Annotated in this window: 207 protein-coding genes, 8 tRNA genes, 3 rRNA genes, 3 pseudogenes and 2 riboswitches (2 of these 223 cut by a window edge); of the genes and pseudogenes, 38 read left to right on the top strand and 183 right to left on the bottom strand. The window is 33.3% G+C overall.

What is annotated here, in order from left to right; genetic code table 11:
- The 10 genes from CKV65_RS01645 to nspC all read left to right on the top strand — a co-directional run.
- On the top strand, positions 1 to 31 hold the 3' portion of the coding sequence (locus CKV65_RS01645) for a universal stress protein (protein WP_027889166.1). It extends 350 nt beyond the left edge of the window; the window shows 31 of its 381 coding nt (coding positions 351–381); its start codon lies beyond the left edge, outside the window; the stop codon is at positions 29 to 31.
- Between the two features lie 26 nt (positions 32 to 57).
- Positions 58 to 576: a gamma carbonic anhydrase family protein gene (locus CKV65_RS01640; protein WP_036254206.1), complete on the top strand. Its 519-nt coding sequence runs from the start codon at positions 58 to 60 to the stop codon at positions 574 to 576.
- A 15-nt stretch (positions 577 to 591) separates the two neighbouring features.
- Complete coding sequence (gene ndk, locus CKV65_RS01635) at positions 592 to 1,050, top strand: nucleoside-diphosphate kinase (protein ID WP_027889164.1); 459 nt, start codon at positions 592 to 594, stop codon at positions 1,048 to 1,050.
- Between the two features lie 15 nt (positions 1,051 to 1,065).
- Positions 1,066 to 1,563 (top strand): cob(I)yrinic acid a,c-diamide adenosyltransferase, encoded by a 498-nt coding sequence (locus tag CKV65_RS01630; protein WP_027889163.1) that lies wholly within the window; start codon positions 1,066 to 1,068, stop codon positions 1,561 to 1,563.
- A gap of 360 nt (positions 1,564 to 1,923) precedes the next feature.
- Positions 1,924 to 2,637: an ATP-binding cassette domain-containing protein gene (locus CKV65_RS01625; RefSeq protein WP_027889162.1), complete on the top strand. Its 714-nt coding sequence runs from the start codon at positions 1,924 to 1,926 to the stop codon at positions 2,635 to 2,637.
- A gap of 69 nt (positions 2,638 to 2,706) precedes the next feature.
- Positions 2,707 to 2,795 (top strand) — tRNA-Ser (locus tag CKV65_RS01620).
- Between the two features lie 264 nt (positions 2,796 to 3,059).
- Positions 3,060 to 4,420 (top strand): IS3 family transposase gene (locus CKV65_RS01610; RefSeq protein ID WP_423250141.1). Its coding sequence is split into 2 segments (ribosomal slippage): positions 3,060 to 3,560 and positions 3,563 to 4,420, totalling 1,359 coding nucleotides; the frame shifts between segments, so codons are not numbered across the junction.
- A 193-nt stretch (positions 4,421 to 4,613) separates the two neighbouring features.
- Positions 4,614 to 4,739 (top strand): hypothetical protein, encoded by a 126-nt coding sequence (locus CKV65_RS10980; protein ID WP_269457066.1) that lies wholly within the window; start codon positions 4,614 to 4,616, stop codon positions 4,737 to 4,739.
- A gap of 35 nt (positions 4,740 to 4,774) precedes the next feature.
- Positions 4,775 to 5,728 (top strand): Rpn family recombination-promoting nuclease/putative transposase, encoded by a 954-nt coding sequence (locus CKV65_RS01605; RefSeq protein ID WP_027890647.1) that lies wholly within the window; start codon positions 4,775 to 4,777, stop codon positions 5,726 to 5,728.
- 423 nt (positions 5,729 to 6,151) lie between these two features.
- Entirely contained in the window at positions 6,152 to 7,294 is a 1,143-nt protein-coding gene (gene nspC / locus CKV65_RS01595; protein WP_027890646.1) for a carboxynorspermidine decarboxylase, read from the top strand.
- A 42-nt stretch (positions 7,295 to 7,336) separates the two neighbouring features.
- Here the strand turns inward: nspC and CKV65_RS01590 are convergent, their stop codons facing one another.
- From CKV65_RS01590 to rplM, 9 genes are all read right to left on the bottom strand, one after another.
- Entirely contained in the window at positions 7,337 to 8,356 is a 1,020-nt protein-coding gene (locus tag CKV65_RS01590) for a LacI family DNA-binding transcriptional regulator (protein WP_027890645.1), read from the bottom strand.
- Positions 8,357 to 8,559: 203 nt separating this feature from the next.
- Positions 8,560 to 9,432: a ribokinase gene (locus CKV65_RS01585; protein WP_027890644.1), complete on the bottom strand. Its 873-nt coding sequence runs from the start codon at positions 9,430 to 9,432 to the stop codon at positions 8,560 to 8,562.
- Between the two features lie 26 nt (positions 9,433 to 9,458).
- Complete coding sequence (locus tag CKV65_RS01580) at positions 9,459 to 10,484, bottom strand: aldose 1-epimerase family protein (protein WP_027890643.1); 1,026 nt, start codon at positions 10,482 to 10,484, stop codon at positions 9,459 to 9,461.
- A gap of 25 nt (positions 10,485 to 10,509) precedes the next feature.
- Complete coding sequence (fucP, locus tag CKV65_RS01575) at positions 10,510 to 11,805, bottom strand: L-fucose:H+ symporter permease (RefSeq protein WP_027890642.1); 1,296 nt, start codon at positions 11,803 to 11,805, stop codon at positions 10,510 to 10,512.
- A 250-nt stretch (positions 11,806 to 12,055) separates the two neighbouring features.
- Complete coding sequence (locus CKV65_RS01570) at positions 12,056 to 12,997, bottom strand: IS30 family transposase (protein ID WP_095197676.1); 942 nt, start codon at positions 12,995 to 12,997, stop codon at positions 12,056 to 12,058.
- Between the two features lie 153 nt (positions 12,998 to 13,150).
- Positions 13,151 to 14,311, bottom strand: a complete 1,161-nt coding sequence (locus CKV65_RS01565) for an MFS transporter (protein WP_036254902.1) — start codon at positions 14,309 to 14,311, stop codon at positions 13,151 to 13,153.
- A gap of 113 nt (positions 14,312 to 14,424) precedes the next feature.
- The gene (locus tag CKV65_RS01560) at positions 14,425 to 15,738 is read right to left on the bottom strand and encodes an anaerobic C4-dicarboxylate transporter family protein (protein WP_269457070.1); all 1,314 of its coding nucleotides are present in this window, start codon (positions 15,736 to 15,738) and stop codon (positions 14,425 to 14,427) included.
- Positions 15,739 to 15,890: 152 nt separating this feature from the next.
- Positions 15,891 to 16,280: a 30S ribosomal protein S9 gene (gene rpsI, locus CKV65_RS01555; RefSeq protein ID WP_008538697.1), complete on the bottom strand. Its 390-nt coding sequence runs from the start codon at positions 16,278 to 16,280 to the stop codon at positions 15,891 to 15,893.
- Positions 16,281 to 16,303: 23 nt separating this feature from the next.
- Positions 16,304 to 16,744, bottom strand: a complete 441-nt coding sequence (rplM, locus tag CKV65_RS01550) for a 50S ribosomal protein L13 (protein WP_027890610.1) — start codon at positions 16,742 to 16,744, stop codon at positions 16,304 to 16,306.
- A 378-nt stretch (positions 16,745 to 17,122) separates the two neighbouring features.
- Between rplM and CKV65_RS01545 the strand changes: the two genes are divergently transcribed.
- Together CKV65_RS01545 and sstT are read left to right on the top strand one after the other, a co-directional pair.
- Complete coding sequence (locus CKV65_RS01545; protein ID WP_027890609.1) at positions 17,123 to 18,244, top strand: glycerate kinase family protein; 1,122 nt, start codon at positions 17,123 to 17,125, stop codon at positions 18,242 to 18,244.
- Between the two features lie 192 nt (positions 18,245 to 18,436).
- Complete coding sequence (gene sstT / locus CKV65_RS01540) at positions 18,437 to 19,690, top strand: serine/threonine transporter SstT (protein ID WP_027890608.1); 1,254 nt, start codon at positions 18,437 to 18,439, stop codon at positions 19,688 to 19,690.
- A 61-nt stretch (positions 19,691 to 19,751) separates the two neighbouring features.
- On the opposite strand, the gene CKV65_RS01535 is transcribed toward sstT, so the two are convergent.
- The 22 genes from CKV65_RS01535 to CKV65_RS01430 form a co-directional block, all read right to left on the bottom strand.
- Positions 19,752 to 20,972, bottom strand: a complete 1,221-nt coding sequence (locus tag CKV65_RS01535) for a class I SAM-dependent rRNA methyltransferase (RefSeq protein WP_027890607.1) — start codon at positions 20,970 to 20,972, stop codon at positions 19,752 to 19,754.
- A gap of 26 nt (positions 20,973 to 20,998) precedes the next feature.
- The gene (locus tag CKV65_RS01530) at positions 20,999 to 22,597 is read right to left on the bottom strand and encodes an NAD(P)/FAD-dependent oxidoreductase (RefSeq protein WP_027890606.1); all 1,599 of its coding nucleotides are present in this window, start codon (positions 22,595 to 22,597) and stop codon (positions 20,999 to 21,001) included.
- A 14-nt stretch (positions 22,598 to 22,611) separates the two neighbouring features.
- The gene (locus tag CKV65_RS01525) at positions 22,612 to 23,583 is read right to left on the bottom strand and encodes a CdaR family protein (protein WP_027890605.1); all 972 of its coding nucleotides are present in this window, start codon (positions 23,581 to 23,583) and stop codon (positions 22,612 to 22,614) included.
- Entirely contained in the window at positions 23,580 to 24,401 is an 822-nt protein-coding gene (gene cdaA, locus CKV65_RS01520; RefSeq protein WP_027890604.1) for a diadenylate cyclase CdaA, read from the bottom strand. Before cdaA ends, CKV65_RS01525 begins: the two co-directional genes overlap by 4 nt.
- An 80-nt stretch (positions 24,402 to 24,481) precedes the next feature.
- On the bottom strand, positions 24,482 to 25,015 hold the full coding sequence (gene pilO / locus CKV65_RS01515; protein WP_027890603.1) for a type 4a pilus biogenesis protein PilO: 534 nt from the start codon (positions 25,013 to 25,015) through the stop codon (positions 24,482 to 24,484).
- 1 nt (position 25,016) lies between these two features.
- Complete coding sequence (locus tag CKV65_RS01510; RefSeq protein ID WP_157738440.1) at positions 25,017 to 25,265, bottom strand: PilN domain-containing protein; 249 nt, start codon at positions 25,263 to 25,265, stop codon at positions 25,017 to 25,019.
- 184 nt (positions 25,266 to 25,449) lie between these two features.
- Positions 25,450 to 26,559: an IS200/IS605 family element RNA-guided endonuclease TnpB gene (tnpB, locus tag CKV65_RS01505; protein WP_095197716.1), complete on the bottom strand. Its 1,110-nt coding sequence runs from the start codon at positions 26,557 to 26,559 to the stop codon at positions 25,450 to 25,452.
- A gap of 586 nt (positions 26,560 to 27,145) precedes the next feature.
- Positions 27,146 to 27,907 carry a hypothetical protein gene (locus CKV65_RS01500; RefSeq protein ID WP_027890548.1) on the bottom strand — a complete coding sequence of 254 codons (762 nt, stop codon included), beginning with the start codon at positions 27,905 to 27,907 and terminating at the stop codon, positions 27,146 to 27,148.
- An 88-nt stretch (positions 27,908 to 27,995) separates the two neighbouring features.
- Positions 27,996 to 28,442: a hypothetical protein gene (locus CKV65_RS01495; RefSeq protein WP_027890549.1), complete on the bottom strand. Its 447-nt coding sequence runs from the start codon at positions 28,440 to 28,442 to the stop codon at positions 27,996 to 27,998.
- A complete protein-coding gene (locus CKV65_RS01490) occupies positions 28,432 to 28,989 on the bottom strand; it encodes a hypothetical protein (RefSeq protein WP_051177645.1) in 558 nt (185 codons plus the stop codon). Before CKV65_RS01490 ends, CKV65_RS01495 begins: the two co-directional genes overlap by 11 nt.
- Positions 28,976 to 29,356 carry a hypothetical protein gene (locus CKV65_RS01485; protein WP_027890551.1) on the bottom strand — a complete coding sequence of 127 codons (381 nt, stop codon included), beginning with the start codon at positions 29,354 to 29,356 and terminating at the stop codon, positions 28,976 to 28,978. Before CKV65_RS01485 ends, CKV65_RS01490 begins: the two co-directional genes overlap by 14 nt.
- A complete protein-coding gene (locus CKV65_RS01480; protein WP_027890552.1) occupies positions 29,353 to 29,796 on the bottom strand; it encodes a hypothetical protein in 444 nt (147 codons plus the stop codon). Before CKV65_RS01480 ends, CKV65_RS01485 begins: the two co-directional genes overlap by 4 nt.
- Before the next feature lie 7 nt (positions 29,797 to 29,803).
- The gene (locus CKV65_RS01475) at positions 29,804 to 30,271 is read right to left on the bottom strand and encodes a prepilin peptidase (RefSeq protein WP_036254874.1); all 468 of its coding nucleotides are present in this window, start codon (positions 30,269 to 30,271) and stop codon (positions 29,804 to 29,806) included.
- Between the two features lie 11 nt (positions 30,272 to 30,282).
- Positions 30,283 to 30,687: a type IV pilin protein gene (locus CKV65_RS01470; RefSeq protein WP_036254875.1), complete on the bottom strand. Its 405-nt coding sequence runs from the start codon at positions 30,685 to 30,687 to the stop codon at positions 30,283 to 30,285.
- 16 nt (positions 30,688 to 30,703) lie between these two features.
- Positions 30,704 to 31,927, bottom strand: coding sequence for a type II secretion system F family protein (locus CKV65_RS01465; RefSeq protein WP_027890554.1), 1,224 nt, complete (start codon positions 31,925 to 31,927; stop codon positions 30,704 to 30,706).
- Between the two features lies 1 nt (position 31,928).
- Positions 31,929 to 32,945 carry a type IV pilus twitching motility protein PilT gene (locus tag CKV65_RS01460; RefSeq protein WP_027890555.1) on the bottom strand — a complete coding sequence of 339 codons (1,017 nt, stop codon included), beginning with the start codon at positions 32,943 to 32,945 and terminating at the stop codon, positions 31,929 to 31,931.
- Positions 32,923 to 34,194, bottom strand: a complete 1,272-nt coding sequence (locus tag CKV65_RS01455; protein ID WP_231922693.1) for a GspE/PulE family protein — start codon at positions 34,192 to 34,194, stop codon at positions 32,923 to 32,925. Before CKV65_RS01455 ends, CKV65_RS01460 begins: the two co-directional genes overlap by 23 nt.
- A 100-nt stretch (positions 34,195 to 34,294) precedes the next feature.
- A complete protein-coding gene (locus tag CKV65_RS01450) occupies positions 34,295 to 35,152 on the bottom strand; it encodes a shikimate dehydrogenase (protein WP_027890557.1) in 858 nt (285 codons plus the stop codon).
- Between the two features lie 14 nt (positions 35,153 to 35,166).
- A complete protein-coding gene (locus tag CKV65_RS01445; RefSeq protein ID WP_027890558.1) occupies positions 35,167 to 36,696 on the bottom strand; it encodes a YifB family Mg chelatase-like AAA ATPase in 1,530 nt (509 codons plus the stop codon).
- Between the two features lie 29 nt (positions 36,697 to 36,725).
- A complete protein-coding gene (locus tag CKV65_RS01440) occupies positions 36,726 to 37,313 on the bottom strand; it encodes a UbiX family flavin prenyltransferase (protein ID WP_027890559.1) in 588 nt (195 codons plus the stop codon).
- Positions 37,310 to 37,669 (bottom strand): YraN family protein, encoded by a 360-nt coding sequence (locus tag CKV65_RS01435; protein WP_027890560.1) that lies wholly within the window; start codon positions 37,667 to 37,669, stop codon positions 37,310 to 37,312. Before CKV65_RS01435 ends, CKV65_RS01440 begins: the two co-directional genes overlap by 4 nt.
- Positions 37,670 to 37,680: 11 nt before the next feature.
- Positions 37,681 to 38,454, bottom strand: a complete 774-nt coding sequence (locus CKV65_RS01430; RefSeq protein WP_027890561.1) for a ribonuclease HII — start codon at positions 38,452 to 38,454, stop codon at positions 37,681 to 37,683.
- Between the two features lie 228 nt (positions 38,455 to 38,682).
- Here CKV65_RS01430 and fba point away from each other — a divergent pair, with 228 nt between their 5' ends.
- Positions 38,683 to 39,648 carry a class II fructose-1,6-bisphosphate aldolase gene (fba, locus tag CKV65_RS01425; RefSeq protein ID WP_027890562.1) on the top strand — a complete coding sequence of 322 codons (966 nt, stop codon included), beginning with the start codon at positions 38,683 to 38,685 and terminating at the stop codon, positions 39,646 to 39,648.
- Positions 39,649 to 39,777: 129 nt separating this feature from the next.
- Positions 39,778 to 41,298 (top strand): glutamine-hydrolyzing GMP synthase, encoded by a 1,521-nt coding sequence (gene guaA / locus CKV65_RS01420; RefSeq protein ID WP_036254880.1) that lies wholly within the window; start codon positions 39,778 to 39,780, stop codon positions 41,296 to 41,298.
- A gap of 117 nt (positions 41,299 to 41,415) precedes the next feature.
- On the opposite strand, the gene CKV65_RS01415 is transcribed toward guaA, so the two are convergent.
- From CKV65_RS01415 to CKV65_RS01290, 27 genes and pseudogenes are all read right to left on the bottom strand, one after another.
- Positions 41,416 to 42,770, bottom strand: a protein-coding gene (locus CKV65_RS01415) for an IS3 family transposase (RefSeq protein ID WP_423250140.1) whose coding sequence is annotated in 2 segments (ribosomal slippage) — positions 41,416 to 42,273 and positions 42,276 to 42,770 — 1,353 coding nt in all. Because the reading frame shifts where the segments join, the coding sequence is not laid out codon by codon here.
- A 114-nt stretch (positions 42,771 to 42,884) separates the two neighbouring features.
- A complete protein-coding gene (locus CKV65_RS01405; protein WP_095197673.1) occupies positions 42,885 to 43,364 on the bottom strand; it encodes a hypothetical protein in 480 nt (159 codons plus the stop codon).
- A gap of 8 nt (positions 43,365 to 43,372) precedes the next feature.
- Positions 43,373 to 43,795: a DUF3887 domain-containing protein gene (locus tag CKV65_RS01400; protein ID WP_027890680.1), complete on the bottom strand. Its 423-nt coding sequence runs from the start codon at positions 43,793 to 43,795 to the stop codon at positions 43,373 to 43,375.
- A gap of 89 nt (positions 43,796 to 43,884) precedes the next feature.
- A complete protein-coding gene (locus tag CKV65_RS01395) occupies positions 43,885 to 53,658 on the bottom strand; it encodes a YadA-like family protein (protein ID WP_095197672.1) in 9,774 nt (3,257 codons plus the stop codon).
- On the bottom strand, positions 53,642 to 54,802 hold the full coding sequence (locus tag CKV65_RS01390) for an ESPR domain-containing protein (RefSeq protein WP_027890648.1): 1,161 nt from the start codon (positions 54,800 to 54,802) through the stop codon (positions 53,642 to 53,644). Before CKV65_RS01390 ends, CKV65_RS01395 begins: the two co-directional genes overlap by 17 nt.
- Positions 54,803 to 56,385: 1,583 nt before the next feature.
- Complete coding sequence (locus tag CKV65_RS10795; RefSeq protein ID WP_169449332.1) at positions 56,386 to 56,553, bottom strand: hypothetical protein; 168 nt, start codon at positions 56,551 to 56,553, stop codon at positions 56,386 to 56,388.
- Positions 56,554 to 56,593: 40 nt separating this feature from the next.
- A complete protein-coding gene (locus tag CKV65_RS01385) occupies positions 56,594 to 57,712 on the bottom strand; it encodes a sodium ion-translocating decarboxylase subunit beta (RefSeq protein ID WP_027890649.1) in 1,119 nt (372 codons plus the stop codon).
- 32 nt (positions 57,713 to 57,744) lie between these two features.
- Complete coding sequence (locus CKV65_RS01380; RefSeq protein WP_027890650.1) at positions 57,745 to 58,038, bottom strand: OadG family protein; 294 nt, start codon at positions 58,036 to 58,038, stop codon at positions 57,745 to 57,747.
- Between the two features lie 347 nt (positions 58,039 to 58,385).
- Entirely contained in the window at positions 58,386 to 59,651 is a 1,266-nt protein-coding gene (locus CKV65_RS01375; protein ID WP_027890651.1) for an SLC13 family permease, read from the bottom strand.
- A gap of 21 nt (positions 59,652 to 59,672) precedes the next feature.
- The gene (locus tag CKV65_RS01370) at positions 59,673 to 60,347 is read right to left on the bottom strand and encodes a hypothetical protein (protein ID WP_027890652.1); all 675 of its coding nucleotides are present in this window, start codon (positions 60,345 to 60,347) and stop codon (positions 59,673 to 59,675) included.
- A 5-nt stretch (positions 60,348 to 60,352) separates the two neighbouring features.
- The gene (pyrE, locus tag CKV65_RS01365; RefSeq protein ID WP_027890653.1) at positions 60,353 to 60,928 is read right to left on the bottom strand and encodes an orotate phosphoribosyltransferase; all 576 of its coding nucleotides are present in this window, start codon (positions 60,926 to 60,928) and stop codon (positions 60,353 to 60,355) included.
- Between the two features lie 2 nt (positions 60,929 to 60,930).
- Positions 60,931 to 61,074, bottom strand: a pseudogene (locus tag CKV65_RS10750) (orotidine 5'-phosphate decarboxylase / HUMPS family protein); the annotation flags it as partial.
- Between the two features lie 105 nt (positions 61,075 to 61,179).
- Positions 61,180 to 62,289, bottom strand: a complete 1,110-nt coding sequence (gene tnpB, locus CKV65_RS01360) for an IS200/IS605 family element RNA-guided endonuclease TnpB (protein WP_095197715.1) — start codon at positions 62,287 to 62,289, stop codon at positions 61,180 to 61,182.
- A 560-nt stretch (positions 62,290 to 62,849) separates the two neighbouring features.
- The gene (gene pyrF, locus CKV65_RS01355; RefSeq protein WP_169449331.1) at positions 62,850 to 63,491 is read right to left on the bottom strand and encodes an orotidine-5'-phosphate decarboxylase; all 642 of its coding nucleotides are present in this window, start codon (positions 63,489 to 63,491) and stop codon (positions 62,850 to 62,852) included.
- A 138-nt stretch (positions 63,492 to 63,629) separates the two neighbouring features.
- Positions 63,630 to 66,884 carry a carbamoyl-phosphate synthase large subunit gene (gene carB / locus CKV65_RS01350; protein ID WP_027890565.1) on the bottom strand — a complete coding sequence of 1,085 codons (3,255 nt, stop codon included), beginning with the start codon at positions 66,882 to 66,884 and terminating at the stop codon, positions 63,630 to 63,632.
- Between the two features lie 4 nt (positions 66,885 to 66,888).
- Positions 66,889 to 67,956 carry a glutamine-hydrolyzing carbamoyl-phosphate synthase small subunit gene (carA, locus tag CKV65_RS01345; protein WP_027890566.1) on the bottom strand — a complete coding sequence of 356 codons (1,068 nt, stop codon included), beginning with the start codon at positions 67,954 to 67,956 and terminating at the stop codon, positions 66,889 to 66,891.
- A gap of 19 nt (positions 67,957 to 67,975) precedes the next feature.
- Complete coding sequence (locus CKV65_RS01340) at positions 67,976 to 69,268, bottom strand: dihydroorotase (RefSeq protein WP_027890567.1); 1,293 nt, start codon at positions 69,266 to 69,268, stop codon at positions 67,976 to 67,978.
- Positions 69,252 to 70,214 carry an aspartate carbamoyltransferase catalytic subunit gene (locus tag CKV65_RS01335; RefSeq protein WP_036254883.1) on the bottom strand — a complete coding sequence of 321 codons (963 nt, stop codon included), beginning with the start codon at positions 70,212 to 70,214 and terminating at the stop codon, positions 69,252 to 69,254. The genes CKV65_RS01340 and CKV65_RS01335 overlap by 17 nt, the downstream gene beginning before the upstream one ends.
- Positions 70,215 to 70,519: 305 nt before the next feature.
- Entirely contained in the window at positions 70,520 to 71,164 is a 645-nt protein-coding gene (locus CKV65_RS01330) for a CBS and ACT domain-containing protein (RefSeq protein ID WP_027890569.1), read from the bottom strand.
- An 88-nt stretch (positions 71,165 to 71,252) separates the two neighbouring features.
- The gene (locus CKV65_RS01325) at positions 71,253 to 71,966 is read right to left on the bottom strand and encodes an ABC transporter ATP-binding protein (RefSeq protein WP_036254884.1); all 714 of its coding nucleotides are present in this window, start codon (positions 71,964 to 71,966) and stop codon (positions 71,253 to 71,255) included.
- Between the two features lie 3 nt (positions 71,967 to 71,969).
- Positions 71,970 to 72,737 (bottom strand): ABC transporter ATP-binding protein, encoded by a 768-nt coding sequence (locus CKV65_RS01320; RefSeq protein ID WP_027890571.1) that lies wholly within the window; start codon positions 72,735 to 72,737, stop codon positions 71,970 to 71,972.
- Positions 72,734 to 73,681 (bottom strand): branched-chain amino acid ABC transporter permease, encoded by a 948-nt coding sequence (locus CKV65_RS01315; RefSeq protein ID WP_027890572.1) that lies wholly within the window; start codon positions 73,679 to 73,681, stop codon positions 72,734 to 72,736. Before CKV65_RS01315 ends, CKV65_RS01320 begins: the two co-directional genes overlap by 4 nt.
- 9 nt (positions 73,682 to 73,690) lie before the next feature.
- A complete protein-coding gene (locus CKV65_RS01310; protein ID WP_027890573.1) occupies positions 73,691 to 74,578 on the bottom strand; it encodes a branched-chain amino acid ABC transporter permease in 888 nt (295 codons plus the stop codon).
- A gap of 65 nt (positions 74,579 to 74,643) precedes the next feature.
- A complete protein-coding gene (locus CKV65_RS01305; RefSeq protein WP_027890574.1) occupies positions 74,644 to 75,828 on the bottom strand; it encodes an ABC transporter substrate-binding protein in 1,185 nt (394 codons plus the stop codon).
- Between the two features lie 216 nt (positions 75,829 to 76,044).
- The gene (locus CKV65_RS01300; protein WP_081654868.1) at positions 76,045 to 76,791 is read right to left on the bottom strand and encodes an aldo/keto reductase; all 747 of its coding nucleotides are present in this window, start codon (positions 76,789 to 76,791) and stop codon (positions 76,045 to 76,047) included.
- Positions 76,792 to 76,911: 120 nt separating this feature from the next.
- Positions 76,912 to 78,021, bottom strand: a complete 1,110-nt coding sequence (gene tnpB, locus CKV65_RS01295) for an IS200/IS605 family element RNA-guided endonuclease TnpB (protein WP_095197714.1) — start codon at positions 78,019 to 78,021, stop codon at positions 76,912 to 76,914.
- 555 nt (positions 78,022 to 78,576) lie between these two features.
- Complete coding sequence (locus CKV65_RS01290; RefSeq protein WP_027890489.1) at positions 78,577 to 79,008, bottom strand: aldo/keto reductase; 432 nt, start codon at positions 79,006 to 79,008, stop codon at positions 78,577 to 78,579.
- 144 nt (positions 79,009 to 79,152) lie between these two features.
- Here CKV65_RS01290 and CKV65_RS01285 point away from each other — a divergent pair, with 144 nt between their 5' ends.
- Both CKV65_RS01285 and CKV65_RS01280 read left to right on the top strand, forming a co-directional pair.
- Positions 79,153 to 80,268 (top strand): MBL fold metallo-hydrolase, encoded by a 1,116-nt coding sequence (locus CKV65_RS01285; RefSeq protein ID WP_027890490.1) that lies wholly within the window; start codon positions 79,153 to 79,155, stop codon positions 80,266 to 80,268.
- A gap of 97 nt (positions 80,269 to 80,365) precedes the next feature.
- Positions 80,366 to 81,994 (top strand): peptide chain release factor 3, encoded by a 1,629-nt coding sequence (locus tag CKV65_RS01280; protein WP_027890491.1) that lies wholly within the window; start codon positions 80,366 to 80,368, stop codon positions 81,992 to 81,994.
- Positions 81,995 to 82,059: 65 nt separating this feature from the next.
- On the opposite strand, the gene CKV65_RS01275 is transcribed toward CKV65_RS01280, so the two are convergent.
- Both CKV65_RS01275 and CKV65_RS01270 read right to left on the bottom strand, forming a co-directional pair.
- The gene (locus CKV65_RS01275; protein ID WP_027890492.1) at positions 82,060 to 82,287 is read right to left on the bottom strand and encodes a (2Fe-2S)-binding protein; all 228 of its coding nucleotides are present in this window, start codon (positions 82,285 to 82,287) and stop codon (positions 82,060 to 82,062) included.
- Positions 82,288 to 82,417: 130 nt separating this feature from the next.
- Positions 82,418 to 83,191 carry a DUF4931 domain-containing protein gene (locus CKV65_RS01270; RefSeq protein ID WP_027890493.1) on the bottom strand — a complete coding sequence of 258 codons (774 nt, stop codon included), beginning with the start codon at positions 83,189 to 83,191 and terminating at the stop codon, positions 82,418 to 82,420.
- Positions 83,192 to 83,354: 163 nt separating this feature from the next.
- Here CKV65_RS01270 and CKV65_RS01265 point away from each other — a divergent pair, with 163 nt between their 5' ends.
- From CKV65_RS01265 to CKV65_RS01255, 3 genes are all read left to right on the top strand, one after another.
- Entirely contained in the window at positions 83,355 to 85,010 is a 1,656-nt protein-coding gene (locus CKV65_RS01265; protein ID WP_027890494.1) for a putative polysaccharide biosynthesis protein, read from the top strand.
- Between the two features lie 19 nt (positions 85,011 to 85,029).
- On the top strand, positions 85,030 to 85,911 hold the full coding sequence (locus CKV65_RS01260) for a diacylglycerol/lipid kinase family protein (RefSeq protein ID WP_027890495.1): 882 nt from the start codon (positions 85,030 to 85,032) through the stop codon (positions 85,909 to 85,911).
- Positions 85,912 to 86,024: 113 nt separating this feature from the next.
- On the top strand, positions 86,025 to 87,110 hold the full coding sequence (locus tag CKV65_RS01255; RefSeq protein ID WP_051177637.1) for a hypothetical protein: 1,086 nt from the start codon (positions 86,025 to 86,027) through the stop codon (positions 87,108 to 87,110).
- A 39-nt stretch (positions 87,111 to 87,149) separates the two neighbouring features.
- On the opposite strand, the gene rsmI is transcribed toward CKV65_RS01255, so the two are convergent.
- The 7 genes from rsmI to CKV65_RS01220 form a co-directional block, all read right to left on the bottom strand.
- Positions 87,150 to 88,007, bottom strand: coding sequence for a 16S rRNA (cytidine(1402)-2'-O)-methyltransferase (rsmI, locus tag CKV65_RS01250; RefSeq protein WP_036254858.1), 858 nt, complete (start codon positions 88,005 to 88,007; stop codon positions 87,150 to 87,152).
- A 15-nt stretch (positions 88,008 to 88,022) separates the two neighbouring features.
- Positions 88,023 to 88,766, bottom strand: coding sequence for a tRNA1(Val) (adenine(37)-N6)-methyltransferase (locus tag CKV65_RS01245; protein WP_423250139.1), 744 nt, complete (start codon positions 88,764 to 88,766; stop codon positions 88,023 to 88,025).
- On the bottom strand, positions 88,756 to 89,583 hold the full coding sequence (locus CKV65_RS01240) for a PSP1 domain-containing protein (RefSeq protein WP_027890498.1): 828 nt from the start codon (positions 89,581 to 89,583) through the stop codon (positions 88,756 to 88,758). The genes CKV65_RS01245 and CKV65_RS01240 overlap by 11 nt, the downstream gene beginning before the upstream one ends.
- Before the next feature lie 10 nt (positions 89,584 to 89,593).
- The gene (holB, locus tag CKV65_RS01235; protein ID WP_027890499.1) at positions 89,594 to 90,580 is read right to left on the bottom strand and encodes a DNA polymerase III subunit delta'; all 987 of its coding nucleotides are present in this window, start codon (positions 90,578 to 90,580) and stop codon (positions 89,594 to 89,596) included.
- A 1-nt stretch (position 90,581) separates the two neighbouring features.
- Entirely contained in the window at positions 90,582 to 90,917 is a 336-nt protein-coding gene (locus tag CKV65_RS01230) for a DUF327 family protein (RefSeq protein ID WP_027890500.1), read from the bottom strand.
- 166 nt (positions 90,918 to 91,083) lie between these two features.
- Positions 91,084 to 91,752, bottom strand: coding sequence for a dTMP kinase (locus tag CKV65_RS01225; protein WP_027890501.1), 669 nt, complete (start codon positions 91,750 to 91,752; stop codon positions 91,084 to 91,086).
- Positions 91,749 to 93,209 (bottom strand): aminotransferase class I/II-fold pyridoxal phosphate-dependent enzyme, encoded by a 1,461-nt coding sequence (locus CKV65_RS01220; RefSeq protein WP_027890502.1) that lies wholly within the window; start codon positions 93,207 to 93,209, stop codon positions 91,749 to 91,751. Before CKV65_RS01220 ends, CKV65_RS01225 begins: the two co-directional genes overlap by 4 nt.
- A 201-nt stretch (positions 93,210 to 93,410) precedes the next feature.
- Between CKV65_RS01220 and CKV65_RS01215 the strand changes: the two genes are divergently transcribed.
- From CKV65_RS01215 to CKV65_RS01195, 5 genes are all read left to right on the top strand, one after another.
- Positions 93,411 to 94,871, top strand: a complete 1,461-nt coding sequence (locus tag CKV65_RS01215; RefSeq protein WP_027890503.1) for a menaquinone biosynthesis decarboxylase — start codon at positions 93,411 to 93,413, stop codon at positions 94,869 to 94,871.
- Positions 94,864 to 95,709 carry a 4-hydroxybenzoate octaprenyltransferase gene (locus tag CKV65_RS01210; RefSeq protein WP_027890504.1) on the top strand — a complete coding sequence of 282 codons (846 nt, stop codon included), beginning with the start codon at positions 94,864 to 94,866 and terminating at the stop codon, positions 95,707 to 95,709. The genes CKV65_RS01215 and CKV65_RS01210 overlap by 8 nt, the downstream gene beginning before the upstream one ends.
- A gap of 16 nt (positions 95,710 to 95,725) precedes the next feature.
- Positions 95,726 to 96,625: a bifunctional methylenetetrahydrofolate dehydrogenase/methenyltetrahydrofolate cyclohydrolase FolD gene (gene folD / locus CKV65_RS01205; protein WP_027890505.1), complete on the top strand. Its 900-nt coding sequence runs from the start codon at positions 95,726 to 95,728 to the stop codon at positions 96,623 to 96,625.
- Positions 96,623 to 96,710, top strand: a riboswitch (ZMP/ZTP riboswitch). It overlaps the preceding gene by 3 nt.
- A gap of 77 nt (positions 96,711 to 96,787) precedes the next feature.
- Positions 96,788 to 98,455: a formate--tetrahydrofolate ligase gene (locus CKV65_RS01200; protein WP_027890506.1), complete on the top strand. Its 1,668-nt coding sequence runs from the start codon at positions 96,788 to 96,790 to the stop codon at positions 98,453 to 98,455.
- A gap of 166 nt (positions 98,456 to 98,621) precedes the next feature.
- Positions 98,622 to 99,347: an MIP/aquaporin family protein gene (locus CKV65_RS01195; RefSeq protein WP_027890507.1), complete on the top strand. Its 726-nt coding sequence runs from the start codon at positions 98,622 to 98,624 to the stop codon at positions 99,345 to 99,347.
- A 151-nt stretch (positions 99,348 to 99,498) separates the two neighbouring features.
- Here the strand turns inward: CKV65_RS01195 and tnpA are convergent, their stop codons facing one another.
- From tnpA to CKV65_RS10745, 8 genes are all read right to left on the bottom strand, one after another.
- Positions 99,499 to 99,963 (bottom strand): IS200/IS605 family transposase, encoded by a 465-nt coding sequence (gene tnpA / locus CKV65_RS01190; RefSeq protein ID WP_095197670.1) that lies wholly within the window; start codon positions 99,961 to 99,963, stop codon positions 99,499 to 99,501.
- A gap of 182 nt (positions 99,964 to 100,145) precedes the next feature.
- A tRNA-Ser gene (locus CKV65_RS01185) sits at positions 100,146 to 100,235 on the bottom strand.
- 52 nt (positions 100,236 to 100,287) lie between these two features.
- Positions 100,288 to 100,363, bottom strand: a tRNA-Trp gene (locus CKV65_RS01180).
- Positions 100,364 to 100,372: 9 nt separating this feature from the next.
- Positions 100,373 to 100,449: transfer RNA gene (locus CKV65_RS01175), tRNA-His, on the bottom strand.
- Between the two features lie 44 nt (positions 100,450 to 100,493).
- Positions 100,494 to 100,610, bottom strand: a 5S ribosomal RNA gene (rrf, locus tag CKV65_RS01170).
- A 69-nt stretch (positions 100,611 to 100,679) separates the two neighbouring features.
- Positions 100,680 to 103,590 (bottom strand): 23S ribosomal RNA (locus tag CKV65_RS01165).
- Positions 103,591 to 103,747: 157 nt separating this feature from the next.
- A tRNA-Ile gene (locus CKV65_RS01160) sits at positions 103,748 to 103,824 on the bottom strand.
- A gap of 175 nt (positions 103,825 to 103,999) precedes the next feature.
- Positions 104,000 to 104,161 carry a hypothetical protein gene (locus tag CKV65_RS10745; RefSeq protein WP_155909592.1) on the bottom strand — a complete coding sequence of 54 codons (162 nt, stop codon included), beginning with the start codon at positions 104,159 to 104,161 and terminating at the stop codon, positions 104,000 to 104,002.
- 121 nt (positions 104,162 to 104,282) lie between these two features.
- Between CKV65_RS10745 and CKV65_RS01155 the strand changes: the two genes are divergently transcribed.
- Positions 104,283 to 105,716 (top strand): HAMP domain-containing sensor histidine kinase, encoded by a 1,434-nt coding sequence (locus CKV65_RS01155; protein ID WP_036254940.1) that lies wholly within the window; start codon positions 104,283 to 104,285, stop codon positions 105,714 to 105,716.
- Between the two features lie 39 nt (positions 105,717 to 105,755).
- On the opposite strand, the pseudogene CKV65_RS01150 reads toward CKV65_RS01155, so the two are convergent.
- The 6 genes and pseudogenes from CKV65_RS01150 to CKV65_RS01125 all read right to left on the bottom strand — a co-directional run.
- A pseudogene (locus CKV65_RS01150) lies at positions 105,756 to 106,742 on the bottom strand (sulfate/molybdate ABC transporter ATP-binding protein); the annotation flags it as partial.
- A 135-nt stretch (positions 106,743 to 106,877) separates the two neighbouring features.
- Positions 106,878 to 107,987, bottom strand: coding sequence for an IS200/IS605 family element RNA-guided endonuclease TnpB (gene tnpB / locus CKV65_RS01145; protein WP_095197713.1), 1,110 nt, complete (start codon positions 107,985 to 107,987; stop codon positions 106,878 to 106,880).
- 661 nt (positions 107,988 to 108,648) lie between these two features.
- Complete coding sequence (modB, locus tag CKV65_RS01140; RefSeq protein WP_027890683.1) at positions 108,649 to 109,308, bottom strand: molybdate ABC transporter permease subunit; 660 nt, start codon at positions 109,306 to 109,308, stop codon at positions 108,649 to 108,651.
- A 62-nt stretch (positions 109,309 to 109,370) separates the two neighbouring features.
- Positions 109,371 to 110,168 (bottom strand): molybdate ABC transporter substrate-binding protein, encoded by a 798-nt coding sequence (gene modA / locus CKV65_RS01135; RefSeq protein WP_422730536.1) that lies wholly within the window; start codon positions 110,166 to 110,168, stop codon positions 109,371 to 109,373.
- A 298-nt stretch (positions 110,169 to 110,466) separates the two neighbouring features.
- Positions 110,467 to 110,542 (bottom strand) — tRNA-Ala (locus CKV65_RS01130).
- Positions 110,543 to 110,629: 87 nt separating this feature from the next.
- A 16S ribosomal RNA gene (locus tag CKV65_RS01125) occupies positions 110,630 to 112,185 on the bottom strand.
- Positions 112,186 to 112,480: 295 nt separating this feature from the next.
- On the opposite strand from CKV65_RS01125, the gene ybaK reads away from it, so the two are divergent.
- Together ybaK and CKV65_RS01115 are read left to right on the top strand one after the other, a co-directional pair.
- On the top strand, positions 112,481 to 112,951 hold the full coding sequence (gene ybaK, locus CKV65_RS01120; protein ID WP_027890122.1) for a Cys-tRNA(Pro) deacylase: 471 nt from the start codon (positions 112,481 to 112,483) through the stop codon (positions 112,949 to 112,951).
- A 22-nt stretch (positions 112,952 to 112,973) separates the two neighbouring features.
- Complete coding sequence (locus tag CKV65_RS01115; RefSeq protein ID WP_027890123.1) at positions 112,974 to 113,498, top strand: transcription repressor NadR; 525 nt, start codon at positions 112,974 to 112,976, stop codon at positions 113,496 to 113,498.
- A gap of 80 nt (positions 113,499 to 113,578) precedes the next feature.
- On the opposite strand, the gene CKV65_RS01110 is transcribed toward CKV65_RS01115, so the two are convergent.
- From CKV65_RS01110 to mreB, 45 genes are all read right to left on the bottom strand, one after another.
- Positions 113,579 to 115,423, bottom strand: coding sequence for a carbon starvation CstA family protein (locus tag CKV65_RS01110; RefSeq protein ID WP_027890124.1), 1,845 nt, complete (start codon positions 115,421 to 115,423; stop codon positions 113,579 to 113,581).
- Positions 115,424 to 115,677: 254 nt separating this feature from the next.
- The gene (locus tag CKV65_RS01105) at positions 115,678 to 116,487 is read right to left on the bottom strand and encodes a Cof-type HAD-IIB family hydrolase (RefSeq protein ID WP_027890125.1); all 810 of its coding nucleotides are present in this window, start codon (positions 116,485 to 116,487) and stop codon (positions 115,678 to 115,680) included.
- A gap of 107 nt (positions 116,488 to 116,594) precedes the next feature.
- Positions 116,595 to 116,864, bottom strand: coding sequence for a hypothetical protein (locus CKV65_RS01100; protein ID WP_027890126.1), 270 nt, complete (start codon positions 116,862 to 116,864; stop codon positions 116,595 to 116,597).
- A 27-nt stretch (positions 116,865 to 116,891) separates the two neighbouring features.
- Positions 116,892 to 117,725 carry a PTS system mannose/fructose/sorbose family transporter subunit IID gene (locus CKV65_RS01095; RefSeq protein WP_027890127.1) on the bottom strand — a complete coding sequence of 278 codons (834 nt, stop codon included), beginning with the start codon at positions 117,723 to 117,725 and terminating at the stop codon, positions 116,892 to 116,894.
- Positions 117,726 to 118,592 (bottom strand): PTS mannose/fructose/sorbose/N-acetylgalactosamine transporter subunit IIC, encoded by an 867-nt coding sequence (locus CKV65_RS01090; protein WP_027890128.1) that lies wholly within the window; start codon positions 118,590 to 118,592, stop codon positions 117,726 to 117,728. It lies immediately after the preceding gene.
- A gap of 57 nt (positions 118,593 to 118,649) precedes the next feature.
- A complete protein-coding gene (locus tag CKV65_RS10975) occupies positions 118,650 to 118,862 on the bottom strand; it encodes a PTS sugar transporter subunit IIB (protein WP_269457065.1) in 213 nt (70 codons plus the stop codon).
- Positions 118,852 to 119,142, bottom strand: a complete 291-nt coding sequence (locus CKV65_RS10970; protein ID WP_269457064.1) for a PTS sugar transporter subunit IIB — start codon at positions 119,140 to 119,142, stop codon at positions 118,852 to 118,854. Before CKV65_RS10970 ends, CKV65_RS10975 begins: the two co-directional genes overlap by 11 nt.
- Positions 119,143 to 119,161: 19 nt before the next feature.
- Positions 119,162 to 119,581 (bottom strand): PTS sugar transporter subunit IIA, encoded by a 420-nt coding sequence (locus tag CKV65_RS01080; RefSeq protein WP_027890129.1) that lies wholly within the window; start codon positions 119,579 to 119,581, stop codon positions 119,162 to 119,164.
- Positions 119,582 to 119,776: 195 nt separating this feature from the next.
- Positions 119,777 to 121,072 carry an ABC transporter substrate-binding protein gene (locus tag CKV65_RS01075; protein ID WP_027890130.1) on the bottom strand — a complete coding sequence of 432 codons (1,296 nt, stop codon included), beginning with the start codon at positions 121,070 to 121,072 and terminating at the stop codon, positions 119,777 to 119,779.
- A complete protein-coding gene (locus tag CKV65_RS01070; RefSeq protein ID WP_027890131.1) occupies positions 121,065 to 121,739 on the bottom strand; it encodes a response regulator transcription factor in 675 nt (224 codons plus the stop codon). The genes CKV65_RS01075 and CKV65_RS01070 overlap by 8 nt, the downstream gene beginning before the upstream one ends.
- Before the next feature lie 17 nt (positions 121,740 to 121,756).
- Complete coding sequence (locus CKV65_RS01065; protein WP_027890132.1) at positions 121,757 to 123,052, bottom strand: sensor histidine kinase; 1,296 nt, start codon at positions 123,050 to 123,052, stop codon at positions 121,757 to 121,759.
- Entirely contained in the window at positions 123,052 to 123,930 is an 879-nt protein-coding gene (locus tag CKV65_RS01060; RefSeq protein WP_231922691.1) for a sugar ABC transporter substrate-binding protein, read from the bottom strand. The genes CKV65_RS01065 and CKV65_RS01060 overlap by 1 nt, the downstream gene beginning before the upstream one ends.
- Positions 123,931 to 124,145: 215 nt before the next feature.
- Positions 124,146 to 124,556, bottom strand: coding sequence for a RuvC family protein (locus tag CKV65_RS01055; RefSeq protein ID WP_027890134.1), 411 nt, complete (start codon positions 124,554 to 124,556; stop codon positions 124,146 to 124,148).
- Positions 124,549 to 125,775, bottom strand: coding sequence for a DUF3084 domain-containing protein (locus tag CKV65_RS01050; RefSeq protein ID WP_231922690.1), 1,227 nt, complete (start codon positions 125,773 to 125,775; stop codon positions 124,549 to 124,551). Before CKV65_RS01050 ends, CKV65_RS01055 begins: the two co-directional genes overlap by 8 nt.
- A gap of 38 nt (positions 125,776 to 125,813) precedes the next feature.
- The gene (locus CKV65_RS01045; RefSeq protein WP_027890136.1) at positions 125,814 to 126,902 is read right to left on the bottom strand and encodes an LptF/LptG family permease; all 1,089 of its coding nucleotides are present in this window, start codon (positions 126,900 to 126,902) and stop codon (positions 125,814 to 125,816) included.
- A gap of 14 nt (positions 126,903 to 126,916) precedes the next feature.
- Positions 126,917 to 127,636, bottom strand: coding sequence for an LPS export ABC transporter ATP-binding protein (gene lptB, locus CKV65_RS01040; RefSeq protein ID WP_027890137.1), 720 nt, complete (start codon positions 127,634 to 127,636; stop codon positions 126,917 to 126,919).
- Positions 127,637 to 127,661: 25 nt separating this feature from the next.
- Positions 127,662 to 128,441: an LptA/OstA family protein gene (locus CKV65_RS01035; RefSeq protein ID WP_027890138.1), complete on the bottom strand. Its 780-nt coding sequence runs from the start codon at positions 128,439 to 128,441 to the stop codon at positions 127,662 to 127,664.
- Positions 128,438 to 129,001 (bottom strand): LPS export ABC transporter periplasmic protein LptC, encoded by a 564-nt coding sequence (lptC, locus tag CKV65_RS01030; protein WP_027890139.1) that lies wholly within the window; start codon positions 128,999 to 129,001, stop codon positions 128,438 to 128,440. The genes CKV65_RS01035 and lptC overlap by 4 nt, the downstream gene beginning before the upstream one ends.
- On the bottom strand, positions 128,994 to 129,914 hold the full coding sequence (locus tag CKV65_RS01025) for a lysophospholipid acyltransferase family protein (protein ID WP_027890140.1): 921 nt from the start codon (positions 129,912 to 129,914) through the stop codon (positions 128,994 to 128,996). Before CKV65_RS01025 ends, lptC begins: the two co-directional genes overlap by 8 nt.
- A gap of 30 nt (positions 129,915 to 129,944) precedes the next feature.
- Entirely contained in the window at positions 129,945 to 130,517 is a 573-nt protein-coding gene (locus tag CKV65_RS01020; RefSeq protein WP_027890141.1) for a KdsC family phosphatase, read from the bottom strand.
- Positions 130,517 to 131,488, bottom strand: coding sequence for a KpsF/GutQ family sugar-phosphate isomerase (locus CKV65_RS01015; protein ID WP_027890142.1), 972 nt, complete (start codon positions 131,486 to 131,488; stop codon positions 130,517 to 130,519). The genes CKV65_RS01020 and CKV65_RS01015 overlap by 1 nt, the downstream gene beginning before the upstream one ends.
- 65 nt (positions 131,489 to 131,553) lie before the next feature.
- Complete coding sequence (gene kdsA / locus CKV65_RS01010; protein WP_027890143.1) at positions 131,554 to 132,384, bottom strand: 3-deoxy-8-phosphooctulonate synthase; 831 nt, start codon at positions 132,382 to 132,384, stop codon at positions 131,554 to 131,556.
- A 17-nt stretch (positions 132,385 to 132,401) separates the two neighbouring features.
- Positions 132,402 to 133,133, bottom strand: coding sequence for a 3-deoxy-manno-octulosonate cytidylyltransferase (kdsB, locus tag CKV65_RS01005; protein WP_027890144.1), 732 nt, complete (start codon positions 133,131 to 133,133; stop codon positions 132,402 to 132,404).
- Entirely contained in the window at positions 133,130 to 135,616 is a 2,487-nt protein-coding gene (gene lpxK / locus CKV65_RS01000; RefSeq protein ID WP_027890145.1) for a tetraacyldisaccharide 4'-kinase, read from the bottom strand. Before lpxK ends, kdsB begins: the two co-directional genes overlap by 4 nt.
- 9 nt (positions 135,617 to 135,625) lie before the next feature.
- Positions 135,626 to 137,359 carry an ABC transporter ATP-binding protein gene (locus CKV65_RS00995; RefSeq protein ID WP_027890146.1) on the bottom strand — a complete coding sequence of 578 codons (1,734 nt, stop codon included), beginning with the start codon at positions 137,357 to 137,359 and terminating at the stop codon, positions 135,626 to 135,628.
- 5 nt (positions 137,360 to 137,364) lie between these two features.
- The gene (lpxB, locus tag CKV65_RS00990; protein ID WP_027890147.1) at positions 137,365 to 138,519 is read right to left on the bottom strand and encodes a lipid-A-disaccharide synthase; all 1,155 of its coding nucleotides are present in this window, start codon (positions 138,517 to 138,519) and stop codon (positions 137,365 to 137,367) included.
- 76 nt (positions 138,520 to 138,595) lie between these two features.
- Positions 138,596 to 139,402, bottom strand: coding sequence for an LpxI family protein (locus CKV65_RS00985; RefSeq protein ID WP_027890148.1), 807 nt, complete (start codon positions 139,400 to 139,402; stop codon positions 138,596 to 138,598).
- 14 nt (positions 139,403 to 139,416) lie between these two features.
- Positions 139,417 to 140,220, bottom strand: a complete 804-nt coding sequence (lpxA, locus tag CKV65_RS00980; protein ID WP_027890149.1) for an acyl-ACP--UDP-N-acetylglucosamine O-acyltransferase — start codon at positions 140,218 to 140,220, stop codon at positions 139,417 to 139,419.
- A gap of 51 nt (positions 140,221 to 140,271) precedes the next feature.
- Positions 140,272 to 140,709 (bottom strand): 3-hydroxyacyl-ACP dehydratase FabZ, encoded by a 438-nt coding sequence (gene fabZ / locus CKV65_RS00975; protein WP_027890150.1) that lies wholly within the window; start codon positions 140,707 to 140,709, stop codon positions 140,272 to 140,274.
- A 19-nt stretch (positions 140,710 to 140,728) separates the two neighbouring features.
- The gene (gene lpxC / locus CKV65_RS00970) at positions 140,729 to 141,556 is read right to left on the bottom strand and encodes a UDP-3-O-acyl-N-acetylglucosamine deacetylase (protein WP_027890151.1); all 828 of its coding nucleotides are present in this window, start codon (positions 141,554 to 141,556) and stop codon (positions 140,729 to 140,731) included.
- A 48-nt stretch (positions 141,557 to 141,604) separates the two neighbouring features.
- Entirely contained in the window at positions 141,605 to 142,489 is an 885-nt protein-coding gene (locus CKV65_RS00965) for a lysophospholipid acyltransferase family protein (protein ID WP_027890152.1), read from the bottom strand.
- Positions 142,490 to 142,552: 63 nt separating this feature from the next.
- The gene (gene lpxD / locus CKV65_RS00960; protein WP_027890153.1) at positions 142,553 to 143,584 is read right to left on the bottom strand and encodes a UDP-3-O-(3-hydroxymyristoyl)glucosamine N-acyltransferase; all 1,032 of its coding nucleotides are present in this window, start codon (positions 143,582 to 143,584) and stop codon (positions 142,553 to 142,555) included.
- Positions 143,585 to 143,598: 14 nt separating this feature from the next.
- Entirely contained in the window at positions 143,599 to 144,060 is a 462-nt protein-coding gene (locus CKV65_RS00955) for an OmpH/Skp family outer membrane protein (protein WP_027890154.1), read from the bottom strand.
- A gap of 17 nt (positions 144,061 to 144,077) precedes the next feature.
- Positions 144,078 to 145,199 (bottom strand): hypothetical protein, encoded by a 1,122-nt coding sequence (locus tag CKV65_RS00950; RefSeq protein WP_071601711.1) that lies wholly within the window; start codon positions 145,197 to 145,199, stop codon positions 144,078 to 144,080.
- A gap of 72 nt (positions 145,200 to 145,271) precedes the next feature.
- Complete coding sequence (locus CKV65_RS00945) at positions 145,272 to 145,856, bottom strand: OmpH/Skp family outer membrane protein (RefSeq protein WP_051177610.1); 585 nt, start codon at positions 145,854 to 145,856, stop codon at positions 145,272 to 145,274.
- Positions 145,857 to 145,959: 103 nt separating this feature from the next.
- Positions 145,960 to 148,008, bottom strand: a complete 2,049-nt coding sequence (locus CKV65_RS00940; RefSeq protein WP_027890155.1) for a BamA/OMP85 family outer membrane protein — start codon at positions 148,006 to 148,008, stop codon at positions 145,960 to 145,962.
- Between the two features lie 152 nt (positions 148,009 to 148,160).
- Entirely contained in the window at positions 148,161 to 152,486 is a 4,326-nt protein-coding gene (locus CKV65_RS00935) for a translocation/assembly module TamB domain-containing protein (RefSeq protein WP_027890156.1), read from the bottom strand.
- 174 nt (positions 152,487 to 152,660) lie between these two features.
- Positions 152,661 to 153,998, bottom strand: a complete 1,338-nt coding sequence (locus tag CKV65_RS00930; protein WP_027890157.1) for a TolC family protein — start codon at positions 153,996 to 153,998, stop codon at positions 152,661 to 152,663.
- A gap of 20 nt (positions 153,999 to 154,018) precedes the next feature.
- Complete coding sequence (locus tag CKV65_RS00925) at positions 154,019 to 155,299, bottom strand: MlaD family protein (protein WP_027890158.1); 1,281 nt, start codon at positions 155,297 to 155,299, stop codon at positions 154,019 to 154,021.
- 3 nt (positions 155,300 to 155,302) lie between these two features.
- Positions 155,303 to 156,040 carry an ABC transporter ATP-binding protein gene (locus CKV65_RS00920; RefSeq protein WP_027890159.1) on the bottom strand — a complete coding sequence of 246 codons (738 nt, stop codon included), beginning with the start codon at positions 156,038 to 156,040 and terminating at the stop codon, positions 155,303 to 155,305.
- A gap of 9 nt (positions 156,041 to 156,049) precedes the next feature.
- Positions 156,050 to 156,820 (bottom strand): MlaE family ABC transporter permease, encoded by a 771-nt coding sequence (locus tag CKV65_RS00915; RefSeq protein ID WP_027890160.1) that lies wholly within the window; start codon positions 156,818 to 156,820, stop codon positions 156,050 to 156,052.
- A gap of 288 nt (positions 156,821 to 157,108) precedes the next feature.
- Positions 157,109 to 159,625: a SpoIVB peptidase S55 domain-containing protein gene (locus CKV65_RS10890; protein ID WP_231922688.1), complete on the bottom strand. Its 2,517-nt coding sequence runs from the start codon at positions 159,623 to 159,625 to the stop codon at positions 157,109 to 157,111.
- Between the two features lie 92 nt (positions 159,626 to 159,717).
- A complete protein-coding gene (locus CKV65_RS00900) occupies positions 159,718 to 160,020 on the bottom strand; it encodes a biotin/lipoyl-containing protein (RefSeq protein ID WP_027890161.1) in 303 nt (100 codons plus the stop codon).
- A 67-nt stretch (positions 160,021 to 160,087) separates the two neighbouring features.
- Positions 160,088 to 161,545: a phosphodiester glycosidase family protein gene (locus CKV65_RS00895; protein ID WP_027890162.1), complete on the bottom strand. Its 1,458-nt coding sequence runs from the start codon at positions 161,543 to 161,545 to the stop codon at positions 160,088 to 160,090.
- 44 nt (positions 161,546 to 161,589) lie between these two features.
- The gene (mreB, locus tag CKV65_RS00890) at positions 161,590 to 162,633 is read right to left on the bottom strand and encodes a rod shape-determining protein (protein ID WP_027890163.1); all 1,044 of its coding nucleotides are present in this window, start codon (positions 162,631 to 162,633) and stop codon (positions 161,590 to 161,592) included.
- A gap of 260 nt (positions 162,634 to 162,893) precedes the next feature.
- Between mreB and CKV65_RS00885 the strand changes: the two genes are divergently transcribed.
- Positions 162,894 to 163,844, top strand: coding sequence for an L-lactate dehydrogenase (locus tag CKV65_RS00885; RefSeq protein WP_027890164.1), 951 nt, complete (start codon positions 162,894 to 162,896; stop codon positions 163,842 to 163,844).
- 134 nt (positions 163,845 to 163,978) lie between these two features.
- Here CKV65_RS00885 and sucD read toward each other — a convergent pair whose 3' ends face one another.
- Together sucD and sucC are read right to left on the bottom strand one after the other, a co-directional pair.
- A complete protein-coding gene (gene sucD, locus CKV65_RS00880) occupies positions 163,979 to 164,881 on the bottom strand; it encodes a succinate--CoA ligase subunit alpha (RefSeq protein ID WP_027890165.1) in 903 nt (300 codons plus the stop codon).
- Positions 164,882 to 164,899: 18 nt separating this feature from the next.
- Positions 164,900 to 166,072, bottom strand: a complete 1,173-nt coding sequence (sucC, locus tag CKV65_RS00875) for an ADP-forming succinate--CoA ligase subunit beta (protein WP_027890166.1) — start codon at positions 166,070 to 166,072, stop codon at positions 164,900 to 164,902.
- A gap of 279 nt (positions 166,073 to 166,351) precedes the next feature.
- On the opposite strand from sucC, the gene CKV65_RS00870 reads away from it, so the two are divergent.
- Positions 166,352 to 166,783 (top strand): hypothetical protein, encoded by a 432-nt coding sequence (locus CKV65_RS00870; protein WP_027890167.1) that lies wholly within the window; start codon positions 166,352 to 166,354, stop codon positions 166,781 to 166,783.
- A gap of 28 nt (positions 166,784 to 166,811) precedes the next feature.
- On the opposite strand, the gene CKV65_RS00865 is transcribed toward CKV65_RS00870, so the two are convergent.
- The 33 genes and pseudogenes from CKV65_RS00865 to CKV65_RS00710 all read right to left on the bottom strand — a co-directional run bounded on the left by CKV65_RS00865 (position 166,812) and on the right by CKV65_RS00710 (position 200,210).
- Complete coding sequence (locus CKV65_RS00865) at positions 166,812 to 168,407, bottom strand: serine/threonine-protein kinase (RefSeq protein WP_269457069.1); 1,596 nt, start codon at positions 168,405 to 168,407, stop codon at positions 166,812 to 166,814.
- A 121-nt stretch (positions 168,408 to 168,528) separates the two neighbouring features.
- A complete protein-coding gene (locus CKV65_RS00860; protein ID WP_162141199.1) occupies positions 168,529 to 168,801 on the bottom strand; it encodes a hypothetical protein in 273 nt (90 codons plus the stop codon).
- Positions 168,802 to 169,074: 273 nt separating this feature from the next.
- Positions 169,075 to 170,184, bottom strand: a pseudogene (gene tnpB / locus CKV65_RS00855) (IS200/IS605 family element RNA-guided endonuclease TnpB).
- A 560-nt stretch (positions 170,185 to 170,744) separates the two neighbouring features.
- A complete protein-coding gene (locus CKV65_RS00850; RefSeq protein WP_027889898.1) occupies positions 170,745 to 171,896 on the bottom strand; it encodes a hypothetical protein in 1,152 nt (383 codons plus the stop codon).
- A 26-nt stretch (positions 171,897 to 171,922) separates the two neighbouring features.
- Positions 171,923 to 172,501, bottom strand: a complete 579-nt coding sequence (locus CKV65_RS00845) for a hypothetical protein (protein ID WP_027889899.1) — start codon at positions 172,499 to 172,501, stop codon at positions 171,923 to 171,925.
- Positions 172,502 to 172,521: 20 nt separating this feature from the next.
- Complete coding sequence (locus tag CKV65_RS00840) at positions 172,522 to 172,911, bottom strand: hypothetical protein (RefSeq protein ID WP_027889900.1); 390 nt, start codon at positions 172,909 to 172,911, stop codon at positions 172,522 to 172,524.
- Positions 172,912 to 172,930: 19 nt separating this feature from the next.
- Positions 172,931 to 173,422 carry a DUF805 domain-containing protein gene (locus CKV65_RS00835; protein WP_027889901.1) on the bottom strand — a complete coding sequence of 164 codons (492 nt, stop codon included), beginning with the start codon at positions 173,420 to 173,422 and terminating at the stop codon, positions 172,931 to 172,933.
- 25 nt (positions 173,423 to 173,447) lie between these two features.
- Positions 173,448 to 174,368 (bottom strand): zinc ribbon domain-containing protein, encoded by a 921-nt coding sequence (locus tag CKV65_RS00830; RefSeq protein WP_027889902.1) that lies wholly within the window; start codon positions 174,366 to 174,368, stop codon positions 173,448 to 173,450.
- A 22-nt stretch (positions 174,369 to 174,390) separates the two neighbouring features.
- Positions 174,391 to 175,050: a zinc-ribbon domain-containing protein gene (locus tag CKV65_RS00825; protein WP_162141196.1), complete on the bottom strand. Its 660-nt coding sequence runs from the start codon at positions 175,048 to 175,050 to the stop codon at positions 174,391 to 174,393.
- A gap of 19 nt (positions 175,051 to 175,069) precedes the next feature.
- Positions 175,070 to 175,291, bottom strand: a complete 222-nt coding sequence (locus tag CKV65_RS00820) for a helix-turn-helix domain-containing protein (RefSeq protein WP_027889903.1) — start codon at positions 175,289 to 175,291, stop codon at positions 175,070 to 175,072.
- 203 nt (positions 175,292 to 175,494) lie between these two features.
- Positions 175,495 to 175,638 (bottom strand): hypothetical protein, encoded by a 144-nt coding sequence (locus CKV65_RS10740; protein WP_155909562.1) that lies wholly within the window; start codon positions 175,636 to 175,638, stop codon positions 175,495 to 175,497.
- An 18-nt stretch (positions 175,639 to 175,656) separates the two neighbouring features.
- A complete protein-coding gene (locus CKV65_RS00815; protein ID WP_027889904.1) occupies positions 175,657 to 176,268 on the bottom strand; it encodes an EcsC family protein in 612 nt (203 codons plus the stop codon).
- An 89-nt stretch (positions 176,269 to 176,357) separates the two neighbouring features.
- Positions 176,358 to 177,194: a hypothetical protein gene (locus CKV65_RS00810; protein WP_027889905.1), complete on the bottom strand. Its 837-nt coding sequence runs from the start codon at positions 177,192 to 177,194 to the stop codon at positions 176,358 to 176,360.
- A 7-nt stretch (positions 177,195 to 177,201) separates the two neighbouring features.
- A complete protein-coding gene (locus tag CKV65_RS00805; RefSeq protein WP_162141197.1) occupies positions 177,202 to 180,012 on the bottom strand; it encodes an Hsp70 family protein in 2,811 nt (936 codons plus the stop codon).
- A 27-nt stretch (positions 180,013 to 180,039) separates the two neighbouring features.
- Positions 180,040 to 180,687 carry a hypothetical protein gene (locus tag CKV65_RS00800; protein ID WP_027889907.1) on the bottom strand — a complete coding sequence of 216 codons (648 nt, stop codon included), beginning with the start codon at positions 180,685 to 180,687 and terminating at the stop codon, positions 180,040 to 180,042.
- A complete protein-coding gene (locus CKV65_RS00795) occupies positions 180,687 to 181,934 on the bottom strand; it encodes a hypothetical protein (protein WP_027889908.1) in 1,248 nt (415 codons plus the stop codon). The genes CKV65_RS00800 and CKV65_RS00795 overlap by 1 nt, the downstream gene beginning before the upstream one ends.
- Positions 181,935 to 181,968: 34 nt before the next feature.
- The gene (locus CKV65_RS00790; protein ID WP_027889909.1) at positions 181,969 to 183,411 is read right to left on the bottom strand and encodes a phage baseplate assembly protein V; all 1,443 of its coding nucleotides are present in this window, start codon (positions 183,409 to 183,411) and stop codon (positions 181,969 to 181,971) included.
- Positions 183,412 to 183,423: 12 nt separating this feature from the next.
- Complete coding sequence (locus tag CKV65_RS00785; RefSeq protein ID WP_027889910.1) at positions 183,424 to 183,873, bottom strand: hypothetical protein; 450 nt, start codon at positions 183,871 to 183,873, stop codon at positions 183,424 to 183,426.
- Positions 183,874 to 183,887: 14 nt separating this feature from the next.
- Positions 183,888 to 186,074: a hypothetical protein gene (locus tag CKV65_RS00780; protein WP_027889911.1), complete on the bottom strand. Its 2,187-nt coding sequence runs from the start codon at positions 186,072 to 186,074 to the stop codon at positions 183,888 to 183,890.
- Between the two features lie 2 nt (positions 186,075 to 186,076).
- On the bottom strand, positions 186,077 to 186,646 hold the full coding sequence (locus CKV65_RS00775) for an imm11 family protein (RefSeq protein ID WP_027889912.1): 570 nt from the start codon (positions 186,644 to 186,646) through the stop codon (positions 186,077 to 186,079).
- A gap of 3 nt (positions 186,647 to 186,649) precedes the next feature.
- A complete protein-coding gene (locus CKV65_RS00770) occupies positions 186,650 to 188,437 on the bottom strand; it encodes a PAAR-like protein (protein WP_027889913.1) in 1,788 nt (595 codons plus the stop codon).
- A 12-nt stretch (positions 188,438 to 188,449) separates the two neighbouring features.
- A complete protein-coding gene (locus tag CKV65_RS00765; RefSeq protein ID WP_051177594.1) occupies positions 188,450 to 191,434 on the bottom strand; it encodes an acetate and sugar kinases/Hsc70/actin family protein in 2,985 nt (994 codons plus the stop codon).
- Positions 191,435 to 191,437: 3 nt separating this feature from the next.
- Positions 191,438 to 192,466, bottom strand: a complete 1,029-nt coding sequence (locus CKV65_RS00760) for a coiled-coil domain-containing protein (protein ID WP_155909564.1) — start codon at positions 192,464 to 192,466, stop codon at positions 191,438 to 191,440.
- A gap of 49 nt (positions 192,467 to 192,515) precedes the next feature.
- Complete coding sequence (locus tag CKV65_RS00755) at positions 192,516 to 193,247, bottom strand: ubiquinol-cytochrome C chaperone family protein (RefSeq protein WP_027889915.1); 732 nt, start codon at positions 193,245 to 193,247, stop codon at positions 192,516 to 192,518.
- Between the two features lie 21 nt (positions 193,248 to 193,268).
- Positions 193,269 to 194,234 (bottom strand): helix-turn-helix transcriptional regulator, encoded by a 966-nt coding sequence (locus CKV65_RS00750; RefSeq protein WP_027889916.1) that lies wholly within the window; start codon positions 194,232 to 194,234, stop codon positions 193,269 to 193,271.
- A gap of 84 nt (positions 194,235 to 194,318) precedes the next feature.
- On the bottom strand, positions 194,319 to 194,555 hold the full coding sequence (locus CKV65_RS00745) for a helix-turn-helix domain-containing protein (protein WP_027889917.1): 237 nt from the start codon (positions 194,553 to 194,555) through the stop codon (positions 194,319 to 194,321).
- A gap of 324 nt (positions 194,556 to 194,879) precedes the next feature.
- Positions 194,880 to 195,443: a flavodoxin family protein gene (locus CKV65_RS00740; protein ID WP_027889918.1), complete on the bottom strand. Its 564-nt coding sequence runs from the start codon at positions 195,441 to 195,443 to the stop codon at positions 194,880 to 194,882.
- Positions 195,444 to 195,605: 162 nt separating this feature from the next.
- A tRNA-Leu gene (locus tag CKV65_RS00735) sits at positions 195,606 to 195,690 on the bottom strand.
- 69 nt (positions 195,691 to 195,759) lie between these two features.
- The gene (locus CKV65_RS00730) at positions 195,760 to 196,326 is read right to left on the bottom strand and encodes a 3'-5' exonuclease (protein WP_027889919.1); all 567 of its coding nucleotides are present in this window, start codon (positions 196,324 to 196,326) and stop codon (positions 195,760 to 195,762) included.
- 82 nt (positions 196,327 to 196,408) lie between these two features.
- On the bottom strand, positions 196,409 to 196,894 hold the full coding sequence (locus CKV65_RS00725; RefSeq protein ID WP_027889920.1) for a pyridoxamine 5'-phosphate oxidase family protein: 486 nt from the start codon (positions 196,892 to 196,894) through the stop codon (positions 196,409 to 196,411).
- Between the two features lie 80 nt (positions 196,895 to 196,974).
- On the bottom strand, positions 196,975 to 198,381 hold the full coding sequence (gene gltA, locus CKV65_RS00720; RefSeq protein WP_027889921.1) for an NADPH-dependent glutamate synthase: 1,407 nt from the start codon (positions 198,379 to 198,381) through the stop codon (positions 196,975 to 196,977).
- Position 198,382: 1 nt separating this feature from the next.
- Positions 198,383 to 199,240, bottom strand: coding sequence for a sulfide/dihydroorotate dehydrogenase-like FAD/NAD-binding protein (locus tag CKV65_RS00715; RefSeq protein ID WP_027889922.1), 858 nt, complete (start codon positions 199,238 to 199,240; stop codon positions 198,383 to 198,385).
- A 217-nt stretch (positions 199,241 to 199,457) separates the two neighbouring features.
- Entirely contained in the window at positions 199,458 to 200,210 is a 753-nt protein-coding gene (locus CKV65_RS00710; RefSeq protein WP_027889923.1) for a methylenetetrahydrofolate reductase, read from the bottom strand.
- A gap of 298 nt (positions 200,211 to 200,508) precedes the next feature.
- Between CKV65_RS00710 and CKV65_RS00705 the strand changes: the two genes are divergently transcribed.
- Entirely contained in the window at positions 200,509 to 201,702 is a 1,194-nt protein-coding gene (locus CKV65_RS00705) for a dicarboxylate/amino acid:cation symporter (RefSeq protein ID WP_027889924.1), read from the top strand.
- A 64-nt stretch (positions 201,703 to 201,766) separates the two neighbouring features.
- Here CKV65_RS00705 and CKV65_RS00700 read toward each other — a convergent pair whose 3' ends face one another.
- Entirely contained in the window at positions 201,767 to 202,357 is a 591-nt protein-coding gene (locus CKV65_RS00700; protein WP_027889925.1) for a DUF6630 family protein, read from the bottom strand.
- Between the two features lie 139 nt (positions 202,358 to 202,496).
- Between CKV65_RS00700 and CKV65_RS00695 the strand changes: the two genes are divergently transcribed.
- Positions 202,497 to 203,330 carry a deoxyribonuclease IV gene (locus tag CKV65_RS00695; protein WP_027889926.1) on the top strand — a complete coding sequence of 278 codons (834 nt, stop codon included), beginning with the start codon at positions 202,497 to 202,499 and terminating at the stop codon, positions 203,328 to 203,330.
- Between the two features lie 142 nt (positions 203,331 to 203,472).
- Complete coding sequence (gene thiT, locus CKV65_RS00690) at positions 203,473 to 204,087, top strand: energy-coupled thiamine transporter ThiT (RefSeq protein ID WP_027889927.1); 615 nt, start codon at positions 203,473 to 203,475, stop codon at positions 204,085 to 204,087.
- 41 nt (positions 204,088 to 204,128) lie between these two features.
- Here the strand turns inward: thiT and CKV65_RS00685 are convergent, their stop codons facing one another.
- The 6 genes from CKV65_RS00685 to recG all read right to left on the bottom strand — a co-directional run bounded on the left by CKV65_RS00685 (position 204,129) and on the right by recG (position 211,048).
- A complete protein-coding gene (locus tag CKV65_RS00685; RefSeq protein WP_051177595.1) occupies positions 204,129 to 205,358 on the bottom strand; it encodes an MFS transporter in 1,230 nt (409 codons plus the stop codon).
- A gap of 149 nt (positions 205,359 to 205,507) precedes the next feature.
- Complete coding sequence (locus CKV65_RS00680; protein ID WP_027889928.1) at positions 205,508 to 206,227, bottom strand: DUF169 domain-containing protein; 720 nt, start codon at positions 206,225 to 206,227, stop codon at positions 205,508 to 205,510.
- Positions 206,228 to 206,306: 79 nt separating this feature from the next.
- The gene (locus CKV65_RS00675; protein WP_027889929.1) at positions 206,307 to 207,341 is read right to left on the bottom strand and encodes an aspartate-semialdehyde dehydrogenase; all 1,035 of its coding nucleotides are present in this window, start codon (positions 207,339 to 207,341) and stop codon (positions 206,307 to 206,309) included.
- Between the two features lie 29 nt (positions 207,342 to 207,370).
- Positions 207,371 to 208,165 (bottom strand): 4-hydroxy-tetrahydrodipicolinate reductase, encoded by a 795-nt coding sequence (dapB, locus tag CKV65_RS00670; protein WP_027889930.1) that lies wholly within the window; start codon positions 208,163 to 208,165, stop codon positions 207,371 to 207,373.
- Positions 208,166 to 208,286: 121 nt separating this feature from the next.
- Positions 208,287 to 208,970, bottom strand: coding sequence for a TVP38/TMEM64 family protein (locus CKV65_RS00665; protein ID WP_027889931.1), 684 nt, complete (start codon positions 208,968 to 208,970; stop codon positions 208,287 to 208,289).
- A gap of 11 nt (positions 208,971 to 208,981) precedes the next feature.
- Positions 208,982 to 211,048, bottom strand: a complete 2,067-nt coding sequence (gene recG / locus CKV65_RS00660; protein ID WP_027889932.1) for an ATP-dependent DNA helicase RecG — start codon at positions 211,046 to 211,048, stop codon at positions 208,982 to 208,984.
- 210 nt (positions 211,049 to 211,258) lie between these two features.
- On the opposite strand from recG, the gene CKV65_RS00655 reads away from it, so the two are divergent.
- Complete coding sequence (locus tag CKV65_RS00655) at positions 211,259 to 211,735, top strand: copper amine oxidase N-terminal domain-containing protein (protein WP_027889933.1); 477 nt, start codon at positions 211,259 to 211,261, stop codon at positions 211,733 to 211,735.
- A gap of 224 nt (positions 211,736 to 211,959) precedes the next feature.
- Complete coding sequence (locus tag CKV65_RS00650) at positions 211,960 to 213,111, top strand: twin-arginine translocation signal domain-containing protein (RefSeq protein WP_027889934.1); 1,152 nt, start codon at positions 211,960 to 211,962, stop codon at positions 213,109 to 213,111.
- A gap of 289 nt (positions 213,112 to 213,400) precedes the next feature.
- On the opposite strand, the gene CKV65_RS10735 is transcribed toward CKV65_RS00650, so the two are convergent.
- The 14 genes from CKV65_RS10735 to CKV65_RS00580 form a co-directional block, all read right to left on the bottom strand.
- On the bottom strand, positions 213,401 to 213,973 hold the full coding sequence (locus CKV65_RS10735; RefSeq protein WP_071601705.1) for a TetR/AcrR family transcriptional regulator: 573 nt from the start codon (positions 213,971 to 213,973) through the stop codon (positions 213,401 to 213,403).
- Between the two features lie 144 nt (positions 213,974 to 214,117).
- The gene (locus tag CKV65_RS00640; protein ID WP_027889935.1) at positions 214,118 to 215,428 is read right to left on the bottom strand and encodes an MATE family efflux transporter; all 1,311 of its coding nucleotides are present in this window, start codon (positions 215,426 to 215,428) and stop codon (positions 214,118 to 214,120) included.
- 24 nt (positions 215,429 to 215,452) lie between these two features.
- A complete protein-coding gene (locus tag CKV65_RS00635; protein ID WP_027889936.1) occupies positions 215,453 to 216,574 on the bottom strand; it encodes a hypothetical protein in 1,122 nt (373 codons plus the stop codon).
- Between the two features lie 148 nt (positions 216,575 to 216,722).
- Positions 216,723 to 217,670 (bottom strand): ABC transporter ATP-binding protein, encoded by a 948-nt coding sequence (locus CKV65_RS00630; protein WP_027889937.1) that lies wholly within the window; start codon positions 217,668 to 217,670, stop codon positions 216,723 to 216,725.
- Positions 217,663 to 218,454, bottom strand: coding sequence for an ABC transporter ATP-binding protein (locus CKV65_RS00625; RefSeq protein ID WP_027889938.1), 792 nt, complete (start codon positions 218,452 to 218,454; stop codon positions 217,663 to 217,665). The genes CKV65_RS00630 and CKV65_RS00625 overlap by 8 nt, the downstream gene beginning before the upstream one ends.
- A 19-nt stretch (positions 218,455 to 218,473) precedes the next feature.
- Positions 218,474 to 220,063: an ABC transporter substrate-binding protein gene (locus CKV65_RS00620; RefSeq protein WP_051177596.1), complete on the bottom strand. Its 1,590-nt coding sequence runs from the start codon at positions 220,061 to 220,063 to the stop codon at positions 218,474 to 218,476.
- A 21-nt stretch (positions 220,064 to 220,084) separates the two neighbouring features.
- Positions 220,085 to 220,900, bottom strand: coding sequence for a nickel transporter permease (gene nikC / locus CKV65_RS00615; RefSeq protein ID WP_197695384.1), 816 nt, complete (start codon positions 220,898 to 220,900; stop codon positions 220,085 to 220,087).
- Positions 220,900 to 221,838 carry a nickel ABC transporter permease gene (nikB, locus tag CKV65_RS00610; protein WP_027889941.1) on the bottom strand — a complete coding sequence of 313 codons (939 nt, stop codon included), beginning with the start codon at positions 221,836 to 221,838 and terminating at the stop codon, positions 220,900 to 220,902. The genes nikC and nikB overlap by 1 nt, the downstream gene beginning before the upstream one ends.
- Positions 221,839 to 222,083: 245 nt before the next feature.
- Positions 222,084 to 222,264: riboswitch (cobalamin riboswitch) on the bottom strand.
- 137 nt (positions 222,265 to 222,401) lie between these two features.
- Positions 222,402 to 222,917 (bottom strand): outer membrane protein assembly factor BamE, encoded by a 516-nt coding sequence (locus tag CKV65_RS00605; RefSeq protein WP_036254562.1) that lies wholly within the window; start codon positions 222,915 to 222,917, stop codon positions 222,402 to 222,404.
- 20 nt (positions 222,918 to 222,937) lie between these two features.
- Positions 222,938 to 223,948 carry an ATP-binding cassette domain-containing protein gene (locus CKV65_RS00600; protein WP_027889943.1) on the bottom strand — a complete coding sequence of 337 codons (1,011 nt, stop codon included), beginning with the start codon at positions 223,946 to 223,948 and terminating at the stop codon, positions 222,938 to 222,940.
- Positions 223,949 to 223,958: 10 nt separating this feature from the next.
- Positions 223,959 to 224,645 carry a GTP-binding protein gene (locus CKV65_RS00595; protein ID WP_027889944.1) on the bottom strand — a complete coding sequence of 229 codons (687 nt, stop codon included), beginning with the start codon at positions 224,643 to 224,645 and terminating at the stop codon, positions 223,959 to 223,961.
- 140 nt (positions 224,646 to 224,785) lie between these two features.
- Positions 224,786 to 225,169 carry an aspartate 1-decarboxylase gene (gene panD, locus CKV65_RS00590; RefSeq protein ID WP_027889945.1) on the bottom strand — a complete coding sequence of 128 codons (384 nt, stop codon included), beginning with the start codon at positions 225,167 to 225,169 and terminating at the stop codon, positions 224,786 to 224,788.
- Positions 225,169 to 226,023, bottom strand: coding sequence for a pantoate--beta-alanine ligase (gene panC / locus CKV65_RS00585; protein ID WP_027889946.1), 855 nt, complete (start codon positions 226,021 to 226,023; stop codon positions 225,169 to 225,171). The genes panD and panC overlap by 1 nt, the downstream gene beginning before the upstream one ends.
- A gap of 350 nt (positions 226,024 to 226,373) precedes the next feature.
- Positions 226,374 to 226,449 (bottom strand) — tRNA-Thr (locus CKV65_RS00580).
- A gap of 148 nt (positions 226,450 to 226,597) precedes the next feature.
- On the opposite strand from CKV65_RS00580, the gene CKV65_RS00575 reads away from it, so the two are divergent.
- From CKV65_RS00575 to CKV65_RS00560, 4 genes are all read left to right on the top strand, one after another.
- Entirely contained in the window at positions 226,598 to 227,479 is an 882-nt protein-coding gene (locus CKV65_RS00575; protein WP_027889947.1) for a LysR family transcriptional regulator, read from the top strand.
- An 88-nt stretch (positions 227,480 to 227,567) separates the two neighbouring features.
- Positions 227,568 to 228,224 carry an HAD family hydrolase gene (locus tag CKV65_RS00570; protein ID WP_027889948.1) on the top strand — a complete coding sequence of 219 codons (657 nt, stop codon included), beginning with the start codon at positions 227,568 to 227,570 and terminating at the stop codon, positions 228,222 to 228,224.
- Positions 228,225 to 228,244: 20 nt separating this feature from the next.
- The gene (locus CKV65_RS00565; RefSeq protein ID WP_027889949.1) at positions 228,245 to 229,423 is read left to right on the top strand and encodes an iron-containing alcohol dehydrogenase; all 1,179 of its coding nucleotides are present in this window, start codon (positions 228,245 to 228,247) and stop codon (positions 229,421 to 229,423) included.
- Positions 229,424 to 229,443: 20 nt separating this feature from the next.
- Entirely contained in the window at positions 229,444 to 230,334 is an 891-nt protein-coding gene (locus tag CKV65_RS00560; protein WP_027889950.1) for a radical SAM protein, read from the top strand.
- Positions 230,335 to 230,387: 53 nt separating this feature from the next.
- On the opposite strand, the gene CKV65_RS00555 is transcribed toward CKV65_RS00560, so the two are convergent.
- A protein-coding gene (locus CKV65_RS00555) for an MFS transporter (protein WP_036254565.1) crosses the window boundary here: on the bottom strand, positions 230,388 to 230,686 show its end. 901 nt of this gene lie beyond the right edge of the window; 299 of the gene's 1,200 nt are visible here — the last part of the coding sequence; its start codon lies off the right edge, out of view — the gene reads right to left on this strand; it ends in the stop codon at positions 230,388 to 230,390.

Here is a 230,686-nt window from a genome sequence, read left to right as displayed (position 1 = left end):
TTCTCCTATACCTGTTATGGTTGTAAAATAAAACTACTATAAACCGGAGGAATTTTAATGATTTACACTTATAAATCACATACACCAAAAATAGCAAAAACAGCACTTGTTCATCCTAGCGCTGTAATTATCGGTGATGTTACTATCGGTGAACACAGTACTGTTTGGCCTGGAGCTGTCCTTCGTGGCGACTTACAGCCAATCATAGTTGGTGATTATACAAATATTCAGGATAATGTCACAGTTCATGTAATGTCTGATGCTCCAATTCATATTGGTAGCTATGTTACGATTGGTCATAACGCTGTAATTCATTGTAGCAAAGTCGGTGATAATACACTCATCGGCATGGGAGCTATCTTGCTCGGCTATGGTGAAGTTGGTCATAATAGTGTAGTTGGTGCTGGTACACTCATTACAGAACACAAAAAATTGCCAAACAATTCCATGATTTATGGCACACCTGCTAAAGTAATCAGAGCATTAAGAGAAGATGAAATTGATGCTTTACATGAATCTGCTATTCACTATAATCTTTTAGCACAGAACTACAAAAATGAAGAAAATGAAAAATAAATAGGAGTGTTTATTATGAGACAAAGAACGTTGGTATTGATAAAACCTGATGCAGTAGTTAATTATCATATTGGTAATATTATTGACCGTTATGAACGTGAAAAATTTGATATTGTCGCTATGCGCATGTTAGAAATGGATGATTGCATAGCTTCAAAACACTATGCTGAACATGTAGGTAAACCTTATTACCAACGTTTAGTCGATTTCATGGCTACAGATAGAATTGTCGCTTTAGTAGTTGAAGGCGAAAATGTTATTGAACGAGTTCGTGAAATTCATGGTAAAACTGACCCTAAAAAAGCAGCACCCGGCACTATACGTGCAGATTTTGCACTATCTAAAACAGTAAATTCCGTTCATGCTTCTGATAGTCCAGAAAGTGCAGAACGCGAAGTTCATGTATTCTTCAGTGAAACTGAAATTTATCAACCAAATCATGATATCGATTTCAGCGTATTTGATGGAGATTGATTAAAAGGAGTAATTATGTCAATTTGTACAAAAACAGGTGATAAAGGCACAACATCTTTATATACAGGTCAGCGTGTAGCCAAAAATTCCTTACGTGTTAGAGCTTATGGAACTGTAGATGAAGTAACTTCAACACTTGGCTTAGCACGTGCCTTCAGTGAAAAGAAAGAAATTCAGGATTTACTGCTTCAACTTGAACAAACTAATTTAAAATTAATGGCTGATTTAGCAAGTATTACAGATAAATATTACATCACCCAAGATACTATTGATGAAATTGAAGCTGTAATCAATGAAACAGAAGCTAAATTGCCACCAATAAAAGCTTTTATTATGCCAGGCAAAACAAAAGCTGGTGCATTTTTAGATTTAGTCAGAACAACAGTTCGTCGTGCCGAACGAGAAGTTTTATCTTTAGCAGATGAAGAAGAAATAAATCCTAATATAAAGGTCTATTTAAATCGTTTATCCGATTTAGCATTCCTATTAATGCGAATTGAAGATGACTTATAGAATTTAAAGGAACAGATATTTCCACTTTATCTGTTCCTTTTTCTTATAGATATGTTTCAACAGCTCTTTTTACTTTGTCGATTGTAGTACAAAAATATATATGCGATAATAAAATTGTCAATTAATATATTTGTCTAAAAGTGCTTAATAATTCCCATGCCAAAACTGAGTATCCTAATAAATAATAGTCAAAATATCCTTTTCTTGTAATGTTTATCCACTCTTAAATACTTATGTAAATTTAATGTATATATCTTATATATCCATTATTAAAGCTAGGAATTTCACAATACTTTGGATAAAATTAAGTAAGGATTTTTACTCCAAATATTACGTATATAGTGTGAGGAGATGATTCTTATGATTGAAGTAAATAACATTAATAAATCTTCTGGGCAATTAAAAATATTAAATAATTGCAATTTAGTCATACACGATGGTGATTTCGTTGAAATTGTTGGTTTTAAGGGAGCAGGAAAAACTGCTTTAATGAAAATTATCGCAGGATTTGTTAAACCTGATTACGGATATGTACTAATTGACCATAAATTACCATATAAACAATTCATGCATATAGGTTATTTATCAAAAGATATCAATTGGTACAAAAATCTTACAGTTGAAAAAAACATTCTTTTATCTGCTAAAAAACATGAAATTTCTGACGAACAAGCTACTTTTATTACTAATAAAATTTTAAATTTCACAAAACTCGATAATGTAAAAAATCTTTTAGCTGGTGATTTACCTATTGAACAAAAGCTAAAATTATCTTTAGCCGTAATTTTAGTATATAAGCCTTTGACTTTATTAGTCGAATTTCCTAATGATTTAAATTTAAATAAAACATTTGAAGATGAGTTATGGCTTTTATTAAAACAAATTAATCAACACAAAATAACAGTAATTGTAACAACATCTCACTTAGATAATATTGAACAATGTAAAAAAGTTGTTTTCATGGATAAAGGAAAAATACTATTAGTCGATAATTTACACAATGTAATTGATAAAATAAAAAATAGCAACTATTCCTTAGTAAAACTAATATCAACATTAACAAATAAAAATTAATATCAAATTTTATCGTACCAATACTTGCAATATTATATAACTTATTGTATAATAATTAAGCAAGTTAATGGAGTGATACTCAAGAGGCTGAAGAGGACGGTTTGCTAAATCGTTAGACGGGTAACCGTGCGAGAGTTCGAATCTCTCTCACTCCGCCATTTTGCATATATTAGCGATATCAGAGAAAATCTGATATCGCTTTTTTGTTTTTAGGGCAGGCAATAACAAAAATTTTCATAGAAAAATATGCTATTAATATAAATAAAATTTGTATTTGAAAATATCTTTAACTTATTTGAGCTTGTTTTTTTTTTATACTCATCAACACTTATACGATTAATTTTAAAGCTTTTAATAGCTCCACTTTGAACTGCACCCCAAAAGTTGGACAAAAAAACAACTTTTGGAGGTGCAGTTTTTTTATGACTAAATACTCAAATGAATTTAAAGTTAAAGCAATTAAAATGGTTTTAAAAGGAGATTCTATTTCTCATGTAGCTAAAATTCTAAACATGCCAAACACAGCTTCTCTTCGTAGATGGATATTTCATTATGAAAATGGTGGCATCTCACAACTTCTTCATAAAAATCGTAAATATACTCCTATCTTTAAGCAAAAAGTTATTGAATATAAATGGCTACATCATTTATCATTAAATCAAACAGCAGCCAAATTTTCCATTCCTAATACTGGTACAATTTCTACATGGGAAAAATTGTATAGTTCTTATGGATTTTCTGGCTTAGTTTCTAAGAAACGAGGTAGACCATCTATGAAAAAATCTAAATCTAAAAACAAAGTTAACAAACCTAAAAAAGAACTTTCTTATGTTGAACAATTAGAACAAGAAGTTTATCAATTAAGGATGGAAAATGACCTATTAAAAAAGTGGCATGCCTTAATGAAGCAATGGGAAAAGGAAGGAAAACACTAGTTTTAGTAATTGCTAAATTAAGGAAAAAATATACTCTAAAAGCCCTATTAAACTATACAAAATTAGCTAAAAGCACATATTATGATGCATTAAAAAAATTATCAAAAGAAGACAAATATAAAGGATTAAAAACATTAATTCATAATATTTGTAATAAAAATCATGGAAGATATGGATATAGAAGAGTAACTTTGCAGCTGCATAAACAAGGAATAAAAGTCAACCATAAAGTAGTTATGAGATTGATGAAAGAAGAAAATTTAACATGCAAAGTAAGAGCAAAGAAATATAAATCATATAGAGGGCAAGAAGGGAAAATAGCTAAAAATATATTAAATAGAAATTTCAAAGCATCAAAACCAAACGAAAAATGGGCAACAGATGTAACAGAATTTGCATTATGTAATGAAAAAATATACTTATCACCAATAATAGATTTATATAACGGAGAAATAATAAGTTATAAAATATCGAAAAGACCAATACTAAAGCAAGTATTAGATATGGTAAAAGATGCAACAAGAAAGATAAAAGAAACAAAAGGAATAATTCTACATTCAGACCAAGGATGGCAGTATCAGAATAGAAGATATCAGGAGTTATTAAAAGAAAAAGGCATTATCCAAAGCATGAGCCGAAAAGGAAATTGCTTAGATAATGCCGTAATAGAAAATTTCTTTGGTTTGCTAAAAAGCGAATTGTTCTATTTAAAAAAATTTAAATCCGTTGAAGATTTTATAAAAGAGTTAAAATCTTATATAAAATATTATAATACAAAACGAATAAAGATAAAACTAAAAGGACTTAGTCCCGTAGAATACAGAACTAAGTCTCAATTAATAGCTTAATTAATATGTCCAATATTTTGGGTGCATATCATATAAGCAGTACTTTTTCATATCATTAAAAATTCATAAAACTCATCTATAAGATAATCGAAGAAGATGCTTGTAATATCCATATTTCTATCCCAAATATAAACTAGATGTTTTTGTAAATGATAATCAAGTTGTAGATTTCATCAGTAAAAAATTTCCTAAAGTGAAATTATCCTCAAAAGATATAATAAAACTCATTATAAAGAAAATCGCTAAAGCATATAAAGTAAATGATGATGAAGATTTCTATATAAATATACATCGATTTAGTTCTATGTATCCATTTTAAAGTTTTGATATAATATAAAGTAAGGAGTGAGTATCATGGAAAATTTTAATAGATTGAATGACTTATACTTCAAAAAGCTTCTAGGAGATAAAAAAAGAAAGAATTTAACACTTAGCTTTTTAAATGGGATTTTAAATAAAAATGATGAAAATTGTTTTACAGACATAACTTTTTTAGATAAAGATAATGAACCATTAACATTAGATGGTAAATTATCTAAATTAGATATTAGAGCGGATTTGAATGATGGCACACAAGTAGATATTGAAGTGCAAGTTTGTCCATTTAAATTAATGGCTGAACGTTCATTATATTATTGGTCAAAGATGTATTCAGAGCAATTAGAAAAAGGTGCTGAATATAAAAAGTTAAAGAAAGCTATAGCTATAAATCTATTAGCATTTGATTATTTAGAAGATGAGCAAGACTGGCATAATATCTATAATCTATTAAATGTTAAATCTCATAAAAAACTTACGGACCATATAGAGATACATTTTCTAGAATTGCCAAAATTTACTTTAAAGGATATGAGAAAAATAAGAACATCTGAAGCATGGATTGCTTATTTTTCAGGAAAATATAGTAAAGAAGAATTGGAGGAAATAGCGATGACAACTCCAGCAATTAAAGAAGCAGTAGAATTTGAAGATACATTTTTACAGAATAAAATAGAACGTAGAGCGTATGAACAAAGAGAAAAAGCAATAAGAGACTATTATTCATATATGAGTGCATTTAAAGAAGAAGGATTACAGCAAGGCTTACAACAGGGATTACAGCAGGGCTTGCAAAAGGGCTTGCAAAAGGGCTTGCAAAAGGGCTTACAAAAGGGCTTACAACAGGGTTTACAGCAAGGAAGACAAGAAGAAAAAATTAAAAACGCTATTAACTTTTTAAAATTAGGTATAGATGTTAAAACTGTAGCCAAAGGTGTTAAATTAAGTATTAATGAAGTAGAACAGTTAAAAACTAAATTAAATATTTAAATTTAATAATATAAATAATTCATCTGCGATATTTTAGTGTAAAAACAATATGATATTTACATCTCCACTCATTATGTGATAAACTTTTTATGTCATTCATTAACACGAACCTCCTATACTTTATATGGTTGCCAGACCACTTATATTGTAATACGGAGGTTCTTTCCTTTTCTTTAAGAAATTTTAACAACTTCCTATTAAACTATGGGTTTTATCATACCTATTCGGCGACAAACATTAGTGATATCAGATAAATTCTGATACCGTTTTTTTCAAAAAATCGATTTATTAAACTTGATATTTTTATAATAGATTTTATGTTATAATAACCATGCAAAGCTATGGAAAAAATATTTTATAGATAATAGTATCTTTATCGTAGTATATTAGAAATATATAAATACATTATAAGGAAGTGGATTAATGACTAATTTAGATATTTTACAAACAGTAAATACACCTAGCTATGTTATAGATGAGCGTAAACTTCGCGAAAATCTAGAAGTTTTAAAAATGGTACAAGATGAAACAGGTTGCCATATTTTATTAGCGCAAAAAGCATTTTCTATGTTTTATTTTTATCCAATGATTGGCAAATATTTATCTGGTGCAACAGCTAGCGGACTTTTTGAGGCTAAACTTGCACATGAATTCATGCCAGGCAAAGAAAATCATGTATTTTCACCAGCTTATAAAGAACAAGATTTTGCAGAACTTGTGCAAATTTGTGACCATATTATTTTTAATTCATTCGCACAATGGAAAAAATACAAAGACATTGCCTTAAAAGCTGGCGTAGAATGTGGTATTCGTGTAAATCCAGAATGTTCCACGCAAGAAGGACACGCTATTTATGACCCATGTGCACCAGGTTCAAGGCTCGGTGTTACTTTAGATAATTTTAAACCTGACAAATCAGAAGGCTTAGCTGGTTTACATTTCCATACATTATGCGAACAAAACTCTGATGATTTAAAGACTACTTTGCAAGCTATCGAAGATAAATTCGGCAAATATTTAACTGATTTAAAATGGCTCAATTTTGGTGGCGGCCATCATATCACACGTGAAGATTATGATATCAATTTGCTTATAGATTGCATTAATCATATGAAAGATAAGTACGATTTAGAAATCTATTTAGAACCAGGCGAAGCAGTAGCACTCAATGCTGGTTGGCTTGTCAGTGAAGTTCTTGAAATTATTGATAACAATATTCAAATTGCCATACTTGATACATCTGCTGCTTGCCATATGCCCGATGTCTTAGAAATGCCTTATCGACCGAATGTAATCGGTGCAGGTGAACCAAATGAAAAGCCTTTTACGTATCGTTTTGGAGGCCCAACTTGTCTTGCTGGCGATATCATCGGCGATTATTCCTTTGATAAACCATTAAAAGTTGGCGATAAAGTCATTTTCTGTGATATGGCAATTTATTCCATGGTAAAAAATAATACTTTTAACGGCATGCCACTGCCAGATATCGCAGTATTGCATGAAGATAATACAGTTGAAATAATTAAATCTTTTGGTTATGAAGATTTTAAAATGAGATTATCTTAAACGAAAAGAAAGCTCCTACTTTAATAAAAGCAGGAGCTTTCTTTATATTCTTCGCGTACTTTTTCGTACAATCAATTCAGGTTTTAGTATTTCGATTTTTTTACCACAATCATTATTTTGAACGATTTCATGTATGATTTGAGTTGCACGCTTGCCAATTTCATTGACTGGCTGTCGAACTGTCGTAAGCGGTACTTCTAAAAATGATACAAAATCAATATCATCATAACCCGCAAGTGAAATATCCTCTGGCACGGACAAACCGGCTTCTTTTATACCTGACAATGCACCCATAGCTGAAAAATCATTAGAGGCAAAAATGGCTGTTACTTTTTTATCAGCTAAATATAAACCACCAGCTTTTCCCTTATCAAAAGAATAATCACCAAAGTAAATTAAATCATCTCTAAGAGGCAAATTATAATCTTTCATCGCCTGTTTATAACCATTTAAACGTTGTCTTGCATCATCGAGCACTAACGGCCCTGTTATGCATCCTATATTTTTATGACCAAGCTGAATTAAATGTTGCGTTACCATATAGGCACCTTCAAAATGATTTACACTGACTTTATATTTGCCGATATTAAACATATCGCGGTCAATTAAACAATACGATATATTATTATCCTCTAAAAATTGCAGTGTTTTTCTCTCTTCTTCTTCTGTACTACGTGCCGCTATGCTCAAAAAAATTCCATCAACCATGTAATCACAGAGCATTTTCAAATGGCGCATCTCTTGTTCATAGTTATTATTTGTATTGCAAATAAGCAAATTCCAGCCAAATTTATGACATTCATCTTCTAATACCTTAGCCGTATAAGAAAAAAATTGATTGCGTATATCAGGCAATACAAAACCAACTATATTACTTGTCTTTTTTACTAAACCTACTGCCATTTTATTAGGGCGATAACCCATTTCTTCTGCCGCTTTATTGATAATTGAACGTGTTTCAAGTGGTATATGAGAGGCTTTATTATTTAGAGCTAACGATATAGTTGTTATAGAAAAACCCGTTTTTTTAGCTATATCTTTAATTGTAACACGCGATTTCATTATACCATTGCCCCTTTATTATGTATTTCACAAGCTTTCACAATTATTATATCAATTCACATTTAAAACAGAATAATACTCTATGCTAAATAAAGCTAAATTTTAACTTTAAATACATAAAGTATTACCCTGTTTATTTATGTTATTTATTTATTAATGATATAACGTGTCTTTTTATATTATATTAAACTTACTTAGCCTAATCAATATACTTCTTTAGCTTGTGGAATAGCTACGGCTGCGCCTTTACGCGTAACAGTTATCGCAGAAGCTTTTGTAGCTATCTGCATACATTCTCTAGCGGTTTTTCTTTGCTGTTTAAGTGCTATAAAATACCCTGTAAAAGTATCACCTGCAGCTGTTGTATCCACAGCATTCACTTTGCATGCAGGTACAAAAAATTGTTCATCTTTATAGTGATAATATGCACCTTTATCGCCAAAAGTCAAAACGGTTTCTAAGTCCGGATATTTAATGGATAATTCTTGCAAAATATCTGCAACTTCTTCTTTGCCACTTAAATAAGCGCCTTCATGTTCATTTACAAATATACCATTTAATGAAGCAATATCGTATTTTTCTAAAGCTTCATTTATCGGCGATGGATTTAAAAATATCTTCATATTTTTTTCTTTAGCTTGTTTGATAATATAATCGATATTAGAAATTTCATTTTGCAAAATCAAAATATCATCTGCACCGAAATTATCCAATACTTCATCTATATATTTTTTATCCACAGCATAATTAGCACCATGATATAAAATAATGCAATTTTGTCCAGTTTTATCCACTTGAATAATCGCTTGGCCACTACTTATATCAACTGTTTTTATCAAAGAAATATCCACGCCATTTTCTTTTAATGTATCAAGTAATATTTCTCCATCTTTACCGATGCAACCAGCATGATATACATTTCCACCAGCTTTAGCAATAGCAATTGATTGATTTAAACCTTTTCCGCCCACATTTTCAGCAAAACTCAATGAATCAATCGTTTCGCCACCTTTAACAATGCTATCAACAGCATACACTTTATCAATATTTAAAGAACCAAAATTTAAGATTTTCATGCCAAAACCTCCTTTAAATCATATTATCATTTTAAACCAGTTGTAACAGAAAAATATTTTGTTTCATTTGGTTTTAACATAATTAGATGCCCCGCTTTTTTCGCAGCCAAAAATCCCTCTGGTCTACTTGTTGCAGGAATAATGAATGAAGAAACTTGCTGGTCGCCATTGTACATAATCCAGCGTATAGCATGCTTAAATTGTTCAGTAGAAAAAGTTGTTTCAAAAGTATAACCTTGTGGTGAACGAATTTGTGCATTTACAAAGTCTGTATATTCATCGATATCATCTGCTAAAAATACAATTTCTGTATTATATAATTCAGGATTGCCCAATTTTGTCAAAGTTTGTCCATTAGCTTGCATTTTCTTTAACTCATCCGTATAAACAAACCAATCTTTTGACGGTTTTATATGACTTGGGATGCTTTCGCGCAATTTAAATGCACTATCTGGAATATTAGCGAAAAGCTCACCTTTATCAACATAAGCATAATTAATATGACAAATATATTGTAGTGGCATTTCGATACTTGTCGTATTTTTAACTTGCATACCAATTGTCATTTTACTGTCTTTAGCTTTTAAGCAAACATGCGGACGAGCTATATATCTAAAACCAAAGCCTTGACAATATTCATATTCGCCCCAAATAGTTACACTATCTTCATCAATTTCAAGCCATACTTTATCCATATCAGCACAGCAAAATTCACCATGCATAGGGTGAGTATCTTCTGATGATGGACAACCACTAGCAAGTATTCCTGAATGAAAAGCAAAGCAACCATACGTATCAAGCATATTATGTGTGCGTCTTGGCTGAGAAAACATATTTTTCATCGTTAAATCTATGCCCTCAAATTCAGCACGCCAAATAATCTGTCCCATATATGGAAGAACTACTATTTTACCGCGTGAATTAGTAAGTTCTATTGCTTCTACTCCTGAAGGATAACGAAATAATTTTACCTTAAATTCATCATTTTGTAAAAAACTTGTTGCTGTTTCTGAAAAATATTCCCGTTTTAAAAATATTTCAGTTTTTACCATATAAACTCCTCTAAAAAAATCAATTTTATCGTTCAATTTTTATCTTATGATAAAAATAATATCCTATATACGCAAAACAGAAGAAATTGACAATGAATGAAAATTGCATTGAACCTGTTGTATCTGAAACAAAACCCTGTATTGCTGGCATAACTGCACCACCGATAATGGACATAACAATGATAGCACCTGCTGTTTCAGTGTATTTTTTCTCTACAGATTTTAACGTTTCAGCATAAATAGTTGCCCAGCAAGGACCAAGTAAAATACTGATAGCTACAGCAGCATAAATAGCTGTTAAATTAGGCATGAATGCCACATATAAAATTAAAATGCAACCAATTATAGAATATGCTAATAACACTTTGTTAACAGAGAACTTCGTCATCAAAAAGTTAGCAACAAATTTGCCTACAAAGAAACAAGCAAAACTAAATACCATAAAATCTGCTGCTTCACGTTCATTAATATGTGGAATTAAAACAAGTGCTAAACGAATTGTAAACGACCAAACAGCTACCTGCATACCTACATATAAGAACTGTGCTAAAATACCTTTTTTGAACAAATTATTTCCTGCAAGATATTTTAAAGTTTCACCTAAAGAAACTTTTGCTACTGTATTATCAACAGCTGATTTAACTTTACATTTAGGATATTTAGTGATTAAAAATAATATAAATACTGCTACAAGAACACAAATAATAATTTTATACGGTTCCAAAGTATGTTGAAGCATTTGCAATCTAAACATATGCACTTGTTCTGGACTGAGCTGTGCCATTTGTGAAGCTAAACTATCGCCTTCTTGAAACACAAGATATTTACCAAGTAAAATACCAGATGCTGAACCAATTGGTTGAAATGTTTGGCTAATATTTAAACGAAGTGTAGAATATTTACGTGGACCAAGCATTGTACTATACGTATTTGATGCTGTTTCTAAAAATCCAAGACCAATAGCCATAGCAAAGATAGCTACAAGAAACATCGTATATGTTGCCATCATTGAAGCTGGAAAAAATAAACTACAGCCACCGATAAAAAAGATAAGACCAACCATAATTGCTAATTTATATGTTGTTTTACGAATTACAACAGAAGCTGGAATAGAAATCAAAAAATACCCGCCATAAAAAGCACTCTGTACTAAAGCACTAGCAAAATCACTTAAAGTAAAAATAGATTTAAACTGCGTAATTAAAATATCATTAAGGCTTGCTGCTCCTCCCCATAAAGCAAACAAACAAGATAACAATACGAATTGAAATATCGGGGTTCTGTTTAAATAACCATCATCATATTGAATTAATTTAGCCATAATTTCTACGCTCTCTTTCTTTATAAAATACTACATAAAATTAACTGTTCGAATAAATTTTAAATCTATTCTTCACCTTTACCTACATTAAGTAAAACGTTTTACTTAATGCACAAAAATAAAAAGCAATTTTCAATTTTATTAATAAAACGTTTTACTAAAATCAACATTGATATAATAACATGTAAATTAACTCTAGTCAATATTTTTCGAATATTTTTATTGAACATTTTTTAGATATGATGAATTGTCAATCCAAGTGCGACACTTCTTTTAAAAATAAATTAAATGGATTATCCCAATTTAAACATTTTCTTGGTCTACTATTTAATAATATTAATTTTTTTATTAAATCATCATTAGATATTTGTCCTAAATCTGTTTTCTTTGGATAATATTCTCTTAATAACCCATTTGAATTTTCGTTACTACCTCTTTGCCATGCTGCATAAGCATCTGCAAAATATACTTTTATATTTAATTTTTCTACTTCTTTGTAACATGCAAATTCTTTTCCTCTATCTGTTGTAAATGTTTTTAATGCCTTTTTTGGTAGTACTTTCACTAACTTTTTTGTTGCTTTTAGCATTGATGGGGCTGTTCTATCTTTTATTTTTATTGCCACATAAAATCTTGTTTTTCTTTCTACAAATGTTGCTAAACAAGCTTTAGCTTTTCCTCTACTAGATACTATGGTATCTAACTCCCAATGTCCAAAAGTTTTTCTACTTTTTACATCTTTTGGTCTAGTTGTAATACTGTTTCCTATTAAGAATTTACCACGTGTTTCCTTTTTTCTACGTTTTCCTTTATGTCGTAAATTCTTAAGTGAAATACCTTTTAATTTACCAATATAAATCCAATTATAAATAGTTTTAAAGGAGAGTTTACCATTTAAAAGTGCATTAGAAATCTGTTCTGGAGACCAATTTTCATGTAATTTTTCAGAAATAAGATTAGAAAGAAATTCATTATATTTACTAGAGTGAGAAGAATTTTTACGACGTTCAAGATATTTATTGTGAGCAGATGTAGAGACATATTCATTTTCAAATTTATTACGAGATAGTTCTCGAGCAATAGTAGAATGATGGCGATGCAAAAATTTAGCAATAAAACGAGTAGAATAACCTAAAATAGAAAGAACCTCTATACGAATACGTTCAGATATGGTAAGATGATGATAGCTCATTATGAATTTTCCTTTCGTGTAGGTTTTGTGTAGCAACTTTATTTTACACGAAAATTCATAATGAGTTTTTTATTTTTTTAGGTGTCGCACTTCATTATACAATCCATCATATAAAAACAATATATGTGCCATAGATATAAAAATCTAATGACACTATATATTATTTTTTGTACTAAATAACAATAATATATAACAAATAATTGACAATACAACGTAACATAAGGTCAATTGTGTTAAATTAAATAAATACGCTATTTGACTCACAATAAAATTAGGTATCGCTGCTCCACTGTAAGCAATAACATAAATCAAAGATAAAACACCTGCACGGTCTTTTATATTCGTTACATCTAAAATACTTTTCATACTACCTGTAAACATAATTCCTTCAAATATTCCCGCTAAAATATTAACAACGAAATAATAAATTATATTATCGCTGAATAAACAAATATACAATAATGATAAAGAAATTACAAAACCTAGCATACCATATCTTTGAGCTTTAACAGCAGTAATACTTTTAGCCAAGGCTGCACCCAAAGCAATCGGTGCAATAAATGATATGAACACCATCGAAGCGATAAACGTATCAGATAAATTAAAAATTTGTGTAGCTATACTAGCACTATAAGCTTGATAAAATCCACCGATTGACCAACCTGCTATAAAAGTCATACCCGCAGGAAATAACAATTTTCTAATATTACGCGGTGCTTTTATTTGAGGTATAAAGGATTTTAAAATGCCTCTTTGATACGGCATCGTTTCCTTGCTGAAAAAAATCAAAATAAAACATAGTAGCATACTTGCAATCAATGATATAAAAATAAAATTTAAATCATCCGCCCAAAATTGTGTAATAAATCCGCAACCAATCGCACCAACTGCTAAACCTAAATTTGGTCCAGCACTACTGATAGATGTTGCTATACCTTTTAATTTTTCAGGTTCATTATCTATAATAAATGCTATTACACTACTAGAAGCAAGACCACATGACAAACCTTGCACAAATCTACCTAAAAATAAAAATTCTGTACTATTTATAAATACAAACGATAAACAACCTAATATACCTAAAAATAATACAATATAAATGGCAATTTTTCTACCACAAAAATTAGAAATACGTGCTAGAAAAATCAAAGCTATAACTGTACCGATAAAATACATAACAGCTGTAAATGATAATTGTCCCTTTGTTAAATTCAACAATTCCGTGTAATTAGCATATAACGGAATTGGTGCTGCCGATGCCGCAAATAATATTATCAAACTTATTACCGAACCTATAAAACCAAGAAATTGCATTATAAAACCTCCTCTAAAATAAGATACTGCTTGAAGTTTACTCCAAGTCAATAAAAAAAGACTTTAAAAACTGAATTTCATCAGTAATTAAAGCCTTTTTACGTTATTTTATATCAGAAAATTAAATATGCAAGAAATAAGGATATAATCGTAGAAGCTATGAGTGATACCATGCCTGGTATTAAATAACTATGATTAAATCCAAAGCGACCTATCTTAGTTGTACCTGTACGGTCAAAAGCAACACAACTGATTTGTGCTCCACCAGGGATGATAAATACAGCACATGTAGCAGGAATTAAACCAACTAATACTTCAGCAGGTAAACCTAATGATACACCAATTGGCATTAATGCCACGGCTGTTGCTGCTGGACTATAAAGTACCATAGAAGTTACAAATAACATTGCACCAAAAAGCATTGGATGTTGAATTAATGTTTGAGCAAAAACATCTGTTATAAAATCTAAATGAGTTCCAAAGAAAGTATCCGTCATCCAAGAAATACCTAAAATACCTACAGCGCCAACAAGACCAGATTTAAAAACTGAACCTGAATCAAGTTTATCACGCGGTACACGGCAAGCTACCATGATTATAGCACCTGTAGCTAGCATTGTAATTTGTAAAAGAGTAGGTACAGAAATCGGTTTTCCGCCCGGACCAATATTGGGCAATAAATTGGGATGAGAAGTCAGTCCTACGATAATAATAATTGCTAATAAAAAAATTGCTACTGAAACTTTTGCAGATGTTGTAGCTGTATTAGAATTTCTTTCCAATACATAATTTTCCTGAAATTGTCCTGTAGCCACACGGCGTTTAAATTCTGGGTCATCCGCAAGTTCTGCACCACGTTTATAAACAAATAAACAACCAATTAATACACCTAAAAGACAAGCAGGTATAGTCACAGCTAAAAGGGTAAGTGGTGTAACACCAATAGAGGCAGTAATAGCAATCATGGCAGCAGCTATTGCACTTGTAGGACTAGCACAAACAGCCATATTAGAAGCAATTACTGACATGGACATTGCACGTTCAGGACGTACTTTTGCATTAATTGCAATTTCTGCAATAACTGGATATACCGAAAAAGCAACATAAGATGTACCACAAATAACTGTAAATATGTAGGACACTAATGGGCCTAAAAAAGTAATAGCACTAGGTTTTTTTCGCAGTATTTTTTCGGCCATAGATATCATATAATCAAGACCGCCTGCACCTTGCAATAAAGACACACATGTAATAACAGTCATGATAATAAATACTACGCTTGTTGGCATTTCTCCAACAGGAAGACCAAAGCCCAAAGTCAAAATAGCAAGACCAAAACCGCCTGCCACGCCAAGACCAATTCCACTAAATCGCCCACCAATCGCCAAACAAATGACAATAACAGCAAGCTCAAGCCAAAAACTTATAATTTTAATCAGCCTCTTTTCTTTATTTTAATAATTTTATATTTATACATAATATCATAAAAAATCTAAAGCTTCAATAAAGCTATTAAAAATACAAAAAAGCCCACAACCATATGATTGTGAGCTTTGTATTCTCTTTGTAATCGAAAAGATTAACGTTTGGAGAACTGGGATGCTTTACGAGCTTTTTTGAGACCGTATTTACGACGTTCTTTTTCACGTGGGTCACGTGTTAAGAAACCAGCTTTTTTAAGAGCAGGACGAAGTTCAGCATCGAGTTCTAATAAAGCACGGGAAATGCCGTGACGAATTGCGCCAGCCTGACCGGAAGGGCCACCACCCTGAACGTTAGCGATAACATCATATTTATCAGCTGTTTCAGTTAAGTTAAGAGGCTGTTTTACAATTAAGTCTAAAGTTTTAATACCGAAATATTCATCAATATGACGGCCATTAATTACAACGTTGCCTTCACCTGGAACCAGACGAACTCTAGCAACTGAAGTCTTTCTGCGGCCTGTGCCGTAGTAGGATACTGCCATTTTATTGTTCCTCCTTCCAAGTATTATCTAATATTTAATTCCAAAACTTCTGGTTTTTGAGCTGCATGTGGATGTTCAGGACCAGCATAAACGCTGAGTTTTCTGTACATCTGAGCACCTAATTTATTTTTAGGAAGCATGCCGCGAACTGCCATTTCTACAACTTTTTCAGGTTGAGTCTGGAGCATTTTTTGAGGAGTTACGAAAGTTGTTCCTCCTGGATATCCAGAATGACGGAAATATGTTTTATCAGTTAATTTTTTACCGCTGAATACCACTTTATCAGCGTTAACTACGATGACATAATCACCAGTGTCAACATGCGGTGTGAATGTTGGTTTATGTTTACCGCGAAGTACTTTTGCAACTTCAGCAGCTAATCTACCTACTGTCTGGCCTTCAGCGTCAACTACGAACCATTTACGTTCAACATTTGCTGCGTTTGCCATGAAAGTTGTTTTCACTTGTATATCCCTCCCTGTACAATTTTCAACTATTTTTCAATTAATTTTTTTAGCAATAGATGTCCTTTGCACGGTTCCGGGGCTAGTGGAAGCCGTCATCGAACGTCATACGAAAATATTTTAATGTAAATGACATGTAAAGTCAAGCATTTTTGTAAAATAAATTTTTAAAATATCTATTAATACCTAATTTCATATTAATAGAGGTATAATATATGTAATTTACTACACTTGTTAAAATGTACCTATTATATGTATTTAAATCAAAAATTTGTATATTTAACCGATATTAATCGATTGTAAACAATACATATTTCTAATCAAAAGTAAATAATAATATTCTACTTATTATAATAATGTAATTTTTGAGGTGATACCATGAAAAAATTCATTTTAATTCCTGATTCTTTTAAAGGTACAATGTCTTCTGAATCTATTTGTACTACTATGGAAAAAGTCATAAAAAAACATCTGCCTAATTCTAAGATTATAAGTATTCCTGTGGCTGATGGTGGCGAAGGAACAGTTGATGCTATGCTCAAAATCTCCGGTGGCACTAAAAAATTCATCACTGTAAAAGGACCTTATATGGAAGATATTTCTTCTTTTTACGGCCTTTTGCCCGATAAAACCGCTATTATAGAAATGGCTGCTGCTGCTGGACTGCCTTTAGTAAAAAATAATCTTCATGCTGAACGCACTTCTACTTATGGTGTAGGCGAATTAATAAAAGATGCTATAGATAACGGAGCCACTAAAATTTTATTAGGCTTAGGCGGAAGTGCTACAAATGACGGCGGTTGTGGAATGGCAGCTGCTCTTGGCATAAAATTTACAAATAAAAATGGTGAAGCTTTCATTCCTATTGGAAAAACGCTGCAAGATATTTACCATATTGATATTGCTTCATTTAAAGAAAAATATTCTGATGTACAATTTTCCGCTATGTGTGATATAACAAACCCACTTTGTGGCATAAATGGTGCAGCTTATGTCTTCGCCCCGCAAAAAGGCGCAGATAAAAAAACAGTAGAACTTTTAGATAAAGGATTACATCATTTGGCACAAATAATTAAAAATGATTTAAATAAAGATGTAGAAAATATACCTGGTGCTGGAGCTGCTGGTGGCATGGGAGCAGGTGTTGTCGGCTTTTTTAATGGACAACTTCAAAGTGGCATAAATTCCATTTTAAATTTAGTAAAATTTGACCAATTAATCAAAGACGCTGATTATGTATTTACAGGTGAAGGAAAAATCGATAATCAATCCATTCAAGGAAAAGTCATCAGTGGCATTGCAGATTACACAAAAAAATATAATATTCCTTTAATCGCTATAGTTGGCTGTATAGATGATGATATTGATAAACTTTACACTGCCGGTGTAACTGCTGTTTTTAGCATCAATACTAAACCGTTACCTTTTGAAGAGGCTATCAAATACAGTGAAAAAAATCTAGCCATAACAATGGATAATTTAATACGTATCCTGAAATAATAGCCTATCTACTCCAATATATTAACATAAATATATTGGAGTTTTTTATAAAAATAAAACTTAATTACAACTATTGTCATACAACTTTTGCATATTAATCATTTTATGACTTGTCATTTTTATAAAATTGATGTATACTATCAGAAGTATATTTGTCTTTTTAAATTTATTTATTTAAAGGGGATGTATTATTTGTTAAGTCGTATTGGAAAAAAATATTTAGAAATGGCTTTAATAAAGCTTATCATTGTCGGCCTTATCGTCGGTATAGCTATAGCGCTCGTAGTTCCGGCGGCAGTTCCGGCCGTATCTATTTTAGGTGATATCTTTGTACGTGCATTGAAAGGTATCGCGCCTGTACTCGTATTTATTCTCGTCATGAACGCCATGGCGCAGAGAAAAGCGGATGCCAACGGTTCGATGAAGCCGATTATCCGTCTGTATATTTTCGGCACGTTCTTTGCTTCGCTGGTCGGCGTGTGCATGTCGTTTTTGTTCCCGACAGTATTGCAGCTGCAGGTTGCCGATACTACCGTTGCTCCGCCGAGCGGTATTATTGAAGTTGTAAAAAATCTGGTGCTCAGTGTTGTGGACAACCCTGTCAATGCTATCGTTAATGCCAACTATATCGGTATTCTGGCATGGGCTATTCTTGCCGGTATTGCACTTCATCACGCTTCCGACAATACGAAAGCAATGGTGGATGATTTTGCGCAGGCTGTTACGAAAATCGTACAGTGGGTTATCCGCCTGGCTCCGTTCGGTATCATGGGTCTTGTTGCCAACTCCGTCGGCACAAGCGGTCTCGGTGCGCTTTTGGGTTATGTTCAGCTGCTCGGCGTACTGCTCGGTTCGTTCTTCCTCGTAGCTCTCGTTATGAACCCGCTTATCGTATTTCTGCACACTCGCCGCAATCCGTATCCGCTCGTATTTGCTACACTGCGTGAAAGCGGTTTGTACGCTTTCTTTACCCGCAGTTCCGCAGCCAATATTCCGGTAAATCTTTCCTTATGCAAACGTCTTGGATTAAATGAAGATATTTACTCTATTTCCATTCCGCTCGGTGCTACTGTAAACATGGCCGGCGCAGCTATCACGATTGCCGTTCTGTCACTGGCAGCTGCCAATACACTCGGCGTTCATGTGGATTTGCCTACAGCACTGCTTCTCTCCATCGTTGCTACGGTAGGCGCTTGCGGTGCTTCCGGCGTTGCCGGCGGTTCGCTGCTCCTCATTCCTGTTGCCTGCGCTTCTTTCGGTATCAGCAATGATATTGCAATGCAAGTTGTAGGTGTTGGCTTTATCATCGGTGTTCTTCAAGACTCCTGTGAAACTGCACTTAACAGTTCTAGTGATGTACTCTTTACAGCTACAGCAGAATTCTCTGCTCGCGCTAAAGAAGGTACTCTTGAAGTAGCTGATATGGTTCCTCATAATCGTGCTTAATATATAAAAATAAATATAAAGAAAAACCTCAGGATTTTCCTGAGGTTTTTTTATTGCTCAATTATACAATTTGGAATAAATAAAATTTAAGATAATACGTTTCTGGTATGCCAAATACAATAGGATGGTCTGGTGATTGTTGGCGTGCTTCAATTTGACGCAATGTTATTTTAGCATCACTTGCTGCTTCATGAAGCATTTTTAAAAATAAATCTTCTTTCATGAAATGAGAGCAAGAGCAAGTTGCCAAATATCCGCCACGTGGCAAAAGCTTCATAGCGCGTAAATTTATATCTTTATATCCACGATAAGCATTCGTCACTGTAGCATGAGATTTTGTAAAAGCTGGTGGGTCTAAGATTATAAAGTCGTAATCCTTATTCTTTTCTTCGATTAATTTAGTGAGCAAATTGAATACATCAGCTTTAATCGCTTTAACATTAGTTAAACCATTCATCTCAATATTTTTTGTCGTCATATCTACAGCTTCCTGAGAAATATCTACAGCTATAACAGATTTTGCCCCTCCCATTGCCGCATTTAATGCAAAAGCGCCTGTATGTGTAAAGCAATCTAATACATTTCTGCCTTTAGCTATATGAGATACAGCACGACGGTTGTATTTTTGGTCAAGGAAAAATCCTGTCTTTTGTCCATTTTCTACATCCACATTGTATTTTATGCCGTTTTCTGTGATTACAAGTGTAGTGTGTTCTTTGCTTTCATCAAATAATGGACTTTTATAAAAGCCTTTGTATTCTTCCATACCTTCAAGCTTGCGAATTTTTACATCATTACGTTCATATAAGCAATTAATTTCTTCGCCATAGCTGCGCATTATTTCAATTATCTTTGTAAAAATGATATCCTTGCGCTGTTCAATACCTAAAGATAAAACTTGCGCTACTAATACATCTTCAAATCTATCTACAGTAAGTCCTGGAAAATTATCAGCTTCGCCAAAGATTAAACGGCAACTGTTAAAATCTTCACCCATGACTTGGCGACGATAATCCAGTGCATATTGCACTCTACGCTGCCAAAAAGCTTCATCAAATTTATCATTGGCATTTGTCGATATAATACGCACGCGAATTTTAGAATTATCATTGATAAAGCCTGTACCTAAGTATTTATCTTTACTGCTGTACACATCAACTAAATCACCATTTTGATACGTACCATCTACATTAGTTATTTCATCACAAAATACCCATGGATGACCATGACGAGCAGCACGTTCTCCTTTCGGTGTTATTTTTATTTTCGTAAATTCTCTCATCTTTCATATCCTTTTCTAAAAAACTATTAAATTTTATCCTCTAAATACGCATAAGCTGCATTTACGCCATCAACTGCAGCGCTCATAATTCCGCCAGCATAGCCAGCGCCTTCACCTATTGGATAAAAACCTGCTACATTGATTGACATGTAGTTATCACGATTGCGCACAATTCTACATGGAGCAGATGAACGCATTTCTACACCTGTCATTATAACTTTTTCATCAGCAAAACCATGAATTTTTTTATCAAAATACGGCAAAGCTTCTTCTAACATTTCAGTGGTAAAATTTGGCAAACAATCATGTAAATCACAAAGCGTGATACCAGGTTTATACGTAGGCTCAGTTAAGAAATTATCAGAACCTGTTTTATGCTGTAAAAAGTCGCCAACAGTCTGCACAGGTGCATGGTAATTTTTACCGCCACAGATAAATGCCATTTCTTCATAATGACGCTGGAAAGCGATACCATCTAAAACATTATGACCGAAATCATCAGGCGTTACATTTACAAGCAAAGCACTATTTGCTATACCTGAATCACGTTTATAATTACTCATACCATTTACGACAACGCGACCTATTTCAGAAGCAGCAGCTACTACTTGTCCACCAGGACACATACAGAACGAATATACACTGCGTCCTTTCTGCTTATTATTATACGTTACAGCATAATCTGAAACGGGCAATATTGGATTTCCTGCATCTACTCCGTATTGTGATTTATCTATTAAATCCTGCGGATGTTCTATGCGCACACCAACAGCAAACGGTTTTGCCTGCATGGATAAACCTTTGTCAAACAACATTTTATACGTATCACGAGCACTATGCCCAATACCGAAGAATACTTCTGAACAATCGTATTTATCCTTATGATTTATTTCTACACCGACAACAGCATCATTTTTTATGATTATATCTGTAACCAATGAATTAAAATGTATTTCACCGCCAAGTGAAATTATTTTTTTACGTATGTTTTTTACAACTGTTCGCAATATATCTGTACCGATATGTGGTTTATGCAAATATTTTATTTCTGCTGGTGCACCTGCTTCTACAAAGGCATCTAATACATCGCTGATTTTACTATCGTTTATACGTGTTGTCAATTTTCCATCAGAGAAAGTACCTGCTCCGCCTTCGCCAAATTGCACATTGGAATTTTTTTTAAGCGCTCCACCTTGCCAAAAATCTTCAATATCGCGATGGCGTGTATCTACATCAGCACCTCGTTCAAAAACAATAGGCGCATAGCCATTTTTTGCCAAAGTTAATGCACTAAACATTCCAGCTGGTCCAAAACCTACAATAATCGGTCTATATTTACTTACTTTCGTAGGCTTTATAACTTCAGTCTTTTCTGCTGAAATTATTTCCACATTTTTATCATGTCTTAATTTAGCAAGTACCTTTTTTTCTGCTAAATTTACTTTTACATTTAAAATATATACAAAGTTTATCGGTGCTCCCTTATATCGTCTGGCATCGATGCCTTTACGCACAATTACCACCTCAGAAATCGCCTGAGGTGGTAATTTTAAACGCTTAGCTACCAAAACATCAATAGGAGATACATCATTAAATGGTACGTTAAAATTCTTTATTCTTATCATTTGTATTTCCTCTATTAATTTTTTGTATTATCTGTTTCCTTTGTTACAGTATGACTTGTAGTGTCTGTATCTTTTTTCATTATATCTACAGTAACAGTAACTTCTTGAATAGAAGCCGTAACTCCATCTGGTATTAATAATTTAACAGTTTTCTTCGTTGGTTGAGTCATTTCCGCTAAAGAAATATTTTCTGTTGCAAGATATGTCATATTACCAATTATATCAATATTGCCACTAACTTCAATCTTTTCTGGTTCAACTCGAACTGATTTTAAAATATAATCATTCGATAAATCAGACATCAAAGTTGGTTTAACATCAATGATTTTCGTATTTAAACCACGTGCTAAAATTATAGAAACATCGACAGTTTTTGGTAAAAGACGTACACCTTCAATTTCTTTATCTTTATCATTTACAGCAATAAGTGGTACAGTTACACTGAAATTATCCGTATTGCCGTTAACTCCAATATACCCTACAGCTGCTGTAACTTGATTTAAGATGCTAACAGGTCCTTCAATAGTTATATCTTGTAAAGATTGGTCAACGCTTGCTACTACCTTTCCATCACCAGGAATACCCGATAAATTCAAACGAACAGGAATTTGCTTTTGTTCAATCTTATCTACATTTAAAGCCACTTTAGTTGGCCCAACTGAAACAAGTTCAAATCCACTCGGTAAAACAGTCTGTACTTGTAATTCATGTGTGCCACTTTCTACACCATTCAAATCTACATAAGCCTTAAAATTAGTTTCATCTACATTAGAAAATAATGAACGCGGAGCACGTACTCTCACCTTTACAGTCTCCACATCTTTGGAAATCTGATATCCTTCAGGAGCATTAGCTATGCTGATTGGTACAGTATACGTATTTTCTATCTGTGGATTTTGGTCATTCATAACGAAAATCCAGCATCCAATCGCAACAATTAATGCTAAACATTTTTCAGGAAGATTTTTTCTAAAAAAATTTATCATTTCTTCTGCCTCCATTTTAAGACCACATCTTGAATTGTCGTTTTACGAGGTGAAAAGATTGGCATTAAATACTGTTTTAATTGGTCAGCGTCTAAATGACGATAAATGCGTCCCGATTCTGCTACTGAAACAGTTCCTGTTTCTTCACTAACAATGACGATTACAGCATCACACTGTTCAGAAAGACCAATAGCTGCACGATGACGAGTACCTAATTCTGTACTAAGTGACCGATTATCTGTAAGTGGCAATAAACAACCAGCAGCAATAAGACGATTACCTCGAATAACTGCTGCTCCATCGTGTAGAGGTGTGTTGGGAATAAATACATTTAGTAAAAATTCAGATGAAACTATACCATCTATTTGAATACCACTAGCACAGATATCATTTAAACCTATATTGCGCTCTAAAACAATTAGAGCTCCCGTTTTTGTAGATGACATTTTCATAACTGCTGTTGTCAATTCGGATACAAGGGAACGGGCTTCTTCATAATTTAATAGCATTGAATGTTTAAAAAATCTACCTTCACCAATGTGTTCTAACGCTCTACGCAATTCTGGCTGAAAAACGATAGGTAATGCTACAAATAACAATGTAACGATTTTTTGTAAAAGCCAATTTATCGCATGTAACTCTAACCAACTTGTTACTATGGTTAAAACCAATAAAACTAACAAGCCTTTTGTCAAAGTTATTGCTCTTGTATTTTCTACCATTTTATATACGCGATATAAAATAAAAGCTACTATTAATATATCAACGATATCCAATATACCAATGGTTTTTATAAGACCTTGTATCTGTATCAGCATATAAAAATTCCCCTATCCATAAAGCTAAAAGTTAATTTATATAATATTCTACACGAATTAACAAAAATCCTTGTCTGTACTTAATTATAATTATCTGCATAAATTTGTAAAGTCAAATTACATTTTATACTATCATTTTCTACAAACATCGTGCCTTGCTGAATAGTTGTTACAAATTGGAATAAACTTACACTGCGCAAAAACGATAATAATGAAAAATAATCTCCTTGCAAAGCTACATCAATATTTTGTATAGCTAAATTATCCTGCATTTTACTAGGCTGTATTTTTAATAAAGTTATCTTTACATTCGATAACTGTGCCACATCTCCTAATTTTGATACTAATTCATCAGTTATCAATTTTTCGGGCAATTTTTGATTTAATATCATGAGATTGGTGTTTAATTGTTTTTGATACATATTTAAATCATCATTATGTAGCGCTATAAAATTTGCCATCTCATTTAATTCGTAATTTTGCTGTTTTATTTGCTCATTCATCTGATTTATAGAACCTGATAATGGTTTATATACGCAAAAAAACATCATCATTAACCATGCAAATATAATGCCGATTGCCATAATTGCATATTTATAATCTCGTTTAGTCATATCAATTAACCTCATCAAAATAAAATGAAAAATCAATTAAATTATCTGCTTCATTTAATTTTGTATCGTTTATTTTTATATTTTTGATAAATTTTATCTGTTCAAGCTGGGTTTTATATGACGATATAGCTGCATAATTTTTGGATTTACCACTTAATATTATTTTATTATCTTTAACATCTACATTCATGAGTTTCACATCTGCTAAAGTATTTGTACCTAGATTTACCATTAACGGATAAAATTTCACATCTTTTTTATATATCGTTTTCAGTACATTTTGTTTTCGTTTAATCGTATTTTCTTGCTGTTTAAGCTCGTTTCTGAACCTCCTACGACTAAAGTCGCAGGGTTCTCGGTCAAGTATTCTAACGAATACAGTATCTCCGAGCTATCCCCATAGTTCCTACGGTTCTTGTATATGTTATTCAAGATTAAGCTATGTTTAATATTCTTAACCCTTCATCTCTAATATTTATAGCTGCATTTACATCTCTATCGTGATGTGTTTTACATTTAGGACAGTTCCACTTTCTAACATTTAAATCTTTTACTTCAGTATTTTTGTATCCACAAACATGACATAATTGGCTTGAAGGATAAAATTTATCTATTTTGACAATAACCCTGCCAAACCATTTGGCTTTATATGTTAGTTGTCTCATAAACTCTGACCAACTGACATCAGCTATATTTCTTGCTAATTTATGATTTTTCATCATGTTTTCAACTTGCAAATCTTCAAGACAGATTACATCGTAGTTTCTGATAAGTTGACATGTTACTTGATGTAGTAAATTGCGTCTTTGATTGGCAATTCTATCATGCAATTTAGCTACTTTTACTCTAACCTTTTCCCAATTTGAACTTCCTTTTGTTTTTCGAGAAAGCTCTCTTTGGAGTTTAGCTAATCTAGTCAATGATTTCTGCAAGTATTTAGGATTATTATATTTTACTGCATCTGAGGTTATGACAAAATCCTTTATTCCTAAATCCAAACCGACATATTTATTCGTTTTGATGAATTCAGGTTGAGGCAGGTCTGTACAACATAGTGCAACGTAATATTTTCCACTAGGAGTCTGTGATACTGTCGCACTTAAAATCCTACCTTCTATTTGGCAATATTTATCTCTTATTTTTATCTTACCTATTTTAGGTAATTTTATTTTATTTCCTAAAAATACAATGTTGTTATTTGTCATATTTGTTTTGTACGATTTATACCGATTCTTTTTAGATTTGAATTTAGGAAAGCCTGCTTTTTGTTTATTAAAAAAGTTTTTATAAGCTGTATCTAAATTCTTTAAAGCATTTTGTAAAGAGGATTTATCTGGTTCTTTAAGCCACTTTTTTTCTTTTTTTAATTGAGTAAGCTCTTTTGAGCATTCATTATAACCTATATTTTTCTTATTTTGTTCATATGCTTTAATTCTTCTATCTAAAAAGTGATTATATACAAAACGTACACAGCCAAAAGTTTTTTGAAGTAAACTTTCTTGTGTTTTATTAGGGTATATCCTAAATTTATAAGCTTTTTCCATAATAAACACTTACTCTTTCTTCTAATTAATGAATAAATATATCCTTTACCACGTATTACTTCCATACTATCATTTAATATAATCATGACATATGTATAGCAATATAACAAGTGTTTATATATTAACTGCCTATTTTAAATAACATATACAAGAACTGTAGGTTCTGCTTTAGTCGTATTATGAGGTCTCGTTCATATAGAAACGCTACTTTCTATACAGTTCTCTTATGAACTTCCGTTACTTTCGTAACGGCACAGACTATATCTTATCTCTCAGCTTTACCTGTTAGAGTCTGTCCACTTCCTCAGTCAATAGCTTACTGAGTACTTCCCTCAAGAGGAATAGTCGTTGAACGTTCTCCTATTCGGAGCTTCGCTGCTGATTGTCCATTTTTCAACACTTAGGATTTAACCTTATGCTATATATCTGATTTTTTCTGCTTTCGCCACATTCACGTTTAACTTTATTTCATGTTTACGTTGTAGTTCAGATATCTTTAGGGCTTTCCAGCAATTCAAACAGTATTGGATAGATCTTAGTCTATCTCTACGTACATATTTCTATATACACTGACTATTTTGTTCGCCTAACTCATGATTAAAATCACAAGTGTGCGGCTCACAATAATCAAATCTTTATCTGCCTGTTTTAAATACAGTTGTTCTGACAAAATTTTCTGTTGCTCTTTCAAATTATAATAAGTATATGCAGAATTACCGATTACAAAACTACTAATCACCAATAAAAATAAAATTATCACTACACTGATATTGCGCCAATTTAAATACGTTAAATGACAAAAATCTTTGTTTAAAATTATCTCTTTATGATTAGCTAAAACATATAATGCATTATAAATTTTATGCAATTCATCCTCTTTTACAATAGAAAATAATTCATCATCGTCAATCACAATTTTTATATCAGATTCATTTACTACAGTATCATTTGCATAAAAAATATATGCCAACTGTAAATTCTGTTCTTTAATTATTTGCCACCAATCATTAATATAGCTTTTTTCTAATAAAAAAACTGTTATTTGATTATCTATATCCGTATTTTCTATGCTGTAATTATAAACATAATCTCTTTTCCAATCATTTAATTCCCAATCAATTGCTTTTTGTATATCCTTGAATGGCATTTGAGGAAAATTAAATTGTTTTACTTTAAGTAATGTGTTATCCAGCGATATGAACACTGGCAACTGCTTTAAATTTCTATCACGACAAAAATGATATAAAACTTCCTGATAAAAAAGGTCATCATCATATTGGCGCTGTTCAATCGATATAGCTAATATTTTATATGTAGATTTTTTCTGCTCATAAATTATTTCCGACAAATACACAATATCCTTACTTACATTTAGCAATATAAAATGTTCATAATTATGCTTGAATACATTACTTACTTTATGGATACTTTTAAATTTAACGTTCCCAACGTTCAACAATAAGCTCATCATCTTTCTTTGTTAAATAAATACATATTTGATTTGTGATATCCAATACAGTGCTCTCAATGACTAAAATATACGTATTTTCTTTATAATGCACTAAATACGCTCGAGATAATACCATACCTAAATTTGCTTTTTGTTGCTGCACCTCATCGACTAAAATTCCATCTGATAAATCATATTCATCTATAGCTTCTAAACAATGCTCATTCCAAATAGTTTTATCATCTGTGTATAAAGCGATAATTTTTGAAGCTTCACTCAATGTCAAATTGCGCGCAATATAACTTGTCTGTAAAACACTTACAGTTTGCATCTCTTGTGAATATAAATCATGCAGATAATACATTAAAATGCTGATAATACTCAAAATAATCAAGCCACTTACAGAAAAATAACCCCTATTATCATGTACCATTACTAAATTCACCTGCCGAGCGATTAATCACAGTAGTGCGTAGTGTAATAGTTTTATCCGTTGTATATGAATAACCATTAATTTCCAGTTCATATAAATCATCAGCTAATTTGTTTACAGTAAAATTCATTTTATTAGTGCCAAAATAATTTTCACTATTCAACGGTTGCGTTGAACGTACTGTATAAACATTTTCATTTAGCTTAGATAATTCATTACGATACATTATCGGTCCCTCACGCAAAAATGATAAACATTTTAAATATTCATTTGGCAGTGCAGAAGTCCTCCGATACGTTTCAATTATCAATTCTTTATTTGTTGAAGATTTCTCTGCATATTTAACCATACTTGCATATTCAATTTCTGTTGCCATATCTTCAAAAATACGACGCGTTTCATTTTGTAACATCCATGTATCAATATAATCAACAAAAAAATTTAATATGCTATGTGCTATTACAAAAACTGTTATGAGCATAGAACAAACGGCAATCACCATCAATAAAGTATCAGCAAAAATAAAACCCTGTTTATTTTTTAACAATAATGCGCTCTTGTTGTTCTTGTTGTAAATTGTCTTCATAATACCATACAACCTTTACTTTCAATAAAAACTGCTCATCTTGCTCTATAACTTCTTTTTGCAAAATAAATTGTTGTTCACCGCAATCAACATTTTCAGCCTCTAAATTTAATATTGCATTATTTTCAATAGCATATTCCAATTTATTAAGTTCACCTTGTGCTAAAAAAATAGCTGCAGTTCGATAAGAATTTTGCTGTTGTGCACTCATCAATAAACTTGCCGATGACCACACAACAGCACTAGCCATCACTATAGCCATGACGATAAGCATATCCATAGCTACAAATCCATTATTATCTTTTAATTGCAATAATAAATTCTTCATGATGGCTCCTCATAAAAACGTGAAATTCTTATTCTGCCTACGCGGTTGATAATTATATATCTTACGGCATTATCTTTATATATTTTTATTGTTTTATTTGGCAAATTTCCATATAAAGAATTTTGTCTAAATACATAACAATTCGCCGTATCAAAAAAATTTGTACGTATACCATTTGGCAAATAATAGATTTCACTATCTTCACCTTGCTTGTTTTTAATAACATACTTATCTTTATAAACGTAACACATTGGACGAAAATCATTATTTTCTAAATAACGATAATTACGCGACCGTTCTTGTACTTGCATTAAACAACTTGCAAGGCGAACCGCTTCAGCATCTACTTGATATTGCGTACTAGATAAATCAGAAAAAAACGCACCTGAACAAAATAAAACCATAACATAAATCATAAGCAAAATTTCTGCATACCACATAATCTTATTAAATTAATATCAACCATAAATCGTATAATCTACTACCTACAAAAAAACTGACTACAGCACCTACAACTAAAAACGGAGCAAATGCAATTTTAACTGTGTACATTCTTTGCTTGATTAACAAATACATCACTGCAAATACACCGCCAAAAATAAAAGCTATATATAATGCTATGATAATTTGCGGATAACCGAGCCAAATACTCAATACAAAAATCAATTTAACATCTCCGCCACCCATAAAATTTTTTATGCCATAATACAATACACTAAAAATAACTAGCAAAATCACACTACACAATAATAAAAATTTCATATCATTTATCGAATTTACTGATAAAACTTGTCTTATCAATGCTAATACCAATAAAACACATAAAATTTTATTGCTAATAATAAATGACGTAATATCTTTAATAGCAATATAAATAAGTAATAATATACACAGATAATCAATAAAATTTAACATAATTAACTTTATTAACCTTCACTATTTGTTGTAGCTTTTTGGCTGAAATCCGTTCTTAATTTTCCCATGAAAACAGCATTTTGCTTATTAGAACTCAAAGTGTAATTTTCATTATCAGAATTAGGTGTTAAAACTCCATCAATATACACATCACCAGTTGGTGCTTGTACACTGGCAACATCTATATAATCATCTAAATCACTTAAATCGTTAGGATATTTACCATTTTGCAAACGATACATAGCAATTGCTGTATCTAAAGATTGTAAATCGGCTTGAACTCGTGTTGTATTTGTCAAAGCTAAAGATTCATTAAATTTAGGAATAGCTACTGCTGATAAAATAGCAATTATAGCAACAACAATCATCATTTCAATCAAAGTAAAACCCTTTTCATCTCGTAAAATTCTTTTCATAATTATCCTCCTTTGCTCATAAACCGATATTACTGCTCATTTCAAATAACGGTAAAATAATGGCAATGACAAACACAGCTACAACAGCACCAACTATAATCATTAAAATTGGTTCTAAAAATTTTGTAAATTCATCTATAAAATTATCCACATCTTTACTCAAAAATACATTGTTATAATGAAGCGTTTCCTTTAACATACCTGTTTGCTCGCCTACATTAATCAATTCCATGAAAATACTGTTATTTAAATGTGTATTTTTAAATGATGTATACAGTGAAAATCCCTGTCTTAAACTATATTGAATGGATTTTAGCAATTTATTCAAATAACTATTATTAAATCCTGCAATCATGATAGAAAAGCTTTCATCAATATCTATACCACTGCCAATTAAAAATTCTAATTGTCGATTTATCTGCAATAAAAATAGCTTTTGCATAAAGTCACCAATAAAAGGCAATCTCAATACATATTTATAAAATTCATATTTGACTATATCCTTTTGCCAACACTTAGCCATGATTAATCCTAAAGATAAACCACCTACACAAAGCACCATATAATTATTTTTAATAAACAATCCCAGTGAAAAAACCAATTGTGTTATAAATGGCAAAGGTATTTTCATTCGCTGAAAAACATCAGCAAAAGCTGGCAAGACAAATAAAATCATGATATTTAAGACAGCAAACAATATGAGTAACAAAAACGCTGGATAAATGCAGATTTGACGAATTTTTTGCCGTTCATCATCTAATTTTTCCAAAAAATCAGCAGATAAACTCAATGCACTTGGTAACATCCCTGTATTTTCAGCAACATTTAATGAATTTAACAAATATGCTGGTAAGATATTCGCTTTTTGTCGCCAAATATCAGTAAAAGAATTTCCTTCTTTTAATTTAGCAGTTGTAAAAACTAAAAACTTTTGCATATTTTTATTTGAACAATTCTGTTGCAAAATCAATATTGCTTCTATTATATTGATGCCTGCTTCTAACATGATAGATAATTGACGACACAATATAATTAAATCTCGCGTTTTTATCTTTTCCTTATTTAATTTCTGCAATAAACTTTGCTTTAAACTTATAAAATCATTATGATTTATGCTGATAATGAGATATTGTTCTTGTTTTAAGTACTCAGCAACTTCCGCTTTACAATCTGCTTTAAAACAACCTTTGACTACACTACCCGTTGCACTATCGCGTGCTTTATAAAAAAATTTTTTCATATCATTTACCCATTTTTATTATTTTATGCTCTAAAAGATAATTCATTCCATCTTGCATTGTTTGCATGCCATTTTGCTTGTTTAACTGCATTTGCGAAATCAATTGCTGATTTTGTCCCTGACGAATTATATTTTTCACTGCTGGCAAAGCCAATAAAATTTCCATACAACAAATAAGTTCACCATCTACTGCCTCTAATAATTGCTGTACAACAATGCAGTTTAAACTCTGAGCAATTTGTGTACATATACCATTTTGTTCATTTTGCATAAAAAAACTTTCCATACGCATTACAGCTTCTATAGCTGAACCAGCGTGCAACGTGCCTAAAACAAGATGACCTGTTTCTGCCGCCTCTAACGCAGCTTTCATCGTAGCAGTATCACGTATTTCTCCTATCATCAATATATCCGGGTCTTGCCGAAGTGCCATTTTTACAGCTTGCGAGAAATCATAAAAGTCCTCATTAAATTCGCGTTGCTGAATTAAACTCTTGCGATTTTCAAATACATATTCTATCGGGTCTTCCAAAGTGATTATATGCTTTACAATAGATTTATTAACATAGTCAATCATTGCCGCCAAAGTCGTGCTCTTTCCTGTGCCAGTTGCCCCACAAATCAATATGAGCCCATGATTTTTCTGTAATTGCTTTTTCAAAACATCACTGCGCACAAATGTATCGATATTTAAAATATCTTTATTGATTAAGCGTATAGCCAGATTAAATTTGCCCATTGCCTTAAAAATATTCAAACGAAAACGCCTTTGATTATACGTATACGCACAATCCAGTGTATGATTTTTTAACAATATTTCCTGTTGAGAAGCCTTTAATAATTGTTTTAAAAGCTCAATAATTTCATCTTTAGAAAAACTATATTCACAATCCATCTCTAATTTATTTTTTCGCCGAAAATAAACTGCACTATCAGCACTTATATGAATATCTGATGCTTTTATCATCATAGCTTTTTCTAAAATCTGTTTAAATTTACCTAAACTTATATACTCCATTCAATACCCGCCACACTTCTTGCGCTGTTGTAATTCCACTCAAAACTTTTTCACAACAATCGTCTAATAATGTCTTCATGCCATTTAAATTTAAAAATCTTTTTAATTTTAAATCAATTTCACCTTTAGCAATTAACATTCTAATATTGTCATCAAGTACCATAATTTCATGAACAGCAATTCTTCCCACATAACCACTATTATTACAAAAACTACACCCTCTACCTTTAAATAATTTCATTCCTGCATGAAATTTCTTACCCAATAAAAGCGCTTCTAATGAATTTTCTTCAGGCTGATAAACTTCTTTACATTTTGGACAAATTTTCCGCACTAAACGCTGCGCTACACTGCCAGCTAATGCTATTGATAACATTGAAGGCTTTACATTCATATCAATGAGGCGAGCAACAGCGCCTAAAGCATTTGATGTATGCAATGTAGTAAAAACTAAATGACCTGTCAAAGCTGCTCTAACAGCTTCTTTAGCCGAAGCTTCATCGCGAATTTCACCAATCATCACGATATCAGGGTCTTGGCGCAATATAGCTCTAAGCCCTTTAGCAAAATCCATACCAGCTTTCAAATTCACTTGCATTTGATTTATACCATTTATTTTCATTTCTATCGGGTCTTCAATCGTCACTATATTGACATTTTGCGTATTTAAATAATTTAACACGCTGTATAAAAGAGTTGATTTGCCTGAATTTACAGGACCTGTGATAGTTATTATTCCACTAGAAGATTTAATCAATCGCTTAAATAAATGCAAATTATCTACACTAAATCCCATTTGTGACAAGGATAATATTTTACTATCACTAGATAAAAGACGCATGACAATTTTCTCACCGAACAATACAGGAATAACTGATACACGTATATCTAAACGTTTTTTAGTGTATAAAATACTTCCATCTTGCGGTAATCTCTTTTCTGAAATATCCATACCCGCCATGAGCTTTAAATACGATATCAATTGAATTTGAATTTGTTGTGGCACTTTATATACAAGCAATAAAACACCATCAATGCGAAACCGTATCTGTAAATAATCCTGTTGCGGTTCAAAATGGATATCACTTGCACACATTTTAACAGCATAATCGATTATCAAATCCGCCAACTTATTTATAGGTGATTTAGATAAACTTCCCTGCAAAAAACTATTGCGAGTATTTATCTGCAAATTTTCTTTAATCTTGGCTATGCTTTCATCTAAATCGTTTTGTAAATTTTCAAGCAAATACATCACCTGCATTATAAAGATAAAAAAAGATGTATAGGCCTTATTATCACCTATACATCTATGATATTACGGTCTGAATTTTGCAGACTAACTATAATTATTTATTTGTAGCTAAATATTCACGCAATGTCTTTACCATGATATCGACATCAACATCAGCACCAGTCCAATAACGCAATGAAGCTGCACCTTGCTCAGCTAACATTCGTTCACCATTTAAGATTTTATGACCATGTTTTTTTGCCTCTTGTAAAAAACGTGTTTCAGCTGGAGTATAAATTATATCGTAAACAAAAGCATTTTTATTTACTTTATCCCAATCGACAGGAGGCATATTATCAACATTAGGAAACATTCCCAAAGGAGTTGTATTTACAAGTAAATCAGCCTTCATCAACCAAGAAACGAACTTCTCATCATGCCATTCAAAAGCTTCAATAGAAACTAAATCAGCAAATCCTTCAGCTAATTTTGCCCCTTTAGCTTGATTGCGAACACCTATTACAATGCGTTTTACACCATGTTTTATTAGTCCACAAATAATAGCGCGTGAAGCTCCGCCAGCACCTAAGATTACAGCTGTTTTATCTTTTAAATCAAAGCCTTCTTTTAATAATGGATTGATAAAGCCAATTACATCAGTATTATAACCGTATAATTTGCCATTATCTATTTTTACAGTATTAACAGCACCAATGAATTTAGCTGTATCATCAATTTCATCTAAATATTGCATGATTGCCAATTTGTGCGGTATTGTCACATTAAAACCACTAAAATTAATAGCTTTTAATCCTTCTACAGCTACTTTTAAATCTTCTGGTGCTATAGGCATAGCGATGTACGTATAATCAAGACCAGCTTTTGCAATTGCTGCATTTTGAATTACTGGTGATAAAGAATGTTTTATCGGATAACCGATTACGCCTAGATTTTTCGTCTTTCCAGTATACATTTCATACCCACTTTCTAAAATTTTTCCGTTAACGCTAAATTATTGCGAAATTGTACTGCTTGAGCAATATGACTGCCTTCAATATCAGTACTGTTATTTAAATCAGCAATAGTTTGCGCTACTTTTATTATTCTATCATAAGCGCGGGCACTTAAACGCATTTGTTCAAAAACTAATTTCAACATTTGTTTAGCTTCATCAGTTAGGTGACAAAATTCTTTAATCATAGCATGCGACATCTGTGCATTACAAAATATATGGCAATTTTCAAAGCGCGTTAATTGTAATTGTCTTGCTTTTTCCACTCTCTGCCGAATTATCTTCGATGTTTCAGCTTTCTCATTTGTAGCAAAATCTTGATAACGAACTCGTGGCACTTGAATTTGAATATCTATTCTATCTAACAATGGTCCTGAAATCTTCCGCGTATAGCGTTTTATTTCATAATCACTGCAAGTACATTCACGCAATTTGTCATCTTTATAACCACATGGACATGGATTCATTGACGCTACTAAAATCATGCGCGACGGAAATTTCAGTGAAGCATTTACTCTAGTGATTAAAACTTCACCATCTTCAAGAGGTTGTCTTAAAGCTTCTAAAGCCGTTTTACTAAATTCAGGTAGTTCATCGAGAAACAACACACCATTATGACTTAGTGTTACTTCTCCCGGCTTTGGTATACTACCTCCGCCGATTATGCCAATACTAGAAACAGTGTGATGTGGACTGCGAAACGGTCTTTGTGTGATTAAACCTCCATTGCGCGATAATAAACCAGCAATACTATAAATCTTTGTTACTTCTAACGCTTCTTGATACGACATCTTCGGCAATATCGATGGCAATCTGCGAGCAAGCATTGTCTTACCTGTACCAGGTGAACCTACCATCAATAAATTATGACCGCCAGCCGCTGCCACTTCTAATGCCTTTTTCGCCATAAATTGTCCTTGTACATCAGCAAAATCATCTACAAAATTATTTTCTTCCGATTTTTGCTCTATACGTACAGCAGGTTTTAATTTTTTTCTGCCTTCCAAAAAAGCAATCAGTTCAGATAATTCATCTACAGCATAGACTTCAATGCCATCAACGAGCAAAGCTTCTTGTTCATTACCCTTAGCAACAAAAAATCGCTTTATATTGAGCTTTCTGCATAAAATTGCCATGGGCAAAACACCAGCCACTGTACGAACCTGACCTTCGAGCGATAATTCAGCGACAAACATACTATCCATACATTTTGCTTTATCGAGATAACCGTATGCTTGCAATAATGCAATTGCAATCGGCAAATCGAGCATTGAACCATTTTTCTTTAAATCTGCTGGTGCTAAATTTATCGTTATCCGCTTAGGCATCAAACTCACACCTGCATTTCGTATAGCAGCGCGAACGCGTTCTTTAGCTTCTCTTACAGCCATATCGGCTAATCCTACGATTTCAAACTTAGGTAATCCATTTGTAACATCAGCTTCAACTTCTATGAGCATACCATCTATACCCAAAGTCGTTGCGCCAAATGTCTTAGCAAACATCATATCACCCCTATCTTGGGGCTTTATTATTATTCTTCACCCGTCCAGCGTTTAAATAAATTGGTTTTCACACCTAAAGCATCACAAATTTTGCCTACAAGCATATCCACTATATCATCAATAGTCTGCGGTTTGTGATAAAAGCCTGGACAAGCTGGCAGTATGCGCGCGCCTGCATGTGCTAATTTAAGCATATTTTCCAAATGTATAGCATGGACGGGGGTTTCTCGCACTACTAATATTAATTTTCTACCTTCTTTTAAAGTTACATCAGCACTACGAGTCAATAAATTATCGGCAATTCCCCCTGCTAAACACCCCAAGGTTTTCATTGAACATGGTACAATGACCATAGCATCACAGGGAAAAGAGCCGCTTGCGATAGCACTATCAATACGCTTCACATCATAGACCTTGTGCACTAATTTTGTCAACTGTTCGCGCCCTACACCGCACTCATAATCAAGCACTTGCCAGCCAGCATCTGAAGCTACAAAATGCACCTCAATCCCGCAATCTGCAAGGACTTGCACTAAACGATAAGCATAAATTCCCCCACTAGCACCTGATACACCGACTACAATTCGTTTTTTTTCTGAAAAATCCTTTAAAATCAAACCTCAAACGCCCCTTTCAAATGGTTAAATGAAAAAATATAACTATCATAGTAAAATACCTCAATAATATCAAATCTATACATAAAATTTTCACTAAAGTTACAGGATAAATACTGTTCTGCTGTCTGAATTATTTTCTGTCTTTTACTATAGTTTACGGCTTCCGCCGGTCTTCCATAACAATTATTTTTTCTCGTTTTCACTTCAATAAAACAAATTATATTTTTTATTTTAGCAATAATATCTATTTCACCAAATCGACTGTGAAAATTGCGATTTAATATAGTATATCCCTTATCTTTTAAATACTCTACAGCCGCATCTTCACCCCTTACACCCATATTATTTTTCACCATTATATACCCCTTTAAAAATTTACCATTGATTTTATCGGTTCAAAAGAACAGCGATGTATTTTACATGGGCCATATTTTCGCAATGCTTCAATATGCTCTTTTGTACCATAACCTTTATTTTGCGCAAAACCATATTGCGGGTAAATCTTATCAAAATCGTTCATCATTCTATCACGCGTAACCTTAGCCACTATAGAAGCCGCTGCAATAGAAGCAGATTTTGCATCGCCTTTGATTATAGATTGATGCGGTATTTCTAGACTATCAAGTGGCATCGCATCAATTAAAACTTCATCAGGTTTTACTGCTAAACCGTATATCGCTTGATACATTCCATTCATAGCTGCTTGATAAATATTTATGCGGTCTATCGTCTTTTCATCTATCACAGCAGTATTCACCGCTACGGCATTTTCCAAGATAATATCATACAATTTTTCACGTGTACTTTCTGATAATTTTTTAGAATCATTTAATTTAGGAATAAAAAAATCAGGTGGTAATATAACAGCTGAAACAACTACAGGGCCAGCAAGTGGTCCACGGCCAACTTCATCTACACCAGCAACAAACTTATGTCCACGCGTTCTGCATTCATCTTCATATTTATATAATGCTGCTACTCGCAAGCGTTCTTTTTCTTCGCGTTCATGTGCTTTTAATAGAGCCTGCACACCTTTGCGCGCATCATTTTTTATTGCTTGCCAAAGCTCTTTCTTATCTTCATCTTTCGTTGTAATAATTAAATTTTTTATGTCTTTTATCGATAAATTTTCTATATCCATTTTTTCACCTACTATTGTTAATTATCTTACACATTAAATCAAATATTTTTATTATTTTTTATCTATAAAATTATATCATACATCTTTTTTCTTTACGGATATAAATTTACATTATTTAAAAATAAATATACTCAAACTTAAATAATTTTCCGATTTTGATATACAAATTGACAGAATTTATGATATAATATCTTTGAAATTTAATTTTTGATTATGGAGGTCTTTTACATGCCATTAGTAACAACTAAAGAAATGTTTAAAAAAGCGTACGAAGGCGGCTATGCAATTGGTGCTTTTAACGTAAACAATATGGAAATCGTTCAGGGTATCACTGAAGCTGCTAAAGAATTAAACGCTCCTTTAATTCTCCAGTGCTCCGCTGGTGCTAGAAAATACGCTAAACACGAATACCTTGTTCATCTTGTACAAGCTGCTATCGAAGATACTGGTCTTCCAATCGCTTTACATCTTGACCATGGTGCTGATTTCGAAACTTGCAAATCTTGCATCGACGGTGGTTTCACTTCCGTTATGTTCGACGGTTCCCACTATGATTTCAAAGAAAACATCGAAAAAACTAAACAAGTTGTAGAATATGCTCACGCTCATGGCGTAGTAGTAGAAGCTGAACTTGGCCAGCTCGCTGGTATTGAAGATGATGTTAAAGTAGCTGCTCATGAAGCTCATTACACTGACCCAGCTGAAGTTGAAGAATTCGTAACAAAAACTGGTGTAGACTCCTTAGCAATCGCTATCGGTACTAGCCATGGTGCTTACAAATTCACTCCAGACCAGTGCACAAGAAATGAAGATGGCATCTTAGTTCCACCTCCACTTCGTTTTGATATCCTTGAAGAAGTTGCTAAACGTCTTCCTAACTTCCCAATCGTTTTACACGGTGCTTCTTCCGTTCCACAGGAATTTGTTAAAATTATCAACGAAAATGGCGGACATATGCCAGATGCTGTTGGTGTTCCTGAAGACCAACTCCGCAAAGCTGCTTCTATGGCTGTTTGCAAAATCAACATTGACTCCGACTTACGCCTTGCAATGACTGCTGGTATCCGTAAACATTTCAATGAACATCCAGATCATTTCGACCCACGTCAATATGTAGCTGACGGTAGAGCTAACATCAAAGCTTTAGTTGCTCATAAAATCAAAGACGTTCTCGGTTGCAATGGCAAAGCTTAATTAGTTTAAAAATTAAATTTGGCTATAGTATAAATGCTCTCTTTACAGAAAAACTACTGTATAGTAAACTATTTTTGTAAAGAGAGCATTTTTTATCTAGGAGGTAAAACATTGAATACAAATCATGAAATGGTTCTTGTTATTGATTTTGGCGGACAATACAATCAATTAATCGCACGCCGTGTACGTGAATGCGGTGTATATTGCGAAATTGTCCCTTATGATTATACAATCGAAAAAATCAAAGCTAAAAATCCACAGGCTATTATTTTTACAGGTGGCCCTAGTAGCGTTTATGCTGATAATACTCCACAGGCTGACCCAAAAATCTTTGAACTTGGCATTCCTGTACTCGGTATCTGCTATGGACATCAATTCATGGCACATAATCTCGGCGGTAAAGTAGCTCATGCTGAAGCTGGCGAATATGGCAAAATGAATATTAAATTAGATGTAACATCTGATTTATTCTCTGGCATTTCCCACGATGAAATTTGCTGGATGAGCCATAGAGATTATGTAGAAAAAGTTCCTCAAGGATTTAAGACAATCGCATTTACAGAACATACACCTGTAGCTGCTATGTGCGATGATAGCCGCAAATTATACGGTGTACAATTCCACCCAGAAGTTGAACATACACCATTTGGTCAAAAAATGATACAGAACTTCTTGTTTAAAATCTGTGGCTTAAAAGGCGACTGGACAATGAGCTCTTTCGCTCAAACAAAAATTGCTGAAATCAAAAAAATCGTAGGCGATAAAAAAGTTTTATGTGCATTGAGTGGCGGCGTTGACTCCTCCGTTGCAGCTGTACTCGTTCATAAAGCTGTAGGCAAACAATTAACTTGCGTATTCGTTGACCATGGTCTTTTACGTAAAGACGAAGGTGACCAAGTTGAACACGTTTTCCGTAAACAATTCGACATGAACCTCATTCGCGTAAATGCCAAAGACCGTTTCTTAGGCAAACTCGCTGGCGTATCTGACCCAGAACGTAAACGCAAAATCATCGGTGAAGAATTCATTCGTGTATTTGAAGCAGAAGCTAACAAACTCGGAAAAATCGATTACCTTGTACAAGGTACAATTTATCCAGACGTTGTTGAAAGTGGTACAAAAACATCTGCTACTATCAAAAGCCATCACAATGTAGGTGGTTTACCAGAAGACATTCAATTTGACCTTATCGAACCATTGCGCGAATTATTTAAAGATGAAGTACGCGCTGTAGGTGAAGAATTAGGCATTCCTCATGACCTCGTATGGCGTCAACCATTCCCAGGTCCTGGTCTTGCTATCCGCGTACTCGGTGAAATCACTGAAGATAAACTCGCTGTAGTTCGTGAAGCAGATGCTATCTTCCGCGATGAAGTAGCTAAAGCTGGTCTTTCTGAAAAAATCTGGCAGTATTTCGCTTGCTTGCCAAATATCCGCTCTGTAGGCGTTATGGGCGATAGCCGTACTTATTGCCATACTATTGCACTCCGTGCTGTAACAAGTAGCGATGCAATGACTTCTGAATGGGCTAGAATTCCATATGAAGTATTAGACAAAGTATCCCGTCGCATTGTAAACGAAGTACCTGGCGTAAACAGAGTTGTGTATGATATAACTTCTAAACCACCAGCTACAATCGAATGGGAATAAGATAAAAAATATAGCTAAGTCCTTAACTAAGGGCTTAGCTTTTTTATTCATCATATTTATTTAACAAAAAAGAAAGACTACCTTTATGATATGCACCCAAAATATTGGACATATTAATTAAGCTACTAATTGAGACTTAGTTCTATATTCTACGGGACTAAGTCCTTTTAGTTTTATCTTTATCCGTTTTGTATTATAATATTTTATATAAGATTTTAACTCTTTTATAAAATCTTCAACGGATTTGAATTTTTTTAAATAGAACAATTCGCTTTTTAATAAACCAAAGAAATTTTCTATTACGGCATTATCTAAGCAATTTCCTTTTCGGCTCATGCTTTGGATAATGCCTTTTTCTTTTAATAACTCCTGATATCTTTTATTCTGATACTGCCATCCTTGGTCTGAATGTAGAATTATTCCTTTCGTTTCTTTTATCTTTCTTGTTGCATCTTCTACCATATCTAATACTTGCTTTAGTATTGGTCTTTTCGATATTTTATAACTTATTATTTCTCCGTTATATAAATCTATTATTGGTGATAAGTATATTTTTTCATTACATAATGCAAATTCTGTTACATCCGTTGCCCATTTTTCGTTTGGTTTTGATGCTTTGAAATTTCTATTTAATATATTTTTAGCTATTTTCCCTTCTTGCCCTCTATAAGATTTATATTTCTTTGCTCTTACTTTACATGTTAAATTTTCTTCTTTCATTAATCTCATAACTACTTTATGATTGACTTTTATTCCTTGTTTATGCAGTTGCAAAGTTACTCTTCTATATCCATATCTTCCATGATTTTTATTACAAATATTATGAATTAATGTTTTTAATCCTTTATATTTGTCTTCTTTTGATAATTTTTTTAATGCATCATAATATGTGCTTTTAGCTAATTTTGTATAGTTTAATAGGGCTTTTAGAGTATATTTTTTCCTTAATTTAGCAATTACTAAAACTAGTGTCTTCCTTCCTTTTCCCATTGCTTCATTAAGGCATGCCACTTTTTTAATAGGTCATTTTCCATCCTTAATTGATAAACTTCTTGTTCCAATTTTTCAACATAAGAAAGTTCTTTTTTAGGTTTGTTAACTTTGTTTTTAGATTTTTTCATAGATGGTCTACCTCGTTTCTTAGAAACTAAGCCAGAAAATCCATAAGAGCTATACAATTTTTCCCATGTAGAAATTGTACCAGTATTAGGAATGGAAAATTTGGCTGCTGTTTGATTTAATGATAAATGATGTAGCCATTTATATTCAATAACTTTTTGCTTAAAGATAGGAGTATATTTACGATTTTTATGAAGAAGTTGTGAAATGCCATCATGTTCATAATGAGATATCCATCTACAAAGAGAAGCTGTATTTGGCATGTTTAGAATTTTAGATACATGAGAAATAGAATCTCCTTTTAAAACCATTTTAATTGCTTTAACTTTAAATTCATTTGAGTATTTAGTCATAAAAAAGCTGCACCTCCAAAAGTTGTTTTTTTGTCCAACTTTTGGGGTGCAGTTCACATTTTAGTAATTATTGTAGGTCTTTTTTATATTTAATTAAAAATAAATAAGTATTCTTTATCTTTTCATCATATTTTGAAAGCGTTGTTTTGATTCTAATACTTTCAAAGATGCAGTATATACCTGTGTCAAGATTTTTTCATCAATGCCTCTAAATTGCATATCGCTACCTAAATCAACACATACTTTGCCTTCATTATCAATAAGATATCTCTGTGGCATACAGTAAAATCTACCATCATTAGTAAACATATATAGACAAAGAGTACTTACAACATTTTGCATATTTTCACCCTGGCGAAGTTCTGCTAAAAACTTTTTATCAGTATAACGGTCTTCTGCCGAAACAACGACATAATATCTCCCATCCTTTTTAACAGCTTCTACTGTATCTGGATATATATACATAATGCCATAATCACTATTTCCAATTCTTTGCTCTGTAGCTGCCTCTGCTACATTATTTGAACCAACTCCATATGTCATACCACAGACTCCCATCAATAAACCCATTACTATAAGAATATATTTTTTCATAATTTATCTTATTCACTCTGTTGTTGTGTATTTATAGGTTGTACAGCAACATTAACGAGTTTTTGGTCTTTATCAAATACAAAAATTAATTGAGCTTGTTTATTGCTGTCAAAAGTAACATTATATGCAACTATATCATTTTGTTCTTGACGCTGATAAATATAAAATTTATCTTCTGTTAATGTACCAAATGTATTTTTTATATTTCTCTGTAAGCCACTGTAATTAGCTTCTTTAAACTGATTTTTCAATCCATCAGAAAAATTACGACTTAAAACATCATATGCTGGTACTTTTTCCCCTTTAAACGCGTCTATAAAGAGCTGTGCCGTTTTTTGTTCACTACTTAAGTCACTACTATCTGATGCATTACAAATGCTTCCAAAAGCCATCATCATAGTTGCTACCAATATACATATAATCTTTTTCATTTTAATCACCTTTACTCTATTTTTAAATATTAAAGCATAAGCGGCAAATATTAATTTGCCGCCTATTACTTATTAGATTAAATTTTTAATCAAGCTTGTGCTTGTTCTGCGCTTTCTTCAACCGGTACAATTGGTTCGCCTTTTGCTTCTCTTTCAGCTAAGAGTTTAGCATGTCTTTCTGCTTGTTCTTTTACTTCAGCGCGTTTTGCTGCCTGTTTAATTTCTTCAGCTTTAGCGAGAATACGTTCTTCTTCGTCTTTAGCTTTTTCTTCAGCAGTTTTACGACCAATTCTCCAAGTAGCACCGATACCGCCCATTACTTCATCGCCGGAAGTAGAGATACTTGCACTGAGCATGAAGTCTTGGTTTGGATAATGGAAGATACCAAGAGCAATACCTGTTTCGCTCTTATACTGACCAACGCCAACAGCAACTTCAGTTGGAGCTTCTGGGTCATATCCCATAGTTCTGAGGTTTGCGATAGCTGCAGCCATAGCACCTACTTTATCAATACGTTCTTCAACATCGCCTAAACGACTTTCAACGTTATCAATACGATTGCTTAAAATCATATCATTAGCATAGCTAGTATTTGCAACATCTTGAACTGCATGGTCAAGAGCAACGTCTGCATCAACCATAGTTTCAGAATCAGTGATATATTCAGTAGTTGCATTGCCATCTTTATCAGCATCTTTATAAGCATCTTTAAGATCTTCTTTGCTTGTAGCACCGATAGTATCTTTAACAGTTCCGATATCATTTTTACTTGCAATGCCACTTACAGTTACAGAGCTTGTTCCTTTGTTATATTTGTCTTGACTTGTAATTGTTAAAGTACCAGTTTCTCCATCAAATTTAGTACCATCCTGAACAACGCCACTATCTGTAAGTTTGCCATCTAAAGCTACTGTACCGCCGTCTTTTTGCGTTAAGGAAATTGTACCGTCATCTTTAATAGTACCACCAGTTACAGTGTTATTAGCTGCATCTGTTGCTGTACCACTGATATTTTCAATCTTGTTATCAAGTTTACCAATAGCAGTAGTTACGCTATCGCCATTTATAAGTTTATCGCCAGTTACTTTGTCATAGTTAAGATCACCAACATTAGTTTTCAAACTATCAAGTTCAGTTTTACTTGCAACGTCGCCAATAGTTACAGTACTACTATTACCTTTTTCATCAGAAACAATTAAGTTTACATTACCTTCAGCATTTGGTTTATATACACCGTTAGAACCTTCTGCTGTATTAGCAACAAGATGTTTATCACTATTAGAAATAGAGCCACCAGCTTCAACAGCTTTATTAATAGTATCTTTGAGGTAATCAACGTTTACAGCTTCACTACCATCAGTACCAGAAGCATATGCTACATTAGTAATACTTGTACCACCTGTAGGTGTTCCATTACCAGCTCTAGAAGCTCCATAAGGTGCACCTGCTAAAGCAATATGACTATAATCAATAGTACCATCTACATTAACATCATAAGCAGCTACTGCACTATATAAATCATTTAACTGAGATTCTGTTGCAGCTCTACTTGTTACAGTTGCACTTCCATCATTTGCTGCTAAAGTAGCTACTGGTGTAGGTGGTTTCCATTCTGTATTTTCTAAGCCAGTGATTGTTGCCTTATTATTACCATCATCATCAATTTCAGCATTAATTCTAATACCATTATCAGTGAAGCCTTCACCTTCAATAGTAGCACCAATAAGCACTGCACCGTCATCACGAAGAGCTAATGGGATATCACGAGTTGCACCATCTACAGTTTCAAATGGATTATCCTTCTCTGCTTCATTATGATAACGAGAGAATACAGTATAAGATTTTCCATTTTCTTTATTATAATAAGAAGACATTTGTGCTACAGCATCGCCAACATCATTTAAGCTATACTGTGTATTATTACCATAAATATCAGTAGTATAAGTTTTAAAATCTTTAGCCCATGCTGAACCTTTTGCTGTTACACCAAATATACCATGACCTTGGGTATCTGTTGCAAAGAGCATAAATCCACCATTTTCTTTTATGAATTCTGCACCACTACTGTTTTCTTCTTTATATGAATCTGGAACATATCCCTCTGGAGCAGTAGTATTGATTGTAAAGCTTCTTTCACCTTCAGTATTACCAGCTTTTGGATTACCTAAAGTAATATCATCATCCAATGTTACTTGATAATTTGTTCCACCATTTTCATTTACTGATGATTTTACTGTTAAGTTATCATCGCCAGATACTGTAGTATGTTGTTTAGCAGCTTCAGTTGCCACTGCACTAACTGCTTGTTGTAATTGACCTTGAGTTGCAGCGGTACCCTGAAGCTCTTCACTATTTGCTACTTGTGTTGCAAGTTCATCATCCCAAGTAGTATTAGAAAGACCTTTAACTGTATCTGTTGTAATAATATCACCATTAATATTTGTAGTTTCACCAGTATTTGTATTAGTAAATGTTGCTCCATTAAATCTATCTACAGTTACTGCACTTCCATTAGCATTTAATGTAATTCCTTCATTAGATATTGCTACACCATTTCCACTAGCATTTAAAGCTACACTATCATCATTCATCATAATAGCTGAACCATTACTATTCACAGCATTTATATTACCAGTTTCAGCGTCTACATTAAATTTATCACTTACTGATAAGCTACCATCTTGTCCTACTACAAATTTATCAGTACCTACACTCAATGCTGGATCATCAGCTTTTGGAGCACCATTGATCTTAATTTGGTTTTCTCCTTCACCTGCTGTGATATTAGCACCATTTATATTTGTAGACTCTGTTGTATTAGTATTAGTAAATGTTGCTCCATTAAATCTATCTACAGTTACTGCACTTCCATTAGTATTTAATGTAATTCCTTCATCAGATATTGCTACACCATTTCCACTAGCATTTAAAGCTACACTATCATCATTCATCATAATAGCAGAACCACTATTATTTATAGCATTTACATTACCAGTTTCAGCATCTACATTAAATGAACTATTCTTTCCATTTATTTCTAAATCGCCATCTGGTCTAACGCTAAATGTACCTGTTGCATTACCAGTAGAAAGACCACCATCTTTATAGAATTTTAATTTGCCATCGCCTACAGCTAAATATGGACCATCAACATTTGTTATATCGATGCCACCAATGCTTATAGAACCATTTCCTTTATCTTCTACAGCAAATATAGATTCTTCTTTAGATGTATCACTAGATTTTATATCAACAATTGTATTATTTCCTTCTTCTGGATCTCCATTGATATAAACTCTATTGTTTAGATTAATATTGTCATTTAATGATACTTCAACTTCACCACTATCTTCATTTGCACTTACAGTTATATTTTTACCACTAGCAAAATTCAATGTTGGACGAGTTTCTGGATTTACATTAATCTTATTACCAGCATCATCTGTTGCAGTCCATCCAGCAGTTACTTTATCAGATACCATTTGTAACTGACCTTCTGTTGCTGCTCTACTTATATCATTAGTACTGCCATCCCAAGTAGTATTAGAAAGTCCTGTAATATCTTTATCCGTTATTACTACTTTATCACCAACAGATACACTGCTTCCTGCATAAACATTACCACCATTAATAGTTGTTGTAGCACTCATATCATTGAAGTCAGTTGTTGCCATAATTGTACCGTTTGTTCCGCTTAATGTAACCCTATTATTCTTGGTATCTTCAGCTTCACCTTCACCATTTAATACAATATCATTGTTCAACGATACATCAATTGAGCCGGTATCTTTATTTGCTGCTACTGTAACATTTTCATCACCAGAGAAGTTCAACGTATTATCTGTTGGATTTACAGTAATTTGGTTACCGTTATTATCTGTTGCAATCCAGCCTGCATTTACATTGTCGGATACAGTTTTTAACTGACCTTCTGTTGCTGCTCTGCTTACATTATCAGTTGTACCATCCCAAGTAGTATTGGACAATCCAGTAATATCTTTATCCGTTATTACTACTTTATCACCGACAGATACACTGCTTCCTGCATAAACATTACCACCATTAATAGTTGTTGTAGCACTCATATCATTGAAGTCAGTTGTTGCCATAATTGTACCGTTTGTTCCGCTTAATGTAACCCTATTATTCTTGGTATCTTCAGCTTCACCTTCACCATTTAATACAATATCATTGTTCAACGATACATCAATTGAGCCGGTATCTTTATTTGCTGCTACTGTAACATTTTCATCACCAGAGAAGTTCAACGTATTATCATCTGGATTTACAGTGATTTGGTTTCCGTTATTATCCGTTGCAATCCAGCCTGCATTTACATTGTCGGATACAGCTTTTAACTGACCTTCTGTTGCTGCTCTGCTTACATCATCAGTTGTACCATCCCAAGTAGTATTGGACAATCCAGTAATATCTTTATCCGTTATTACTACTTTATCACCAACAGATACACTGCTTCCTGCATAAACATTACCACCATTAATAGTTGTTGTAGCACTCATATCATTGAAGTCAGTTGTTGCCATAATTGTACCGTTTGTTCCGCTTAATGTAACCCTATTATTCTTGGTATCTTCAGCTTCACCTTCACCATTTAATACAATATCATTGTTCAACGATACATCAATTGAGCCGGTATCTTTATTTGCTGCTACTGTAACATTTTCATCACCAGAGAAGTTCAACGTATTATCTGTTGGATTTACAGTAATTTGGTTACCGTTATTATCTGTTGCAATCCAGCCTGCATTTACATTGTCGGATACAGTTTTTAACTGACCTTCTGTTGCTGCTCTGCTTACATTATCAGTTGTACCATCCCAAGTAGTATTGGACAATCCAGTAATATCTTTATCCGTTATTACTACTTTATCACCGACAGATACACTGCTTCCTGCATAAACATTACCACCATTAATAGTTGTTGTAGCACTCATATCATTGAAGTCAGTTGTTGCCATAATTGTACCGTTTGTTCCGCTTAATGTAACCCTATTATTCTTGGTATCTTCAGCTTCACCTTCACCATTTAATACAATATCATTGTTCAACGATACATCAATTGAGCCGGTATCTTTATTTGCTGCTACTGTAACATTTTCATCACCAGAGAAGTTCAACGTATTATCATCTGGATTTACAGTGATTTGGTTTCCGTTATTATCCGTTGCAATCCAGCCTGCATTTACATTGTCGGATACAGCTTTTAACTGACCTTCTGTTGCTGCTCTGCTTACATCATCAGTTGTACCATCCCAAGTAGTATTGGACAATCCAGTAATATCTTTATCCGTTATTACTACTTTATCACCAACAGATACACTGCTTCCTGCATAAACATTACCACCATTAATAGTTGTTGTAGCACTCATATCATTGAAGTCAGTTGTTGCCATAATTGTACCGTTTGTTCCGCTTAATGTAACCCTATTATTCTTGGTATCTTCAGCTTCACCTTCACCATTTAATACAATATCATTGTTCAACGATACATCAATTGAGCCGGTATCTTTATTTGCTGCTACTGTAACATTTTCATCACCAGAGAAGTTCAACGTATTATCTGTTGGATTTACAGTAATTTGGTTACCGTTATTATCTGTTGCAATCCAGCCTGCATTTACATTATCGGATACAGTTTTTAACTGACCTTCTGTTGCTGCTCTGCTTACATTATCAGTTGTACCATCCCAAGTAGTATTGGACAATCCAGTAATATCTTTATCCGTTATTACTACTTTATCACCAACAGATACACTGCTTCCTGCATAAACATTACCACCATTAATAGTTGTTGTAGCACTCATATCATTGAAGTCAGTTGTTGCCATAATTGTACCGTTTGTTCCGCTTAATGTAACCCTATTATTCTTGGTATCTTCAGCTTCACCTTCACCATTTAATACAATATCATTGTTCAACGATACATCAATTGAGCCGGTATCTTTATTTGCTGCTACTGTAACATTTTCATCACTAGAGAAGTTCAACGTATTATCTGTTGGATTTACAGTAATTTGGTTACCGTTATTATCTGTTGCAATCCAGCCTGCATTTACATTGTCGGATACAGTTTTTAACTGACCTTCTGTTGCTGCTCTGCTTACATTATCCGTTGTTCCATCCCAATTAGTATTGGACAATCCGGTGATATCTTCATTGGTCATAACAACTTTATCACCAACGGATACACTATTTCCTACATAAACGTTACCACCGTTGATTGTTGTTGTTGCGCTCATGTCATTGAAATCAGTCGTTGCCATGATAGTACCATTTGAACCGCTTAATTCAACTCTATTATCCTGTGTTTCAAGTTTGTCATCTTCACTCTGTAACGTAATATCTGGATTTAGTTTTAAATCATATACCGTTTGACCATTTGTACCTTCACTTTGTTTTAACAACAAATTGCCATCTAAATGACCTTGTTCGTCATGCGTATATGTGCCGTCATCTGGTGCAGCTACTCCACCGTTAACCGTTATTTCGGTATGTTTTCCAGCCTGCTGCTGAACTTTATAAAGCTGACTACCGTTTATTGCATCTGTAGATGTAGCATCTACTGTACCAGCTGCTACGTTTATAAGTTTAACAGCTTCATGACCTTCGCCACCGAGTGTTACAGTAGTTTTACCTTCATCATCATACAGAACAGCATTCGTATCTTCTACATCTAAGTCTTTTAAATCAGCAGAAATCTTAATACCGTTGCCATCTTCATTTTTAGTGATAGATACATTATCACCGGAATCAATACTTATCCAATTATTACCTGGTTTTACATTTTTAACTTCTTTACCGTTTGAATACAACGACCAGCCTGCATCTACTTTAGTATTGGTTTCAAATAACTGGCTACCGTTTACAGCATCGGTAGATGTTTCAGTTAATGCACCAGCCGCTACATTGGTAAGTTTAACAGCTTCATGACCTGTGCCGCCGAGAGTTACGGAAGTTTTGCCTTCATTATCATACAGAACAGCATTTGTATCTTCTACATCTAAGTCTTTTAAATCAGCAGAAATCTTAATACCGTTGCCATCTTCATTTTTAGTGATAGATACATTATCACCGGAATCAATACTTATCCAATTATTACCTGGTTTTACATTTTTAACTTCTTTACCGTTTGAATACAACGACCAGCCTGCATCTACTTTATCAGCTGTCGCTTTTATAGCAGTATCTAAGTCACCAGCAGCTACAGTTAAACTATCTCCATCATTGATATAGTTATTAGAACTATAATTTGTGTCTCCTACTTTACTATCTACACTACTTAATTTTGTTGCACTTGCTACATCTTTAAGTATTGCTTTATTTTCATCTGTATCTTTTATTTCATACGTATTTTCATATCCGTCTTCAGATGTTGTTGGTGTTATTTCTCCACCTACTAATGTTGTATCTTTTGCATTAATTCCATTTTCATCTATTGTTACATTAGTTCCTGCTTTTGCTACAACTTTTCCATCTTCTATGCCAAGGCCTTTTCCTGTATCAACACTTATTACTTTATTATTTATATTGATACCATCGCCTTCTGTATATGTTGCATTACCACTTACATAACTTTCTAATTGACCATAATTTACTGCATCATTTTTATCTGTGCCATTAGCTACATTTGTTATTTTTTGACCTTGTGCATTAATTCCATTTGAACTTACATATGTTTTTCCTCCAACTGCAAGTCCTGTTGAACTAATTGTTGTTCCTCCAGCATTTACACTTCCTGTAGCTGTTACACTTTCAACTTCAAGTGTTGGATCTAATTTTACATTAATTGTACTGCTTGCTTTATCTGCTGTTACATTAATATTATTATCTCCAGCAAAATTTAATGTAGGTACTACACCATCTTCTGTTGGTTTTACATCAATACTAGTTTCACCAGCTGTTGCTTTCCAGCCTGCATCTACTTTATTAGCTGTTGTTTTTATAGCAGTATCTAAATCACTAGCAGCTTCAGTTAAACTATCTCCATCATTGATATAGTTATTAGAACTATAATTTGTGTCTCCTACTTTACTATCTACACTACTTAATTTTGTTGCACTTGCTACATCTTTAAGTATTGCTTTATTTTCATCTGTATCTTTTATTTCATACGTATTTTCATATCCGTCTTCAGATGTTGTTGGTGTTATTTCTCCACCTACTAATGTTGTATCTTTTGCATTAATTCCATTTTCATCTATTGTTACATTAGTTCCTGCTTTTGCTACAACTTTTCCATCTTCTATGCCAAGGCCTTTTCCTGTATCAACACTTATTACTTTATTATTTATATTGATACCATCGCCTTCTGTATATGTTGCATTACCACTTACATAACTTTCTAATTGACCATAATTTACTGCATCATTTTTATCTGTGCCATTAGCTACATTTGTTATTTTTTGACCTTGTGCATTAATTCCATTTGAACTTACATATGTTTTTCCTCCAACTGCAAGTCCTGTTGAACTAATTGTTGTTCCTCCAGCATTTACACTTCCTGTAGCTGTTACACTTTCAACTTCAAGTGTTGGATCTAATTTTACATTAATTGTACTGCTTGCTTTATCTGCTGTTACACTAATATTATTATCTCCAGCAAAATTTAATGTAGGTACTACACCATCTTCTGTTGGTTTTACATCAATACTAGTTTCACCAGCTGTTGCTTTCCAGCCTGCATCTACTTTATTAGCTGTTGTTTTTATAGCAGTATCTAAATCACTAGCAGCTTCAGTTAAACTATCTCCATCATTGATATAGTTATTAGAACTATAATTTGTGTCTCCTACTTTACTATCTACACTACTTAATTTTGTTGCACTTGCTACATCTTTAAGTATTGCTTTATTTTCATCTGTATCTTTTATTTCATACGTATTTTCATATCCGTCTTCAGATGTTGTTGGTGTTATTTCTCCACCTACTAATGTTGTATCTTTTGCATTAATTCCATTTTCATCTATTGTTACATTAGTTCCTGCTTTTGCTACAACTTTTCCATCTTCTATGCCAAGGCCTTTTCCTGTATCAACACTTATTACTTTATTATTTATATTGATACCATCGCCTTCTGTATATGTTGCATTACCACTTACATAACTTTCTAATTGACCATAATTTACTGCATCATTTTTATCTGTGCCATTAGCTACATTTGTTATTTTTTGACCTTGTGCATTAATTCCATTTGAACTTACATATGTTTTTCCTCCAACTGCAAGTCCTGTTGAACTAATTGTTGTTCCTCCAGCATTTACACTTCCTGTAGCTGTTACACTTTCAACTTCAAGTGTTGGATCTAATTTTACATTAATTGTACTGCTTGCTTTATCTGCTGTTACACTAATATTATTATCTCCAGCAAAATTTAATGTAGGTACTACACCATCTTCTGTTGGTTTTACATCAATACTAGTTTCACCAGCTGTTGCTTTCCAGCCTGCATCTACTTTATTAGCTGTTGTTTTTATAGCAGTATCTAAATCACTAGCAGCTTCAGTTAAACTATCTCCATCATTGATATAGTTATTAGAACTATAATTTGTATCTCCTACTTTACTATCTACACTACTTAATTTTGTTGCACTTGCTACATCTTTAAGTATTGCTTTATTTTCATCTGTATCTTTTATTTCATACGTATTTTCATATCCGTCTTCAGATGTTGTTGGTGTTATTTCTCCACCTACTAATGTTGTATCTTTTGCATTAATTCCATTTTCATCTATTGTTACATTAGTTCCTGCTTTTGCTACAACTTTTCCATCTTCTATGCCAAGACCATTTCCTGTAACAACTGATATTTTATTTTTATCATTTTCATCAATTCCAATAGCCACGACGTTCTAAATTAATAGTACCGCCTTTACCATCTTGATAAGTACCACCTTGTCCAGCTGTATTGCCATCTAATTTTATTTCTTGAACAATATCACCATTTACATGGTCAATATTAGTCTGCAAACCTGTAACAATTTTATCATGGTCACCTATAGTCATATTAGACATAGACATATTAGGATCATTTATTTTCGTTCCCCAATAGCTATAATAATTGCCATTAACGCTATCTACACCAGTCATTAAAACTTCATTATGAAGACCATAGACATTTCCTGTATAAACACTGTTATTGCTATTAAAAAATGCACCTAATTTACCATCTATTACATATAAATTATCAGTAGATACTGTTATTCCTGTTGCAGTCCTATATGTGCCATCAGATTGTCGAAATACTTGCCTAAAATAATTTCCCATACCTGAAATATTTTCTTTATTACCAACATCTTTCCAGCCACTATTATTATCATTAATATAATAATTATATCTTGATTTTACTTCTGTTCCACCACTATTGACAGCTCCACCATAAATACCAGCAGATACATCTACTAATGCCCCAGAATTAGTTTGACGATGTTCATTTTCTGCTAACACAACTTCACTTGAAGATATTAAACCCGCATCATCTGCATCAGGACTTTTTTGGCTATCTATAATAAAACTACCATCTTCAGGAGCTATTACATCTCCTGATTGATTATATGCTGTAAATCTACTTCCTTCTTCAATAGTAATCGTATAACCTTCACGTACCCAATAATTTTTGCCACCAACATTTACAAAAGTATAATTATGCGTATTACCTTGAGCATCTGCAAATGTTCTAGTGTCACCTTCTTTATAATAATGCCAACCATTTTGATAATACCTATCGTTTTGACTATCTGGATCAACTGCTACAGCTATATATTGACCTGGTTTTGTTATAGCTCCTGCTCCTGCTGCAAATACTGAATTTGGCACTGCACCAAAAACACCAAAAGCTGCTATAGCACCACATACTACAAGTGCAGCAATGCGACTGCGAATGCTATTTCTAGATGTCCTACTCTGTTTTCCGTTACTATGGGCAAGTTCTGAAACAACAACGTATTGATGTTTTACCTTACTCCATATGACTTTATAAATCTTATTCATAAGTTTACCCTCCCTTGAGTAAAATCCTTCACTGTTTTTTCTTGCGATTTGATTTGAAGATATTATTAAAATTATCTTCATCGTAATTTTTACTTGCTAGCACTTACGTAAATACAATTACGGTTATATTTAAAATACCTTCAAAGGTCTTGGTTCCCATTTAATAATATTTTATAGCATCCCACCCCTAAAAAGTGTCAGATATCTCATAACTATTATTAATTGTTACAGTTGTAGCTTTTAATTTATTATTTTTTACTACAAAGGTTAAACTAGAAATGCATTAAAATATAAAAATCATTATAATACCAAATGCTCTAGTATTGCCTATCTGATAACAATGGTTAGCATCCCACCCCTAAAAAGGTGCTAAATATCTTATAACTACTACTGTTATTAATCCTTTGTACATTGTAATTTCTAGTTTATTATTATCTTATTTTAAAGATTAAACTATCAATGCACTAACTACCATAATGCTACATATACTTTAACATCACTTATTTAATAATATTTGGTCTTTATCCGTCCCACCCCTAAAAAGTGGTAAATATACCCTAATTACTATCTTAACTGTTATAATTATATGCAACATCAAGTAGCTATTTTTTCTTTATTGCACAAGTCAAATTGACTCACTATGCACTAAAAATTTAAAACCACTACAATAAGTGCAGCAATACATCTGCAAATACTATTTTCAGATGTTCTACTTTGTTCTTGTTGCTATGAACAAAAAACAAGTTTTACAGTGACATATTGACACTTTTCTTACTCCAGACGACCTTATATTGTGAATTTGTCCTCCTTTTGAATAAAAAGTTTTACTATTTTGACTTTAATCCAGCTCACAAATTTAGGTCATCTGCTTTATATCATCAAAATGACTGTCTTTGCCAAATAGTAAAAATTTTAGACTAAAACATTGTCTATTATAAAGCTATTCTATCTGAATAACTTATTTTCCTGCTTTAAATAAGTAATTTATGTAAGTACTGCATATAACTAATAAATCTATAAATCCAAATAGACAATTATTAAGTCCTATTAATTTTTATGAGCTAATTTTATCACGAAATAGCCCTTTTTGCAAATGTTCCCCAAAATTTTCTACTTCTAAGAAAAAATTTTCTATTATCCAGAAAACACTTGATAAATAAGGATTGTAGCAAATATAAAAATTACAAATTTCATAAAAATCATAAGAAATTCATATAAAATTTTCTATTTTGTTAAATAAACTCTATATAAAATTTTAAGAAATAATATATTTTTTTCTCATTTATAACAATAAATTTAGAAATTCAACTAATTATATAAACTTATTTATATAAAAAAATATTATTTAATATTAAAATCCTTGATATTACTAGCATTGTCAATAATAATATTAGGATTAATAGTCCTTATTTTTTAATTATTATATCAAAAATATACTAATAAATAAAAAAATAAGCATTAATATGCAATTCATTTGATTTTTTATAAAATCGCAATAAACTTTAATATACCTATAATGTTTATTAAAGGATAAATTCTGTTTCTAGCAAAATTCATCCTTTAAATTTTATTTTAACATTTATTTATTTTTGATGTGCATTATGCATCATACGTTCTTTGCTTGAGTGATTCCATATTTCTCTATGGTCTTGTCTGCATATCATCGGTACATCTGTTGAACCACCAGTTTGCACTACATCAAGAAAAAACTCTGTACCACTTACGACAACTCTATATCTTTTTGTTTGCATTAAAATCAAATCCTTCTATTAAATATATTATAGTTATTTATCAGCCACCAAACATAGCAAGCATTGTACCAGCTGCAACGGCTGTACCAATTACACCAGCAACATTTGGTCCCATAGCGTGCATTAATAAATAGTTGCTAGGATTTGCTTTTTGACCTTCAATCTGAGATACACGCGCTGCCATTGGAACGGCAGATACACCAGCTGAACCGATAAGTGGATTAATTTTGCCACCACTGAGTTTACACATGAGTTTACCAAATAATACACCTGCTGCTGTACCGCCAGCAAATGCAACTAAGCCTAAGAAGATAATTTCAATAGTCTGTAAACGTAAGAAACTATCAGCTGACATTGTAAGGCCAGTACCGAGTGCTAAGAAAATCGTTACGATATTACAAAGTGCATTCTGTGCTGTATCGGAAAGGCGGTCTGTAACGCCTGATTCACGGAATAAGTTACCGAGCATAAGCATGCCAATAAGGGAAGCAATTGGTGGTAAAAGTAAACTAATAACGATTGTACACATGATAGGGAATACAATGCGTTCAAATTTTGTAACTGTTCTAAGCTGGCCCATTTTGATAGCGCGTTCCTTTTTCGTAGTCAAAAAACGCATAATAGGTGGTTGAATGAGCGGAACGAGTGACATATATGAATATGCCGCTACTGCAATCGCACCGAGAAGGTCTGGTGCTAATTTCGTTGTAAGATAAATAGCTGTAGGGCCATCAGCACCGCCGATGATACCGATAGATGCTGCTTCATTGACATTAAAACCTAAGAGCATTGCACCGCCAAGTGCGATAAATACACCAAATTGAGCTGCTGCACCTAACATTAAGGTCTTCGGATTAGCAATCAATGGACCAAAGTCTGTCATAGCGCCAACACCGAGGAAAATAAGTGGTGGGAAAATTTCCATCTTGATACCTTCACCGATTGCCCACATCAAACCTTCATCAAAACCAGTGTTTGGAAAGTTTGCAAGTACGCAACCAAATGCTATCGGGGATAATAACAAAGGTTCATATCCTCTACCTATTGCTAAATACAATAAAATAATTCCTACTAAAATCATTATTATATTGCCAATGTTCAGTACGCTATATCCACTATCGAACCAAACGGACTGTAATGCAACTAAAAAAGCCTCCATAAACAATGCCTCCAATCATTTATGTATTTTACTTATAATTTCTTTATAGATTTGATTTCAAAATCACGGCAGCCGTAAGCCATTAAAGATGTAGTTATAACTGCTATCAGTGTTTTTTCCGCTATAACATCCGCCGCTGATTGCACCGGTTTTACCGGTTTCGGCTTTTTCGTTATTACTTTGCCCACTTTCACCGGTTTTTTGCTCTTGCTCTTGGTCGGGTCGATATAATGTATGAATTTTATAAGTAAGCCCAACACATACAAAACCGCAAAAACAATTACCATATTTATTACTGTAATTAAAATAGGATTTGGTGCATCCATATCTATGCCACCCTTCTGAAATTTGATACATTATAACTTCTTGAAAAAAAATATAAATCCTGCCAATCGCTAAAAAATTTTCAAAAAAATTTTAAATTACTGAAATATTATTACCACATTTTATTTAAACTATGCAATTCGGTTATAAAAAACAAAAACTCACCACGAAAATGCAGTGAGTTTTCTTTCAAGATTATCTATTGTGCTAATTGATTTTCTAAAGCAGTATAACACTTTATATTTAGTGAGATTAAGTGACAAAACATCAACGAATATAAAGTATTATACTGCTAGCTATAATCTCAATGCTTTACCAACACAGCAGATAATATCTCAACATATTATTATCACGGATAAAACGGCCAGAAAAACGGAATTACGATACAGCAGACAATAAGTGAAACGAACACGAGCGGTACGCCGACTTTTACGTAATCCATAAATTTAAATCTACCTGGTACGAGTATTAAGGTATTAGGCGGTGTAGCAACTGGTGTTGTAAATGCACAAGATGCTGCAATGCCGATTGCCATAAGTACAGGGTATGGCGAAGCACCAATTGAATGTGCGATGGATATACCTATAGGCGCTAGTAATGCAGCCGCTGCAGTATTAGACATAAATTGCGTGAGTCCACAAGATAATATAAACATAGCTATTACAATAATCATCGGTGATGGATTATCGCCCATAAGGTTAACCACAAAATCTGCTATGAGTTTTCCTGCACCTGATCTATCCATTGCTTCTGCGAGCGGAAGCATACCAGCAAACAAGAAAATTGTTACCCAGTCAATGCCTTGATATGCCTGTTTTTCTGTGAGGCAACCAGTCAATACGCATGCCAGTGCACCCATTACTGCCACAGTCTGCATAGGTATGCCGATTGTACTTTCCAGTGCCATGCAAATGACAACTACGATTAAGATTATTGCACAGATTATCATTTTTTTATAATCTTTTGGTATATCTGTCGTTTCTTCTTCAGTTAGTACATCAACCTTACCACTAGGACATAAATTCTTACCAATAGTGAGCATATAAATTATACCTGCAATGGATAATGGAATACCGATAAATGCAAATTCAAAAAATCCAAACGGTCTAAGACCAGTGGCATGAAGTGTAGCACTCATTAAAATATTAGGTGGTGTACCAATCATCGTGATAGTACCCCCAACATTAGCGGCTATCGCCAGTGCCATCAATTGGCGTGAAACAGGTATTTTCGCTGCTGCACAAATTTGGATTACCACTGGCATCAAACAAGCAACTGTCGCTGTGTTTGAAGAAATTGATGATAACACTACTGTTATAATCATCAAAGCTGCCATTAATTTTTTTTCATCACGACCAGCACTTTTTACTACTCTGATACCGATTTGCTGTGCTAGCCCTGTTTGGAACATAGCTGCACCGATTACAAACATACCAGCAAATAAAACTACTGTGGAATTAGATAAACCCAAAAATACTTGGGACGGTGTAAGTACACCTAAAAGCCCTAAAGCAATAGAGGCTCCTATAGCCGTGACTGCTAATGGAATTATTTCTGTTGCAAAACAAAAAGCTGCTACAGCTAGGACACATAAAGTTATTACTGCAGGATCCACGGGTTCTCCCCCTTTATTAAATTATATTCTTTCTCGAAGTTGTTTTAAGGTATTTTCTAATTTATTTTCTAATTTTATTTTTAAATCTTTTAATTCTGATGAATCGTATTCATACGTTATTTCTGGTATGCGATGTATTTTTGCTTCACCGAAGAATTCATCTCGAAATACATTGTAATAAATAATGAAATTACTTTCAGCAGCAAAATCGCAATAATCAATTATAATATACGAACCATTAATTACTTTTACAGGTTCTTTAGGATTTATAAATAATTTAAAACCGCAAATTTCCTGCGGTAACTGCTCAATATAATCCCACTGCATAATCTTTTTTTCTTTAATTATAATACTAATATGTTCTTCATTAAATGAAGATATATCCCCCAATAAAGTATCAAAACGTTCATTCAAGATTTTTTCTAATTGCTCTAAGTTGGCAGAAATATATTCTATAGCGCAAAATTCTGTAAGTCCTATTGTAACCATTAATTTATATTCTTTTGTTTCTTCATGATAATAAATCATGACTTTGCGCTTTAATTCTTCATTTTCATAGCTGTATATCTGAAAAGTATCGCCAATTTCTTGCATTAACATCTTTAATTTAAAGTTTTTTTCTACTGGCGATAATTTATTTAAATAAGTCCAAGCTGATACTTCAGCTTGGACTTTTTCTAATTGTTCTTTTTTCATTATGATTATTTACCAGTACGGCCACGTTTTGTCATTGGAACACCATCATGGCAAAGTGGGCATTCTTCTGGTTTATAAGTTGTAACATCAAGATGTAAAAGTGCATGAGCTGGTACATCTTCAAATGTAGCTTTACCGCCACTACGGTCTACAAGTAAACCTACACCTACAGGAATTGCGCCTTCTGCTTTTACTACATCGATAACTTCGCGTACAGAACCACCAGTAGTAACGATATCTTCAACGATAGCAACTCTTTCACCTGGTTTTAAGCTAAAGCCACGGCGGAATGTCATTTTTCCATCAACGCGTTCTGTGAAAATAGCTCTTGTTCCAAGTGCTTTACCAACTTCATGTGCAAGTAAAATACCGCCAGTCATTGGGCCTACTACTGTATCGATATTTTTGTCAGCGAAATATTCAGCGAGTGCTTTACAGAGTTGTTCTGTGTATTTTGGTTGCTGTAATACGTTGAATTTTTCTACATACATTGGGCTGTGAAGTCCAGAAGTCAAAAGGAAATGGCCTTCCATGATTGCATTTGTTTTAATCAATAAATCTTTTACTTCTTGTTCAGTCATAATTAAGCATTCTCCATTTCTTTTAATATATTTTCAGCAGCTTCTACTGGATTTTGAGCTGCTCTTATCGGTCTGCCTACAACAAGATGAGTAGCACCATCAGCTAAAGCTTTAGCTGGAGTTGCAATTCTGCTTTGGTCCTGAACCTCCCACGACTAAAGTCGCAGGGTTCTCGGTCAAGTATTCTAACGAATACAGTATCTCCGAGCTATCCCCATAGTTCCTACGGTTCTTGTATATGTTATTCAAGATTAAGCTATGTTTAATATTCTTAACCCTTCATCTCTAATATTTATAGCTGCATTTACATCTCTATCGTGATGTGTTTTACATTTAGGACAGTTCCAATTTCTAACATTTAAGTCTTTTACTTCAGTATTTTTATACCCACAAACATGACATAATTGGCTTGAAGGATAAAATTTATCTATTTTGACAATAACCCTGCCAAACCATTTGGCTTTATATGTTAGTTGTCTCATAAACTCTGCCCAGCTGACATCAGCTATATTTCTTGCTAATTTATGATTTTTCATCATGTTTTCAACTTGCAAATCTTCAAGACAGATTACATCGTAATTTCTGATAAGTTGACATGTCACTTGATGTAGTAAATTGCGTCTTTGATTGGCAATTCTATCATGCAATTTAGCTACTTTTACTCTAGCCTTTTCCCAATTTGAACTTCCTTTTGTTTTTCGAGAAAGCTCTCTTTGGAGTTTAGCTAATCTAGTCAATGATTTCTGCAAGTATTTAGGATTACTATATTTTACTGCATCTGAGGTTATGACAAAATCTTTTATTCCTAAATCTAAGCCGACATATTTATTCGTTTTGATGAATTCAGGTTGAGGCAGTTCTGTACAACATAGTGCAACGTAATATTTTCCACTAGGAGTCTGTGATACTGTCGCACTTAAAATCCTACCTTCTATTTGGCAATATTTATCTCTTGTTTTTATCTTACCTATTTTAGGTAATTTTATTTTATTTCCTAAAAATACAATGTTGTTATTTGTCATATTTGTTTTGTACGATTTATACCGATTCTTTTTAGATTTGAATTTTGGAAAGCCTACTTTTTGTCTATTAAAAAAGTTTTTATAAGCTGTATCTAAATTCTTTAAAGCATTTTGTAAAGAGGATTTATCTGGTTCTTTAAGCCACTTTTTTTCTTTTTTTAATTGAGTAAGCTCTTTTGAGCATTCATTATAACCTATATTTTTCTTATTTTGTTCATATGCTTTAATTCTTCTATCTAAAAAGTGATTATATATAAAACGTACACAGCCAAAAGTTTTTTGAAGTAAACTTTCTTGTGTTTTATTGGGGTATATCCTAAATTTATAAGCTTTTTCCATAATAAACACTTACGCTTTCTTCTAATTAATGAATAAATATATCCTTTACCACGTATTACTTCCATACTATCATCTAATATAATCATGACATATGTATAGCAATATAACAAGTGTTTATATATTAACTGCCTATTTTAAATAACATATACAAGAACTGTAGGTTCTGCTTTAGTCGTATTATGAGGTCTCGTTCATATAGAAACGCTACTTTCTATACAGTTCTCTTATGAACTTCCGTTACTTTCGTAACGGCACAGACTATATCTTATCCCTCAGCTTTACCTGTTAGAGTCTGTCCACTTCCTCAGTCAATAGCTTACTGAGTACTTCCCTCAAGAGGAATAGTCGTTGAACGTTCTCCTATTCGGAGCTTCGCTGCTGATTGTCCATTTTTCAACACTTAGGATTTAACCTTATGCTATATATCTGATTTTTTCTGCTTTCGCCACATTCACGTTTAACTTTATTTCATGTTTACGTTGTAGTTCAGATATCTTTAGGGCTTTCCAGCAATTCAAACAGTATTGGATAGATCTTAGTCTATCTCTACGTACATATTTCTATATACGCTGACTATTTTGTTCGCCTAACTCATGATTAAAATCACAAGTGTGCGGCTCACAATAATCAATAGAAGCACCAGCAGGACGCACACCTGGAGTTATGATGAGGAAATCTTCTCCACAAGCTTCACGAATGAATTTTGCTTCTTGCGGTGAAGCTACTACGCCATCAAGCCCAGCTTCCTTAGTAAGTTTCGCTAAGCGAATTACTTGGTCTTTTATGGAAACAGTTTGACCGAGTCCTTCCCAATCAGCTTCATTAATACTTGTCAAAATTGTTACAGCAATAATTTTTGGTGCTTCAATGCCCATTTTTTTAGCTTCAGCACGCACTGTATCTGCTGCTGTTTTCATCATAGTGTAGCCACCTGAAGCGTGTACATTCATGATATCTACACCCTGATATAAAAGTGAGCATAAACCTTGTGCTACTGTATTTGGAATGTCATGCAATTTTAAATCCAAAAAGATTTTTTTATTGCGTTTTTTCAATTCTTCAATAATAGATGAACCTACTCTATAAAATAATTCCATTCCTACTTTGTAGAAAACAACACTGTCGCCTAATTTATCTACTAAAGCGAGTGCGTCTTCTTTTGTATGGAAATCAAGAGCAACGATTAATTTATCTTTTACCATAAAAATACCTCGTTATCATTTAATTGAGTTTAATGCAATTATCTAATCGTATAAAATCGATATTGCATTATCAAAATGTGTATTTTTACAAATATACGCCGATAAGAAATCCTATCGGCGTACAAATTTTACGTTAAATTATGCTAGTTCATCGCCGCGTCCAATATAATCCTGAAGTGCTAAGGAGTAAACAAGACGACGTTCACGAATGAAGCTCAACACGCGCAATACTTCCCAAGCTGTATCGAGTGAAGTAAGGCATGCGATGCCATGTTCAACTGTTGCACGACGAATTCTGAAACCGTCTTTAGCAAATTTTTGACCTGGAGTCTGAGTAGTGATGACCATATTAATGCCACCAGCTTTAATCATTTTGATAATATCGCTGCTACGGTCGCTCTTAACATTTTGACCACGTTCATGTACTTTATACACGATAGAAGCATCAACGCCAACTTCTTTCAAAGCTTTTGCTGTACCTTCTGTTGCTGCGATTTTGAAACCAAGGTCTGCAAATGCACGACCAAGTTGTTTCATTTCATCTTTATCTTTATTTGCTACAGTGAAGAGGATTGTACCTTCTGTTGGGATATTCATACCAGCACCAGTGATTGCTTTATAAAGCGCACGTGCGTAATGGTAGTCGATACCCATAACTTCACCTGTAGATTTCATTTCAGGTCCGAGGGAAATATCTACGTCTTGCATCTTAGCAAAGGAGAATACAGGTGCTTTAAGTGCAACATATGGTTTTGGTTCAATTAAGCCAGATTTGAAACCGAAGTCTTTAGAAAGGCTCTGACCAAGTGCAACGCGAGTAGCGAGTTCAACCATATTGATATCTGTTACTTTGCTGAGGAATGGCACTGTACGGCTAGAACGAGGATTTACTTCGATTACATATACATTATCATGCAATACAACGTATTGGATATTGAGCAAACCTTTTACGTTAAGATTTAAACCAAGACGTTTTGTATAGTCAATAATTGTAAAAATTACTTTAGAAGATAATGTCTGTGGTGGATATACTGCAATACTATCACCAGAGTGAACGCCTGCACGTTCAATATGTTCCATGATACCAGGAATTACTACTGTTTCGCCATCAGCGATAGCGTCAACTTCAACTTCTGTACCCTGCATATAATGGTCGATGAGTACAGGATGGTCTGGTGTAACTTTTACAGCACGTTGCATGTAATCGCGCAATTCGTTTTCGTTATAAACGATTTCCATTGCACGACCGCCGAGTACGTAAGAAGGACGAACCATAGAAGGATAGCCGATTTTTTCAGCAGCTTTTACAGCGTCTTCAACGTTAGTTACACTAGCACCTTGTGGTCTAGCAATATTAGTCTGTTCCAATACTTCATCAAAACGTTCACGGTCTTCAGCGCGGTCAATATCATCAACGGAAGTACCGAAGATTTTAACGCCAGCAGCTTTTAAGGAAGCAGCAAGGTTGATAGCAGTCTGTCCACCGAACTGAACGATAACGCCATCTGGCTGTTCTTTATCAATGATATTTAAAACATCTTCTGTTGTGAGTGGTTCAAAATAGAGTCTGTCAGAAATATCAAAGTCTGTACTTACTGTTTCTGGGTTATTGTTGATGATGATTGCTTCAATACCCATTTTACGAAGTGCCCATACAGAATGAACGGAGCAGTAGTCGAATTCTACACCCTGACCGATACGAATAGGGCCAGAACCAAGAACGATTACTTTTTTCTTATGGTTTACTTGTACTTCATCTTCTTGAGCATGGAATGTTGAATAGTAATATGGTGTAGCAGCTTCAAATTCAGCAGCACAAGTATCAACCATTTTATAACAAGGTAATAAGTTAATTGCTTTACGCATATTGCGAACTTCAATCATGTCTTTGCCAACGATTTCGCCGATAGAACGGTCAGCTAAACCATAGCGTTTTGCACGGCGTAAAGTTTCTTCTGTCAAGCCGTCTTTCATGAGTGCAAGTTCTGTATCTGTGATATTTTTAATCTTACGTAAGAACCATTTATCTATTTTAGTGATGGCATTTACTTCATCAATTGTAGAGATACCACGACGGAAAGCTTCTGCAATGATAAATAAACGTTCATCATTGATACGAGAAAGATGAGATTTAACTTCTTCATCGCTCCAGCTATCAACTTTATCGAGATGCAAGCGATTTACGCCGATTTCGAGGGAACGAACAGCTTTTAACAATGCACCTTCAAAGTTGCGGTCGATAGACATTACTTCACCAGTTGCCTTCATCTGTGTACCGAGTGTACGGTCAGCATATACGAATTTATCGAATGGCCAACGTGGGAATTTAACTACACAGTAGTCAAGAGATGGTTCAAAGCAAGCTTTTGTTTTCTTTGTAACAGCATTAGTGATTTCATCGAGTGTATAACCGATAGCGATTTTAGCTGAAACTTTAGCGATTGGATAACCAGTAGCTTTAGATGCGAGCGCACTAGAACGGCTTACACGTGGATTTACTTCAATTACATAATACTGATTTGTTTTTGTATCGAGAGCAAATTGCGCATTGCAACCGCCTTCGATGCCGAGTTCGCGGATGATGCGAAGTGAAGCACTACGGAGCATTTGATATTCATGGTCTGTTAGTGTCTGAGATGGTGCTACTACGATACTATCACCAGTATGAACACCAACAGGGTCAAGGTTTTCCATGTTGCAGACTACAATACAGTTATCATTAGCATCGCGCATAACTTCGTATTCGATTTCTTTCCAGCCTGCTACACTGCGTTCGATGAGAACTTGACCAATCATACTGTATTTAAGACCACGGATAACGATTTCGATGAGTTCTTCTTCATTTTCCGCAATACCGCCACCTGTACCACCAAGTGTATAAGCAGGGCGAACGATGATAGGATAACCGATTTGATTTGCAAATTCTACAGCAGATGCTACATCATCAACGATTGTACTTTCTGGAATTGGTTCACCGATTTTCTGCATTGTTTCTTTAAACAATTCGCGGTCTTCAGCTCGTTCGATGGCTTTAAGTGAAGTACCAAGAAGTTCAACATTGTATTTAGCTAAAATACCGGATTCAGCTAATTTAACAGCGAGGTTCAAACCAGCCTGTCCACCGAGAGTTGCCAACAAGCCGTCTGGACGTTCTTTAGACAAGATTTCATCTAAAAATTCTACTGTTAAAGGTTCAATATATACACGGTCTGCAATGTCCTTATCTGTCATGATAGTAGCAGGGTTGCTGTTTACGAGTACTACTTCAAGTCCTTCTTCTTTAAGAGCACGACAAGCCTGTGTACCTGCATAGTCAAATTCTGCTGCCTGACCGATAATAATCGGACCAGAACCGATAACCATTACTTTTTTCAGATTTTGTTTCTTTGGCACTTAATTATTCCCCTTTCTGAAGCATTGCCCAAAATTGGTCAAATAAATATCTATTGTCATCTGGACCTGGCGATGCTTCTGGATGATACTGTACTGAGAAAATAGGTAATTCTTTATGGCGAATACCTTCAACTGTACCATCATTTACAGCTCTATGTGTAACTTCAAGTGGCAAGCCTTTTAAAGATTCTTCATCTACTGCATAGCCATGGTTTTGTGAAGTGATATGCACTCTGCCTGTGAGCAAGTTTTTAACTGGTTGGTTAGAACCACGATGACCAAATTTTAATTTATACGTATCAGCACCGAAAGCCAAGGATAAAAGTTGATGTCCAAGGCAAATACCGAATGTTGGTTTTTTACCTGCGATTTCACGTACAACTTCAATGATTTCTGGTAAATCTTTAGGGTCTCCAGGGCCGTTAGATAAGAAAATACCGTCTGGATTTAATGCCATGATTTCTTCTGCTTTTGTATAAGCTGGAACAATAGTTAAATCACAGCCGATACCATGTAAGGACTCTAAAATATGCTGTTTAATACCGAAATCCATAACTACAACATGAGGACCACCTGCATTTTCCATGCGATAAACTTCTGGTGTTGTAACGATTTTTACTACATCACGAGGAATTTCACCTTGCATTAAAGCATCGATTTGTTCTTGTGATGTTCCTTCTGGTACAAGCACGCCTTTCATAGCACCTAAAGAACGGATATGACGTGTAATTGCACGAGTATCTACATTGTATAAGCAAGGAATATCCTGTGCTTTTAAGAAATCTGTCAATTCTTCTTCTTTTTGCCAGTTGCTACCAATATCGCAAAGTTCGCCTACAATAAAGCCATTGAAAAAGCATTTACGAGACTGATTGAACTTTTTCGCTGCACCGTAGTTACCGATGAGCGGATAAGTCAATGTTACGATTTGACTGCAATAAGACGGGTCAGTCAAAATTTCCTGATAACCAGTCATACCAGTATTAAATACAACTTCGCCAAGAACAGGTCTTTCATCGAGCATATCGCCATGAAAAACTGCTCCGTCTTCTAAGATTAACTTCCCTTTCAAAAGAGCACCTCCAAATTATTTAAGCCAAAACTTCGCCGTCATTCATCACGATTTTTCCTTCAACAATGGTCATAACGGCTTTACCTTTTAATGTGCGACCCACAAATGGGCTATGAGAACCTTTAGTATAGAATTTATCTTTATCTACAGTCCATTCTTTTTCTGGGTCAAAAATCGTGATATCTGCCATAGCGCCTTCTTCTAAGATACCGCGTTTGCCATCAAAGAAAAGTTTGCCAGGCATATAACTCATTCTACTAACAAGTGTATCAAGTGTTATTAAACCTTTATGATATAAATCAGTTAAAAGCACGCCAAGTGCTGTTTCAAGACCAGGGAAACCACTTGGAGCAAATTTATATTCACGGTCTTTTTCTTCTTGTGCATGTGGTGAATGGTCTGTAGCTATTATATCAATTGTACCATCATTAACACCAGCTAAAACAGCTTCAATATCAGCTTGACTTCTAAGTGGTGGATTTACTTTAGTTGAAGAATCAATTGGATTTACCATTTCATCTGTCATTGTCAAGTGATGTGGTGTAGCTTCTGCCGTAACCTTTACACCGCGTTTTTTAGCTTGACGAACCATATCCACTGCATTTTTAGAACTGATATGAGAAATGTGTACCCATGCATCAGCATATTCTGCTAATAAAATTTCGCGCATAACAGCAATATCTTCTGCTACAGTAGGTCTGCCTTTCATACCGAGCATTGCAGAGCGATGACCTTCATTCATTACGCCTTCAGCTACAAGACTTGTTTCTTCAGCGTGTGACATAATTGCTTTATGGAAAGTACGCAAATAATCCATAGCATTGAGCATTAATTTGCAATTATTATCAAAATGGCCATCATCAGAAAAAGCAACTGCACCAGCTTGTGTCATATCGCCAACTTCTGCGAGTTCTTTACCTTCTTGACCTTTTGTGAGCGCACCGATAATTTCAATATGCACAACACCTTCATCTTTAGCACGCTGTTTTAAACCATTTACTAAAATTGCATTATCTACTACTGGTGTAGTGTTTGGCATTGTTGCTACTGTTGTAAATCCGCCTGCTGCTGCCGCTCTAGAACCTGAAGCAAAATCTTCTTTTGCTTCTTGACCAGGTTCACGCAAATGAGTGTGCATATCAATAAAACCTGGAGAAACAACTTTGCCTGTAGCATCTATTACTTTAGCTTCGCTATCTGCTAAATTTTCACCAATAGCTGCAATTTTTCCATCTTCTATAAGAACATCACTGACAGCATCAAAATTTTTGCCAGGATTTATAACTCGTCCGCCTTTAATCAGTAATTTCATTGTTTTTTCCTCCTGTTAAAGTTAGAGTTAATAAAGCCATGCGTACAGCTACACCGTTTTGTACTTGGTCTTGAATTGCAGAATTTAAACCATAAGCAATTTCTGGTGAAATTTCTACACCTTTATTCATTGGACCTGGATGAAGAATTAATACATCTTTTTTAGCTAAAGCTAAACGCTGTTTATTCAAGCCAAAAATGCGTGCGTATTCACGCAATGATGGGAATAAACCAGATTTCATACGTTCAAGCTGTATTCTAAGAACGTTGATTACATCAGCGTCTTTAATAGCATCTTCAACACGGTCATGTACAAAAATACCTGGTTCTTCCTGTAAAAATCTTGGAAGTAATGTCTTAGGTCCTGCTAAATGAACTTCTATACCCATTTTACGCATGCCCCAAATATCACTGCGAGCAACACGGCTATGTGCAATATCGCCGATAATTGCTACTTTAAGACCAGCTAATTTACCTTTATGCTGTCTAATTGTAAATAAGTTTAATAATCCCTGAGATGGATGAGCGTGTGCTCCATCTCCTGCATTGATGATAACTGGGCTTACTACTTTAGTGGCATATTCAGCTGCACCTTCAGCACTGTGACGCATGATGATTGCATCTACACCCATATCTTCGAGAGTCAACAATGTATCTCTAAGGCTTTCACCTTTTACGATACTACTAGTGCTTGATGTGATATTTACAACATCTGCACTCAAATACTTACCAGCTAACTCAAATGAAGTACGAGTTCTTGTACTTGGTTCATAAAATAAAGTTACAACTGATTTACCTCTCAGTGTTGGTAATTTTTTAATATCACGATGAATGATATTTTTCATTTCTTTTGCTGTGTCCAACACTAAATTGATTTCTTCTGCGGAAAAATATTCTAATCCGAGAATATTCTTGCCACGTAAGGAAACGTTGTTTCTACTCAACATATTCACTCCTTCGCACCTTAAATGAAACCCAAAAATCAAAAAAGCTTTCCTATGCGAAGGCATAAGAAAGCTAGTGATAGCGCAATATAAAGATATATAGTGCTCCCTTTTAACCTCGCTGGATTTTTTTAAAGGGCTATATTTTTATTACTCATACTATCATAAAAATATATTATCTGTCAAATATTAGCATATAATACCTTCTATTTATATTATAAATTATTTTGATAGCATATGTCTTCACTTTATTATAAATAAAATGGCTGTAACAAAATAAATAAAAATCTATTGTTACAGCCAAAAAATCAACCGATTTTAACGGTATGAATTACTTTATATCCTTTTTCTTCCAATTTTGTTTTTATATTATTCACATCATTGATATCTGCACGAATAACGATTTCATATTTGCCATCATCTTTTTTACAAGTTATCAAGCTATCAATACTTACGCCTTCATCGCCAAAAATTGTAGCGATATCTTTAACTACACCAATTTTATCTGATACTTCTAATGTAATACGTGTTTTACTGTCTAATAAGCCCATTACATCAACAAATGTTTTAAAAATATCTGTTTCAGTGATAACGCCGACTACCGCACCGACATTGCTTACAACTGGCATACCGCCAATTTTATTTTTGTACATTAAAAGAGCTGCTTCTTCAATTGTAGCATCTACATTGACAGAAATTACATCTTTTTTCATGATATCTCGAACGCACATTTTAGCGAGTAGTGAATTTATTTCATATCTAGATAATGTAGTTGCAGGTGATGGTGATACTCGTATTATATCACTGTCACTTAAAAATCCTACTAATTTACCATCTTCTACAACAGGTAAACGACGAAAATTATGTTTTTTCATTAAATAAGCTACTTCGTCAACTTTAGTATCAGCTGTTACTGTCATAGGATTTTTTGTCATTCTATTAATAACGAACATAATATTTTCACCTCGTACAATTTTTTCTATAAAAAAGGATTCGCTGCAACCGCAGCAAATCCCTGCAAAAATTTACAAATGCTTTAAATTAGCCACCTAAATATGCTTTACGTACATCTTCACTAGCAGCAAGTTCTTTAGCATCACCAGAAAGTGTAATGCGACCTGTTTCCAAAACATAAGCACGATTAGCTATTGAAAGTGCCATATTAGCATTTTGTTCTACTAATAAAACAGTCGTTCCTGCTTTATTGATATCTTGTATTATCGAAAAAATTTCTTTTATCAATAAAGGTGCAAGACCCATTGATGGTTCATCTAATAACAACAGACGCGGACGACTCATCAAAGCTCGCCCCATAGCGAGCATCTGTTGTTCCCCACCAGATAAAGTCCCTGCTTGTTGATTTATTCTTTCTTCAAGACGTGGAAAACGTTCAAATACCATTTTTAAATCTTTAGCTATGCCATCTTTATCTTTACGAATAAATGCACCGAGCTCCAGGTTTTCCATAACTGTCATTTCAGCGAAAACGCGACGACCTTCTGGAACTTGTGAAATACCTGCTTTTACGATATTTTGAGCAGCTACTCCTGCAATATTTTTACCTTCAAATTCAATAGAGCCTGTTTTAGGTTTTAAAAGTCCAGAAATCGTACGCAATGTCGTGGATTTACCAGCACCATTAGCACCGATAAGTGTAACAATTTCGCCTTCATTTACTTCTAAACTGATACCTTTTATCGCATGAATTGCACCATAATATACATTTATATCATTTATCTTTAATAATGCTGCCATTATTTACGCCTCCCCGCCTAAATATGCTTTGATTACTTCCGGATTGGTCTTAATTTCATCAGGTGTACCACTAGCGATAATGCTACCGTATTCAAGTACATAGATGCGTTCACAAATTCCCATAACAAGACTCATATCATGTTCGATGAGCAAAATAGTAAGACCAAATTCTTTACGTATCCAGCGTATCATATTCATAAGTTCTTGTGTTTCTTGCGGGTTCATGCCAGCTGCTGGTTCATCAAGCAATAAAAGTTTTGGTTTTGTCGCTAAAGCACGAGCAATTTCCAGACGACGTTGTGCACCATATGGCAAATTTTTGGCTACTTCATATGCTTTATCATCTAATTTAAAAATCTTGAGCAAATCTAAACTTTTCTGTTCAATATCTTTTTCTTCTTTAAGATAACGACCAACACGCAATACTGATTCTATTAAACTGCAATTAGCATGAATATCATAAGCGATTTTTACATTATCAAGTACAGTAAGTTCAGAAAACAAACGAATATTTTGGAATGTACGCGCAATGCCTCTGCCTGTTATTTCATATGGTTTTAAACCAATAATACTTTTTCCATTAAAATCAATCGTTCCTGTTGTAGGTTGATATACACCAGTAAGCAAGTTAAATGCTGTTGTTTTACCTGCACCATTTGGCCCAATCAAGCCAATAAGCTCGCCTTCATTTATCTCCATGTCAAAATTTGATACAGCTTTAAGACCACCAAAGACCTTAGATACGCCACTTGTTTTTAATAATTCACTCATGCTTTATGGCCTCCTTTGAAACGTTGAAAAAATTTCATATTAGTAATTTCTTTGTAGCCAAAAAGACCTTGTGGACGATAGAACATCAATAAAATCAATACGATTGCGTATATAATCATACGGAATTCTGGCCAGCTAGCCAAAGCGGCAGAAACGAATGTTACAACGAAAGCACCAGCGATAGAACCTGTAATAGAACCTAAACCACCAAGTACAACCATGATTAAGAAGTTAAATGATGCCATGAATGTGAATGATGATGGATTAATAATATAGAAGCAATGTGCAAATAAACCGCCACCAATACCAGCAAATATTGCGCCGATAGTGAATGCCATAACTTTATATTTTGTAGTATTTACGCCCATAGCTTCTGCTGCTATTTCATTTTCACGTACAGCTATACAAGAGCGACCATATCTGGAATTAACAAAGTTTTTAATGAAAAACAATGTAAATAGCATTACTAAAAATACCCATGGAAAAGTTGTATAATGCGGAATACCTTTAAAACCTGCTGCACCGCCAACATATTCAATATTCATTATGACAATACGAATGATTTCACCAAGTCCCAATGTAGCAATAGCTAAATAGTCGCCTTTTAAGCGAAGTGTAGGAAGACCGATTAAGCATCCTAAAACACCAGCAGCTAAACCACCAAGTATTAAAGCCAAGCCAAATGGAACGTGAAAATTAACTGTACATACTACACCAACATATGCACCGACAGCCATAAAACCAGCATGTCCCAGTGAAAATTGTCCCGTATAACCATTAATCAAGTTCAAGCTTACTGCCATTATAATATTGATACAGATAAGAAAAATATTCAATTCCCAAAAAGAACCGATAATACCTGTTTCCATCAAAAAATATAAAACACCAAATAATACCAAAGATAATATTAATGTTATTAAATCTCTTTTTCTCAATGAATTCACTTTTACCACCTACACTTTCTCGTTAGTATTCTTACCGAAAATACCAGATGGTTTAAATAATAATACTAAAATCAAAATAGCAAAAGCTGCTGCATCACGGAATGTTGAGGAAATAAAACCAGAAACGAGTGCTTCAACTACACCAAGTACAATACCACCAGTCATAGCGCCTGGGATACTACCAATACCACCGAGAACGGCTGCAACGAAAGCTTTAAGACCTGGCATAATACCCATGAGTGGGTCAATAGAGTTATAATAAACACCTACAAGTACACCACCTGCAGCTGCAAGTGCTGAACCGATACCGAATGTAAATGAAATAATGCGGTCAGCATTGATGCCCATGAGCTGAGCTGTTTCTGTATCAAAAGAAACGGCACGCATTGCTTTACCCATTTTAGTTTTTTGTACGATATACGTTAAGATAATCATTAATACTATAGTTATCGCAAAAATCATCAACTGTTGTCCATTAATTATAAATGAGCCAATGTTAATAGCTGGTATGTCTACAACATTTGGGAATGTACGTGGTGTTGGTGATACGAAATACATACTAGTATATTCTAAGAAGAATGATACACCAATCGCTGTAATGAGCAGTGAAAGACGTGGTGCTTTACGCAATGGCTTATATGCAATGCGTTCTACTAACATACCTAAAACAGCTGTAACCACCATGGAAATAATCAATGATGGAATGATAGAAAAGTGCGCTATGCTAACAGAGAAGAAACCAATATAAGCGCCTACCATGTAAATATCGCCATGAGCGAAGTTAATTAATTTAATAATACCGTAAACCATTGTATAACCCAGGGCGATAAGTGCATAAATACTTCCCAAGGAAATACCGTTTATCAGCTGTTGTATAAATTGCTGAAAAAAATCCATCTTCGTTCCTCCTTCACAAAAAAAGCCGCATTTCTGCGGCTTCTTTGCATTTACCTAGTAATCAATCAACCTTCTGCGGTTGTTGGTGTTACTCTTTCTTTAAGAGTTTTTACGCCATCTTTCATTTCAATGATAAACGCATTTTTAATCAAGTTATGATTTTCATCAACTGTAAGTTTACCAGTACCAACTTGCAAATCTTTAGTTTCTGCAAGTGCTTTCTGAATTGCTTCAGGGTCTGTGCTGCCAGCGCGTTTAATAGCATCTACGAGCATTTTACCTGCATCATAACCAAGAGCGGCAAATACGCCAGGAGCATGACCATATTCTTTTGTGAATGCATCAACAAATGCTTTAGCATCTGGGTCAGTATCAATATAATGAGTAACATAGTAAGTATTGTTAAGTGCATCTGCACCAGCGATATCTACTACTTTTGTATCGTCCCAACCATCAGTACCTAAGATTGGCTGTGTGATACCAAGTTCACGAGCTTGTTTTACGATTTTACCAACTTCTTCATAGTAAGCTGGAATATAAATTACATCAGCGTTTGCTGTTTTGATATTTGTAAGAGTTGCTTTAAAGTCTTGGTCTTTAGCTACGAAAGCTTCTTCCATAACAACTTTACCGCCTAAAGCTTCAAATTTATTTTTGAATACTTCAGCTAAGCTCTTAGAATAATCTGTACTGGAGTCTAAATAAATAACAGCAGTTTTTGCTTTTAATTCATTAGCTGCAAAGTTTGCCATTGTATTACTCTGTAATGGGTCAATGAAGCAACCACGGAATACATATGGTTTAACTTGTCCATTTTCTACAGTAATATCTGGGCTTGTTGCACATGGTGCAATGATTGGAATTTTATTTTCAGTTGCAATCTGAGATTCAGCCTGTACAGCACCAGAAGTAGCTGGACCTACAATAGCGACAACTTTATCATCAGAGATAAGTTTTGTAGCTGCGTTTGCAGATTCTGCTGGGTCTGATTTGTTATCGGCTTCAATAACAGTAATTTTTTTGCCGTTAATGCCACCAGCTTCATTTGCTTCTTTGATAGCAAGATTAAATCCGTCCCTAGCTGTTGTACCATAGTTAGCAACATTACCTGTAATTTCAAAGTTTGCGCCGACTTTAATAGTATCGTCGTTTGCTGCTTGGTCTCCACCACAACCTGCAACTACACTGCCGAGCATAGTAATACCCAAAAGCAGTCCTGCAATGCGGAGACGTTTTTTACTAAAATTCATTATAATTCCTCCCCAACAATAAATTCATAAAGAATTTAAAGACATTAAAATAATTTCTTCAACTGCCTATTGTGTTGATGTATCTTATTATAATTTACAAGTTTACATCAGTCAATAGTTTTTTATTTTTTATTAAGAGATAAAATATGATATATTTAGACAAAAAAATACTTCCATCTTAATATAGATAGATAGAAGTATTTATCATTTTATTTTTCAATTTAATAATTTTTTTGTTACTTTTTCTAAATTATCTCTTATAGCTATATGTTGTGGACAAATTTGTTCACATTTTCCGCATTTTATACATTCATCGGCACGTTTTTTGCCATGACCTTTAACAAGCCAATTTTCTTGATGAAGTGCTGCATCTTTATTTTTGTACAAAGTTAAATAATTCATAGCTGTAAATGAGCCAGATATTCCAATATTATTTGGGCAAACTTTTGCACAATAATTACACGTTGTACACGGAATTAAATCTATTTTATTAAGTTCTGCTTGCGCTTGTTTTATGACTGCTCTTTCATCTTCTGTAAGGTGTTTAAAATCTTTCATATTGGCAATATTGTCTTCAATCTGTTCAATATTGCTCATACCTGAAAGAACTGTTATTATTCCTTCTAAATCAGCAGCAAAATGAATTGCCCACGAAGCTACGGATTTTTCAAGATTTGCCTTTTTAAATACATCAACTACGCTACTTGGTGGAGTAGCCAACATACCACCTTTTACAGGTTCCATTATGATTACAGGTTTATTGTATTTGCGTGCTACTTCATAACAAGCTCTCGACTGCACTGCTGGATTTTCCCAATCAGCATAATTTATCTGTAACTGTACAAATTCCATTTCTGGGTGTTTTTGCAAGATTTCTTCAAGTTCTTCTGGCGTAGAATGGAATGAAAAACCAACGTGTTTTATCAACCCTTGTTGTTTTTTCTCCTGTACAAAACTCCACATATCGAATTCCTGAACCTCCCACGACTAAAGTCGCGGGGTTCTCGGTCAAGTATTCTAACGAATACAGTATCTCCGAGCTATCCCCATAGTTCCTACGGTTCTTGTATATGTTATTCAAGATTAAGCTATGTTTAATATTCTTAACCCTTCATCTCTAATATTTATAGCTGCATTTACATCTCTATCGTGATGTGTTTTACATTCAGGACAGTTCCACTTTCTAACATTTAAGTTTTTTACTTCAGTATTTTTATACCCACAAATATGACATAATTGGCTTGAAGGATAAAATTTATTTATTTTGACAATAACCCTGCCAAACCATTTGGCTTTATATGTTAGTTGTCTCATAAACTCTGACCAACTGACATCAGCTATATTTCTTGCTAATTTATGATTTTTCATCATATTTTCAACTTGCAAATCTTCAAGACAGATTACATCGTAGTTTCTGATAAGTTGACATGTCACTTGATGTAGTAAATTACGTCTTTGATTGGCAATTCTATCATGCAATTTAGCTACTTTTACTCTAGCCTTTTCCCAATTTGAACTTCCTTTTGTTTTTCGAGAAAGCTCTCTTTGAAGCTTAGCTAATCTAGTCAATGATTTCTGCAAGTATTTAGGATTGCTATATTTTACTGCATCTGAGGTTATGACAAAATCCTTTATTCCTAAATCCAAACCGACATATTTATTCGTTTTTATGAATTCAGGTTGAGGCAGGTCTGTACAACATAGTGCAACGTAATATTTTCCACTAGGAGTCTGTGATACTGTCACACTTAAAATCCTACCTTCTATTTGGCAATATTTATCTCTTATTTTTATCTTACCTATTTTAGGTAATTTTATTTTATTTCCTAAAAATACAATGTTGTTATTTGTCATATTTGTTTTATACGATTTATACCGATTCTTTTTAGATTTAAATTTAGGAAAGCCTGCTTTTTGTCTATTAAAAAAGTTTTTATAAGCTGTATCTAAATTCTTTAAAGCATTTTGTAAAGAGGATTTATCTGGTTCTTTAAGCCACTTTTTTTCTTTTTTTAATTGAGTAAGCTCTTTTGAGCATTCATTATAACCTATATTTTTCTTATTTTGTTCATATGCTTTAATTCTTCTATCTAAAAAGTGATTATATATAAAACGTACACAGCCAAAAGTTTTTTGAAGTAAACTTTCTTGTGTTTTATTGGGGTATATCCTAAATTTATAAGCTTTTTCCATAATAAACACTTACGCTTTCTTCTAATTAATGAATAAATATATCCCACGTATTACTTCCATACTATCATCTAATATAATCATGACATATGTATAGCAATATAACAAGTGTTTATATATTAACTGCCTATTTTAAATAACATATACAAGAACTGTAGGTTCTTCTTTAGTCGTATTATGAGGTCTCGTTCATATAGAAACGCTACTTTCTATACAGTTCTCTTATGAACTTCCGTTACTTTCGTAACGGCACAGACTATATCTTATCCCTCAGCTTTACCTGTTAGAGTCTGTCCACTTCCTCAGTCAATAGCTTACTGAGTACTTCCCTCAAGAGGAATAGTCGTTGAACGTTCTCCTATTCGGAGCTTCGCTGCTGATTGTCCATTTTTCAACACTTAGGATTTAACCTTATGCTATATATCTGATTTTTTCTGCTTTCGCCACATTCACGTTTAACTTTATTTCATGTTTACGTTGTAGTTCAGATATCTTTAGGGCTTTCCAGCAATTCAAACAGTATTGGATAGATCTTAGTCTATCTCTACGTACATATTTCTATATACGCTGACTATTTTGTTCGCCTAACTCATGATTAAAATCACAAGTGTGCGGCTCACAATAATCAAAAAACTGTGTGCGACTTTCGCCTAAATTATGCAACAAATAAAAATCAAAATAACCTGCACCAGTTTGTTTTAGTGAAGTTTCAAATTGATTAATCGCTTCTTCTTTTGTCTTGCAATTAATCCAAGCAGCATTTTTTGTCGCTAATTGATATTTTTCACGCGGATATCTTTCCACTAAAGCTTTATGAATTGCTTCTTCACTTCCTGGATATGCCCAAGCAGTATCAAAATAAGTGAAACCTGCCGCCAAAAATTTATCCACCATTATTTTCACTTGCTCGATATCAATTGCCCCATCTTTTTGTGGCAAACGCATTAAACCAAAACCGAGTTTTTTTATATTCTCACCTAAATAGCTCATAAAAGAACCTCCTTTTCCTTAAAACTTCCAATATATATTAATATACACCTTTAAGTAAACTACAAGTCAATATCGTTTGACTTATAGCTCACTTCAACCTTTATAATTATTATATAGAAGTATTTTAATTTAGAGGTAAAAACTATGACATATACACGACGTAAATTTTTAAAAACAGCTGGCATAACTGCCATTTTAGTCGCACTCGGTGGCATAACCTTCATGAAACAGCCAAAAGTCGGTGCTGGCACAAAAAACATACTCAAAGAAAAAGTAATCCATTCCCCTCATTATATTAATGGAGAGTTTAGAAATTTTGAGTCCATCATGCCTACCTCTATGGATAGCGATTTTTTAAGCAGTATGAAAGATATTTTACTGCCACCTAAAGGCACTGTCTTTCCAGATAAACCACTGCCTACCATAAAAACAGATATAAAATCGCTACCTAAAAACGAAAATTTTTATATCTGGTTTGGTCATTCCAGTTTTTTCATGCAAATTGACGGTAAAAACATTCTCGTTGACCCTGTCTTCAGCAATTATGCTTCACCTGTATTTTTTATCAATAAAACATTTCCAGGCACAAATATCTATGCACCAAACGATATGCCTGATATAGATTTTTTAGTAATTTCACATGACCATTGGGACCATTTAGATTACGCTACCATCATGGCATTAAAACCTAAAATAAAAAATATCATCTGTCCATTAGGCGTCAGTGCACATCTTGAATATTGGGGATTTTCTCCTTCCATAATTCACGAAGGTGATTGGTCAAGTAAAATCGAACTTCCCGATAATTGGCAATTTCATATCTTGCCATCACGCCATTTTTCGGGCAGACTCACAGAAAAAAATCAGACACTTTGGTCTTCTTTTGCTATCATTTCCCCAAATAAGAAAATCTTTTATAGTGGTGATGGTGGCTATGGCAATCATTTTAAACGCATCGGTGAAATGTTTAACGGCTTTGACTTTGCCATAATGGAAAACGGTCAATACAACACAAGCTGGGCACAAGTACATATGATGCCTGAAGAAATGGCACAAGCTTCCATGGAAATAAAAGCGCGAAATGTACTGCCTGTTCACTGCGGAAAATTTGCTCTAAGCCCTCATACTTGGAAAGACCCTTTCATTCGCATACAAAAAGCCAGCATGAATAAAAATTATAAATTGCTAACTCCTAAAATCGGAGAAGTAATTTACTTAGATGATAAAAAACAACAATTTGATAAATGGTGGGAAATCTAAAATTGCTATTAATGCTTAATTTTTAATAAAGCTCTTTATTTAATAACGTAAAGCGTGATAAAATAATAAACGATGTTATTAAGTAGGAGGATTTAAATTGTCGGAATTACAAACTGAAATTCAAAAACGACGTACTTTTGCGATTATCTCTCACCCAGATGCTGGTAAAACCACATTGACGGAAAAATTACTGCTCTATGGAGGAGCTATCCATTTAGCAGGTTCTATAAAATCTCGTAAAACTCAGCGCCATGCTGTATCCGACTGGATGGAAATTGAAAAACAGCGTGGTATCTCTGTAACTTCCAGTGTATTGCAATTCGATTATGCTGGTTGCCGTGTCAACATCTTAGACACACCAGGTCACCAAGACTTCAGTGAAGATACGTATCGTACATTGATGGCTGTTGATAGCGCTGTAATGATTATCGACGTTGCCAAAGGTGTCGAAGCTCAGACTAAAAAATTATTTAAAGTCTGCAAACAACGCCATATTCCAATTTTCACTTTCGTAAACAAACTTGACCGCTACGGTAAAGCACCACTCGAACTTATGGAAGAAATTGAAGACGTTTTAGGCATTCGCTCTTATCCTATGAATTGGCCAATCGGTACAGATGGACATTATAAAGGTATTTATCACCGCGAAACAGGCAAAGTCGAACTTTTCAGTGAAGATACTTCCCACGGTCAAGAAGAACGTGAATCCATCATTTACGATTTAAATGACCCAAAAGCTAAAGAAACTATCGGTGAAGATATCTATCAAGCACTCTTAGATGATATCGACTTACTCGATGTTGCTGGTGAAGAATGGTCTATGGAAAAAGTTAATAAAGGTGAACTCACACCGATGTTCTTCGGTAGTGCCATGACTAACTTCGGTGTACGCGGTTTCTTAGAAGAATATCTCCGCCTTGCACCACCACCACAGCCACGTATGAGCTCTGATGGACTAATTCAACCAGATGATGAAAAATTCTCTGGCTTCGTTTTCAAAATCCAAGCTAATATGAACCCTGCACATCATGACCGCTTATCCTTCATTAGAATTTGCTCCGGTAAATTTGAACGCGGTATGAGCGTATATCATATGCAAGGTGGTAAATCCGTAAAACTTGCTCAACCACAGCAATTTTTGGCACAAGACCGCCAAATTATAGATACAGCTTATCCAGGCGATATCGTAGGCTTATTTGACCCAGGTATTTTCGGCATCGGCGATACACTTTGTATGCCTTCTCATAAATTTAAATTCGCTGATTTCCCTGTATTCCCGCCAGAAAGATTTGCTCGTGTATCCGCAAAAGATACAATGAAACGCAAACAATTCGTAAAAGGTATTATGCAACTCACACAAGAAGGCGCTGTACAATTATTCCAGCAAGCAGGCGCAGGCATGGAATCCTATATTGTCGGCACAGTAGGTCAATTGCAGTTTGATGTACTCGAATACCGTTTAAAAAGCGAATACAATACAGAAATTGTCATGAACATGCAACCATTTGAAGTTGCTCGTTGGCTTCGCTTCAAAGACAATCGCCCTGTAACTCCAGAAGCACTTCGCGGTGCTGATAGAGGTATGTTTGTTTATGATATGAAAGAACGCCCTGTTCTCCTCGTAAGCAATGAATGGGCACTTGGCTGGATACAAGATAATAATCCAGACCTCGAACTTTTCCACGTTCCACCAGAAAAAGAAGACGCTGAAGAAGATATGAAATAATTTTTAAAAATACGAAAGCCCCTAAAAGTTATTACTTTTAAGGGCTTTATTTTATCTATTTAAATTTAATTATCTTGTTTTGCTAATTCACTATCTAAAATTTCTTGTATTTTAGGTGTGCAACGACGACCATGGCATGAACCATTGCCTGCACCAGTTATTTTCTTCACTTCAATGACAGTTTTTGCACCGCTGGCAATGGCTTTTTTTATTGCAGCTCTATTTATGCTCTTGCAGATGCAAACTTTTGTCAATTTGTCTAAAACCAATTCATTTAAATTATTGTTTTCCACTAAAACACTCCTTTATTATAGTATGTTTAATCTATAAAATATAATATAACTCTTACACTACTATTTATAATATATTTATGAAATATATGCAACTAGTATTTATACTAAAAAAACGACTATGCAAAATAGCTTAGTCGTTTTTTTCGCCAAAGTAAATTCGCTTTATCTGTGCCGCAATTTCATTTAAATTATTAGGAATAAGTTCGATGTTATAACCGATAAATAGTGGTGATGTTGCAAATCGTGGCATAATTTTAACATAGATACAATCATCTACTAAATAGAAAAATAAATTATAACTGTTACATCTTGCACTAAAATAATTTCTAATATAATCTACACCTATTTGTAAATATTTTGCCAATATGTCTATATCATCTAAACCTTGCATAATCACATTTATTTCAGTGAAGCCAACGCGTGGTTTTGTCGATAAATTCATCACAACTTTATTTTCACGAGCAATTTCTTCACCTTCAAATTGGCGTTTATCCCACATATTTTTTGAACTCAAATTTTTCAATCCTACAATTTGCATATGTGGATGACGCATCGTTCCACCAGAAAAAGGCCCATGATTTTTAAAGAACAATACTGTCTTATATTTTTTGCTTTCAATTACATTAAGCCAATGTTTTATACTAAAGCGCATTAAAGCACACATATGTTCTAATGTATAATCTGGAATATCAGCATCACATTTACTACCTTCGATAATAAGCAATTGATAAGCATCTTGCAATACCTGATATTTATTTTCCAAAAGTATCATATCGTCTTGTGTATCAATGATATTTTTCAAGTTTTTTACATCACAAAACGGACAAGCAGCATCTTTATGAATAATATTTTCTGGCTTCGTTTTTCCTATGTTGATATCAAATCCAAGATAATTGTATTCCATGAAGATATTCCTTTCTGAAAAATTCACATTCTAGTACAAGCTAACAAAATACTAGCATAGTTAAGCGATAAATGCTATAATTTTCTAGTATGAAATTTATCTAAGCACTGTATTTATTATTATACAGCCTTTTAAGTCAAAAGAAAATGATGTTTTAAAGCAGGTGTTTTCCATTAACGCACAAGAAAATTCTCCAAAAAAATCGCATAAAGCCGAAAGTTTTCTCAAGGGAACATTTATTTTAACTGTAGCCAGTCTAGTTGTAAAGGTAATCGGTTCACTCAACTGGATTTTTGTATCCCGCGTACTTGGCGGGGAAGGTATTGGCCTTTATCAAATGGCTTTTCCAATTTACTTTTTGGCACTTACCGTATCTTCTGCCGGCGTTCCTGTTGCTATCTCAATCATAACAGCAGAACGCGTAGCTCTTAAAGATATCCTTGGTGCTAGACGTATTTTCCGCATATCTATGTGCTTCATGTTCTGCACAGGATTGTTTTTCAGTCTTCTCACTTATTTTGGTGCTCAATGGCTGATTGACTGGCAATTCGTCCGCGACCCACGTGCTTATTATTCTATCGTAGCTTTGGCTCCAGCCGTTTTCTTCGTTACGATTTTAGCTAGTTCTCGCGGTTACTTACAAGGTTGGCAGCGCATGACTCCAACAGCTGTTTCCCAGATTGTAGAACAGATTTTCCGCGTAATCACCATGATTTTATTTGCGCAATTACTCTTGCCATATGGGCTTGAATTTGCTGCTGCTGGTGCTTCACTCGGTGCTCTCGCTGGTGCTGTAACAGGTGTCATCGTTCTCGTTTATTTCCATTGGAAATTAGATAGAGATATTGCTAAAACGTATGGCAATGAATTAAAACCTGTGGTGGATTCATCTACCTCATCGGTTTGGAAAATCATTCGTCGTATTTTCGTCTTAGCTTTGCCAGTTTCTGCTGCAAGTATAATGTTACCTATCGTTTCTAACCTTGACCTCATCATCGTTCCATCTCGTCTGGAAGTTGCAGGCTATAGTGTCCACGAAGCAACAGAACTTTTCGGTTACTTAACAGGTATGGCTGTTCCACTTGTCAATTTATCAACAATACTCACGGCTTCTCTTGCTGTAAGTATCGTTCCAGCCATCTCTGAAGCTCGTACACTTAAAGATACAAAACGTTGTTTCAATCAAACAGCGGCTGCTATGCGTATTTCTAACTTTATTTGTTTCCCTGCTTTTGTAACAGTACTAATGCTTGCTGTTCCAATTTCTTCATTGATTTACAACGCTCCAGGTGCTGGCCCTGCTGTTTGGGTATCATCTTTTAGCATTGTTCTTTTGGGACTTCATCAAGTTACAACAGGCGTATTACAAGGGTTAGGTCATCCAACAATTCCAATGATTAACATGGTTATCGCTGCTGTCGCTAAAGTTATTTTAAACTGGACATTGACAGCTCAACCATCACTCGGTATCATGGGCGCAGCTTGGGCTACTGTCGCTGATATCGGTATCGCTGCCATCATTAATTTATATTTCCTTTATAAATACATAAATTATAAAATGGAAATAGGTCAGCTCTTAAAAACCATCGGTGCTGCTGCTATAATGGCGGCTGTAATCCATTTTGGTTATGAATTTTTAATGCTTGAAATCGGTAGCAATGCCCTTGCTACATTTGGTTCTTTATTCGTTGGTATGTTTGTTTATATCGTCGTTCTTATTTTAATCGGTGGTATCATGGAAGCAGATATTGAACGCATTCCTATGATTGGTGCTCCAAGTATTCGTTTATTTAAGAAATTAGGTATATTGAAACATTAATAATCTATCAGGAGGTATAATGAAAAAATTTCTTTTAGCTTATAATCCCGTTTCTGGCGATGCTATGTTCAAGAAAAAACTTGACGACATCATAAACCAGTTTCAAAGTCGTGATTGCATAATCATACCGTATCGCACAAAAAAAGAAAAATTTGACCCATATTTTGCTGCTTGTATACATGAACTGAAAGCCGATGGCGTTATTGCCGCTGGAGGAGACGGAACGCTTCACAAAATAATCAATATGATGTTAAAAGAAAATTTGGACATTCCTGTCGGCATAATTCCTAGTGGCACTTCTAATGATTTCGCTTCATATCTCGTAATTGAAGATAATTTTGAACAGTATCTCGAAAATATCTGTACAGGCAAATCAAAATACGTTGATGTTGGTTCTATCGGTGATGAATATTTCATCAATGTGGCAAGTGCTGGTATGATGACAAGTGTTGCACATGAAGTAAATACTCGCCTGAAAAATACCTTTGGCAAACTTGCTTATTATGTACGCGGTATCGGTGAATTACCAAAACTGCGTGCTCTTGATTTCACTATTGAAGCTGATGGTGAAACATTTCATGAAAAAATATTTTTTATCCTCGTCATTAATTCTCCAGTCGTAGCTAGTTTTAAAAATATCGCTGATGCAAAAATCGACGATGGCAAATTAGATATGATAATTTTACGTCAATGCAATTTTCCAGAACTCATGAAAATAGCTACCGATATTATCGCTGGAAAAAATGTACTCGATAACAAAAATATAATCCATAAACAAGCAACATATTTCAAATTTAGTTGCCCTGATAATATAGAAAGTGATTTAGATGGTGAAATCGGTCCTGGTCTTCCGATTACAGTTGAAACAGTTTCCCATAAATTAAAGATGTTTATACTTTAAAATCACTAAAAAAGCAATATATAAAGCTCATTCTTTCATAAACAAGAATGAGCTTTTCTTTTATTGTTATGATATAATTAGAATATACATATAATGAAGGGGGCGACAATGCCATGAAATCAAAATCCATATTTACCTTATTATGTAGTATTATTTTTACCTTGTGCCTGTGTTCTGTAGCATTTGCCAATAATGCCAAGACAGAAGCAATTGAATTCTTAAAGCAGGCAACGCAAAATACTGTAAATACACAAAATGCCGCTTACAGTATTGACCTCTCTATGACTGGGCCTCTCGCTGATTGTAATATCAAATTAAACGGAAATTACGCTTATCCTGTATTTACAAATGGCGATATGTCGCTTCTATTAAATTTATGGATAGTTGATACTTCTTTTAAAGCAAATACACAGTATTATACTGAATTAGACGGCAATGTTTACAAACAGTATTTCAAAACTCAAACAGAACCTAAATTAGACAATGATAATTCAGGCATAAAATCCGACCAATGGTATGTACAATCAATTAAAATACCAGAGGATTTTATCCAGAATTATAAAAAAGAAATGAATAACAACGTCGATGGCATCGATAAAGATATCAAAAATATCTTCATGTACGATGCTAATAAAAATACGACTAAAATATATGTAACATATAACAAAGCTTTATTAGATGAAGATAAATTAAATCAAGCTTTGAGCATTTCCGATTTAAATAGTAAAGAGATGCAAGAAGTAAATGAATTTTATCAAAAAATAAATGAAAATAAACAATTAAAAGAAGCTTTGACAAAACAGCGCGAATTATCTTATGAAATCACAATTGATAAAAAAAATATGCGCATAACTTCTGTAAATGCTGATTTATCTCCTGTAATTTATGAATTAGGTACAGATATTTTAAATAATATTTCTGATGAAAAATTATCTGTTAACGGTTCGCCTATCAACGGTGCAACTGTGCGCAATATCATAAAAAATTATTTAGAACGCAGTAAATTTAACATGACAATACAATTATCTAAATTTAATACTTCGCCAGTTGAAACCGTTCCCCAAGAAGTCAAAGACAGTGCTATAGCACCACCAAAAATTGAAAAAATCGGCGAAGCAACTGATACAACAGACATATTAACTGTTGATACTGCTACTGATAGTTTGCCAACTCTAGAAGTTTTAGGTAATGATAAATAAAATGCAAAATGCACTTTGAATAAATCAAAGTGCATTTTTTTATTTTTCGTCTGCTAAAACAGCTTGATAAACATCTCGACGACTCATATTCAATTTCTTAGCTACTATTTTCATAGCTTCTTTTTTAGTATTGCCTTCATCTACTAATTTTTTTACATATTCAACAGGTGTCAAAACAGCTTCTTGCTCTTTTTCTACAAAATCTTCTTTGCAACCTGAAACGACTACTACAAATTCACCGCGCGGTTCATTTTCAGCAAAATAATCTCTTAACTGCCCAAGTGTTCCCCGCTTAAATTCTTCAAATTTCTTAGTGAGTTCGCGACAAGTCGCAGCCTGTCTATCTTCACCTAGAACATCTATTAATTCTTTTAACATATCTTTTAAATGATACGGTGTTTCATAAAAAATCAATGTTTCCATGCGATTTTTTATCTCTAATAATAATTCGCGTCTTTTTTTAGATGTTTTCGGCAAAAATCCAATGAATGTGAATTTAACTGTATCAAGCCCTGAACAAATAAGCGCTGATAATGCAGCATTAGCTCCAGGAATTGGCACGACTCTTATGCCTTCTGCTATTGCTAGTTGTGCTATATGCGTACCTGGGTCGGCAACTCCCGGAAGTCCCGCATCACTTACTACAGCAATATTCATGCCTTCATTTAATTTTTCAATAAGCTGTGGTCCCTTTGTGAATTTATTATGTTCATGATAACTAGTAAGCAAAGTATGGATATCGTAATGTGATAATAATTTTCGCGTATTTCGCGTATCCTCTGCGGCAATTAAATCAACTTCATTTAATATTCTTACGCCACGATATGTCATATCCTCCAAATTACCGATAGGCGTGGCTACTAAATATAAACAGCCTTTTTCCTGTTCACTTATCATTTATTCCCCAACCTTTCATAATCTGTCTGGATAATAATATTTGAGTAGTTCTCGCGTATAATCGCCATTATCTTCATGCACAATAAGCGTCGGCTCAACCGTAAGTCCACCAGGCATACCCTCTTTTACGCCTTCAATCAGAACAATATTAGGTGATTTATCGCGCTTAGGCTGAACTAAACGAAGTCGCTTTGCTTCTATTTTATATTTATGAAAAGCTACCATTATTTCACCTAAACGTTCTGGCAAATGCACCATGGCGAAACGACCGTGATATTTCAATACATAACTCGCCGCTCTTACTACATCATCTAATTTAGCAGTAATTTCATGTCTAGCTCTTGCTACACCATCTAAAAGATTTATATGACCTTGATTTATTTGACGATACGGCGGATTAGATACAACAAAATCCATACTTTTAGGCTTATAATACTGCTCAATCTGGCATAAATCGCCTTGCTTAATACAAATTTTATCTTCTAATTTATTGAGCTGCACATTTCGTTCCGCAATTTCAGCTGTAACAGGATTTATTTCTAAAGCATCCACATGCTTGATATGAGGCGATAATAAAAGAGGAATAACACCTGTTCCTGTTCCCAAATCCAAACCACAATAATTTTTTCGCACTGTAGCAAAATGAGCTAATAGTACTGCATCAATAGAAAAACAAAATTCAGTATTATTTTGAATTATTTTAAGTCCGCCAGCTAGCAAATCATCAATGCGTTCATTTTCATTTAAATTAAATGTCATCTTCATCTTTTTCTATAACGTCTTCCCAAGAAGCTACTATCGTTTTCTTCGTATCCAACAAAACAGTTACTGTACGTTTTTGTGTGTTTATAGAAATCGCCTTGCCTTCCCCTTCTATAGATACGACACGACTTCCCTGTTTAGGTGGTGTTACAATACTATTATGTTTATTGCAACCTTGATATAAGTCATTTTCATATTTTAAGCAACACATTAAACGACCACAAATACCGGAAATCTTTGTAGGATTTAATGATAAACTTTGGTCTTTAGCCATGCGTATAGACACTGGTTCAAAATCACCAAGAAAAGTCGCACAACAAAGCGGTCTACCACAACAGCCGATACCACCTAATAATTTTGCTTCATCGCGCACGCCAATTTGACGTAATTCAATACGAGTATGAAAAATAGCCGCCAAATCCTTAACAAGTTCGCGGAAATCAATGCGTCCATCAGCTGTGAAATAGAATATGATTTTATTCACATCAAGTGTATATTCTACACTGATTAATTTCATTGGTAATTGTCTATTTTGAATTTTTTCTTCACAAATTTTATAAGCTTCTTGTTCTTTTATATTATTTTCTGCTAATTTAGCTCTATCTTCATCAGTCGCTTTGCGCTGTACTTCTTTAAGTGGCTGCACCACTTCAGAATCTAAAACATCTCTAGGGCCAATTACTACTGTCCCAAATTCCACACCACGAGCTGTTTTTACTACAACGCCATCGCCTTGTTCTAATACAAGTTCACCAGGACTAAAATAATATATTTTACATGCTTTTTTAAATCTTACACCTACAACGGTTTGCACATTTAACCTCCTACTTTTGTTCTCGCCAACTCAACATAAAATCCTGCATCATAAGTTTTAAATCTGCATTAGAACTTAAACGTTTTACAAGATTTTCTATCAAATTTTGACAATTAAACAATCGATTTAATGAAAAATTTACTATAAGTTTATCTAGTACATCTTTTTTATCTCTATTATATAAAAGATTATCATCTGCGCCTGCTTGTAATAATAATAAATCCCTTATTATCATTTGCAAAAAATCTGCCCATTGCTTAATTTTAGCCTTATCCATAGCAGAAAATTCATCGCTTATTTGCCATATATCTTTTGCATTTAAATCCTTAGACAAAAAATCCATTGCATTTTGACACAAATTAAAATTATCATCATCGAGAAAAGATATTGCTCTTTTCATACTGCCACCAGATAATTTAGCAATCACTGTAGCCTTATCCTCATTAACAGCATATTTACTCTTTAAAATAATTTTTATTTCATCTTCTGAAAGAGGCGCAAAATACAATTTCATACAACGCGATAAAATTGTAGGCAATAATAAATCCTTATTTGCCGTCACTAAAATAAAAACAACATCACCTGTTGGCTCTTCTAAAGTCTTAAGCAAGCTATTTTCTGCCGCTTCATTCATAGTTTCAGCATCATTGATTATTACAACTCGCTTATCAGCTAAATACGGCGATAAAGCGATTTGTGACTGCATTTGCCTAATCTGTTCAATCTTTATATTATTAGCCTTTCCCTCAGGCTCTAAACAATAAAAATCGGGATGATTTTTAGCATCAAAAGCCCTACAAGATGAACAATTATTGCACGGTTTTTCTTTTTCACCACTACAAAAAAGAACTTTTGCCAAAACGTTAGCCGTTAAATTTTTACCAATACCTTCAATCCCTGTAAAAAGCAACGCATGCGGCAACCTTTTTTCTGCCAAAAGTTGCCGCAAATCGTTTTTTATCTGTTCATGTCCTTGTATACTAGACCAATCATTCATTTCAGTTATACCAGAACAATCTTTCTAATAGTTCATTTAATTGTCCGCATTGATTTATTAAATTTTCCGTGTTGCCTTCATCTACAGATTGACTGATTTTTTGAAGCATATTATCTACTTCACTTATTTGAAGATAAAAATTTTCCTGTGGTTTATTTTCCCAAGCAGATTTTATTGCTGTCATATACAACTGCGCTACAGCAGATGATACAAAATCTTTTATCGTAATTTGATATGCTTGCATATTTTCTACCGTAGGATTTTGTACTAGTGATTTAGCTTCTGTTAATATTTTTTGTTTTTGAGCATTTACATCAGATACTACAAATTCTCTCATATTGAAATTCTCCTAGATTAATACAAAAATAAATATTCATACTTTGCGCTAGCAAATATTTCAAAATAATATTACATTCTAGGCTAATTTAAAATAAAAATTCCTACTAGCACAACGCATATCATCACATATATAACTGAAATTAGTATATCATAAACAAATTGATTTATAAATACATTTTAATAGCACTGAAAACATCTTCATGTATATCTTCAATCGAACGCAATGCTCCATCTTTAGCACAATCTACAATATCCCAATCGTATTTTTGTGCCATCTGTTCATAAACCATATGACATCTTGCCAAATATGCCGTATCTTTTTCATGAATATCTTTGGCGGTATTTGTCTTCTTAGCTCTATTTTCAATCAATTTATCACTCAAATATGGTGGCATATTCAAGAAAATCACTTTATCTGGCACAGGTAATCCCATTTTTGTAAACTCTGTATCCCAAAGCCAATGCAAGAAATTTTCTTGCTCTGTTTCATCTTTGATTTTTACCGCTTGATGTACCATATTAGAAGTCGTATATCTATCAGCTAAAATGATAGTGCCTTCTTCATATGCTTTTTTCCATTTTTTACGATATGATGCATATCTATCTACAGCAAAAAACAGTGATGCCGCATACGCATTTACATCATCAGCATGACCGCCAAATTCACCTCTAAGATACATCTTAACAGGGGCACACGCTTCACTTTCATAATCTGGATATTCCACTTTCATTACGCTTTTTCCCATGCGCACTAATCTATCATATAATAATTTTGTCTGCGTAGCTTTACCCGAACCATCGCCAGCTTCAATAATTATCAATTTTCCTTTCATTTTTCATCTACCACCACTCTAATTGTATTTAAATTAGCATCTTCTGGGCCAATTACATTGCCGCCATTATTTTTTTGCAAATCTACATAATCTATAATCTCTTTACTTATTTTTTCACCTGGATAAATTATCGGTATTCCCGGTGGATAAAATGTTATCATTTCACCTGCTATTTTACCTGCACTTTGCTTAAATTCTACTTTTTTCGTTTCTTTAAACATCGCTTCGCGCGGTGATAATACATATTCAGGCAAAGACGGCAATTTTATCTGTACAAGTTCTTTTTGTTTTTTTCCAATGAATTCTCCTGCTAAACTTTTTAAAGCATTGTAGAGATAATCACACTCATATTGTCCATCTGCGTATGAAATTATGAACAACAGATTATAAAAATCGGATAATTCACATTGAATTTTATACTTATGACGCAAAATATGTTCTGCCTGCGCGCCACTTATGCCCAATTCACGCACGCTTACAGTCAATTTCGTAACATCTAAAGCAAATTTACCAGCGCTATTCATATATTCTTTGCCAAAGCAATACAATCCATCTATTTCATTTATTCTGCAGCGTAAATCTTCTGCTAAATCCACTGCTTTTTCTACGAGTTCACGACCATTTGTCGCCATTTGTTTTCTAGCTGTATCAAGTGAAGCCATCAATAAATAATTCGGGCTAGTGGATTGCACAAGGCTACACATCTTATTAAAACGCTCTACATCTACACGATTTTTTTTCATATGCAACAGCGAAGTTTGTGTCATTGAACCTAAAATTTTATGTGTGCTTTGCGCTACAATATCTGCTCCTGCATCTAATGCCTGCACTGGCAATCTATCAGAAAAGAGCAAATGGGGTCCATGCGCTTCATCAACGAGCAATACCATATCATTTTCATGTACAATTTTAGCTATTTTTTTTATATCACCAGCCACGCCGTAATATGTAGGATAAACCATGACGAGCGCTTTAGCTTCTGGATTTTCACTTATCACTTTTTGCACTTCATTTGGCGTTATACTCATAGCAATACCCAATTTTTCATCTATTTCAGGTTGAATGAATACAGGTGTCGCACCTACAAGCACTAAACCACCTAATACACTTCGATGAGCATTGCGTGGCACAATGACTTTATCGCCTGGATTTAATGCCGTAAGCAACATTGCATGAATTGCTCCCGTCGTTCCATTGATAAAAAATCTGCTTTCATCCGCGCCATATAAATCAGCCGCTAAATCCTGTGCTTCTTTTATACAGCCAGTTGCACCATGTATATCATCTAATTCTTCCATCAAGGAAACTTCCATTTTTAAACCATCAGGCATTATAATCTCACGCATTTCATCGGGAATACCTTTACCTTGTTTATGCCCCGGCGTATGAAAAGCCATCGCTTTATCCGCAATATAATTCTTCATTGCTGTAAACAATGGTGTTTTGTTTTGCTCCATCAATAAACCTTCCTTATTTCATATAATTAAATTCAATAAATATTATACTATATACTGTAAAATTTAAACTACCTTGAAGCTCCATTATAAATAATAAAAAAGATATGCTTTAAACCTTTTTTATCATCATCTCAAAGAAAAACAGCCTATATTATGCTATAATATTCAATGCAAAATAAATTTAATTAAGGAGTGAATTTCTTGGCTTTCTATGACTTACGAGAATATATTAAAGCTTTAGAACAGCATGGCTGGCTTAAGCGCATAAAAACACCTGTTGATTGCAACTTAGAAATCACAGAAATTACTGACCGCGTATCTAAAATGGAAGGGGATAAAAACGTAGCCCTTTTATTCGAAAATGTTATCGGTTATGATATGCCTGTTCTTATGAACGCTTTTGGCAGTAAAGAACGTTTAGCACTTGCTTTTGGCGTTGATGATATTGAAGAAATCCCTAATGAACTCAGAGAAATTTTAAAATTACCGTATATCTCTTTGCAACACAAAATGGATTTACTGCATATCATTCCTACTGCAAAAAGAGCTATAAATTTCCCTAAATACGTAAAAAAAGCACCATGTCAAGAAGTTGTCATCACAGACAATCCAAGCTTGGACAAATTTCCTATTTTAAAATGTTGGCCTCAAGATGGTGGCCCATTCATCACTTTACCACTTGTATTTACACGCAATCCTAAAACGGGTAAACGCAATGTAGGTATGTACCGCTTACAAAAATATGATAGTCAAACAACTGGTATGCATTGGCATTTGCATAAAGATGGCGCTAGCAATTACCGTGCTTATAAAGAAATGGGCGTAGACAAAATCGAAGTGGCTGTAGCAATCGGAACAGACCCAGTCGTTACTTATTCTGCTACTGCTCCATTGCCACGCGATATTGATGAAATGGTATTTGCAGGCTTTTTGCGTAAAAAATCCGTAGAAATGGTTAAATGTAAAACTGTCGATGTTGAAGTTCCTGCTACAAGCGAAATCGTTTTAGAAGGTTATGTAAATATCGGTGAAACTCGCCGTGAAGGCCCATTCGGTGACCATACAGGATATTATTCTCTCGCTGATGACTATCCAGTATTCCATATCACTTGTATCACACATCGCAAAAATCCTATTTATGCGGCAACTATCGTAGGTAAACCACCAATGGAAGACTGCTATCTCGCTAAAGCTACAGAACGCATTTTCTTGCCACTTTTACAGCAAGCTATTCCTGAAATTCGCGATATCAACTTCCCACTTGAAGGCGTTTTCCACGATTGTGTAATGGTATCCATCAAAAAAACATATCCACAGCAAGCTAAAAAAGTCATGCACGCTCTTTGGGGCATGGGTCAAATGATGTTCACAAAATTAATCATCGTAGTTGATGAACATGTTGATGTACAAAATGAAAAAGAAGTTTGGTGGCGTGTTTACAATAATATTGATGCTAAACAAGATTTAGTCATGGTAGATGGCCCATTAGATGCTCTCGACCACTCTTCACCAATGGCTAAATGGGGTACAAAAATCGGCATTGATGCTACAAAAACTTGGGTAGAAGAAGGTCATAGTCGTGAATGGCCTGATGAAATAGTAATGTCTGATGACATCAAAAAAGTAGTAGATAAAAAATGGGCGGAACTCGGTCTTGAGTAAGCTCTCCGCTCATATCAATAATATTGCCCTTCATCATACAGTATTTGCTCTGCCCTTTGCTTATATGGGATTGTTCCTTGCGGCAAAGGGTATTCCCACTTTTCACGATTTTATCTGGGTTACACTTGCTATGGTAGGTGCTAGAAGTTCTGCACTTGCTATGGACAATATTGTTGACTTAAAATTTGATAAAGTTCAACCCCGCATGAAAAAACGCCCGCTTGTAGCTGGCACCATAAAACCAATTGAAGTCTTCGTTTTAATCATCATAAGTTTAGCCATATTTTTATTTTCTGCCGCTCAACTTGCACCAATCTGCTTAAAGCTTACACCTATCTGTTTATTCTTTTTGTTATTTTATCCATATACAAAAAGATTTACATTTCTTTGCCATTATTTCCTTGGCGTAGCTCTTGCCATGGCACCAGCGGGCGGATATATGGCTGTGACAGGACAACTTCCACTCGGTATAATATTTTTAAGTGGCGGTGTTTGCCTTTGGATAGGTAGTTTTGATGCAATTTACGGCAGTCAAGACCGTGAATTTGATTTAAAGCATCATTTGCATTCTTTAGCGACAAAATTTGGCGTTGCTAAAGCTCATCGCATTGCCGCTTATCTTCACTGCGTATCAATATTATGCTTTATTTTAACTGGAATTTATTTTGATTTATCTTGGATTTATTACATTGGCGTTTTAATTGCTATTGTAACTTTAATTTATCAACACAATATAATTTCACCAAATGATTTTCATCGCCTAACGCAAGTTTATTTCATGCGCAACGGCATTGTATCTATTGTTATCTTTATATTTACATTAATAGATTTAATTTAAAGCGGAGGTGCTTATTTTGACTGCAACAATCCTATCTGGCAAAGTTTTCGCCACTCAATTTAAAGAAGAAGCAAAAAAAGAAATTTTAAACATTAAACAAGAATACGGCGTAACACCTGGTTTAGCCGTTATCATCGTAGGCGAAAATCCTGCTTCTAAAGTATATGTACGCAATAAACATAAAGCTTGCGAAGAAATAGGCATTTATTCCGAAGTCATTGAAATGCCTGAAACTACTACAAAAGAAGAATTAATTCGCAAAATCGATGAATTAAATTTTCGCAAAGAAATTCATGGTATTTTAGTACAATTACCATTGCCAAAAGCTATTGCGCAACATGAAGAAGAAATTTTAAATGAAATAAATCCATTTAAAGATGTAGATGGTTTTCATCCTATCAATGTAGGCAAGCTCGTCACTGGACAAGAAGCTTTAATCCCTTGTACTCCACACGGTTGCTTAAAAATGCTCGAAGCTAGCAATATAAACATCGATGGCGCTCATGCCGTTGTAATCGGCCGCAGCAATATCGTTGGTAAACCGATGGCACATTTATTATTATCTAAAAATGCTACAGTTACTATCTGCCATTCCCATACAAAAAATTTAAAAGAAATATGTAAAAGTGCAGATATTATAGTTGCAGCTATTGGTAAGCCAAAATTTATCACAGCAGATATGATAAAACCTGGTGCTACAGTAATCGATGTTGGCATTAACCGCATTGCACCAAAAAAACTTGTCGGTGATGTCGATTTTGAAAATGCCGTAAACGTTGCTGGAGCTATCACACCTGTACCTGGTGGCGTAGGTCTTTTGACAATCGCTATGCTAATGCAAAATACTGTTACAGCATTAAAAATGCAACTTGCTAATCAATATGCACTTTGTTATAATAAAGACATAAATTCATAAACGGTACGGAACTGACGGATTTTAAGTGGAATTAACCACGTGAACCGTACTATTTACAAAAAAGTCGACCGTCTGGGCATAAAATCATATGCTCAGGCGTTTTTTTATGTCCTGAGATATGAGATAATAGTAATATAAAACAAATTGGAGGTAATTACCCAAATGAAAACAGATGTTGAAATTGCTCAAGAAGCTGTCATGCAGCCTATAACTGAAATTGCTAAACACCTTGAAATCCCTGAAGATGACCTTGAATTATATGGAAAATATAAAGCTAAAATTTCCCTTGATTACTGGAATACATTAAAAAACAGACCAAATGGTAAATTAATCCTCGTTACTGCTATTAACCCTACACCAGCAGGTGAAGGCAAAACAACAACAAGCATTGGACTTGGTGATGCTCTTCACAAACTCGGCAAAAAAACTACAATTGCCCTTCGTGAACCTTCTCTTGGTCCTTGCTTTGGTCTTAAAGGCGGTGCAGCTGGTGGCGGATATTCTCAAGTAGTACCTATGGAAGATATCAACCTTCATTTCACTGGTGATTTCCATGCTATCACTACAGCTCATAACCTTTTAGCAGCTGTTATTGACAATCACATTCAACAAGGTAACGCACTTGACCTTGATGTTCGCCGTATCACTTGGAAACGCGTTCTCGACTTAAATGACCGCGCACTTCGCAATATTATCTGTGGTCTTGGCGGTAAAGCACACGGTGTACCTCGTGAAACTGGTTTCGATATCACTGTTGCATCTGAAATGATGGCAATTTTATGCTTAACTTCTGACCTTGAAGACATGAAAAAACGCCTCGGCAACATCATCATTGGTTATACACGTTCTGGCCGTATTGTTCGTGCTAAAGAATTAAACGTAACTGGTGCACTCACATTATTATTTAAAGACGCAATCAAACCAAACCTTGTACAAACACTTGAAGGTACTCCTGCGCTCATTCATGGTGGCCCTTTTGCTAATATCGCTCATGGTTGCAACAGCGTAATGGCTACAAAATACGCTTTGAAAATGGCTGATTACACTGTAACAGAAGCAGGCTTCGGTGCTGACCTTGGTGCTGAAAAATTCCTCGATATCAAATGCCGCTTCACTGGCTTTAAACCAAATGCTGTCGTTATCGTAGCAACAATTCGCGCTTTAAAAATGCACGGCGGACTTGCTAAAACTGAACTTGGCACAGAAAATATTGAAGCACTCAAAAAAGGTATGACAAACCTCGCTAAACACATTGAAAACATTCATAAATTCGGTTTACCAATCGTAGTTGCTATCAATGCATTTCCTACAGATACAGAAAACGAATTACAAGAACTCAAAACTCTTTGCGAAAGCATGGGCGCATCTGTTAGTATTTCTGAAGCTTGGGCAAAAGGTGGCGAAGGTGCTATTGACCTTGCTAAAAAAGTTATTGAAGCAGCAGAAAAACCTTCCGATTTCCATTATATGTATGATGAAAACGATACTATTAAAAATAAAATCAATGCAATTGCCACTAAAATCTACGGTGCTGACGGCGTAAATTACATTCCAGCTGTTGAAAAAACTATCGCAGAACTCGAAGCTGCTGGGCTTGATAAAATGCCAATTTGCATGGCTAAAACTCAATACTCCTTGAGCGATGACCAAACAAAACTCGGTGCACCAACTGGCTTTAGAATCACTGTTCGTGAATTACGTATAAGCGCTGGTGCTGGCTTTATTGTAGCTCTTACAGGTAATGTACTCACAATGCCTGGACTTCCTAAAAAACCAGCTGCTGAAAATATGGATATTGATATAAACGGCAAAATTACAGGCTTATTCTAAAAAATAATATTTTATAATACACCGCCAAAAATTAGACATCATATTTAACTTTTGGTGGTGTATTTTTTATAATAAAATCTTCTAATGGTTTTTTCATCTAAAACATCCAAAATAAATTTAAAATTTACTTTATTCTTTAATAACTATATGAAAGGAGATTATTTTTATGGACAATTTATTAGGAGAATTTATTGGTACAGCCATTCTTATTACTTTTGGTTGTGGTGTAGTCGCCAACGTTTCTTTAAAAGGTTCTAAAGGAGAAAATAGTGGTTGGATAGTAATTACTGCTGCTTGGGGATTTGGTGTAATAATGGGTGCATTTACATCTACAGCACTTGGAGCTCCTCAAGCCGATTTAAATCCTGCACTTACTTTAGCCAAAACATTAAATGGTATTTATACAGGAACTCAAGCTTTAGCTACTATGTGTGTACAAATACTTGGAGCAATTTTAGGCGCTGTTATCGTATATATCGCTTATTTACCACATTGGGCACTTACAGAAAATGAAAAGACCAAATTAGGCGTTTTTGCCACTATTCCAGCTGTTAGAAATTACGGTTATAATTTTGCTTGTGAATTTATCGGTACGTTTATACTTATATTTTTGATTTTTGCTATTTTTAATCCTAATAATGGTTCATTTCCATCTGGTCTCGGTACGTATATCGTAGGAATTTTAATTTGGGCAATAGGTCTAAGTCTTGGTGGTCCTACTGGTTATGCTATAAATCCAGCCCGTGATTTAGGGCCATGTATAGCTCATGCATTATTATCTATCTCTGGTAAAGGAGAATCTGATTGGCGTTATGCATGGATTCCAATCATTGCTCCAATGTTAGCTAGTATCTCTGCTTATAGTATTGCCAAAATACTTAACATCATATAATTTTAAATCAAAACCACCAGTTAAACTGGTGGTTTGCTCAACCCTATAAGGGTTTTTCTCTTGTGGTTGCATCTTAAAAGATGCGCTGAATAATCTGACAACCACATTTTTTTCACTGGCAAAGCCCCTCTTTGGGGCTTTTATTTTTGCCTTATTGTCCCTTGCTACCTGTAAACGGGTCTATATATTCTTTTAAACTTATTTGATCTATCATTATGTCTTCTTCTAATTGGTTTTTTATATATTCTTTTATCGCATTTTCATATTTTCCTACTGTATCTACATAATATCCTCTGCACCAAAAATGTCTATTTCCATACTTATATTTTAAATTTGCATGTCTATCAAATATCATCAAACTACTCTTACTTTTCAAATACCCCATAAATCCTGCTACACTCAAATGCGGTGGTATTGCCACTAACATATGGATATGATTTGGGCAACATTCTGCTTCTATTATTTCTACTTTTTTTCTTTTGCATAACTGTCTTAATATCTTTCCTATATCTACTCTTATTTTTTTATAAATAACTTGTCTACGGTATTTTGGTGCAAAAACAATATGATATTTACATCTCCACTTACTATGTGATAAACTTTTTATATCATTCATTGACACGAACCTCCTATACTTTATATGGTTGCCAGACCACTTATATTGTAGTACGGAGGTTCTTTCCTTTTCTTTAAGAATTCTTAACAACCCCCAGTTAAACTGTGGGTTTTATCATACCTATTCGGCGACAACAAAAAAGCGATATCAGATTTTTTCTGATATCGCTAATGTTTACAAAGTGGCGGAGTGAGAGAGATTCGAACTCTCGCACGGCGAAGCCGCCTAACGATTTAGCAAACCGTCCTCTTCAGCCTCTTGAGTATCACTCCATATTTAAAATTTACTAAAAAAGCTTCGGCAAAACCGAAGTTATAATGATAATGGCAGGGGCAGTAGGACTTGAACCCACAACCAATGGTTTTGGAGACCACTACTCTACCAATTGAGCTATACCCCTATAAAGTAATGGGGCGACTAGTGGGGATCGAACCCACGCAATAACGGAGCCACAATCCGCCGTGTTGACCGCTTCACCATAGCCGCCATATTCCATTATCTAAGCTTTATATAAAAGTATAAAACTTATTAACCGGCAACTTCCTATCCTCCCAGCACGTTTCCATGCAAGTACTTTCGGCCTCTAAATGCTTAACTACTGTGTTCGGTATGGATACAGGTGGTTCCATTTAGGCATCATCACCGGATATTCTTTTTTCTGAGGTCTTTTGTTCCCTCAAAACTTCACAGAAGAATTTCTTGCTCTACCAAGCTTTTAAGTTAAGTTCTCGACTTATTAGTACCAGTCCGCTACATTCATTACTGAACTTCTACTCCTGGCCTATCAACCTCATCTTCTTTAAGGTGTCTTTCAAGCTTACGCTTCGGGAGACCTCATCTCAAGGCTGGTTTCACGCTTAGATGCTTTCAGCGTTTATCCTTTCCGGACGTAGCTACCCAACTGTACCCCTGGCGGGATAATTGGTACACCATTGGTCCGTCCACTCCGGTCCTCTCGTACTAGGAGCAGCCCCCTTCAAGTCTCTTACGCCCGCGATGGATATGGACCGAACTGTCTCACGACGTTCTGAACCCAGCTCACGTACCACTTTAATGGGCGAACAGCCCAACCCTTGGGACCTGCTCCAGCCCCAGGATGTGATGAGCCGACATCGAGGTGCCAAACCTCCCCGTCGATATGGACTCTTGGGAGAGATTAGCCTGTTATCCCCAGGGTAGCTTTTATCCGTTGAGCGATGGCCCTTCCACTCGGAACCACCGGATCACTAAGCCCTACTTTCGTACCTGCTCGTCGTGTCTGACTCGCAGTCAAGCTCCCTTCTGCCTTTGCACTCTTTGCGCGGTTTCCGTTCGCGCTGAGGGAACCTTTGGGCGCCTCCGTTACATTTTGGGAGGCGACCGCCCCAGTCAAACTGCCCGCCTGACACTGTCCTGAGTTTCGTTACTCCTACAGTTAGAGGTTCAATAAATAAAGGGTGGTATCCCAACGTCGACTCCATCTAGGCTAACGCCCAGACTTCCCAGTCTCCCACCTATCCTGTACGTTATTTACTAAACATCAATGTCAGGTTGCAGTAAAGCTCCATGGGGTCTTTCTGTCCAGTCGCGGGTAACCTGCATCTTCACAGGTACTTCAATTTCACCGGGTCCCTCGTTGAGACAGTGCCCAAGTCGTTACACCTTTCGTGCGGGTCGGAACTTACCCGACAAGGAATTTCGCTACCTTAGGACCGTTATAGTTACGGCCGCCGTTTACTGGGGCTTCAATTCAAGCCTTCGAGTTGCCTCTAAGCCCTCCTCTTAACCTTCCAGCACCGGGCAGGTGTCAGCACCTATACTTCAGATTTCTCTTTCGCAGGCACCTGTGTTTGTGCTAAACAGTCGCTTGGGCCTCTCTTGTGCCACCGGCTGACGCTCCAGAAGTTAATCCCTTCACATCCTCCGGCTATCCTTATCCCTAAGTTACGGATACAATTTGCCGAGTTCCTTAACGAGGGTTGTCCCGCGCACCTTAGGATTCTCTCCCCGCCTACCTGTGTCGGTTTCGGTACGGGCGCTCCATCTCTCACTAGAAGCTTTTCTCGACAGCATGGCTCACTTGAATTTGACTCTACCGAAGTATCGTCTATCTATCAGCTCTCGGTCTTATGATACGGATTTTCCTATATCACAACCTACCACCTTCGACACGCTCTTCCAGTCGCGTGCTCAAGCTACCTTCTGTGTCACTCCATTGCTCAAACGATTTGAAGCGGTACAGGAATATTAACCTGTTGTCCATCGCCTATGCTTTTTGCCTCGGCTTAGGTCCCGACTTACCCTGAGTCGACGAGCGTTGCTCAGGAAACCTTAGGCTTTCGGTGGAACAGATTCTCACTGTTCTTTTCGCTACTCATACCGGCATTCTCTCTTGTGTATCCTCCAGCGCTCCTTACGGTACACCTTCAGTCGAATACACAACGCTCCCCTACCCAGAATTATTAAATCCTGCCACGACTTCGGTTCTGTACTTGAGCCCCGGACATCTTCGGCGCAAGGCCTCTCGACCAGTGAGCTATTACGCACTCTTTTAATGGTGGCTGCTTCTAAGCCAACATCCTGGTTGTTTATGAAGTCTTACATCCTTCTCCACTTAGTACAGCATTGGGGACCTTAGTCGGTGGTCTGGGCTGTTTCCCTCTTGACTACGGGTCTTATCACTCGCAGTCTGACTCCCAGGGTCTTAATTATAGCCATTCGAAGTTTGTCTAGGGTCGGTAGGCTTTACGCCCCCTTACCAGAACAGTGCTCTACCGTCTATAATCTTCCCTGAGGCTAGCCCTAAAGCTATTTCGGGGAGTACCAGCTATCTCCGCGTTCGATTGGCATTTCACCCCTATCCACGGTTCATCCCAAAGTTTTTCAACACTCACGGGTTCGGTCCTCCACGCATTTTTACCTGCGCTTCAACCTGACCATGGATAGATCACTGCGGTTTCGGGTCTACACCATGTTACTAGCCGCCCTATTAAGACTCGCTTTCGCTTCGGCTCCGTGTCTCCCACTTAACCTCGCAACATAATGTAACTCGCCGGTTCATTCTTCAATAGGCACGCCGTCGCACTCTTAAGGTGCTTCGACTGCTTGTAGACATACGGTTTCAGGTTCTATTTCACTCCCCTCCCGGGGTTCTTTTCACCTTTCCCTCACGGTACTATTCTCTATCGGTCGCCAATTAGTATTTTGCCTTGGAGGGTGGTCCCCCCTGCTTCCTACAAGGTTTCACGTGTCTCGTAGTACTCTGGATACCAGCCAGATTGACTCCTTTTCGCCTACAGGTGTTTCACCTTCTACGCATGGCCTTTCCAGACCATTCGGCTAAGAAGTTTCCTCTTTATGCCGGTCCTCAACCCCAGACAACCGAAGTTATCTGGTTTGGGCTCTTCCCCTTTCGCTCGCCGCTACTTAGGGAATCTCATTTGATTACTTTTCCTCCGGGTACTTAGATGTTTCAGTTCCCCGGGTCTGCCTCTTTCGTATCATCACATTACTGATGATGGGTTGCCCCATTCGGAAATGTATGGGTCACTGGATGCTTGCTCCTTACCATACCTTTTCGCAGCTTACCGCGTCCTTCATCGGCTCTTGGCGCCAAGGCATCCGCCGTATGCCCTTGTTCACTTAACTTACTTAAGGTCATTTGCTTTTGTCTTCGCTAATGTTTTTTTAAATCCTAAAATGCTTGGTTCAATCCACTAAACTCTAAGAGAAGCATTTGCTTTTCTTTTCGGTGAATTAGTTTTTTGCATTTATATTCTTCTGTGCAGTTTTCAAAGAACAATTATGGTGGGCCTAACTAGACTTGAACTAGTGACCTCACGCTTATCAGGCGTGCGCTCTAACCAGCTGAGCTATAGGCCCATATTCTTATGTTCAAGCCCTTAAGGCTTTCTCTTTTCTGTTGGCTCACGAGCCAGCTTCTATAGTATATTAAATTATTGCCATCATGTCAACACTTTTTTTTAAAAAAATTTACATTTTCTAAAAAAAATATTTAAAAGGGCATGAGAAAGGCCTCATACCCTTGTTATTTCAGTCACCAGCAACGGTCATCATGATGATGTCCATTATCATAATCGCAATGATATCCATCACCAACTCTGTTAAAGTCATAATTTGTTTTTTCTTGTGCAAAAACACCAGCGGAGAAGCTTGCCAGCATAAATGCCGTCATTAATAACGTTACTAATTTACGCATATTATCATCTCCTTTCAATATTCTTTCTAATAATAGTATATATCATTCAAGATATTTTTTCTTCTTTATTTTTGTGATAAAATTCTATATATACTAATGAAATTTATCGAGGTACTTTATCATGCCATTTAAACTTATCAATAAATTAATGCTTATTTTAACTTCTATACTCTTATTCTTTGTCATCATCTTTAGTATCTGTTTTGGTTTTATTTTCTTAAAACATGCTAATGATGTAGAAAATAGTCGCTTAGAAACAACAGCTTTATCATTTGCTGACGTTTTAAGTAAAACAACCGCTGATAATGTTCCAATCACACTTATTTACAATAATAATGTTTTACAACTATTAAACGTTTTAAACCAAAATGAAATATGGCTTGTTGACAAAAATACCTTACAGATGGTTGGAAGTCGTTCCTATCCTAATCTAAATTACAATCAGATTTCACCGCAATGTCAAAATGACATTCAAACGATTTTCACAGGACAAAATATTCGCTCTAAAGATTTTGCCGCTTTCACCAATCCAAATTATATCACTATAGGTGTTCCCGTTTATAATAAAGCTGGTGAAGTAAAAGCTGCATTACTTTTACACGATGAGTTACCATCGATTCAACACAGCTGGTATGATGGCATTGCCATTTTATTATTTTGCACTGTCATTTTATTCTTTATATCATTATTCTTACTGCGCTATTTAGTTCGCAAATACATCTTATCTTTAAATGTACTCAACAAATTCATGCAAAAGATGATGAATCATAATTACGACACACAAATAAAAACTAAATCAACAGATGAAATAGCACTTTTAGCACAAAACCTAAATAAACTCTCTTTCTATTTAAAGAATATGGAAAATACAACTCAATTTAAAGAAAAATCTTGCTCAGATATAATCGTCAAAACGGCATATAAGTTGCATTCACCAATAAAAGAGATAAAAGCAAGTCTCAACGAATTAACAGCTAATAATAAAAATGCTTTAACTAAAGCTACAGTCAACAAAATGACTAAAGAAATAGAAAAAATGCAACATCTCACTAATAATTTACTTAATTTAACGCAAATAACAGATGTAGATTTTTCTATGCGAAAGGATTTATTGAATATACTTGATGTTTTACAAGATAGTATAAAGGCACGTCAAAAAGTAGCTGATGATAAACAGATTTCATTTAAAACGCATTTTGATTTAGTTAACAATCTCATTTTATTCACAGGGGACGCTAATCGTTTAAAACAAATGTTTTGCGAAACGCTCGATAAAGCCATTCAACTTTATCCTTCAAACAGTACTTTGCATATTAAAGTAACAGAAGATGCACAGCATTATTATATTTTCTTCCAAAATAGTAATTCTGAAGTATCACTGACGCAATTACCTGATGTATTCCCACAATTTTACGCTACTAAACCAGATGACAGTCTTTTTTCTAGCATCGAATTATCTATTGCTCAACATTTAGCTAAATTGCACAATATTAAATTGACGTATGAACAGCAAGCTGATGAATACACAGGCTTTAAATTCACTATAAACAAATAAAAACAAAGGCTACTTCTTAGAAATAAGAAGTAGCTTTTTTTAATCTCTTAGTAAAAATAAATGTTTTGCATCCAATTCTAAATAAATCTCATCGCCAACTTTTTTATCATCATGCCAATACTCTTTATCAAATTCCACTCTAATCATATTTTTAGCATCAGTAGCTCTAACCATGAATATTATACTGAAGATATTTTCTATAATATGCTCAATTGTAAAAGCAAAAATATTTTGTTTATCTATCTTATTTACATGAATATTGATTTCATGAGCTCTAATACCAATATATGCATCGTTTGCCATGACTTTCGTATCTAATTTTAAAATCAAATTCCAATCAATAGCTTTAACAATATAATCATCAATTTTTTCTATGCGAGAATGATTTTTACAGCCACTAAGTTTAGAAGCTTCTAGCGTTTGCGGTTTTTCAAACAATGCTTTTTTCGTAGTAAATGCCGTTATTTTTCCCGCTGAAAGCACTGCTACTTCATCACAAAAACGGTATATTTCATCACGATTATGAGAAACAAATAAAATATCATCTACATATAAATTTAAAATATTTCTGAGCTCTATTTCCACTTGCCATTTTAAAAAATCATCAAGCGCTGAAAATGGTTCATCGAGCATTAAAATATCTGGCTTAGAAGCAAAAATCCTAGCTAATGCCACGCGCTGTTGTTGTCCACCAGATAAATTTCTAGGATATAATTTGCGCACTTCATTTAAATGAAAGATATCTACATACTTATCAATTATCGCTTTTTTATCTTTCTCTTTTATGCCAAAAGCGATATTATCTTCTACCGTCATATGCGGAAACAATGCATAATTTTGAAATAAATAACCTACATTTCGCTGTTGCGGTGGCAAATTTATGCCTAATTTACTATCAAATAAAATTCTACCATTTAAAACAATTCTTCCTGTATCTGGTGTTTCAATACCTGCAATACATTTAAGCGTCATTGATTTACCACAACCAGAAGCTCCCAATACACCTAATATTCCCTTTTTTAATACAAAATTTACATCTAAAACAAAATTCTGAACCTCCTACGACTAAAGTCGCAGGGTTCTCGGTCAAGTATTCTAACGAATACAGTATCTCCGAGCTATCCCCATAGTTCCTACGGTTCTTGTATATGTTATTCAAGATTAAGCTATGTTTAATATTCTTAATCCTTCATCTCTAATATTTATAGCTGCATTTACATCTCTATCGTGATGTGTTTTACATTCAGGACAGTTCCACTCTCTAACATTTAAATCTTTTACTTCAATATTTTTATACCCACAAATATGACATAATTGGCTTGAAGGATAAAATTTATTTATTTTGACAATAACCCTGCCAAACCATTTGGCTTTATATGTTAGTTGTCTCATAAACTCTGACCAACTGACATCAGCTATATTTCTTGCTAATTTATGATTTTTCATCATGTTTTTAACCTGCAAATCTTCAAGACAGATTACATCGTAGTTTCTGATAAGTTGACATGTTACTTGATGTAGTAAATTGCGTCTTTGATTGGCAATTCTATCATGCAATTTAGCTACTTTTACTCTAACCTTTTCCCAATTTGAACTTCCTTTTGTTTTTCGAGAAAGCTCTCTTTGGAGTTTAGCTAATCTAGTCAATGATTTCTGCAAGTATTTAGGATTGCTATATTTTATTGCATCTGAGGTTATGACAAAATCCTTTATTCCTAAATCCAAACCGACATATTTATTCGTTTTTATGAATTCAGGTTGAGGCAGGTCTGTACAACATAGTGCAACGTAATATTTCCCACTAGGAGTCTGTGATACTGTCGCACTTAAAATCCTACCTTCTATTTGGCAATATTTATCTCTTATTTTTATCTTACCTATTTTAGGTAATTTTATTTTATTTCCTAAAAATACAATGTTGTTATTTGTCATATTTGTTTTGTACGATTTATACCGATTCTTTTTAGATTTGAATTTAGGAAAGCCTGCTTTTTGTCTATTAAAAAAGTTTTTATAAGCTGTATCTAAATTCTTTAAAGCATTTTGTAAGGAGGATTTATCTGGTTCTTTAAGCCACTTTTTTTCTTTTTTTAATTGAGTAAGCTCTTTTGAGCATTCATTATAACCTATATTTTTCTTATTTTGTTCATATGCTTTAATTCTTCTATCTAAAAAGTGATTATATATAAAACGTACACAGCCAAAAGTTTTTTGAAGTAAACTTTCTTGTGTTTTATTGGGGTATATCCTAAATTTATAAGCTTTTTCCATAATAAACACTTACGCTTTCTTCTAATTAATGAATAAATATATCACTTTCATACTATCATCTAATATAATCATGACATATGTATAGCAATATAACAAGTGTTTATATATTAACTGCCTATTTTAAATAACATATACAAGAACTGTAGGTTCTTCTTTAGTCGTATTATGAGGTCTCGTTCATATAGAAACGCTACTTTCTATACAGTTCTCTTATGAACTTCCGTTACTTTCGTAACGGCACAGACTATATCTTATCCCTCAGCTTTACCTGTTAGAGTCTGTCCACTTCCTCAGTCAATAGCTTACTGAGTACTTCCCTCAAGAGGAATAGTCGTTGAACGTTCTCCTATTCGGAGCTTCGCTGCTGATTGTCCATTTTTCAACACTTAGGATTTAACCTTATGCTATATATCTGATTTTTTCTGCTTTCGCCACATTCACGTTTAACTTTATTTCATGTTTACGTTGTAGTTCAGATATCTTTAGGGCTTTCCAGCAATTCAAACAGTATTGGATAGATCTTAGTCTATCTCTACGTACATATTTCTATATACGCTGACTATTTTGTTCGCCTAACTCATGATTAGAATCACAAGTGTGCGGCTCACAATAATCAAATTGCTTTTTTATATTCACTTCTAAAGCCATATAATCGCTCCTATCAAGCTATATCCTTTTGCTTTTTAAGCCAATAGTTCATAACTACCATAACAATTAACGAAAAAATTATTATTATAAATGCCCAAATAAATGCACTTTCTTGGTCATTTGCCTGCACAGCAGAATAAATAGCTGTTGCCATCGTTTGCGTTTTACCTGGAATATTTCCAGCTAACATGATAGTCGCACCAAATTCGCCAAGCGCTCTAGCAAAAGATAAAATTGTCCCTGCAATAATACTAGGTTTTGTCAATGGTAAAATTATTTTCCAAAAAATTCGTTCTTCACTAGCGCCCAACGTACGCGCAGCTGCTATTAAGTCCCTATCAACTTGCTCAAAGGCAGCTCGTGTTGTTCTGTACATAAGCGGAAATGATACAACTGTTGCAGTTATGACAGTCGCTGGCCAAGAAAAAATTATATTTATATCAAATATATTAAGAAATTGCCCGATAAAACTATTTTTTCCTAAAAGTAACAATAAAAAGAAACCTACCACAGTAGGCGGCAAAACCAGCGGTAAAGTGATAATTCCATCAATAATGCCTTGATATTTTTTTACTCTTTTTATATATCTTGCTGCGTAAATACCCAATACAAAAGTTATAACAGTTGCTAAACTTGCCGTTTTTATCGATATAATAAGTGGCGATAAATCCATTCCATCACCTCAAATAAAAATAGTGGCAGACTTTGTTAATTAGACTGCCACCATATTATAGATTATTTTACTTCAAAACCATATTTTTCCAAAACAGCTTTTTGCTCATTTTCACCTAAAAAAGTCAAAAAATCTTTTGCTATTTCTGGATTTTTAGAAGATGTTACCATAGCCACTGGATAAATTACTGGTTTATGTGTATCTTCTGGAGCCGTAAGTAAAATTTTTACTTTATCAGAAATCGCTGCATCTGTAGCATAAACTACACCACAATCAACTTCACCAGTTTCCACCCAGCCCAAAACTTGTCGTACATCAGAAGCATATACAGCTTTAGGCTTTATTTCATCCAATATATTCAATTTTGTAAAAATTTCTTCAGAATACTGTCCCACTGGCACTGATTTCATTTCACCTAAAGCAATTTTTTGTACTTTATCACTTGCTATATCAGAAAAATCATTCAATGTTAATGTACTATCTTTTGGCACAATAAGAACCACTTTATTTTCTAATAAATCTCTTCTAGTAGATTTATCAATCAAGTTTTCTTGTTCTAATGCATCCATTTGCTTTTGCGCTGCTGAAATAAATACATCAGACGGAGCACCTTGTTCTATTTGAGCTTGCAATGCACCTGAACTACCAAAGTTATACATCAATTTTACATTTGGGTGCTGTTTTTCATAATTAGCACCAATTTCTTTGACAGCATCTGTCATACTAGCTGCCGCTACGATATATACCTCTTTTACGGAAGTATCTTCTTCTGCTTTTTTTTCAGTTTGTACAGTATCACAACCAGAAATAATAAAACTAAATAATAATAATAGAATTAGTGCTACAAAATTTTTCTTCAATTGATACATATAAAAACCTCTGTCAATACTGAATACAACTAAAATTATAAATTAACTAAAGTTATAGCTACTAAACATACAGAAGCTACAGTTATCATCAAATTATTCATTAAAAATCTCCTTTCATTTTAAACTTAACAAGCAAATCAAACCAGCAATATTTGCTGACATATGATATATTATAAAAAAATTATCTAAAAGGCAATATAAAATACATAAAAAAACAATTTATTTTACAAAATAAAAAAGACAGGTAAAACCTGTCTTTTATCTTAAGCCCTTAGGCATATATTCAATATGGTGGAGATGAGGAGATTCGAACTCCTGACCCCCTGCTTGCAAGGCAGGTGCTCTCCCAACTGAGCTACACCCCCATATAGAGAGATATTCTCTCAAAACCAAACAATGCTTACGAATGTGCTCGACTCATACCTTACCTTCCGGTAACGCATGCTCCTTAGAAAGGAGGTGATCCAGCCGCACCTTCCGATACGGCTACCTTGTTACGACTTCACCCCAATCATCGCCCCCACCTTCGACGGTCGGTTCCTTTCGGCCCTTAGCCGGCTTCGGGTGTGAATGACTTTCGTGGTGTGACGGGCGGTGTGTACAAGGCCCGGGAACGTATTCACCGCAGTATGCTGACCTGCGATTACTAGCGATTCCGACTTCATGTAGGCGAGTTTCAGCCTGCAATCCGAACTGAGAGATGCTTTTAGGGTTCCGCTCTGCCTCGCGACTTCGCTTCCCTCTGTTCATCCCATTGTAGTACGTGTGTAGCCCAAGACGTAAGGGGCATGATGACTTGACGTCATCCCCGCCTTCCTCCGCGTTGTCCGCGGCAGTCTACTATGAGTTCCCACCTTTACGTGCTGGCAACATAGTATAGGGGTTGCGCTCGTTGCGGGACTTAACCCAACATCTCACGACACGAGCTGACGACAGCCATGCACCACCTGTCTTCCTGTTTACCGAAGTAAAAATACTTATCTCTAAGTACGTCAGTCGATGTCAAGTCTTGGTAAGGTTCTTCGCGTTGCGTCGAATTAAACCACATACTCCACCGCTTGTGCGGGCCCCCGTCAATTCCTTTGAGTTTCAACCTTGCGGCCGTACTCCCCAGGCGGGATACTTATTGCGTTAACTCCGGCACGGAAGGGGTCGATACCTCCCACACCTAGTATCCATCGTTTACGGCTAGGACTACCGGGGTATCTAATCCCGTTCGCTACCCTAGCTTTCGAGCCTCAGCGTCAGTTACAGTCCAGAAAGCCGCCTTCGCCACTGGTGTTCTTCCTAATATCTACGCATTTCACCGCTACACTAGGAATTCCGCTTCCCTCTCCTGCACTCAAGAAAGTCAGTTCGGACCCCCTCACGGGGTTGAGCCCCGCACTTTTAAAGTCCGCTTAACTTCCCGCCTGCGCTCCCTTTACGCCCAATAATTCCGGACAACGCTTGCCGCCTACGTATTACCGCGGCTGCTGGCACGTAGTTAGCCGTGGCTTCCTCGTTAAGTACCGTCAAACAACACCCTTATTCAAAATGTTGCCCTTCGCCCCTAACAACAGAACTTTACGATCCTAAGACCTTCTTCGTTCACGCGGCGTTGCTCCGTCAGGCTTTCGCCCATTGCGGAAGATTCCCCACTGCTGCCTCCCGTAGGAGTCTGGGCCGTGTCTCAGTCCCAATGTGGCCGTTCATCCTCTCAGACCGGCTACTGATCGTCGCCTTGGTGGGCCTTTACCCTCACCAACTAGCTAATCAGACGCAAGCTCATCTTCAAGCGGAAGCATTTTCAGAGGCCTCCTTTAGAGAAATATCCATGCGGTCATCTCTCATTCATTCGGTATTAGCACCCCTTTCGAAGTGTTGTCCCCATCTTGAAGGTAGATTGCTTACGCGTTACTCACCCGTTCGCCACTTGGTGTTTACCGAAATAAACACCCCGTTCGACTTGCATGTGTTAAGCACGCCGCCAGCGTTCGTCCTGAGCCAGGATCAAACTCTCCAAAAAAATTATTTTTCGAAGAACCGATTGGCTCTTAATTATCTGTTTTAAAAGAAATTTTAAAGGTAAATTCATTTTCATGAATTACCGCACATTCGTCTGTTAGAAAACATTGTGCATTGTTTAGTTTTCAAAGAACATTTCTTATTTTGTGCTGTCTCCGTGAGCCAGCTTCTATATAATACCGTGAATTCAATAAAATGTCAACACTTTTTTTGAAAAAAATATAAAATAATTTAAAATAAATTTCTAGCGTGCTATAATAATAGCGTAAAATCAACACTTTAGGAGGTTTTTATTTATGAAAAAAACTAATGCGGCACGCATACTTGACCGCTTAAAAATAAGTTATGAACTAAAAGAATACAAAGTAGACCCTAATGATTTAAGTGCCATTCATGTTGCCCAAGAAGCTGGTATGAATATAAAAACTGTATTTAAGACTCTTGTAGCTCGCAGCGATAAAAATGATATTGTCATGGCATGTATCCCTGGCGATGATGAACTCGATTTAAAAAAATTAGCAAAAGCCTCCGGTCACAAAAAAATGGAAATGATTCATTTAAAAGAACTTCAACCACTCACAGGCTATATTCGCGGTGGTTGCTCTCCACTTGGCGCAAAAAAAGATTATCCTGTTTTCATCGATGAAACAGCTCTAAACTGGGAAAAAATTGCTGTCAGTGCTGGTATTCGCGGTGGACAAATTATCATAAATCCTAACGATTTAATCAATGCAGTAAAAGCTACCGTTTCTCCATTAACGAAATAGATATAAAGTGAGTGAAATTTACATGAATACGGAAGAACGACGCCAAAAAATCTTAGAAACGCTCATTGACAGCAAAACTCCATTGACAGGCACTGTACTTGCTAATAAGTTTCAAGTCAGCCGTCAGATAATTGTCGGTGACATCACTGTACTTCGCGCTACAGGCCATGATATATACGCTACACCACGCGGTTATATAATTCCGAATAAACCTCAAAATTGCAATATGCTGGAAACGATTTGCTGTCGCCATGCTAACGATAAGGACAGCGTCAAAAAAGAATTTGAAATAATCGTCGACAACGGCGGCAAAGTGCATGACGTCATCGTCGACCATCCTCTGTACGGTGAAATCAGAGTCAATCTGTTCATTGCCACGCGCCGTGAAGCATACGCCTTCATCAAAAAAATGCAGCAGACAAAAGCCGAACCGCTCTTGGTTATGACAAACGGCGTTCACTACCATACGATTGAAGTTCCCGACAAGGACACCCTGTCCGTCATCTGCCAGGAACTTGCAAACGCCGGTATTTTAGTGAACGAATAAATAGATAAGCACACAAAAAGCAATTCATCTTGAAAAGTTTATAGATGAATTGCTTTTTGTTTACACTACTTTATCAAATTTTATTTTACTAAATCAAGTTTACCCTGTTTTTGCAGTTCAGCTTTTGTTTCAGCTTCAATTTCTTCACGCGTTCTGTAATCCTGTTTAACAGTTTTCGCATAGCGTACCCAGCTGCGAATTGCTTCTATCATAACTACGGCAACGAGAACAAACATTACGGCACTGATTGCCACAAGCAGCCATTTGCCTGTCGGAATGTAGTTCGTAAAAATGTTCAGATAATCGGCGTAGCAGGTGATGATAGCAAGGAAAATACACGGTATCATCGTTACCCACGCATAACGGCCGCGGCCGATGCGGAAAATATACGATGTGCCGATTGCCAGAGCTATCGTGCCCAGAAGCTGGTTGGATACGCCGAACAGCGGCCAGATTTCACCGATATTGCCCTGAAGTACGAGATATCCCCAGCAGATGCTTACAGCAGCGCTGCAGAAGATAATGCCCGGCCACCATTCCGTATTGCCGAACGGTTTGTAAACTCTGCCCAGAAGTTCCTGCAGCAGATAACGGCCTACGCGCGAGCCGGCATCAATCAAAGTCAGAATGAACAATGCTTCAAACATAATGCAGAAATGGTACCAGAAGCCCATGAACTGTTCCATGTACGGAATTTTGGAGAATACGTCCGCCATGCCGACAGCAAGCGATACGGCGCCGCCCGGTCTGTGCATCAAATCTTCACCGACCATATGCGACAGCATCGGCAAATCCTGCACCTGAAGTCCCAGCGAAGCAAATGCCTGCTGTGTGGAGTTGATAGCAAAATAATCGGACGGATGAAGGCTCGTTGCAGCGATTAATGCCATCATGGAAATGAACGCTTCTGTAAGCATTGCACCGTAACCGATTGGTAAAATCTGACGTTCGTTCATAATCATCTTCGGCGTAGTACCGGTGGAAATAAGACTGTGGAAACCGGAGATGGCACCGCAGGCGATAGTGATGAATACGAACGGAATAACGGAACCGCTGATTACAGGTCCGCCGCCCCATAAAAACGGCGAAGTTGCCGGCATGCGGATTTCCGGCGCAACGATGATGATACCGAGTGCCAAAGCCAAAATCGTACCTATTTTCATATAAGTGCTCAGATAATCACGCGGCGCGAGAAGCAGCCAAACCGGCAGAACGGATGCCAAAAAGCCGTATACGGCAATAGCAATTTCAATCTGAACAACATTATATGTAAAATACGGTGCGAGTGTCGCAGAATCTCTTACATATGGTCCAAGTGCAACGGCAATCAAAATCATCGCTACACCGATAATCGTAGCTTCCTGAATACGTCCCGGACGCAGATATTTAAGATAAATACCAATAAAAATAGCAATAGGAATTGTCGCGCCTACCGTAAACGTTCCCCACGGGCTGTTGAACAATGAGTTTGCAACAACAACCGCCATGCCGGCTTCCGTTATAATGAGCAGAAACAGCGTTGCCCAGAGAGCACTCGTACCGGCAAGCTTGCTGATTTCCGTCTTGGCGATTTCCGCCAGCGATTTACCGTTATGGCGAATGGATGCCACCAAAATTACCATATCATGCACGGCACCGGCCATAACCGAACCGATTAAAATCCACATCATGCCCGGCAGATAACCGAACTGCGCCGCGATAACCGGACCGACAAGCGGACCTGCCCCCGCAATAGCGGCAAAATGATGACCGAACACAACCCATTTATTCGTCGGCACATAGTCATGACCATCTTCCAGGCGAATAGACGGCGGTACATTGTACTGGTTCAAAGTCAATACTTTGGCAGCAATGAATGCACCGTAAAAACGATAAGCTAAAATAAGTACACACGCTGTAATTATTACGAGATGTACACCGTTCATAAAAAATCCTCCCTTTTCTCTCTATGTATACATATATCGTATACATACATAAATTTCATTAATCGTTACATGTAAAATCTCCCGCCTTCTTTCTAAGAATTATTATGTACTACTTTGTGAATAAATTAACTCACACAGACAATTTCGGCAAAAATTTTCAATCTCCTTCATGATTTTGCAACTTTTTCAAAATTTCTCCATGAATACAAAATACCTGTAGCTCATTCTAAAAACATACGCTACAGGTATTTTCATCAATCCACTAATTTTATCTTTTGTAAAAATTTATAAATGCCGTCGTGATTATTATCATCCGTTACGGCAGACGCCGTTTTCTTCACGTCGTCCGGCGCATTGTTCATCGCCACGCCGACGCCTGCAAGCTCTAGCATGTCCAAATCATTGTAATTATCCCCGAAGGCAATGGACTGATTTGCCTTCAAGCCGAAATGCTCCAGCATGATTTTTATACCTTCCGCCTTTGATACGGTTTTGTCCATTATCTCCAGCAAAATCGGACTGGAACGCATTATTTTCAGCTGCGGAAACATTTCTCCGAGCATTTTTTCCATCATTTCGCAAATAGGCGGACTGGTCATGCACAAAAGTTTGTTCGGCAATACGCCGTCTGCCAGCAGTTGCGCAAAATCAGCCTGCCGTGCTTTTACGCGGGTAATATTCTCCTCTCTGACAACTGCTTTATTCTCCGTGTCTTCTACAAACCAGCCGTCTCCCGCATAATAGTTGATAACTACACTGTCTTGCCAGAACAGTTTTATTTCCTTGATGACGGCCGCCGTATCCGCAGCACTTATTTTTCTGTCATACAGGATATTTTGCCTGTCATCCAGAACTAACGCTCCGCCGTAACTTATCATCGGTATGTTCACATTCATTTCATCTGTTACTGTCCGTATGGCTTGCGGCATACGCGCCGAAACGAGTACAAAGGGGATGGACTTTTGCAGCAGTTCTTTTACGGCAAGCGTCGTACTCGGCAGAACGTGATGCGATGATGTGAGCACTGTACCGTCGATATCTGAAAAAACGATTTTATATTGCATGACCAGACCTCCAATCTGTCGATTTTAGTCGATTTTGCTTTCTTAAAAAAAGAGCTATGATGCAGTGTTAGGTGGGGAGATTATCATCATAGCTCTATTTAGCAATATTATTTTTCTATATAATTGATTAATTTATTGACATTGGCTCTACCGTTTTTCAGACCGAGACCTACGGCTATGCAGCCGATGATGCTTACAGCCATGACTACAGCTCCTGCCGCCGGAATAAATACGCTGTACTGTCCGCCGAACAGGATAAGCAGCAGTGCTACGGAAGAAATCACCATCAGATTTCGAAGCCAGCCTTTTAAATTATTCAGCATTTTTATCTGGTACTTAATTTCATTGACATAAACCTGTTTCTCTCTGCCGTCCACGCTAAAACCTCCTTCAACAAATTACCATTAATAGCTGAGACCCGTATCGAAGAAGCCTACAAGTACGCCGACGAATGCAATCACTACGAGAAGCAGCATTACCATAATCGGCGACATTTTTCTTTTCGCCATCAGATACCAGCACAGGATAACGAAAGCTGCCGATAAGATGTTCGGGAATACGCCGTCCAATGTATTTTGCAGTACGAGGAACGGTTTGTCCGCACCGGCTGCCGTCATAGTGAAGCCTGTTTTGATGTTAATCCATGTTGCAGCAACGGCGCCGATTACGATAGTACCGAGCATAACGATAGATTCACGGATTGCCGTAGCCTGTTCGCCGACTAAGAAATCAATCGCTTTACCGCCGAGTTCATAGCCTTTGAAGTATAAAAATCTCATACCGAAAGTGATAAGCAAGTTCCATACAATGATGTAGAAAATAGCACCGATTGGCGAGCCGCCGGAAGAAAGACCCATTGCCACGCCGAGCAGGATAGGGATTAACGTACCTACAACGAGAGAATCGCCGATACCAGCAAGAGGACCCATAAGACCTGCACGAAGACCATTGATTGTTTCTGCGTTGATATCGTCTGCGCCATTTGCTTTTGCTTCTTCTAAGCTGGCTGTGATACCAACAACAACACTGCCGACCTGTGGTTCTGTATTGAAGAAAGCTGTATATGTTTCCATTGCTTTCTTTTGTTCTTCTTTTGTTTTATATAATTCTTCAACAATTGGTAACATGGCACACAAATAACCAAAAGTCTGCATGTGTTCTTGGGAGAAACATGTTAAATGTCCATAATACCAATTTCTAAATGATTTATTTAATGTTTTCTTAGAAATCTTTGCCATTTAAATATCCTCCTCATCATCGTCATCATCATCACTGCTTGCTTTAGCAGGAGCAGCACTAGCTGCTTTCTTAGCTTCTATACGGAGCATTTGAATTTTATAGTTGATAATTGCAAACATACCACCGACAATAGCAGCACCAATTAAGTTTAATCCCATGCCTGCTGCTAATGCAAAGCCTAAGAAGAATGGAATGAAATCGAGGAAACTATCTGCAACTTGTTTAAGTAAGATAGCAACCCCAACTGCAGGAAGGAGAGCACCAACTGTAAATAAAGTCTGCATTGCAAGACCATCCATTGGGAGATAAACTTTGATTAATTCTACCATTGGAGCACCCATTTTGCACATGATGAGTGTTGGAAGGAAAGAGCAGATAATATGAGAAATCCAAGGAAGACCCATATCAACCATATACAATTTATGGAAATCGCCTTGTTCAACAGCTTTCCAACCTATATGTTGCCATGCCAAGTTGATTGTTGCTGTACCATAGAATAAAACTGTACCAAGTGTACCAACCATGGAACCAAAGGAAGTTGCAAGAGCCATACCTTCTGGGCTACCTGCATCAATACCCATAGATTTTACTGCTATCATAGCAAGTGGAATACCGATATAACTTACGGCACGAACATCGGCGGAAACTGTACCACCTGGTGTTACCAATGCGATGTAAACAACCTGCATTGCAGTACCAATTAAGATACCGCTTTTAATATCACCTAAAATAATACCGCAAACAAGACCGCCGACAAGTGGACGACCTAATGTGTAGTTACCAATTACTGTACCGCCCATACCTGGCATACTAGCTAAACATGCAAAAAAACCGAGTAGCGCGGCTTGAAGCCAACTAATTTCCAATTTAGTCCCCTCCTATTTTTATTTTATAAGTTCCTGCTAAAAATTATCGCGTTTATATCAGAAACCAAATTTACCTTTGTATTTATCCCAGCTGCCGATGGAAACATCTGGTAATAAAGAAAATTCTACTTGATAGCCAGCTTTGCTGATTTCTTCTAAAGCTTCAGCTTCTTCTTGTGTAATAGACTGGTTATTACCGAGTTTAACTGCATCGTCACGGTCATTGCATGGACCTACGATTACTTTTGTAATACCACATTTAAAGCCCATATCTACGAGAATTTTTTTTCATATCGATAGGATTTTTAGTGATTAAGAAATAACGAGTATCGCTGTCTAAAACCTGCTGAGCTTTTTTCTGAAAATGTTCTAAAGTCCAAACGAAAGTTTTTTTACCACTAGCTGCTTTGTAAGCTGCTTTTAAAACATCGGATTTAGCTGCTTTATCATTTACAGCAATCAAACCATCGCACGGATATTCACGTGCCCAACGAGTGCAAGTTTGACCATGAATCATACGGTCATCAATACGAATAAATGAAACTGACATAAGTAATTCCTCCTAAAAATTAAATATCATCATCGTCATCATCTGCTTCAATTTTAAATTCTCTCAAAGCTCCATGAGCTTCTTGAAGAACTTGTTCAGCAAGATTTTCTAAAGCAAAAGTATCTTTCATCAATACGGAAGTGAGTGCTACTGGTAAATTCATACCGCCAATAACAACCATTTTTATACCTTTGTTATTCAATACATTAACTGCATTAGTGAGTGGTGAACCACCAATTAAATCCCCTAATAAAATTACTTCATCATCTGTTGTAATTTTGCTTACCGTATCAGTAAATAATTGCGCAAATTCATCCACGCTTTTTCCGTCTTCAAGACCTACGGCTATGATATCTTCTCTTTTACCAACTAACATGGAAAGTGCATTTGCTAAGCCTTCTGCAAATTTTCCATGACTTACTAATATTACATATTTCATTAATTAAACCTCCTTTACTAATTTTAACGTTTCTCTTATTTTTCTAATAATTCTTTTAACACAAATAATTTTAGCAAATCCATCTACTTTTTTAACGTGTCTATAATCATATATTTGACATGACTATTTATATATTCATTTATTACATTTGTCATATCGCTAAATCATAAAAAAAAGACTACTTATCGTAGTCTTTCAATTTCTCAAATATTTATTTACTTCCTTTTGCAAATCTATCAATGACATATCCAAATCATCATTATCTTGAATAATCTCTCTTATATTCCTATCCATTATACTTAAAGCTGTATCGTATTTTTTAAACTGTCCTGCTGTAACAGCACTTTCCATTACATCATCTAATAAATTCATATTTACTTGACTTTCTTGTAACTTATCTTTATTTAATAAATTATTAACTTCATCTGAACGTATCACTGATTTTAAAGAGGATACACCTTGAGAATACTGAAATAAATCCTTTTGCGACTGCTCATTATATGTAAGCATTTTCAAAAAATCCCATGCCTCTTTTGAATGTGTTGTTCTTGATGATATGGCCATTAAAAGTGATGATACTTCGCTTACATGCTTCTTATTTTTGGCTACAGGCATTCTAACGCAATCCCATTCAAATGTAGAATATTTTTTTATACTCCAAGGATATGGCTTATAAGCACGATACTGTGAAAATGGCATCGGCGCAAACACTATTTTACCTTTATCAAAATCATTAGCCTTTACATTATAGCCCTGATTTAATTCATTTAAATTCTTCATGAAGGTCAATGCTTCTTTTACTTCATCTCTATTTAAATAACATGCTGTGCCGTCTTCGTTAAATAATTGCAGATTGTATCCATTTATTGCATCAATCCATGTAAAATTATAACAGCCGTATTGGTCAATGATGCCATCGCCATCACTATCTTTTGTCACTTTTTTGCAAATGTCATAAAAGTCATCTAATGTCCAATCATTTTTAGGCATTGGTATGCCTTCTTTTTCTAGTAAAGTTTTATTGACAAACATCAATTTGGGATTACTTTCATACGGAAGAGCATATTGATTGCCTTCATACTGCCCAATTTTTAAAACACTTCCATAATAATTGTTTATATCAAAACTTTTATCATTTTCAATTAAACCTGTTAAATCCTTTAAAGCTCCAACTGAACTTAAAGTATTAAAATCATCACCTAAAACAATAAATACATCCGGTTCATTACCTTCTATGATTTGGTCTGCTAGCCATAAGGAATAATCTTCTTTTAAAATACCACTTTTATATTCAATTTTTACATTTGGATGCTCTTCTTCAAATCTAGCAATAGCCGTATCTATGAGTTTATATCCGCTACCGTTAGGAACATCCCAATTACTGCCTGCAAATACGCCCACTTTTAATACAATCGTTTGATTATACGACCAATACATCGCAAAAGCTATGACTAATATAATAATGCCTATACCAATTTTTAATTTATTCATTATCAAAATCCCTTATAGTTTTACCAGTCTGTACAGCCCAAATAGCGAGCTGAGTTCTATCCCTCAAATTCAATTTTGATAAGATGGAACTAAGGTAATTTCTGACTGTACCTTCAGATAAAAATAATTTTTGAGCAATTTCCTTGTTAGATAAACCGCAACCTACTTGCTGAATGACTTTCCATTCTGTTTTACTGATATCCTTCAAAAAACTTTCATCTACTTGAATAATCATATTATGTTGTGACATCTTTGTGAACATACTGAATACTTTCGTTGCAATATCTGGGTTGATTAAAGCACCACCTTTATATACAGTCACGATATCACTGTATAATTCATCCATGCTAACATCTTTTAACAAATAGCCACTTGCGCCATATTTTAATGCACTAAATACAAAATCATCATCATTAAAAGTCGTTAAAATTACAACTTTTGTCGCTGGATATTGTTCTTTTATGACTTTTGTACAGTACACACCATCCATATGAGGCATGCGAATATCCATTAAAACAATATCCACTTCTTTTTGCTTTAATATATCGAGTACTTCAAAACCATCTGCCGCCACTCCTACTATTTCAAGGTCTTTATGCGTACTCAAAATAATTTTAAGCGATGTTCTTATCAATTCTTGGTCATCAGCAATTACTACTCTAATCATTCCTTACTACACCTCTATTATTTAAAAATCGGTATCTTCACCATTACCATAAAACCATTCGTTCCATCAAATTTAACTTTTCCGTTAATAATAGCAACACGTTCTTTCATTTGTTTTAAACCAAAACCATACGATATTTCACTACAACCGATACCATTATCTTTTATGTACAAACAAAGATTATTTTCTTCCATATACAACGAAATATTTATCTGGCTAGCACCACCATGACGCACTGAATTAGTCATACTTTCTTGAATAATCCTAAATAAAATATCTTCTGTTGTATTTTCCAAATCCACATCTTTTAATCTGTAATCTAATTTAATATTTACCTCACTTAAACTGCCAAAATCATCTATCATCTTTTCTATGGCTTCTTTAAAGCCCTGTTTTTCTAAAGCTCCTGGTCTAAGTTTATTTAAAGATTTTCGTACATCAACCATACCTTGACGCACTACTTTAGAAATAACTTTTAACTGACTTTTCGTCGCTTCTGGATTACTGTCAATCATCACAATACAAGCATCAATACCAGCTGCCACACCTGCTAAAGCATGACCAACTGTATCATGAATTTCCCTTGCTAATCTTTTTCTTTCATTGTTTTCGCCAATTCTTTCCGTAACTACAGCATATCTTTGCAATTTTTTATTTACAAGCGAAATCATTCTAAGTTTTTTAGAAATAAATTCATTTTCTTGAATTTGACCTACTGCATATACTGACATAAAAATTATAAATAACAATATATTAAACATTTCTAAAATACTTTTAGATAAAAATAACAGATTTTTTAAATTTACATCGTAAAATTGTACGTATTGCTGAAAATTCATCAATGGTGAAAAAGCTGTAAATACATCCCAATTTGTAAACAAATACATACCAATCAATGATATCAACATATATTTAGCATATTTATCATCTTTAAAATTATAAATACAATCACAAAAAACCAATAAAACTAAGCCATTATACGTCATATACAAAAGATATACTATGATAAAACAAATAATAGCTTCAAAAAAATTATATAGATTATTGACTAATTTATGTTCAATAATTTTTTTATCACGATGATACATAAGGTAAATCAATATTGCAAATAAAATTATTGAACCCCAAAATACCAACTGAGGAGACTTTGGCACATAAGTAATTTTTTCTAAAAATTCTCTTGCTAATTGATTTTCAACAATGTATTTACTGGTAAATAATATTATCGTTGCTAAAAATAATATATTTATAAAATTCAATAACACCATCAAATTACGTATTATTGACAGATAATATAAATTTGTATGTTTCATTATTGCCAACTCTTTTCATCATATTTGTTTAAATTATCCTTATTTATGAAAAAAACTGGTACTATAACTTCTTTTTCCACATTTTCGCCAGATATAATATCATACATTTTTTCTCCAGCTATTTTCCCTATGGATATAGGCGACTGTGCCACCGTTCCAGCTGCCATTGGATTGTATTTAAATAATGATTTCATATCCGGTGTTCCATCTACACCATAGACTAAAACATCATAACGTTGTTTAGACTCTAAAGCTGCTATTGCCCCCAAGGCACTTGGGTCATTAAGTGCCATGATAACATCGACATCTGGTGTTTCTTCTAACATTTTCTGTGTAGCAGGCATTGCCTTTTCTAATTGCCCTTCACATTCGCTTTCGTTGATGATTTTATAATTATCATTACCTTTTATTGTATCAGTAAAACCTTTAATTCTGTCTTCTGCTGATTTAGCCGTTGTATGCTTCAATAAAAAAATATTTGCCTTATCAAGTCTATTCATCATAGCTGTTGCACATTGTACACCTGCATTATAATTATCTGAAACAATTGTACAATCTACTAATTCTTTATTTTGAATTTGTGAATCAACAATAATGACCGGTATACCCTTTTTTTTAGCATATTCTAAAGCAGGACTGATTTTCTGAAAATCTATTGGATTGACAAAAATTCCATCTACTCTTTTTTCTACTAAATCATAAATTTGTTCATTTTGCTTTTCTATATCAAGGGCTGGGTCTAAAGTTATAAGCACATCATTATGTTCTTCTACAATTTTTAATATCTCATTATTAATAATCTTATAAAAAGGATTATTCATCGTCATATATGTAACACCAAAAACTTTATGTTCTCTATCTGCTACTATGTATTGCATATAAATAAAACATATAATGGCAATATTTAATACTATTATTATTTTCCAAATAAAACTTTTATTACTACGCATATAATCACCCACTTTGCACTATTATATCATTACTGTTGTCATTATTTTAAGTAACAAATGTCATATTTATGTAAACAAAAACTGCACTGTTATGGTAAAACTTATTATAATAACAGTGCAGTTAATAATTTTCTAATGACTAATTATATATCATTATGCAATTTTAAATATTTTTTTCCAATAGCAATAGCAGCATAATCATCTACAGGTACTGGAGGAGTTTGCATTCCTAATGGAAGAAGTCTTTTCCAACCACGTGGCGGATTATCTTTAAAATAAAGCTTTCGCGCTTCATCAGTAGTTCTATATTCATCAACTACTGTAAAATCTAATAGCGGAAAATTTTCTTTTAAAAGTCTTTGCTTCTGTTTACTACTTGTACCACTACCTATTACTAATAATTTTATAAAGAAATTGTCTATCAACTGATTGATTTTATCAAGCAATTTTTCTGAACTTACAATGCCATGCCAATATATTTCCCCATTAAAAGAAAATACAGCTATTCCCGTTTTTTCTCTGCCTGGGTCAATAGATATAAAACAATCATTCATTCTTATCATCATCTTGATGCAACACTATATTTAAACGCAATGGACCTAATATATCCGTATTTTGCACAGCATAAGCACTCACAAGTATATTACCACTTGAATTTTGTAATGCTTTATCAATGGAATAAATTTGGTTGCCACTTATGACACCAACTGCTCCTGTAAGTGGATTTGGTAATATACCATTGCTCGTTGCAGTTTTATTTACATTACGCAGAAAATCACCTATTAGATATTCTGTATTTATTCCATCAACTGAAATATCATATACCTTTTGATATACCAATTCATCTTTTTGATATACCATTCTATTAGGATGAAGTTCTAAATCTGTAAGCACTGCATCTCCCTTTACTAAATTGGCAGCAACAATTAAGCGAACAACCATATCTCTATCCGCATGCATTAAAGTTTTTACGGCTTCTTCATATTCTGCTGGATAAATCCAAACACCATTTTTAGCTTCTTCTTCACCTAAACGGTCAACAATTTTACTATTAGCTAGTGCCACTATCTGATTTAAATCGTGTTGTATCTGTCCTGGACTATCTGTCTTCTTGATAATACCACTGGCTAATAACTCACCAACACGATATACAATTGGACGTTCACGTATATTTTCTATGCCCTCTTGTAAATCACTATTTAATTTTTCAAGGCTAGCATTATCTGTTTTTAAACTTTGATTATTTGCCGTCAAAATATCATTATCTGCTAATAAATCACTATTTTCTTGAGCCAATTGGCTATTATTTCCTATAAGCTGTTCATTATCTGCTAATAACTGATAATTTCGTGCTTGCAATTGCTCTTGTTGTCGTTTTAATTCTTCCGCTGAAGATTGTGCTTTTTCTAATTCTGACTGTGATTTTTCCAATTCTTTCTTGGATTTATCATATTCATCTTTAGTAAAAGTTAAATCCTGTTTCATCGTTTCTAATGAAACAGTAGCTTCGTCTAAATCTTCTTGCGTTGCTTGCATTTCTTTACGCAATTTTTCCATGCCGAAAAGTGCTGTTCTGACATTTTCAGATGCTATAGCTAATACACCAAAAGTTACCGTCGTTATCAAAATCCCTGTAACAATTGTAACGAGTATTGATGTGTGCTTTGGTCGCATTCCGAATAAAGACAGTTTTTTCTTTCCTACTTTACTGCCTAGGCGGTCACCTATGAAGGCGATTACGCCACCGGTCAAAACTAATACTACAATCAGCATAATGCCATACATGGCTCACACCTACTTTTCTCTTTCTATTATTTTGACTCTTTACGTATTAAATAACAACCTACAATAAGGGTTACAATATTTGGTATCCAAACAGCGATTGCTGGCGGAATAAATGAACTCTGTCCAATGGCTCCAGCTAAAGTCATCAACGTATAGTAAATAAAAATTATAATGATACTTATACCAAAACCAATGGAAGATGAACTTCTATTTGGTTGAATACCAAGTGGCGCCCCGATTAATGCAAACATTAAACTTGCCATTGGTACTGTAAATCTTTGATATAATTCTGTTTCTATTTTTCGTGTATCTACATATTGTGATTTCATGATATCAATTTGTTCTTTTAACTCTTTGATACTCATTTCATCTGGTTTTTTCTGACTTCTAATTATTTGATTTGGATTTTGGTTTATCGGTAAAACTTGTGAATCAAATTTCATCATGCGTTCTGTATCTGGCTGAGATAAATCATATAATACACCATTATACATAACCCAATTATCATCAGTATCCCATTGTGCATATTCCGCATTTTCTACACGAACCATTTTATTTTTTTCAAATTCTTGGATAGATAAATTGTCTAAACGACCTGTTTCAGCATCATATCGACGTGCATATACAAGGCGCTGTATATTACCATCTTGAATTTGTTTAATGATTATATGGTCTTGTGATTCTGGTGTTGTATTTCCTTGTATTTCATAGCGTACTAAATCAGCATATGCTTGATTTGAAGCTGGAACTACATATTCATTAAAACCTATTGAAAAAATGCTCACACCTAAAGAAAAAACTATAACCGGAGTAACTAAACGTTTAAAACTTATGCCACAAGCTCGCATAGCTATTATTTCACTATTACCTGATAATCTACCAAAAGTTAAAAGTGCTGCTAAGAGCATTGACATTGGGAAAGTCCAAACAATAATTCCCGGTAAACTATAAATAATCAAACGAACTATAGCTGAAAAAGACGCACCATATTGCGTTATATACTGTGCAATACGAAGCAGTGTTCCCGACCCTAAAAATACAGCAGAAAATGCACAGACGCCAAAAAGAAAGGTCATTATCGTCTCTTTCAATATATATTTATCTAAAATACGCATCTTTACACTCTCTCCTATAATTTAAAATCTTCACCCAGGTAGAATTTTCGAGCCAGTTCACTATTAGCAATAGTATCACTATCGCCTTCTAGTAAAATTTTTCCGCTATTCATGATATATGCTCTATCTACAATTTTTAATGTTTCTCTTACATTATGGTCTGTAATCAAAATTCCCATACCACGCTTTTTTAAATAACCAATAATCCCTTGAATATCAGCTACAGCAAGCGGGTCAATACCTGCAAAAGGTTCATCAAGTAACATAAAATTAGGTTCTAATGCCAGACCTCTAGCAATTTCAACTCTACGGCGTTCACCACCTGAAAGTTGCATGCCAAGTCTAGTTTTTATATGAGTGATATTAAATTCTTCTAACAAATCATTTATCTTTTTTTCTTGTTCCTGTTTAGATAATTTTGTTGTCTGTAATATAGCACGCAAATTATCTTCCACTGTCAATTTGCGGAAAATAGATGCTTCCTGTGCTAAATAACTTATACCTAATTCAGCTCGCTTATTTATAGGGAGTTTGGTTATATCTATATCAGAAATAAACACTTTGCCCGAGGTTGGTTTTTCAATGCCGACAATCATATAAAAAGTTGTAGTTTTCCCTGCACCATTAGGACCGAGTAGCCCTATTATTTCACCTTTTTGTACGCTAAGTGAAACATCTCTTACAACCGGTGTACCTTTATATTCCTTTATAAGATTCTTTACCTCAATATGCAAACTGCGTCACTCATTTCTTTCAAATTTATTTAATATTTATATTATCTCCCATATATACAGTCAAAGTATTTCCTCTGACAATATTATTATTTTGCGTTGCTACAGCATTTCCTGTCAATACTAATTTACCATTTTCAGCACTATTATAAACAGCATTATCACTATTCGTTATGATATTGCGTGATGGACTTTTTATATTTACATTACCTGTAGCTGTGAATGTGAAATCTTGACCGTTTCCACTATAAGTTGCTTCATTACTTGTAGATTGAACATCATTTGTTTTGCTATTTAAATATACATTGCCTACAGCATGATACTGCTGTGTATTTAAATTACCTGATAAGACATCGCCTTTTATTTCTGCCTGTGGACCTGAAGCACTTCCACCATTTGGCATGGATATATCACTTGTCGCTTGATTATAGCGAATTTGTGGTCCTACTAAAGTATTTTCACCTTTAACCGCTACTACATTACCATCAGCAACGTATTCTTGATTAGCTGTTGAAAATAACTTATCTGCTGTTAAATTCATATCATCTTTTACAGCTGTTACGCCACCTGTAATAGTAACTTCTTGCGTCTTAAAATTATACGTAGCTTCTCCACCCGTCAATACGCCACCATCACGTGTAACTCTTACGCCACCTGTAGCTTTTGCCATATCAGTTCGTGCATCATACTCAATGACATCACCCGAAAGTTCAATTGGACCATCTGCTGCTATAGCACTACCACTATAAATGAAACATCCACATAAAACAGCTGCAACAATGGCTTTTATTTTACCATATTGTTTCATTGATTAATATCCCCTTTTATAATATGTGCATTTCCCATCAATTTAAAATTTTGGAAAGCATCCTTGCTTTCTGCTTTATCACCAGTTGCTACCATTCCTGGCTTAGAGATTTTTACATTTCCATCGCAAGTCAATACACTTTGCTCACCATCCCATGTGACTTTATCTGTTTCAAAAGCCATATCATCTGTTGAATGAGCTTTTATACCTTCTGTAATTTCAATATTTTTCTTAGCTTGGTCGTATACTGCTTTAGCAGCTGTTATTTCAATACTGCTGCCATCTTCTCGATAGAAAGTACCTTTTATATTCTCCATATCAACAATTTGTGTATCTTGATTAACTGACATCTTTTCAGCATAACATTCCCATATTAACTTACCATTTACTTCTTCTTTTAGGGAATTGTTATTATATGTCATAATTTTACTTACTGGTTTTGCGTCTTCTGGTTCAACATTTGGTCTACTAGCATATGCCCAGTAAACAAGACCTATCGCACATAAAACCAACAAGTATACAGCTATTTTTCCTTTGTTAATAGCCACTTTCTTAGTCATCTTTGACCACCCTAGTTGTTTTTACTGTATGAGTTTTATTTTTCTTACGCTGTTCTGGACGTGTATTCCAACGTTTTTGGAACCAAATCCATTGCGTTGGATGCGCAATTATCTGATTTTCAATAACCTTTGTCATACGCTTTGTAAAATCAAATAAATCTGCATTCGTATCTCCTGTATCATTATATACTATCGGTTCAGAAATTTCTATTTTATGTGTACCATCACTTTGTCGAATAATAAATGCTGGCACTACAGGAGACATAAATTTGCGAGCAAATACTGCTGGTCCCATTGGTGTTGAGCATACATCACCTAAAAATTCAATAAAAGCTCCGCCAGGTCCTGCATCTTGGTCAGCTAAAAATCCTAAAATACGACCTTTTTTCAAAGCTCTAGTTGCAGCTAAAAGTTCTGAAGCTGCACCACGAGCAAAAATTTCTACACCTACTAAGGCACGATATTCATCTAATAATTTTGTATACTGTGAATCTGGTTGTGGCTTAGCAAGTGCCGTAACAGAAAAACCAGCTTTCACTAAGCCTGCTGCTAACCATTCCCATGTACCAATATGTGCTGTTAAAATTACTACGCCTCTATTTTTAGCATATTCTCTTTTTAAGATATCTAAGCCTTCAAATTTTATATATTTAAAATTATCCTTTTTTAAACGAGGCATATATAAAATTTCTAAAACATTTTGACTGAGATTGATAAAGGAATCTTTTATTATTTTCTTTGCTTCTTCTTCACTATTATGGAATGATTTCATCATGCGAGCTACTGCACGATTGCGTTCCTTAGCTACTATATGAAAATACAAAATACCAAGTACATGTCCCAGTCTCAATATACTTTTATGCGACAAACAACATAAAAAAGCACTAAACCATTTTAATAATTTATACTTCATGTTAACACCCTTATCATTAGCAGCATAAAATTACTGTGAAACAGTATCATTAGTTTTACTTTCAGCTTCAATAGTCATATATCTATTGACAATATCTTGCCATTTACCTTGTGCTTTTAAAATAAATTCAATAATCTGTCTTACAGCACCATGACCACCATCAAAATCACTTTCAAAAATAGCAACTGATTTTGCTTCATCAGTAGCATCTGCTACCGTTGCCGGAAAACCTACATCATTCATAACGGCTAAATCAAATAAATCATCACCAATATAAGCAAATTCTTCTGGTTTTAAATTAAATTCTGCTTGTAATTCATGATAAGCAGGAATTTTATTCTTCTTATTTTGGTAAAAAGCATTTATTTTAAGTTCTTTAGCACGAAAAGCTAACATTTTCGATTCTCGCCCTGTAATAATCGCTGTCTTTATACCTTCTTTTTGTGCAAGAGTTATCCCTAATCCATCTCGCACATTAAAAGTTTTAAATAGTTCTCCTTCTGCGCCCACACAAACAGAACCATCTGTTAATACACCATCTACATCAAGAATTATCATCTTGACTTTTTGTGCTCTTAAAAATGCGTCTTCACTGTATCGCATTAAACCACTCCTTGACGAAGCAAATCGGTAAGATGAACAATACCTACCGGTTCATTTTTTTCTTTATCAATAACAGGAAGCACTGTAATAGGTTTTGGTTGATGTTTTTCCATTATGCTAAGTGCTTCTGCCGCCATCTTATCTTTTGTAATAACAACAGGATTTTTTGTCATTAAATCTTCTACTGGTTCGTCTAAAAATTCTGCTCCACGTGCAAGCATACGACGAATATCGCCATCTGTAACAAGTCCTATAAATTTACCATTTTCATCAACAACAGAAGTTGCTCCTAATCCTTTAGCTGTCATCAAGAATAATGCTTCTTTTGCTGTTTTATGCACAGAAATCACAGGATTATCTTCACCAGAATGCATTACATTTTCTACTTTAAGCAAAAGTCTTCTGCCTAGTGCTCCACCTGGATGGAATACAGCAAAATCTTGTGCTGTAAAATTACGAGATGACATCGCTGCTATTGTTATAGCATCACCCATAGCAAGTGTTGCTGTAGTACTAGCAGTCGGTGCAAGACCAAGTGGACAAGCTTCACGTTCTACACTTATATCAATATAGTAATCAGCATTTTTTCCCAAAGTAGAAGTTCGTCTACCACTCATAGCAATGATTTTTGCACCAATGCGTTTTATAATCGGCAAAATATTTACAATTTCATTGGATTCACCACTATTAGAAATGGCAAGTACCATATCATTTGCTGTAACCATACCTAAATCACCATGAAAAGCTTCGGCTGGATGCATGAAAAATGATGGTGTGCCTGTACTTGCAAGACTTGCTGCAATTTTTCTACCTACATGACCTGATTTTCCCATACCTGTAACAATGATACGACCTTGACATGCTAAAATAGCTTTTACTGTAGCTTCAAATTCATCATCAACATGTGTAACTAATTTTTTTACAGCATCAGCTTCTATTTGAAGTGTTTCTATTGCTTTTTCTTTTATCATTATCTATACCTCGTAGAATTTAACTCTCAAAAAAATCCCTTAAAATTTTTAATATCTAATTTTTATTATTTGTTTATTTTCTTTTTAGTAATTTCGTTAATAGCAATTAAATCTTTTAATAAATCTTCTAATTTATCAAGATAAACCATATTTGGTCCATCGCAAAGTGCTTCCTCTGGATTATCATGTACTTCCATGAAGAAACCATCTACTCCAGCACCAGCTGCTGCTCTTGCTAAATATTCTACATATTCACGATTACCAGCTGATTTTGTACCTGCACCACCTGGAAGCTGTACACTATGTGTTGCATCAAAAATTACAGGATAACCTGTAGAGCGCATGATAGGGAAAGAACGCATATCTACTACAAGATTATTATAACCAAAAGTTGCACCGCGTTCTGTCAAAAGAATTTTTTCCGAACCAGCTTCTTCAATTTTTTTCACAACATTTTTCATATCTGCTGGAGCTAAAAATTGACCTTTTTTAACATTTACAACACAACCAGATTTTGCTGCTGTATATAATAAATCTGTCTGACGACTCAAAAATGCTGGAATTTGCAATACATCTACAACTTTAGATACAGGTTCAACTTGCTGTTCATTATGAATATCTGTAACTACTGGAACATTGAGTTCTTCTTTAATGCTTTGAAGCCATTTTAAACCTTTTTCAAGTCCTGGTCCACGATAACCATTATAAGAAGAGCGATTTGCTTTATCGAAAGATGCTTTAAATACATATGGTATGCCGAGACGAGATGTTATTTCTTTTATAGTTTTACCGATATATAAAGAACGTTCATATGATTCTAATACGCAAGGGCCAGCTAATAAAACGAGCGGATTACCTGCTCCAACTTCGAAATTGCTAATTTTTACTGTATGCATTAATAACACTTCCAATCCTATAAATTTAAATTCTGATAAATTTCATTCACTTCTGCTAAATCTTCCGGTGTATCTACACCAACGAAATGTTTATCTGTAGTTATAACTTTTATTTTATATCCATTTTCTAAAGCACGAAGCTGTTCAAGTGACTCTGTCTGTTCAAGTGGTGTTGGTTGCATTTTAGCATATTGTAACAAAAAATCTCTACGATAGCCATAAATTCCAATATGTTTATAAACTGTTACACCTGTATTTTCTCTAGGATATGGAATTAATGAACGAGAAAAATATAATGCAAAATCATTTTTATCTGTAATAACTTTTACATTACTCGGTTTATCTTTTTCTTCTTCAGTCATTGGAGTTTTAACAGTTGCCATCTGTAAATTTTCATCATCTACAAAAACTTGTGCTAAATCATCAATAATATGTGGGTCAATAAGTGGTTCATCGCCTTGAATATTGATTATTACATCAGCATCTGGAATTTTAGTGGCAACTTCTGCTAATCTATCTGTTCCTGTTGGATGATTTTTAGCTGTCATTACGGCTTTTCCGCCAGCACTTTTCACAGCGTCCAATACACGTTCATCATCTACAGCCACAATTACTTCACTAGGTTTTTTTGCTAGTAATGCACGTTCATAAGTACGCACTACCATTGGTTTACCAGCTATATCAGCAAGTGGTTTACCTGGAAGTCTAGTTGAAGCATATCGTGCTGGTATTACACATACGATTTTCATTTTTTTATTCCTTTCTTTGGTGGTAATTTATCTCGTAAAAATTTAAATGCTGCTTCAGCATTATTTATAAATGTAACTTCTATACTAATAATATAAATCGGTATCGGTCTTTTTTTACTAAGCAAGGTTTGTGGAATTTTTACAGCATCTTTATCAGTAATTACAATGGCTTCTGCGCCTTGTTCTTCTGCTTGGTTCATAACTTCTCTAATTTCTTGTTCTGTATAATCATGATGGTCTGGAAAACGCAAACTTTCTGTAATCACTGCCCCAATATCACTGAGCGTTTGTTCAAATGAAGCAGGATTTCCAATTGCTGACATAGCAATTATTTTATGACCTCTCATAGTATCAATTGATAAAATTTCATTTTTTTCTTTGCTGAATAAATTACCAATTTCTATAAAACCTAATGGCTTATGTGTACTTTCAACAACAAGTGCTCGTTCATTATATTTAGCTAATGTTGAACGAATTTCTTCACAAGCGCCCTTTGCTGCTTGGTCTACTTTTGTCAATAAGCACATATCTGCTCTATCTAAATGATTAAGCGGCTCTCTGAGCGTTCCACGTGGCAACATATGACCGTTACCAAATACATTAATCGCATCAACGAGCAAAATATTTAAATCGCGTTTTAATTTCCAATGTTGATATCCATCATCTAAGATGACTACATCTACATTAAAATTATCTACAGCATATTTTCCTGAAATAGTTCTATCCGTACCTATTAAAACAGGGATATCTGGCAAACTTCGTGCTAATAAATACGCTTCATCTCCAGCTTCATCAGCTGTCATAAATACCGTATTTCCATCAGAAACTACGCCAACTTCACCTTTCCATTTTGCTCGATATCCACGATTTAGAATAGCTATATTATAACCTAAATCACGAATATAACGCGCTAAAAGTTTAGCTGTCGGCGTTTTTCCTGTACCGCCTACTGTTATATTACCAATACTTATAACAAAACAATCTAATTTTATTTGTTTTTTTATACCCCATTGATATAAATTCAATTGAAAATTAACTAATCCACGATAAATTAAAGAAAAACCATAAAGCATACCTAAAAAGGCTTTTTCTGTAACACTTTTTTGTGATTCATCATGTACTAATTTATATAAATACGTCTGTAAATTTTCAATTTTTTCAGTAGAACGAACTTGCACAGGACCAACTTTTTCATATTCATCTAACATTTGATGTAATATCACAGCTGAACGACGAGAAGCTCCTTTATTATCTTTTATAATATTTAAAGTTTCTTGCTCCATCTGTCGACGTTTTTCTGGATTATCAAATAAATCCAAAACAGCATTAGTTAATTCTTTTGCATCTTTTACCGTAATACACGCATTGCGTTTACTGAAAAGTATATGTGTATCTTTAAAGTTGAACATATGCGGTCCTACGATAATAGCTTTGCCATGCGCCGCTGGCTCTAAAATATTATGCCCGCCATGGCGAATTAAGCTACCACCAACAAAAATTACATCACCTAAACTGTAAATTCTACCAAGTTCGCCAATCGTATCTAAAATGACTACATCATGATCATAACTAGGTTTTTCTTTAAGCTTAGTGCGAAAATCTGTTTTAAAACCATATTTATGACAAATGCTAGCTATTTCATCTTTGCGTAAAATACTTCGCGGTGCAATTAACAATTTAGCATTCACATGTGTCTTTTTTAATTTAGAAAAAGCTTTCAATACAGCTTCTTCTTCACCTTTATGTGTACTTCCTGCTAAAAATATACCTTGAGCATTATCAAGACATAATTCTTTTAATAATACTTGTTTTTCTTTTGTACTTACATCTGTATATGTTTGGTCAAATTTAGTATTACCTGTAACTGTTACTAATTTTTCATCAGCACCTAACCGAATGATATATGATGCATCAATATCTGATTGCATTGCAAATTTTTTTACTGTGCCTATCATATCAGATAAAATGCTAAACATATATTTATATCGTTTTACTGATTTATCACTGATACGACCATTTACCATCATTACAGGAACATTATGCTTGCGTGCTGCTTTTAAAAAGTTTGGCCATAATTCTGTTTCTACTGGTAAAAATACACGCGGTTTTATTTTTTTTATCATACGTTCCGGAAGCCACGGCAAATCTATCGGAAAATAAATAATACTATCTGCATCTTTAATAATGCGATTTGCCATAATATAGCCTGTATTAGTTACCACTGATACTAATATCGGCGTTCCCGGAAACTCTTTTCGAAATTCCTTAATAATTGGACTAGTTGCTACGATTTCCCCTACAGAAGAAGCATGTATCCAAATACAATTTTTATCTGCAACTTTATCCAAAGCATGTTTTGGCAAAAAGCCAAAACTTTGAATTATACGTCCCAAAAAACCTTTTTCCCGAATAGTCCGTACTATAAAATACGGTATCAGCAGTATAACAAGCAATATAGCTATTATATTGTATAAAATTCGCATAAACTCCACCTATTTTGCTTTCTTATCACTAAATTGTATGTTATACAAATGACTATATAAACCACCTGTCTGCATAAGTTCTTTATGTGTGCCACTTTCAGTAACTTTACCATTATCTAACACAATAATCTTATCCGCATTGATAATCGTTGATAAGCGATGTGCAATGACAAACGATGTTCTGCCTATCATTAATTTATCTAATGCTTCTTGCACAATTTCTTCACTTTCCGTATCTAAAGCCGATGTCGCTTCATCTAAAATCAAGATACGTGGATTTTTTAAAATTGCACGCGCTATAGCAATACGTTGGCGTTGTCCGCCTGATAAAGTTATACCTCTTTCACCGATTTTAGTTTCATATCCATCTGCTAAATGCATAATAAAATTATGCGCATTTGCAGCTTTAGCTGCTTCGATGATTTCCTCATCAGTTGCATCAAGACGACCATAGCGAATATTATCTTTGACAGTACCACTAAACAACATTGTTTCTTGTGGTACTACCCCGATTTGCTCACGTAAAGAACGTATTGTAACATCTCTAATATCAATACCATCTATTTTTATAGAACCTGCCGTTACATCATAAAAACGTGGTATCAAATTGGCAATTGTTGATTTACCTGCACCGCTAGGGCCTACAAATGCAATTACTTGACCTGGCTTAGCTTCAAGTGTCAAATCATGTAATACGTCAACATCTTTTTTATAACCAAAAGATACATGGTCAAATTGTACATCTCCGCTAATCTTTGGCAATTCTATTGCATTTGGTTTATCTTTTAACTTTTCCTCAGTATCTAAAACATTAAATACACGTTCTGCTGCTGCCATTGCTTTATTAATTGTCCCATATACACGACTAATGCGTTTTACAGGATTGGCCAAATTTACCGCATATGTTAAAAACGCAACTAATGCCCCAGCAGTTAAAGCTCCATTTACAACTTGATAACCGCCAAACCATAAAATAACAGCTACAATAACAGCTGCTAAAAATTCTACAGTAGGTGTCAATAATGAACTGAGTTGTACACTCTTCATATTAGCTTTAAAATTTAAGTTATTTTGATTTTGAAATCTCTCTATTTCATAATCTTCTCTAGCAAATGATTTTACTACTCTAACACCAGATATACTTTCTTGTAACAAAGATGTAATTTCAGCTGTTCTTTCCTGTATTAAAGCACCACTTTGTTTCAATTTTCGTCCAAAAATTTTCATAGCTTGTCCAATTACTGGTACAACTACAAGTGTTACAATACTGAGTTTCCAATCTAAATAAAACATCATAATCAACGAACCTATCAAAATAGATAGTTCCGTCACCATTTCTATTAAGCTATCAACAAGTGCCGCCTGTAATGCCGCCACGTCATTTGTTATATAGCTCATAATCGTACCTGTTTGCTTTTTTTCATAATAACCAAGTTGTAATTTTTGAAATTTAATATATAACAACTCACGCACATCAATTATAACTCTCTGTGCTATATACGAAACTAAATACGATTGTCCATAATAAAATATACCTCTAAATAAAAATACAACTACTATCCCAGCTGCTATTAAATTTAATAGCATCATATCTTTATTCATAAGTACCTTATCAACCATATCTTTTATAATCCATGGTACATATAAATTAGCTGCTGCTGACATTATTATGCAGATTATGGCAAGTCCTAGCCTCTTCCAATATGGCTTTATAAACGAAATTAGTCTCTTATAATCATTCATCTCATCTATTCCTTATTTTTTGATAAAAATTTTTCAGCTGTCTGCAAAATAATCTTTGCTGTTCTTTCTGCTACACCTGGAGAACCCAATTTTAATTTTATTTGTCCTAACTTATCTTTTACAATTTGAGCTGTTTCAGTATCCTTAAATAATAATCTAGACTCATCAGCTATTCTTTCACCATTTACATCATCTTGTAGTAACTCTGGTAAAACTTTTTCATCAGCTAAAATATTTGGCAAACTGAAAAATTTTACATTCACAAATAATTTAGCAATGCGATACGTAAATGAAGACATTTTATATAAAACAACACAAGGAAGACCCATAAGAGCAGCTTCTAAAGTTACCGTTCCTGAAGTTGCTATTGCAAAATCACAACAATTCATCAAATCATACGTTTTCTCATAACATAATGTTACATTTAAGCCCGATTCATTTATTTTTGCTTCAATGCGTTTACCATCAATTCCTTGTGCTACTGGCAAAAAGAATTTAACATTTTTTCGTTCTTTACTAATAATTTTGCCTGCCTCTAACATAGGCTCTAACATTTTTTCAATTTCTTGTTTTCTACTTCCTGGTAACAATAAAATATTGTCATCAGTTAAATCTATATTAAAAAATTTACAGGCCTGCTCTTTTGTCATAGAAGATTTTACATTGTCTAATAATGGATTTCCTACAAAAGAAATATCAGCACCTGCTTCTTCATACACTTTCGTTTCAAATGGAAAAATAGCCACTATTTTATCAGCTATTTTAGCTACTTTTTTTGCCCTTCCTTTTCGCCAAGCCCATGCTGACGGTGGAATATATGAAAATACTGGTATATTTAATTTTTTGGCTTCACTGGCTAAACGCCAATTGAAATCCGGATAATCTATCAAAACAAGCAAATCTGGTTTTTGTCTCTTCATTTCTTCTACAAGAAAATCTTTCAACTTAAACATCTTGCGAAGATTTATCAATACTTCCCAAAAACCCATCACACTATAATCTAACATATTTTTACAAAGTGTTACACCAGCAGCTTCCATTTGTGGTCCACCAAAACCGAATAAATATGTATTCGGTGCTATTTCCTTTATTGCCTTCGCTAAGTTAGCACCGTGCATATCACCCGATGTTTCTCCAGCGGAAAACATTATTTTATACATAAAATCCTCCAACCTATATCAAGCAGAAAAAGACGCGATGATAACATTAAAAAATGTATCTCCGCGCCTCCTAGTACTACATTACCACAATAGTTATATCGTGCTTATCAGCTAAATCTAATGCTTTTTCTCTATCAACCAATAAAGTACGTCCTGCTTCAATAACAAGTGCCGAAGCATTTACTTCTATCATTGTTTCTATAGTCTTTATTCCAACAGCTGGCATATCAAAACGATTATCCTGAGCTGGTTTAGCAACTTTAGCTACAACAGCACCACCGCAAGCTAATTTTCCTCCACGCAATATGCATGCATCCGTACCTTCTATTGCTTCAAGAGCCATAACAGCTTTATTTTTTACAACTACTGTTTGTCCTATATCTAAACCACCAAGGGCTTTTGCCATCTTAAAACCAAATTCCATATCTTCTTTTTCTTGTTGAGTTGGCTGACGTTTAGTAAGTACTCCTGGTTTCGGCATAATCATTTTCAAAAGCATTGTCTGGTCAAATGTCTGTATGCCTTCTTTCGCTAATTCCTTTACAAAAGCAAGCATCATAGTATCATCACTATGGTCTTTCAAAGAAGCAAGTAAAGCTAACATTCTAGCATCTGGTAGCGCATGTTGTCCTGTAAACAATATTTCTTTTGTAACCTTACCAATCATAATAACATCTGTTACATTATTGGATTTTAAATATTCAATGATACTACCAAGTTGAGCTATACTAATTGCTTTATAATCTGTTACTTCTTTTGCTAAATCAGCTTCTACTCCATCAACTAAGCCTACAGCATAAACACTGATGCCCATTTTTTTTGCAGCTTTAGCCACTTCTATAGGAAGTCTTCCAATTCCGGATAATAAACCTATTGATTTCATCTTAAATCCTCGCTTTAATTACTGCTTTCATGACTTTCTCGACAAATACCACGGTCTGCATCGCGTAGAAAACGCAAGAAATGTTCTACTTCTGGACAAGAGTCCACTTCTTGTTCAATCACAGATATTGCCTGTGCTAATTTTAAACCAGAACGATATAAAATTTTATACGCCTGTTTAATAGAACGTCTAGAGCTAAGCGATATACCTGCACGAGAAATCCCTACACTATTTAATCCACAGACATTAGCTGGTCGACCATCAACAATTGTATATGGCACAACATCTTGAACTAATTTTGAAAAACCACCAACCATTGCATTTCGTCCAATTTTTACAAATTGATGCACTCCTGCAAAACCGCCAAGTACAACTCTATCTTCTACTATTACATGACCTGCTACTGAAGCATTATTTGCCATGACTACATTATTGCCAATAACACAGTTATGTGCTACATGTGTATATGCCATCAATAAGCAATCATTGCCGATACGAGTTTCTTCTTCAGCTCCGCAAGCACGATGAATCGTCGCAAACTCACGAACTTTTGTTCTATCGCCAATAACTACATAAGATTTTTCACCTTTGAATTTTAAATCCTGTGGTTCTGCACCGATAGATGCGCTTGGAAAAATCACACAATCTTTACCTATTTTAGTCCATCCTGTTATAACGGCATGTGGAAGTACTTTTGTACCATCACCAATTTCCACATCTCCATCGATTATTACATATGGTCCAATTTCTACATTTTTACCAATACGAGCATTAGGATGTATTATTGCTGTAGGATGTATTTTATTTTCTTCTCCCACTAAATTTCACTCCTCATCAAAAAGCTAAAATTTTAGCTTTTTACCAAACTATTAAAGTTCTGTTTTTTGCAATGCAAATGTAAAATCACCCTGTGCTACAAGCTGGTCATCTACATATCCTTCACAATGTACTCTACCAAATTCGCCACGAATTTTTGTAATTTCAGATTTCATTATCAACTGGTCACCAGGAATTACTGGTCTTTTAAATTTTACATTATCCATTCCGCCAAAATAAGGTAATTTACCTCTATTTTCTTCTGGATATAATAAAGCAAAGCCACCAACTTGTGCCATAGCTTCCAAAATCAAAACACCAGGCATAATTGGATGATCTGGAAAATGACCATGAAATTGTGGTTCATTCATAGTAATATTTTTTACGCCTACAGCGTATTTCATCGGTTCCAATTCAATAATACGGTCAACCAACAAAAATGGAGGACGATGCGGTAATACTTTTTCAATCTCAGTAATATCAATTCTCATAATATATAAACCTCTTTTCCTATTTAACAAAATCTGCTAGAATTTTCTTCGCCAATTTCGTATTGAGTTCATGACCTGACTTCACAGCAATAACATGTGCTTTTAACACACCAGCTAATCTTAAATCACCGATAATATCTAATATCTTATGACGAACTAATTCATCAGCATATCTTAATTTATTCATCCAGCCTTCATCATTGTACACAATTACATTTTCTAAATTTCCACCAAGACCAAGACCCATCTTATGTAGTGCCTCTACTTCTTTTTCATAAGCAATTGTTCTAGCTGGTGCAATTTCTTGTTTATATGCATCTATATCAAATGTAAAATCATAATATTGCGTACCAATAAGTGGATGAGGGTTTAATGACGTAAAACTTACACGAAAACCATCATATGGCACAACCATAACAAAACGCTCTTTATCATCTATACGATATACTTTTTTTATGACAATTTCTTGACGCATTTTATCTTGTTCAACACTGCCAGCTTCAGACAATAATTTAACAAAAACTTCTGACGCTCCATCAACTACTGGAGGTTCTTCATTATCTAGTTCAATATAACAATTATCTATATCACTAGCAAATAATGCTGACATTAAATGCTCTATCGTAAAAACTTTTATTTCTCCATCGCCAATAGTAGTAGCTCTAAGTGTAGAAGTAACATTACTTGCTATTGCTTTTATCCGAGGTTTATTTGGTAAATCCGTTCTAATAAATACTATCCCCGTATCTACTGGAGCCGGACTTAACTTCATCTTAACTTCTGCTCCTGAATGAAGTCCTATCCCCGAATACATAATTTCTCGGGCAATAGTTTTTTGTTTATTCATAGCCGTCCTCCTAAAATTATATATACTTATTTTACAAGACAAAGCCTTTTACTGCAAGTTATTTGCTTCTTTTTTCTTGCGTTCAGCATATTTCCATCTATCATGGAGCCAAAACCATTCTTCTGGATAACGTTTTATATGTTCTTCAACCATTTTCGTCAAATCATACATTGTATTATATATATCTTGTTTTTTATCTTTTGTTCTCATTGTAAAGACCGGCTCGCCTATTGTCAAAATATGATGACCTGGTCTATCCTGTGTAATAAAAGCTGGTAATATTGGGGCATTTTTAAAACGACTCATAACAGCTGGTCCTTGTACACAAGACGCTTCATAACCAAAAACAGGCATCATTATACCAGTTGAGCCACCATCTTGGTCCATGATAAGACCAATAAAATACTTTTTACTGAGCATTTTCATCATATCTTTAATATCCAATTTATCAGTAATATGCATACCAGTAAAAGCTCTACAATAATTAATAAATTGATTTACTTGTTCATTTCGCTGATGTTGTGCTACGCCTGCTATTTTCATACCTTTATGTGTAAGTGCAGCGCCTATGATTTCCCAATTGCCACTATGTGCTGTGGCAATAACACCCCCCACATCACATTCCATAGCTTTTTTTATATTTTCTTCACCAATAATAGTTACATATTTCTCAATATCGCGACAAATTACTTTAAAACGTAATACTTCCATCACCATTGGACCAAAACGAGTCCATGATTTTTTAGCAATTTGATTTGCTCTCACTTCATCAACTTTTAAACAACGTTTAATATTATTTACAGCCATAACTTTACGCTTTTTAGGCACTAAATACCAAGTTAAATTACCTATAATTTTCCCGATAAAACGAGTAAAACCTTCTGGTAATACGCAACAAATATTACTCAATAAGACTAAACTATGATATAGCATTCCTCAACCTCCTTTCCTTTAAAAAAAGTAGCAAAGTCAAAGCTTTGCTACTTGAAAGTACTATTAGTCTTTTTTTTCTTCTAACGCTTTCAAGCGTCTTTCCAATAATTTTAACTTTTTCACCATATCTGGCAAATGAGCCTCACTTGCCTTAATGCGCAACCATTCTTGATGTGAACGTGCTGGAAAACCTGCATAAACTGAATTTTCCGGTACATCAGCGATAAGACCTGTTCTAGCTGCCATTACTGAATTACTGCCAACTTTAATATGTCCTTTTGAACCAACTTGACCTGCAAATGTTACATTATGTCCTACTATCGTTGAACCTGCAAGTCCTGTCTGCGCTACTACTAAGCAATTTTCTCCCAAAACACAATTATGACCAATATGAATTAAATTATCCATCTTAGTCCCTTTGCCAATTATAGTTGAACTTGTTGTAGCTCTATCAATTGATACATTGCAACCAATTTCTACATCATCTTCAATGATTACATTACCAACTTGTGGAACTTTTGTATGTTTTCCATCTCTAGTAATAAAACCAAAACCATCTGCACCTATTACAGTATTATCATGAATAATTACATTTTTACCAACTACACAAAATTCGCGAACACTCACCCCAGCATGTAATTCAGTATTATTTCCAACCTTAGCATATTGTCCAATATACACATTAGGATAAATTATTACATCATCGCCAATTTGAGCATTATCATCAATATAAGCAAAATCCATAATAGTTACATTTTTACCTATTTGAACATTATTTCCCAAATGTGCTCTATCACTAATCTTATGTTCTATTTTTAACTCAGGCTTAAATATATTTAATAATATATTAAAAGCTGCTCGTGGATTTTTTACCTTAATACTAGTTTTATTAAATCCTTCTACATCTTCTTGAATAATTACAGCTGCCGCATTACAAGATATAGCTTCTTCTAAATGCGGGTCTACTGCAAAGGTAACTTCATTAGGTCCTGCTAAATCAATACCTGTTGCTCCTGTAATTATCAAATTTTCATCATATTGCCCCTGTAACTTTCCATTAACTAATTTGGCAATTTCTGCTAAAGTCTTCTGCATAACATTACCCTCTTTTATTGCAATTTTTGAATAACTTCATCAGTTATATCAATACCACCTTGAACAACAAAATCTTTCTTTTCTATTTGCATACCATTGCTACGAACAAGTGATTTTGGTACTACAGCAGACAATTCTTTTTCTGTTGAAACTTCTGCTAATACTTTATCCATAGTATTTTTTAATTGTGATTGATATTGCATGCTAAGACCTTGATATTGACGCTGAATATCCGCTTGAGCTTTCTTGAAATCCTCTTCACTCATAGATGCTTTGTTATTATAAAGGTCTTGTTCTTTCGTCTCTAATTCTTTATTTTTAGCATCGATATTATCTCTAATAGTTTTTATTTGTGGAGCTTCGTTCATTACTCTTTCTGCATCAACGTAGCCTAGTTTTGTTTCATTACCACAACCTACCATGAATACACTCATTAAAGCCATAACTACTGCTACTAATGTCAATTTTATTTTCATTGTTAAGCATCGTCCTTTCACTCATTACTATCATCAGTATTATCTAATTTATCATTTTGCAACGCTTTTTCTCTGTCAGAGCGCAATAAAGTCAATATATCATCTGTTATATCAATCGCATCTACTCCAACAACCATACCATTTAAAACATTATTATCAAAATTTAAGCTATCAGCATTGCCTAAAAAATTATCACTAAAAGGTACATTCGCAACAACTAATTTTAAATGTTTTTGTATGGCAACTTTAGCTGCTTTACTTGAAATATCTTTTAAAATACTTTTTTTCAATAATTCAATTTCATTATTTTTTGTATGCAATAAAATTATTAATCGCTCACTATCTTTTTTGCGAGCTTGTAACATGTTTAACCTGTCTTGCATATACTGATTATTTCGTTGTTGTTCTTGAGCAATTCTTTGCTGCGAATCTTCAACATCAGCTTGATGCTGTTTTAAATTATTAAGTCCTAATTGTTTTTCACGTTCAGCTCTCCATGCCATAAGCTCATTTGCTACACGTAAATTAAATTGCTGTTCTATTTGAAAAACTGCTTTACCACGTTCAACCTTTAAGCGTTCCATTTCATCTAATAATTCATCTTGTTGTTCTTTGTTCAATCTAAGATTTTTAGCATTATCTAATTTAAGTGTACAATTTAAAATTTCATTGGTGTATTTATCAGTTATTTCTTTAATTGCTGCATTTTTTTCTTCAGCTAAATTAGCTCTAATTTCATTTTCCTTTACAGCTGTTTCTTCTTTTATTTGCTGTCTTAAATTAATATCTCGTAAATTATCTTGTTGGTCTACTACATTCTCAAAAACATTTGGTGCTGGATTAACTTCCGGCGGTTCAAGTGAAGCAGTATCTGTTGCATAAGATTTTAACTTCTCTAAAATCAGAAATTTTTCAGCTTGTAACTGTAATAATTTATTATAATTAACGTGCTCTGGCATCAATTTATCTACATCAACTACAGCTATAGCAGATGTAACACCGTCTATGGGCTGAGGAGTTTTTGCATTTTTATGCCAGATATAATAACCTATACCAATCATAATTAAAAGTAAACAAACTATGCCACCAATAGCTACATTGCGTTTATTATATGCTTGTTTTGCTTCCTTCTCTTGCATAAAATTCCTCCCTTATTAAAATACCGAGCTAAAAAATGCTCGGTATTTTAACTAATCAGCCATTATAACTTATTATTGAGCAGTATTTGTCGCATCTCCACTTGTTTCAGTTGTAGCACTATTTTCGTTAGTTGCTGTAGAATCTGTTGTAGCAGTATCAGCTGTAGCATCACTAGTAGTAGTAGTATCGCCTTCAGCTTGAAGTTTTTGTAACACTTCCTGTGTGATATCTTGTCCGCCATATAATACATTATTTTTATCTAAAACTACATTAATACCACGGGAATCTGCAACACTTTGTACTTGAGTTTCAATGCTTGTACGAATTGGGTCAAGCAATTCTTTTTGTTTATCCTGCATTTCTTTTTGTTTTTGTTCAATAAATTGTTGTTGTTGTTCTGGTGTCATGCTACCTGCTTGTTGAGAAAATTCTTCTTGCACTTGTTTTGCAGCATCTTCATATTTTTCACGAGCAGCTTGCATACCTGGATGTTGTGAAATAAGTTGTGAATAATCCACTATACCTACATTAGATGAAGAAGCTCCTGCCATGCCTGATTGATACTGTGATACACCTAAAGCTACAATACTAAAAATAAATACTGCTGCTATAATTACACTAATAATTTTTACTTGTTTCTTTTGAAAGTTTATCAACGTTATCTTCTCCCTTTAAAAACACATTATTTAATATTGTATAAAATCATATTTTAATACAATATATATTTATTTTATATTTTTCACCCTAATAGGCGAAATTTTAGAAAGAACCACCTACTGTAAAGTGTAAACGGCCACCATCTTCGCCCCAACCATAGTCTAAGCGAACTGCACCAATTGGTGTTTGAACCTGCATACCAATACCTGCACTAGTATGAAGTGTAAGGTCATCTTCAACATCATTCCAAGGGCCCCAAGATTTGCCACCCCAAGCATCACCAACATCGGTGAATATTGCACCTTGTACTTTGTCTGCAAGTGGGAAGCGATATTCTACAGTACCCATAATCATTTTATTACCGCTGAACTGGTCATCTCGATAGCCACGGACTGAATTTTGTCCGCCTACTTCAAATACTGCATTTTCTGGTAAATCGTCATTTGAATATCCAACGCTACCACGGATTGCTATAACTTGTGCATGACCTACTTTATAATATTTTTGTCCACTGAGTGTTAATTTTGTATAATCAAAATCGCCACCCAAACCAGCATATTCAACGCCTATGCTAGTGCGAGAACCTTCTGTTGGGAAGTAAATATTATCTCTTGTATCTCTGATTTGTGTCGCAATAATACTTCTTGTTTCACCAAAATTATTATCACGCCATTCAGCATATTGTGGTGTACTTCTATCATATGGACCACTTTCATGACCACGATATTCTGTTTTATTAATTCTAAAACCTAAGAAGTTTGTAGTGTATTCATTTATTGGGCGACCGAAATTGAGTTCATATCCTTCATTCTTTTTATTATATGTTTCAATATCGTCACCGTCATTATTATAATCGTCATATTCATATTTACGATTATAAATACGGAATGTTCCACTTGTTTCTTTTTCATCAAGCCATGGTTTTGTATAGGAAATACTATAACCACTGTCATCACCGTCATCGCCACCAAATTCATACATGGCTTTAACAGAATCACCAGTACCTCTAAAGTTAGTATCGCCAATGCTAACCATACCTAAGAGACCATCTTGACTGCTATAGCCCGCACCAATACCAAATGAACCAGTACGTTTTTCAACTACAGTCAATTCCATAATAATATTATCTGGATCTTGCTGACCTGGTAAAAGTTTTACACTTACATCTTCAAAAAAGCCTAAATTGTATACACGTTGCATACTGCGACGAGCTTTTTCTGAATTGAATACTTCACCTGGTTTCATACGCATTTCACGTGTGATTACATAATCTTTTGTTTTATCGTTGCCTTTTACAGCATATCCTTCTAATATACCTTCATTAAATTGTAAACTTAAATTACCACTTTCATCAATAGAAATATCTTTTAATTTTGCTAAAATATATCCATTTTGACGATAAGCAGTTTCAATATTTGCTAAATCTATATTTAATTGTCTTAAATTTAAGATTTCTCCTGTTTTTACATTTAACATGCTTTTAATTTGTTCTGTAGAATAAACACGATTACCAGTTATTTCAACAGAGCGTAATACTGGATTTTCCATTACATGATATGTAATTTTAACCCCTTCTGGAACAACTTCAAAAGATGGATAGTTATCATAAAAATATCCCATATTATAAATAGCTGCACGGTCTTGTTCAATATTTTTCATATCAAATTTATCGCCAGCTTTTATTTTTAAAACAGATAAAACATCTTCTTTAGGAACAATATCTGCACCAACAACATCTACACTAACAATAGTTTTTTCTGCATAAGCTGATACAGAATCTTTAATAGTTTCTTCAGTTGGTCGTTGTTCTTTCCATTGGTTCATTTTAGCAATAGCTGCTTCATCATGGACTTTATCTTTACTGTCTTTAACTTCTGCACTATTTTGCTTATCCGGAGTAGTTTGTACTGTTATATTTTTATCGCTTTTAACATTAGCATCAATAACAGCATTTTCCATAGTTTCATCCACTTTTTCATTAACTTCGTCTTTTGTCATTTTTTCAGACGAAATTATATTTTCCATTACTGGATGATTTTCTGTAACATTTGGTTCAATGCTACTAGCAGCGCTACAATTATTAAAACCTAAAAAACCAAAGTTTGCCATAGTTAAAGCACAAACTAATAACTTATAATTTTTCCTTTTCAAAAAAAATAACCTCCTTATTAAGGTATATACATATCATTGTAATTTTAGCATAAGTTACGGAAAAAAAGTATCTAATCTCTAAAAATTTTACAATACCCAATAAATTTCTTTTAAGATATTGGGTATTGTAACAAATAAATATTAAAAATCAATTAAAAGCTCCATTGCATTTCTAATTTTATATTATATCCTCCATCTTCCCATTCAGTAACTACACCTAAATTACTATTAATATAATATTGTAGACCTATTCTATTTAAATCATAATTTATACCCTTTGTATATTTAAGCATTAAATCATCAGATAAATATTTTCCTATCTCAATATTATATACTTCACCATCATCTGTATCAAATCGTCTTTTTTGACTATCTGATAAAGTATCACGTGAAATTCTAAATTCATCTAAGTTTAATACATTGCGCAGGGTTCCTTCTAACTCATTTAAGAAGCTCATCTGTAAACCAACTGTAGCAAAAGAAGCCAAATCTTCTTCTGTAATTTCACCAGAATTATTATCATAATCCGTGCGGAATGCCAATAATTTTAAAATTTCAGCTTCACTCATCGGTGGGTCAGATTGTAAATGTGTTGTAAGCCCTTTGTCTAAAGCACCTTTTACTGAAACAAATACCATAGTTCTATCTAAACGAGTTGTTGCTAAGAAATCAATACTTGGGAAAAATGAATCAACTTGATTAAATATTACATTTCCCTCATTAATCTTAAAAATAGTTTTCAAAACATTAATAGTACCATTTCTAGCATGCAATGAACCAGAAGAATTTGGATGTTGTGTAGTTCCTTTTATGCTAAAAGCACCTTCTATATATAAATCATATAAAAGTGGGTCATACGCATGCACATTATTACCTACATTTACATTTATATCCAATGCCATTAATGGCAACGGTGTATCTGATGTTTCAGGTATTGGTGGTGTCGATATCGTAATATCATTGAAATCTATATTTGCCGTTAATTTAGGTACTATCCTATGACCACCATATATTGCTGCTTCATTAAGCTGAATATTACCATTTAACGGACCTGTATAAAAATCAGATACTACATCCAGATGATTTAAATCCAAATTAAAATTATAATTTGTCAAACCACTACTACCGATATTAGCTGTACCCGCTAAATTATATGAACCATTACCCATAACGCCATTAAATTGATTAATTGTCATTAAATTACGATTAAAATTAATATCCATATTCATATTTTGTAATGGACTATCAATAAAAGTAAATTTAATAGCGCTATCTTTCATTGATATATTTCCTTGAAAATCAGGATTAGCAACAGTACCTTTAATTTCTAAATTACCATCTATATTACCCATTGACCATTCAACGTATGGCGTAAATGATGGCAAAATATTTAAATCAGTATTTTCTAGGTATACTTTTAAATTCATACTATCACTAAGACTATTTTCATCTCGTTTAGTCATATCAAGCGCTGCAAGTGGTATAGTTCCTTCAGCTTTTATAGCGCAATCGCCTTTACTTATAGTTGCCTGATTGATATTTATTATATCATCTTTTAAATTAGCCATAAAATATGCATTATCAAATTGAGAACCATCACCTTGTACTGAAATCGTAGCATCAGCCGTAGGAGAATTTAATGTTCCTGCTAATTGGATATCTGTATTCATCACACCATTTATTTTTACATCTAAATCACATAAATGAGTTAATAAATTTATATCCATATTACTAGCAGAAATTCGACCATCTAATGTTTCATTAACTAAATCAACACTACCAATTGCTGCTACTTTACCTTCGCCTTGTTCTCCATAGAAGCGATTTATTTTAGCTACTTTATTTTCTAATTGAGCGTCAATTTCAATATTATTGAGTGGATAATCCTTCAATTTTCCTTCTGGCATATTACCTTTTAAATCAATATGAGGATTTTCATACGTTCCTGACAAATTAGCTTGACCATTAAATTTACCATTAAGCACATTATTTTTTAAATTAGCCATAGCCATTGCCGAATTTATATCAGCTTGAATGATAGATGCTTTACCTTGAACTTCTTTGGTGTTCAAATTAACTTGTCCATCAAAATCAAATTCACCATCATTTTGCTTAAAGGCAAATTTTTCTAACGTTAAAATACGATTACTCAATTTTAATCGTCCATAAACATCATCAATTTGTTCTCCATTCAAAATAATATCATCAGCTGTTAAAATACCATCAAAATTTAAACTGCCAACTTTACCACTTAAAACACCATCGAAACTTGCTTTACCTGACGCTGGATATGGTAAATCCACTTGTAATTTATCAATTAATATCTCATCTGCTTTAAATTTAAAATTAAGCGTTTGGTCGCTACTAATTGTACCATCGAGATTAGCTTTTATAAACGGTGATATGATTATAAAATTCTTCAAATAAGTATCACCATTTACATATTCATACGTACCATTTACTTCTGTAAGTAAAATACCATTTATACTACCTTCATAAAAATGTAAATTACCTTCTGCTTTAATATCCTCTAAATTACCTGTTAAGTGCAATGTATTGTCTACATTACCTGTGAGTTTTAAATCTGGCATAACGGCAGCAACTAGATTTTCCGCACGAGCTTTGTTCGTAACGACTGTCATATCTATGACTTTCTTACCTTTAAAGCCTAAAATACCATTTGCCTCATGTGTAACTTCACCATTATTGATAAATTGACATGTATCTACTCGCATACCATCCAAATTACCAATTGCTGAAACAAGTAACGAATTAAATGGTTGTTTGAAAACTGCTCCATCTTGTGCCATTAAATCTATTTTTAAAACTGGATTATCTGTTTTTCCTTTTAAACGGCCACTGAAATTAGCTGTACCTTGCAAATCTAATTGTCCTACAAAATCTTGCGCTAAACTTAAATCAATACCTGAAGCATAAAAATCTGCATCTATCTCATCTTTAATTAAACCGCCTTTAACAGCTATTCGTCCACCGTTAGCAAATGAAGCCGTCATAGCATCAACTTGTAATTTATCATCTTCTTTATAAAATGAGGCTTCTATCTGCTCAATTGGGATTGATTGATAACTGCCATTATCAACTTCCAAACGACCACTTAAATTAAGCCCAGCAAAATCAATACCTTGTCCCTTAAAATCGCCTCTCATCATGGCTGTTCCTGTTATTCCATTCATTTCAGGGAAATATGATTGCAACATTGCCAAATTTATATTACTAGCTCTAAATGAACCTTTATACGATAAAGTATCTAAATCACATTGACCAGAAGCCCATAACCACCCATCTGCTACATCAGCTCTTAAATCATCGATAAAAATTTGATTTTGTGCATATCTAACACTTGCATCTAAATTTTTAATATCTATACCATAAGCATTGATTATATCAGCTTTAATTTCTGCACCGACTTTAAGTTCATCCAATTTACCATATGCAGCAGCAATTAAAGATACATCTCCACTAACAGGTGAATTATCTATGAACATAGCTGGATTAAAAGCTTTACTTTCTACTATTAAGCGAAGTTCTGGTTCTTTCATATAATTCAAAACTTTACCATGAACTGACGCAATCTGTTGCTTAGCTTCACCTCTTACAAATAACTGTAAATCTTCTCTATCGAGCAAAACAAGTCCTGTAATATTTTCTATATTTTGTCCTAATACTTCACAAGAGCCATCTTTAAAATTAATAGCGCCATTTAAAACATATCCACCTTTAAAATCTGATGTTATATGAATATTAGCTTTTGGCACATATCCACTTTTTATATTAACATTTCCTAATTGTTCTTCTGGTATAAATGATATATAATCCATGATATCTAAATTTTCAGCAACTACTTCTAAATTTAAATTATCATTCATGGCTGCTATACCATTAACTTTTATATCAGCATTGTTATTTTTTAAAGAGCCATCTACTTCTATTGCATTTAAATCAGCACAATCGGCTGTCATATTAATATCTTCTAATGTTATCTGTTTTCCTGCCGTACGTACAGTAAGTTCTCCATCTAAAAGCTCTACTTTTCCTTTAAAATCCACCGGTTCACTAGAATCTGTATTTAATAAATCTTCTATATTCCATTTGCCATCGTCCCGTTGTTCCAACAATATTTTAGGAGTTTGAATATCCACATTACTTATTCCTGCCAAAGGTGATTGTGTTATTATATCCCACAAATTAACAGAAATTGTAACTTTATCTGCCTTAGCAATCAACTCATCTTGTTTATCATAGATTTCAATATCATTTACAACGGCCGAATTTACAGATTCAACTTCAATCGTTTCCATTTTAATTTTATTTCCTAATAATGACTCTATCTGTCCTGAAACGATTTGTGCTGTTTGATGTTTAAACTGCGAAGAATTTATGATAAAAAAAGCTGTTACTGCCAAACATAAAATAGCAGCTATGCTAATACCAAAAATTATTATGGATTTTTTCTTCATAAATTCTCACACTCCTAAATCAATTAAAAAATTTTTTCAAATATTCATTACTCATTATCGATACATATCACCATATATTAATAAACTTAATAAACGGGAACGATTTATTTATCTGTTCCCGTTTTTAATTTATTCTATTGCTTAGTATACCATGAATTTTCTTCTTAGAAAATATCAATATGTTTTAGCAGCTACTGCCTGTACATCTAAGTCCACTGGCATACCCATAGCTTTATCAAGTTGCGCTTTACTTATATTATAATCATATAAAGCTTGTACATAATTTGTTTTTGCTGTTGTGAGTGCTACACTTGCATCCATTACATCAATGTTAGTTCCAACACCAGCACTATAACGAACTTGTGCAATTTGATAATCTTCTGTTGCTTGGTTTACTGCTACACTTGTTGTCTTTATATTTTTTTCAGCAGCCAACAAACTCAAATATGCTTGATGTACTTCTAACTGAATACCTTCTCGTACATATTGCGCATTTTCTTGTGCTTTATAAAGTGCAGATTCTGCTTGTTTTACTTGTGCTTTTGTCACATTATTATCAAAAATATTCCAGTTTGCTCTAACACCTACTTGTGCCTGTTCACCAAAATTATCTTTAAATGCATCATCGCCATCAATCGTATAACTTGTATATGCTTCTACCTGTGGTGAATTGCCTGCTTTAGCCATATCAACATTAGCTTGAGCCTGTTCCACAGCTTTAATTGCTGCTACTCCATCTGGTCTATTAGCCATCGCAGTATCTACACATTCCTCAAAATTTAAATCATATTTTATATATTTTAATTCATCTTTAATATTCAATTTAGTTTGAATAGGTAAACCTATAATATTATTTAAAGATGACATGGATAAATCATAATTGTTTTCCGCAGTAACTAAACTTTGCTGTGCATTTGCAAGTTCTGTCTGAGAGCGCAATACATCAGATTTAGCTACAGTACCAGCTGCATATCTTGCACTTACTACATTTAAATGTTCTTGTAACTGATTTACAGTTTCTTTATTTACGCCAACTAAATTGCGATTTTGTAAAATACTATAATAGCCTTCTGTTGTATTTAATTTAACTTGTTGTTTTGTATTTTCTAAGTTTAAATCACTGATATCCACGCCAATTTCATTAGCTTTAATATTATTTTCTAACTGTCCACCAGTATAAAGTGGGATGGCAGCTTCTAAAACATTGCCATATGAAGAATCTCTATTATTTGTTGGCACATTAAAAGAAGAACCTGCTACAGCAGCTGCTGTACCCTGCCAACTGATATTAAAACCTTTTTTGCCTTTTGCTTCCTTTAATGCCCAGCGTGCTGTATCTGTATCATAATAAGATTGTTTAATTGTACGGTTATTTTCCAGAGCCATTTGTACACTGCTATCCAAAGTTAAATCTACTACCTCTTCAGCACTGACAGCTCCTGCACTCATAAAAAACAAAGAACCGCTCAATAATACAGCTGTTATCGTTTTATTTAAATATTTCTTGCTCATTTAAAATATCACTCCCAAAATTAAAATTCTTGTCTTAAGCCTAAATAAGCGGCTCTATCATCTGAATTATTTATATCTTTTATTTGACCTATTAAATAAGTATCATCTGCCAATTCATATTGACCACGCAGTTTTACTCTTAAGTCATCTGGGTCATATGCATCTACAGAAAACTGAGTTTTATCACTCGTTTTAAAATCGACACCTACACCCACTTTATCATCAATTAAACCACCTCTACCAGTAACAATGCCATTGCCTGTGCCAACTTGTAAATTGGTTCCACTATCATCACCACCAATATCATCAACACCAAGAAGTAAGAATGAATTAGGGTCACTATAAATCCTTACATCAGCATTAACTGCCCAATCTGACTCACCACCACTATAAAGTGCATCCACACCGGTTTTTACTTCGATATTAGAAACTTTATTCATCATTTTATCAGCTCTAGTGGATATATCATTAGCATTATTTATTATGTTGCGCAGATTTTGAGCTGTCGCTGGGTCAGCAATTACAGGTTCCATATTTTCTGCCATTTTTCTAACACTTTCGCTAGTAGCTGATAAATTAGCTATAGCAGCTTTCATATTTTCAGCAGTCTGTCCATCTCCAGAAAAATCTTGGAGCATTTTATCTATTTCATCAGCTGCACTAGACATGCTCGCTGACATTGCTGACAAATTTTTAATCATTTTATCAATATCATCTTGATTATTAACAGCTAAATTTGCCATAACTTGCATAAGTTCATTCATATTGCCAGTTAATTTATTTAAATTAACTGCTGTTTGTATCAAAGAATCTTGAACATTTTTATTGCCCAAAATCGTATTCATTGATTTTATCAATTCTTTAACATCATCTAATGTAGTTCCAGCTTGTGATAATAAATAATCAAGCCCTTTTTCATCTACACCTTCTACAGACTCTCCACCTACTAAATAAACACCTGATGGAGTCTGTGGTGGCATTATACTGATGAATTTTTCACCCATTAAGCCATCGCTGTTTATCGTAAACAATGAATCCTTAGCTATTTTAATATCACCCTTTACTTTTACTGTCACCTTTGCTTTATCTTTATACGCTTCGATGGACTGGACTCTACCAACATTAATACCAGCATAACTAACGCCAGCTCCAGGTTTAAGTCCTGTTACCTGATTAAAAGTAATATCAAAACTATAATCATCTTGCTTAGCAGGATTAAATCCACTTAAATACAGCACAATACCGATTAAAAGAGCTAAGCCAATAACAGTAAAAGTACCTACCTTAGCCTCATTGGACATATTTCACCTCTTCCTTTCCTTGCTGACATTTATAAATTCTAAAACTCTATTATCTGTTGATTTTTTTATCTCTTCTGGTGTGCCAATAGCTATCATTTCGCCATTATACAACATTGCAATTCTATCAGCTATATAAAAAGCACTATTCATATCATGCGTTACCACTATAGACGTAACACCTAAAAGCTTTTGCATCTGTACAATTAAATCATCTATTTTCGCGGATGTTATTGGGTCAAGACCAGAACTCGGTTCATCGTAGAGCAAAATTTCAGGTTCAAATGCAATAGCTCTAGCTAAACTTACACGTTTTTTCATCCCACCTGAAAGTTCATTCGGCATAAAATCGGCAAAACCCTCTAATTCTACCATTTTCAATTTTTCTTCTACAATTTGTCTAATTTGCTCTTTCCTCATTTTACCATGTTCTTTAAGGCCAAATCCTACATTATCTCCTACACTCATGGAATCAAATAATGCCGAATACTGAAAGACCATTCCCATTTTCAAACGAATTTTATCTAGTTGCGCTTCTGTCATCTGAGAAATTTCTTCATCTTTTATAAAAATTTTACCTTTTTCTGGTCGCAACAATCCAATTAATAATTTCAATAAAGTAGATTTACCCGAGCCACTACCGCCAATGATGACAAGTGTTTCACCTTTTTTTACTTCAAAATTAATGTCTTTAAGAATATGCCTATCCTTAAAATATTTATGTACATTAACTACTTTTATCACTATATCACCTCATCGATAAAGCACCATGGATAATAAACAATTACTAAAAAATATCACAATAATAGAAACCACAACAGAACGAGTTGTTGCCTTACCTACGCCTTCTGCTCCATTTTGTGCATTTAAACCATAATAACAACCCACTATAGCTACAATTGCACCGAATACGATAGCTTTTATCAAACCACCAACAACATCATGAACTTCGACAAAAGTATCGATGGAATTGATGTACATATAAATATCTATATCATAATAATTCGCTATCATCCAGCCGCCTAAAGAGCCAATCACATCGCCGAATACAACTAATAACGGCAACATACACATGCAAGCGATTAATCGTGGCACAACTAAATAACCAATTGGATTTGTTGCCATGACTTTTAAAGCATCAATTTGCTCTGTTACCTTCATCGTACTAATTTCCGCAGTAATAGCAGCACCTACACGCCCAGCTGTAACTACGCCCGCTAAAACAGGACCTAATTCACGTCCTACAGCAATCGTTACGATACCACCAACAGTTGATTGCGCACCTAAACGAATGAATTCAGTAGCTGTCTGCAATGTCAATACCATACCTGTAAACAACATCGTAAGCGCAATTATCGGCAAAGTATCCACACCTAAATGTGACATTTGTTGAAAAACATGGCGAAATCGTGGCATATGACGAAGCTGCACAATAGTATCACGAACTAAAATAGTAAATTGCCCTAAAGTTTCTAGACAATTTATAACATAGGCACCTATACTTTCTAAAAATTTAATAATCATATAAAACGTCCTTTTTTCATAAATGTCTTTGCTTTATAAAACTAAATAACACTTACGATTTTAACAATGAATTTCAAATTAGTAAATAGTTATTTACTTTTTTTACTAAATTAACATTAATATCAATTCTTATTATTTTATATTAAAACGAAAAACATCCATAAGAAAAGCCTCTATTCTCATGGATGTTTTCTCACTATTCGATTGTATCAACGAATTTTAAAATAGTAAATAGTTATTTACTATTTTTCTTTGTCTTTAATTATTTTTTAATGATATTTTAATTTTTTATTCTTCTACTTCAACACTTGTCTGCACATAATTATCAATAACATATTTAGTTTCCATTTTAGTTTCACGATTTTTGTTAAGTTCTTCGCGTTCTTTTTTGCTCATCTTACTGATTTGTTCTGATAATTTAACAGCATCAGCAATTGCTTTACTTTGGTCTTGTTCACTTTGAATATCCACAGTAGGCGTTATAACAATTTCATTGTTTTTATTGAGATTTTTTAAATCATTTAAACGGTCTACAGTTGACATTTGTCCTGCATCTTGTGGATTTATAGCAAGTCCACTTTGTAAAACTTCTGCAAGCTGTACAAAACCGCCACCTTTTACTTCAAATGCCATAGTACCTTTTTTCTGTGTTTTCGGTATTACATATGGAATTTCAATTATTTCCGTTTCTTTACGATACGGTTTTATCATTACTTTAAAAGTAATAGTTTCACCTGGTTTTACTTTATCTTTGCTAGGTATAGCACTGACAATTGAGGCTGTATTGCGATTTGAAGTATATTCAATATCTACTTTTACATCAAAAATATTAGATGGTTTCTCCATATTTGTGCAAAGGAAATACATTGCCTGAGTTAATTCACCAATAGCAAATTGACCTACATCTTTTGCATCATAAAACATATTTTCTCTTGTAAATTCACCCTCTGGCAATTCATCAGTCTTTATTGTGAATTTAACCTTAGCTGTGCCATAACTTGAACGGTCAGCTGTTCGTTCCATAGATGCATATGCAATACTAGAAGTAAGTGCTGGTATAATATCTTCATCATATGCTATTTTAGCAACATATTCTTCTTCTCTACCCAAGTTTTTATCCTTTACAAAAACTCTAACTGGTACCGAAGCTGGATATACATTCAAAATACCAGATATTCCAGAAAAACGGTCTTGATTTACACGTCCAATAATTTTACCAAATGAACTTACTTTTACACCATTTAAAATACCACCAGCTGTACCAATAACATCAGCATCTGTTAAGAAATAATTCACATTTCCTTTATAAGTCATTGGATGACCAAAAGCTAAAATTTTATCTCCATCAACCATTGTTACTGTTCCAGTTCCGCCAGCAAAGAAATCACCATAAACCATTACTACACCAATAGCATCGCCTGCACTCAATGATGCATTTTCTCTTATATCAGTATTTAAACTGCCGATTGCATCACTGCTAAAAACAACGCCTTGATACGGTATCATATTATCATTTGCTAAATTTTGTTTTAAAACTTCAAATGAATTACCTGTAAATCCTGATACATATACATCAATAGGCATACTGTAACTGCTCTTATTTATTTCTCGCTGTTTAGCTATGCTATCTAAAATAAACTGCGTTATAGATATTTCTTCATTTAATTTCTTTTCAGCACCAGCAGCATTAACTCTTGCCAAAGCCTTTAAAAATCTTTCATTCTCAGCAGCCTCAGCTTCTTCTTTTGCCTTATCTTCCTTTTTATCCTCTTTTACTTCATCTTTTGTGTTATCTTCTTTTACTTTTTCATCATCATCTTTTTTAACTTCAACGATTTTATCTTCATCTTCTGAGGATTTTTCAGTTTTATCATCTTTTTTGACAGTATCTTTTTCAGTTTCATCTGTTGTTTTTTCTGTTTTCTTATCTTCTACCGTTTCTTTAACTTCTTTATCTGCACTATCTTCTTTTATTTCTGCATTATCTTCTTTTTTAGTTTCAACAGATTTATTTTCTTCTTTATTTCCATCTTCTAAAGATTTTTCAGTTTCAGCATCTTTTTCTACTTTATCTGTATTTTCTACTGCTTTTTCTTCTTCATTTTTGATGTCACTTTCTTTTACATCAGCATTTTTATCTTCAAATTTATTCTCATTTATTTTTTCTGAAGTTTTATCCGATGTATTTTCAGACTGTTTTTCACTGCCTTTTACTTCGCTAGTTTCTTCATTTAAATCAGCTTTTTCAGTATCAGTTTTATCACCATCAAAATCGCGCAAAATTTCTTCTAAACGTGTTTGTGCCTTGCCTTTTTCTCTGTCTTCACCTTCTGGTGTAGCCAATACTTTTGATTTATATTTTTCTATTTCCTTATCTATATCTTCATCAAAAGACTCTTGCTTTTCTTTATATTCATCTGCAGTTGGCACATTTACGGATTTTACACCTGATTTATTGATAGTTGATAATGGGTCTGGTAGTTGCCAAATTTTTAACATTTCTTCAATCGGCGTAATGTAAAATTTATACGGCAAAACATCCTGTCCCACGCTACGAGCTACAGCACCAATTAATTTTCCGTTCACATATACAGGGCTACCGCTCATTCCATGAATAACACCGTTTGTATCATCTATAAGCGCACCTGAAGCTTTAGCTAAAATTTGTTTAGAACTACCATTTCCATTATTAACTACGCCCATTATCTCGACATTAAAATCTACTTTTTGATTGCCTTGTATCATTGTTTCAGCGTAACCCTGCATTCCCGGTCTTATCTGGTCAGTCGTCATTATCTCCGGCATTGCCAGTACAGGGCTAACTCCTAGCAATAACATTAAGCATATAGTTACTAAGAATTTTACCATTTAACAATATTCCAATCTACTTTAAATTTTTATTCAGATTGTTCAATATATGCAACAACCTGTCCTGCTTTTATCTCATCGCCTTGTTTTACTAAAATTTGTTTTACTGTACCATCAACAGTAGCTCTAGAAGCTGATGTAGTTCCTGTAAGTGTAGATATTTCTACCAAAGAATCACCACTTTTTACAACACTTCCAACAGTTATCGTATGACTTACTGTTCCACCAACAACTGCTTTTTGTTCTACTTGAGCATTACCCATTGCTAATGAACCCGCACAAACCATAAATATAGCTATTACTAATATAAATATGATATTCCGTTTTTTCATTTATCCCACTTCTTTCTTTATATTATATATAACTTGATAATATCATATTCATATAACCTTAAGCAAGCTATCTACGTACAGCTGTAAGTGCTGTAGCTACTGGTCTTTCACGCCCATCAGATGGGGAATTCACTATCTTTCCTCCAATTACCATCTCAGAAGAACCGCCACCATCAAAATTTACGGCATCGACTACATCCATACCGATTAAAAAGCGAGCAAAATCATCAAGCATCATACCTCTACTATGTGATTGTCTACCATCTAAAACAGCAAACATTACATTACCATTTCGCAAAATTCCTACAGCTGTTCTAGGTGCTTTAGCTCCGGTAACATCTACACCAATCTGTTCTTCAGCAGAAGTTATATCCACTTGACCATCTTTAACTAAAAGCGGTCCTACGCCTAAAATATCTGTAGCAGCATTCCATGGTTCATTAAGGCTTTGTTCTATCTGTAATGTATCGCCAACTTTTAATCCATTTAATACTTGTTTACCATCACCCGTTACAGAAACTACCATTTCATCTTTTCTAAGCGGGCTATTTCCTCTATTTATAGATACAATTTTATCATTTTTTACTACATATTCTGTACCACTATTGTCTGTTCCTGTCGATGTTCCATAATAATGATTATAAAGCATTACACTATTTGAACCACGCGTACCATTTAAACCTGAAACATATAAATCACCATTGTCACTGTGTACTACTCCATGATAGCTTACAGGTCCAATATACGGTGAACCATCAGCTAATATACCAAAAGCTGTACGAGTTAAGTACATTGAAGATACTAAATCACCAGCAATTTTAGTAACACCATACAGTTCTCTTCCATCCCCAAAATATGAAGCATTTTCCGCTACAGCTGCATCTACATAATTCGACATGGCTTTAACTGTATTTTTGGCCATTTTATCGCCACCGCCCAAAACTGGTACAAGTTTAAAATATTTAGGGTCAACTTCTACCAATTGAGCCATTTGTTTTTCACCATTTTTTCTACTGTAATAAGAAATTTGTGTCAAACCTGGTTCTAAATTTTTAGTTATACTGTATTCATAATCCTTGCTTATATCTACATATAACCTACGAGGATTTTGCAATTCACCGCTACTAAAAGCACTACCATCTACAACTTGAATAACAGCACAACTTGTTTTTCCATCGCTATAAATTTCTACAAATGGCACAGAAGCATCATTTACATTTATTCCACTAGCATAATTTTTAGCAATTGGTTCAGAAAAATCAATCATAACATAACCATTATCCATTGATTTTACTTCATATTGTGTCGTTTCATTTAAATCAAATACCAATCTAACTTTACCATCAGATTTACTATAACGAATATTAGATATTTCACTATTTTTTATAGAGTTATCCAATACTTGTGTTTGTTCTACCGCTGGTTTTGTTTTAGCTAAAGATACAGCTGCCTGTGCCACATTAAATTGTATCTGTCCTACTACTAAACAAGCAGCCAAAATTGAAGTTAATCTCTTTATTTTCATGTTGCCTCCCTTTTTTAAGAAAAAAAGACTGCAAATGCAGTCTATTAATTTTCGGTATTATTGTCCGCAATATTCGATTTAAGATTGCGTCCTTTTTTAGCTATTTTATCCATATATTCTAAGGCTTTTCCTGTACCTATTGCTACACAAGTCAATGGGTCATCAGCTAAATAAGTGGCAATTCCTGTTTCTTTCTGAATTAAAGTATCAAGTCCATAAAGCATGGAGCCGCCACCTGTCATGATAATACCTCTATCCATTATGTCAGAAGAAAGTTCTGGTGGTGTATCTTCAAGTACACGTTTTACACACTGTACAATAGATGCTACTGGTTCAGCTAAAGCTTCACTGACTTCATTAGATTTTACTTCTATTGTTTTTGGAAGTCCCGTGATTAAATCACGACCGCGAATTTCAATTTTTTCATCACGAGCATCTTCATATGCTTGACCTACTTGAATTTTAATGCTTTCAGCTGTACGTTCACCAATCATTACATTATGTTTATTTTTAATATATGTAATGATGCAATCATCAAATTTATCACCAGCCATACGAAGTGAATCACTTACGACGATACCGCCTAAGCTGATAACAGCAACATCTGTTGTTCCGCCACCAATATCTATAACCATGCAACCATTTGGTTCAGAAACATCAAGACCTGCGCCCATAGCAGCTGCCATAGGTTCTTCAATGAGTTCAGCATGACTTGCACCAGCTTGCATTGCAGCTTCTTGTACTGCTCTTTTTTCTACTGTAGTAATACGAGATGGTACACAAATCATGATACGAGGTCTAAACATAAAACGGCGGCCAGAAACTCTACCGATAAAATATCGTATCATTTGTTCTGTTATATCATAGTCAGCAATTACGCCATCTCTAAGTGGTCTTATAGCTACGATATTGCCTGGTGTACGTCCAATCATACGACGTGCTTCTTCACCAATTGCTAAAATACGATTACTGTCTTTATCTATAGCAACAACAGATGGTTCCCGTATTACAATGCCTTTGCCTTTTATATAAATGAGGACATTAGCTGTTCCAAGGTCAATACCAATATCCATAGACATTCCAAACATTAATCTTACTCCCTTTCTTCGAGTTAGTTATAATCTTTTATTAAGATGTTAATTTATATATTCTTAATATCTTATAATATATAATACATCAAATCATTTGGCAAGAAAAAGCTTTTTTATTATTATTTATTACTTTAATAAAAGTATTTCACATTATTCATAACTAAAAGGTATAAAAAATTGACACAATATTAGTAAAATGCTATCATTAAATTAACAAAAAATCTTTATGTTAATAATGAAATAGGGGGTATTTTTTCATGTTTAAAGGTAAAGTTGTCATCGTAGGTGCTAGTAATGTAGGTTCTGCTGTTCTTACAAAATTATTAGATTTTCAACTTGCTTCTGAAATTGCACTTATCGATTTAAATGAAAATAAATGTAAAGGTGAAGCACTTGATGCTAATGATGCAACATCTTGTATTCATAGCCTTAATATTAGAACTTATTATGGTGACTACTCTGACTGCAAAGATGCTGATTTAATTATTATCACTGCTGGTCCTAGTATCAAACCTGGTGAAAAACCTGATCGTCTTATCTTATCCAAAACAAACTGCAAAATCATGAGCAGTGTTATGTCCGAAATCGTTAAATACACAAAAGATGCAATTATCCTCATGATTACTAATCCACTTGATGTAGCTACATATCATGTTTCTACTCAATTCGATTATCCTCGTGAAAAAATCATCGGTACTGGTACAATGCTTGAAACATTCCGTTTACGTAGAATTATCGCAGACCGTTATCATATTGATCCTAAAAATATCCATGGTTATGTTCTTGGTGAACATGGTAACTCTGCATTTACTGCATGGAGTACAGTAAACGTTGCCGGTCTCGGTCTTGAACATATTGATGAATATTTCCATTTTGATGACAAACTTGATAAAAAAGCTATCGAACAAGCACTTGTTAATAGAGCATATGACATCATTAACTTAAAAGGTTACACAAATACTGGTATTGCTATGGTAGCTGCTCGTTTCACTAAATCCTTCATGTACAACGAACATACTATTTTGCCTATGTCCGCTGTATTAGAAGGCGAATACGGTTTAAGCGACGTTGCACTCAGCATTCCACGTATGATTTGTGCTGATGGTATCGTTCGTTCCTTCGCTCCACATCTTCCAAAAGAAGAACTCGATTTACTCTACGCTTCTGCTGAAAGTGTAAAAAAAGCTATTGCTAGTGCTAAAGAATAAAATATATTTGATGATAAAAAAAGCGAGCTCATTTAAGAGTTCGCTTTTTTATTGCCAAATAACAAAAAAAGATAGGCAGAAAAAATCTGCCTATCTATACTCTCTCTAAAAATTAATAAAACAATTTTTATATCTTAACAAGTCTTGCATTCTTCATAAATGCCAGCTTTTTTAAGAGTGTCTACCATAGTATCACCCATATGAGCAACAGTCTTAGCAACTTCAATGCCGACATCATTTAAAGCTTTAATTTTATCAGCTGCAGAACCTTTACCGCCAGCGATAATCGCACCAGCATGACCCATACGTTTGCCTGGAGGAGCCTGCTGTCCGCTGATGAAAGCTGCTACAGGTTTTTTCATATTAGCTTTAATCCATTCAGCTGCATCTTCTTCAGCTGTACCGCCAATTTCACCAATCATCATAACTGCTTTTGTTTCTGGGTCTTCATTAAATGCTTTTAATACTTCAATGAAGTCTGTACCTTTTACTGGGTCACCGCCAATACCTACGATAGTAGTTTGACCAAGTCCAGCTTTTGTCATCTGTGCCATTGCTTCATAAGTCAATGTGCCAGAGCGAGATACAATACCTACATGACCTTTGCGATGAATTTTATCTGGAATGATACCGATATTGCATTCATCAGTTGTCATAATACCTGGGCAGTTTGGACCAATTAAACGAGTCTTTTTACCTTCAAGTGCACGACGAACCATAACCATATCTAAAACTGGAATGTGTTCTGTTACACATACAACTATATCAAGTTCAGCATCAATAGCTTCTAAAATACTATCAGCTGCAAATTTTGCTGGTACAAAGATAACGGAAGCATTTGCACCTGTTGCTTTTACAGCTTCTTCTACTGTATTAAAAATAGGCACACCGTTAACAACTTGTCCACCTTTACCTGGTGTTACGCCACCTACGATATTTGTACCATATTCTAACATATGTTTCGTATGGAACATAGCAACTTTACCAGTTGCTCCCTGTACGATTACTTTTGTATCTTTATTAACAAAAATTCCCACGAACTATTCCCTCCCGTATCAGGCATTTTTTACTAATTCTACGATTTTCTGTGCGCCAAGTTCCATGGATTCTGCCATGATAAGACCTGGTACATTAGCATTTTTCAAAATTTCGCGGCCTTCTTTAACATTAGTACCTTCAAGACGAACTACAATTGGTACATTTAAATCGATTAATTGGCTAGCTTTTACAATACCTTCTGCAACTTTATCGCATCTATTAATACCACCAAAGATATTAACAAAAATACCTTTTGCTTGACCGCCTTCAAGCATGATTTTAAATGCTTTAGCATTGTCTTCTGGTGTACTCTGTCCACCGATATCCAAGAAGTTTGCAGGTTCTCCACCGTAATATTTGATAATATCAACAGTAGCCATTGCAAGACCTGCACCATTTACCATACAAGCAACATCGCCACCTAAATTTACATAATTAAGGCCAAGCTGTGCTGCTTCTAATTCTTTAGGGTCTTCTTCAGTTACATCACGCAATGCTTGTACATCTGGATGACGGAATAATGCACTATCGTCAAAATTCAATTTAGCATCAAGAGCCATTACATTATCATCTTCAGTGATAACAAGAGGATTGATTTCAGCTAAGGAACAATCTTTAGCGATAAATAATTTATAGAGATTTTGCATTAATGCAGCAGCTTTTCTTACGGAAGCTGGTGTAAAGTTCATTTTATATGCCATGCGAGTAGCTTGATAAGAAGTAAGTCCTAAAAGTGGGTCAATATATTCTTTAAAGATTTTTTCTGGAGTTTTAGCAGCTACTTCTTCAATTTCCATACCGCCTTCTTCAGAACCAATCATTACAATTCTAGAAGAAACACGGTCAACAGTGAAACTTAAATATAATTCTTTTTTAAATTTGCAACCTTCTTCAATTAAAAGACGATTTACTTTTTTACCTGCAGGACCTGTTTGTTTAGTAACAAGTACTTTTCCCAAAATTTCACTAGCATAAGTTTTTACTTCATCTAAAGATTTAGCAAGTTTAACACCGCCAGCTTTTCCACGGCCACCAGCATGTATTTGGGCTTTAACAACATAAACCGGACCTGTTAATTTTGTTTCAGCATTAGCTACTGCTTCATCTACAGAAAAAGCAGGTACACCATTTGGCACTGCTACGCCAAATTCTCTAAAAATCTGTTTAGCCTGATATTCGTGAATATTCACTAAAGACTACCTCCTCAGTTTAAAATACTTAAATATAATAAAAAATTTATCTTAAATTTACTATATTCTTATTCATTATTATTAATTATAAGTACATTTGTATTTCATTTACAATCCTTATTATACACTTTTTTCAAAAATAGTAAATATCTATAATAAAAAATTTTTCCATATATTTTATTTATAATTACTTTATAAAAATATATCGTTAACTTGTTTTAATCGATATAATATTTTAATATTATATCATAAATAAAAATAATTACGAGGTTATGCGTCATGACTGAAAAAATTACTGATAAACTTGCCAATAAATTAAAAGAAGAAAACAATCTCAATAAATTTATAACAGAAAATCAACAGGACTTCAAAGAAGCTAATTTAAAAGTTTTTCTAGAAGACTTATTAGAAAGCAAAGACATGAATAAAACAGATGTGATAAAAAACTCTGGATTAGATAAATCTTATGCTTACAAAATATTTTCTGGAGAGAAAAAAAATCCAGCACGCGCGAAAGTATTAGCTTTAGCACTTAGCATGCAATTAAATGAAGATGAAACAAATCATCTACTTTGGCATTCCTGCCACAATGCTTTATATCCCCGCAACAAATGGGACTCCATCATAATTTATGCCTTAAAAAAGCATCTCAATGTAATTGATACTAATTTATTACTCGCTCAATATGGAGAAAAAGAATTATTAAAATAAGACATTTATTAAGAAAGCATACTATCATCTAGTATGCTTTTTCTATTGAATTATTTCGTTTTAAAAAATAAAGTATCTCTTGTGTTTTTTTCTCTAAAGCTTTTTTTAATTCCGGTAAATACGATTTTTGAATGAGTCCTTCAACATCGCCTCGCAAATCAGAACTATTTTGCAATACCTTTTGTGTACTGTTTAAAATTTCTTCCATGAATTTAATACAAACTTTATCAATATTAAAATGATATGCTGTATCCACTACTTTTTTTCCATCTTTCATCTTAATAATGCGATTTTCCCCAATATCTATCGTCGTCTGCAAAAATTCATCTGCATAGGCGATAAATCGCTGTGTTGTATCTGCCATGGTTCGATTAAAGAAATTCAGTTTAATTTCCGCTACATAATTCGTTTCTTCAATATGCTTTAATTGCCATAAATGAAAATTAGCTCTATCTTCACTGCCTGCAAAATTCGTATATTCTGGAATAAACTCAAATATCTTTATATAATCTGGAAATTTAAGTTTAAATCTGCCTTCAACCTCTTCAATTAATTTTTCTACTTTTTTATTTACACTGTAATAGTAATTCGTATCAATTGATTGATATACACAATATTTTTTTAAATGATGCGCTTTATAATAATCAAGTACATCCATTATATACGTATCCATATTAGAAAACATCAATTGCTCAAACTCTTCCATCGCCACTTGCAAAGCTTCTTGTTGTGTTTCAAAATCATATGAATTAACAAGGCTTATCGGAAAAGATACATCAATATCATTTTTATTAAACATGTAATCCTTAGTCTCAGGTATTTTCGGCTTAAATAAATTAATTTTGTCTTTAAGCATAATTTCTATTTCATTTAAAGGCAATTCCTTAAAACAATATTTATATTCACCGTTTACTTCATCTATGATTTCATTAACTGATTGGTATCTATTATCCGGGTCAAATTGCAAAGCTTTATGCACTATTCGCCTTAATAAATTTGACTTTGGCTTAAGCATCTGTATCGTATTTCCCAACGCATAAATATCTGAACGATTATCCGTTTGCCCCCAACCATATTGTTCAGGTGCTGCATATCCTTTAGTGCCAAAATATTGCGTATTGTATTTTTGGTCATACTTATAAGTTCGCGCTACATCAAAATCAATCAATTTCACAACATCATCATTTGTCAAAAGAATATTGCTCGGTTTAATATCTTGATGAATAATATCTTTTTTGTGCAAAAAAGACAAACCTTTGCATAGTTGTAATAATATATCCTTTATTTCTTCATCAGGAAAATCTTTTTGCTCCATCAATAAATCCGCTAAAGTTCTGCCGTTGATAAATTCTTCAATGACGATTAATTGAACATCATCACGATATAAATAGCTTATCTTAGGAATTAATTTACAATGAAGCGTCTGCAAATTTTTATACAATGTATGTAATTTTTCTAAATCATCATTTTTTAAATATTTAACGACATAGACTAATCTAGTAATATTGCTATAAACCAATACAATTTTACTTTTTTCACTTTTGCTCAATTCATCTATTTTTGTACAAGTTTCTAAAAATAATTGCACATCACTACTCATATCAAAAATCCTATCTTTTTTTATTTTAATTATAACATAATATAAAAAGGCTATAACTTAAATGTTATAGCCTCATTTTTAATTTAATGTAATCAAATTCGATTATATTCTACGATAAAAACAATATATCACTTTTCATCAAATATTATGGCAAAGATACACCCCTTTTATTGATATCTTCATTTAGGCTTTCTGCATGAGTGAGTACAATATTAGCTAAATTTACATTTTTTTGTTCTTTCAATACATCTTGATAATGCGATGGTTTGCTACCTTGTGCTGAATGAAGCATACCTGGAACAATATTATTATTGCTATCCACATCATATAAAGCGTAAATCGGTATTATATGTGTTTCATCTATCCATGTGCCTAAATCTTTATCGCCACCATTTTTATTATCATTTTTTATATACATTTTAAAAATAAGTGGCATATAATCATCTAATTTTTCATACTTATTAGCTTTAGGATTTAATATTTTTTTATCGTATTCTACACTTGCAACTATATCATCTTTTTTGTCATAAATGACAAAAATTACACCTTTTCTCGTATCTATACCAAAAAATCCATCTTCCTGAACCTCCCACGACTAAAGTCGCGGGGTTCTCGGTCAAGTATTCTAACGAATACAGTATCTCCGAGCTATCCCCATAGTTCCTACGGTTCTTGTATATGTTATTCAAGATTAAGCTATGTTTAATATTCTTAACCCTTCATCTCTAATATTTATAGCTGCATTTACATCTCTATCGTGATGTGTTTTACATTCAGGACAGTTCCACTCTCTAACATTTAAATCTTTTACTTCAATATTTTTATACCCACAAATATGACATAATTGGCTTGAAGGATAAAATTTATTTATTTTGACAATAACCCTGCCAAACCATTTGGCTTTATATGTTAGTTGTCTCATAAACTCTGACCAACTGACATCAGCTATATTTCTTGCTAATTTATGATTTTTCATCATATTTTCAACTTGCAAATCTTCAAGACAGATTACATCGTAGTTTCTGATAAGTTGACATGTCACTTGATGTAGTAAATTACGTCTTTGATTGGCAATTCTATCATGCAATTTAGCTACTTTTACTCTAGCCTTTTCCCTATTTGAACTTCCTTTTGTTTTTCGAGAAAGCTCTCTTTGAAGCTTAGCTAATCTAGTCAATGATTTCTGCAAGTATTTAGGATTATTATATTTTACTGCATCTGAGGTTATGACAAAATCCTTTATTCCTAAATCCAAACCGACATATTTATTCGTTTTTATGAATTCAGGTTGAGGCAGGTCTGTACAACATAGTGCAACGTAATATTTTCCACTAGGAGTCTGTGATACTGTCACACTTAAAATCCTACCTTCTATTTGGCAATATTTATCTCTTGTTTTAATCTTGCCTATTTTAGGTAATTTTATTTTATTTCCTAAAAATACAATGTTGTTATTTGTCATATTTGTTTTGTACGATTTATACCGATTCTTTTTAGATTTGAATTTAGGAAAGCCTGCTTTTTGTCTATTAAAAAAGTTTTTATAAGCTGTATCTAAATTCTTTAAAGCATTTTGTAAAGAGGATTTATCTGGTTCTTTAAGCCACTTTTTTTCTTTTTTTAATTGAGTAAGCTCTTTTGAGCATTCATTATAACCTATATTTTTCTTATTTTGTTCATATTCTTTAATTCTTCTATCTAAAAAGTGATTATATATAAAACGTACACAACCAAAAGTTTTTTAAAGTAAATTTTCTTGTGTTTTATTGGGGTATATCCTAAATTTATAAGCTTTTTCCATAATAAACACTTACGCTTTCTTCTAATTAATGAATAAATATATCCTTTACCACGTATTACTTCCATACTATCATCTAATATAATCATGACATATGTATAGCAATATAGCAAGTGTTTATATATTAACTGCCTATTTTAAATAACATATACAAGAACTGTAGGTTCTTCTTTAGTCGTATTATGAGGTCTCGTTCATATAGAAACGCTACTTTCTATACAGTTCTCTTATGAACTTCCGTTACTTTCGTAACGGCACAGACTATATCTTATCCCTCAGCTTTACCTGTTAGAGTCTGTCCACTTCCTCAGTCAATAGCTTACTGAGTACTTCCCTCAAGAGGAATAGTCGTTGAACGTTCTCCTATTCGGAGCTTCGCTGCTGATTGTCCATTTTTCAACACTTAGGATTTAACCTTATGCTATATATCTGATTTTTTCTGCTTTCGCCACATTCACGTTTAACTTTATTTCATGTTTACGTTGTAGTTCAGATATCTTTAGGGCTTTCCAGCAATTCAAACAGTATTGGATAGATCTTAGTCTATCTCTACGTACATATTTCTATATACGCTGACTATTTTGTTCGCCTAACTCATGATTAAAATCACAAGTGTGCGGCTCACAATAATCAATTTTAGATACAGCAGATAATTTATACTCTGAATTTTTATTTTGCAATACGTTATTTGCTTTAGTCAATACATCTTCACTTTGAGCATTTTTCTGTTGTTTAGCTTCTGGTTCTTCAGATTTTTGCATTGATTTTTCTGCAACTACAACTAATTTATCCGCATCTGTCAATACAGGTGGATGTTTTATATTGTAATTAACGTATACACCAAAACAACCTAAGAATACTATTATTATTCCCGCTACAATAAAAAATACACTCTGTTTAGTAGAATTCTTTTTGACAAATCCCAGTACCAATAGAATAATAGCAACTATTAATAAAATTGAGCCAACAACAATTAATCCTATAATCGTTTTTTCATGATAAATCTTAAATTTAGCTTGAACTGATAAATCTTTACCATCAAAAACAGCTGGTTTTAAATTCCAAGTAAGCGTTTTATTACCATTGGTTAAATTATCTGCATTACTAGAATCAACTTCATATGGCAAATTTATTACTAAATTTAAATTCATTGAACTAATTGCTGCTTTTATCATTTGATTAGATATCTCATCTAATTGTCTTGCTTCAGCTTCTGCTTGCTTTCTATATTCCATATAATCCCAGATATTCACTGGCATATTTGGAGAAAAGTAGCTTGGTATATTTGCCGCATAATTGGATTGTGGCAAAGATTGATATTGCCCTTTTAAATATGAATCTATTGAATAATAATCATATAAAAAGCCTTTTTTTACCTGTACTCCAGCAGTGTTTTCTCCCGGTTGAAAAATCTTTAATCCAGCTAAGTCTTTAAGTGTTATTGTCTTTGTAGCAGTATATCCATTTTGCACATCTTCAATAGAAAAGCCATTTTGACTATCTTCTTGTTTTTGCTCTAAGATAAAATCTTCATTCGATTGTCCAAAATAATTACCTAAATCTTTAAAGCCCTGCTGAAATTGTAGTGAATTTCTCTGCGTTATCGTGCCATCTTCATTAAAAGTAAAACCAAATTGACCATCAGCACATCCACTTATAAGAAAGCATAAACAAATACAAATTGATGCCAATAATCCACTATATCGCTTATTCATAAATGTTCCTCTCGCTTTCAAATAAATTAATGTTGTACAATGCCATAATCCTTATAGCCGAACCAATTGCTATTTTCATCCCAGAAGAAATGGTATTCTTGTGCTGGCTGATGTAAACCCATTTGGAAATATGCTAAAACAATATCACCATCAGATTCATAGATGAATGGTTCAGCATTTTTACCTAATGGATTGTAATAATTAGCTGGATTTACATAAACTTGCCATGTATCTTTTTGAGTATCATAACCCATTAAATAAACAAATCCATCTCCTCCATCCATATAATCCGAAGCTTTTATAATATATGCATATTTTCCAGAGTTATTATCATAAACTTGGTCAATGCGCAAATATTTATGATATGCAAATTTTGCATTGTATATGACATTATTGTCTTTTCCAACATACATGGTCATTTGCGAACCTGATGGCACAAAGGCTATTTTTATATTATACCCATTTTCTACAAAACTTCCGCTAATGCCTTCACTTCCTATCGTGCCATATTTTGTATCCGTTGTTTGAAATGAACTTGCAAAGCTGATAGCAGTCATACAAAATACCATGCACATCGTAAGCATTATAATTTTTACATATTTCATAAAAAATCACTCCTTTAAAATCATTTTGCTTTATATTGATGTAATACCTTATTCAATATACTAGAACCATCTAACCAATTCATGCTAACACCATTTATATCTAAATAAGATACTTCAAAACGATTTTCGCTCAACATTCTAAATTGCACGCAACACGTTGCAGGATTATTGTTCCAACGACATTCACCATTAAATTCCACAATGCGTTCATTATTATCTGATACAAATGATTTCCATTTTTCGTTAGAGAAAAATTGGTCAAAAGCTTTGCCAATCGGCACCCCACTTGCCATTTCCAAACTACCATTTTTAACAGTTTGTACATACTTATCATCACCGCAACCAGTGAATAAAACACTAAAAAGTGAAATAAGCACTACTACCAATATTAATTTTTTTCTATCTGTCATAAATATTCCTCCTTTTAACTCATAAAGCTAACGGATTTTCCCCATATTGATTATTTCCATCAGTTCCCGGCATTAAAAATAAATATAAATAGAAAAACGGTATTACAGCTGGAATAATCGTCAACAAAATAAACCAACCTGATTTATTTACATCATGTAGTCTTCTGATATCCAACATTAAATCAGCAATTACACATGCAACAAAAATTACTATGCTTATCAACAATAACGATACAGAAAATAAATCATCATCTTCTACAGAGTCAAAAACTATATAACAAATCATTTCTAAAAACATTATTAAAAGCGAACGCCAAAAATACGGTTTACGATTTAATCTACCTTGATAAGAAAAATAATCTCGTTTTACCATTTGCATAAAATCAGAGTTTGATACTTTTTTTACATCATCATTTGTATTATTCGCTGATAATGATGTACCACATTTAGAACAATATTTTTCATTGTTTTCTATCTTCGCTCCACATCTAGGACAAAATTTATTTTGCATAAAAATCATCTCTTCCTATTTTTTATCAAAATAAATCATCAAATAAACTGCTGTCATCATCACTATTATCATCACTATCAAAGAAACTACTATCATCTTCTGCCGGTTCAATACTATCAGCTGCCGAAGGTTCTTCTTCCGTAACAGTTTCATTTTCCGTCATATCATCATACGCTTGGATATGGTCTGCGGCTTCATCTATTGGTGGCAAATATTCATCCGCGTTTGGCAAAGTTTCATCTGCATATGCCTGTAAATCTGGTGTGATTAAATCATCAGTTGTGATATTACCTGGAACATCTTCACTGACCTTTTCTGCTGCACTAGCCGTTGCTGAATGAAGCATTGAACCTGCCACAGCCCCAACTGCCGCAGCCGCTGCATATTTACCTATATTTTGTAAAGTACTACTACCATTACCATTTGATTGATTATTTTGTGCGGTTTGCATATGATTTTTACTATGGTTTTGCATATTATTAGCTGTATGATTAGGCATATTACCTGCTGTCATTGCTGAATTTACTGTATTTAAAATATTAGCATTTCCTACCATTATTGCTGGATTGGCTTTTATGATATCTGCCGCTAAATACAAATGAGATAAAGCAATATAAACAGTGGCTTGCTTCATACCTAAATTCACAGCATTTTTTAAATGTATAATAGCTTTTTCATAATCATGTAATGGATTAGCTACGTTCATAAACTCTTTACCCAGCATAAATTCATCTTGTGCCATTTTATTAGCCGATGTATTTTGTGCTACTTGTTTTGGAACTTGCATGTTTTGCGAATTTTGCGATGGAGCTATATCTATTACTTTAGGTTTAACAGTCTGTTGTTGCGCTACATCAGTATTTACTGGAAATTTAGCCCCGCACTGTGTACAAAATAAATTTTCTTGTGGCATTTTAGCACCACATTGCGTACAAAATTTAAACATAATAAATCAACTCCCTAACTCTTTATTTCATTTGAAGTGGGTCTGGTCCATATTCATTGCCGCCCTCTGTTCCTTTAAAGAACACCATATATACACTTAAAGCAAGATTTGCAATCGGAACGCAATTTAAAAGTATCATCCAGCCAGTTCTATTCAAATCATGCAATCTTCGTACACCAAGTGAAACCATGATAACTATGCCAATCACACAAATAATAAACGTAAAGAATAATTCTGCTGTTCCTGGTGATGTCGTTAGCATACCAAATTCATCAAAAGAAATCTCATCTTCAAACAAGACATCAACAATAGCTAGTAATATCATCATGATGACATATACAATTAAACCGCGAATGATATACGCTTTTCTATTTAAGCGACCAGAAAAAGATAAATACTTCTCCCTTATCATCTGCACGACATCATTTTTTTCTATATCATTTTTATTTTTAAGTATTTCATTGTTGATTATCTTCATTGCACTATCTAAACCATTTTGTTTTGTTGCCATTTCATTTGGTGCTCCACATTTAGGGCAAAATTTTGTATTGATATCAATCTGTTGCCCGCATTTACTGCAAAAACGCTTTTCTTCTACTATTTCATCTAACTTTCTACCACATTTAGGACAAAAAGCTACATCATCACTAAAATTCTGATTGCACTGTGAACATTTTTTCATTTTAATTACCCCTTTTAATTTATAAATCTTTAAAAAATTCGCTAATATGAACATCTAATGCGCTTGCTATTTGAAAAAACGTAGATATTGGTACTCCTTTTTTATATGCACCTCTTTCAATTCGCGACAAATATGACACACTGATTTTAGCTCTTATTGCCAATTCTTTTTGTGTGTACTTCTTCATTTTCCGATAATAAGCTACTTTACAGCCAATTTGAATGTATTCTGCTTCAAACATTGCTAAAACCCCGTTCCATAAATTTGTTCTATATCTATTTTAAATAATAAGACACCTTAATCGGTGTACTGACAGGACAATTTTGCAAAAATTTTGCCCTATAAGTAGCATTTTTTATCCATAAATAACAAAAACCGCTAAATAGATGATAAATTAACCACCTATTTAACGGTTAAAAAATTTAAATCAAATAACTTTTATCATTATTTTTTTATAGCTTTTTTAGCTGCTTCAACAGCTACTTTTCTAACAGTAGGATTTTTTGCCGCTTTAATCGCTATATCTCTAGCGTTTTTATTCTTAGCAATAAAACCCACTGCTTTAACTACTGTTGACAATAATCCCATGTCTTACCTCCTTTTTTACTATCTTATAAAAGTCCTTTTGGCAACATTGCCTATCGTATTACAAGCAATACCATCTATAGTACCACCAATTATACCGCCAACAATAGGAACACTTTTACCTAAAGAAATTAAACTTTTCTCACCAAATTTAGTAATAAGTCTCATACCTACAGCTTTATTAATCTGATTAATTGTTTTAACAGAAATACTTCGTATAAATTGTGTAGCAAAATTTTTTCCAATCTGTATTGCAAAATCCTTAGTAATTTCTTTTGCTTCATTTCCACACAAACATAAATATACTAAAGCTCTTACTTTATCATCTTTTAAATCATATCCACCCATATAGGCGATAGCAGCTATCATCCTTAATTGAACATATAATGTACTACTTACATTAGCAGGAATAGCTACTGGAAGAGTTATTAAACCGCCTAGATTAGTTATAAATCCTGATGTAGCACATTTTGTATTTTGCCAACGAATTAAAGAGTCAACCTTTTCACTTAAACTGCCATCTTCATTCAAATAATCATCTGCTAATTCCTTAGCACTATCAAGACCAGGTACTCCATTAACAGCTTTATCATAACCCCAATCTAACACGTTTTGCATAACTTGTAAATCCATAAAAATTCTTCTTCCTTTATTTTATAAATCTTTTAATGAATATATACCCATGTTTATATTTATCATTTTTATGACTTTCTAAACTTTTATTACAACATTCCACCATATTCTATTTCTTCTTTACTTTCATTTTTCTTTATTTCATAATTTTTATTTACAGTTTCATTTTGATTATTAATTATACAATCAACAAATAATTTAAATAAATCTTTTCTATTACAATTATCTACCACTGCCTTTTCTTTACCTGAAAATAATATATATGATTTTATTGTTTCCATCGATAATACTATATTATTTTGTATCTGTATAAGTATAATATAATCTAATATAGTTTTATTTTTTTTATTGTTTAGATATTCACCTATTGCTTTAAATAACATACTATGGTATGTTGCTTCTTTTAAATATGCATACGGTGTATCTATCACATTTAAATAACTTTGATTGTCAATAAAATCATAAAAAATAGTTTCATCTGAATAATTTATTTTAGGAATTTTTATTTCTGAACCATTCCATCTAAATCTACATAATGGAATATTTCTTTCGTCAAAGGCATTATCTAGTACTACTAACATTAATAGTTTTTCCTGTACATTTTCTTTATTATCCTTTACTTCCATTTTCAACTGTAAATAACGTGATTTTCTACTTATTTCCAAATTTTGCTGACTAAAAAATTTTGTTAAATTCACATCTTCTAATAAAAAATATAATTCATTTTTATACTTTACTATTCCTTTTGTCAATACTAATGAATTATCTTCATGCAATATTTTAAAATCTAATCCGCTTATTATTCCATCACTATATTTATCATATTTTAAACATAAAAAGTCACGTGGATAATCATAAACTACATTTAACATTTCTTTTGTTAGTATTGCACCATGTCTAAAAAAAACTTTTTTATTAACTAACATATAAAAATCATCTCATTCCATCAAAAAAAGTTTCTAAAGATTCAAAGCACTCAAATCTATTATTTTCTTGTATATAATACCCTTTTTCATCTACTAAAATCTGATAAATATTCATTCCATACTTAACTCTAGAAGGTAATATACATACAACAATTGGCCTATCACTAGCATCAATACTTTCTAATTTTTCTCTGATAGCATTTTCTATATTAAATTCTGATATATAAGCATTTTGACTCATCATAGATATTAATTCACCTATTTGAATGCATTTATTCATCTTATACCCATTAACAAAATCATAAGTGAATCGTTTCTGTTCTATATTATTATTATCTCTAACTATGAACTCTAAATGTTTTCCCTTCTGTGAAGAAACTACTATATTACATTTGTTCATTCCTAAAACTAATTCTTCTCCGTTTTGTTTTATATGATATACATTATAAATCATTTTAGGTTTGTCTATATTCATATTAGGGTCAATATATCCAGATTCTTTATCCCTCATATACTCTATACAGCCACATATACAAGCCATTTTTAATCTACTACTATCATTACTACTTTTGCCTTTATAACGTATACGTTTTCCTGGTATGAATTCTTTTAATAACTCATGAAATAAGTTTATTTTACATGATTGTCCTGATAATTTATATTTATTGTATTCTAATAATTTTTTATCCTCTACTCCACTGTAATCCTTTAATAAACTGCTTAACAATATATATATATCTGAAAATAACACCATTCGAACTTCTTTTATAGTAATTTCTATATCCTTCATTGGATTATTATATTGTTCTAATTTTTGTCCATTATTTACATATAAATAATACTGTTCAACATTTTTAGCATAAATATATCTATCTTCTTCTTTATTAAAGTCAATTGCTACTAAATCATTTATACGATGAAATTCAACTTTTATTGCTTCTGCCATTTGCCACAAATAATAGTAATTACGTTTGTATTTACGTTTTTCATTCATCAATTTACATTCAGAAAAACGTGTTGGTATATACTTCTCTGCATGTTGATAAGCCAGATCAAAATCTTTATAAATATCTTTCTTTACATTTATTAACTGATTATTTCTTATTGCATCATCAACTTGACTTAAAATATCATTTTCATCATCTTTTAATAATGTTTTTATTATATCTTTGTTATTATTATTACCTCGTAAATGGTTAGCTAATTTAATTTTTAATAATTGCAAAATCCTATAAGTAATATTATTACCACCAAAATTAAAATTACCATTTTCAAAACGAGTCTTTATTTCTATCTTTTTATTATACCCAGATAAATCATACTCATATTCACACGAAGCTAAATCTGTTGTTCCTCCACCACAATCTAATATCATAACTTTTTCATGTTTATTACTATTTTTTTTCATATTATCTGCAATATGGTTATAAATAATAGCAATTCCTTCATCTAAACTAGATGAGGATGGTATTATTTCATATTCATATTTAAATAAATTCTTCATTTCACCAATAAAAATTTCCTTCAATTTTATTGGTGCCGAAAAATGTATCCTCTTAAAATGTTTCTTGAAATAACGTTCAGATAAAATTATTACATGTTGAATATACGCCTTTAAAATTTCTCTACGAAGTACCGCTCTTTTTTTTCCTTTTTCATCAAACACTTCTTCAACTTCATCAATATCATTTATCCATCGTTTTATTTCATAAAAAACAGAAGCTTTTGTATCATAATCATTATCTATAATTGTCTTTTTTGCTTCATAGCCAAATAAATATTCTATTTTTTCATTTTCACAAGATTTTACATATACTATAGTCGGAAATATTTCCTTTTCTATATCATTATTTGTTACATCTAAAAATTTCACTAATTCTACAGAATGTTCATAATCTGCATTAGGATTTAAAATTTTATAGCTACCTGCTGTTGTATTACTTGTTCCAAAATCTATACATAAAGCGTTATTAGTATCTTCTAATTTTTTATAATAAATATTACACTCTTTTTCATACAATGTAATGTCTCTATTTTTTAATGATAAATCTGAATCTACCGGAAAAACAATTACTTTAAAACTACTGTTTTTTTCAAATGAATTATAATCTATATTTTTTTCAGCAAAAATCAGATAGTACTTTTCATCAATTACCTTTAAATAACCAACAGCTACCACTTTATTTTCATTACAGTTAACTAATCCTACACAATTAGTATTTATAGCCAAATTTTCATCATTAATTATCATATAAAAATCGTCTTGCATGGTTACTGGCATATTTTCTGTTAAATCAAATTCACAAATATCTAATTTTTCTTCCATGTATATTTTATTAGCTTTGTCATATATTTCTTGTAAATTTTTAATACTTATTGAATTTATATTTTGTATTTTACTTTTTTTCAAAATTTCCTGTTCTTTATCATTTACTTCTTCTGTTTTCATTTTTCTATCACTTACCTTTGAATTAGTTATTGGATATATATTAAAAATACTTTCAAATATATTCCAACACATTTTTCTATCTAAAATTTTATCAAATTCAATTGTATCAAAATTTATCCCAGCTTCATTAAAACATTTTTTCATTAAAATTTTTAATACACTTTCATCTACTTTAGAATTTAGGAAATATTGTTTTAACTGTTCACTATTATTAATAGGTGTATCTACTTTTATTGATAAATCTTTTAGATACTCTTTTATTTTCTTTACTTCTAATCTTTGTTTTCCTTTTAAATCTTTAAATATCGTCTCTTTCAATACATCTTCCGTAAACCCTCTAAATATTGTTGATAATATACCCTTTGACACACTCATTATATCATTTTATCTCCTTTCTTAATAAACAATCATTTTATCTATACTCATAGTATTATTTTCTCCAATTATTCCCAAATGTTTATTCCAAAAAACTTCCAAATTACAAATATTATCTAAAAATAAATCTTCAATTAATATCATTTTATCAATATTTTCTTTTGTGTCATTTTCCGCTATATATAATAGAAATTTTCTTTCTTCCTTATAAAAATATAATATTGATTTTGGAAAAATTTTACTTATAGCTTCACAAAATAAACTTTTTTTGTTATTTATTTTGTTCTTATAATTAAGCAAACTTAATATTGTCATTTGCTCTTTTTTACCTAAATTTATATATATTTTTTTTATTTCTTCTCCATAAAAATTCTTTTCTATCTCTTGCTCAATTTGCTCTTCTTCTAAAATAAATTTATGCAATCCATAATAAAAATCTAAATTAGCTAAGTAGTGTATTAGTATATTTTCTATTTTTTTCTTCAAATTTATATCTAATACACAATCATCCTCACTAAATAATGAGCTAAAAATTTTTTCAAACCTAAATAATGGATTTATTTCAATACAGCCATCTACCATTCCTTGAACTTCTGAATATGGTGATAATAAATTTTGTGCTATTACATATTTATTGTTTTTATCATATTGTTGCCATAAATATTCCATTAATACTTACCCACCCAATTATATTCTGGATACTTACTTTCTAAATAATGTAACATATAATTTGCATAATCAACTAAAAATATCTTTTTTCCCGTAAATTTTATACATATATATGGTTTATTTCTCATATTTGAAAAATATAATTCATTTTTTTCTTTAAAATAACTATGTTCTTTTCTATAACGAACAAGATTTTTTCCATTATTATTTACTGCTCCAACACTTATTAAGCTACAATTATAATCATTATTAATATTATTAAATAAATTTAAAATATATATTACATCTGCTTTTGTTCTTAAATGATTACATTTATTAATATGTTTATTTTCAAATATATTTTCAAATACAATATTATTATTTTCTTTTGTATCCAATATATTTATTTTTTTATATTCATTTCTTTCCATTTTATCCTGACAAAAAATTCTTATTTCATTATCTTTTTTATATATATGATTACAAATATTTTTTGTATAAATAAAACTATTTTCTTTTATATCTTCATTATAAAAATATTGATAATATGGTTCTTTCTCACTAGGTTCTAACCCTTTTAAAGGTTCATTTTCGTTTTGTATATCTACATTCCACATCAATACAAAATTTGTTAATAAAACTCCTTGTAATTTATTTTCATATAAACAAAAATTATATTCTAAAGCTGATAAAAATTCATCACTATTTATATTTTCAATGCATACATCTACAGCTCTACGAGCATAAGGTGAAAAAATACGTGGTTTTCTTATTCTATACAAATTTGCTATTTCATATAATAATTTTTCTGCCTCAATAAATCTATATTGCTCTACTAACTTATAAGTAAACTCTTTTTTTTGATTTTCTTTTGTTATTATAAAACCATGATATTTTTTTTGACATAACGACTCTAATTCATCATACATACAATTCAAAAAAAATTGATTTTCTTCTTTATTTACTTTTGCCATTTTCTCCATAGTATCATTAGCAAAATAAATACTATTACCTATTTTAATTGGACGAAATCCATTACCTATTCCTATATTAATATTATTTTTATCTTCTAACATTGTTTTTATTTGCCAAACATCATCCCAATCTCTTTTTTCAGATAAATATTCTTCCTTTATTTGCTTATCTGTATCTTGTCTTAAATTTTCCTGATATTCTATTAGTTCTTGAAAAACATCTTTTAAAATAGATTTAATTTTCAAATCATCTATTTTAGAATCATCTATAATATTATTTATATCTACTTTCAACTTTCGCCTCATTTATTTCACACCTTATTTTATATTAACAAATATTAACTTTATTTCCATTTAAAGATAAAGTTCCACTACTCTTTACATTTATATCACTATTACCTTTTATATTAATTTTATTTTTAGCCTCAAATTGTATTTTATCTTCACTACCAAATTTTATATTCTTACCTTGCAAATCTATATCTTTTTGGGATTTATTTATCAATCCGTCTTTACCTAATAAAACTTGATTTTCTTCTGTTTGCAAAACAATTAAATCTTTATTCATTATTAATTTATTATTACCTACAGACATCTCTATCTTATCTTTATTCATAATAATTTTATTTTCAAACGAAAATAATTCTAATGAATCTTTCTTCCAAAAAATTCGTTGCTTATAATTATTTCCTATATATTTTTCTTCAACATTTTGACATTCTGCTAATAAGCTTTTATCTCTAAATGTAGAACCTACATAACACTCTTCATTTGTAAATATAACCTCTACTATATCATCTACATCTGGTAAAAAAACTATTCCACTTTGCTTTCCACTATAAGGACTATTATATGCTAACCATGTTCTTTTTATTAAATCTTTATCCATATCTTCAACATTTTTTTCGATAAATTCTACTTGTATTCTTCCTTTATTTTCAGGATCTTTTATATTTGTCACTTTAGCTTTTAATTTTAAAGTTTTTTCCAAATATACTGCATCAGTTTGCTCTCTTCTTTTATTTTCTAATAAATTTAATACATATATATATTTATTAGTATTATGCACCTGTCTTACAATAACTTGTTCAATTATATATTTTTGTACACTTTTTCCAATCTGAACAATTCGTCCTAATTCTAAATATTTATCTAATACTAATTCAAATTTATAATTATAATTACTTTTCTTGATTTTATATTCTATTATCTCTTTTTCTTCTACCTTATTGACTCTATCACTAACTTGCTCATCTATATAAAATTCAAATTGATTTTCAATTGTATCTATTATCCATACATCTGTATTAATATATCTAGCAATTCTACAAATAAAATCAAAATCTGTTTCTTGATTTTGTACTATTACCCTTTTATATTCTATATTTTTAACTTTATCAGCTAAATGCAACTCACACTTTTTCAATGCAAGTCGCTTAGCTGATAAAATATCATTAATTTTCTTTTTAGGATCTTGAAATACTCTACTTTTTTTTACATTATCAATAAGACTTGATAATGATATTAATGAAACATTAAGGGATATTGAACTATATGTTTTCTCTACATCAATTTCTTGAATTATACCAACAAATATGGGAATATCACTTTCTAATTGAATTGTTACCTGTTTTCCAACTAGATTTAAATATCTATCTATCTCTCCATCTTGAATACTTGCTTTAAATTTGCATATACTATGCCTATTTTTTGCTTTTTTTAATTCAAATTCATTAATATAAAAAACTTTTTCAAATCCCTTAATCTTCATAACTACACCTCATCAATTAAATGTATCTATTTTATTCAAATTATTTTCTTTCTGTGTAAGATATAATTCAAATCTTGATGATTCTGCATTCTTTCCATCTGCCTTATAAATTTCTTTATAATCTACTACAAAAACATCAGTAAAAATATATGTGCGTATTACTTTTCCATTAGATGTTTTTACTTCTATTTCTATTGTTCTATACCATTTTTCCTCATCATATTCACAAGACCATTTAAATATTTTCATTAAACGTTCTGTAAGAAAATCTTTTAATTCGCCACAAATTTTTATTTTAGCTAATACAGCATTAGATTTATTTCGTACATTATCATCTATTGTATCTATATTAATTTCTATGTCTGTTATAGCTGTTCGTTCATCTTTATTATCTTCTTCAAGTTTTCCAATCTCTATTACTTCGCTACCATCTTTTGTTGTAATTGTCATTGTATATATCATATACTACACTCCTTTTATTCTTCACTATCAATATCAATATCTTCTAAAATAGCTTCATCATCATTAAAAGTAATTTTTAATTTTTTATCTTCTCTATCATATTCCACCTTTTCATCTGGTCGTAATATCAAATTAACGTAATCCTTACTACTATTTTTCTTACCTTCTACTTGCCATTCATTACATTCTACATTTTCAAATTTTGTCATAGTAGATTCTTTAATGGTTGAATTAGTTTTTAAATATTGACGAATAAAATCTTCTGTTAAAACTCTATAAATAGGTCTATAAATACCTCTGGAACTTTTCTTCATTGTTCTAGCAAAATAAACATATGCATTTTTCATTGGTATATCGTCAATATAGACTTCATCACTACAAAATACAAAACCAAATTTATCTCTATTTATTTCTGTTTTTAAATCTTGACTCCAACGGAGTGTTACTTCACGATTAAATTTAGTTAAAAGATTTTTTCTTATTCTATCTTCTTCTAAATCTACATGAACACAAACATTATTAGGATTTAATTTTCCTTTAAAGCCTCGTTTTTCTAAATATTTAATTTGCTGACTACCTATCAATAAACCAGCAGCTGGATATGCAGCATCTATATATACACCAGGAACTTTTATCTCTTTGTTATCTAATATAACAGTTCGTTCTCTTGTTAATGTAAAATTAGGATATGCATAAACTGCATGTTCATAATTAATCCCATTTAATTCTTCTTTTTTATTTATAATATAATTTTCATTTAATGCTGCAAATCCATTATTTTTATTACCTTTAAAACTAAATATGGTCATTATTTTACTTTTATCTAAAAGTTCCAAAACAGTTTTAGCTGCACTAAAGCTTAAATATTTATCACTAATATCACTTTCATTATCTTTTTGTACATTTAACGGACCCATAACATCGAAAGGATCTATATCTTTGTTTGCTTCTACTATTACCTTATCTTTTTCTTCTATTGCTGGTAAAATAGCAAACCAAATTTTATTTCTAGTTTGATCTACTCCTCTATTTTTAATAAATTTTTCAAATTTATCTTTTATATCACTTTTAATTAGCTTACTAGCTTTACAATTTGTAATTAATATACCATTTTCTAATTTATTACCATCTACTGTCGCATGATCAAAAAATACTTTTACATCCAATAATTTTTCTATTATTGTCGTCATTTCACTTATAAATGCATTTTTAGCTTGACAATATACCTCTTCATAAGAATTTTTTAATGCTAAGCATTTATTTTTTTCTTCTTTAATTTCTGCGATAGTTTTATTTTCATTAGAACTCATATTTATAGGAGCATAACTAGATAATACTATCGATTTAATGAACTCATTATCTTTTTTATTACTAGAATCATAATCTAATGCCAAGATATCTCTAATTTCATTATTTATGTTATTTTTGTTTACTATATTTTTATCTTCTACTCCTTGAACGTCATTATTTATACTTATTTCTTTTACTACTAATGTCCCAGAACTATCAAAAGTCAGTTGACCAACTGTTGTAAGAATATCATTATTATCTTCTATACTACTTTGATTATTTAAATTTTTATCTAAATATTCTATTTTAGTTTTTACATCCTCTATAGCTAAAGGTAATAATGACATCTGTGATTGCGAATATTTTTTCCGTATTTTTTTTCTACATTCAATAAATTGTTGAGCATACTCATTTGCATTTTCATTTTTACTTTTTAATTCACTATATTTTTCCAAAGTCAATTGTAATTTTTTACGAATATCTTTTGCATCTTCTACTTCCTGCTTTGGAGTTAACATCTCTAAAATATCTTTATCATCAAATTTTAAATTAGATTGACCACTACTACCTTTTTCTATATATAACTGATTTAACATACGATAATACACATGTTCTGTAATATCTTGAGCTATTCCATTATATTTTTTAGCTAAGTTTACATCTGTTGTATATTCAAATTTTGGTTTTCCATCTATACTAGTACAAATTTCATAAACCTTAGGTGCAAACTTTTTAATAAAATCTTCAAAATTATTAACTACTAATTTAGTTTGTATGTCTTCTTCAAAATCATCACTTAATGGAGTTCCTATACTTAATAAATCATATAAGCTCTTCTTTTCTACATCAAATTCTTCAAATAAAATTGCTTTTGATGTCTGCTTTATTTTTTCAAATGAATTTATTGCCACAATCAATCTACTCCTTTCAATTCAGCAAAATATACATTTTCCAATTTTGCTTCTTCTATAATGTTCTTTATTTCTTCTGTAACTATAATTTCTTGATTAGTTACATTTGCTAACTTAAAGATTTTATAATTTCCCACTGCATAATCGTTAATTACTATATCTTCTGCCTCTTGTATTAATTCTCCTTCAGTTAAAAACTCATTTTCTTCTGCTTGTATATTACTTTCATCCCAATTTAAACAATTTATCCGTGGAGGCAATGCTAAATAATAATATTCTTTTATACCAAGAGAATTAAATGTAAATATTATTGGTTTATAGAATAAATTATCTACCTTTAAATCATCTAGCAATCGCTTAAATTTATCTGAAATTAATGGCACACATCCACTTATCACAAAATCTGGAAACTCCAAACCACCATCTTCTGAAATCTCACTTTCTATAGCTTCATGATTTAAATATTGGAATTCAGAATTCAAACAGCCTTCCATGAGTTCATCTTTAAGCATATCATTTGGTTTAAAATATTCTTCTACTGCTGTTTCAGCATACATTATATAATATTTCATCTATCAACCACCTAGTTGCAATCTTTCTTTTATTTTCTTTACTGGAGCTGTATAAGTAACAACGTTATTACGTAAAAATACTAGAATTTCTGTATCATGTTGTTGTAAAAACTGCTCTGATGACATTTTTTCTATTCCTTGCAAAGATAATATATTTTCTGCTTCTATTTTAAATGGTAATAAGTTAAGATTTGGATTATCGATTAAAATAAAATGCTCAATATTATCGCAAAAATATATACAATCTTTTTTTGACTGTTCATCATTAAACACAAATTCTTTAGGATTTTGACCATCTTGTTCATTAAAAATTCTACTAAAATCAAGATTTTTGTCTCTATCCATAATAGTATCTTCAAAACGTTTAATTCTAAACTTTTCTAATAACAAACTATTTTCCTTATTACCTTGACGAACCAACATAATTTTGCCTGTACGCGGTAAAGAAAAAGTATATCGAAAAGCTTCTAGTGATACATAATATGGATAACTACGATGCGGTTTTATACGAAAATCCCCTAAATATTTCTTAATCTTAGATGAAAGATTATTCATACGAGTAACAAAGGCAGCGTTTTGACGTGGTGTTGCTCGACAAACTTTATTTCTACACATAGAAATTTGTATTTTATTAAGTTCCTCTTCTACAAGTTCAGCATAATTCTTTAATTCTCTAGCTTCTTTCTTGGTAAACAACTTTATTCGTTGATGTAATATTGGTATTTCTTCTTTATTAAAAGTATAACTATGCCCTCCTAAATGCCATTGAATACCTGTTGTACTCATAGCATCATAAGCACTAATATTCTTTTTGACATTACTATTTACTTTTTTACTGTATTCTACATCTTTAGAAATAAGCATTATACAATTTTTAGCAGAATTTATATCATAACCTTTATATGCAGTATTACCACTTAAATACTCTTCATTATAAAAGTTAGCTAACTTTACTATTCCTTGGCACTTTTTGAAAACTTGATTACCAGAAATTATATGATGTGCTGCATCAGTCCAATATTTTTCTGTGAAATTGTCAAAAATATCTTCATAGTAACGGTCATAATCATCTTTTTCATCATCAGATTGATTTTCATAATTACGTCTAAGCTTAATAGAATCATTATTTACCTCTACTGAAGCTGATGGATATCGGCACTGCTTGCATTTTTCACCTTTATCCATATTACATAACAAATTTTGTGGTTTTGATTTTACCTCATCTTTAGTTACTAAAGGTTGTACTGTATTTGATTTAAAATCCAATGTATTTATTATTTTTTTTTGATTAACAGCTTGCGATGAGAAATCTCCCGCCTTTAAAGAACCACTATTATTTATATCCACCGATTTTATAGATTTTGGCATCGTATCAGGATTTTTTTGTGATACTTCTACAAAAGGCTTTAACCAGTTTACTGAACTAATACTTGCTTTTGAACCTTTTACTACTTTCTGAAAAAATAATCCACTTGATTTTACACTGATTATTCCTCCATACGTACAAGAATTTCTCGAATTCTCCGTTAAAAAAGCTGTTCCTTGTGCGCTTGTATTCATAGAATAATTTATCCATCCAGATAAAGAACAACGGCACATTTGAGGTGCACCTTGAGCTTGTGCTGTTAAAATAGGACAGATTCCTGCTTTAGTATCTATCTTTGCACTTTTTGTCAGTAATGCAGTTCCTTTATATTTTACCTTTTTATTAGATGTTTCTTTACATTTTATAATTACTGTTGGCGACATATTGCAACTAAATATAGCATTTTCTGTTAAATAATCAGCCATATTACCATCTCACTATTCCAGTTTTATAGCAATTGGTTCAGATGTCATTTTTTCTGCTGTTAATTCATCTTCACTTTTAGCTATTGCGTATTCAATAGTATGAGAATCAACTGGACGAATATATACCATTGCTTCAGGGTCCGGCTTGTCTATAGTTACATGAATTTGTTTTGCTATTGTAGCTGGTGCCTCATTTGTAGCAGCTACCGGCTGGTCTGTATAGAGTAAATCAAATGAAGCACTTGCATCAATAAATGCATACCATTGTTTCATTTTAGTAGTACGGTCAATAATAGTTTTGAATTTACGTTTTTTCTTTCTGCCAACATAATAACGGAATTGAACTTTTGTATTATCTGGTGTAATATCAATAACTTTAATATTACCACTTTCTCTACATTTCAAAAGACCAAATGCAACGCCTGTTTTACCAGTTGGTTTTTCTAAATTATCTCGTTCTGTTTCTATTCCAATTTCTTCCATTAAATTATAAGCATCTTCCGTACCAAGTGCTGGATATAATTTAAACTGTGGCATTTTTTGGTCTGCACTAAATCCAAGAATTTCTCTTGCTTTACCACTTTCACCTATATATTGCTCAAATAATTCTTTTACAATAATAGATTTAGAGGAATTACCTGCAAGGAAAATAGATATTTCATCTACATCAGATAATGCTTTTATTTTATATTTTTCATCACTACTGCTTTTATCAAAAGCTTCACTCAATGCAATAAAGAAATTATTTATACCTTTATCAATGCGCTGAGTAAGTATTTTCTTTAAATCTAAACCTTTTGCATTGTTTTCATCATTGTCAACAGGAATTATTAATTCCATATTTGCAAATGACTCTCCATTATCCGTGAATAAATTTACTTTTACACTACCACTATCTAAAATTTTCTGTGCTTCTTCTGATTGTGGTGCTTCCCAAACACAACGCAATTCTTCCATTAAATTATGCATATTAAGATGTGCTTCTTGAGAATCTTTTATCAATGCTTCACTACCAGCAAAATCTCGTTTTTCAGCTGCCCAAGTAAAAGGTATCTTACCTTTATTATTTTCACTTTGTGATGGATTTAACAGTTTTTCTTTATTAGCTTTAAATACTTCAAAAGCCAATAATTTAAGTAAATTTTCTCCACCTAATGTTTTATCACCATTTGCACCAAAATGAATTAACTCATAATCATATCTATCTTGTTCTGCTTCTTTAAATACACCGAAATCAAAATCAGTAGTACCACCGCCAAAATCAAATACAGCATAATAATTTTCATCATCATCACATGGGTCAAAACCATATTCTTCTAAGGCTGTTATCGCATAAGCTGCTGGTTCATTAGCACCTTCTTGCACAATAAACTGTTTCATTGCATCTTCATTAGAAAGCAATGCTGTTGGTAAAGATTTGCGAATGCCTGCTTCAAAACTGCGGCGCATTCTTTCTCTTACACCTCTATCATATGTTACAGGGAAAGACATTATATATTGTAAAAATATATGTTTTTCTTGTAGCATATTGTTTATATATAAGCCAAGATAATATGCATATATTTCTACAGGATTAATATCGCCTTCCGTAACTTCCATAAATGGAGGTAAATCCTTTATTAATCCTTTATCATCTTTCAATTTTATACGCATATTATCTGTGCCACACCACTGTTTGATACTATCAAAGAAAGAATAATATTTATCACTATTACTATTACTAAGATTATCATATGCTGTATGCGATACGGTTACTTCATTCCAGCTTGTAAAAGGACGACCTGCTCTATCATTATACGCTTTTACAAATGAATCAATATCAATGAATTGGATTACTGTAGGATTTTCATAGTTTTTCTGTTGTACGCCTTTGCTATAATTACCACTACCAACTTGAAGTGGCAAAGTCTGTAAATGTTCATTTTCATAAACAACAACCGTACTTTTCGTACCGAAGTCGATACCGACTATGCCGTGATTAATATCATCAGCCGGGTCGCGCGCCGTGAAACCTTCCTCGAGAACTACCTCGCCCGCCGTTTCCGTATCTTCATTCCAGTCCCATAAATCCCAATGACCGCGGTTCGGGTCGAACAAGATATTTTCATCATAACTATCAAGATTAGCACGTCGTCTATCGCATTCTAATAAATTTTTCTTTAATTTTTCAATATAATCATTTTCTGCCTCTATTTTTTTACTTTTTAATAAAGATTGTATTTCTGCCTGTTTATGTGTAAGAAAATCAAAATCCTTACCATTTACTAATTCCTCATAAATTTTCTTTTTAAAAAATACAATACCTTTATCATTTGCTATTAAATAATCTTTATACTTTTTATATAAATCCAATAATAGATAATATGCTTTTGTATATTTTTCTTCAAATACATATGATAAATCATATTTCATCCAAAGCAATAATGTTTTTGCACCTGAAACAGGTTCGCTATTTATCCCATTTAAACGATAAATAGGCATAATCCATACATAATGTCCATCACCATTACCAAATAAATCCTTTCTATTGCAATATATATCATATGCCCAAAACTCTTTTTCCTTTTTATATGCTAATCCACGATAGCTACAACCATTTAATTTAATATAATTATTATTTCGTATTAATTTATTTTTAATACATTTATTCACTTCTATTTCAGTTGGTAAATCTCCATCAAAAATACCTACTTTTAATGAAAAATTATTACTCAACATGTTTTTATCTAAATTATAATCAGAGTCTCTATACCAGCTTGTATTAAACTTACCTATATTAGGAAATAATCCTACTATAGATGGAATATAATATACATCTTTATTAGCTATATAGATAAACTCCTGCGATTTTACTTGTTCATCAATAAATTCTACTAATTCTTTTAATTGCTGTTCTATTTTTTCACAATCACTATCAATCCATTTTTCTATTTTCTTCTTTTTAAAATCTGCTAATTCATTTTCTGTTATAGGTAATGTTTTTACAATTTTTGTCATGAATTAATCCTCGCTTTCTACTTGCACTAAGCTACGTCTTACTATTTTATTGCTTAAGGTATATACATATCCTGCTAATTTTACTTCTTTTACATTTCCTAATTGACTACTATCTGTAGTTTTTATCATATACGTATTATCAAAATCAAAGCCTTTTTGTACTTGCAATCGCTTATACAAAGGTTTTTGTTGACTATTATTTACCATATCAAAACAGAAATCAAATAACTTACATAAGCTTTTTTCTATATTTCTATCAATTTTTCCACTATTTATCTTATTACTTATGTAATCCCAAAAGTTATCTAAGTGATTTTCCTGCAATGCATTGCAAAAAAACATTACAGGTGTATCAGCATTGCCAAAAATTCCTTGCAATTCATCACGAATATCTTCGTTTAGCTGCTGATATGTTTTAAACATACTATCTATCTCACCATAGCGATTTGAAAAATAATCTAGTATTTCTTTTTGCTGTTGTGCTTCTTTTATTTTTTCTTTCATACTATCAATCATTTTTCCAGCTTCATTTTTTATATCATTAATTGCATTATTCGCTCTATCAAGATTTGTTTCATATTTAATTAATTTTTCTTTTAATATATCATTTTCTTCATTTATTTTACTTAGCCTTTCTTCACATTCATTCAACGATATTTTTAATACATCATTTTTTTTACACTTATGTTCCATTGATTTATAAAAATCTTCTTTTAACTTATATATCTTTTCTTTATTCTCTTCTAATTCTACTTCTAAAATTTCTTTTTTATGTTCTAACTCATTTTTTTCTTCATGTAAATCATCAATATATCTTTGCAAATTTCCATTTTCATCTTTTATTTGACTATATTGAGATTGCAAATTTTTATATTCCTCATCACTTTTAAAACCATCTAAATTTAATATTTTTCTCTTTAAATCTACTAAATGCTCATCAATATATCGTTCAATACATTCTTCAATAAAATTAACTAATTTCTTTTTTATCTTTATATCGCCCATACTAACACCCACATTTTCAAATATCATTGTTAAAGCATTTTGTTATTATATAAAATCTTACTTCATTTTATATTAATTAAAACAAATCCCAAAAAGATGTTTTATTTTCATCTGCATTTTTAATTTGCTTCATAGATGCCATATACACAATAGCTGGAAGCGTTATTCTATACGCTGGTCCCGTTATATCATAGGTCTTATCTACGTTCATCAATATCGAACTCAATGGTGAAGTCAATACCTTTAACTCATTTATAGTTTTTATATCATTTAATAAAGATAAATCTTTACCACATATTGTTTTCGCTAATGTATTACTTACCAACACAGATAAAATATATTTTTTCTCATTATCATCTGCAAAAATCTTATAAAATAAATTGTTTAAAGTTACTTCATTAGAATTTTCTCCTAAAATTTCAAGGAGTACATTTTTCTCTACATCTGATAACTTATCAAAAGCTCTCTTTAAAACTGTTGCTAATAAATCACGCTCTAATTCTTCATCAAGCATACTTTCTTCATATTCTATTTTTAATTTTTTACAAACATCTTTTAGCATTTCCCTATAAGATATACTTGAACTCTTTCCCATAAGAAAACGTGCTACATTAGCGATAGTATCTCCACCCATTAAACTAAGTTCATTTTTTATTTTATCTACATATTTTTTATGGTCTGGGCAATACTTTTTATAATCATTATCTTTTGATAAACTTTCTGTTTGCCATCCTTTTTCAACAATAAGCTTCACAATCACATCTAATTCTTCATTTGTCATTTCATCCAAAACATTAAAATCATCCATTTAAAAATCTCTCTTCCAATATTAATCTTTATATATTTCACTCATTTTTTTTATTTCATCTTTTATCTTTTGTCTCAAATTTTCTGGTTCTAAAATTTCAATAGCAGCACCTTGTGATAAAGCCCAATGTACAAAACCTTTATCAAAAATTTTGGCACCAAATATTTTAAAATTGCTATCATCTTTTATTAACCAATGGTCTGGAACCATATTCTGAAATGTTGTTACCAATGAGTTTTGACATTTTACTTTTATCGTTAATAACTCGCCAGCATACATGAGTTGTAGGTAATATCTCATCTTTCCTACATCATATTTTTTAGATAAATCTTCTGCTATTTTTTTATTGAGTACTGAAAATTTCTTAATCCTATCAACTCGAAAAAAAGCAGGGTATTTATATTCTTTTCCTTCAATAAATGCTATTAAATAAAAATAAAAATCTGAAAAAATAAAGGCAACTGGCATTAATATTCTTTCATGTTCTGTACCATTATCTTTTACATAATCTATCTTTATAACCATTTTATTCATAATAGCTTTATTTAAATTATTTAACATATCTAATAACGGTTTATTATGCACAGGTGAAATGTAATTGTTAATCTCATCTTGTATTGAATGTATTATTTCTTTTCTATCTTGTGGAGTTAAATTCAATCTAAGAGATTTTATTACAAATTCCACTTCTTTTTTTACTAAAGCTCTTGTTCCAAGTATTATTTTCAATAAAACAATACTTTCTATATTGTTCAATTTATCATTATTACCAGTAGTCAATAAATAATAAACATTTTCCAGCTTATCAAAAATCAATTTATCATTAGAATGAATTTCTGATAAGAAAATTCGTATATCTTCGATGTCTCTTTCTACAGAGCGTTCGCTAACATCATGTGTTCTTGCAAAATCAGCTTTATGTATATGTTCGCCTTTTATCAGTTTATGAAATAACAACAACATTCTATTGATTTTATTCGTCGACATATATGCTATCCTCCATTTACAAATTTTATTATAGCAATTAAGCACGACATAATATGTCGTGCTTAATTAATTTACAATAAAAATTTAAAAATCCATTTCAAACAATTTACTTATATCTACATCAAGTGCTTTTGCTATTTTCATAAATGTTGATAAAGAAATCCCTGTTGCATATGTACCACGTTCTATTCTTGATAAATATGATGTGCTAATACCTGCTTTAAAAGCTAATGTTTCTTGTGTATAACCTTTTAGGCGACGATAGTATACAATCTTTGCACCAATTTGTTTATATTCCCGTGTAAACGATGAATCTAACAACTACTATTACTCCCTTCATTGCTACTAATAAAATTATCTCATTTACAGAAATATTTACAATTCATATAAGTTCATATATCCGCCCTATTTGTATCAATTTTAGTTTTTAATAAAATCTATAACGTAAATTCATCTTTTTACGTTAATTTATATGCTATATTTTACTTAAAAAATTCATCTATTTGTTGTACTGTCAGTACAATTTTGCTAAAAAATAACACTATTAATACAAATTTTTGTTTTAATATGTAATTTTAAAGTCTTTTACAAATAAAAAAAACTCACTACAAGATATATTCTCATAGTGAGTTTCTATTTTTTTGCTTAACGAATGAAATTTGTCATAATTTTAGCTTCAATTTCAGGAATTTCTACACCAGCATTTTTACCAGCTTCGATACATTTCAAAAGCCAAGCCATATTAGTTGCAAGAATTCGCATAATCTGCAAACCTTCAGCATCCTGTTTTACTTCTTCTGGAGTATTACCATGTACCATTGCCCAATAATTAGCAGATACGATAGGCATTTGATAATAAGAAAAATATTTATTTAAAACATCGATTGTTGCTGTAGTACCAGCGCGTCTTGCAGAAGCAATAGCAGCTGCTGGTTTATGAAGCAAATCTTTTCCAGCTAAACTTGCAAGTTTATCCATAAATGAAATGATTTCTCCAGATGGTGAAGCCCAATATACAGGAGAGCCAACTACTAAACCATCAGCAGTTTTTATTTTTTCAGCAACATCTTTAACAATTTCTGTAGTAGGTACAGCGTGAATAATTTCACTTTCAATACCATTTTTTTCTAAAGTTTGTGCGATTTCACAGAGAGCTGTATAAGTGCAGCCTTTTTCGCGACGGCTACCATTTAATAACAAAACTTTCATCAAAAATCTTCCTTTCATTATATTAATGATATATATTTAATTTAAATTATATGCTTATTACTTATAAATAGCAATAATATCTTATACCGTACAAATTCAATTTATAGATAACAAAAAGGCTTTGTAGATTTTTCTACAAAGCCTTGAACATTCGATTAAAATTGGTGCGGAAGACAGGACTTGAACCTGCACGCCGAAAGACACTAGATCCTAAGTCTAGCGCGTCTGCCAATTCCGCCACTTCCGCACTTGATAATTGCATTGAATGCGAAAATTATTATATCACTATTTTAAGTTGTAAGTCAATAGTTTTTATTTATGATTTAAAAATTTTTGCCTGCATACCTATTTTTTGCAACAATTCTTCCATGCTATTAGCGCCAACTGTTCTACCAGCAACAAGTGGAATTTTAGCACATACTTTAGCATCATCTAATGCATCATGATGATGAAATTTTATCTGAAAAAATTCTCCTAAAGTATTCAATTTATGATTAGGCAAATTAGGCCATACTTTTCGAGATATCTGCACTGTACATGCTGTTGTAAAATGCGGTTTAGGCAAATGATATTGCCAAATACAACTGCGCAAAACTCCCATATCAAAAAATGAGTTATGCGCTATGACAATTCTATTGTCTAAATAAGTGCGAAGTACCGGCCAAATTTGAGCAAAATTCGGTGCATTTTCCACCATCTCTGGTGTTATGCCATGAATTTTTATATTTCCTTCTTCAAAATTCATTTCTGGTGGTCGAATAAGCGTATTGTATGAATCAGTCATTCGTCCATTTTCAATTACAACTACAGCTACGCTACAAGCACTATTTCTATTCGCATTTGCTGTTTCAAAATCTATACTAGTAAAGTTCATTAAACTCATAAATTCACCTCAAAATAAAAAAATCTAAGATAACAATGATGTACACTATACTATATCATAATTATCTTAGATTTTTTAGTTTTTATTTTTGCTGCGTAAGTTCAATAGCTTCTTTACCACTTAAATAATCAATAGATAAAGAAAACACACATGTTCTATTCCATGCACCGTTTATTTCTTTTAAATGCGCTTTGTCATCTTTCGAAATATATTTATATGACAATTCCTTTAATGCTGCCATTTTTTCAGCATCATCTTCTACGATTTCAGCTTTGCCAAAAACAATCACGCTTCTATAAAAAGTAGTGTATTTTTCTGGCACAACTGTATCTTCATCAATTATACAAAATGAAGCTTTATTTTGTTTCTTTATTATATCAATTTTATGACCTGTTATAGCGCAATGAAAATAAATTTTTCCATTGTAATATACATAGTTAAGTGGCAGAGCATACGGATAATCTCCATTTTCTGCTAAAGCTAATGTACCCACTTTTTGTCTTTGCAAAATATCTATGCATTCTTTTTCCGAAAGCTGTTGCTTTATTCTTCGCATTTGTTTAAACATCATAAATTCCCCTATTTAAACTTATTTTTATAAATTATTATAGAAAAATATTATTATTTTAATATCATAAATGCAATAACTTATTTAGAAAATTTTTCTTTGAGATATTCATCAATTGCTTTAGCTGCTTTTTTACCTGCACCCATAGCTAAAATAACAGTAGCGGCACCTGTTACAATATCGCCACCAGCAAACACACCTTCTTTTGAAGTCTTGCAAGTTTCTTCATCAGCTACGATATTACCACGTTTATTTACTTCCATATCTGGTGTTGTAGATTGAACTAATGGATTTGGTCCTTGACCAATAGCTATGACAACTGTGTCTACTGCTAAATCAAATTCTGAACCTTCAATAGGCACTGGGCGACGTCTACCAGAACTATCTGGTTCGCCAAGTTTCATTTTTATGCAACGAATGCCTGTTACATAACCATTTTCATCGCCTAAGATTTCTACTGGATTGTTAAGTAAGCGGAAATCGATACCTTCTTCTTTAGCATGTTCTACTTCTTCGCGACGTGCTGGCAATTCTGCTTCACTTCTACGATATACAATATAAACATGTTCTGCTCCGAGACGAAGTGCAGTACGTGCAGAGTCCATTGCTACGTTACCGCCACCAACAACGGCTACAACTTTTCCAACTTTTATTGGTGTAGCGTATTCAGGGAAACGATATGCCTTCATTAAATTACAACGAGTCAAAAATTCATTAGAAGAATAAACTCCATTGAAATTTTCGCCTGGAATGTTCATAAAATGAGGTAAGCCTGCACCTGTTGCTACAAAGACAGCGGAAAAATTATATTCCTGCATTAAATCATCGATAGTGAATAATTTACCAATGACAGCATCTACTTCAATTTTTACGCCTATTTTACGTAAATTATCTATTTCTGGCTTAACTACGTCATCTTTTGGCAAACGAAATTCTGGTATACCATAAGAAAGTACACCACCTGCCGTATGTAGTGCTTCAAAGATTGTTACTTGATAGCCTATTTTTGCCAAATCTCCAGCGCAAGCAAGTCCCGCAGGGCCAGAACCAACTATAGCAACTTTTGGCATATCTTCTTTAACTGTTTTTTCAATTACTTCAGTATCATTTTTCATGCAATAATCAGCTACAAATCTTTCTAAACGACCGATACCAACTGCTTCGCCTTTGATGCCCATTACACAATATTTTTCACATTGATTTTCCTGTGGGCATACACGACCACAAATAGCTGGCAAACTGTTAGATTCTTTTATTTTTTTATCTGCACCAACAAAATCTTTTTCTTTTATTTTAGCAATAAATTCTGGAATATCTACTTCAACAGGACAACCTTTGCGGCAATGAGGCACTTTGCAATGCAAGCAACGATTTGCTTCTGCTACTGCAAGTTCTTCTGTATAGCCGAGTGCAACTTCATTAAAATTATGCGCACGAACTTTAGGGTCTTGTTCGGGCATTTTATGTTTTTCCATTACTAAAGCCATTTTATTTTTCCTCCATTGCTTCAACTTGTTTTTCTAAACGACAAATATGGTCTTTTTCCACTGCTTCTTGTGGGCGATACATACGCTGACGTTCCATTAAATTTGTAAAATCTACGAGATGTCCATCAAATTCTGGTCCATCTACACAAGCAAATTTAATTTTATCGCCAACTTGTACACGACAACCACCGCACATGCCAGTACCATCAACCATGATTGGATTTAAGCTTACAACTGTTTTTATATTATATGGACGAGTTGTATCTGCTACAGTTTTCATCATGATTACAGGTCCAATAGCTACGACTTCTGAAATATCTACACCTTTATCGATGAGTTGTTGCAATGCTGTAGTTACAAAACCTTTTATACCAAAAGAGCCATCATCTGTTGTCACAATAACTTCATCGGCTACTTTTTCCATTTCATCTTTTAAAATCAAAATATCTTTATTTTTAGCACCCATGATAGCAATTACATGATTGCCAGCTTCACGCATACCTCTAACAATTGGATAAATCGGAGCAACACCAATACCACCACCAATGCAAACAACAGTTCCCATACCAGGGCGAATATCTGTCTTTTTGCCAAGTGGTCCAACTAAATCCAAAATGCTATCGCCTTCATTTAATTTAGCAAGCATTGTTGTTGAAGCACCAATAACCATGAAAATGATATCAATAGTACCTTGTTCACGGTTAAAATCAGCGATTGTCAACGGTATACGTTCACCGTATTCGTTAACACGCAATACTACGAATTGACCAGGTTGCGCTTTTTTAGCAATAAATGGAGCTTCCAAAGTAAATTGTAAAATTCCATCATGTAAAACTTTGCGTTTTAAAATTTTATACATAATATCTCTCCTTTATAATACATCAACTATAATAAAAATTTATCATTCCTTAATAAATTTTATAATTTTCAGTTAATATATCATTTAAATTCCTTTATATTTTTTATTTTATAAAGTTATTTATCATAAATAAATTAATATTATATGCAATATTTTTACGCCATAAAATACTTCATTTAATAGACAAAGTATTTTATGGCTCATCAAACTAAGTATTTTAAATATTATTTTTCAAAACACCTTCAAGATAAGGCATTATTTTTGCTTTAATCGGCATTAAATATACATTCTGATTATGTGCTTTAGCAAATTCTACAACTTTACGAGCAAAAGCAACATTCCACTCAAGAGTCGGTTCAAAATCTTTTGGGAAAATTACATTATTTTTATTACGCCAATAACTTACAGAACGCTGTGATAAAACTGGTGATACACCCCAATAAATATCCATTCCATCTAAGATATCAGCATAAATTTCTAAATAACGCATATCGAAGAATGGCTGCGTAAAAAATCCTTTTGCTCCAGCTAACATTTTACGACGAATACGATATTCTTCTTCTTTAATACTACTTCTATATTGGTCAATACCTGCATATACTTTTATATCTGGCATTTCATCACTAAATTTTTTTATTATATCCGTGCTAATTGTAGGATAAACTTGATGTGTCATTGTCTGTGGTGGATCACCTTCAATAACGAGTACTTCTTTAATATCATATTTTTTTAATTTATCTTTTATTGGCAGTTCACATGTGAAATCAAAATCCATAGCACGTAAATGTGGAACAGCATCCTTAAAATACTTTTTAGCAATACCAGCACCATCCCAACTGCGAATATCGCAACTGAGTAAATCTGGTATATTTATAAAGTCCACGTCAGGAATATCAGCTTTAATCGCTTTAAGTTCTTCTTCAAATATAGCTAAATCGCGTGGTACTAATTCTACTGCAATTTTCGTCATAATAATCCCCTTTTTCTCATCATACTAATATCATTAAATTAAATAAATTTCATTAACACAATGACATATCTTATTATTTTTTCTATTATATCATATACATTTGTTATTTTAAATAATAGTATCCATAAAAATAAAATATATACTAATTGTATGATTGTAAATTTTTTACTTAGATATTAGTTGTATATACTGTTTTTTTATTCACCTATTTATATCAAAACTTGCTATTGAAAACATTTTTATTATATAATTGTTAATTATAATCTTATCTGTCAACATATGAAAGGAGCTATACTTCATGAATTTATCCATTAAGATTTTTATCTCATTATTACTTTCTGTAATTGTTGGATTAATCCTTGGTGAAGAAAATTTACCTTGGCTTAAAGCCTACATAGCACCAATTGGAACAATGTTTATTAATTTAATTAAGATGATAATCGTTCCAGTTGTACTTTCTTCTCTTGTTTGTGGTGTTGCAAGTCTTGGTGATACTAAAAAACTTGGCCGTATCGGTATAAAAGTAATTTTACTTTATTTAGTAACTACTGCTATTGCACTTATTATCGGTTTAGGTCTAGCTTCTATCCTTCAACCAGGTGTTGGTATGAATTTAGTACCAGAAAAAGCACCTGACATTAAAGAAGCTCCTACCTTCATAACTGTTTTAGTCAACATGATACCAGCAAATCCTATCATGAGCATGGCTACAGCTGATATGTTGCCTATCATCGTCTTTGCTTTAGCAATCGGTATTGGCATTACTGCTGTTGGTCAAAAAGGTCAACCTCTTTTAAACTTCTTTGACTCTCTCGCTGAAGTCAGCTATAAATTGATTTCCATGATAATGAGCCTTGCTCCATACGGTGTATTTGCTCTGCTCGTTCCTGTTGTAGCTGAAAACGGTCCTAAAGTTTTGTTACCTCTCTTATCCGTTATCGTCACAGTATACATTGGCTGTATTCTTCATGCCCTCATCGTATACTCTTCTATTGTTTCTGCTTTAGGAAAAATTTCTCCAATCAAATTTTTCAAAGGCATGACCGAAGCTATGCTCTTAGCTTTCACAACTTGTAGTTCTGCTGCTACTTTGCCTATCAATATGAAAAACTGTGAAGAAAAACTCGGCGCTAATAAATCTGTGGCTAGTTTCGTATTGCCATTAGGTGCTACTATAAATATGGATGGTACAGCAATTTATCAAGGTGTTTGCGCTATTTTCATAGCTAACATTTACGGCATTGACCTCACCATGAGCCAAATGATTATGATTATAATATCTGGTACATTGGCATCTGTTGGTACTGCTGGTGTTCCTGGTGCAGGCGTAATCATGCTCGCACTCGTGCTTCAAACTGTTGGTTTGCCAATGGAAGGTATCGCACTCGTTGCTGGTATCGACCGTGTTCTTGACATGATTCGTACTTGCCTCAACATCACAGGCGATGCTGCTGTAACAGTTGCTGTCAGTCAAACAGAAAAAGGAAAATAACTTTTATAATTTAAAATTTATCGTTCTGATAAGAAAACCCTCGGCAATTCACCGAGGGTTTTTTTTAATATACACTGGATATATGACGGTCAATACTATCTGCTAAATCTTCTAATTCCTCTAATACATCACAATCTATAGGAAAGATTATATACGAATCACTGTTTATATTTATCATACCAATACAAACATTTTCATCTGCCCATTTATTATCTAAGTATTTACACCAACCTATGATATTGTCATCTTCAATAAAATCTTCTTCTTCATCATAATCAAACACATCTTCATCATCTTCATTTATATCATATCTATCCACACCGTAATCAACATCTAAAAATTTACTATCTAAACTTAAACCATATTCTTTAAAACCACATAAATTCTTTAATTCCCAACCAAATTCCGTTATCTGTACATTATCGTCAGTTTCATATACATAATTATTACGAATTAAACAATTCACCATACCGAGCCACTGTAAATCTTCTTCTGAATCGTCTTCTAATGTCATGCTTCTATCTTCATATTCTTCTAAATGTGTCGCAACATATTTTTGGATATCATCAATGCATTCTTCTACTTCTATTATTACATCACTATCATTATTACTAATTAACTGAGCAATCTTCAACAACACTTCTTCTCTTTCCATATTACAAATCCCTCACTTTTTTATTTTCATATTAATTATTTCCGTGTATCTTTTAAAAATTCCTCTTAATTTATTTAAAAAACTATATTTATATGCTACAATAATTTTCAATTAATAATAATTTATTTTAGGAGAATTTATGCTACACATAGGAAATCATCTTTCATCATCTAAAGGATTTATGCACATGGGCAAAGAAGCCTTGCAATTAAAAGCAGATACCTTTTCTTTTTTTACGCGTAATCCACGTGGCAGCAAGGCCAAAGATATTGATGACAATGATGTTACTGCATTTTTAAAACTCGCTAAAGAGTCCAATTTTCAAAAATTAGTAGCACACGCACCATATACATTAAATCCTTGCTCAAATAAAATAGAAGTTCGTGAATTTGCATATAATACCATGACTGACGACCTAAAACGCATGGAGAAATTGCCTCATAATTATTATAATTTTCATCCTGGCAATCATTTAAAACAAGGTGAACAAATTGGGATAGAATTGATTGCTGATTGTTTAAATAGCATTATGTGGGAAGAACAACAAACGACAGTATTACTTGAAACCATGTCTGGCAAAGGTACTGAAGTCGGCAAAACTTTTGAAGAAATACGAGCTATTATAGACAAAATAAAATTACAAGATAAGATAGGCGTTTGTCTTGATACTTGCCATATCTGGGATGGTGGCTATGATATTGTAAATCACCTAGATGATGTAATTGAAGAATTTGATAAAATCATCGGCTTAGATAAATTAAAAGCCATTCATTTAAATGATAGTAAAAATGATTGCGGCAGTCATAAAGACCGCCATGAAAAAATCGGCGAAGGAAAAATTGGATTAGATGCCATAATTCGCATAATCAATCATCCTGCACTGAAAAATTTACCATTTATCTTAGAGACACCAAATGACCATGATGGTTATGCTAGAGAAATTGCTCTACTTCGCAGTAAATTTAAAGAATGATGCCAAAGAAGTTACTATATATATATAGTAGCTTCTTTTATTTTTTATAAACATAATATAAATCAATAACACATTTTGACAATTATTACTGCAAATAATACAATATTTATAAAAAATATAAACAAAAGAAAGGTATCTATTTATGTTGGAAAATCTCTCTGCTATTATCAGCAATCCAAATTCTATTTTGGCTTTAATAGCACTATTAATCTTAATTGCAGCATTCATCTATATGAAAAAAATCCATTTTACGACAAAAATGGTCATGCAACTTGGCTTAATGATTGCCCTTGCTGTAGTCTTACATATGATTAAACTATACCATCTGCCTCAAGGTGGCAGTGTGACACCTGGCGGTATGTTGCCATTATTACTCATCTCTTTTTGTTACGGCCCAGCCGTTGGATTTTTAACTGGATTTTGTTACGGACTTTTAAATTTAATTCAAGACCCATTTATTTTATCACCGCTACAAGTATTATTTGATTATCCATTACCGTATATGGCACTTGGTCTGGCTGGTTATTTTTCTAAAAATATTTATCTCGGCGCTACGGTTGGCATTGTAGCCAGATTTATTTGTCATTTTATTTCAGGCGTCGTATTTTTCGGCAGTTACGTTCCTGAAGGAACTTCAATTTATGCTTATTCATTGATATTTAATGCCTCTTATTTAGTACCTGAACTCATCATTTGTTTAATTTTATTAAAACTTTTACCGATAAAGCGATTTTTAACATTAATGAAACATAGATGACAAAAAGCACTTTGAAATTTATTCAAAGTGCTTTCTTATTTTTACATATTACTTTTATTCATTTTTAAATCAGATAATCTACTACTAGAGCGTTTACTCATCTTCGTCATATCTTTTAACAAATACAGATTAGCAAACATAGCGAAAAATGCAAATATAGCTCCACCGACACCAATATATGGCATTTCAACGAAAGTTATAATCAAGCTTCCAAGCGTTGAACCTATCGCAATACCGATATTAAATGAAACAGGATTTAATGCTGAAGCGAGCGATAAAGCACTCGGTTTTTCCAATTTTGCCGTGCGCAAAAAATGTAACTGAGCTGGAGCATTTTGCAAATACATCATGATGCCGATAACCATGATATTTACTAATCCTAATATAGTAGAATGTGATGTAATAAAAATAGCAATTAAACAAATTGCCTGAACGCAATACACTATTGGCATTTTCTTTATTCCACCCATTCCAGCAATTCTACCCGAAAGCAAATTACTAATGATAGTCGATATACCGAAAATACTCAAAATAAGACTGATTTCCATAGCAGGAACTTGCAAAACTTGTATGATAAACGGCGTCATAAAAGTATAAAATACATAACTGCCAGCTGCACCACAGATTACCATTAACATACCGTATTGAATGCGTACACTCTTAAACAGTGAAAATTGACTCATTAAATTATTTTTTGCACCTTTACCAACATTAGGCAAAAAACGCCATAACATAAATAAAATTATTACACTAAATATTGATAATGTAATAAATGTAGTGCGCCAATTAAAAGCTTGGCAAATAAGAGTACCAATTGGAACACCAAAAATGGAAGATACACTAAAGCCTGAAAAAATCCAGCTGATTACTTTCGCTTGGTCTTGCGGTGAAGCAATATCTGTGGAAAAAGTCATCGATACAGACAAAATCGTACCAGAAATAATTGCTGTAATGATACGCGCTACAATTAAAATAAAATAATCCGGCGCAATAGCACAAAGTATATTACTAAAAATAAAACCTACCGTTAATCCAAGTAAAGTATAATATCTATTAAATGGACTTAAAAAAGCGGTGATAAATGGCGTTCCCACTGCATAAGCAAATGCAAAAAAAGAAATCAGATTGCCCGCAATAGCTATTGAACAGCCGATATCCTGCGCTATATCAGATAAAATGCCGACAACGATAAATTCACTAGTTCCTAAAATAAAACTTAGTAATACAAGCGTAAATACTGGTAATAATGAATAATTTTTTCCTACAGCCAATTAAGAAATTCACTCCATTCTTTAAAGTAAAATATAAAATCAATACAGAAAACGTTTTCGATTTCTATATTAATCTTATATTATATACGCTTATATTTTTTATGCAAGTAAAAAGAAGAGATTAAAAAATCTCTTCTTTTAAATATAAATCACTTTATGCGATTTTTAATTTTATTCCAAGTCATTTTCGTCAAAAAACTTTCTTCAACTTGCATTTCTAATTCTAAATAACGATAATACGGCATACTAAAAGACAAAATATCTGAACTTATGCACTTGCGTGCTGATGGGTCAGTGAGTCCAATCGTACATTTATCACTGTGTTCTTCATAATTTTTTAAAGCGTATAAAATAGACTGCGCACAACCTGCGCCAAATTTAAGTTCTACATTATCTTGTGTTTTTTTATCATAATTGGCTAAAGTGGCTAAAGCTGAAAGCTGGTCAGCATTTACTAAAAACACGATTATTTCCGGTATTTCTTCTTCATTTAATTTATCAAGTGGCTTAAATACTACATATTTTTTAGCTGGAATTTTAGGCACATTCGTTATAAAATATCGAGCAATTTCAGGATTTTTCTTGTAACATTCTCCTTCTTTGCCATCTTTTGTGCCTATAGACAAAAAATATTCAATATATCCTAAATCATAATCCTTTAAGCCTAAACCTGCTCTTCCACCCATGCAAGTTGTCGTTTCTAATGATGAAATAGCTGTTTTCCCTTTAGAAGCTGCATTTAATAGTGCGACAACACATCCCCAAACGCCATCTTTAAAGCGCAAGGCATCTTCGATATTTTCATTTGAACGAAATACGGCTACAGGTTGCGTGCTTAAATTTATCGCTTTTGCTATTTTACTTTCCATATTCATACCTCCTATCTTTATATTTAAATTCTATACAAAAAAACAGGAACCATTTTGGCTCCTGTTTTTTATTCATCAATTATTTTACCATATCATGTTCAATCATGTATTCAGCAATCTGAAGTGCATTAAGTGCTGCACCTTTTCTGATTTGGTCACCGCAAACCCAAAGATTTAAAGCATTAGCGATAGAATAATCTTTGCGGATACGACCTACATATACATCATTTTTACCAGAAGTCATGAGTGGCATTGGATATTCCATTTCTGCTGGATTATCATGAACAGTTACGCCATCAAATTTGCTTAAAGCTTCTTTTACGTCTTCAAGGCTAACTTCTTTTTCTAATTCAATATTAATGGATTCTGCATGACTGCGATATACTGGTACGCGAATAGTTGTAGCAGTGATGCCGATATTATCATCTTCCATGATTTTATGTGTTTCGTTAATCATTTTCATTTCTTCTTTAGTGTAAAGATTATCTTGGAACACATCAATCTGTGGAATTAAGTTAAATGCAATTTGATAATGTTTTGGAAGTGATGCACCTGGCAAGATATTAGCAACTACTGGTTTGCCTTCTACAATGGATTTAACCTGAGTTTCAAGTTCTGCCATTGCTTCTTTACCACCACCGGAAACAGCCTGATATGTGGAAACGACAATACGTTTGATTTTTGCTAAATCATAAATTGGTTTAAGTGCCATTACCATGATGATTGTAGAGCAATTTGGATTGGCAATAATACCTTTATGACGAGCTATAGCCTGCGGATTTACTTCTGGTACAACAAGTGGAACTTCTGGGTCCATGCGGAAAGCACTAGAGTTATCGATTACAATTGCACCAGCTTTTACTGCGGATGGAGCGAATGTTTTGCTTGCTGCACCACCAGCAAAAAGAGCAATATCGATATTTTCAAAAGAATCATGTGTCGCTTCTTCTACAGTGTATTCTTTACCCATGAACTGAATTTTTTTACCAGCAGAACGATGAGAGGCTAATAATTTTAATTCATTAAATGGAAAATTGCGTTCTTCAATAAGATTTAAAAATTCCTGACCTACAGCACCAGTAGCGCCGAGAATTGCTACATTATATTTTTTCACTAAAATCACTACTCCAATATATTAATTTATTAGTCCATAATTTTATCTAAATTGCAGGTAAGACCAGCATTAAGACCTACGATTTTTTTACAAGCGAGTACAACGCCTGGCATAAATGATGTTCTATCAATAGAATCATGACGAATAGTAAGAGTCTGACCTAAACCACCGAAAATAACTTCTTGATGAGCTACATAGCCTGGCAAACGAACACTGTGAATTCTCATACCATCGTATTCAGCGCCTCTAGCTCCAGCTAATTTTTCTTTTTCATTTGCATGACCTTGTTTATGGCTTTCGCGAACTTGTTTAATCATTTCTGCTGTAACAAGTGCTGTACCTGATGGAGCATCTAATTTATTATCATGATGAAGTTCAATGATTTCTACATCTGGCATGTATTTAGCAGCTTCCACTGCCATTTTCATCATTAAAACTGCACCGATTGCAAAGTTTGCAGCTATAAAGCATGCTGTATTATTTTCTTTAGCAATTTTGTCGAGTTCTGCTTTTTGTTCATCAGTGAGTCCAGTTGTACCGATAACAGGACGAACTTTATTTTTAAGTGCTAAGCTTGCAGTATTAAAAACTACACTAGGTTGAGTAAAATCAACCATAACATCTGGTTTTGTTTCATCTATTGTTTTTTGTAAATCAGTAGAAATTATAATACCTGTTTTGCCACAGCCTGCTTTATCGCCTGCATCCATACCACCTACGATATCAACTGCTCCGACAAGTTCAAGTTCGCTGTCATTTACAACAGCATTTACAACGGTACTACCCATACGACCATGAGCACCATTTACAATTACTTTAATCAAAATTTCTCAACTCCTGTATATTATCTTCTATTATAATATATATTTAATCAACTATGAACAATATTATACTGTGAAAAGACTTTAAAAGCAACAAATTTCTTAAATCGAGTACTTTTACTTATTAATTTTTGCTCATTCTTCTCTGATAGTACCATATTGCACCATAAATAATACATACTAACACAATTACAATCATTAATCGGTCTAAATTCTGTTGATAGTTAACAACATCATGACCAATAACTACTTCTAATGAAGTAGACGGAAATTTACCAATCAAATTGGCAAGGGCATAATCTTTTAAACTTATTCTGCTTACCGCACCTAAAGCTGTTAAAATTCCCGATGGAAAATACGGCATAGCACGTAATATAAGCATTACCTTAAAACCATTTTTGCCACTGAAATCATCTGCTTTTTTTAGATATTTAGATTTAGCAATTATTTTTTCTGCTGAAGAACGTAAAATCGTTCGCATCAATACGAAAGAAATAATTACGCCTGCCGTTTCAGCCAGCCAAGATACAATTATCCCCGGTACAATGCCGAATAACAGACCATTTGCTGTTGATACGAAAATCGAAGGCAAAAATCCCAGTGCATTGATTAGCACATCTAATAGAAAACTAAATATTATTGCCCATGCACCAAAGGAATTTATATAATCAACGGTTTCTTGCATATTACCACTTGTTGCAACATGCCAAAATTCACTATAAAAATTAGGATTTAAAATATATATCAATCCTAATACCGCTATGAATATCACTAGAATTGCTATCTTTACTTTATTTTCTTTATCCATTTTGTCCCTTTCTAGTTATCAGCTATTTTTATGAACTTATCTTTATATTGCATTTGCAAAAGTTCAACTAACGCTTTTTTATCTATACTAAAATCCAAAGCCTTTTGAGCTTCTTTACGCGCTGTTATCAGCACATTTATATCATTTAAGACATCAGCAATTTTTAAATCTGGCAAACCGTGTTGCATAGAACCAAAAAATTGACCTGGCCCTCTAAGACGCAAATCCTCTTCCGCCAAAGTAAAACCATCTGATATTTTTTCCATTAAATGCAAACGCTCTAATGAATTTGCATTGCGCCCACGATTGATTAAAATGCAATACGAAGCAAATTCACCTCTACCGATACGACCGCGAAGCTGATGCAATTGAGCCAAACCAAATCGCTCTGCACCTTCAATCACCATAATGCTAGCATTGGGAACATTGACGCCAACTTCAATGACTGTAGTGGATATCAGTACATCAATTTTTCCTGCTAAAAAATCATACAATAATTGTTCTTTATCTTTTGAAGATAATTTACCGTGAAGCAATGCACATCTTATGCCATATAAATAACCCGATGTGAGTTCATCATAAATCATCTCAACAGATACTGCATCACTATTTTCACTTTCTTCAATCAATGGACAAACAACGTATGTTTGTCTGCCTTTTTGTACTTCGCCTCGCACAAATTTATAAATAAGCTCTCGCCTATCTGGCATGCGAACAAAAGTTCTTATAGGTTTTCTACCCGGTGGCAATTGTTTAATAAATGATACATCTAAATCGCCATAAACAGTGAGCGTCATCGTGCGCGGTATCGGTGTTGCTGTCATCACCAATACATCAGGCAAAAAATCAATACCTTTATCTTCTAATTTAGCTCGCTGATTTACACCAAAACGATGCTGTTCATCAGTTACTACCAATCCAAGATTTTTAAATATGATATTATCTTGAATTAATGCATGCGTGCCAATCACGATATCAAGGCTCCCATCAGCTAAGCCTTCTACAACTTCTCGCCTCTGTTTTGCTTTTAGACTTCCCGTTAAAAGACCAACTTTGATATTAAGTGGTTCTAATAAGGATTGCAATTTATCAAAATGCTGAATAGCGAGTATCTCAGTCGGTGCCATCATTGCACCTTGATAACCATTTTCTACAGCTTTGACAAGTGCCAAAATAGCGATGACAGTCTTACCAGAACCAACATCACCTTGTACGAGTCGTTGCATCTGCGTTTCAGACTGCATATCATGACAAATTTCTTGCCATACCTTTTGTTGTTCCTGTGTCAATTCAAACGGTATAGCCTTTAATACATTTGCTACTAAATCACTGTTTGGCAAAAATTTTATGCCTTTATTTCTAGTTGTATGTTGCTTTTTTAAAAATAATAATCCAGCTTGAATACTGAACAATTCTTCAAAAATCAAACTGCGTTTTGCTTCTTCTATCTCCCGTTTAGTTTTAGGAAAATGAATTTTTTCTACAGCTTCTTTTTTCATCAAAAGATGATATTTAGAGCGAATAAAATCTGGTACTATATCGTTAAACTCTATATCCGAGGCGATAACTTGCTCGATTAAATTGCGAAAATCCTTTGGTTTTATATAATCTGGCAATGTGTATACAGGCATGAATGCACAATGTGTATCTTCTTTTGATTTTTCAGCTTCTACATCAAAAGAAATAATTTGTGTCACTGCCAACTGTCCATAACCGCCATAAGCAAATCCAATTTTGCCATGTACAAACATCATTGTACCTTGCTTTAATTTTTTCTTTAAATAATCTTGATTAAAAAAGTTTAATTGAATAGTCCCCGTATCATCTGCTAAAACCACAGTCAAAAGTTTTAAACCACGCCTTGTATTTTTATCGGCTAATGCTACAATTTTACCTTGAATATTGGCAATCTGCCCTGCTTTTAAACTGCTAATCGCATTTATATCACTTTGGTCTTCATAGCGGCGCGGATAATACGTCATCAAATCATATATGTTTTCAATACCCAAACGCTTTAAAGCCTGTGCTTTTTTAGGCCCTACACCTTTTAAGTATTGTACGTTCTGTTTAATATCCATCAATTACACCCTATACTATTTTAATCCCATAAATTAATTGTTTATTTAATTCATCTCTTTTTATTAGTTTCATTTATAATGAATAATTTTTATTATATCACATTACTTTTTACTTTAATTTATTTTTAATCTTATTTTAATTCATTTATAATTGATTTTCCTTCTTGAATACTATAATATAAAAGTATAAACTACAAAGAAGGTTATGCCATGAAAAAACTATGGTTAATGATAATATGTACATTGGCTTTTGCCATATATATTTTTCCAGCAGCAGCTGCTGATAAAAATTGTGACGAAACAAAACCTGTAATTCAACAATCAATCATTGTAAATGGTGAAAAACTCGATGATTATCCTATTATAATAAATAACTGTGTACTCGTTCCAATGCGAAGTGTTAGTGATAAACTCGGTTTCACTGTAACTTGGGATAAAGATACTCAAAAAGCTACTGTTCAAAGTGATACTATGAAATGTACTATGACAATTGGTGAAGATTTATATTCTGCTACTAGTACCATAGCTCTTGGCATGACTGCTCCAACAGAATTTGGTAGCGCACCATTATTAATCAATAATCGTCTGTATATTCCAGCTGAAGTATTTCGTTTAATTCAAGGTAACGACCCTTCAGCAGTTAAAATTACTGATACACAAATTCTTTTAAAAAATGTTAGTAAATAAACTCATATAAACCTCCGAAAAGCATTATCTTTTATTTATAGATAATGCTTTTTTATTTACTTTATCAAAAATTTACAACACTTTACTGAAATTTCAACAACATTAAATAAAATCTACACATTTATCTTATATACTAAATTACATATTTGATATTTAAATTTTGCTTAAACTTACAAAATTTTTATGTTCGTATTTAATAGATGATTAAGTTAGGAAGTGTATTTATGAGCGAAATATCTCGTCGTAATTTCTTTAAATTAGGAGCTAGTGCTGCTCTTGGTGCTGCATTATTTAATTTAGAAACATTACCCAACACAGCTTTAGCTAAAGGTAATGCCACAAAAACCTTAAAATTTACACCTATTTCCATAAAAAATTTACCGAATGCTGAAACTGCTGCAAAAAAATCTGAACTCATCAATACATCTTTAAATTATATCAAAACATGTATTTCCAAAATAACAGATAATAATTTACGCACTAAAACTGCTAGTTTTATAGAAGATACTCGCCCTACTTTTATGCAAATGTATCCATCATCTAACGATGTTACTAATATTTATAATAAATTAGCTGATGAAAATCTTTTAAATACATCAATTATCAGCCCTGAACAACTCTTTCCATCATATAATGGTCAAAAACCTCAAGATTTTATTTCTGGCCCTGGTAGTGGATACAGTAGTCATCATCCATACCCAGGTGGCTTATGTACACATACAGCAGCTAATCTCAGTATTTCTGAAGGTATTGTTAATACTTATAAACAAGTCTTTGGTTATGAAGTAGACAACAATATCGTTCTTTCTGCTCAATCTTTGCATGATTTAGCTAAACCATGGGTATTCCAATGGAATACAGATGGTACAAGTTTTACTGAATATACTATTGCTGGAACAGGTGCACATCATATTTTAAGCTTAGTTGAAGCAATTCATCGTAATATGCCAGCTGAAGAAATAGTCGCACAAGCTTGTGCCCATAATCATCCTGGTAGCCCTAAAGATGAAGAACAAGTTGTCAGCTGGATAAAAGCTGCTTCTATCATTGCTCAAGTAAATCCTATAAAATACGGCTTACTCGATACATCTGGTACTAAAATTCCATATCCTCAACATCAAGAAGGATATATCGTTCATCTTGGTGACCACGATTGGGTTCTCAGTGGCTTTGCTGCTACCAAAGTAGTTGAAGCTTTAAAAGAAATTGCTCAAAAAGATTATAATTTTTCTTCAAATGACCTTAATGGAAAATTATTCAATGATTTTAGAAATTATATCGGTGCTCAAGTCTCCTATATGTATTTACATAACCTTTTAGCCCAAAATGGTTTTGGAGAACTTCGCTCACTGATTAACCAAATAATTGTAAAATAGATACCTATCCCAATATGACTCCTCTTATTGTTTGTTTATATAAAAAAACCGTAGCTTTTAATCCTTTAGCTACGGTCATTTTTTTATTCTTTTTTAAAAGAAAAAAAGCAGCCATAAAGCTGCTAACAAAACAAATAACACTTAAAAACACCGGAGGTCATTTGATATATCCAGGAAGTATAAGTATATCAAATAGCATCATATAACTACTCTATAAATATTATATAAATCCTATCGCATTATAACAATAGACATATATTGCAAAACTGTCGACTTATGTGTCTACTTGTTAATCATGATTTTCTTCATTTTTAGAGTGCGATTCTTCTATCTGCTTGACACAAGTTCGAAAAATAGATTTAGTTACTTCTAAATAGTCCTTAAAATCTAATTTATTTTTATGTCTATGGAAATACACTAATGATTCTAATTGACCACTAATATACACTTCTAAAGCTAATTTGACCTTAGCATCATTTTCTTGTAATTTTAATAAATTATAAAGATTTTTTCTTAAAGTATTATTAAATCTATTTTTAAAATCCGTTTCATCATTATGTTTTAATAAAATACCTACTTTAAAATCGTATTTAAGCGAAAGTTCGTTTATTTTTTCTATAAGTACCGTGCTGTAATTTTCATTTAAAATTTCTATTGAAACATCCTGCCAAAGATTGTCTACTTCTTCAAAAAATGCGTCTTGCTCTTGTTTTAATAAATCATAGATATCTCTAAAATATTGATAGAAAACACTACGATGATATCCGGCTTTAGTCATCAATTCAGTTACTGTTATCTGTTTTATACTCTTTTCTTTGTATAATTGCCAAAAAGCGTCAATTATTACAACTCTTGCTTTCAAGAAGAAACCACCTTTCGCTAATTATATATACTTAATTATTATATAAATTCTAACATATATCAATCGACAAAAGATAGGTAATTGTCTAATTAACTACAATAAATTATACAATACTTTAACGATATATAACAGTTATTATTTGCATTATTCAAATTTTAATTTTATTTGTGGTAAAAATAAAATTAAAATTATTGATTCCAATAAGTACGTTAAAGAATACGTTGCCCATATACCATAATTAGCAAAGTATTCAACTAAAATATTTTGACAAATAAAAAAGAAAATCACCGCAATGAACATCATATTTCTGACAGATGATGTATGCCCTACACCTGTATACATACCATAAAGCAATAAACCTACACAAGCGCATATAGGATGTATCACCAAGAACATGCTATACTCATCTGCATACATAGATATTTCTGGCAAATTAGTCATAAGCCCGATGAGGTATGACTTCATTAAATACACAACAATAGAACTTACAACCATGAATACAGCTAAACAACGCAATCCAATTTGCAAAGTTTCATTCAATAATTGCTTATCTTTCTTTCCAAATGCTTTACCAGAAAAAACACTTACACCATTTGCCATGCCATCAATGAAATATACTAAAATAAAAATAATCTCTAATATAACAGCATTTGCCGCAAGTGTAGTCGTTCCTAAAGAAGTTCCTGCCATAGCAAATAAATTATTAATCGTCAAAAGACAAATAGTTCTAAGCATCAAATCTGTATTTACCTTCATCATCGATAAAAATGGTTTAATACTTTTTAGTTGTTCTACATACTGCTTAGAGAAGTTTAAATTTCCTCTAAAATAAATTGCCATAAAACCAATAATGCAGCCGTAAACTTGAGCAATGAGAGAAGAATACGCCACGCCTTCTATATCCATATGCAATATAAATACGAATACAAATGATAAAATAATATTCACTACATTCATTGATATCTGCATAAACATTGTATAGCGAATAATCATCTGTCCCATAAGCCAACCTAGCGTCACATAATTAAATAAAACAAAAGGAGCTCCCCAAATAACAATATCACAATATTTTTTCATTAAACTTATAACCGAAGCTTCCGGCTGCATCATTTCAACATAATATGCAAAAATAAATGGATATATGCAAATAAATACTACACTGATGATAAATGCAATGACAAGCGGTCTAAACAATGATAAAAATTTACTCTCATCACTATTTTTACCTAATGCTTGCGCTGAAAAACTCGTAGTAGATACACGCAAAAATCCAAATAACCAATATATATTGTTGAATAAAATAACACCAAGCGAAACAGCGGCAATATAAAAAACCTCACTCATATGTCCCATGATTGCCGTATTTACAACACCTAATAAAGGCTGTGTTACAGTTGACAACATAAACGGTATAGTTACCATTAAATACTCTTTATACGTTAATTGTGATACCATAAAAACTCCTATCATCTAAATTATTTAAAAACGGTATTCAACACGTCCAAACCAACGCGTTTTGGTTTTATTGTTTTCTATATCATTTCCATTAAAATATGAAATTTCTCCTGTCAAATTTTTAGCGATAACGTATTTACCGCCAATTTCATAACCTTGTTCGCCAACGAATGTATTTGTATATGTAGGCATAAAAGTAGCTAATTTGCCAAGATTTTTATACGCTGCCCAAAGTCCATAACTATTCGGTGTAGAGCGTTTTGCTCCTTTATAATTCATTTGTATAACATATGCTTGTTGTTGCGCACTATCATCAAACCCATATTTATCGGCTTTGAGATTAGATATCGCATATGCTCCACCGATTTTAAAATTTTCATCTAACTTATATTCACCAGCAATTTCTAAAATCTGCTGTGTATCATCTAATTCTCCACCTCTTATATTATGATATGCCGCACCTGCCATTAATTTATCTGAAACAGGAATTTCTGCTTGAATTCCTGCATAATGGAGAGTGCCATCTTCTGGATAAATCTGCTTTTTATCGTAGTACATCTTGCCATTTACTTTATCATTGTATGGTGATGAAAAATTGCCTACTGTTGCTGTATAAATCGCATTTGTATTCTTATCAGTATAATTGTATTTGACACCTTTTATATAATCATCAAAAACCATACCGTATGCAATATTCATATTAGCAAAATCAGCATAATCTACTTTACCTGCAGAAATACTGCCACCTAAAGCTTTTCCCTGTAAATAAAGCATGCGATTATAAAAATGTGTTTTGTCATCTCCTTTTGCTTTATAGTTTTTTTCAAAATCCATGCGACTTTTAATTTTCCAATCTTCATTTAAATGTACAGTTGGTTCTAATCGATTGCGCCAAAGAGATTTTCGTGTTTCACCTTTTTTCCCAGGGCGATTATCATGACGGATATCGTAACGCGATAATCCCTTAAAAGATATCACCTCTTCTTTTTTCTCAACTTTATTATCAGCTAAGTTATCTTCGTTATCTTTTACTTCAATATTTTTTTCATTTTTTTCTTGAATTTTTACATCATTTGATTGAGCAAATCCTGTCGACGTAAGACTTACTATCAAACCTACAAAAACTAATCGCTTTAATAACTTCATACAATAACTCCTTTTTATTATAGAATAATGAAAATCATTCTCGATTATACTGAAAATAAACAAATATAACAAGCTCCCATAGGGGATATATTTTCAATAATTTAGATAAGCACCCATAAAATCTTTATAGATGCTTACCTCAATGAAATCATTCTTGTAAATGGCAAGCTACAAAATGATTTTCTTCTACCTCTTCTAACTGTGGCTTTACTTCTCTACAAATATCCCTGCAATATCGGCAACGATTTTGAAATGGACAACCTACTGGCAAATCAAGCGGGCTTGGTACTTCTCCCGTTAAAATTTCTATTTGTTGATTTTTTTCTTCATCTACTGAAAAAACAGCTTTTAACAATGCTTTTGTATATGGATGTTTTGCTTTTTCTAATTTGTCACCATCTATTTTTTCTACAACGTTGCCAAGATACATGACAACTACTCTATGCGCAAATAAACTGACTAATGCTAAATCATGACAGATAAAAATATATGTGATACCTTTTTCTTTCTGCAATTTCACTAAAAGCTCAATTATTTTTGCTTGTACAGAAACATCTAATGCACTCGTTGCCTCATCACAAACAATAATTTCAGGCTCTAATGCTAATGCTCTAGCAATAGCCACTCTTTGGCGTTGTCCACCACTCATATTATGAGGATAACGGTCAACAAAATCTGGTGGTAAATCTACTAAATGCAAAAGTTCTTGTGCTTTTTCTTTAATCTGAAATTTTTTTATCAAATTAAAATTTAAAAGTGGTTCACAAATGATATTGCCAATTTTCATTTTAGGATTAAAAGCTGCTGTAGGGTCTTGAAAAACCATTTGTATATGACGACAAATTTGACGTCGTTCCTCGCCTTTCAATTTAGTAATATCTTTTCCACGAAAAAGAATTTTTCCATTTGTTGGTGCATGCATACTCAAAATAGTTTTTGCTACTGTCGATTTTCCACAACCAGACTCGCCTACAATACCTATTGTTTCACCCACATTTATTGTCAAACTGACTTTATCGCACGCCGTCAAAAGCTTTCCGCCAAAAGCAGGGAATTTTTTCGTAATATTTTCTATCTGCATAATTGGCTTAGACATATCTTTTACCTCCTATCTGCGGTACCGAAGCAAATAAAGCTTTTGTATATTCGGCCTTTGGTGAATTAATAATATCTTTTGTTTTACCATATTCTATAATTTTACCTTTAGACATGACCATGATTTTATCTGACATATATGTTGCTACACCAATATTATGCGTTACTACAATCATAGCTGTACCACAGCTACGTGGTATAAACATCAGTTCCTTAACTATTTGAGCTTGCGTTGTCACATCAAGTGCTGAAGTTGGTTCATCTGCAAGTAATAATTCTGGTCTAAAAATCATCGCCATCGCTATACCGACTCTCTGGCGCATGCCACCAGAAAGTTCAAACGGATATGATTTCATTATATTATCTGGATTGGGCAAATTCATGCGGGTAAGCATTTCCACTGCAAAGAAATATGCTTCCTCTTTTGTAAGATTATCATGCATTCTCAAATACTCAATAAATTGTTTTCCAATGGGCAAAACCTGATTAAGCATATTACCACTATCTTGAAAAATCATAGTCATATTTTTTCCACGTATATTAAGCCAATCTTTTTTATTAAAAGTCAGTAAATCTCTTTTTTCGAAGATGATTTTCCCTGCTATAACCTTGCCACTACTTGGCAAACATCCCATTATGGCTCTAATAACTGTAGTTTTACCACTGCCAGACTCTCCCACGATACTGAGTATTTCTCCACTTTTTAAAGAAAAATTAATATTTTCCACTGTTGGTTGTTTATTTTTTTCATATGCCACAGTTAAATTTGATACATCAAGTAACATCTATCTTCACTCAACCCCTTTAAGAGTTACCCACAGGTTTTATTTTATTTGTCAACCAATAATAATCCGATGGATACATTTTTACACCATCAAGTCCTTTTGTACTTACAATATTAGTTTGCGGATAGCCGAGGAATAAAGCTGCTCCATCATTCATGATGATTTGCTGTGCTTTTATGATTAATTGACGGCGTTTTTCTTTATCAAATTCCACAGATAACTGCTCAAGCACATCGTCAAGCTCTGGATTGCTATAACCAGAACCATTTTGTGGATTATCTCCATTATGATTTGTCTTCCAATACCAACTCAAATAAATTTCTGGGTCTCCTGTATTCGCTGTAGTGATATTAGAAATGAGTAAATCATAATCTCCCTCAATGCCCATTTTATCAATAAGGTTATAATCTACACTCTTTATATTGACGTTAATACCAATTTTTTTCATATCCGCTTGTACAGCTTCAGCATAAAGTGGTAATTCAGCACGACTATTATAAACAACAAAATCCACACTTAATGGTTGCCCATTTTTATCCAATATTCCATCACCATCACTATCACTCCAACCGGCTTCAGCTAAAAGTTGTTTTGAACGCTCTGGATTATAACTATTCGGGTCATTTAATTCATCAAAACCATAATCCATTGATGGTGGCACTGGTGCTTTTCCTGGGAGGAATGTCCCTTTTAACAAAACATTATTGTAATTTTCTCTATCACATCCACTAATAAATGCTGCACGAACTTTTGGGTCACCTAATATGCCATTATGATTTATGCGTGCAAGCACCGTGCGCAAGGAAGATATTTCATCAACATAAAATTTATCGTTATTGCGGAATAAATCCATATCACCAGCCGCAATATTTACAGCAAAATTAACTTCACCAGATTGTAATGCCATTGCGCGAGTATTTGGGTCATCAATAGATGGAATTTCTACTCGTTCAAACGGTACTTCGCCGTCCCAATAATTTTCATTGCGCACCATGATAGCTTTTTCTTTAACAAAGGACTCCACTTTATACGGACCTGTGCAAATAGGCCCTTCACTTGCAAAATTGCGGCCTTGCTGTTCTGCTGTAACATCAACAATTATAAATAACGGGTCTGCTAAAAAGCCTGGCATATTCGGCTGTGGTTTTGTAGTCGCAATCATCAAATTTTGCCCATCTGCTTTTATTTCTGTATATTCAAAAAAAGTAGCGGAACGTGTATTTTTAGCAAATGCACGTTCAATCGAAGCTTTTACAGCTTCTGCAGTAAGCGGATTTCCATTTGAAAATTTTACACCATCACGAATTTTAAAAGTCCATGTCAAATGGTCATCACTGATAGACCAACTTTCAGCCAGCCATGGTTGAACATTCATTTTTTCATCAAATTTTGTCAAACATTCACCAAGTGCATAGCGCATCACTACCCAACCAAAATAATTTTGAGTTGGCTCAAGTGTATCCGCAAAATTTGTTACACCAAATTTTAAAGTATTTTTATCAACAGTAGTATTATCTGATGAACAACCTGAAATAATGCCAGCAGTCAAAACACCACAAAGACTTAAACTTAAAATCTTCCATAATTTTTTTATCTTAAAATCTTTCATATACAGCCTCTTTTCTAAAAATCATTCCTGCTTAGGGTCTAAAATATCACGTAAACTATCACCCCAAAGATTAAAAATAGCGACTACAATAAAAATAGCTATGCCCGGATAAATCATAAGCCATGGCGCTGTCTGAATGTATTGTCGCCCTTCATTGAGCATAAGTCCCCATTCCGGTGTAGGTGGCTGTGCTCCAAAGCCTAAAAAAGAAAGACCTGCAATCTCCATCATCATCGTTCCAATATCCATTGCACCAGTAATCACCACCATTGGCAAAATATTAGGAATAATATGACGTAATAAGATATTCAAAGTCGTTGTCCCATTTACACGAGCTGCCATAATAAAATCATTATTACGCAACTTTATTACAAGACTTCGCACTAAGCGAGCATATTTTGCCCAGCTAACCACAACGAGAGCAAAAATTGTATTGATGATATTCCCGCCTAAAATGCCTGCAATAGCTATTGCGAGTATCACACCTGGAAATGATAACATCATATCGGCAAAACGCATTAAAATAATTTCTACTTTTCCACCAAAATAGCCAGATAAAATCCCTACTATTGAGCCGATTACTGCTGTCAAAATAACTAAACACACCGTCATGAATAATGAAGTCTGTGTACCATAAATAATACGTGAATACGTATCTCGTCCCAGTTTATCTGTGCCTAAAATATGCTCTGCACTAGGCATTTGTAAAACATTTGCTATATTCGATTCATATGGGTCATGTGTCGCTAATATCGGTGCTAAAAATGCAACTATAAATATTGAAATAACTAAAAATGTATAAAAGGAGAATAATTTATTTTTCTTTACAAAATCCATTATTTCAGCTCTCCTTTTTTTAATCTAGGGTCGAGATATGTATACGATAAATCAACTAAAAAATTAATCACTGTATACACAATAGCAATCCATAAAACAAATCCTTCAATTAAAGGATAATCCCTCATAGTAATAGCATATACAGCCATTCTCCCCAAACCTGGCCATGCAAATACCGTTTCAATGACAGCTATACCACCTAATAACCAACCAATGGACATACCCAAAAGCGTAATGAGTGGTAAAATCGCATTAGGCAAGATATGCTTCCAAAGTATTGCACTTTCAGATAAACCTCTTGCTCTAGCTCCAATTACATAATCTTGATTGAGTTCATCTAATATAACAGTGCGAACTTGGCGCGTATATTTCGCTGATTGGTATATAGCGAGAGTCAAAGCTGGAAGCACAATACCGTTTAATGAAATACTAGCTGTCGCTATAGGAAACAATCCTAATTTTAAACCAAAAATATAAAGTAGTATCAATCCTACCCAAAAACTTGGCATAGAAACGCCGATAAATGAAAACACACGCACAATAAAATCTGGTATTTTATTGCGATGTACAGCAGAAAAAATTCCCAATGGTATAGAAATCAACAAAATCAAAATGATTGTTGTGATTGCCAAAAGTACTGTTCCTGCAAAACCCTCCATGAGTTTATCTACTACAGGTTTTTTCCCAGAATACGACATTCCCATATCACCATGCAAAACGCCCCATATCCAATTTCCATACTGCACTAAAAACGGGTCATTAAGCCCCATTTCTTCACGTGTCTGTTCCAAAACTTCCTGCGAAACAATCGTATCAGAGGCTTCTAAAACCATTGCAGCAGGGTCACCTGGTGATAGATATGTCAAACAAAACGTCAAAAAACTAACACCGATTAAAGTAATTATCATCTGTACTAAACGATTTATAAATCGTTTCAAAATAATATCACTCCTTCATTTTTTATTAAAAAATTTTTTTAATCTATCACCTCCAAAAACATAAAAAAGGTCTACTTCAAAATGAGTAGACCTTTCCATAAATGACAACATTATAGTACTACAAAAAATAAAACCCTAACTCCAAAACTGGAATTAGGGAACATATCTTTTATAAATAGACTAATACTATGCCTATTACAAAATTGCCTTCCCATCACTCGCAGGTTCAAACATTATAAATGCTAACGGTAATTATTAAATAGGCAGTTCTCCTGGCTCAGAGTCATCGCTATTCACGCCTTCTCAGGAATATTCCCAATGACATAAATGTGAAATTGCTCGTCTTTACAGTGGCGGGACCGCTTCGGCTTATACCGAATTCCCTATTAAGTCTAATAGATAGACACCTATTCTTTTCACTATTAAATTTTCTAATTATAAAATTAACATTACTTATATCATTTGTCAATAAAAAAATTTTCATTTTTCTTTAAAATATTATTTTACCTTAAATGACAAAAAAATCTGCAATAGTCCATTAATAACTATTGCAGATTTTTATTTTAATAATAATATCCAATGTCTCCAACGACAATCGTATCTATCACATCTTTATCATCAAAGAAAAAATACATCGGCATATTAGGATGGTCTGTACTACTGGATAAATAACACCATGTTGAACCATCTGTTTCTCTAAAACGTTTATCCGGGTCACCGTAGACTTGCCATACTGTATCTTTAGTCATGCCTACTTTTACACCCATATTTGTAGCGATATTATCTTCTGAACATACAATAGCTCTGATACGTCCATTTTCATTCCAACCACCATTGACATAATAAACCATCAGCTCACTATTATACGTTACCTCATTTATGTAAAAATCACCACAATTACGTACAGCAAGATTTGCAGTCGGTCTGCCATATACATAATAGGCTGAATTAATCTGTTGGTCTGGCGTAAGTCCGCCAATATTTAAATAAGAATATGGTACACGTGCTTGAGCTGGCAATACCATGCACAATAAACTGCCTAAAAAAAAGAACACACTAAGCAGTAAATACTTTTTCATCACAAAAAACCTTCTTTGTCTCAAATATTTTCAATCAATTCACCCATGCGCAAACGGCGACGTATATCAAGTAAAATGTTGTCGAGTTTGCGAATTTGGTCAATACAATCTCTTTCTTGTTGTGTTGTTTCAATGATTTTTGCTATGCCACCATTTTTAATGACAATTCGCTTATCAGCTGAAAGTGCCAGTAATGGGTCATGTGTAGACATTATGACGATTTTTTCACTTTTAGCCAAAACTTTTACGGCTTGTTGGCGGTCAATGCCTGCATTTTCTATCTCATCAATTAAGACAATAGGTGAAGAACTGATACATGCAACATCAGCAATCATCAAAGCTCTCGATTGACCACCTGAAAGTTGTGTAACCTTCGTATCAAGCGTGAATTTTTCACCTGCTAATTCATTTGCCATGGCAAAACAACGATTTACAACTTCAGCAAAATCACAATTTCTGCCCATACGAACTTTAGCATGCATAGTGAGAAAATCTTCTACGCTAACATCCATGATAAAATTCATATTTTGAGATAATTGCGCTACAAGTTTTCCATCAAAATTAAAGCGAGCTTCATCATCTAATTCTTTTCTATTTATGAGTATCGTTCGTTTTGTAGGAGTATCTGCCTGTGCTAAGCATTCTATATCTGCTAGCAAACGACTTTTTCCTGAACCAGTAGGGCCGACAATACTGATTATTTCACCTGTATTTATCAAAAGCTTTATATTTTCAGCTTCGCCTTGTTTATTGACGCCACCTAAAATTGTAATATTTTCTATCTTATTTTCATCATGCACATCAATATCTTGCATAGCTGCGATAAATTTCGTCAATTCATCAGCAATATTGTCGCCTTTTATGCCTACTTGCCATAAATCCTCTTCATCGATATCTTCAAAAGCCTTTGCAAATGTCAGATTATCTGGCAAATTCCAAAGACCTGTATTATCCAGATAATCAATTACTTGTGGATATGCTTTTTTTATTTCTCCAATCGTATGTGTCTGCACAAATTCTTTAAAATCCATATGAGCCACCTTATCTAAATTCCATTTTTTTCGTCATACCTAATTGATATTTTTCACCGATGCGCATTTCATCAGTACAATAGGAACAAACAGCTGCTGGTGATGTAAAGCGCAATTTTTTACCAGTTAAATTATCAATATCTTCAATTTTAGCAATACATTTCTTTAACATAAATGTACCTTGCCCTGTAATTCCATTGACAAAAATAATCTGTGCTTTAGGATTTGCCTGATAAACATTGTATAAAAAGACTTCTCGTTCAGCTTGTGAAATTATATCGCCTTTCGTTACGACAATCACATCAGCAAATTTCACCATTGGACCAATTTTGCGCGGTGTTCGTATGCCTGATAAACAATCAATAACGCATACCGCTAAGATACCTTCAATATACGGTGAACAACGATTACAAAGCCCAGCACTTTCAGTTATGAGATAATCAAATCCCTGACTCTTTCCCCAGCTCACACCTTCTTCAATATTGCTTATATAAAAATGGTCTGGACAAAATTTTCCCGATAATCCTATTTGAACTGGGATATCATCTTGTTCGTATATTTGGCGGTCAAAAGTTGTCAGACAATCAAACTTAATTACTCCCGCTTTTTTATCATCTCTACGCAAAACTTCAATTAAACGCAAAATAACAGAAGTTTTCCCTACAGATGGCGGGCCAGCAAAAGTTATCAACTTCACCAAAATCATCTCCTCTGTTTTATTTACACGGAACATATTATAAAACAAAATTTTAATAAAAAATAGGGGCATATATATCAAATGTATACATACCCCTATTTTTAAACTTGTATTATAATTACTTAATTAATTTATATATATCAGCCAATTTCAGCTTCTAATTCTGTACCGCGCACTTTTACTGGGTGATTGCGTTCATCTACCATAACAACTTTTGGCACTAAACTTTCCGCTTCTGCTTTATCCATCATAGCATACGCTATGATGATAACAGTATCACCAACTTGTGCTCTGCGCGCTGCTGCTCCATTTAAACAAATAACACCGCTGCCACGTTTACCAGCAATAGTATATGTTTCTAAACGTTCGCCATTATTATTGTTGACTACTTGTACTCTTTCACCAGGCAAAATGCCAGCCATTTCCAATAAATCTTCATCAATTGTGATACTGCCCATGTATTCAAGATTAGCCTGTGTTACTGTAGCACGATGAATTTTTCCATGAAACATATTGTAAAGCATTATTTATCCTCCAAAATAACATTATCAATTAAACGTGTAGTACCAAATTTAACGGCAAGTGCCAATAAAACTTTACCAGAAATAACTTCATCTACTGGCAAAAGTCCTGGCAATTTATACATTTCTACATAATCGATATCGCTCAAAGGTTCACTTTTAATCATTTGTGTTACAGCATCTACGATTTTTGCTGAATTTCTTTCACCATGTAAAAATAAATCCTGTGCGTGTTTTAAGCTCTTAGATAAAATAAGTGCTGCTTTTTTTTCTTCTGGAGATAAATAAACGTTGCGTGAGCTTTTTGCAAGTCCATCAGCTTCACGTACGATTGGCATAATTCTCAAATTAACATTGAAAAATAAATCATCCACCATACGTTGTAAAACTTGTGTTTGCTGTGCATCTTTTAAACCAAAATACGCTCTATTTGGCATAGTCAAATTAAATAATTTAGTGATTACTGTTGTAACGCCACGGAAGTGAATAGGTCTAGTTCTGCCACACAAAACTTTTGTTATATCGCCTGTTACTTCTACCCAAGTCATATCTTTATTAGGATATAAATCTTCTTTTTTAGGGGCAAAGACAACATCTGCGCCTGCATTTTCTGCAACAGTGCAATCTTTTTCCAAAGTTCTCGGATATGCTGCATAATCTTCATTCGGTCCAAATTGTGTAGGATTTACGAAAACACTTACAATAGTAATATCATTTTCTGCATGAGCAGCTTTGATAAGAGAAGCATGACCTTCATGAAGTGCTCCCATTGTAGGTACTAAACCAATAGACTTTCCATTTTGTTTAAAAGTGGCAACTAAATTTTTTAATTCAGCTACGTTTTGACATAAAATCATTAAAAATCTCTCCTTCGTTTTTTTGTAACAAACGTAAAGAGAATGCCGCAAATTCTTTATAAACTAAAAAAAACGCATTCACAAATGCGTTCATAGTAAAATAAGCTTAATCAATTTGATTAAACTTCATCTTATTTTTAAAGTTTTGCAGCGCATTCGTCTCGGTTATAGTAAATAATCCAAGCGATATTAAAATTATACATAACAAATTTTTAATTAAACTTGATACAGTTCAAATTCATGATACTGTTCACTATTTTGTTTGTTACGTTGCTTATAATATCACATTTAAAATATTATTTCAATAAATAAAAAAAGCCCTTGCATCAAGCAAAGGCTTTATTTTCGACTGGAGCTGGTAACAGGATTTGAACCTGCGACCCACGCATTACGAATGCGTTGCTCTACCAGCTGAGCTATACCAGCAATATAATTTATATTAATTCATAAGAAAAATTTTGTCAATACTTTTTACTGCACGATGGCGGAATTTAGCTTATAATAAATATACTATTCTTTTTAAATATACAATATACACAAATGAAATATACAATAGTTTGAAGGAGCTTTTTACATGGAATTAAATCAATTGGAATATTTTGTGGCTTTAGCCCATATTAAAAATTTTACTAAAGCCGCCAAATCTTTAAATGTTTCTCAACCGGCACTAAGTCGTTCCATAGGTCGTTTGGAAAAAGATTTAAATGTAAAATTATTTACACGTGACAGTCGCAAAGTAGCACTCACACAATACGGTCAAACTTTTTTATCCTATGCTGAAAGAATATTATTAGAACTAGAAACTGCTCATCAAGATATTATGAATATGGCTGAACCAGATAGTGGAGTCGTTAATCTATCATTTATGCATTCACTTGGTGCCTACCTTGTGCCTGATTTAGTAAAGGAATTTCGCAAAATCTACCCTAAAATTCAATTTTCTTTAAGTCAAAATCATTCATTTTTATTATCCAAGCAATTATTTAAAGGTGAATCCGATTTATGTTTATGTAGTGCTCCCATCAATATGTCAGATATTGCTTGGGTTCCTTTACTTACAGAAGAATTATATATCATAGTACCGACTAATCATGCTTTAGCAAAAAAAGATATCATAAGCCTAGAAGAAATTGCTTCTGAACCATTTATCACTTTAAAACCACGTTACGGTTTACGCACTAAGACAGAACAATTATTTGAACTCGCTTCCATTCATCCAAAAATTCGTTTTGAAGGTGATGAAATTGTAACTGTCGCAAGCCTTGTTGCCGCAGGACTTGGTGTTTCTCTTGTACCTAAAATTCCAGGTATGGACCATTTGGATATAAAATTTCTCTCTACTAATAACTTAAAATGTATTCGTGAAATTGGTCTTGCTTGGTATGCTAATAGACCAATGTCTCTTGCAGCTCATCGCTTTCAAAACTTCGTTATCGATAAATTCAGTAAAAAATAATCTTACTTGCTGTTTTAGCTTATAAATGCTATGCTTACTTATTGTAAGAGTTTTTCTTATAATATAAATTAATTGGAGGACCTCCTTAATGAAAGCAGTTATTTTTGATATGGACGGTGTAATTATTGACAGCGAATCCATTCATGCCGATATGAAAATACGTACTTTAACTCATTTCGGTATACCTTGCAGTATGGAAGATTGTGTGGCATATGTTGGGCGTTCAGCCAAAGCATTTTTTACCGATTTTGTCCATCTTGCAACTAAGCCTGTTTCTGTTCAGGAAATGGTCGACTACAAACATAAAATTTATTTAGAATACATTCAAGACAGTAATACAGTATATCCAATTGATGGCATATTGGATTTATTGTATGAACTACACGAAAATAACATTCCAGTAGCACTTGCATCCTCAGCCGACAGAAAAGTAATTAATGCTGTATTAAAAAAATTTGGTTTAAGCGATTGCTTCAAATATATTTTAAGCGGAGCAGAACTTCCAGCAAGTAAACCAAATCCAGCAATTTATGCATTAACAGCTAAAGCACTCGGTTTACCGCCACAAGATTGTGTCGTTATCGAAGATGCTACAGCTGGAATTATTGCCGCAAAAGACGCGGGCACATATTGTATCGCTTACGATAATCCAAATTCTGGCCCACAAGATTTATCCCGAGCTGATATGATAGTAGATTCCATAAATGATATAAGTTTAAACAAGATTTTACAATTACAAAATTAATTATCAAGAGGTAATTATATATGCAAAAATTCACATTTCATTGCCCCACTGAAGTGATTTTCGGCAAAGATAGCGAAAATTGTACCGCTGATTTAATAAAAAAATACAACGGTCATAATGTTTTAATCGTCTTTGGCGGTGGTTCTATAAAAAGAACTGGCTTACTTGATAAAATCATTACACAACTAAAAGAAGCCAGTCTTTTTGTTTCTACACTCGGCGGTGTACAACCAAATCCTCTTGTATCTTTTGTCAATAATGGTGTAAAAAAAGCACTCGCTCAAAATATTGATTTTGTATTGGCAATTGGCGGTGGCTCTGTAATCGATACAGCAAAAGCCATCGCTCACGGTTTACAATACCCAACACACGATATCTGGGATATTTGGACAAAAAAAGTCAAATTAGAAAAAACTACACCATTTGGCAGTATCGTAACCCTTGCCGCTGCTGGTAGCGAAACGAGTGATTCTTCTGTTCTCACCAATGAACAGACAAAACAAAAACGCGGTTTAAGCACGCCATTTAATCGTCCTCGTTTTGCCATCATGAACCCAGAACTAACTTTCACCGCACCAAAAGTGCAAAAGGCTTGCGGTTGTGCTGATATCTTAATGCATACATTAGAAAGATATTTCGCTAAAGAACAAGATAATTACATGACAGATTATATTGCTGAAGGTCTAATGAAAGATGTAATTTACTATGCACCAAAAATGCTAGAAAATCCTCAAGATTATTTATCTCATAGTGAAATAATGTACTGCGGTAGCTTATCCCACAATGATATTACAGGACTCGGTCGCACTAAAGATTTTAGCGTACACAAATTCGGTCATGAATTGAGCGCTAAATTCGATGCTACACATGGTGCTTCCTTAACTACTATGTGGGCATCTTGGGCTAGATACGTATATAAACACGATGTTGAACGCTTCTGTCATTTAGGCAAAGTTTTATTTGACATCTCTGAAACAGGCGAAGACGGTGCTATTAAAACAATAAATACGTTAGAAGAATTTTTCTATCGTTTAGGCTTACCAATCTGTATCAGCCAGCTTACAGGCAAAATCTTAGATGAAACTGAACTAAAATACTTGACCGATATGTGCACAGATAACAACAGTAAAGCAATCGGTACATTCAATCCGCTCAATTATGAAGATGTATATACCATTTTCAAAATGGCTAATCATTAAAAAATAATAAGGTGTTATATATGAATATGCAAAATTGTACACTCTGCCCACGCAATTGCCATGCAGACCGCACAAAACAATACGGTTTTTGTCATGCCAGTAGCGAAGTAGAAGTGGCACTCGTATCTCTTCATAAATGGGAAGAGCCTTGTCTTTCTGGCAAAAATGGTGCAGGTACGGTATTTTTTTCGCATTGCAGTATGAAATGTATCTTTTGCCAAAATCATGAAATTAGCACAGAGGGCAAAGGCTTAAAAGTTTCTATCGAAAGATTAGCAGAAATTTTTCTTGAACAACAGCAACGTAAAGCTCATTGCTTAGAACTTGTAACGCCAACGCATTACGTACCGCAAATAATTAAAGCTCTCGATATAGCTAAACAAAACGGTCTTAATATTCCTGTCGTTTATAATTGCAGTGGCTATGAAAAAGTTGAAACGCTCCAAGCTCTACGCAATTACATTGATGTATTCTTACCTGATTTTAAATATTTTTATAGCGAAACAGCTAAAGAATACTCTAATGCACCCGATTATCCAGAAGTAGCCAAAAAAGTTATTGATAAAATGTATGAACTCGTAGGAAAACCTGTTTTCAAAGATGATATCATGCAAAAAGGTGTGATAATCCGCCATTTAATTTTGCCATGGCAGTATAAAGAAAGCATGCAAATCGTAAAATACATTTGGGAAACATATCACGATGATGTTTATTTGAGTTTGATGAACCAATATACACCGATGTACAAAGCATTATCTCATCCTAAATTAAAACGCAAATTGACAACTTTTGAATATAACAAAGTCGTTGATTTTGCCAGCGATTTAGGTTTTACTAATTGCTATATCCAACAAGGAAAAACAGCCACTAAAGATTTTGTACCAAATTTTAATGGCGAAAATGTCTTATAAAAACAAAAACCAGAATAAGCATGATGTTTATTCTGGTTTTTTATTATTCAATTTTAACTGCGTGAAATATGCGGTCTTTTTTTAATATCCGCCATGATATGCAATAATTTTAAATTAACGAACAAAGCTATGAGCATAAATATTACTCCGCCAAAGCCTACATATGGCATATCTGCTACCATTACAATTAAACTACCACCAGCTGAACCAAGTGCTATACCGATATTAGCCGATATTGGATTTAAACTAGAAGCTAAAGTGAACGCTTCTGGTCGTTCTAATGAAGCAGTATTAAGGAAAAATATCTGTAAAGAAGCATTATGCAAATACATTGTAACGCCTAAAATCATTA

Origin of the sequence: Megamonas hypermegale, from assembly GCF_900187035.1 — a bacterium.
Classification (GTDB): Bacteria; Bacillota; Negativicutes; order Selenomonadales; family Selenomonadaceae; genus Megamonas; species Megamonas hypermegale.
This window is presented reverse-complemented; position numbering and strand designations above follow the sequence as displayed.

Bases quoted from the DNA above. Each gene is read 5' to 3' on its own strand.
- CKV65_RS01640 (WP_036254206.1), top strand. From the start codon at position 58: ATGATTTACACTTATAAATCACATACACCAAAAATAGCAAAAACAGCA.
- ndk (WP_027889164.1), top strand. From the start codon at position 592: ATGAGACAAAGAACGTTGGTATTGATAAAACCTGATGCAGTAGTTAAT.
- CKV65_RS01630 (WP_027889163.1), top strand. From the start codon at position 1,066: ATGTCAATTTGTACAAAAACAGGTGATAAAGGCACAACATCTTTATAT.
- CKV65_RS01625 (WP_027889162.1), top strand. From the start codon at position 1,924: ATGATTGAAGTAAATAACATTAATAAATCTTCTGGGCAATTAAAAATA.
- CKV65_RS01605 (WP_027890647.1), top strand. From the start codon at position 4,775: ATGGAAAATTTTAATAGATTGAATGACTTATACTTCAAAAAGCTTCTA.
- nspC (WP_027890646.1), top strand. From the start codon at position 6,152: ATGACTAATTTAGATATTTTACAAACAGTAAATACACCTAGCTATGTT.
- CKV65_RS01590 (WP_027890645.1), bottom strand. From the start codon at position 8,356: ATGAAATCGCGTGTTACAATTAAAGATATAGCTAAAAAAACGGGTTTT.
- CKV65_RS01585 (WP_027890644.1), bottom strand. From the start codon at position 9,432: ATGAAAATCTTAAATTTTGGTTCTTTAAATATTGATAAAGTGTATGCT.
- CKV65_RS01580 (WP_027890643.1), bottom strand. From the start codon at position 10,484: ATGGTAAAAACTGAAATATTTTTAAAACGGGAATATTTTTCAGAAACA.
- fucP (WP_027890642.1), bottom strand. From the start codon at position 11,805: ATGGCTAAATTAATTCAATATGATGATGGTTATTTAAACAGAACCCCG.
- CKV65_RS01570 (WP_095197676.1), bottom strand. From the start codon at position 12,997: ATGAGCTATCATCATCTTACCATATCTGAACGTATTCGTATAGAGGTT.
- CKV65_RS01565 (WP_036254902.1), bottom strand. From the start codon at position 14,311: ATGCAATTTCTTGGTTTTATAGGTTCGGTAATAAGTTTGATAATATTA.
- rpsI (WP_008538697.1), bottom strand. From the start codon at position 16,280: ATGGCAGTATCCTACTACGGCACAGGCCGCAGAAAGACTTCAGTTGCT.
- CKV65_RS01545 (WP_027890609.1), top strand. From the start codon at position 17,123: ATGAAAAAATTCATTTTAATTCCTGATTCTTTTAAAGGTACAATGTCT.
- CKV65_RS01535 (WP_027890607.1), bottom strand. From the start codon at position 20,972: ATGAGAGAATTTACGAAAATAAAAATAACACCGAAAGGAGAACGTGCT.
- CKV65_RS01530 (WP_027890606.1), bottom strand. From the start codon at position 22,597: ATGATAAGAATAAAGAATTTTAACGTACCATTTAATGATGTATCTCCT.
- CKV65_RS01525 (WP_027890605.1), bottom strand. From the start codon at position 23,583: ATGATAAATTTTTTTAGAAAAAATCTTCCTGAAAAATGTTTAGCATTA.
- cdaA (WP_027890604.1), bottom strand. From the start codon at position 24,401: ATGCTGATACAGATACAAGGTCTTATAAAAACCATTGGTATATTGGAT.
- pilO (WP_027890603.1), bottom strand. From the start codon at position 25,015: ATGACTAAACGAGATTATAAATATGCAATTATGGCAATCGGCATTATA.
- tnpB (WP_095197716.1), bottom strand. From the start codon at position 26,559: ATGGAAAAAGCTTATAAATTTAGGATATACCCTAATAAAACACAAGAA.
- CKV65_RS01495 (WP_027890549.1), bottom strand. From the start codon at position 28,442: ATGGTACATGATAATAGGGGTTATTTTTCTGTAAGTGGCTTGATTATT.
- CKV65_RS01485 (WP_027890551.1), bottom strand. From the start codon at position 29,356: ATGAAGAATTTATTATTGCAATTAAAAGATAATAATGGATTTGTAGCT.
- CKV65_RS01480 (WP_027890552.1), bottom strand. From the start codon at position 29,796: ATGTGGTATGCAGAAATTTTGCTTATGATTTATGTTATGGTTTTATTT.
- CKV65_RS01475 (WP_036254874.1), bottom strand. From the start codon at position 30,271: ATGTTAAATTTTATTGATTATCTGTGTATATTATTACTTATTTATATT.
- CKV65_RS01470 (WP_036254875.1), bottom strand. From the start codon at position 30,687: ATGAAAAGAATTTTACGAGATGAAAAGGGTTTTACTTTGATTGAAATG.
- CKV65_RS01465 (WP_027890554.1), bottom strand. From the start codon at position 31,927: ATGAAAAAATTTTTTTATAAAGCACGCGATAGTGCAACGGGTAGTGTA.
- CKV65_RS01460 (WP_027890555.1), bottom strand. From the start codon at position 32,945: ATGGAGTATATAAGTTTAGGTAAATTTAAACAGATTTTAGAAAAAGCT.
- CKV65_RS01450 (WP_027890557.1), bottom strand. From the start codon at position 35,152: ATGTATACTGGAAAGACGAAAAATCTAGGCGTAATCGGTTATCCGATA.
- CKV65_RS01445 (WP_027890558.1), bottom strand. From the start codon at position 36,696: ATGTTTGCTAAGACATTTGGCGCAACGACTTTGGGTATAGATGGTATG.
- CKV65_RS01435 (WP_027890560.1), bottom strand. From the start codon at position 37,669: ATGGTGAAAAATAATATGGGTGTAAGGGGTGAAGATGCGGCTGTAGAG.
- CKV65_RS01430 (WP_027890561.1), bottom strand. From the start codon at position 38,454: ATGGATATAGAAAATTTATCGATAAAAGACATAAAAAATTTAATTATT.
- fba (WP_027890562.1), top strand. From the start codon at position 38,683: ATGCCATTAGTAACAACTAAAGAAATGTTTAAAAAAGCGTACGAAGGC.
- guaA (WP_036254880.1), top strand. From the start codon at position 39,778: ATGGTTCTTGTTATTGATTTTGGCGGACAATACAATCAATTAATCGCA.
- CKV65_RS01405 (WP_095197673.1), bottom strand. From the start codon at position 43,364: ATGAAAAAATATATTCTTATAGTAATGGGTTTATTGATGGGAGTCTGT.
- CKV65_RS01400 (WP_027890680.1), bottom strand. From the start codon at position 43,795: ATGAAAAAGATTATATGTATATTGGTAGCAACTATGATGATGGCTTTT.
- CKV65_RS01390 (WP_027890648.1), bottom strand. From the start codon at position 54,802: ATGAATAAGATTTATAAAGTCATATGGAGTAAGGTAAAACATCAATAC.
- CKV65_RS10795 (WP_169449332.1), bottom strand. From the start codon at position 56,553: ATGCAAACAAAAAGATATAGAGTTGTCGTAAGTGGTACAGAGTTTTTT.
- CKV65_RS01385 (WP_027890649.1), bottom strand. From the start codon at position 57,712: ATGGAGGCTTTTTTAGTTGCATTACAGTCCGTTTGGTTCGATAGTGGA.
- CKV65_RS01380 (WP_027890650.1), bottom strand. From the start codon at position 58,038: ATGGATGCACCAAATCCTATTTTAATTACAGTAATAAATATGGTAATT.
- CKV65_RS01370 (WP_027890652.1), bottom strand. From the start codon at position 60,347: ATGAAAAAAGAACAATTAGAAAAAGTCCAAGCTGAAGTATCAGCTTGG.
- pyrE (WP_027890653.1), bottom strand. From the start codon at position 60,928: ATGACTGAACAAGAAGTAAAAGATTTATTGATTAAAACAAATGCAATC.
- tnpB (WP_095197715.1), bottom strand. From the start codon at position 62,289: ATGGAAAAAGCTTATAAATTTAGGATATACCCCAATAAAACACAAGAA.
- pyrF (WP_169449331.1), bottom strand. From the start codon at position 63,491: ATGGTAAAAGATAAATTAATCGTTGCTCTTGATTTCCATACAAAAGAA.
- CKV65_RS01340 (WP_027890567.1), bottom strand. From the start codon at position 69,268: ATGAAATTACTGATTAAAGGCGGACGAGTTATAAATCCTGGCAAAAAT.
- CKV65_RS01335 (WP_036254883.1), bottom strand. From the start codon at position 70,214: ATGTTGAGTAGAAACAACGTTTCCTTACGTGGCAAGAATATTCTCGGA.
- CKV65_RS01330 (WP_027890569.1), bottom strand. From the start codon at position 71,164: ATGTTCGTTATTAATAGAATGACAAAAAATCCTATGACAGTAACAGCT.
- CKV65_RS01325 (WP_036254884.1), bottom strand. From the start codon at position 71,966: ATGGCAGCATTATTAAAGATAAATGATATAAATGTATATTATGGTGCA.
- CKV65_RS01320 (WP_027890571.1), bottom strand. From the start codon at position 72,737: ATGAGTGAATTATTAAAAACAAGTGGCGTATCTAAGGTCTTTGGTGGT.
- CKV65_RS01310 (WP_027890573.1), bottom strand. From the start codon at position 74,578: ATGGATTTTTTTCAGCAATTTATACAACAGCTGATAAACGGTATTTCC.
- CKV65_RS01305 (WP_027890574.1), bottom strand. From the start codon at position 75,828: ATGAATTTTAGTAAAAAACGTCTCCGCATTGCAGGACTGCTTTTGGGT.
- CKV65_RS01300 (WP_081654868.1), bottom strand. From the start codon at position 76,791: ATGTGGAGTTTTGTACAGGAGAAAAAACAACAAGGGTTGATAAAACAC.
- tnpB (WP_095197714.1), bottom strand. From the start codon at position 78,021: ATGGAAAAAGCTTATAAATTTAGGATATACCCCAATAAAACACAAGAA.
- CKV65_RS01290 (WP_027890489.1), bottom strand. From the start codon at position 79,008: ATGAGCTATTTAGGTGAGAATATAAAAAAACTCGGTTTTGGTTTAATG.
- CKV65_RS01285 (WP_027890490.1), top strand. From the start codon at position 79,153: ATGACATATACACGACGTAAATTTTTAAAAACAGCTGGCATAACTGCC.
- CKV65_RS01270 (WP_027890493.1), bottom strand. From the start codon at position 83,191: ATGGAATACAATTATCTTGGATTTGATATCAACATAGGAAAAACGAAG.
- CKV65_RS01260 (WP_027890495.1), top strand. From the start codon at position 85,030: ATGAAAAAATTTCTTTTAGCTTATAATCCCGTTTCTGGCGATGCTATG.
- CKV65_RS01255 (WP_051177637.1), top strand. From the start codon at position 86,025: ATGAAATCAAAATCCATATTTACCTTATTATGTAGTATTATTTTTACC.
- rsmI (WP_036254858.1), bottom strand. From the start codon at position 88,007: ATGATAAGTGAACAGGAAAAAGGCTGTTTATATTTAGTAGCCACGCCT.
- CKV65_RS01245 (WP_423250139.1), bottom strand. From the start codon at position 88,766: ATGACATTTAATTTAAATGAAAATGAACGCATTGATGATTTGCTAGCT.
- holB (WP_027890499.1), bottom strand. From the start codon at position 90,580: ATGAATGATTGGTCTAGTATACAAGGACATGAACAGATAAAAAACGAT.
- CKV65_RS01230 (WP_027890500.1), bottom strand. From the start codon at position 90,917: ATGAGAGAATTTGTAGTATCTGATGTAAATGCTCAAAAACAAAAAATA.
- CKV65_RS01225 (WP_027890501.1), bottom strand. From the start codon at position 91,752: ATGAAAGGAAAATTGATAATTATTGAAGCTGGCGATGGTTCGGGTAAA.
- CKV65_RS01220 (WP_027890502.1), bottom strand. From the start codon at position 93,209: ATGGAGCAAAACAAAACACCATTGTTTACAGCAATGAAGAATTATATT.
- CKV65_RS01200 (WP_027890506.1), top strand. From the start codon at position 96,788: ATGAAAACAGATGTTGAAATTGCTCAAGAAGCTGTCATGCAGCCTATA.
- CKV65_RS01195 (WP_027890507.1), top strand. From the start codon at position 98,622: ATGGACAATTTATTAGGAGAATTTATTGGTACAGCCATTCTTATTACT.
- tnpA (WP_095197670.1), bottom strand. From the start codon at position 99,963: ATGAATGATATAAAAAGTTTATCACATAGTAAGTGGAGATGTAAATAT.
- CKV65_RS10745 (WP_155909592.1), bottom strand. From the start codon at position 104,161: ATGCGTAAATTAGTAACGTTATTAATGACGGCATTTATGCTGGCAAGC.
- CKV65_RS01155 (WP_036254940.1), top strand. From the start codon at position 104,283: ATGCCATTTAAACTTATCAATAAATTAATGCTTATTTTAACTTCTATA.
- tnpB (WP_095197713.1), bottom strand. From the start codon at position 107,987: ATGGAAAAAGCTTATAAATTTAGGATATACCCCAATAAAACACAAGAA.
- modB (WP_027890683.1), bottom strand. From the start codon at position 109,308: ATGGATTTATCGCCACTTATTATATCGATAAAAACGGCAAGTTTAGCA.
- ybaK (WP_027890122.1), top strand. From the start codon at position 112,481: ATGAAAAAAACTAATGCGGCACGCATACTTGACCGCTTAAAAATAAGT.
- CKV65_RS01115 (WP_027890123.1), top strand. From the start codon at position 112,974: ATGAATACGGAAGAACGACGCCAAAAAATCTTAGAAACGCTCATTGAC.
- CKV65_RS01110 (WP_027890124.1), bottom strand. From the start codon at position 115,423: ATGAACGGTGTACATCTCGTAATAATTACAGCGTGTGTACTTATTTTA.
- CKV65_RS01105 (WP_027890125.1), bottom strand. From the start codon at position 116,487: ATGCAATATAAAATCGTTTTTTCAGATATCGACGGTACAGTGCTCACA.
- CKV65_RS01095 (WP_027890127.1), bottom strand. From the start codon at position 117,725: ATGGCAAAGATTTCTAAGAAAACATTAAATAAATCATTTAGAAATTGG.
- CKV65_RS10975 (WP_269457065.1), bottom strand. From the start codon at position 118,862: ATGGGCTTTAAATGTGGTATTACAAAAGTAATCGTAGGTCCATGCAAT.
- CKV65_RS10970 (WP_269457064.1), bottom strand. From the start codon at position 119,142: ATGTCAGTTTCATTTATTCGTATTGATGACCGTATGATTCATGGTCAA.
- CKV65_RS01080 (WP_027890129.1), bottom strand. From the start codon at position 119,581: ATGAAATATGTAATATTAGTAAGTCATGGAAAATTTGCAGAAGGCTTA.
- CKV65_RS01075 (WP_027890130.1), bottom strand. From the start codon at position 121,072: ATGAATAAATTAAAAATTGGTATAGGCATTATTATATTAGTCATAGCT.
- CKV65_RS01070 (WP_027890131.1), bottom strand. From the start codon at position 121,739: ATGATTAGAGTAGTAATTGCTGATGACCAAGAATTGATAAGAACATCG.
- CKV65_RS01065 (WP_027890132.1), bottom strand. From the start codon at position 123,052: ATGAAACATACAAATTTATATTATCTGTCAATAATACGTAATTTGATG.
- CKV65_RS01060 (WP_231922691.1), bottom strand. From the start codon at position 123,930: ATGCAATACATAGTAGCAGATAGAGAACATAAAGTTTTTGGTGTTACA.
- CKV65_RS01055 (WP_027890134.1), bottom strand. From the start codon at position 124,556: ATGAATGATTGTTTTATATCTATTGACCCAGGCAGAGAAAAAACGGGA.
- CKV65_RS01050 (WP_231922690.1), bottom strand. From the start codon at position 125,775: ATGCTGATTGTAGTATTAGTTTTGACCGGTGGCGTAATCGCCTTCATA.
- CKV65_RS01045 (WP_027890136.1), bottom strand. From the start codon at position 126,902: ATGCGTATTTTAGATAAATATATATTGAAAGAGACGATAATGACCTTT.
- CKV65_RS01035 (WP_027890138.1), bottom strand. From the start codon at position 128,441: ATGAAACAATATGGTAAAATAAAAGCCATTGTTGCAGCTGTTTTATGT.
- lptC (WP_027890139.1), bottom strand. From the start codon at position 129,001: ATGACTAAGAAAGTGGCTATTAACAAAGGAAAAATAGCTGTATACTTG.
- CKV65_RS01025 (WP_027890140.1), bottom strand. From the start codon at position 129,914: ATGAAGTATAAATTATTAAAATGGTTTAGTGCTTTTTTATGTTGTTTG.
- CKV65_RS01020 (WP_027890141.1), bottom strand. From the start codon at position 130,517: ATGCGATACAGTGAAGACGCATTTTTAAGAGCACAAAAAGTCAAGATG.
- CKV65_RS01015 (WP_027890142.1), bottom strand. From the start codon at position 131,488: ATGATAAAAGAAAAAGCAATAGAAACACTTCAAATAGAAGCTGATGCT.
- kdsA (WP_027890143.1), bottom strand. From the start codon at position 132,384: ATGCATACAGTAAAAATTAGCAATTTCGAAGTTGGAGCAGGTAATCCG.
- kdsB (WP_027890144.1), bottom strand. From the start codon at position 133,133: ATGAAAATCGTATGTGTAATACCAGCACGATATGCTTCAACTAGACTT.
- lpxK (WP_027890145.1), bottom strand. From the start codon at position 135,616: ATGCGAATTTTATACAATATAATAGCTATATTGCTTGTTATACTGCTG.
- CKV65_RS00995 (WP_027890146.1), bottom strand. From the start codon at position 137,359: ATGAATGATTATAAGAGACTAATTTCGTTTATAAAGCCATATTGGAAG.
- lpxB (WP_027890147.1), bottom strand. From the start codon at position 138,519: ATGTATAAAATAATGTTTTCCGCTGGAGAAACATCGGGTGATATGCAC.
- CKV65_RS00985 (WP_027890148.1), bottom strand. From the start codon at position 139,402: ATGAAATCAATAGGTTTATTATCCGGAATTGGAAGACTTCCTATAGAA.
- fabZ (WP_027890150.1), bottom strand. From the start codon at position 140,709: ATGAGAATTGATATTACTGAGATTGAAAAAGTATTACCGCATCGTCCT.
- lpxC (WP_027890151.1), bottom strand. From the start codon at position 141,556: ATGAATAAACAAAAAACTATTGCCCGAGAAATTATGTATTCGGGGATA.
- CKV65_RS00965 (WP_027890152.1), bottom strand. From the start codon at position 142,489: ATGCTATATCATAGTTTAGTCTTATTGAGTAATATTTGTTGCGTATTA.
- lpxD (WP_027890153.1), bottom strand. From the start codon at position 143,584: ATGCAGAAGACTTTAGCAGAAATTGCCAAATTAGTTAATGGAAAGTTA.
- CKV65_RS00955 (WP_027890154.1), bottom strand. From the start codon at position 144,060: ATGAAAATAAAATTGACATTAGTAGCAGTAGTTATGGCTTTAATGAGT.
- CKV65_RS00950 (WP_071601711.1), bottom strand. From the start codon at position 145,199: ATGCAAGAGAAGGAAGCAAAACAAGCATATAATAAACGCAATGTAGCT.
- CKV65_RS00935 (WP_027890156.1), bottom strand. From the start codon at position 152,486: ATGAAGAAAAAATCCATAATAATTTTTGGTATTAGCATAGCTGCTATT.
- CKV65_RS00930 (WP_027890157.1), bottom strand. From the start codon at position 153,998: ATGAGCAAGAAATATTTAAATAAAACGATAACAGCTGTATTATTGAGC.
- CKV65_RS00925 (WP_027890158.1), bottom strand. From the start codon at position 155,299: ATGTCCAATGAGGCTAAGGTAGGTACTTTTACTGTTATTGGCTTAGCT.
- CKV65_RS00915 (WP_027890160.1), bottom strand. From the start codon at position 156,820: ATGATTATTAAATTTTTAGAAAGTATAGGTGCCTATGTTATAAATTGT.
- CKV65_RS10890 (WP_231922688.1), bottom strand. From the start codon at position 159,625: ATGCCGGAGATAATGACGACTGACCAGATAAGACCGGGAATGCAGGGT.
- CKV65_RS00900 (WP_027890161.1), bottom strand. From the start codon at position 160,020: ATGAAAAAACGGAATATCATATTTATATTAGTAATAGCTATATTTATG.
- CKV65_RS00895 (WP_027890162.1), bottom strand. From the start codon at position 161,545: ATGAAAATAAAGAGATTAACTTCAATTTTGGCTGCTTGTTTAGTAGTA.
- mreB (WP_027890163.1), bottom strand. From the start codon at position 162,633: ATGTTTGGAATGTCTATGGATATTGGTATTGACCTTGGAACAGCTAAT.
- CKV65_RS00885 (WP_027890164.1), top strand. From the start codon at position 162,894: ATGTTTAAAGGTAAAGTTGTCATCGTAGGTGCTAGTAATGTAGGTTCT.
- CKV65_RS00870 (WP_027890167.1), top strand. From the start codon at position 166,352: ATGACTGAAAAAATTACTGATAAACTTGCCAATAAATTAAAAGAAGAA.
- CKV65_RS00860 (WP_162141199.1), bottom strand. From the start codon at position 168,801: ATGTATATAAAAAATGATAATAAAAATGGTGGCGATAAAGATTTAGGC.
- CKV65_RS00850 (WP_027889898.1), bottom strand. From the start codon at position 171,896: ATGAATAAGCGATATAGTGGATTATTGGCATCAATTTGTATTTGTTTA.
- CKV65_RS00845 (WP_027889899.1), bottom strand. From the start codon at position 172,501: ATGAAATATGTAAAAATTATAATGCTTACGATGTGCATGGTATTTTGT.
- CKV65_RS00840 (WP_027889900.1), bottom strand. From the start codon at position 172,911: ATGACAGATAGAAAAAAATTAATATTGGTAGTAGTGCTTATTTCACTT.
- CKV65_RS00835 (WP_027889901.1), bottom strand. From the start codon at position 173,422: ATGCAAAATAAATTTTGTCCTAGATGTGGAGCGAAGATAGAAAACAAT.
- CKV65_RS00830 (WP_027889902.1), bottom strand. From the start codon at position 174,368: ATGTTTAAATTTTGTACGCAATGTGGTGCTAAAATGCCACAAGAAAAT.
- CKV65_RS00825 (WP_162141196.1), bottom strand. From the start codon at position 175,050: ATGAAAAAATGTTCACAGTGCAATCAGAATTTTAGTGATGATGTAGCT.
- CKV65_RS00820 (WP_027889903.1), bottom strand. From the start codon at position 175,291: ATGTTTGAAGCAGAATACATTCAAATTGGCTGTAAAGTAGCTTATTAT.
- CKV65_RS10740 (WP_155909562.1), bottom strand. From the start codon at position 175,638: ATGGGATTATTGTCAACAGTAGTTAAAGCAGTGGGTTTTATTGCTAAG.
- CKV65_RS00815 (WP_027889904.1), bottom strand. From the start codon at position 176,268: ATGGATTTACAAGTTATGCAAAACGTGTTAGATTGGGGTTATGATAAA.
- CKV65_RS00810 (WP_027889905.1), bottom strand. From the start codon at position 177,194: ATGTTAGTTAATAAAAAAGTTTTTTTTAGACATGGTGCAATACTAACA.
- CKV65_RS00800 (WP_027889907.1), bottom strand. From the start codon at position 180,687: ATGGAATATTTATGGCAACAATATGATAAAAACAATAAATATGTAATA.
- CKV65_RS00790 (WP_027889909.1), bottom strand. From the start codon at position 183,411: ATGAAGATTAAGGGATTTGAAAAAGTTTTTTATATTAATGAATTTGAA.
- CKV65_RS00785 (WP_027889910.1), bottom strand. From the start codon at position 183,873: ATGATATATACAATGACAATTACAACAAAAGATGGTAGCGAAGTAATA.
- CKV65_RS00775 (WP_027889912.1), bottom strand. From the start codon at position 186,646: ATGAAATATTATATAATGTATGCTGAAACAGCAGTAGAAGAATATTTT.
- CKV65_RS00770 (WP_027889913.1), bottom strand. From the start codon at position 188,437: ATGGCTGATTATTTAACAGAAAATGCTATATTTAGTTGCAATATGTCG.
- CKV65_RS00765 (WP_051177594.1), bottom strand. From the start codon at position 191,434: ATGACAAAAATTGTAAAAACATTACCTATAACAGAAAATGAATTAGCA.
- CKV65_RS00760 (WP_155909564.1), bottom strand. From the start codon at position 192,466: ATGATATTTGAAAATGTGGGTGTTAGTATGGGCGATATAAAGATAAAA.
- CKV65_RS00755 (WP_027889915.1), bottom strand. From the start codon at position 193,247: ATGGATGATTTTAATGTTTTGGATGAAATGACAAATGAAGAATTAGAT.
- CKV65_RS00750 (WP_027889916.1), bottom strand. From the start codon at position 194,234: ATGTCGACGAATAAAATCAATAGAATGTTGTTGTTATTTCATAAACTG.
- CKV65_RS00740 (WP_027889918.1), bottom strand. From the start codon at position 195,443: ATGAAAGTTTTGTTATTAAATGGTAGCCGTCGCGAAAAAGGCTGCACT.
- CKV65_RS00730 (WP_027889919.1), bottom strand. From the start codon at position 196,326: ATGAGTTTAATGAACTTTACTAGTATAGATTTTGAAACAGCAAATGCG.
- CKV65_RS00725 (WP_027889920.1), bottom strand. From the start codon at position 196,894: ATGTTTAAACAAATGCGAAGAATAAAGCAACAGCTTTCGGAAAAAGAA.
- gltA (WP_027889921.1), bottom strand. From the start codon at position 198,381: ATGGCTTTAGTAATGGAAAAACATAAAATGCCCGAACAAGACCCTAAA.
- CKV65_RS00715 (WP_027889922.1), bottom strand. From the start codon at position 199,240: ATGTATAAAATTTTAAAACGCAAAGTTTTACATGATGGAATTTTACAA.
- CKV65_RS00710 (WP_027889923.1), bottom strand. From the start codon at position 200,210: ATGACGAAAATTGCAGTAGAATTAGTACCACGCGATTTAGCTATATTT.
- CKV65_RS00705 (WP_027889924.1), top strand. From the start codon at position 200,509: ATGAATTTATCCATTAAGATTTTTATCTCATTATTACTTTCTGTAATT.
- CKV65_RS00700 (WP_027889925.1), bottom strand. From the start codon at position 202,357: ATGGAAAGAGAAGAAGTGTTGTTGAAGATTGCTCAGTTAATTAGTAAT.
- CKV65_RS00695 (WP_027889926.1), top strand. From the start codon at position 202,497: ATGCTACACATAGGAAATCATCTTTCATCATCTAAAGGATTTATGCAC.
- thiT (WP_027889927.1), top strand. From the start codon at position 203,473: ATGTTGGAAAATCTCTCTGCTATTATCAGCAATCCAAATTCTATTTTG.
- CKV65_RS00680 (WP_027889928.1), bottom strand. From the start codon at position 206,227: ATGGAAAGTAAAATAGCAAAAGCGATAAATTTAAGCACGCAACCTGTA.
- CKV65_RS00665 (WP_027889931.1), bottom strand. From the start codon at position 208,970: ATGGATAAAGAAAATAAAGTAAAGATAGCAATTCTAGTGATATTCATA.
- recG (WP_027889932.1), bottom strand. From the start codon at position 211,048: ATGGATATTAAACAGAACGTACAATACTTAAAAGGTGTAGGGCCTAAA.
- CKV65_RS00655 (WP_027889933.1), top strand. From the start codon at position 211,259: ATGAAAAAACTATGGTTAATGATAATATGTACATTGGCTTTTGCCATA.
- CKV65_RS00650 (WP_027889934.1), top strand. From the start codon at position 211,960: ATGAGCGAAATATCTCGTCGTAATTTCTTTAAATTAGGAGCTAGTGCT.
- CKV65_RS00640 (WP_027889935.1), bottom strand. From the start codon at position 215,428: ATGGTATCACAATTAACGTATAAAGAGTATTTAATGGTAACTATACCG.
- CKV65_RS00635 (WP_027889936.1), bottom strand. From the start codon at position 216,574: ATGAAGTTATTAAAGCGATTAGTTTTTGTAGGTTTGATAGTAAGTCTT.
- CKV65_RS00630 (WP_027889937.1), bottom strand. From the start codon at position 217,670: ATGTCTAAGCCAATTATGCAGATAGAAAATATTACGAAAAAATTCCCT.
- CKV65_RS00625 (WP_027889938.1), bottom strand. From the start codon at position 218,454: ATGTTACTTGATGTATCAAATTTAACTGTGGCATATGAAAAAAATAAA.
- CKV65_RS00620 (WP_051177596.1), bottom strand. From the start codon at position 220,063: ATGAAAGATTTTAAGATAAAAAAATTATGGAAGATTTTAAGTTTAAGT.
- nikC (WP_197695384.1), bottom strand. From the start codon at position 220,900: ATGGATTTTGTAAAGAAAAATAAATTATTCTCCTTTTATACATTTTTA.
- CKV65_RS00605 (WP_036254562.1), bottom strand. From the start codon at position 222,917: ATGAAAAAGTATTTACTGCTTAGTGTGTTCTTTTTTTTAGGCAGTTTA.
- CKV65_RS00600 (WP_027889943.1), bottom strand. From the start codon at position 223,948: ATGGATTTTAAAGAATTTGTGCAGACACATACGATTGGAGAAATAAAA.
- panD (WP_027889945.1), bottom strand. From the start codon at position 225,169: ATGCTTTACAATATGTTTCATGGAAAAATTCATCGTGCTACAGTAACA.
- panC (WP_027889946.1), bottom strand. From the start codon at position 226,023: ATGATTTTATGTCAAAACGTAGCTGAATTAAAAAATTTAGTTGCCACT.
- CKV65_RS00575 (WP_027889947.1), top strand. From the start codon at position 226,598: ATGGAATTAAATCAATTGGAATATTTTGTGGCTTTAGCCCATATTAAA.
- CKV65_RS00570 (WP_027889948.1), top strand. From the start codon at position 227,568: ATGAAAGCAGTTATTTTTGATATGGACGGTGTAATTATTGACAGCGAA.
- CKV65_RS00565 (WP_027889949.1), top strand. From the start codon at position 228,245: ATGCAAAAATTCACATTTCATTGCCCCACTGAAGTGATTTTCGGCAAA.
- CKV65_RS00560 (WP_027889950.1), top strand. From the start codon at position 229,444: ATGAATATGCAAAATTGTACACTCTGCCCACGCAATTGCCATGCAGAC.